Source organism: Permianibacter fluminis (genome assembly GCF_013179735.1).
GTDB classification, from domain to species: domain Bacteria; phylum Pseudomonadota; class Gammaproteobacteria; order Enterobacterales; family Permianibacteraceae; genus Permianibacter; species Permianibacter fluminis.
The window spans coordinates 747,595-978,280 of sequence record NZ_JABMEG010000001.1 but is presented as its reverse complement, the minus strand read 5'-3'; the positions used below and the strand labels follow the sequence as shown (position 1 = coordinate 978,280).

Annotated in this window: 210 protein-coding genes (2 of these 210 running past the window's edge); 59 read left to right on the top strand and 151 right to left on the bottom strand. The window is 59.5% G+C overall.

Translation table 11 applies throughout. The features are described 5' to 3' along the window. The 12 genes from HPT27_RS04310 to HPT27_RS04255 form a co-directional block, all read right to left on the bottom strand. A protein-coding gene (locus HPT27_RS04310; RefSeq protein ID WP_172239441.1) for a Xaa-Pro dipeptidase crosses the window boundary here: on the bottom strand, positions 1-740 show its 5' portion. The gene continues 568 nt to the left of window position 1, outside the view; only the first 740 of its 1,308 coding nucleotides appear in the window; the start codon lies at positions 738-740; its stop codon lies beyond the left edge, outside the window. A 159-nt stretch (positions 741-899) separates the two neighbouring features. Further along, a complete protein-coding gene (locus tag HPT27_RS04305) occupies positions 900-1,640 on the bottom strand; it encodes an ABC transporter ATP-binding protein (protein WP_172239440.1) in 741 nt (246 codons plus the stop codon). Further along, the gene (locus HPT27_RS04300; protein ID WP_172239439.1) at positions 1,630-2,388 is read right to left on the bottom strand and encodes an ABC transporter permease; all 759 of its coding nucleotides are present in this window, start codon (positions 2,386-2,388) and stop codon (positions 1,630-1,632) included. Before HPT27_RS04300 ends, HPT27_RS04305 begins: the two co-directional genes overlap by 11 nt. Positions 2,389-2,486: 98 nt before the next feature. After that, entirely contained in the window at positions 2,487-2,936 is a 450-nt protein-coding gene (locus HPT27_RS04295) for a cupredoxin domain-containing protein (RefSeq protein ID WP_211197846.1), read from the bottom strand. Between the two features lie 216 nt (positions 2,937-3,152). Continuing rightward, positions 3,153-3,746, bottom strand: a complete 594-nt coding sequence (locus tag HPT27_RS04290; RefSeq protein WP_172239438.1) for an SCO family protein — start codon at positions 3,744-3,746, stop codon at positions 3,153-3,155. Positions 3,747-3,762: 16 nt separating this feature from the next. Continuing rightward, positions 3,763-4,818 (bottom strand): ABC transporter substrate-binding protein, encoded by a 1,056-nt coding sequence (locus tag HPT27_RS04285; protein WP_172239437.1) that lies wholly within the window; start codon positions 4,816-4,818, stop codon positions 3,763-3,765. A gap of 333 nt (positions 4,819-5,151) precedes the next feature. Next, the gene (locus HPT27_RS04280) at positions 5,152-6,369 is read right to left on the bottom strand and encodes an alpha-amylase C-terminal beta-sheet domain-containing protein (protein WP_211197845.1); all 1,218 of its coding nucleotides are present in this window, start codon (positions 6,367-6,369) and stop codon (positions 5,152-5,154) included. Positions 6,370-6,666: 297 nt separating this feature from the next. Continuing rightward, positions 6,667-7,461, bottom strand: a complete 795-nt coding sequence (locus HPT27_RS04275) for a hypothetical protein (RefSeq protein WP_172239435.1) — start codon at positions 7,459-7,461, stop codon at positions 6,667-6,669. Positions 7,462-7,494: 33 nt separating this feature from the next. Beyond that, the gene (gap, locus tag HPT27_RS04270) at positions 7,495-8,550 is read right to left on the bottom strand and encodes a type I glyceraldehyde-3-phosphate dehydrogenase (protein ID WP_172239434.1); all 1,056 of its coding nucleotides are present in this window, start codon (positions 8,548-8,550) and stop codon (positions 7,495-7,497) included. Between the two features lie 331 nt (positions 8,551-8,881). After that, positions 8,882-12,451 (bottom strand): pullulanase-type alpha-1,6-glucosidase, encoded by a 3,570-nt coding sequence (gene pulA, locus HPT27_RS04265; protein WP_172239433.1) that lies wholly within the window; start codon positions 12,449-12,451, stop codon positions 8,882-8,884. A gap of 577 nt (positions 12,452-13,028) precedes the next feature. Beyond that, entirely contained in the window at positions 13,029-13,313 is a 285-nt protein-coding gene (locus HPT27_RS04260; protein ID WP_211197844.1) for a hypothetical protein, read from the bottom strand. Between the two features lie 43 nt (positions 13,314-13,356). Beyond that, complete coding sequence (locus tag HPT27_RS04255; RefSeq protein WP_172239432.1) at positions 13,357-14,703, bottom strand: Na+/H+ antiporter NhaC family protein; 1,347 nt, start codon at positions 14,701-14,703, stop codon at positions 13,357-13,359. Positions 14,704-14,864: 161 nt separating this feature from the next. Between HPT27_RS04255 and HPT27_RS04250 the strand changes: the two genes are divergently transcribed. The 4 genes from HPT27_RS04250 to HPT27_RS04235 all read left to right on the top strand — a co-directional run bounded on the left by HPT27_RS04250 (position 14,865) and on the right by HPT27_RS04235 (position 18,942). After that, on the top strand, positions 14,865-16,799 hold the full coding sequence (locus HPT27_RS04250; RefSeq protein ID WP_172239431.1) for an ATP-binding cassette domain-containing protein: 1,935 nt from the start codon (positions 14,865-14,867) through the stop codon (positions 16,797-16,799). Beyond that, complete coding sequence (locus tag HPT27_RS04245; protein ID WP_328820160.1) at positions 16,736-17,059, top strand: YheV family putative zinc ribbon protein; 324 nt, start codon at positions 16,736-16,738, stop codon at positions 17,057-17,059. Before HPT27_RS04250 ends, HPT27_RS04245 begins: the two co-directional genes overlap by 64 nt. Positions 17,060-17,629: 570 nt before the next feature. Further along, positions 17,630-18,046: an SRPBCC family protein gene (locus HPT27_RS04240; protein ID WP_172239425.1), complete on the top strand. Its 417-nt coding sequence runs from the start codon at positions 17,630-17,632 to the stop codon at positions 18,044-18,046. Positions 18,047-18,129: 83 nt separating this feature from the next. Beyond that, positions 18,130-18,942 carry an alpha/beta fold hydrolase gene (locus tag HPT27_RS04235; RefSeq protein ID WP_172239422.1) on the top strand — a complete coding sequence of 271 codons (813 nt, stop codon included), beginning with the start codon at positions 18,130-18,132 and terminating at the stop codon, positions 18,940-18,942. 55 nt (positions 18,943-18,997) lie between these two features. Here the strand turns inward: HPT27_RS04235 and HPT27_RS04230 are convergent, their stop codons facing one another. From HPT27_RS04230 to pdxH, 3 genes are all read right to left on the bottom strand, one after another. Next, positions 18,998-19,969 carry a GGDEF domain-containing protein gene (locus HPT27_RS04230; RefSeq protein ID WP_172239419.1) on the bottom strand — a complete coding sequence of 324 codons (972 nt, stop codon included), beginning with the start codon at positions 19,967-19,969 and terminating at the stop codon, positions 18,998-19,000. A gap of 65 nt (positions 19,970-20,034) precedes the next feature. Further along, complete coding sequence (locus tag HPT27_RS04225; RefSeq protein WP_172239416.1) at positions 20,035-20,307, bottom strand: hypothetical protein; 273 nt, start codon at positions 20,305-20,307, stop codon at positions 20,035-20,037. A 72-nt stretch (positions 20,308-20,379) separates the two neighbouring features. Beyond that, the gene (gene pdxH, locus HPT27_RS04220; protein WP_172239413.1) at positions 20,380-21,018 is read right to left on the bottom strand and encodes a pyridoxamine 5'-phosphate oxidase; all 639 of its coding nucleotides are present in this window, start codon (positions 21,016-21,018) and stop codon (positions 20,380-20,382) included. 198 nt (positions 21,019-21,216) lie between these two features. Here pdxH and HPT27_RS04215 point away from each other — a divergent pair, with 198 nt between their 5' ends. Beyond that, on the top strand, positions 21,217-21,501 hold the full coding sequence (locus tag HPT27_RS04215) for a YdcH family protein (protein WP_172239410.1): 285 nt from the start codon (positions 21,217-21,219) through the stop codon (positions 21,499-21,501). Positions 21,502-21,578: 77 nt separating this feature from the next. Here HPT27_RS04215 and fadA read toward each other — a convergent pair whose 3' ends face one another. Continuing rightward, positions 21,579-22,742 carry an acetyl-CoA C-acyltransferase FadA gene (gene fadA, locus HPT27_RS04210; protein ID WP_172239407.1) on the bottom strand — a complete coding sequence of 388 codons (1,164 nt, stop codon included), beginning with the start codon at positions 22,740-22,742 and terminating at the stop codon, positions 21,579-21,581. 124 nt (positions 22,743-22,866) lie between these two features. Then, a complete protein-coding gene (gene fadB, locus HPT27_RS04205) occupies positions 22,867-25,014 on the bottom strand; it encodes a fatty acid oxidation complex subunit alpha FadB (protein ID WP_172239403.1) in 2,148 nt (715 codons plus the stop codon). Between the two features lie 420 nt (positions 25,015-25,434). Here fadB and pepQ point away from each other — a divergent pair, with 420 nt between their 5' ends. Together pepQ and HPT27_RS04195 are read left to right on the top strand one after the other, a co-directional pair. Next, entirely contained in the window at positions 25,435-26,748 is a 1,314-nt protein-coding gene (pepQ, locus tag HPT27_RS04200) for a Xaa-Pro dipeptidase (RefSeq protein ID WP_172239400.1), read from the top strand. Between the two features lie 173 nt (positions 26,749-26,921). After that, positions 26,922-27,740: a hypothetical protein gene (locus HPT27_RS04195; protein ID WP_172239397.1), complete on the top strand. Its 819-nt coding sequence runs from the start codon at positions 26,922-26,924 to the stop codon at positions 27,738-27,740. Between the two features lie 136 nt (positions 27,741-27,876). Here HPT27_RS04195 and HPT27_RS04190 read toward each other — a convergent pair whose 3' ends face one another. The 4 genes from HPT27_RS04190 to HPT27_RS04175 form a co-directional block, all read right to left on the bottom strand. Then, positions 27,877-28,623 carry a class I SAM-dependent methyltransferase gene (locus tag HPT27_RS04190; RefSeq protein WP_172239394.1) on the bottom strand — a complete coding sequence of 249 codons (747 nt, stop codon included), beginning with the start codon at positions 28,621-28,623 and terminating at the stop codon, positions 27,877-27,879. Between the two features lie 203 nt (positions 28,624-28,826). Next, positions 28,827-29,123, bottom strand: a complete 297-nt coding sequence (locus tag HPT27_RS04185) for a hypothetical protein (protein ID WP_172239391.1) — start codon at positions 29,121-29,123, stop codon at positions 28,827-28,829. Positions 29,124-29,259: 136 nt separating this feature from the next. Continuing rightward, complete coding sequence (gene speA / locus HPT27_RS04180) at positions 29,260-31,152, bottom strand: biosynthetic arginine decarboxylase (RefSeq protein WP_172239388.1); 1,893 nt, start codon at positions 31,150-31,152, stop codon at positions 29,260-29,262. A 117-nt stretch (positions 31,153-31,269) separates the two neighbouring features. Beyond that, positions 31,270-31,746 (bottom strand): DUF4124 domain-containing protein, encoded by a 477-nt coding sequence (locus HPT27_RS04175; protein WP_172239385.1) that lies wholly within the window; start codon positions 31,744-31,746, stop codon positions 31,270-31,272. 92 nt (positions 31,747-31,838) lie between these two features. On the opposite strand from HPT27_RS04175, the gene ubiK reads away from it, so the two are divergent. The 4 genes from ubiK (at position 31,839) to HPT27_RS04155 (ending at position 37,152) form a co-directional block, all read left to right on the top strand. Next, complete coding sequence (ubiK, locus tag HPT27_RS04170) at positions 31,839-32,090, top strand: ubiquinone biosynthesis accessory factor UbiK (protein ID WP_172239382.1); 252 nt, start codon at positions 31,839-31,841, stop codon at positions 32,088-32,090. Between the two features lie 197 nt (positions 32,091-32,287). Then, on the top strand, positions 32,288-33,796 hold the full coding sequence (locus tag HPT27_RS04165) for a YifB family Mg chelatase-like AAA ATPase (protein WP_172239379.1): 1,509 nt from the start codon (positions 32,288-32,290) through the stop codon (positions 33,794-33,796). 670 nt (positions 33,797-34,466) lie between these two features. Further along, positions 34,467-36,488 carry a UvrD-helicase domain-containing protein gene (locus HPT27_RS04160; protein ID WP_328820151.1) on the top strand — a complete coding sequence of 674 codons (2,022 nt, stop codon included), beginning with the start codon at positions 34,467-34,469 and terminating at the stop codon, positions 36,486-36,488. Positions 36,489-36,627: 139 nt separating this feature from the next. Continuing rightward, on the top strand, positions 36,628-37,152 hold the full coding sequence (locus tag HPT27_RS04155) for a porin family protein (RefSeq protein WP_172239376.1): 525 nt from the start codon (positions 36,628-36,630) through the stop codon (positions 37,150-37,152). A 92-nt stretch (positions 37,153-37,244) separates the two neighbouring features. On the opposite strand, the gene HPT27_RS04150 is transcribed toward HPT27_RS04155, so the two are convergent. From HPT27_RS04150 to gpmI, 7 genes are all read right to left on the bottom strand, one after another. Then, the gene (locus HPT27_RS04150; RefSeq protein ID WP_172239373.1) at positions 37,245-37,721 is read right to left on the bottom strand and encodes a MarR family winged helix-turn-helix transcriptional regulator; all 477 of its coding nucleotides are present in this window, start codon (positions 37,719-37,721) and stop codon (positions 37,245-37,247) included. Positions 37,722-37,816: 95 nt separating this feature from the next. Continuing rightward, a complete protein-coding gene (locus tag HPT27_RS04145) occupies positions 37,817-38,242 on the bottom strand; it encodes an organic hydroperoxide resistance protein (protein ID WP_172239370.1) in 426 nt (141 codons plus the stop codon). 337 nt (positions 38,243-38,579) lie between these two features. Beyond that, a complete protein-coding gene (locus HPT27_RS04140) occupies positions 38,580-39,350 on the bottom strand; it encodes a DUF2884 family protein (protein ID WP_172239367.1) in 771 nt (256 codons plus the stop codon). 243 nt (positions 39,351-39,593) lie between these two features. Beyond that, positions 39,594-40,433, bottom strand: a complete 840-nt coding sequence (locus HPT27_RS04135) for a divergent polysaccharide deacetylase family protein (RefSeq protein ID WP_172239363.1) — start codon at positions 40,431-40,433, stop codon at positions 39,594-39,596. Positions 40,434-40,566: 133 nt separating this feature from the next. Next, a complete protein-coding gene (locus HPT27_RS04130; RefSeq protein ID WP_235950843.1) occupies positions 40,567-41,874 on the bottom strand; it encodes a S41 family peptidase in 1,308 nt (435 codons plus the stop codon). Positions 41,875-42,200: 326 nt separating this feature from the next. Then, a complete protein-coding gene (locus tag HPT27_RS04125) occupies positions 42,201-43,340 on the bottom strand; it encodes a murein hydrolase activator EnvC family protein (protein WP_172239360.1) in 1,140 nt (379 codons plus the stop codon). Between the two features lie 210 nt (positions 43,341-43,550). Continuing rightward, entirely contained in the window at positions 43,551-45,083 is a 1,533-nt protein-coding gene (gene gpmI, locus HPT27_RS04120) for a 2,3-bisphosphoglycerate-independent phosphoglycerate mutase (RefSeq protein WP_172239357.1), read from the bottom strand. 309 nt (positions 45,084-45,392) lie between these two features. On the opposite strand from gpmI, the gene HPT27_RS04115 reads away from it, so the two are divergent. The 9 genes from HPT27_RS04115 (at position 45,393) to HPT27_RS04075 (ending at position 52,973) form a co-directional block, all read left to right on the top strand. Further along, complete coding sequence (locus tag HPT27_RS04115) at positions 45,393-46,751, top strand: TonB family protein (protein ID WP_172239354.1); 1,359 nt, start codon at positions 45,393-45,395, stop codon at positions 46,749-46,751. 153 nt (positions 46,752-46,904) lie between these two features. After that, entirely contained in the window at positions 46,905-48,350 is a 1,446-nt protein-coding gene (locus HPT27_RS04110) for an SEL1-like repeat protein (protein ID WP_172239351.1), read from the top strand. A 10-nt stretch (positions 48,351-48,360) separates the two neighbouring features. Further along, on the top strand, positions 48,361-49,263 hold the full coding sequence (locus HPT27_RS04105) for an SPFH domain-containing protein (RefSeq protein WP_172239348.1): 903 nt from the start codon (positions 48,361-48,363) through the stop codon (positions 49,261-49,263). A gap of 32 nt (positions 49,264-49,295) precedes the next feature. Further along, entirely contained in the window at positions 49,296-49,718 is a 423-nt protein-coding gene (locus HPT27_RS04100) for an NfeD family protein (protein WP_172239345.1), read from the top strand. A gap of 121 nt (positions 49,719-49,839) precedes the next feature. Further along, on the top strand, positions 49,840-50,259 hold the full coding sequence (locus HPT27_RS04095) for a rhodanese-like domain-containing protein (protein ID WP_172239342.1): 420 nt from the start codon (positions 49,840-49,842) through the stop codon (positions 50,257-50,259). Between the two features lie 10 nt (positions 50,260-50,269). Then, positions 50,270-50,524 carry a glutaredoxin 3 gene (grxC, locus tag HPT27_RS04090; RefSeq protein ID WP_172239339.1) on the top strand — a complete coding sequence of 85 codons (255 nt, stop codon included), beginning with the start codon at positions 50,270-50,272 and terminating at the stop codon, positions 50,522-50,524. A 34-nt stretch (positions 50,525-50,558) separates the two neighbouring features. Continuing rightward, entirely contained in the window at positions 50,559-51,056 is a 498-nt protein-coding gene (gene secB, locus HPT27_RS04085) for a protein-export chaperone SecB (protein ID WP_172239336.1), read from the top strand. 18 nt (positions 51,057-51,074) lie between these two features. Further along, positions 51,075-52,085, top strand: a complete 1,011-nt coding sequence (gene gpsA / locus HPT27_RS04080) for an NAD(P)H-dependent glycerol-3-phosphate dehydrogenase (protein ID WP_172239333.1) — start codon at positions 51,075-51,077, stop codon at positions 52,083-52,085. A 207-nt stretch (positions 52,086-52,292) separates the two neighbouring features. Beyond that, positions 52,293-52,973: an outer membrane beta-barrel protein gene (locus HPT27_RS04075; protein WP_172239330.1), complete on the top strand. Its 681-nt coding sequence runs from the start codon at positions 52,293-52,295 to the stop codon at positions 52,971-52,973. A gap of 52 nt (positions 52,974-53,025) precedes the next feature. Here HPT27_RS04075 and HPT27_RS04070 read toward each other — a convergent pair whose 3' ends face one another. The 10 genes from HPT27_RS04070 to HPT27_RS04025 all read right to left on the bottom strand — a co-directional run bounded on the left by HPT27_RS04070 (position 53,026) and on the right by HPT27_RS04025 (position 63,590). Beyond that, a complete protein-coding gene (locus HPT27_RS04070; protein WP_172239327.1) occupies positions 53,026-53,448 on the bottom strand; it encodes a hotdog fold thioesterase in 423 nt (140 codons plus the stop codon). Positions 53,449-53,589: 141 nt separating this feature from the next. Beyond that, positions 53,590-54,132 (bottom strand): methylated-DNA--[protein]-cysteine S-methyltransferase, encoded by a 543-nt coding sequence (locus HPT27_RS04065; protein WP_172239324.1) that lies wholly within the window; start codon positions 54,130-54,132, stop codon positions 53,590-53,592. 49 nt (positions 54,133-54,181) lie between these two features. Continuing rightward, positions 54,182-54,646 (bottom strand): tRNA (uridine(34)/cytosine(34)/5-carboxymethylaminomethyluridine(34)-2'-O)-methyltransferase TrmL, encoded by a 465-nt coding sequence (gene trmL / locus HPT27_RS04060; protein WP_172239321.1) that lies wholly within the window; start codon positions 54,644-54,646, stop codon positions 54,182-54,184. 51 nt (positions 54,647-54,697) lie between these two features. Further along, positions 54,698-56,161 (bottom strand): nitrogen regulation protein NR(I), encoded by a 1,464-nt coding sequence (ntrC, locus tag HPT27_RS04055; RefSeq protein ID WP_172239318.1) that lies wholly within the window; start codon positions 56,159-56,161, stop codon positions 54,698-54,700. Next, positions 56,158-57,318, bottom strand: coding sequence for a nitrogen regulation protein NR(II) (gene glnL / locus HPT27_RS04050; protein WP_172239315.1), 1,161 nt, complete (start codon positions 57,316-57,318; stop codon positions 56,158-56,160). Before glnL ends, ntrC begins: the two co-directional genes overlap by 4 nt. A gap of 119 nt (positions 57,319-57,437) precedes the next feature. Beyond that, on the bottom strand, positions 57,438-58,115 hold the full coding sequence (locus HPT27_RS04045) for a DUF4124 domain-containing protein (RefSeq protein ID WP_172239312.1): 678 nt from the start codon (positions 58,113-58,115) through the stop codon (positions 57,438-57,440). 227 nt (positions 58,116-58,342) lie between these two features. Then, a complete protein-coding gene (gene glnA, locus HPT27_RS04040; RefSeq protein WP_172239309.1) occupies positions 58,343-59,752 on the bottom strand; it encodes a glutamate--ammonia ligase in 1,410 nt (469 codons plus the stop codon). Between the two features lie 349 nt (positions 59,753-60,101). Then, positions 60,102-61,538, bottom strand: a complete 1,437-nt coding sequence (locus HPT27_RS04035) for a tetratricopeptide repeat protein (protein WP_172239306.1) — start codon at positions 61,536-61,538, stop codon at positions 60,102-60,104. A gap of 91 nt (positions 61,539-61,629) precedes the next feature. Then, positions 61,630-62,526: a D-alanyl-D-alanine carboxypeptidase family protein gene (locus tag HPT27_RS04030; protein WP_172239303.1), complete on the bottom strand. Its 897-nt coding sequence runs from the start codon at positions 62,524-62,526 to the stop codon at positions 61,630-61,632. 89 nt (positions 62,527-62,615) lie between these two features. After that, positions 62,616-63,590 carry a DUF3617 domain-containing protein gene (locus HPT27_RS04025; protein ID WP_172239300.1) on the bottom strand — a complete coding sequence of 325 codons (975 nt, stop codon included), beginning with the start codon at positions 63,588-63,590 and terminating at the stop codon, positions 62,616-62,618. Positions 63,591-63,745: 155 nt separating this feature from the next. Here HPT27_RS04025 and HPT27_RS04020 point away from each other — a divergent pair, with 155 nt between their 5' ends. The 5 genes from HPT27_RS04020 to HPT27_RS04000 all read left to right on the top strand — a co-directional run bounded on the left by HPT27_RS04020 (position 63,746) and on the right by HPT27_RS04000 (position 67,975). Continuing rightward, positions 63,746-64,558 (top strand): gamma-glutamyl-gamma-aminobutyrate hydrolase family protein, encoded by an 813-nt coding sequence (locus HPT27_RS04020; RefSeq protein ID WP_172239297.1) that lies wholly within the window; start codon positions 63,746-63,748, stop codon positions 64,556-64,558. 112 nt (positions 64,559-64,670) lie between these two features. Continuing rightward, the gene (locus tag HPT27_RS04015) at positions 64,671-64,904 is read left to right on the top strand and encodes a hypothetical protein (RefSeq protein WP_172239294.1); all 234 of its coding nucleotides are present in this window, start codon (positions 64,671-64,673) and stop codon (positions 64,902-64,904) included. Next, positions 64,901-65,317 carry a GNAT family N-acetyltransferase gene (locus HPT27_RS04010; protein WP_172239291.1) on the top strand — a complete coding sequence of 139 codons (417 nt, stop codon included), beginning with the start codon at positions 64,901-64,903 and terminating at the stop codon, positions 65,315-65,317. Before HPT27_RS04015 ends, HPT27_RS04010 begins: the two co-directional genes overlap by 4 nt. Before the next feature lie 256 nt (positions 65,318-65,573). After that, on the top strand, positions 65,574-66,725 hold the full coding sequence (locus HPT27_RS04005) for a GGDEF domain-containing protein (RefSeq protein WP_172239288.1): 1,152 nt from the start codon (positions 65,574-65,576) through the stop codon (positions 66,723-66,725). A gap of 65 nt (positions 66,726-66,790) precedes the next feature. Continuing rightward, positions 66,791-67,975, top strand: coding sequence for a GGDEF domain-containing protein (locus HPT27_RS04000; RefSeq protein WP_172239285.1), 1,185 nt, complete (start codon positions 66,791-66,793; stop codon positions 67,973-67,975). A gap of 10 nt (positions 67,976-67,985) precedes the next feature. Here the strand turns inward: HPT27_RS04000 and HPT27_RS03995 are convergent, their stop codons facing one another. After that, on the bottom strand, positions 67,986-68,243 hold the full coding sequence (locus tag HPT27_RS03995) for a sulfurtransferase TusA family protein (protein ID WP_172239282.1): 258 nt from the start codon (positions 68,241-68,243) through the stop codon (positions 67,986-67,988). Beyond that, on the bottom strand, positions 68,236-69,279 hold the full coding sequence (locus HPT27_RS19575) for a tRNA (5-methylaminomethyl-2-thiouridylate)-methyltransferase (RefSeq protein ID WP_172239279.1): 1,044 nt from the start codon (positions 69,277-69,279) through the stop codon (positions 68,236-68,238). Before HPT27_RS19575 ends, HPT27_RS03995 begins: the two co-directional genes overlap by 8 nt. 107 nt (positions 69,280-69,386) lie before the next feature. On the opposite strand from HPT27_RS19575, the gene HPT27_RS03985 reads away from it, so the two are divergent. The 5 genes from HPT27_RS03985 (at position 69,387) to HPT27_RS03965 (ending at position 76,103) form a co-directional block, all read left to right on the top strand. Then, positions 69,387-70,805 (top strand): sensor histidine kinase, encoded by a 1,419-nt coding sequence (locus tag HPT27_RS03985; RefSeq protein ID WP_172239276.1) that lies wholly within the window; start codon positions 69,387-69,389, stop codon positions 70,803-70,805. A gap of 126 nt (positions 70,806-70,931) precedes the next feature. Then, positions 70,932-72,338, top strand: coding sequence for a cytochrome ubiquinol oxidase subunit I (locus tag HPT27_RS03980; protein WP_172239273.1), 1,407 nt, complete (start codon positions 70,932-70,934; stop codon positions 72,336-72,338). 1 nt (position 72,339) lies between these two features. Then, a complete protein-coding gene (locus HPT27_RS03975; RefSeq protein ID WP_172239270.1) occupies positions 72,340-73,314 on the top strand; it encodes a cytochrome d ubiquinol oxidase subunit II in 975 nt (324 codons plus the stop codon). 196 nt (positions 73,315-73,510) lie between these two features. Beyond that, on the top strand, positions 73,511-74,971 hold the full coding sequence (locus HPT27_RS03970; RefSeq protein WP_172239267.1) for a diguanylate cyclase: 1,461 nt from the start codon (positions 73,511-73,513) through the stop codon (positions 74,969-74,971). A gap of 13 nt (positions 74,972-74,984) precedes the next feature. Beyond that, positions 74,985-76,103 (top strand): GGDEF domain-containing protein, encoded by a 1,119-nt coding sequence (locus HPT27_RS03965; RefSeq protein WP_172239264.1) that lies wholly within the window; start codon positions 74,985-74,987, stop codon positions 76,101-76,103. 27 nt (positions 76,104-76,130) lie between these two features. On the opposite strand, the gene HPT27_RS03960 is transcribed toward HPT27_RS03965, so the two are convergent. Next, positions 76,131-76,712, bottom strand: coding sequence for a TMEM165/GDT1 family protein (locus HPT27_RS03960; protein ID WP_172239261.1), 582 nt, complete (start codon positions 76,710-76,712; stop codon positions 76,131-76,133). Positions 76,713-76,860: 148 nt separating this feature from the next. Between HPT27_RS03960 and typA the strand changes: the two genes are divergently transcribed. The 5 genes from typA (at position 76,861) to pip (ending at position 81,333) form a co-directional block, all read left to right on the top strand. Continuing rightward, a complete protein-coding gene (gene typA, locus HPT27_RS03955) occupies positions 76,861-78,681 on the top strand; it encodes a translational GTPase TypA (RefSeq protein ID WP_172239258.1) in 1,821 nt (606 codons plus the stop codon). A gap of 467 nt (positions 78,682-79,148) precedes the next feature. Continuing rightward, positions 79,149-79,583 (top strand): DUF4399 domain-containing protein, encoded by a 435-nt coding sequence (locus HPT27_RS03950; protein ID WP_172239255.1) that lies wholly within the window; start codon positions 79,149-79,151, stop codon positions 79,581-79,583. Positions 79,584-79,585: 2 nt separating this feature from the next. Beyond that, a complete protein-coding gene (locus HPT27_RS03945; RefSeq protein WP_172239252.1) occupies positions 79,586-79,939 on the top strand; it encodes a hypothetical protein in 354 nt (117 codons plus the stop codon). Between the two features lie 150 nt (positions 79,940-80,089). Next, positions 80,090-80,233, top strand: coding sequence for a hypothetical protein (locus HPT27_RS03940; RefSeq protein ID WP_172239249.1), 144 nt, complete (start codon positions 80,090-80,092; stop codon positions 80,231-80,233). A gap of 125 nt (positions 80,234-80,358) precedes the next feature. Then, positions 80,359-81,333 carry a prolyl aminopeptidase gene (pip, locus tag HPT27_RS03935; RefSeq protein WP_172239246.1) on the top strand — a complete coding sequence of 325 codons (975 nt, stop codon included), beginning with the start codon at positions 80,359-80,361 and terminating at the stop codon, positions 81,331-81,333. Positions 81,334-81,543: 210 nt separating this feature from the next. Here pip and HPT27_RS03930 read toward each other — a convergent pair whose 3' ends face one another. After that, positions 81,544-81,888: a hypothetical protein gene (locus tag HPT27_RS03930; RefSeq protein WP_172239243.1), complete on the bottom strand. Its 345-nt coding sequence runs from the start codon at positions 81,886-81,888 to the stop codon at positions 81,544-81,546. Between the two features lie 193 nt (positions 81,889-82,081). Then, positions 82,082-82,708, bottom strand: a complete 627-nt coding sequence (locus tag HPT27_RS03925; RefSeq protein ID WP_172239240.1) for a CehA/McbA family metallohydrolase domain-containing protein — start codon at positions 82,706-82,708, stop codon at positions 82,082-82,084. A gap of 75 nt (positions 82,709-82,783) precedes the next feature. Between HPT27_RS03925 and dtd the strand changes: the two genes are divergently transcribed. Then, positions 82,784-83,221 carry a D-aminoacyl-tRNA deacylase gene (gene dtd, locus HPT27_RS03920; RefSeq protein WP_172239237.1) on the top strand — a complete coding sequence of 146 codons (438 nt, stop codon included), beginning with the start codon at positions 82,784-82,786 and terminating at the stop codon, positions 83,219-83,221. Positions 83,222-83,337: 116 nt separating this feature from the next. After that, positions 83,338-84,222, top strand: coding sequence for a substrate-binding periplasmic protein (locus HPT27_RS03915; protein ID WP_172239234.1), 885 nt, complete (start codon positions 83,338-83,340; stop codon positions 84,220-84,222). Between the two features lie 98 nt (positions 84,223-84,320). Here the strand turns inward: HPT27_RS03915 and HPT27_RS03910 are convergent, their stop codons facing one another. Both HPT27_RS03910 and HPT27_RS03905 read right to left on the bottom strand, forming a co-directional pair. After that, positions 84,321-87,254: a hybrid sensor histidine kinase/response regulator gene (locus HPT27_RS03910; protein ID WP_172239231.1), complete on the bottom strand. Its 2,934-nt coding sequence runs from the start codon at positions 87,252-87,254 to the stop codon at positions 84,321-84,323. A gap of 55 nt (positions 87,255-87,309) precedes the next feature. Beyond that, a complete protein-coding gene (locus tag HPT27_RS03905; RefSeq protein ID WP_172239228.1) occupies positions 87,310-88,413 on the bottom strand; it encodes a response regulator in 1,104 nt (367 codons plus the stop codon). Between the two features lie 224 nt (positions 88,414-88,637). Here HPT27_RS03905 and HPT27_RS03900 point away from each other — a divergent pair, with 224 nt between their 5' ends. Then, the gene (locus HPT27_RS03900; RefSeq protein ID WP_235950842.1) at positions 88,638-89,843 is read left to right on the top strand and encodes a Bcr/CflA family multidrug efflux MFS transporter; all 1,206 of its coding nucleotides are present in this window, start codon (positions 88,638-88,640) and stop codon (positions 89,841-89,843) included. A 65-nt stretch (positions 89,844-89,908) separates the two neighbouring features. On the opposite strand, the gene HPT27_RS03895 is transcribed toward HPT27_RS03900, so the two are convergent. The 38 genes from HPT27_RS03895 to HPT27_RS03710 form a co-directional block, all read right to left on the bottom strand. Next, complete coding sequence (locus tag HPT27_RS03895; protein WP_172239225.1) at positions 89,909-91,435, bottom strand: methyl-accepting chemotaxis protein; 1,527 nt, start codon at positions 91,433-91,435, stop codon at positions 89,909-89,911. A 34-nt stretch (positions 91,436-91,469) separates the two neighbouring features. Next, positions 91,470-92,672 (bottom strand): EAL domain-containing response regulator, encoded by a 1,203-nt coding sequence (locus tag HPT27_RS03890; protein WP_172239222.1) that lies wholly within the window; start codon positions 92,670-92,672, stop codon positions 91,470-91,472. Continuing rightward, entirely contained in the window at positions 92,669-93,784 is a 1,116-nt protein-coding gene (locus HPT27_RS03885) for a protein-glutamate methylesterase/protein-glutamine glutaminase (RefSeq protein WP_172239219.1), read from the bottom strand. The genes HPT27_RS03890 and HPT27_RS03885 overlap by 4 nt, the downstream gene beginning before the upstream one ends. Then, positions 93,781-94,293, bottom strand: a complete 513-nt coding sequence (locus tag HPT27_RS03880) for a chemotaxis protein CheD (protein ID WP_172239216.1) — start codon at positions 94,291-94,293, stop codon at positions 93,781-93,783. The genes HPT27_RS03885 and HPT27_RS03880 overlap by 4 nt, the downstream gene beginning before the upstream one ends. Positions 94,294-94,316: 23 nt before the next feature. Continuing rightward, positions 94,317-95,156 (bottom strand): CheR family methyltransferase, encoded by an 840-nt coding sequence (locus HPT27_RS03875; protein ID WP_172239213.1) that lies wholly within the window; start codon positions 95,154-95,156, stop codon positions 94,317-94,319. Beyond that, positions 95,153-95,710, bottom strand: coding sequence for a chemotaxis protein CheW (locus HPT27_RS03870; protein ID WP_172239210.1), 558 nt, complete (start codon positions 95,708-95,710; stop codon positions 95,153-95,155). Before HPT27_RS03870 ends, HPT27_RS03875 begins: the two co-directional genes overlap by 4 nt. Positions 95,711-95,722: 12 nt before the next feature. Then, a complete protein-coding gene (locus HPT27_RS03865) occupies positions 95,723-97,363 on the bottom strand; it encodes a methyl-accepting chemotaxis protein (protein WP_172239207.1) in 1,641 nt (546 codons plus the stop codon). Positions 97,364-97,385: 22 nt separating this feature from the next. Next, positions 97,386-99,560 carry a chemotaxis protein CheA gene (locus HPT27_RS03860; protein WP_172239204.1) on the bottom strand — a complete coding sequence of 725 codons (2,175 nt, stop codon included), beginning with the start codon at positions 99,558-99,560 and terminating at the stop codon, positions 97,386-97,388. Between the two features lie 30 nt (positions 99,561-99,590). Further along, a complete protein-coding gene (locus HPT27_RS03855; protein ID WP_172239201.1) occupies positions 99,591-99,905 on the bottom strand; it encodes an STAS domain-containing protein in 315 nt (104 codons plus the stop codon). A gap of 8 nt (positions 99,906-99,913) precedes the next feature. Beyond that, entirely contained in the window at positions 99,914-100,282 is a 369-nt protein-coding gene (locus HPT27_RS03850) for a response regulator (protein ID WP_172239198.1), read from the bottom strand. Between the two features lie 9 nt (positions 100,283-100,291). After that, on the bottom strand, positions 100,292-101,410 hold the full coding sequence (locus HPT27_RS19570) for a methyl-accepting chemotaxis protein (RefSeq protein WP_211197842.1): 1,119 nt from the start codon (positions 101,408-101,410) through the stop codon (positions 100,292-100,294). A gap of 338 nt (positions 101,411-101,748) precedes the next feature. After that, a complete protein-coding gene (locus HPT27_RS03840) occupies positions 101,749-102,657 on the bottom strand; it encodes a cation diffusion facilitator family transporter (RefSeq protein ID WP_172239195.1) in 909 nt (302 codons plus the stop codon). 14 nt (positions 102,658-102,671) lie between these two features. Next, complete coding sequence (locus HPT27_RS03835; RefSeq protein WP_172239192.1) at positions 102,672-103,325, bottom strand: hypothetical protein; 654 nt, start codon at positions 103,323-103,325, stop codon at positions 102,672-102,674. Further along, positions 103,322-105,196, bottom strand: a complete 1,875-nt coding sequence (locus tag HPT27_RS03830; protein ID WP_172245067.1) for an MFS transporter — start codon at positions 105,194-105,196, stop codon at positions 103,322-103,324. Before HPT27_RS03830 ends, HPT27_RS03835 begins: the two co-directional genes overlap by 4 nt. A gap of 110 nt (positions 105,197-105,306) precedes the next feature. Then, on the bottom strand, positions 105,307-106,095 hold the full coding sequence (tatD, locus tag HPT27_RS03825) for a 3'-5' ssDNA/RNA exonuclease TatD (RefSeq protein ID WP_172239189.1): 789 nt from the start codon (positions 106,093-106,095) through the stop codon (positions 105,307-105,309). A 12-nt stretch (positions 106,096-106,107) separates the two neighbouring features. Further along, on the bottom strand, positions 106,108-106,668 hold the full coding sequence (locus tag HPT27_RS03820) for a hypothetical protein (RefSeq protein ID WP_172239186.1): 561 nt from the start codon (positions 106,666-106,668) through the stop codon (positions 106,108-106,110). Between the two features lie 115 nt (positions 106,669-106,783). Further along, a complete protein-coding gene (tatC, locus tag HPT27_RS03815; protein ID WP_172245065.1) occupies positions 106,784-107,518 on the bottom strand; it encodes a twin-arginine translocase subunit TatC in 735 nt (244 codons plus the stop codon). Positions 107,519-107,544: 26 nt separating this feature from the next. Then, a complete protein-coding gene (gene tatB / locus HPT27_RS03810; RefSeq protein WP_172239183.1) occupies positions 107,545-108,024 on the bottom strand; it encodes a Sec-independent protein translocase protein TatB in 480 nt (159 codons plus the stop codon). A 13-nt stretch (positions 108,025-108,037) separates the two neighbouring features. Further along, positions 108,038-108,241, bottom strand: a complete 204-nt coding sequence (tatA, locus tag HPT27_RS03805; protein WP_172239180.1) for a twin-arginine translocase TatA/TatE family subunit — start codon at positions 108,239-108,241, stop codon at positions 108,038-108,040. A gap of 25 nt (positions 108,242-108,266) precedes the next feature. Continuing rightward, entirely contained in the window at positions 108,267-108,605 is a 339-nt protein-coding gene (locus HPT27_RS03800) for a histidine triad nucleotide-binding protein (protein ID WP_172239177.1), read from the bottom strand. A 375-nt stretch (positions 108,606-108,980) separates the two neighbouring features. After that, positions 108,981-110,627 carry a ubiquinone biosynthesis regulatory protein kinase UbiB gene (gene ubiB / locus HPT27_RS03795; protein ID WP_328820113.1) on the bottom strand — a complete coding sequence of 549 codons (1,647 nt, stop codon included), beginning with the start codon at positions 110,625-110,627 and terminating at the stop codon, positions 108,981-108,983. Further along, a complete protein-coding gene (locus HPT27_RS03790; RefSeq protein ID WP_172239174.1) occupies positions 110,624-111,232 on the bottom strand; it encodes a ubiquinone biosynthesis accessory factor UbiJ in 609 nt (202 codons plus the stop codon). Before HPT27_RS03790 ends, ubiB begins: the two co-directional genes overlap by 4 nt. Before the next feature lie 25 nt (positions 111,233-111,257). Beyond that, positions 111,258-112,037, bottom strand: a complete 780-nt coding sequence (ubiE, locus tag HPT27_RS03785) for a bifunctional demethylmenaquinone methyltransferase/2-methoxy-6-polyprenyl-1,4-benzoquinol methylase UbiE (RefSeq protein WP_172239171.1) — start codon at positions 112,035-112,037, stop codon at positions 111,258-111,260. A 116-nt stretch (positions 112,038-112,153) separates the two neighbouring features. Then, positions 112,154-112,540, bottom strand: a complete 387-nt coding sequence (locus tag HPT27_RS03780) for a gamma-butyrobetaine hydroxylase-like domain-containing protein (protein ID WP_172239168.1) — start codon at positions 112,538-112,540, stop codon at positions 112,154-112,156. Next, positions 112,540-113,853 (bottom strand): ATP-dependent protease ATPase subunit HslU, encoded by a 1,314-nt coding sequence (gene hslU, locus HPT27_RS03775; protein ID WP_172245061.1) that lies wholly within the window; start codon positions 113,851-113,853, stop codon positions 112,540-112,542. Before hslU ends, HPT27_RS03780 begins: the two co-directional genes overlap by 1 nt. 202 nt (positions 113,854-114,055) lie before the next feature. Further along, positions 114,056-114,592: an ATP-dependent protease subunit HslV gene (gene hslV / locus HPT27_RS03770; RefSeq protein WP_172245059.1), complete on the bottom strand. Its 537-nt coding sequence runs from the start codon at positions 114,590-114,592 to the stop codon at positions 114,056-114,058. A gap of 45 nt (positions 114,593-114,637) precedes the next feature. Further along, entirely contained in the window at positions 114,638-115,240 is a 603-nt protein-coding gene (locus HPT27_RS03765; protein ID WP_172239165.1) for an SPOR domain-containing protein, read from the bottom strand. A gap of 85 nt (positions 115,241-115,325) precedes the next feature. After that, entirely contained in the window at positions 115,326-117,086 is a 1,761-nt protein-coding gene (gene argS / locus HPT27_RS03760; RefSeq protein WP_172239162.1) for an arginine--tRNA ligase, read from the bottom strand. A 544-nt stretch (positions 117,087-117,630) separates the two neighbouring features. Then, the gene (locus tag HPT27_RS03755; RefSeq protein WP_172239159.1) at positions 117,631-119,850 is read right to left on the bottom strand and encodes a primosomal protein N'; all 2,220 of its coding nucleotides are present in this window, start codon (positions 119,848-119,850) and stop codon (positions 117,631-117,633) included. Then, positions 119,847-120,560 (bottom strand): NUDIX hydrolase YfcD, encoded by a 714-nt coding sequence (yfcD, locus tag HPT27_RS03750; protein ID WP_172239156.1) that lies wholly within the window; start codon positions 120,558-120,560, stop codon positions 119,847-119,849. The genes HPT27_RS03755 and yfcD overlap by 4 nt, the downstream gene beginning before the upstream one ends. A gap of 339 nt (positions 120,561-120,899) precedes the next feature. Then, positions 120,900-121,151: a DUF7660 family protein gene (locus HPT27_RS03745; protein WP_328820107.1), complete on the bottom strand. Its 252-nt coding sequence runs from the start codon at positions 121,149-121,151 to the stop codon at positions 120,900-120,902. A gap of 100 nt (positions 121,152-121,251) precedes the next feature. Beyond that, positions 121,252-122,430 (bottom strand): heme biosynthesis HemY N-terminal domain-containing protein, encoded by a 1,179-nt coding sequence (locus HPT27_RS03740; protein WP_172239153.1) that lies wholly within the window; start codon positions 122,428-122,430, stop codon positions 121,252-121,254. After that, on the bottom strand, positions 122,427-123,440 hold the full coding sequence (locus HPT27_RS03735) for a uroporphyrinogen-III C-methyltransferase (protein WP_172239150.1): 1,014 nt from the start codon (positions 123,438-123,440) through the stop codon (positions 122,427-122,429). The genes HPT27_RS03740 and HPT27_RS03735 overlap by 4 nt, the downstream gene beginning before the upstream one ends. 147 nt (positions 123,441-123,587) lie before the next feature. Further along, positions 123,588-124,352 (bottom strand): uroporphyrinogen-III synthase, encoded by a 765-nt coding sequence (locus HPT27_RS03730; protein ID WP_172239147.1) that lies wholly within the window; start codon positions 124,350-124,352, stop codon positions 123,588-123,590. Further along, entirely contained in the window at positions 124,352-125,314 is a 963-nt protein-coding gene (gene hemC / locus HPT27_RS03725) for a hydroxymethylbilane synthase (protein ID WP_172239144.1), read from the bottom strand. Before hemC ends, HPT27_RS03730 begins: the two co-directional genes overlap by 1 nt. A gap of 262 nt (positions 125,315-125,576) precedes the next feature. After that, complete coding sequence (locus HPT27_RS03720; protein ID WP_172239141.1) at positions 125,577-126,089, bottom strand: DUF2199 domain-containing protein; 513 nt, start codon at positions 126,087-126,089, stop codon at positions 125,577-125,579. A gap of 108 nt (positions 126,090-126,197) precedes the next feature. After that, positions 126,198-126,935, bottom strand: a complete 738-nt coding sequence (locus tag HPT27_RS03715; protein WP_172239138.1) for a LytR/AlgR family response regulator transcription factor — start codon at positions 126,933-126,935, stop codon at positions 126,198-126,200. Positions 126,936-127,103: 168 nt separating this feature from the next. Continuing rightward, entirely contained in the window at positions 127,104-128,231 is a 1,128-nt protein-coding gene (locus tag HPT27_RS03710) for a sensor histidine kinase (protein WP_172239135.1), read from the bottom strand. A gap of 269 nt (positions 128,232-128,500) precedes the next feature. Between HPT27_RS03710 and HPT27_RS03705 the strand changes: the two genes are divergently transcribed. Next, positions 128,501-131,338 (top strand): class I adenylate cyclase, encoded by a 2,838-nt coding sequence (locus HPT27_RS03705; protein ID WP_172239132.1) that lies wholly within the window; start codon positions 128,501-128,503, stop codon positions 131,336-131,338. Positions 131,339-131,410: 72 nt separating this feature from the next. Here the strand turns inward: HPT27_RS03705 and HPT27_RS03700 are convergent, their stop codons facing one another. The 5 genes from HPT27_RS03700 to HPT27_RS03680 form a co-directional block, all read right to left on the bottom strand. Continuing rightward, on the bottom strand, positions 131,411-133,321 hold the full coding sequence (locus HPT27_RS03700) for a sensor histidine kinase (protein WP_172239130.1): 1,911 nt from the start codon (positions 133,319-133,321) through the stop codon (positions 131,411-131,413). Positions 133,322-133,331: 10 nt separating this feature from the next. Beyond that, complete coding sequence (locus HPT27_RS03695) at positions 133,332-133,550, bottom strand: Nif11 family protein (RefSeq protein ID WP_172239126.1); 219 nt, start codon at positions 133,548-133,550, stop codon at positions 133,332-133,334. A 12-nt stretch (positions 133,551-133,562) separates the two neighbouring features. Then, on the bottom strand, positions 133,563-134,426 hold the full coding sequence (locus HPT27_RS03690; RefSeq protein WP_172239123.1) for an SAM-dependent methyltransferase: 864 nt from the start codon (positions 134,424-134,426) through the stop codon (positions 133,563-133,565). A gap of 153 nt (positions 134,427-134,579) precedes the next feature. Beyond that, the gene (locus HPT27_RS03685) at positions 134,580-137,693 is read right to left on the bottom strand and encodes an efflux RND transporter permease subunit (protein ID WP_172239120.1); all 3,114 of its coding nucleotides are present in this window, start codon (positions 137,691-137,693) and stop codon (positions 134,580-134,582) included. A 14-nt stretch (positions 137,694-137,707) separates the two neighbouring features. Next, positions 137,708-138,787 (bottom strand): efflux RND transporter periplasmic adaptor subunit, encoded by a 1,080-nt coding sequence (locus tag HPT27_RS03680; RefSeq protein ID WP_172239117.1) that lies wholly within the window; start codon positions 138,785-138,787, stop codon positions 137,708-137,710. A gap of 473 nt (positions 138,788-139,260) precedes the next feature. On the opposite strand from HPT27_RS03680, the gene HPT27_RS03675 reads away from it, so the two are divergent. Next, a complete protein-coding gene (locus HPT27_RS03675) occupies positions 139,261-140,226 on the top strand; it encodes a serine hydrolase domain-containing protein (protein ID WP_172239114.1) in 966 nt (321 codons plus the stop codon). A 56-nt stretch (positions 140,227-140,282) separates the two neighbouring features. Here the strand turns inward: HPT27_RS03675 and rimO are convergent, their stop codons facing one another. Continuing rightward, positions 140,283-141,647 (bottom strand): 30S ribosomal protein S12 methylthiotransferase RimO, encoded by a 1,365-nt coding sequence (gene rimO / locus HPT27_RS03670; RefSeq protein WP_172239111.1) that lies wholly within the window; start codon positions 141,645-141,647, stop codon positions 140,283-140,285. A gap of 223 nt (positions 141,648-141,870) precedes the next feature. On the opposite strand from rimO, the gene HPT27_RS03665 reads away from it, so the two are divergent. Then, the gene (locus HPT27_RS03665; protein ID WP_172239108.1) at positions 141,871-142,827 is read left to right on the top strand and encodes a substrate-binding periplasmic protein; all 957 of its coding nucleotides are present in this window, start codon (positions 141,871-141,873) and stop codon (positions 142,825-142,827) included. Positions 142,828-142,966: 139 nt separating this feature from the next. On the opposite strand, the gene HPT27_RS03660 is transcribed toward HPT27_RS03665, so the two are convergent. The 5 genes from HPT27_RS03660 to HPT27_RS03640 form a co-directional block, all read right to left on the bottom strand. Beyond that, entirely contained in the window at positions 142,967-143,620 is a 654-nt protein-coding gene (locus HPT27_RS03660) for a hypothetical protein (protein WP_172239105.1), read from the bottom strand. A gap of 267 nt (positions 143,621-143,887) precedes the next feature. After that, positions 143,888-145,012, bottom strand: coding sequence for a sterol desaturase family protein (locus HPT27_RS03655; protein ID WP_211197841.1), 1,125 nt, complete (start codon positions 145,010-145,012; stop codon positions 143,888-143,890). A 106-nt stretch (positions 145,013-145,118) separates the two neighbouring features. Then, entirely contained in the window at positions 145,119-146,285 is a 1,167-nt protein-coding gene (locus HPT27_RS03650; protein ID WP_172239102.1) for an EAL domain-containing protein, read from the bottom strand. Between the two features lie 121 nt (positions 146,286-146,406). Further along, complete coding sequence (locus HPT27_RS03645; RefSeq protein WP_172239099.1) at positions 146,407-147,960, bottom strand: FGGY-family carbohydrate kinase; 1,554 nt, start codon at positions 147,958-147,960, stop codon at positions 146,407-146,409. Beyond that, a complete protein-coding gene (locus HPT27_RS03640; RefSeq protein ID WP_172239096.1) occupies positions 147,944-148,138 on the bottom strand; it encodes a hypothetical protein in 195 nt (64 codons plus the stop codon). Before HPT27_RS03640 ends, HPT27_RS03645 begins: the two co-directional genes overlap by 17 nt. Here HPT27_RS03640 and HPT27_RS03635 point away from each other — a divergent pair. After that, on the top strand, positions 148,137-150,071 hold the full coding sequence (locus HPT27_RS03635) for a GGDEF domain-containing protein (protein ID WP_172239093.1): 1,935 nt from the start codon (positions 148,137-148,139) through the stop codon (positions 150,069-150,071). The genes HPT27_RS03640 and HPT27_RS03635 overlap by 2 nt on opposite strands. A 66-nt stretch (positions 150,072-150,137) precedes the next feature. Here the strand turns inward: HPT27_RS03635 and HPT27_RS03630 are convergent, their stop codons facing one another. Genes HPT27_RS03630 through HPT27_RS03620 form a run of 3 tightly spaced genes read right to left on the bottom strand, consistent with a single transcriptional unit; the run spans position 150,138 to position 153,218 of the window. Continuing rightward, positions 150,138-150,710 carry a HutD/Ves family protein gene (locus tag HPT27_RS03630; RefSeq protein ID WP_172239090.1) on the bottom strand — a complete coding sequence of 191 codons (573 nt, stop codon included), beginning with the start codon at positions 150,708-150,710 and terminating at the stop codon, positions 150,138-150,140. A gap of 46 nt (positions 150,711-150,756) precedes the next feature. Further along, positions 150,757-152,778: a M3 family metallopeptidase gene (locus tag HPT27_RS03625; protein WP_172239087.1), complete on the bottom strand. Its 2,022-nt coding sequence runs from the start codon at positions 152,776-152,778 to the stop codon at positions 150,757-150,759. A 56-nt stretch (positions 152,779-152,834) separates the two neighbouring features. Continuing rightward, positions 152,835-153,218 carry a hypothetical protein gene (locus HPT27_RS03620; RefSeq protein ID WP_172239084.1) on the bottom strand — a complete coding sequence of 128 codons (384 nt, stop codon included), beginning with the start codon at positions 153,216-153,218 and terminating at the stop codon, positions 152,835-152,837. Between HPT27_RS03620 and HPT27_RS03615 the strand changes: the two genes are divergently transcribed. After that, a complete protein-coding gene (locus HPT27_RS03615; RefSeq protein ID WP_172239081.1) occupies positions 153,217-153,498 on the top strand; it encodes a hypothetical protein in 282 nt (93 codons plus the stop codon). The genes HPT27_RS03620 and HPT27_RS03615 overlap by 2 nt on opposite strands. A 2-nt stretch (positions 153,499-153,500) precedes the next feature. Here the strand turns inward: HPT27_RS03615 and aroE are convergent, their stop codons facing one another. Together aroE and HPT27_RS03605 are read right to left on the bottom strand one after the other, a co-directional pair. Then, positions 153,501-154,298 (bottom strand): shikimate dehydrogenase, encoded by a 798-nt coding sequence (aroE, locus tag HPT27_RS03610; protein WP_211197840.1) that lies wholly within the window; start codon positions 154,296-154,298, stop codon positions 153,501-153,503. Continuing rightward, positions 154,295-154,684 (bottom strand): antibiotic biosynthesis monooxygenase family protein, encoded by a 390-nt coding sequence (locus HPT27_RS03605; protein WP_172239078.1) that lies wholly within the window; start codon positions 154,682-154,684, stop codon positions 154,295-154,297. Before HPT27_RS03605 ends, aroE begins: the two co-directional genes overlap by 4 nt. A gap of 40 nt (positions 154,685-154,724) precedes the next feature. Here HPT27_RS03605 and HPT27_RS03600 point away from each other — a divergent pair, with 40 nt between their 5' ends. After that, the gene (locus HPT27_RS03600) at positions 154,725-155,348 is read left to right on the top strand and encodes a carbonic anhydrase (RefSeq protein ID WP_211197839.1); all 624 of its coding nucleotides are present in this window, start codon (positions 154,725-154,727) and stop codon (positions 155,346-155,348) included. 111 nt (positions 155,349-155,459) lie between these two features. On the opposite strand, the gene HPT27_RS03595 is transcribed toward HPT27_RS03600, so the two are convergent. The 7 genes from HPT27_RS03595 to HPT27_RS03565 form a co-directional block, all read right to left on the bottom strand. Beyond that, complete coding sequence (locus HPT27_RS03595; protein WP_172239075.1) at positions 155,460-155,837, bottom strand: hypothetical protein; 378 nt, start codon at positions 155,835-155,837, stop codon at positions 155,460-155,462. Positions 155,838-156,390: 553 nt separating this feature from the next. After that, complete coding sequence (locus HPT27_RS03590) at positions 156,391-156,621, bottom strand: YciI family protein (RefSeq protein WP_211197838.1); 231 nt, start codon at positions 156,619-156,621, stop codon at positions 156,391-156,393. Positions 156,622-156,757: 136 nt separating this feature from the next. Beyond that, positions 156,758-157,177, bottom strand: coding sequence for a hypothetical protein (locus HPT27_RS03585; protein ID WP_172239069.1), 420 nt, complete (start codon positions 157,175-157,177; stop codon positions 156,758-156,760). A gap of 93 nt (positions 157,178-157,270) precedes the next feature. Beyond that, positions 157,271-157,651 carry a hypothetical protein gene (locus HPT27_RS03580; protein ID WP_172239066.1) on the bottom strand — a complete coding sequence of 127 codons (381 nt, stop codon included), beginning with the start codon at positions 157,649-157,651 and terminating at the stop codon, positions 157,271-157,273. Positions 157,652-157,796: 145 nt separating this feature from the next. Beyond that, positions 157,797-158,165: a hypothetical protein gene (locus HPT27_RS03575; protein ID WP_172239063.1), complete on the bottom strand. Its 369-nt coding sequence runs from the start codon at positions 158,163-158,165 to the stop codon at positions 157,797-157,799. A gap of 366 nt (positions 158,166-158,531) precedes the next feature. After that, positions 158,532-160,349 (bottom strand): DNA helicase RecQ, encoded by a 1,818-nt coding sequence (recQ, locus tag HPT27_RS03570; RefSeq protein WP_172239060.1) that lies wholly within the window; start codon positions 160,347-160,349, stop codon positions 158,532-158,534. A 693-nt stretch (positions 160,350-161,042) separates the two neighbouring features. Beyond that, positions 161,043-161,348, bottom strand: coding sequence for a DUF2782 domain-containing protein (locus tag HPT27_RS03565; RefSeq protein WP_172239057.1), 306 nt, complete (start codon positions 161,346-161,348; stop codon positions 161,043-161,045). A 66-nt stretch (positions 161,349-161,414) separates the two neighbouring features. Between HPT27_RS03565 and polA the strand changes: the two genes are divergently transcribed. Beyond that, a complete protein-coding gene (gene polA, locus HPT27_RS03560; RefSeq protein ID WP_172239054.1) occupies positions 161,415-164,204 on the top strand; it encodes a DNA polymerase I in 2,790 nt (929 codons plus the stop codon). 546 nt (positions 164,205-164,750) lie between these two features. Beyond that, complete coding sequence (locus HPT27_RS03555; RefSeq protein ID WP_172239051.1) at positions 164,751-165,368, top strand: DVUA0089 family protein; 618 nt, start codon at positions 164,751-164,753, stop codon at positions 165,366-165,368. 87 nt (positions 165,369-165,455) lie between these two features. On the opposite strand, the gene yihA is transcribed toward HPT27_RS03555, so the two are convergent. Next, positions 165,456-166,052 carry a ribosome biogenesis GTP-binding protein YihA/YsxC gene (gene yihA, locus HPT27_RS03550; protein WP_172239048.1) on the bottom strand — a complete coding sequence of 199 codons (597 nt, stop codon included), beginning with the start codon at positions 166,050-166,052 and terminating at the stop codon, positions 165,456-165,458. Between the two features lie 172 nt (positions 166,053-166,224). On the opposite strand from yihA, the gene HPT27_RS03545 reads away from it, so the two are divergent. From HPT27_RS03545 to HPT27_RS03530, 4 genes are all read left to right on the top strand, one after another. Further along, a complete protein-coding gene (locus HPT27_RS03545) occupies positions 166,225-166,854 on the top strand; it encodes a c-type cytochrome (protein ID WP_172239045.1) in 630 nt (209 codons plus the stop codon). A 284-nt stretch (positions 166,855-167,138) separates the two neighbouring features. Continuing rightward, positions 167,139-167,966, top strand: coding sequence for an endonuclease/exonuclease/phosphatase family protein (locus HPT27_RS03540; RefSeq protein ID WP_172239042.1), 828 nt, complete (start codon positions 167,139-167,141; stop codon positions 167,964-167,966). A 169-nt stretch (positions 167,967-168,135) separates the two neighbouring features. Next, positions 168,136-169,761, top strand: a complete 1,626-nt coding sequence (locus HPT27_RS19565) for a GGDEF domain-containing protein (RefSeq protein ID WP_172239039.1) — start codon at positions 168,136-168,138, stop codon at positions 169,759-169,761. A 375-nt stretch (positions 169,762-170,136) separates the two neighbouring features. After that, the gene (locus HPT27_RS03530; RefSeq protein WP_172239036.1) at positions 170,137-170,718 is read left to right on the top strand and encodes a hypothetical protein; all 582 of its coding nucleotides are present in this window, start codon (positions 170,137-170,139) and stop codon (positions 170,716-170,718) included. A 55-nt stretch (positions 170,719-170,773) separates the two neighbouring features. On the opposite strand, the gene HPT27_RS03525 is transcribed toward HPT27_RS03530, so the two are convergent. The 12 genes from HPT27_RS03525 to HPT27_RS03470 all read right to left on the bottom strand — a co-directional run bounded on the left by HPT27_RS03525 (position 170,774) and on the right by HPT27_RS03470 (position 182,505). Further along, complete coding sequence (locus tag HPT27_RS03525) at positions 170,774-171,250, bottom strand: acyl-CoA thioesterase (protein WP_172239033.1); 477 nt, start codon at positions 171,248-171,250, stop codon at positions 170,774-170,776. Between the two features lie 96 nt (positions 171,251-171,346). Then, a complete protein-coding gene (locus HPT27_RS03520) occupies positions 171,347-171,853 on the bottom strand; it encodes an acyl-CoA thioesterase (protein WP_172239030.1) in 507 nt (168 codons plus the stop codon). A gap of 156 nt (positions 171,854-172,009) precedes the next feature. Next, positions 172,010-174,166, bottom strand: a complete 2,157-nt coding sequence (ppk1, locus tag HPT27_RS03515) for a polyphosphate kinase 1 (protein ID WP_172239027.1) — start codon at positions 174,164-174,166, stop codon at positions 172,010-172,012. 81 nt (positions 174,167-174,247) lie between these two features. After that, positions 174,248-175,252 carry a porphobilinogen synthase gene (hemB, locus tag HPT27_RS03510; protein WP_172239024.1) on the bottom strand — a complete coding sequence of 335 codons (1,005 nt, stop codon included), beginning with the start codon at positions 175,250-175,252 and terminating at the stop codon, positions 174,248-174,250. A gap of 201 nt (positions 175,253-175,453) precedes the next feature. Then, on the bottom strand, positions 175,454-176,023 hold the full coding sequence (locus tag HPT27_RS03505; protein ID WP_172239021.1) for a hypothetical protein: 570 nt from the start codon (positions 176,021-176,023) through the stop codon (positions 175,454-175,456). Then, complete coding sequence (gene hemF / locus HPT27_RS03500) at positions 176,020-176,931, bottom strand: oxygen-dependent coproporphyrinogen oxidase (RefSeq protein WP_172239018.1); 912 nt, start codon at positions 176,929-176,931, stop codon at positions 176,020-176,022. The genes HPT27_RS03505 and hemF overlap by 4 nt, the downstream gene beginning before the upstream one ends. A gap of 174 nt (positions 176,932-177,105) precedes the next feature. Next, positions 177,106-177,510: a hypothetical protein gene (locus HPT27_RS03495; protein ID WP_172239015.1), complete on the bottom strand. Its 405-nt coding sequence runs from the start codon at positions 177,508-177,510 to the stop codon at positions 177,106-177,108. A 21-nt stretch (positions 177,511-177,531) separates the two neighbouring features. Continuing rightward, positions 177,532-178,107: a Sua5/YciO/YrdC/YwlC family protein gene (locus HPT27_RS03490; RefSeq protein ID WP_172239011.1), complete on the bottom strand. Its 576-nt coding sequence runs from the start codon at positions 178,105-178,107 to the stop codon at positions 177,532-177,534. An 87-nt stretch (positions 178,108-178,194) separates the two neighbouring features. Continuing rightward, the gene (locus tag HPT27_RS03485; RefSeq protein WP_172239008.1) at positions 178,195-179,307 is read right to left on the bottom strand and encodes a 5-(carboxyamino)imidazole ribonucleotide synthase; all 1,113 of its coding nucleotides are present in this window, start codon (positions 179,305-179,307) and stop codon (positions 178,195-178,197) included. Between the two features lie 57 nt (positions 179,308-179,364). Continuing rightward, positions 179,365-179,862 carry a 5-(carboxyamino)imidazole ribonucleotide mutase gene (gene purE / locus HPT27_RS03480; protein ID WP_172239005.1) on the bottom strand — a complete coding sequence of 166 codons (498 nt, stop codon included), beginning with the start codon at positions 179,860-179,862 and terminating at the stop codon, positions 179,365-179,367. 169 nt (positions 179,863-180,031) lie between these two features. Further along, positions 180,032-181,120, bottom strand: a complete 1,089-nt coding sequence (gene dprA / locus HPT27_RS03475; protein ID WP_172239002.1) for a DNA-processing protein DprA — start codon at positions 181,118-181,120, stop codon at positions 180,032-180,034. A 227-nt stretch (positions 181,121-181,347) separates the two neighbouring features. After that, a complete protein-coding gene (locus HPT27_RS03470; protein WP_172238999.1) occupies positions 181,348-182,505 on the bottom strand; it encodes a LysM peptidoglycan-binding domain-containing protein in 1,158 nt (385 codons plus the stop codon). 181 nt (positions 182,506-182,686) lie between these two features. On the opposite strand from HPT27_RS03470, the gene def reads away from it, so the two are divergent. From def to HPT27_RS03445, 5 genes are all read left to right on the top strand, one after another. Further along, positions 182,687-183,205 carry a peptide deformylase gene (def, locus tag HPT27_RS03465; RefSeq protein ID WP_172238996.1) on the top strand — a complete coding sequence of 173 codons (519 nt, stop codon included), beginning with the start codon at positions 182,687-182,689 and terminating at the stop codon, positions 183,203-183,205. Positions 183,206-183,354: 149 nt separating this feature from the next. Next, the gene (gene fmt, locus HPT27_RS03460) at positions 183,355-184,359 is read left to right on the top strand and encodes a methionyl-tRNA formyltransferase (RefSeq protein WP_172238993.1); all 1,005 of its coding nucleotides are present in this window, start codon (positions 183,355-183,357) and stop codon (positions 184,357-184,359) included. Next, positions 184,359-185,648 carry a 16S rRNA (cytosine(967)-C(5))-methyltransferase RsmB gene (gene rsmB / locus HPT27_RS03455; protein ID WP_172238990.1) on the top strand — a complete coding sequence of 430 codons (1,290 nt, stop codon included), beginning with the start codon at positions 184,359-184,361 and terminating at the stop codon, positions 185,646-185,648. Before fmt ends, rsmB begins: the two co-directional genes overlap by 1 nt. 68 nt (positions 185,649-185,716) lie before the next feature. Continuing rightward, positions 185,717-187,129, top strand: a complete 1,413-nt coding sequence (trkA, locus tag HPT27_RS03450; protein WP_172238987.1) for a Trk system potassium transporter TrkA — start codon at positions 185,717-185,719, stop codon at positions 187,127-187,129. A gap of 8 nt (positions 187,130-187,137) precedes the next feature. Continuing rightward, positions 187,138-187,401, top strand: coding sequence for a hypothetical protein (locus tag HPT27_RS03445; protein WP_172238984.1), 264 nt, complete (start codon positions 187,138-187,140; stop codon positions 187,399-187,401). Between the two features lie 158 nt (positions 187,402-187,559). On the opposite strand, the gene HPT27_RS03440 is transcribed toward HPT27_RS03445, so the two are convergent. From HPT27_RS03440 to HPT27_RS03430, 3 genes are all read right to left on the bottom strand, one after another. Further along, entirely contained in the window at positions 187,560-188,537 is a 978-nt protein-coding gene (locus HPT27_RS03440) for a hypothetical protein (protein ID WP_172238981.1), read from the bottom strand. 200 nt (positions 188,538-188,737) lie between these two features. Continuing rightward, positions 188,738-189,154: a DUF423 domain-containing protein gene (locus tag HPT27_RS03435; RefSeq protein WP_172238978.1), complete on the bottom strand. Its 417-nt coding sequence runs from the start codon at positions 189,152-189,154 to the stop codon at positions 188,738-188,740. 84 nt (positions 189,155-189,238) lie between these two features. Further along, entirely contained in the window at positions 189,239-190,153 is a 915-nt protein-coding gene (locus HPT27_RS03430) for a lysophospholipid acyltransferase family protein (RefSeq protein ID WP_172238975.1), read from the bottom strand. Positions 190,154-190,496: 343 nt separating this feature from the next. Between HPT27_RS03430 and cysK the strand changes: the two genes are divergently transcribed. Further along, positions 190,497-191,462, top strand: coding sequence for a cysteine synthase A (gene cysK / locus HPT27_RS03425; protein WP_172238972.1), 966 nt, complete (start codon positions 190,497-190,499; stop codon positions 191,460-191,462). Positions 191,463-191,641: 179 nt separating this feature from the next. Here cysK and HPT27_RS03420 read toward each other — a convergent pair whose 3' ends face one another. The 20 genes from HPT27_RS03420 to rsmG all read right to left on the bottom strand — a co-directional run bounded on the left by HPT27_RS03420 (position 191,642) and on the right by rsmG (position 210,722). Next, positions 191,642-192,586 (bottom strand): TraB/GumN family protein, encoded by a 945-nt coding sequence (locus HPT27_RS03420; RefSeq protein WP_172238969.1) that lies wholly within the window; start codon positions 192,584-192,586, stop codon positions 191,642-191,644. Positions 192,587-192,701: 115 nt separating this feature from the next. Beyond that, positions 192,702-193,391, bottom strand: a complete 690-nt coding sequence (locus HPT27_RS03415) for a thiol:disulfide interchange protein DsbA/DsbL (protein ID WP_172238966.1) — start codon at positions 193,389-193,391, stop codon at positions 192,702-192,704. Between the two features lie 96 nt (positions 193,392-193,487). After that, the gene (gene glmS, locus HPT27_RS03410; RefSeq protein WP_172238963.1) at positions 193,488-195,326 is read right to left on the bottom strand and encodes a glutamine--fructose-6-phosphate transaminase (isomerizing); all 1,839 of its coding nucleotides are present in this window, start codon (positions 195,324-195,326) and stop codon (positions 193,488-193,490) included. Positions 195,327-195,493: 167 nt separating this feature from the next. Continuing rightward, entirely contained in the window at positions 195,494-196,861 is a 1,368-nt protein-coding gene (gene glmU / locus HPT27_RS03405; RefSeq protein ID WP_172245049.1) for a bifunctional UDP-N-acetylglucosamine diphosphorylase/glucosamine-1-phosphate N-acetyltransferase GlmU, read from the bottom strand. Positions 196,862-197,139: 278 nt separating this feature from the next. Continuing rightward, positions 197,140-197,568 (bottom strand): F0F1 ATP synthase subunit epsilon, encoded by a 429-nt coding sequence (locus HPT27_RS03400; protein ID WP_172238960.1) that lies wholly within the window; start codon positions 197,566-197,568, stop codon positions 197,140-197,142. 11 nt (positions 197,569-197,579) lie between these two features. Beyond that, complete coding sequence (gene atpD, locus HPT27_RS03395) at positions 197,580-198,980, bottom strand: F0F1 ATP synthase subunit beta (protein ID WP_172238957.1); 1,401 nt, start codon at positions 198,978-198,980, stop codon at positions 197,580-197,582. 61 nt (positions 198,981-199,041) lie between these two features. After that, on the bottom strand, positions 199,042-199,905 hold the full coding sequence (atpG, locus tag HPT27_RS03390; RefSeq protein WP_172238954.1) for a F0F1 ATP synthase subunit gamma: 864 nt from the start codon (positions 199,903-199,905) through the stop codon (positions 199,042-199,044). 87 nt (positions 199,906-199,992) lie between these two features. Continuing rightward, positions 199,993-201,534 (bottom strand): F0F1 ATP synthase subunit alpha, encoded by a 1,542-nt coding sequence (gene atpA / locus HPT27_RS03385; protein ID WP_172245047.1) that lies wholly within the window; start codon positions 201,532-201,534, stop codon positions 199,993-199,995. Between the two features lie 21 nt (positions 201,535-201,555). Continuing rightward, positions 201,556-202,092: a F0F1 ATP synthase subunit delta gene (locus HPT27_RS03380; RefSeq protein ID WP_172238951.1), complete on the bottom strand. Its 537-nt coding sequence runs from the start codon at positions 202,090-202,092 to the stop codon at positions 201,556-201,558. Between the two features lie 75 nt (positions 202,093-202,167). Continuing rightward, the gene (locus HPT27_RS03375) at positions 202,168-202,638 is read right to left on the bottom strand and encodes a F0F1 ATP synthase subunit B (protein WP_172238948.1); all 471 of its coding nucleotides are present in this window, start codon (positions 202,636-202,638) and stop codon (positions 202,168-202,170) included. 51 nt (positions 202,639-202,689) lie between these two features. Then, positions 202,690-202,929, bottom strand: coding sequence for a F0F1 ATP synthase subunit C (gene atpE / locus HPT27_RS03370; protein WP_172238945.1), 240 nt, complete (start codon positions 202,927-202,929; stop codon positions 202,690-202,692). Between the two features lie 88 nt (positions 202,930-203,017). Beyond that, positions 203,018-203,863 (bottom strand): F0F1 ATP synthase subunit A, encoded by an 846-nt coding sequence (gene atpB / locus HPT27_RS03365; RefSeq protein WP_211197835.1) that lies wholly within the window; start codon positions 203,861-203,863, stop codon positions 203,018-203,020. Positions 203,864-203,871: 8 nt separating this feature from the next. After that, positions 203,872-204,294, bottom strand: coding sequence for an ATP synthase subunit I (locus tag HPT27_RS03360; RefSeq protein ID WP_172238939.1), 423 nt, complete (start codon positions 204,292-204,294; stop codon positions 203,872-203,874). Positions 204,295-204,532: 238 nt separating this feature from the next. Continuing rightward, positions 204,533-205,435, bottom strand: a complete 903-nt coding sequence (locus tag HPT27_RS03355; RefSeq protein WP_172238936.1) for a 5'-nucleotidase — start codon at positions 205,433-205,435, stop codon at positions 204,533-204,535. A gap of 40 nt (positions 205,436-205,475) precedes the next feature. Then, entirely contained in the window at positions 205,476-205,757 is a 282-nt protein-coding gene (locus tag HPT27_RS03350) for a hypothetical protein (RefSeq protein WP_172238933.1), read from the bottom strand. A gap of 12 nt (positions 205,758-205,769) precedes the next feature. After that, on the bottom strand, positions 205,770-207,026 hold the full coding sequence (locus HPT27_RS03345; RefSeq protein WP_172238930.1) for a dicarboxylate/amino acid:cation symporter: 1,257 nt from the start codon (positions 207,024-207,026) through the stop codon (positions 205,770-205,772). Positions 207,027-207,209: 183 nt separating this feature from the next. Then, positions 207,210-208,103 (bottom strand): ParB/RepB/Spo0J family partition protein, encoded by an 894-nt coding sequence (locus HPT27_RS03340; RefSeq protein WP_172238927.1) that lies wholly within the window; start codon positions 208,101-208,103, stop codon positions 207,210-207,212. Between the two features lie 119 nt (positions 208,104-208,222). Further along, positions 208,223-209,014 (bottom strand): ParA family protein, encoded by a 792-nt coding sequence (locus tag HPT27_RS03335; RefSeq protein WP_172245045.1) that lies wholly within the window; start codon positions 209,012-209,014, stop codon positions 208,223-208,225. Positions 209,015-209,189: 175 nt separating this feature from the next. After that, entirely contained in the window at positions 209,190-210,098 is a 909-nt protein-coding gene (locus tag HPT27_RS03330) for a DUF6929 family protein (RefSeq protein WP_172238924.1), read from the bottom strand. 18 nt (positions 210,099-210,116) lie between these two features. Next, the gene (gene rsmG / locus HPT27_RS03325) at positions 210,117-210,722 is read right to left on the bottom strand and encodes a 16S rRNA (guanine(527)-N(7))-methyltransferase RsmG (RefSeq protein ID WP_172238921.1); all 606 of its coding nucleotides are present in this window, start codon (positions 210,720-210,722) and stop codon (positions 210,117-210,119) included. Positions 210,723-210,990: 268 nt separating this feature from the next. Here rsmG and HPT27_RS03320 point away from each other — a divergent pair, with 268 nt between their 5' ends. Further along, positions 210,991-211,512, top strand: a complete 522-nt coding sequence (locus HPT27_RS03320) for a DUF3016 domain-containing protein (protein WP_172238918.1) — start codon at positions 210,991-210,993, stop codon at positions 211,510-211,512. A gap of 120 nt (positions 211,513-211,632) precedes the next feature. Here HPT27_RS03320 and mnmG read toward each other — a convergent pair whose 3' ends face one another. Beyond that, a complete protein-coding gene (gene mnmG, locus HPT27_RS03315) occupies positions 211,633-213,522 on the bottom strand; it encodes a tRNA uridine-5-carboxymethylaminomethyl(34) synthesis enzyme MnmG (RefSeq protein WP_172238915.1) in 1,890 nt (629 codons plus the stop codon). Between the two features lie 260 nt (positions 213,523-213,782). On the opposite strand from mnmG, the gene HPT27_RS03310 reads away from it, so the two are divergent. Further along, on the top strand, positions 213,783-214,109 hold the full coding sequence (locus HPT27_RS03310) for a hypothetical protein (protein ID WP_172238912.1): 327 nt from the start codon (positions 213,783-213,785) through the stop codon (positions 214,107-214,109). Between the two features lie 5 nt (positions 214,110-214,114). After that, entirely contained in the window at positions 214,115-216,655 is a 2,541-nt protein-coding gene (locus HPT27_RS03305) for an immune inhibitor A domain-containing protein (protein ID WP_172238909.1), read from the top strand. An 80-nt stretch (positions 216,656-216,735) separates the two neighbouring features. On the opposite strand, the gene pbpC is transcribed toward HPT27_RS03305, so the two are convergent. From pbpC to HPT27_RS03265, 8 genes are all read right to left on the bottom strand, one after another. Further along, positions 216,736-219,036, bottom strand: a complete 2,301-nt coding sequence (pbpC, locus tag HPT27_RS03300; RefSeq protein ID WP_407951132.1) for a penicillin-binding protein 1C — start codon at positions 219,034-219,036, stop codon at positions 216,736-216,738. Positions 219,037-219,136: 100 nt separating this feature from the next. After that, positions 219,137-225,061, bottom strand: coding sequence for an alpha-2-macroglobulin (locus HPT27_RS03295; RefSeq protein ID WP_172238906.1), 5,925 nt, complete (start codon positions 225,059-225,061; stop codon positions 219,137-219,139). 217 nt (positions 225,062-225,278) lie between these two features. Further along, entirely contained in the window at positions 225,279-226,256 is a 978-nt protein-coding gene (locus HPT27_RS03290) for an FHA domain-containing protein (RefSeq protein ID WP_172238904.1), read from the bottom strand. Continuing rightward, a complete protein-coding gene (locus tag HPT27_RS03285) occupies positions 226,241-227,524 on the bottom strand; it encodes a S1 family peptidase (protein WP_172238901.1) in 1,284 nt (427 codons plus the stop codon). Before HPT27_RS03285 ends, HPT27_RS03290 begins: the two co-directional genes overlap by 16 nt. Before the next feature lie 103 nt (positions 227,525-227,627). Next, positions 227,628-228,965 (bottom strand): DUF945 family protein, encoded by a 1,338-nt coding sequence (locus HPT27_RS03280; protein WP_172238898.1) that lies wholly within the window; start codon positions 228,963-228,965, stop codon positions 227,628-227,630. Between the two features lie 163 nt (positions 228,966-229,128). Next, positions 229,129-229,983, bottom strand: coding sequence for an EamA family transporter (locus HPT27_RS03275; RefSeq protein ID WP_172238895.1), 855 nt, complete (start codon positions 229,981-229,983; stop codon positions 229,129-229,131). Positions 229,984-230,041: 58 nt separating this feature from the next. Continuing rightward, a complete protein-coding gene (locus HPT27_RS03270; RefSeq protein ID WP_172238892.1) occupies positions 230,042-230,413 on the bottom strand; it encodes a response regulator in 372 nt (123 codons plus the stop codon). A gap of 166 nt (positions 230,414-230,579) precedes the next feature. Continuing rightward, on the bottom strand, positions 230,580-230,686 hold the final stretch of the coding sequence (locus HPT27_RS03265) for a response regulator (RefSeq protein WP_172238889.1). It continues 262 nt past the right edge of the window; only the last 107 of its 369 coding nucleotides appear in the window; the start codon falls outside the window, past its right edge; the stop codon is at positions 230,580-230,582.

The window sequence follows — 230,686 nt, the reverse complement described above, 5'->3', positions numbered from 1 at the left end:
TCATCGACAATCGCCTTCATTTCTTCCAGCGTCAGCTGCTGGGCACCGGGTTCGTCGCCATGCGAAAACACGCCGCCGGTCGCGCAGATCTTGATCACTTGGGCGCCGTATTTGTGCATGGTGCGCACGGCTTTGCGTCCAGCTTCCGGGCTGTCGACGTTGTAGGGGCTTTTCTGATCCATCGACGGTGGAAAGAAGGTGGAATCGCAATGACCGCCGGTGGCACCAAAGGAATAGGCTGCCGGCACCACGCGTGGACCTCTGACTTTGCCTTCGTCGATCGCTTGACGCAGACCGACATCATTCCAGGCATCGGAGCCGACATTGCGCACCGTGGTGAAACCGGCCTGCAAGGTTTTCTCGGCATGCGGCACCATCAACACCGACCAGAATCTGTCACCGAATTGCAGCCCGGTGTAGCCGCCATAAGACGGATCGTTGTCCAGATGCACGTGCATGTCGATCAGGCCCGGCAGCAAGGTCATGTCACCAAGATCGATCTGCCGGGTGTCAGCTGGCAGCGTGGGCAGTTTGCCATCACTGCTGACCTCGGCAATGCGGCCGTCCTGCACCAGCACCGCGGCGTTGTTCAGCATTTTGCCGGAACGGACATCGAGCAGATGGCCGGCGCGCACCAGCACGCTGTCGGCTTGCGCTGCAGTGACGGTTGTGACTGCCAGAATAGCGCCGGCGACACAGCGCGCCAGCAGGGAATGACGGAGTGGAAACAAGCGATTCATGATGAGCTCTGATGACCAGGGTAGCGGAGGTGCCATGGTTATAGCGCCTCGCCGGCTTTCTCGCCACGGTACAAATGCGCCGACCCGCTGATTGCAGCTCATCGTGCGCAAGGCGCCCGATTTGCCGCAATCGTTGGCTGCACTGCAACATGCGCCAACTCAGACCCCAAGCTCACGCAGGATGGCCTCCTTCAAGGCTTGCGCATCCGGGCTGGACAGTTTGCGCGGATGGGCGAACGGCACCGCGAAGCTGGCTTGTATGGTCGCTGGTCGTGGCGACAACACCAGAATGCGATCGGCCAGTTGTATGGCCTCTTCGACATCGTGGGTAATGAGCAGCACCGTGTGCCGCTCTTCGTCGAGAATGCGGCGCAGCTCGGTGCGCATGCGCAGACTCATCAGCGCATCAAGCGCCGAAAACGGCTCGTCCATGTACAGCACTTCCGGCTTCACCGCCAGCGCCCGCGCTAGCTCGACCCGCTTCAACATGCCGCCGGACAGTTCGTGCGGATAGCTGTTCTCAAACCCTTTCAGGCCGACCAAGGCGGCGTAGTGATCGGCCAGTGCCGCCTTGTCACCGTGACCGTTGCCATTGAGACCGAACATCAGATTTTGCTGTACGTTCAGCCAGGGAAACACCGAACCATGTTGGGAAATCAGGATGCCGTTGGGATTGGGTTTGCTGCGCACCACGGAATCGATCAATACCTGACCGCTGTCAGCCTGCTCAAAGCCGGCGATGATTTTCATCAAGGTGGATTTGCCGCAGCCGGAAGGGCCGACGATGGCAACAAATTCGCCATTGGCCACCGTCAGGCTGACACCACCGACAACCGGCAGCGCATCCTTGTTGACCAGAAAGTTCTTTCTGATGTCCTTGACGACGATTTTATCGACCATAGCGCCACCTGACTGTCTTCAGTTTTTCCAGCAGTCGCATCAGACCGTCGAGCAACAAACCGATAATGCCGATGATGATCATGGCCGCCACCACCAGATCATAACGGTTGCCGGCATTGCGCGAATCCATGATGAGGTAGCCCAAACCGGAGCGCAGCGCGATCATCTCCGCCGCCACCACCACCAGCCAGGCAACGCCGAGCGAGATGCGCATGCCGACAATGATCTCGGGTAGCACCGCCGGAATGATGACCTGCCGGAACAGCCGTGCCCGCGATACGCCAAAATTCTCGGCGGCGCGCAAATAACGCCGATCAATGGTGTGCACGCCAGCGGCCGTCTGGACAATCAGCGGAAACACCGACGCGATGTAGATCAGAAAGATCGGCGAGGCATTGCCGACGCCGAACCAGAGAATGGCAATCGGGATCCAGGCGATCGGGGAGATCGGCCGCAGAATCTGAAAAATGGGATTCAGCGTGATGTAAGCACCGTCGACCCGGCCAAGCCACAGACCCAGTGGAATCGCAGTCGCAACCGCGAGGCCAAAACCCGCGCCAACGCGGAACAATGAAGAACCGATGTGATCCCAGATGCTACCGTCACGGACCAGCTCCAGCGTGCCGGTTACCACCTGCAGCGGGGTCGGAAAAATGGCGCTGTTGGTCGCCACGACAATGGCCCACCACAGCGCAATCAACAGGCTCAATACCACCAGTGGTGGCAGCAGCTCTTTTGTTTTAATCACAGCAGCACCTTGTCAATCGGAATACGTCTGCTATCACAACATTTCATCCGGCTGGCGTCGGCGACCAACGCCGTCGTCATGCCTTACCGTATCCCACTTTACTGTATCCCACTTTGTAGCGCCCGCCACAACTGGCGACTGCGCCATTGCAGTCGCGGCCAGCCCGGTGTTGGCTCCGGTTCAACAATTACTGTCATCTGGCCATCGGCATGGGCGCTGCAAGCGAATTGGTAGTCCGAGGCCAAGTCAAATGGCAGCTTGAAACTCTGGCCCGGCATGATCAGGGTTGGGCCGAATATCTGCGGCACGTCATCATTATTCTTCAGCACCAGCACATCCTTGACGGCCAGCGTCAGATAAATGGTATTGGGCAGAATTTCTACCGCATCGCCAGCCGTGCGCCTCGCCCAGGTTCCTTTGGGAATCTCGAACAGCTGCTCCCGCGAACTGCGCTGAATCGGCGACAAGGCAGTCAGTAACAGCGCGGCAAATACCAGCACCGATGCAGCAATGGCCCGGAGCCGCCAGCGATGCGGGTTCATGCCCATGAGTCTATCCACAGCAGTCATTCAGCAGGCTCTGATTCCGTCGCCGTTCGCCCTGAGCCTGTCGAAGGATGAACGAGATTACACGGGCATATAGATCATCTGTGGTTCGATGACCGCAGGAAATCCCTTGCGGGGCAAGCTCACCGCGAGCTGTAGTGGGCCAACTCTAGTTCGCGACTTGTTGTTAAGGAATTGTAGTTAACGAATAGCTCAGCGCTACCGTTGGTTGCCCAGCAAAATTTTGACATCATGAACAATGTCATCGACGCTCTTGCCAAACGGCACCAGTGCGCGCAGCCGACCGTCACGGTCGATCAGATAAATGTAGGAAGAGTGATGCACGGTGTAATCGTTCGGGTCGGCAGCCGCTTGCGCTTTGCTGGCCGCGACACCGTAGGCCTGGCGCACGGCCGCCAGTTGTTCGGCGCTGCCGGTGACGCCGAGAAAGCTGGCATCGAAACCGGCGAGGTATTGCTGCATACGACTGGCAGTATCCCGTTCCGGGTCCACCGTCACATAGAGGACCTGCACGTCGGCGGCCAGCTTGCCGAGATTTTTCCGCACCTGGGTCAGATTGGCCAGCGTCACCGGGCAAACATTGGGGCAGTGGGTAAAGCCAAAACCGAGTGCGATCAATTTGCCGCGAAACTGACTCAGTTTGATCTCGCGACCATTGGAGCCGGGCAGCGCGAAATCCGGGGCCCGCCGTGGCGGATCGAAGACGCCGGATTTGAGCGCGGGATTTTCTGCGGCGAATATGCTCTGGCCAATCAGCAGCAGGGGCAACAGCGTCAGCAGCCATCGTTTCATCGGTTCAGCTCGCTGTTCATACCGTGATCGCAATGGGTTGGGCGCTTTGGCTGAAGCGCTCATCCACGTATTGCGCGAAGGGTACCGGCGCTTTCAGGGTACCGGCCGCCACCGACAGCTGCATCAGCTCGTCGAACTCCTCACGGATCATGCGCATGTCGCCATAGGTGACCCGGTCGGTCGGATTTTCCATGACGAACTTGATGATGTTCGGGTCCTGATTGAAAAAACTGCGGCCGGCAGCAATCGTGACTGCCTTCTCTCGGTTGGCCGGGCTCTGATCCAGCCAGTTGCCGGCAGCCATCACATGGTTGACCAAATCCTGCACCACCTGCGGCTCTTGCTGTATCAGCTCTTCGCGCACCGTCAGCACACAGCAAATGTAGTTGCGCCACTCGTCGCGCGTCATCCGTAGCGGCCTGGCATAGCCAGCGCGCTGGGCGGCGGCGCCAAACGGTTCGCCGGTGCAATAGGCATCAACAGCATTGGCATACAGCGCGGCCGGCATGTCCGGCGGCGGCATTTCGACAATTTCAAGATCGCTCGGACTCATGCCTTCTTGCGCCAGCATCTTGCGCAGAAACAAAAAATCGACGGCAAACCGACTGGGAATGGCAATCCGTTTGCCGGCCAGCTGTTTGAAGTGTTGATAATCGGAGTCGCTGCGCACCATGATCACGGCGCCGGAACGGTGACCGAGCGAGACGATCTTCAGTGGGATGTTTTTTGTGGTCAGATCCATGACCAGCGGCGCCAGCATGTAGGCCGCCTGAATCCGGCCGGTCATCAGCGATTCTTTTATCTCGGGCCAACCGCTGTATTTGTTGTACTCAAAGCGGGTGCGCTGGCTGCTGTCACCGGCCTTCAGTGCGGCCGCTTTGGCGGTGCAGGCGATTGGCAGGGTCAGATTGCAGGTAACCGGCAAGCCGCCGACCTGCAGCACCTTGGCCTCGTCCGGTTGCTGACGCGAACAGGACACCCCAGCGAACGGCAGTACGGTTGCAGCCGCCGCACCCAGCAACAAGCGCCGTTGCCGAAAGAATTCGGTCTCTGCCATCGGTTCCTTGCTCATGTCGATCATCTTCGCTGGTTGCGGCGCGTGGTTGTTGCGTCTGGTTGTTGCGTGTGGTCGTCACGTTTGGTCGCAAGCTGGCCGACCCCAGCGCCATGGCCGATCGAGCCGTTGTCGCTTGCGCCAACCCGGCTCGGGTAGCAGGCGAGTATCCGCAACGAAGTGGGCACTGTCTAGGGGCAATTGCGACAGCGGCGGAGTTGGTACCGGTGACTGAAAAACTCAGAAGAAATGTGGTGTCCGCACGTTGGGAAAATTGCCGCTTCAATGCGGCTAGCTGACAGCAAAGCAGCCAACGGGCGCTGTTCGCACAGTCGCCCGTCGGCTTTTGTTTTAGCGGGTCCAGACCGCGTATTGATCACCGGAGGTGCGCAGCGTCCAGCCGCTACCGGGACTCCAGGCATTCGGGCCGATTTTCATCGCCAGATTGTTGTTGATGATGGCCGCGTACAGTCCCTGATCAGCACGCTGGATCGCCACGGCCGAGGTCGACGTGATGGCTTTTTCCTTGCGCAGGCTGATCAGCGTTTTGATGCCGGCGCGCAGATTCCAGTCATACACATGCGGGTAGTACACGGTCGGAATGCCGGGATGCGTCAGCACATAGGCGTAACCTTGCATGACCTTGCTACACGGCACGGGCCAGTGGTTCTGGCCGGTGCTGCAACTGGCGGACGGACCGGTGTCGTGATTGTCGACAAAGGTCACCATCTTCTGCGCCCACCAACCAATGCCGCCGGCCGGTTTGCCATCGGATGCGCGCAGGCGCCAATACTCGTTGGCACTCAGCGCCTGATTGAGCAGGCCTTTGGTGGTGAAGTCGAATGCGCCGCATTTGCCACCGTTGCCATCGACGTAATTCATCAGCAACTGGCGATGACTGTCGACGTTGTTGTAATCGAGATTGGTCCAGACCTCGCCGACGCAGAAATTCGGCGCCATCGCATCGTGGTACAGACCGGCGTAGCCGGGGCCGTAGCCTTTCGAGTAGTCATAGCGTATGCCGCTAAAACCAACCCCCTTGAGTCGCGAGGACAGCCAGGTCTTGATGTCGTTCTGCAGAAAAGTCTGCCGATGATCAAGATCCCGCGCCGCAGCATAGCCGTCACCGGTATCGGCGGTGCCACAACGACCGCTCCATTCGTCGTTGCTGGTGACCGCGCGACAATCCCAAGTCGGATTGGTGAAGTCGGCCCAGTTGGCGGTGCCGACCCGATGGTTGATCACGACATCGGCAACGCTCTTGATGCCTTGATTGCTGAGCGCGGTAATCGCATTTTTCAGCGCTGTCTCACTGCCATAGCTGGAGTTGAGCACATTCAGTTGCCGCGGCAGATAGCCTTCCAGTGAAGCGGCATCGGACGGCGGCGGAAACCAGACATGACTGATGCCGAGATCTTTCAGATCCGTCGCTTTGCCCTGCAGATTGGCATACCAGCTGCCATTGGCAGAATTCCAGTGAAAGCCCTGAAACAGAATCGCACTGCTGGCTTTGTCCTGCTCGGTGGCGGCCTGCACCGTACCAATAGCCGCGCAGCTCAAGGCCAACACGATTGCAAACATTGAACGGACCGACGGCCGAAATGAATTAACCAGAAACTTGCTCGAAGCGAAACGACGGACGCGGCGCAGCCGCATCCCTCCGCACAACACTGATAGACGCATAACAGTTCTCCCGATGCGTTTTGGTTGTGGTGGTGTCACGGAACGGCAGAATCCGGCGCTCGGGTTGTTATGGACGCGCACCATCCTGGCGGCGTGGCGCGGCCGGCCCGCACCGGGCGGTGCGGTGGCTGCGTTTTTGAATACTCTTTTTAAAGACGTGCTTTAAATACGAAGAATGTGCGGTTAGCGCCGCGCCAGCGTTTCGATATGACGGGCCAGCGCCGCCGGTACGTCCCAATGCAGATCGAGGAACTCCAGCATCGCGAGCACGGCGCGCGGCGTGTCGCGGTAGCCGGGCATGAAGGCACTGATCAGCGGCGCGAATTCGGGGTAGCGCAGTTCAAAACGGCGGTCACTGGCAAACGGATCGCGGGAAAAATTGTCGCTGTCCCAGGTCCGCTCGATCAGCTCGATTACCCGGTCGACGGCATGCTGCTGGACAAAGCGGAATGCCGACAGTTTTTCACCACGCCGATAGCGGCCGGCGCCAACCAGCAGATTCGACAAGGCCTCGTTGAGGCACCAGTCAATGCTGTGATCAGCCGGGCGCGGCTCCGGCAGTCGCGGCGAGGCAATGCTGGCGTCGATGTCGTCGCGCTTCCAGATCACCCGGCCGGCGCTGAACGGGATGCCACCGATTTCATGCGGCTCGAATACGGCGAACTCGCAAAAGATATCGTCATGGAACAGCAGCTTGACGCCATCAACCGTGTTCTGGAAATGCCAGGTCACCGGCGCAATCCGGTCCAGCCAATCGAGCTGTTGCAGATAACGTTGCTTGGCGCCCTGTTCGACAATGGCGAAGAAATCCAGATCGGAAAAGGCATCGAGCCGGGCAGTATCCTGACCAATGGAGCCGAGACCAATCAGCGCCATGCCGTGCGGCGTGCTGGCCAATTCTTCGCCGATGCGATCGATCCGTTCCAGCAAGCGCTGTGCGGTCACCGGTTTGCTTAGCTCAATGGCTTCACGGGTCATGATGCTCTCCAATCTATGCTCGCGATGAATCGTTCAGCCGCTGCAGGTTGCTGCTGCGGCACTGGCGCGGGCCGGGGTCTTGTCGGCAAGCGCCAGCGCCAAACTGGTGTCCAGCATCCGGTGCGAGAAACCCCACTCGTTGTCGTACCAAGCCATGACCTTGACCCAGCGGCCGCTGACTTTGGTTTGTGTCGCATCAAAGGTGGACGAGGCCGGCACGTGATTGAAATCGATCGAGACCAGCGGTGTCTCGTTGTAATCCAGCACGCTGGCGAGCGGCCCGGTACTGGCTGCCTGTTTCAGTGCGGCATTCACCTCAGCGACGCTGGTCTCGCGGCTGGCCAGAAAGTTCAGATCGACCAGCGAGACGTTGATGGTCGGCACTCGCACCGCCATGCCATCAAATTTGCCTTTCAGTTGCGGCAATACCAGCCCTACGGCCTTGGCTGCGCCGGTCTTGGTCGGAATCATCGATTGCGTTGCCGAACGGGCGCGATAAATGTCCTTGTGATTCAAATCGAGCAACTGCTGATCATTGGTATAGGAATGTATGGTCGTCATCGACGCCTGTTCGATGCCGAGCAATTCATGCAGCACTTTGGCCACCGGTGCCAGGCAATTGGTGGTGCAGGAAGCATTGGAGACAATGCTCATCTCCGGCGTGATCTGCTGATGGTTGACACCAAAGACGATGGTGGCATCAGCATCATCGGCAGGCGCCGAGATCAGCACCTTGCGGGCGCCAGCAGCCAGATGAATGGCAGCCTGGGCCCGGCTGGTGAAGCGACCGGTGCATTCGAGCACGACATCGACACCGAGCGTGCGCCACGGCAACAACGCGGGATCCGGCTGGCTGCAATAGAGCACGTCATCGCTGCCGATCACGAGCTTGTTGCCATCATGACTGACAGGCGTGGCAAAGCGGCCGTGCACACTGTCGTAACGCAACAGGTGCGCCGAGGTAGCGAGGTCGCCCAAATCATTGATGGCGACGAGCTGGACCCGGTCGCGATAGCCCGATTCATACAGCGCTCGCACCACATTGCGACCGATACGACCAAAGCCATTGATGGCGATACGAATTGTCATGACTGCTTTACCTTGTGCGCTCTACTTTGTGTCCGTTTCAATCAAAATGCATAGACATCACTGTCTATTCATTGACAGTCTTGTCACTGTCGCGGCCTTACCGAATCCCGACGCCAACGCTTGCAAACCACCGCATGTTGACGTCGCATTCCTCTGCACCATCCTCGCCTTGTTGGTTCGGATCCAGTCGATCGGGTCATGAAATGTCGGCATGAGAAAAAGTAGGGGCCGCCATACAGGCCGGCCCCACGCCAGGAAGAGGCCCTACTCCTCTTGAAGTCGTTTTTACAAACGGCACGCCAGAGCGATGACGACAGGCGTCACCGCTGACTCAGAGCGCCTCGACAAAGACGGCAACCGTACGCGCCGGCACCGTAAACTCCCCACTCACACCAACAAAACTTGCCGTCTTGACCACCGGATCACTGCCCGCGGCCTGCACCGGATGCAAGCTCAAATCGAGACCAGCCAGATCAGCAACCGTAATCGATTGGCTGCTGGTCGCAACGTTGAACACCACCACAATCCGGTTGAACTCCGCGCCGTCATAACCGGCACCATCGATGCTGTAGGCAATGACACCTGGCACCTGCGCCACGCCGGTGTTGTGGAAGTGCACGCGGCTCTTGACGTCTTCGCCGGTGCGCAAGCGGAACAGAGTCGAGCTCGAACGAATCTGCAGCAACTCGCGGAACGCGGCGTTGGCCGTTTGCGCCGCGTCGGCATCAGGCTTCATCGCGGCATTCGCTAGGCGCGGTTTGATCAAGTACCAGTTGTCCTGATTCTTGTCCGCAATCGGAGCGCCAACGCCATAGTTGTTGCTGAGCAGACTCCAATCAATGGCGTTGAAATGATCGCCACTGTTGTAGCTGTCGCGGTCGAGCGATTTGCTGCGCAGGATGTCCATGCCAGCGTGGAAGAACGGCACACCTTGCGCCAATGCAACCGAGGCTACGCCCAGTGTTTGCGTACGCACGCGATCCGCCATTGTGGTGGCCAGCGGCAGCTTGTAGGCATTGATGTCGAACAGCGTCTGGTTGTCGTGCTTGTCGACGTAGTTGATCACTTCCTGCGGGTCCAGCGTGTAGCCGGCGCCCTGACCGTAGTAATCCAGTTCGTCACCGCGCTTGGTGCTGCCATCAGCCGCTTCAAACTCGACGTCAACCTGAGTGCCAACCAAACCGAGCCGGGTGATATCACTGGTCCATAACAGATCGGCCAGCGTCTTGTTGCCGCCACTGCCGTTGTCGTTCAGGAACAGACCATTGATAAGGCCCTGATTGCGCACCAGCGAGTCGCCGCCATCGAAGGCGCCACCGCCACGCACCGCATCCCGCAGCCGATCATTGAAGCTGCCGATACCACTACCGGCGAGGTTGCGCTGAGTTGCTTGAACGAAGCGGGCATCGTTGGCGACTTCACCAAAGTTCCAGCCTTCGCCATACAGATAGATCGGTCGGCCGGCGGCGGTATTGACCGCCGTTTGCAGCGCGGTCATCGCGGCCAGCGGCTGATGGCCCATGATGTCGAAGCGGAACGCATCAATTTTGTATTGCGTCGCCAGTGTCACCACCGAATCGATCATCAGCTTGGCCATCATCGCGTTTTCGGTCGCGGTGTTGGCGCAGCAGGTTGAATTGGTAACATTGCCCGCGCTATCGAGCCGGTGGTAATAGCCCGGCACAATCTTGTCGAGTATCGACTTGTCGTCCAGACCGCTGGCCGGGGTGTGGTTGTAGACCACATCGAGCGCAACCCGCAGACCCGCTGCGTGCAGCGACTGCACTGCTTCACGGAATTCCAGCACCCGCACGCTGCCATCGGCAGCATCGGTGGCGTAGCTGCCTTCAAGCGCCGTGTAATGCAGCGGGTCGTAACCCCAGTTGAAGCAATCGCTGTCACGGCTGGCATTGACGGCGGCCTGCTGGGTTTCCGCATCGGGCGCATCGGCCGGTATGGTCGGCTCGGTGCAAGCCACTTCATCGACCGTTGCCATGTCATTGACCGGCAGCAAATGGATCAGACTAATGCCGGCTTGTTGCAAGGCGGCCAGGTGCTGCATGCCATCGCTGCTGGTATCGGTAAACGCGAGATATTTGCCGCGATGCGGTGCCGGCACCGAGGTGTCCTTGGCGCTGAAGTCGCGGACGTGCAGCTCGTAAATCGACAGATCTTCCGGCGCGGCCAGCGCCGGAATGGTTTGCCCATCCCAGCCTGCCGGCTTTACCCCGGCATCAGCGAGTGAACCGATCCAGCTGCGCTTGCTGTTGGCCGACAGCGACAGCGAATACGGGTCGGTGACCAGATTGCGCATCAAGCTGCCGGTGCTGCGGACGAATACATCGACCACATAGCGATAGTATTTGCCAAGCTGACTGGCATCACCGCTGTAGCTCCAGATGCCGGTGGCCTCATCAAAGCTCATGGCATGAATCGCCGACGCGTTGCCATCATTGCCTTGGTCGTACACGCACACACCGACCTGCAGCGCGGTTGGCGCCCACAGCTTGAATTGCGGCGCGCCAGCGTTGACCACCACACCCAGCGCAGCGCTGCCGGCCGCACCGGCATAGAGCGCATCGAGTACGCCGGCGGTTTGCGGCAGGGTGGCATCCGCGACATTCCCTTCGCTGTCGCGGTGGACGATTACCGTTTGCGTACGCAGCAGGTTTTTGATGTCACCGGCGTCGAGCATGGCCGGCAATTTCAGTACGACATACGGCTCGGGCACGTACTTGAATTTTTCTTGCAGCGCCGGAGAAACCTCGTCGCCGCTGGCGACAGCAAGCGCGATGTATCCGGCCGAACCTGCCACCGTTTCATCGACCGCAATACCGCCTTCACCGTTGTAATGCAGAATGAAGCTGCCGTCGGAACTGACCCGCGGCCACAGCAAGGTAGTTTCGTCAATCCAGTAGGCTTTCGCCGCGACAGTAGAGATATCGCCGCGTGGCTGGCTGTAGAACACTTGATTGTTGGCTTCGACCAGCCAGATCTCATAACCATTGGCAAAATTGACAAAGCGATCGCTGCCATCCTTGCCGGCATCATCGGTGCCTTTGTGGATCAGGAAGTTGAAGCCGCGTGCGCCTTCGCTGTATTTCTTGATCGGAATATCAACCCACAGACCGAAGCTGTCTTGACCGCTCGGCATCGGCGCTGTGAACGGCACCACATTGGCCCAGTCACCTATCGTCACGCCATCCGGCAGGCTGGCGGTGTCGATGTCCATGCCATTGCTCATTTCCCAGATATGCAGCCCGTAGCCGTCGTAATCTCCATTGAAGCGCTTGTAATGCACGCGCGCGGTGGCGCTGTCGTCGATGACGATTTCATCCGGGTTGCTGGTATAGGTGTTGGTGTCACCTTGCCGACGCCAGATCTCATTGCTGCCATCGAGTGTGAAAGACTGATCGGCGCCGCCGTGATCCTTTTCGTCGCCCTTGTGGAAGATGTAGCCGATGGTGCCGGTGTCCGCTGTCAGCGGAATATCAAAATACTCACCGAAGCTGTCGGTACCAGCCGATAGCAACGGCGAGCCCCAGCTGATACCGGAGGTATCGGCAGCGCTGCCGCTGCTGTTCCAGAAATGCAGGCCCCAGTCGGTGTAATCATTGCCGGGCCGCTGATAGTGAATGCGCAGCGTGTTAGCCGGCACGGCAACGCGGGCCAATTTGCCGAGTTGCCGGTATGCCGCGGTAACCGGGCTGTCGTTGCAGGCGTCAGTACTCAGCGCTTCCGGTTCTGCCAGCTGCACTTTGAATCCCGGACCGTTGGCAAAGGTAAAGCCGTCGCTGCTGCCGACCTCGGCGCTGCTGCCGCAGCCAACCAGCACGCTCATCAACAGTGCGGTAACCAGCACATGCAGCGTGGCCCGCCAGGAAATTCTCGAAATGCCCATGTCTCCGCTTCCTTCTTTTTTTGTCGGCTTCTTTCATGTCGGCGACGGTGTAGCCAACCGTCACTGAAACTCGGCGGCACCACACCACGCTCCACGATTGCTGCAATGAAAACAGGAGACGGGCCGGCTCGGATCCTGCTGGATGCTGTCACGGTGCATTGCACCAAAGCAAAGCACCAAACCGGTTGATCACTATGAATACGTATGAATTTCCGCCAGCTGTCCGACCCAGAGATTGATGCACTAATTTGGGGCTGGCGCCAGACCGGTCGAGCTAATGTCGATGCACAGTCATGGCGCATGGTGCGGCCATGGCTGGCGCAGGCTGTGGCGGGACTAGAGCGGGTGACGGTGCATTGAGAGCATCACCGTGAGGTGATAGTAATGGCGATGTGGATTACCTGACCCAACGTCACTGGCAGCGCCAGCTTGCGTTGTGATGGTCACGACAGTGTGCGTTCAGAACGACGATGATAGTGTGCAAGCCGACACTGTGCCTGCCACTTTGTTAAGTGAAATGGACACGAAAAAGAAAAGGCAACCGGAGTTGCCTTTTCTTCCAAACTCCATGGGTACGCTATAAGCCTTCTGCAGTTTTCGCCAAGAGATTGTCTGCGGCAAATCGTACCTGGATATTCTTGTCGTCATCGCCCCAGCGGCAGGTTTCAAAAGCCAGCGCACTTTCGCAGCTTTCCGGTTCGCCAATGATGGCGGCGACGTCGGCTTTGCTCATGCCGGCTTCCAGTTTGTTGTAGTTGTCGTTGCTGAGTTTGCTGCAGGCGGTGAGCGTCAGCAGCATGGTGACGAGCGCAGCCAGCCGTATCGAAGGTGCGCGCGTATTCTTGTTGTGGGCAGGGGCCATGTCATCGACTCCAATGGCGGCAAGTGGTGGTGCGTAGCGCGGCTCAAATCAGCAAGCCGGCGAGCAAGTACAACACAATGGCCGCCGCCGCTGCTGTGACGGCGTACGGTAATTGGGTGCGAACGTGTTCGTAATGGTCACATCCGGAGGCAAGCGATGACAGGATGGTGGTATCCGAGATGCCTGAACAGTGATCGCCAAAGACACCGCCACCAAGCACCGCCGAGACCATCAGGGCGGGCGGAATATCGAAGCTCAGCGCCATGGGCATCGCAATTGGCATCATGATCGCGAACGTGCCCCATGAAGTTCCGGTGGAAAACGAAATCAGGCAGGCCGACAGGAACACCAGCGGCGTGACCAGCCAGACCGGCAGGAAATCGCCGACCATACCGGCAACAAACCGGCCGGTGCCGAGCTCCTTCATCGCCGCGCCCAGCGCCAGCGCCAGCAGCACCAGCGCGACCAGCGGCAGCAATTCGTTCATGCCCTTAAAGGCCAGCGTTACCAACTCTTTGTGCCGAAAACGTTGTCCGGCGCGCAACAGCACATACGCCACCAGCAAGGCACTGGCGGTGGCCCACAACACCGATTTGGAACCAGAACCTTGCATGATGTTGCCATTACCGGTCCATGCCATCAGCGCAACAATGCCAAGCACCATCACCAACAACGGGGCCAGGAAGTAACGGATTTTGGTTGGCGCTTCCATCGCGGCAGCCTGCACTGCCAGGCGGCTCTCCGATTCCCGTAACGGACCGTGCACGCGCCCAGTCCATACGGTGTAAAACACCAGCGTCAACGTAATCAGGCAATAGAAATTCAGCGGCACCGACCAGGCCAGCGTGTTGACCGGATTATCCAGACCGTAGCCCTGCAACAAACTGAGCGCATAGGCGCCCCAGCCGTTCAACAGCACCAGCACCTTGATCGGCGCGCAGGTCGCATCAGCGAAATAAGCCAGCCGCGCCCGGCTCATGTGGTGCTTGTCGAACAGTGCACCGGAAACCAGACAGGCACCAAGAATCGACAGATTGGATTCGATGAACAACAGTGCGCCGATGATCATGGTCAGCAAACCGACCTGACGCGGCGTGCGCGCGAGCCCGCGTTGTTCAACGCTGCGGATGAACGCACTGACCCCACCCGATTCGCGCACGTAAGCAATCAACGCACCGACCAGTAACGAGAACAGCAGAATGCGGGCATTACCGGCATCCGCCAGTTGTGCGACCAAGCGTTCCCAGATGCCAAGGAAGCCGCCCCACGGCGTGCCGGACAGCAGCCATTCGCTGGTGAACAAGGCGGCAACCAGCGCCAGCATCACTTCCCGTTTCCAGACCGCCAGGGCAATGGCCAGCAGTGGCGGCAATACACTCAACCAAGTCATTCTTTTTCTGTTCGCAGCGAGTCAGCGTGCCGGCACCTTAGCACAGCCTCGCTGTCGTTGGCGCACGGGCCACTGCAGCGGCTTGCCGGTCGCGGCCGGCGCCGACAAGCCGCGAAAATTTACCGCCCCTGCCGACCGCCGCTGCAGGTAAAATGCGCGCCATGATTACACTCTCCAATCTTTCCCTGCGCCGTGGCAGCCGCGAGCTGCTGCATGAGGTCAACCTTAGCCTGCACGACGGCGAGCATGTTGGCCTCATCGGTGCCAACGGTTGTGGCAAGACCAGCCTGTTGCTGTTGCTGCGCGGCGAAATTGCCCCGGACGCCGGCGAGCTGCAGTTGCCGAACAATTTGCGTCTGGCCTGGGCCGAACAGGAAACGCCAGCCATCGAGCGCAGCGCGCTCGATTACGTGATCGACGGTGATCGCGAACTGCGTCAGACCGAAGCCGAGCTGGCCGCCGCCGAAGATCGTCACGACGGTATGGCCATTGGCCGTCTGCACGGCAAACTCGACGCCATCGATGCCTACCGCGCCCCGGTGCGTGCCGCGCAATTGCTGGTCGGTCTTGGCTTTCCATCTGACAGCCATCAGCAGCCGATCCGGTCGTTCTCCGGTGGCTGGCGCATGCGGCTCAATCTGGCGCAAGCACTGATGACCCGCTCCGATCTGCTGTTGCTCGACGAGCCGACCAACCACCTCGATCTCGATGCCGTGATCTGGCTGGAAGATTTCCTGCGGCGTTGGCAAGGTACCTTGATCGTCATTTCCCACGATCGCGAATTTCTTGACGGTATCTGCAGTCACATTGTTCATGTCGAACAGAAGACGCTGAACAAATACACCGGCGACTATTCCAGTTTCGAAAAACAGCGTGCCGAGCGAATGAGCCAAGCGCAGCAAGCCTTTGCCAAGCAGCAGGCGGCGCGCGCGCATCTGCAAAGCTTTGTCGACCGTTTCAAGGCCAAGGCCAGCAAAGCCAAGCAAGCGCAGAGCCGGATGAAAGCGCTGGAAAAGCTGACCATGAGCGCACCTATCGATCGTGACAGCGCCATCGAATTCGAATTTCCGGCACCGGAACGGATGCCGACGCCGATGCTCAGTTGTCGCGAGGTCACGCTCGGTTATCCGTTGAAAGAGGGCGGCAATAAAACCGTGCTGAGCAATGTCAAGCTGACGCTGATGGCCGGCCATCGCATCGGCCTGCTCGGCCGCAATGGCGCTGGCAAATCAACTTTCATCCGCTTTCTGGCCAATGAGCTGAAAGCATTGACCGGCGAACGTCAGGACGGTCATCAGCTACGCATCGGCTACTTTGCCCAGCACACGCTGGAATCCCTGCGACTCGATCAGTCACCGCTTTGGCATTTGCGTCAACTCGATCCGCTGGTGCCGGAGCAAAGCTTCCGCAATTTTCTCGGCGGCTTCGGCTTTGCCGGCGAAAAAGCGCTGGCGGCGGTGGCTCCTTTTTCCGGTGGCGAAAAGGCCCGGCTGGCTCTGGCGCTGCTGGTCTGGCAAAAACCGCATCTGCTGCTGCTCGACGAGCCGACCAACCACCTCGACATCGACATGCGGGAAACGCTGACCGAGGCGCTGCAAAGCTTCGAAGGCGCGCTGGTGCTGGTCTCGCACGATCGCCATCTGCTGCGCGCCACCTGCGATGAATTTTGGCTGGTCGATAATGGCCGGGCCGAACCCTTTGACGGCGATCTGGAAGACTACGCCAAGTGGCTGTTGAAGCCGGACGACGTCACCGCGAGTGCGGCCGGAAAAACAACAGGCAACGCCAGCCCGGCCATCGATCGGAAAGATCGCAAGCGCATCGAAGCCGAGCAACGCAAACTGCGGCAACCGCTGCAGCAAAAAATCCAGCAGCTCGACAAGCAGCTGACGCAGGCCAGCAGTCGGCTCGCGGAAATTGACGTCGTACTGGCCGACAGTGCCATTTACGCCGACAGCGAGAAAGCCAAGCTGAAAAAACTGCTCGATGAGCAAGCCAGCCTGCGCAAACAGCAGGCCGCAGTCGAAGAAGAATGGATGCTGCAATCCGAAGCGCTGGAAGAACTGGTCAAGGCGCAGGAGGCAGAACTGGTATGAACGACACCCCACCATCAGCAAAGCCAACGCCACGCCGTTTTATTGCCGGTGCCAAATGCCCGGCTTGCGGCTTGGAAGACAAGATCGTGATGTACCGCATCAACGAACAGAAATTCTATGAATGCGTGAAGTGCGGCCACAAGGAAGCTGAAGCGCAGCCAGAACCGGTCGCAGCGGTAGCGAAACCAAAAACGCCAGCAAGTGTTGGGCCGCTGGAGCAGGTGCTGACTTTTCATCCGGCACCGAAAAAAGCTAACTAGCGCCTGCTGCGCGCCAAGCATTGCTTATTAAACGGCGTTCCATAGCAAAAATGGTTCAATGAAAGGATTGATCGCGTATTCGGCGTTTCACACGGCGACCCTGATAATCATTTGCGTTCTTTTGGCGATAACAGGTATCGCTTCTGGCGTTTCGTACGCGATGGATGACTTTGCGTCGCCATCCGGTAAATTGCTGTTCGGCTCCATGATATTGGCAATCGTAATTCCGGTCGCCATCAACACGCTATCAATTATGTGGCATATGTTGCGGAACGGCAGATGGCTTTGGTTTCTGGGTTCAGTTTTTTTGCGTTTGGCGTTACGGTGCCATATTACTTTTCTGCGTATCGCGCCTCTGCACGATAGCGTTTGTTCAACAACTTCGGCATAGCCTTCGCGAAGCCTTCACACGAAGGGTGGCCGCGCACCGTCTGAGTCGTATCAGCCATTCAAATCTGGATGAGAGCCAAGAGCTAGCTACTGCTGACACACAGCTGTCAGCAGCAAATTCCTGATCGCGGGCGAGCTGCCGTATCCTGCGCGCCTCGATAACAAAACAGGATGAGCCCCATGTGGCAAGGACAATTCAATAGCACAACCGATGTCAGTGCCGAAAAGCTTTATCGCGCCGTTCAGGACATTGCCCGGTGGCCACAGTGGGATGTCGGTCTGGAAGCCACGGAGATCAACGGTGCGCCAGCCACCGGCGTCGAATTCACTTTGAAGCCAAAAGGCGGCCCGCGGGTACGCATGAGCATTGATGAGCTAGCGCCGTATCGGCTGGTTGATACGGCCCATTTGTTTGGCGCCAAGATGACCACCGTGCACGAGTACCGTGAGCTTGCCGGTGAAACCCGGATTCATATGTCGGTGTCGGTACGCGGACCCTTGAGCTTTTTCTGGCGCAAGATTGTCGCGGAAAATCAGATCAAGGACGCGCCCGCGCAAACAGCGGCCTTTATCGCCCATGCCCGGCAACTGGCATAAGGCTACCGACGCACTGACTGCTCAGGCGAATCAATGCTACCGTAGCGGCGGCCGGACTTTCGGCCGCACACGAGCACAACAAGATGGTGGCGGGAATTCAGCCTGCGGCGCGTAAGCAACGCGCCGTCATCGTTTATTTTCATGGCGTACCGGGTGCAGCTGCCGAGGTGGCCGCACTCGCTCCGTATAGCAACGAAAACGAGTTTGATTTCCTCTGCATTGATCGCTTTGCGCTGGACCACACGTTGACCGGTGAGGCGTACTTTCACCGGCTGGCGGATTTGGTGTCGGCGCACGCGGCCGGCAGGCCAGTGATGCTCGTCGGCTTTTCCATCGGTGCGTTCGTAGCACTGCAAACCAGCCGGCATCTGACCGGACCAATTCACAGCCTGCAACTGGTGTCTGCGGCCGCACCGCTTGAAAGCGGAGCCTTTCTTGAACATATGGCCGGCAAGCAGGTGTTTGCGCTGGCGCAATCGCGGCCGCTGCTGTTCAAGTGGTTAACGCTGTGGCAAGCGATGTTGGCGCGCCGCGCACCTGGCGCCTTGTACAAGCTGCTGTTTGCCAATGCCGTGGCGGCTGACCGCAACCTGGTGACGGATCCTGCGTTTCGCGCCGAGCTTGTCGATGTCCTGCGCACCGCGTTTGATCGCCCGCGCTTGCCCGGCTATCTGCGCGATATCCACGCTTACGTCCAGCCCTGGCAGCAATCCTTGGCGGAGATCCGCGCACCAACTCAACTCTGGCAGGGTGACGCTGACAACTGGTCACCAGCTGCGATGGCCGAGGTCCTGCAGGCCAGCATCAAATCGGCCGCGCCAGTGAACCTTCTGCCCGGGCTCTCGCACTACTCTTGTCTGTTGGCATCGTTACCGAAAATTGTCTTGCAGGGGTAGCTGCCGTTGACCGAATCCCGCTCGTTTCGACAACGCAACGGGCCAGACCGGTAGCTTACGAAACCACCCGATTCCGGCCGGCACTTTTGGCCCGATAGAGCGCGCTGTCGGCGCGCGCAACCCAGCTTTGCCAGCTCTCATCACGACGCAGCACGGCAACGCCCAATGACACGGTGATGCGACCGATCTTGGCGCCGAGATCCTGCTCGGCGTGGCTACGGATTTTCTCGGCGATGGCGCAGCCGTCTTGCTCATCTGCGCCGGGCACCAGTAACAGAAATTCTTCACCGCCGTAACGAAAGAACCGATCCACCTGTCGGGTGAAGCGCTTGGCGAGTTCAGCAAAAGCAACCAGCACCCGATCGCCTTCTTCATGTCCGTGTTGGTCGTTGATGTGTTTGAAGTGGTCAATGTCCATCAGGATCACCGAGGTCGCGATATCGTTGCGGCGATAGGCTTCAACGGCCAGTTGCAGCTCCTGCACCATCACTCGCCGGTTGTGAATGCCGGTCAAAGGATCCAGCGTGGCCAGCAATTCCAGTTTCTGTCGCTGCAGTTTGTACTGGTAAGCGACAATGAAACTGAGCAGTGCCAGCAGCGAACTGGTCGCCAGAAACGACCACATCTGCGAGGTGGTATCAAAGGCTTTGCCGAGTACGGCCAGCCCGATCAAGGTGGTGATGGTGGCTGCGGCGGCGTAGCGCTGCGAGGTGGTCAGAAAAAAGTTGGAGAGGATCGCGGCATACATCCAGAACACGCCGATGACGCCGAGCATTTCCGAACTCAGCAGCGCGCCCACGCAGTTGATGATGACCAAGAATTTGCCGGCGCGCTCAGTCTGGTTGGAGTGCCAGCCGTACAGCACCATGGCGACAATGCTGATTACCAGCGCGCTGTCCAGAATGCCGACCGCGATGGCGCCGGTCAGAAAGCGGTAGATCGCAAACGGCAGAATGACCGCCGCCGAGCAAAAGCCAAACAAGGTGACAATGCCAAGCTGAAAGTCCGAACGTATTCTGGTGCGCATGACACGGCATCCTTTCCGCGTGATTGAACAAGTGACTGCTGCCTCGCATTGGCGACTGGGTTTACTTAAGCGCCTTTGCGAATTTTCTCACGCAAATGTTTCAGATACACCGTGTCCAGCACCAGCAAAAACGGAATCACCCACAGCATGACATACAGCCACGCCGGCACGCTGCTGACGTACTCGGCTATCGCCAGCGCCAATAAAATCAGAATGCCCAAGCCGGCGGTGGTGTTACGGCGACGGCGCACTTGCTTGAGCTGCGCCTGCAGTTTGCTTTTCCGGCTTTCTTCCTGATGGTGATGATGGGCTTTTTGCGCCTGTTTGCTTTTCTTCATCGCGGGCCACTCCTGGCATTGTTGTTTTTCTTCAAGACAAAGCTGACGTGTCTAGGCACTTGCGCAGCGCGATCACGGCGCCAACCGGCTGATCTGCCACACCTGATTGCTCCACACATATTGCACCCGATCATGCAGGCGACTGGGCCGACCTTGCCAAAACTCGATGCGCTCCGGGCTGACGGCATAGCCGCCCCAATGTGGCGGCCGTGGCACCTCGGTCAGGAACTTCAAGCCGTATTCGGCGGCGCGCGTGATCAATTCGGTTTTGTTGGCAATGGCCTGACTCTGCGGGCTGGCCCAGGCGCCGAGCCGACTCTGGTAAGGCCGCGAGGCAAAATAGCGATCGGAAATTTCCGCGGCAACTTTTTCGGCGCGACCTTCGATGCGCACCTGCCGCTCCAGCTCCGGCCAGAAGAACGTCAGCGCGACAAAGGGATTGCCGGCCAGCTGCTGGCCCTTGCGGCTGTCGTAATTGGTATAGAAAACGAAGCGCTGCTGCTCAATGCCTTTGAGCAGCACCAGCCGGGCGCTCGGCCGGCCGTCTGCAGCGACCGTGGCGACATGCATCGCAGTCGGCTCCGGCACTTGCGCGGCAATGGCCTCATCCAGCCAATGCTGGAACTGGCTCAGCGGATCGGCATGGCATTGCTCGGGCGACAGCTCTTCCTTGCTGTAGTCCTTGCGAATGCTGGCTATGTCTCGGCTCATGCGCCCTCCTTCGGGCCTGCAGTTTACCGCGCCGGACGACCGCGGCAACACGCCTGCCCTGCCGATCCGCGCGAGCCGGTTTGACCGGCATCAAGATGCGGACCGGCCATCGGCATAGGCTGTAGGCTTAGGTTGGGCAAAGGGTCAGTCGTTATGGCCTGAAGTATTGATCAGGAAATAGGGTCTGGAGACACGGTCATGATTATCGAAAAGCACGCATTGGTCAGCGAATTTCCGCAGCTGAAGGGCCAGTTTCATCAGCTCAAATTGTCGGACCATCACTTCGCCAAGCTCTTTGACGAATATCACGCTCTGGATCACCAAATCATCCGCGCCGAAGAAGGCGTCGAGCATCTCGGCGACAGCGCGCTGGAAGCACTGAAGCTGCGCCGCGTGCAGCTCAAAGACACCTTGTACCAGCAAGCCAGCGCGGCCCGGCAGGGTTGCTGCGGCGGTTGTGGCGGCAGCAGCTGCGCTGACTGATTGCCGACAAATTGCCCGCAAACAAAAACGGCCAACTGAGTTGGCCGTTTTTGTTTCACTGATGAGGCAGCGTGCCGTCAGTGCCGTTCAAACACGGTCGCGATACCCTGACCGAGACCGATACACATGGTCGCCAGACCGAGCTTGGCGTTGTTGGCCTTCATCAGGTGCAGCAAGGTGCCGCTGATGCGGGCGCCGGAACAACCGAGCGGATGACCGAGCGCAATCGCGCCGCCATTCAGGTTGACCTTGTCTTCCATCACGTCGAGCAAACCCAGATCTTTCAATACTGGCAATGCCTGCGCCGCGAAGGCTTCGTTCAATTCCACCAGATCGATGTCCTTGATGGTGAGGCCTGCGCGTTTGAGCGCTTTCTGCGTTGCCGGCACCGGACCGTAACCCATGATGGCGGCATCGCAACCGGCCACGGCCATGCTGCGGATCGTCGCCATCGGCGTCAGGCCGAGTGCCTTGGCGCGATCGGCGCTCATCACCAGCATCGCCGAGGCGCCGTCGGAAATCGCCGACGACGTCGCGGCGGTGACGGTACCGGTGACCGGATCAAACGCCGGTTTGAGTTTACGCATGTCTTCGATGCTGGCATCGCTGCGGATCACTTCGTCGTAATCGAACAGCTTCAACGCGCCATCGGCGTCGTGGCCTTCCATCGCGACAATTTCATTCTTGAACCGGCCTTCGACGGTGGCGGCCCAGGCTTTCTTGTGCGAACGCAGACCGAATTGATCCTGCTGCTCGCGGGTAATGCCATGGGTCTTGCCAAGCAGTTCGGCAGTGAAGCCCATCGCACCGGAGGCTTTCGCGGCTACCAGCGCCAGCTGCGGCGCAAAATCAACGCCGTGCATCATCGGCACGTGGCCCATGTGTTCAACACCACCGACGATAAAGACTTCACCGTCGCCGTTCTTGATGGCGCGGGTGGCATCGTGCAGGGCCTGCATCGACGAACCGCACAAACGGTTGATGGTGACCGCGCCGGCGCTATGCGGCAGACGGGTCAACAGCGCCGCGTTGCGGGCAATGTTGAAACCCTGTTCGAGCGTTTGTTGCACGCAACCCCAGAGCACATCTTCCACTTCAGCCGGATCGACGTTCGGGTTGCGATCAAACAGCGATTCGATCAGACGGGCGCTGAGAATCTCGGCGCGGGTATTGCGATGCATGCCACCTTTGCTGCGGCCCATCGGGCTGCGCACGGCATCAATAATCACGACATCTTTCATGCTTGCTCTCCGTAGGTTGGGCTGAGCTTGCGAAGCCCAACAACCAACCCGAGGTCATCATTCCGCTGTTGGGTTTCGCTGCGCTCTACCCAACCTACGATTCGTTTGTTTCGCCGTGGCCGTTTTACAAATAGTATTTCGCGCCTTTCGCCGCCATCTCGCGCATCTGTGCGGTCGGCTCGTAGAGCTTGCCGAGCGCCTTGAACTGATCGCAGCGGGCAACGAAATTGGCCAGACCAACGCTGTCGAGGTACTTCAGCGCGCCACCACGGAACGGCGGGAAGCCGATCCCGTAAACGAGGCCCATATCGGCTTCGGCAGCCGTGCCAACGATTTTCTCTTCGAGGCAGCGCACGGTTTCGATAATCATCGGAATCATCATCCGGTCGATGATTTCCTGTTTGTCGAATTCGCGCTTGTCGGCAACCACACCCTTGATGAGTTCATAGGTGGCCGGGTCGACATCTTTCTTCGGCTTGCCTTTCTTGTCTTCGCTGTAGGCGTAGAAGCCCTTGCCGTTTTTCTGGCCGAGGCGCTTGGCTTCGAACAGCACTTCGATGGAGTCTTTGAACTCCTTCTTCATGCGATCCGGGAAGCCTTCAGCCATCACATGCGCGGCATGCACGGCGGTGTCGATGCCGACCACGTCGAGCAGATAAGCCGGGCCCATCGGCCAGCCGAATTTTTCCATCAGCTTGTCGACGGCGGTGAAATCGGCGCCATCTTTCAGCAGCAGACTGAAGCCGTGGAAGTACGGGAATAACACGCGGTTGACCAAGAAGCCCGGGCAGTTGTTGACGACGATCGGCGATTTGCCCATCGCGCTGGCCCAGGCCACCACGGTAGCGATGGTTTCATCGCTGGTCTTGCTGCCACGGATGACTTCGACCAGCGGCATTTTGTGCACCGGGTTGAAGAAGTGCATGCCGCAGAACTTGTCCGGACGCTTCAGGTTCTTGGCCAGCAGATCGATGGAAATGGTCGAGGTGTTCGAGCACAGAATCGCATCGTCACGCAGCAGCGCTTCGGTTTCGACCAGCACTGCGTCTTTGACTTTCGGGTTTTCGACCACCGCTTCAACCACGATGTCGGCGTGCTTGACTGCGGCGTAATCGAGCGTCGGTGTGATGCTGGCAATGGTTTTCGCCATCTGCTCCGGCGTGCCTTTGCCGATCTCGATGCCTTTCAGCAAAATTTTGCTGGCTTCGCGCATGCCGAGATCCAGCGCTTCGGTGCGAATGTCTTTCATGACAATCGGCGTACCGGTGCTGGCCGACTGGAAGGCAATGCCGCCGCCCATGATGCCGGCGCCGAGTACCGCTGCCTGCTTGACCGGCTTGGCGGCCTTCGCGGCTTTCTTGGCAACTTTCTTGACCACTTGATCGTTCAGGAAGATGCTGATCAGCGCTTCAGCTTGTGTGCTCAGCGCGACGTTGGCGAAGCCTTCGTGTTCGACCAGCAGCGCTTCATCACGCGACATCCGCGCGGCTTTTTCCACGACGTTGACCGCTTCCATCGGCGCAGGGTAGTTCGGGCCGGCTTTGCCGCCAATGAAGGCCTTGGCGGTCGAGAACGCCATCAGGCTTTCCATCTTGTTCAGTTTCAACGGGCCGGTTTTCTGGGCGCGCTTGGCTTGCCATTTCAGTTTGCCGGCAGCAGCTTCTTTCGCCATCGCAATCGCGACATCGCGCAATTTTTCCGGATCAGCCACGGCATCGACAGCGCCGACTTTCAAGGCAGCATCCGCTTTGTTTTGCGAACCGGCAGCGATCCATTCCAGCGCGTTGTCGGAGCCGATCACGCGCGGCAAACGCGTCGTGCCGCCGAAGCCCGGAATCAAACCAAGTTTCACTTCCGGCAGACCGACTTGCGCTTTGGTCGACATCACGCGGTAATCGCAGACCAGCGCCATTTCCATGCCGCCGCCGAGGCAGATGCCGTTGATGGCGCACACGGTCGGCACCGGCAGATCTTCGAATGCGGTGAAGAGCGCGTTGGCTTCTTTGGTCCACTTGAGCAGCTGCTCGCGGCCTTGCGCAAACAGACTCAGGAATTCGGTGATATCGGCACCGACAATGAAGACATCCTTGCCGCTGGTCACGACCACGGCTTTGACCGCGCTGCTTGCTTTGATCGCAGCAGTGGCTTGTTGCAATTCGGTCAAGGTTTGGCGATTGAACTTGTTGACCGATTCGTCCTGCAAATTGAACTGGAGTTCGGCGATGCCGCCGTCCAACAGATTGCAGGTCAGGGATTTGCCTTGGAACAGCATGAGTGGTCTCCGTGCCGGGGCAGAAAGGCTGACTGGAAAATACGCGGGGTCCCGATAGTAGGCTCTGGCCCGACCAGCATGCAAGTCGAACGGTCAACCTAAGGCATCACGACAGGGGTCCCTGCGGAGGGAAGCTGGATTATAGGCCTGCCGCTTTTGCCGCGCTGGCGAGCTTTGGCGCGCCCGGCTCGGCGGTAGGGCGGATCAAGTGTTAGCGGATCCGCCACCTTTCCCCGAAGCCATTTTCCGTGGAGCAGCCGGTGGGGCCGCTGCGCTTGACCCACCCTACGGGCCTGTCCACGGCCATCGCGGACGGTAATGGTCCGGCTGCGATCGGATGGCCATATCGGGTACAGTCGCAACCCACCCCGATTTCCGCGTCGCCGGCCCTGCCGGCCGCCTTTGTTATGAGAGCGTTTGATGAGCCCTTCGCTGTACGCCGATCACCTTCGCACCGTGCTGGCCCGCTACGAGGCCGCGCTGGCCGCCTCAGGCTTTGATCAGGCCGTCGTCCATTCCGGCATTCCCAAAGTCGCCTTCCAGGACGACTACCACTACGCGTTCAAGCCAAACCCGAACTTCCTGCAGCTGCTGCCGCTCGATCGCCACCCGGGCTGCTTCGTTTCGATCAGCATCGGCAAGAAGCCGCAGCTCATCTTTTTGCAGCCGTTCGATTACTGGCATGTGGTGCCGGAAGATCCGAGCGGTGACTGGGTTGCCCATTTCGACATCACCGTCATCCGCACGCCGGCCGAAGCGAAATCGGTGTTGAAGCTGACCGGTAAGGCCGCGTTCATTGGTGAAGACAGCGCGCATTTCGACGACTGGGGTTTCGCCGCCTTCAATCCGCAAACCCTGCTGGCGCCGCTGCACTGGCAGCGCGGCCTGAAAACCGCGTGGGAAGTGGAAAACATCGCCGCCGCCAACCGCATCGGCGCCCGCGCCCACAACGCGGCGCGTGATGCCTTTCTCGCCGGCGAAAGCGAGCTTGGCATTCACTACGCCTATTTGCGTGCCAGTGGTCTGAAAGAATCCGAGTTGCCGTACGGCAATATCGTCGCGCTGAACGAACACGGCGCCGTACTGCACTACACCGAACTGCAAAGCAAGAAACCGGCGCAGTCGCGCTCGTTTCTGATCGATGCCGGCGCCAATGTCAACGGCTACGCTTCCGACATCACCCGCACCTACGCCCGCGACAAAAATGAATTCGCTGAACTCATCGCTGCACTCGATGTGCACCAGCTGAAACTGATCGATGCGGTCCGCCCGGGCCAAAGCTATGTCGATCTGCACATCGCCTTCAACCGCGCCATCGGTGGCTTGCTGAAGCAATTCGGCGTGATCACGATTGATGGCGACAGCGCGGTCGAACAAGGCATCACCTCGACCTTCTTCCCGCACGGCATCGGCCACCTGCTCGGCATCCAGGTGCACGACATCGCCGGCCGCGTCGCCGACCCGCAAGGCACACCGAACCCGCCGCCAGCCGCGCACCCCTACCTGCGCCTGACCCGCAAGATCGAAAAAGACATGGTGTTCACCGTCGAACCCGGCATCTACTTCATCGACATGCTGCTGAATGAACTGAAAGCCAAACCGCAGGCCGCCCACGTGAACTGGGCGAAAGTGGAAGCGTTCAAGCCGTTTGGCGGAGTCCGCATTGAGGACAACGTGCTGATCACCGACGGCACGCCGCGCAATTTGACGCGGGAAGCGTTTGCGGCGGTTTGACGGCTTTGCATTGGTAGGCTGGGTAGAGTGTAGCGAAACCCAACAAAACTGCTTGGTTCGGAGACAATGGATTTCGGTGCGCTGCACCTTTACCCATCCAACGGCACCTATTTCAAGTCAGGTGTCAGATCAAGTCGAAACTAGTACATTTGAGAGTTAATAGAGCATCGCTTGTGACAAAAACCATCAAAATGAAAAGTCTCTTTGCCGTTTTTTTGCCCCTCATCTCGACAGGCAGCGGCGCCACTGGGTATGACGACAACGATATTACAACTGCGGCATTCGCCTCCGGATACGTAGGAACGCTAAAAGGCAATGCCGATTACTGTCTATCTGAGGTTGAAGGCATCGCGGATGGCGCCAAAGACATTGCGGAATTGCTGAAGCCGTGGCTGGATGGCTTGACTCAATTTTCTGCGCACCCGAGCGCTCCTGATTATATCCGTGAGATGGCCACGGACCAGTTGCAACGGGCCATTGATGGCGGCAAGGAAGCCGCTCGGACTGAACGGCACACCGCCGCTGACTGTGAGAAAACGTTCAATGTGATCAGGACGGAAAATCTGGGCGAACAGACCCTAGCGAGCTTTCCACAGATCATCGAAGACTTGAAATTTGCATCAGATTTTGATGATGACGATGTCGAATTAATGCTGGAAACGAACACCTACATGGTAGGTTATGCAAACTTGGCCAGTAATTGTTCGGATAAATTTCCGGCAATAGCGCCGTCACTAAAGGAAAGAAGAGAGAAACTTACGTTATGGGCGAAACGCGCCATCGCCTACTTCAGCCATAGCAAGACACCAAAACACGTCCGTGAATTCTATGTCGAGTCGGCCGACCTGATGAAACGCCGGGACGAAAATGCCATATCCGGGTATAGCAACGCGCTTGCATGTCGCGCCGCCGTCGCATACTACTTTGATGAAGGTTTGTTCGACCAACATGTGGCTACTATCGGAAAGTATTCGTATTACTTTCAGGAATGACTGCCCAGAACTCGTACGGCGGAACCGCGAAGCGTTTCCGCCGCATGCTTCCCTGTACCGCCACCCATTCGACATTCTGCGCCACATTCGGCTGAAAACCCTGCGGGTGTTCCGCCCTACAATTTTCCCTTAATGCTTAGCGATATCCCGCCCGCAATTTCACCATCCAACTAACTGCAATTTTTTCCTCTGACGGTATTGCCTGCGCAAGCTCTGCCGCCAATGCGGTGGTCGGGTCAGCCTTGTTGGCGCTGATGTAGCGCGAAATTGCCGACCACGACCGGACATAGCCCATCAGCTGCGGCAGCGTCATTTCACGTTGAATTGAGAAACCCGGATCGGGCAGGCGCTCGAAAGGAAACGGCAATAACGCGTACCCATTCTCGACATGCTCTCTGCCCGGTGGCCACCATGGTGTCGCAACCTCGCGATAAAATCGCTGCAGGATCGCATTGAGCGTGGCATCGATCAGATGAATCGGTGAGTAGGTCCATTCCGCCAGCAGGCCGCCGGGTTTCAGCACCCGTTTCACTTCGCTGTGAAAGCGCGGCAGATCAAACCAGTGCAGCGCTTGCGCAACCGTCACCACATCAATGCTGGCATCGGGTAAACCGCTTTGCTCGGCTGGTGCGACACGGTACTGAATGTTGGCGCGCTGCGGCGCGTTGGCGATTTGTTCGGCGCTGATGTCGGTGGCATGCACGGTGTCGAACCGCTCGGCCAGCGCAACGCTGGCTTGGCCACTGCCACAACCAACATCCCAAACGCTGTGGCCGTTCGGGCAATGCGTTTTCAGCCAATCAAACAGCGCCGGCGGGTAGTCGGGCCGGAAGTTGGCATAGTCCTTTGCGACGGCGGAGAAGTGATCGGGTGGTGTGGTCATGGCTGACTCGATTAGTGAACGATTGCGCGGGCGGCGCCCCCTCTCCCCAACCCCTCTCCCGCAAGGGGAGAGGGGCTAGTAAAGCGCTTCTCACCGTAATGCTGCACCGTGAGCTCGCACGGTCCGGTTTCCCTCCCTACTCGCGGGGGAGGGGTTAGAGGAGAGGAGGAATCCGTGACAACGTGCTGCGTCATCAATCTTGATTATTTTTCGGTTTTGCCCGTGTTCATTTGCTGCCAAAACGCCTGCTGCATCGCGAACAGATTCTGCAGTTGGTCGGGCGACATCGCGGTCGGGCTCATGCCGGGAGTCATACCGGGCATCGCACCAGGAAAACCACCCGGCATCATGCTTTTGAACAAGGCCGACGGATCCGCCCCCGCTGCCATTTGTTCGCGCATTTTGTTCAGCCACTCTTCCTGCAGCGTTGCCAGCGGTGGCCAGCCAAAAAAAGCCCGGACTTCATCCGGTGTGCCGTCGAGGGTGATGTTCACTTTCATGAGTGCTTATCTCCGTGTTGGCGTGTCGACTTATATACGGTTGAACCATATCACCAATCTTTAGATCCCCCTCCTTGAAAAAGGGAGGAGTAAATACCCCAAACAAAAACGGGCGCCGTAGCGCCCGTTTTGTCTGTCAGTCTTCCAGATAGGTGTAGCCACTCAGGCCAGCTCGTAACACATCCAGACATTGCTTCTTGTGCTCGGCCGACATATTGCTACTGGTGATCTGCTCCTGATAGGAGCGCAGCAAAGTTTCCGGCTCGAAGTGCACATAGCGCAACACGTCGGCGATGGTGTCACCTTCTTCGCACTGACTGAGTTTGTAGCTGCCGTCAGCCTGGGTTTCGACCATCACCGAATCGGTGTCGCCGAACAGGTTGTGCATGTCACCGAGAATTTCCTGATAAGCGCCGACCATGAACACGCCGATCAGATAGCGCTCGCCTTCTTTATAGGCCGGCAGCGGCAACGTCGCTTCGACATCCGTGCCATCGACGTAATGCTCGATGCGGCCGTCGGAGTCGCAGGTCATGTCCTGCAGCACGGCTCGGGTGTCGCGTGCTTCGTTCAGCCGTTGCAGCGGCATCACCGGGAACACCTGCTCGATACCCCAGGCATCCGGCATCGACTGGAACAGCGAGAAGTTGCAGAAAAACTTGTCGGCCAGTTTCTCGTTGAGGTCATTCAGCACATCGACATGCGCACGCGAGGTTTGATCCAGCAGTTTGCGCACTTCCTGGCAGATGGCGAAATAGATTTGCTCGGCGCGCGCCCATTCCGGCAGCGAGATCACACCGTGCACGTACAGCGCCTGCGCTTCGCCAAGGAAGTACACGGCATCGTGATAGGCCTCGAGCACCGAGCGCGCGTTCAGATCGTTGTAGGTGGTCCACAACTCCTGCAGCACTTTCGGCTGTTCTTCGGTGACCGGTTCCGGCTCACTGACGCCCGGCGCATGTTCGACGTCGACCACGTTCATCACCAGCACGGCGTGATGGGCGGTCAACGCCCGGCCCGATTCGGTGATGATGTCCGGGTGCGGCAATTCTTTTTCATTGCAGACTTCGGCCAGCGCATGGACAACGTTGTTGGCGTATTCCTGCACGGTGTAATTCATCGACGAATACGAACGCGTTTGCGTGCCTTCGTAATCGACGCCCAAACCGCCACCGACGTCCACAACCTTGATATTTGCGCCGAGCGCATGCAGCTCGCCGAAATAGCGGGCGCATTCTTTGACGCCGCGCTGAATTTCGCGGATGTTCGGCATTTGCGAGCCGAGGTGAAAGTGGATCAGCTGCAGGCAATCGAGTTTGCCGGCATTGCGCAAGCGCTCAACCGCCATCAGCACTTGCGTCGCCGACAAACCGAATTTCGATTTTTCGCCGCCGCTGCTTTCCCATTTGCCTTTGCCGACCGAGGCCAGCCGCACGCGCACACCGATGCGCGGGCTGACACCGAGTTTGCCGGCTTCTTCCAGCACCATGTTCAGTTCGTTGAGTTTCTCGACCACGATGTAGACATGGCGGCCAAGTTTTTCGCCGATCAGTGCCAGCCGAACGTATTCGCGATCCTTGTAGCCGTTGCAGACCACTTTCGAACCTTTCGGCATCGGCATGCCGAGCACGGCCATCAGCTCCGGTTTGGAACCGGCTTCGAGACCAAAGCGCTCGCCACCGCCGTGACGAACCAGCTCTTCCACGACCGAGCGCTGCTGGTTGACCTTGATCGGATAGACCGCGGTGTAATGGCCGCCATATTGGTAATCGGAGATGGCTTTGCCGAAAGCGTTGCAGAGCGTGTCGACCCGGTCGTGCAGGATGTGGGCGAAGCGGATCAGCACCGGCAGGCTCAGGCCGCGGGCTTCAACCTCGTTGACCAGTTGCGGAATCGAGATGCCATTGTTGATATCGCCGCGGCGCGGCAGTGCCGCCACCTGACCCTGGCTGTTGATGTCAAAGTAGCCGGCGCTCCATTGACGGATGTTGTAGATGGCTCGCGCCTGCTGTACGACGGGGTCAGTCATGACCTTTATCCTCGGGAAAAGGCGTCTCCGGGAAGATGGCACCTCTGAAAAGAGGCGCGCATTGTATGCAGAATCACCAAGGGGTGTTACCGGTTTTTTCGGCCTGCCGGCCACCGTTTATCGGCAGGATTTTTCGACCTCGGCCTTCAGCGCCGCCTCGACCTGTTGGTACTCGGAGTCACTCATCTCGCGGCGTTGATTATTTTCATCACGCATGAACTTCAGGTTGGCGTTGTTGAACTTCTCCAGCTCGGCTTTGGCACTGGCACAGGCCTGCTCCTGCTTGGCCCGGTTGGCGGCGTTTTCGGCCTTGTTCCCTTGCCGGGCGCTGCGGTCGGCGCTGATGGCATCGGCGGCTTTGCGCATCCGTTCGGCCCGTTCGGCCGCGGTTTCGTTGCTGCTACCTTCCTGCGGCTCGCTGGCAACCGGGGTCGCCATCTGCGCGGTTTGTTTGGCGTCCGCCGGCGGTGGCTGATCGCTGTAATGCACCTTGCCGTCCTTGTCGACCCAGCGATACATCTGCCCGGCTGCCGCGGACAGCGTTGCGATTGCTAAACACAGCACTGCCAACCGGACTCGGTTCTGCCTGACCATTCATTGCTCCTGCTTGTTGGTGGGTCGCTGGCCCAGCCGGGGACCGAAGTCCGCTAAACTGGCCGCCTGCCGACCGCTACCTGAATGCCACCATGATAGACGCACAGACCATTGCCGATCTGGCCCGCCGTTTGGGCGACAGCCTGCCGCCACAGCTGAAGGCCATGCAAGCGGAAACCGAACAGAATTTTCGCGCCTTGCTGACGGCCCAGTTCGGCAAACTCAATCTGGTCACCCGCGAGGAGTTCGATGCCCAGGTCAAGGTGTTGGCCCGGACCCGGGAAAAACTCGACGCACTCGAAGCCGAGCTGGCGGCACTGAAAGCCCGCGACAGCGACAGCTAAGCGGCCAGAAACGCAGCGAGTGGGCGACAACACCCGCTCGCCGGAACGGTTTCGGGTGACGATTGCCGACAGCGCTTTGCGAGATCGGCCATAGCCGCTGTCGCCCGCCACCTCCTACAGTAAGCACTCCGGTCAGGATGGCCGGTCCGCCCGTTTGGCATTGCCTCCGCTCACGTTGTTTTTGCACAGGGATGCGCATGAGTCTGTCACTGGTCTTCACTCGCGCCGGCTATGGCGTGCAAGCACCGCAGGTGGTCGTCGAGACGCATCTGTCGGCGGGCTTGCCCGGCTTCAGCATCGTCGGCCTGCCGGAAACGGCGGTGAAGGAAAGCAAGGACCGGGTTCGCTCGGCGCTGCTGACCGCCAAATTTGAATTCCCCGCCCAGCGCATCACGGTCAATCTGGCACCGGCCGATCTGCCGAAAGACGGCGGCCGCTTTGATCTACCGATTGCGCTCGGCATTCTGGCCGCGACCGGCCAAATCCCGGCCGACAAGCTGGAACAGCACGAATTTATCGGCGAGCTGGCACTGTCCGGCGAACTGCGACCGTTCAGCGGCGCGTTGCCGGTCGCAGTGGCCACCCGCGCCGCCGGCCGCAAACTGGCGCTGCCGGCGGCCAACGCCCAGGAAGCCAGCCTTGCCGGCGGTGACGTGCTGGCGGCTCGGCATCTGCTGGAGGTGTGCGCCTATCTGTCGGGGCAGCAACGGTTGCCAGAGCCCGAACCGGTGGCGCTGGCCGCCACGGCGAGCCATCCTGATCTGGCCGATGTCCGCGGTCAGGCCACAGCCAAGCGAGCCCTCACTATCGCCGCAGCAGGCGGCCACAATCTGCTCTTTATCGGCCCTCCAGGCACCGGCAAAACCATGTTGGCGAGTCGCCTGCCCGGCATCCTGCCCGACCTTGATGATCATGAAGCCATGGAAGCCGCCGCGATTGCCTCGGTTAGCCAGCAGGGCCTCGATGCCGGCAACTGGCGCCGGCGGCCGTTTCGGTCGCCGCATCACACCGCTTCGGCGGTCGCGCTGGTCGGTGGTGGCGCCACGCCGCGACCGGGCGAAATCTCGCTGGCGCACCACGGCGTGTTGTTTCTGGATGAGCTGACAGAGTTCGATCGGCATGTGCTGGAAGTGCTGCGCGAGCCGCTGGAAAGCGGAAAAGTGACCATTTCCCGCGCTGCGGCCCAAGCCGAATTTCCGGCCCGGTTTCAGCTGGTCGCGGCGATGAATCCCTGCCCCTGCGGCCATTACGGCAACGCCGACCGCTGCCGCTGTTCGCCATTGGAAGTGCGCCGCTACCTGAACAAACTGTCGGGGCCGTTTTTGGATCGCATCGATCTGCATGTCGAAGTGCCACCGGTACCGCGGGCAGCTTTGTTGGGCCGGGAAGTGGTCGAGGAAACCGCCAGCGCCGAGGTGAAACAGCAAGTGCTCGCTGCGCGTGAACGGCAACAAAAGCGCGGTCAGGTCAATGCCCAGCTCGCCAGCAAGGCTTTGCTGAAACATTGCGAATTGAGCAGCGATGACAGCCATTTGCTTGAACAGGCGATGGACAAACTGGGTTTGTCGGCACGTGCGTGTCACCGAATTCTGCGGGTGGCGCGAACGATCGCCGATTTGTCAGAAAGTGACAATATTGGGCGTGCACACTTGCTGGAGGCGCTGAGCTACAGACGGCTGGAGCGCCTGCAACAAGCACTTGGGTAAGGTTTAGTGTTTTGGCGGTTTCGCCAGATTTTACAGATCGGGCTTTTATTGCCAAATGAGCGACAAATTTTCTGACAGTGAGGCGGGCTGGCATTGCCCTTGCCTTACACTCCGCACCCCCCGGGACGATGGGGGGATTGCTGTAACGTCACATGGAGGATGGATGCTGTGACAACACAACGTAGCTTCCCGTGCCAACCGGGTTTGTATCGTTACAAACCGATTGCGCTGCTGCCGTGGATGCCAGTTCAGGTTATCAAGGAATCAGTTCGTGAACCGGATACGCTCCGCGTTCGCTGTGCTGGCCTGACCCTGCCGGTCTCCACATTGTTTGCGCATGGTTACTGGCAAGGGCCTATACAAGCTTGAACCAATTACAATTGGTCGATATTGCAACTCAGCCAGTTGGCTGAATTAAACGGCGCCTCAGGGCGCCGTTGGTTTTTCTGGTAGGCCTGTTTTCTGGAGTGCTCACTTTTTGAGTCGCGCGTTTTCTGGACGGGTCGTTTCCTGGGTAGCGAACCAGCGCTTCCCGATCACACGGTAGTGCCAGCCGCAATCGCCCGGCACCGGCGGCAAACTCGCGGCTTTTTCGCCATTCAGGTCCGACAGCGCAGCAGCAACCGTTACAATGCCGGCCCGTTGTTGGTTGTCCTGAGATGTGTTGCTCGTGTCCGCCCCCGCCAGTTCCCTCAATTCGCTGAATCCCGCCCAACAGCAAGCGGTTCGCCACGTCCACAGCCCCTTGCTGGTGCTGGCCGGCGCTGGTAGCGGCAAAACACTGGCGATCACGCACAAGCTGGCGCATCTGGTGAATTCGCTGCGCTATGCACCGGAATCCATTTACGCGGTGACCTTCACCAACAAAGCCGCGCGCGAAATGAAAGAGCGCGCCGCCCGCCTGATGGGTGAAACCGCCGGCCAGCTCAATGTCTCGACCTTCCACACCCTCGGCCTGACCTTCATTCGGCACGAACACAAAGCGCTGCAGTTGAAGTCCTCGTTCACCTTGCTTGATGAAGACGATTCGCTGGCGATGCTGCGCGATGCCGCCAACCTGAATCAGGTCGACAAGCAAGTGCTCGGCGGCTTGCGCATGCTGATTTCAAACTGGAAGAACGCGCTGCTGACCCCCGAGCAAGCGCTCACGGCCGCCAAGGATGCCGAAGAGACCCTGGCAGCGAAAGCTTATGCGGCTTATCAACGCACCCAGCGCGCCTGTCATGCACTCGATTTTGACGATCTGATCCTGCTACCCGCCGTTTGCCTGCGCGAAGAAGATCACATCCGCAACAAATGGCAGCACAAGGTTCGCTATTTGTTGGTCGATGAATACCAGGACACCAACGGCGCCCAGTACGAGCTGGTCAAATTGCTGGCCGGTGATCGAGCGGCGTTTACCGTGGTCGGCGACGATGACCAATCCATTTACGCCTGGCGCGGCGCCAATCCGGAAAACCTGAATCAGCTGAAAGCTGATTACCCCAAGCTGGAAGTGATCAAGCTTGAGCAGAACTATCGCTCGTTCGGCCGCATCCTGAAATGCGCCAACACTTTGATCGCCAACAACCCGCACATGTTCGAGAAGTCGCTGTGGTCGCAAAAACAATTCGGCGAACCGCTGCGGGTAATGAACTGCGCCAACGACGAAGACGAGTCCGAGCGCGTGGTCAACGAGATCATGATGCGGAAAATGCGCGGCAACCTGAAATGGCGCCAGTTTGCCATTCTGTTTCGCGGCAACCATCAGGCCCGGCTGTTTGAAAAGGCCATGATTGAACGCAAGGTGCCGTACAAGCTGTCCGGTGGTCAGTCGTTCTTTGGCAAAGCCGAGATCAAAGACGTACTCGCCTATCTGCGACTGCTGGTCAATGACGAAGACGACGCGGCGTTTCTGCGCATCGTCAACGTGCCGCGGCGCGAGATTGGCGCCAGCACCATCGAAAAACTCGGCGCCTACGCCCAGCGCCGACATCGCACGCTGTTGCCCGCTTGCCGGGAACTGGGCCTCGAGACCGAACTGAGCGGTCGGCCGTTGACAGCGTTGCGGCAATTCAGCGATCTGATCGGCCGTTATGGTGAGGCCTGCCGTAAAGGTGATGCCATTGTGGCAATCAACGAATTGCTGCGCGCCGTCGGCTACGAAGGCTGGCTGTACGAACAAGCCAGTAGCCCGAAAGTCGCGCAAGGCCGGTGGCAGAATGTTCAGGAATTACTGAGCTGGTTGGAGCGTTCACTGAAAGACGGCGCCAAAATTAGTTTCGACGAAGCGGTCAACAAACTGCTGTTACGCGACATGCTGGAGCGCAGCGCCGAAGACGAGCAAAACGCTGACGAAGTGCAGATGCTGACGCTGCACGCCGCCAAAGGTCTGGAGTATCCCCACGTCTACATGGTCGGCATGGAAGAAGAGTTGCTGCCGCACCGCACCAGCATCGAAGAAAACAGCATCGAAGAAGAACGCCGGCTCTGCTACGTCGGCATCACCCGCGCCCAGGAAACCCTGACCTTTACTCTCTGCACCACCCGCAAACGCTTCGGCGAAACCATCCGCTGCGAGCCAAGCCGGTTTCTGGCCGAGCTGCCGGTTGACGATCTGAAGTGGGACAACGCCAAGAACGCAACTGCGGAAGAAAAAGAACAGGTACGGAATGAAAAGCTGGCCGCGCTGAAAGCCTTGTTGGACGACTAGAAACCATTCTTCACGCGCGTTGGCATCGTCAGTCATGTAATTGAACTTGACGAGCCAGACAACCCTACCTACAGTTCGCCGCCGAACCGCGGTTCGGATTTTTCCTAACTGTTCAGTATCGAAAACCAGGAATATATAAATGGGTAAACTCTCAGCAGTGTTGGCAGCGCTTCTTGTAACAGGACTGGCTGCCCCAGTAGTCGCTGCAGAAACCACGATTGGCGTTGAAATGACCAAAGCCAAAATTGAAAGCGATGGATTGGACAATGGTTACAAGCTGTTTTTGAATCACATGGTTAGTGAGAATTTTGGTTTTGAACTTGCCCACGGCAAGTATGGTAAGTACAGCAGCAATGGCTACGATGGCTGGGACACGTACTGGTTTGATGCAGAATTCTCAGCCACCAACTTTGCGCTGATCGGCGCGGCACCGTTGAACGATAGCATCAGCGTGTTTGGCAAGCTGGGCTTGTCGATGTGGAAAGTGGATGTCTTTGTCGATGGTGAAGGCACCGATACGGAAGAAGGCGATGATCTGTTGATGGGGTTTGGCCTGAATATCAACGCCGGTTCACATGCCAGCATCAAGATTGAATACGAATCGGTCCAAGTTGAGGATGCGGATGCCTCAAGCATCAATTTTGGCCTTGGCGTTCGTTTCTAAGCAGAACAGTCGTCATGAAAACGCCCGCTGCCGCGGGCGTTTTTGCCTGTCGAACAAAGCATCTTCGATTTGAAAATCGGCGGCTGCCGAAATCAGCCAGAGTTATCCAGCTGCAGCATCAGTTTATCCAGCAAACTCCGCAAAGTTTCTGCCTCCGTCATCGACAAGCCGGTGGCCTGCATCACGGCCGGCGGCACCGACAGGGCACGTGTGCGCAGGGCGCGACCGGCCTCGGTCAGCGCAATCTCGACTTCCCGCTCATTGCTCTTGCGCCGTTGCCGCGACACCCAGCCGGCCGATTCCAGACGTTTCAGCAGTGGCGTCATCGTGCTCGGGTCCAGCTTCAGTTGCTCGCTCAGATCCGTGACGGTGATGCCGTCGCGCTGCCACAGCACCAGCATCGCCAGGTATTGCGGATAGGTCAGGCCGAGCGCATCGAGTAGCGGCTGATAGCAGCGGGTCAGGCCGCGCGAGGCGGCATAAAGACGAAAGCAAAGCTGGGCGTCGAGCCGCAGCCAGTCGTCCGCGACAGCGACCGCAGAATCAGCAGCGGGTTTACGGCTTGGCATGATGAGAACTCACGATGGCGCGAGGCCGATCAGGAACAGCAACTGGCCGCGATTGTAACGGCGCGGCCAGTTGCGATGCTCGACTTCCGCGTGGCTCAGGCCAGTGCGATGCTGACGTCGACATTGCCGCGTGTGGCATGCGAGTACGGGCAGATGTTTTCGTGGGCGAATTTGATCAGGCCTTCGGCCACAGCGCGGTCAACGCCCGGCAAGGACACGCTGAGCGCAACGGTCAGGCCAAAGCCACCGGCCGAACGCGGACCGACGCCGACCTTGGCGGTGACCGCAGTCTGGGTCAGCGCGACCTTCTGTTCGCGGGCAACAAAGCGCACCGCCGATTCAAAGCAGGCGGCGTAGCCGGCGGCAAACAATTGCTCCGGGTTGGTGGCCGCGCCGCCCGGACCGCCCAGTTGCTTGGGCAGGGCCAGCTTGGCTTCGAGCACGCCATCGGAGGATTTGATCTGGCCTTCGCGGCCACCAACGGCAGTGGCTTCGGCGGTATAGAGAACTTGAACGGACATGGTGTAACTCCTGCGATGAGGTAGGTGAATCGGGTTAGTAAAAGGCACCGGCCCGGTATCCCGTCAACCCGGCCCCGGATTGCCACAGTGGGGTCGGAGGGGAAACCGATAACGGGTTCGGATGGCGGCATAGTACGCCTGCAAACGTTTTGTATGCAAATTGTTATTGGGTGATTAATGCACAAACCCGGTATCGACCGGTACTAGTGCATTTGTTCAGGTTGATTGGCTACGGCCGGTAAAAGCCAAAAGCCACCTCACGGTGGCTTTTGGGCGGGCCTTGGTCGGACGGTGGTCAGTGCTCGGTATTCAGTGCTCAGACTTCGGCTTTCAGTTATCAGTGTTCGGCCCGCAGCCGGACCACATCAAAACGCTTCAGTGCCGGGTTGCTGGCCGCCAACGTGGTTTCGATTTTTTCCAGCTCGGTCATGTTGGCGCAGAGCGACTCAGCTTTGGCTTCCAACAGCTCGGCCCGGGCTTCGACTTTCTGGTCCAGATCGTGCTCCATCTGGTCCAGCTGGGCTTGCCACTGTTTGGCGTATTCCTCGTCAAACGCGGCATGCATCGCCTTGCCGACAATGGCGGTGCTGGCGCTCAGCACTGACCAGCCGAGCGACGCGCCACCGCCGGCGATGTTCCAGTCTTCGTCCTGCATGCTCATGGCCCGCGACGGCAGATGCCGGTCGTCCATGCGCTTGCCGATCTCACTGGTCAGGTTGGCGAACTTGCCGCGCATCTCCTTGACCGATTCATGGTCCGGGCCGAGCAGCGTGGCGAAAGCAAATTCGGTCGCTTCACCGGCAATGGCCAGCGCTTCCCGGGTCACCGCATTGACTTGCGGCACCAGCTGGCGCAATCCGTCTTCGTAACGGCGCAGTTGCTGCTGGTCGGCGCTGCTCAGTGCGATCGCCTTGCCATTGTGGCGCAGCTCGCCATTGGCCAGGGCAAACTCGCTGCCGTCATCGGTCAGGGTGACTTGCCGATTATCGAGGCTGATGGCGTATTGCAGATCGACATTGCAGCTGTGATCGTGCGTTTTCAGTTCATGAGCCTGGGCAGTGGCCGTCATCAGGGCGGCTGCGGTTGCCGTCAACAGTATCCGTTTCATGGACCCCTCCTGTTTGCGCTGTGCTGGCACGGCCATCGTGGCAATGCCTGTTGTCCGATCAATGCGGTCGCGGATTTGCGGCGGTGCCCGCAAGGTAAAACGCGACATGCACTGGGCTTTGTAATGCAGGACGTAGTGGCTTTGTAACGCAGCGACTGATGACGGACGGTGGCGGAATGTCAGCGGATGTAAATGACCGATGGCAACGGCGAGAAAGACTGGCGAAAGCGAAGCGCCGCCCGTTCAGGGCTTGGCGGTAGTCTGCTGGCAGGACAACCAGCGTTGACCGGCCAACAGCAGATGTGACCAGCTCGATGCCGGATCGGTCTGGCAGGGCTCGACCACAACACGCTGCAACAAGCCCGACACCGGCACCAGCACAATGCCGGCATCCGCCAGCGTGGCCAGGCGCTGCTCTAGCACCTGCAGGGTAGCCGGGCGCGGATGACCGATCGCCAGGGCATGACCGCGCTGACGCGCCAGCTTCAGCAAGTAGTCAAACTGGCGCGCGATGGCGGCGGGGTTGTCGTCATGATCGAGAAAGACATCGCGGCCGATACTCGGCACGCCAAGTCGGCGCGCCGTTGTCCCGGCAATGGAATGACTCGTGGTGCGCGAATCGATGAAAAAAACCGCCTGCGTTTTTGCTTCGTCGAGCAACCAGCTCATGCGGGTCGGGTCGCGGGTCAGCACGCTGCCCATGTGATTGTTGAAGCCGCTGACAAACGGAATGCTGGCCAGATTCTTGCGCAACTGCGCGCGCAAATCCGGCTCGCTCATGGCCATGGTCAGCGCACCGGGGCCCATCAGTTGCAGTTTTTCTTCTGACTCCATCGGGGCATGCAGCAGCACATCGCGACCGCGCGCGTGCGCGGCGCGCGCCAGCGATGGCGCAAAACTGGTGTAGGGTAAAAAGGCGTAACTGACCGCACCGGGCAGTGCCAGCGCGCGCTCATCGAGCGCACGGTTGTTGCCCATGTCGTCGATCAGGATGGCGATACGCGGGTTCTGCGCCAGCGCCAGCGTCGGCAACATCAGCAGACAGCAAAGCCAGCGCCAGCGCGGTGATTTCAGCCGGCGCATGATGACGTCCCGCTCACCGGCCATGCTGGCGCCAACGTAAGCAGCAGCGACAGCGATTTGCCATGTCGACTGTCAAAATCCACTCGGCAGAGAGAATGCTGGTGTACGGCCGAAGCGCCTGACGCAACGCAACTCACTTCTGCAGCACCGCCAGGCCGCGCAGCAAATTGATGGCGGTTGCCAGCTGGATATCTTCCGCAATGTCGCGGCCATTGACCGAAGTCACGGCGACCGTGGTCGCTGCATTGCCGTCTGCTTGCTGGTTGCGCAAGGCGTGCGGCAAATCGGCTTCCCGCACGCTCGGGCGCGGCGCATCGGCGACCAATTTGCCGGCTGCGACTGGCACATCCGGTTCGATCCCGGAGGCCTGAATCGAGCGACCCGATGGCGTGTAATAACGAGCGGTGGTCAGCTTGATGGCGCCGTCACCACTGATTTTCTGCACCGTCTGCACCGAGCCTTTGCCGAAGCTGCGACTGCCGACCAGAATCGCGCGATGATTGTCCTGCAGTGCGCCGGCGACGATTTCCGCTGCCGATGCCGAGCCGTTGTTGATCAGCACCACCATCGGTGCGCCGTCGAGCAGATCATCCGGGCGGGCGCGCAGTTCGCTGTTGCTGCCACTGACCCGACCCTTGGTCGAAACGATGACGCCATCGGTCAGAAAGGCATCGGCAACTGCAGCGGCAGCACCGAGCACGCCGCCAGGATTATTGCGCAAATCAAAAATCAAGCCGCGCAGTGCGCCCTTGTTGCTGGTCTTGAGCTTTTGCAAAGCATTGATGACTTCAATGCCGCTGTCCTGTTGAAACTGACTGAGTCGCAGATAACCAATGCCGTTGTCGAGCAATTCCTGACGAACGCTGGCGGTCTGGATATTGTCACGCACCAGCACCAGCTCAATCGGTTGGGCGCTGCCTTCACGAGCCAGTTGCACCGTGACCTTGCTGCCGGCGTCGCCGCGCAAACGATTGACGATATCTTCCATTTTCAGACCGCGAGTCAGCTCGCTGTCGATGCGCAGCAGCAGATCGCCGCTGCGCACGCCGGCTTTTTGCGCCGGACTGTCATCCATTGCGGTGATGACCCGGAACTGACCATTTTCCGGCGCCACTTCCAGACCGACGCCGCTGTATTCACCGCGAGTCATTTCAGTCAGTCGCTGCAGATCTTTGCCCGGCAAATAGGACGAGTGAGGATCCAGCGTGGCCAACATGCCGGCGATGGCGCCTTCGAGCAATTGCTTGTCATCAACCGGTTCAACGTAATTGGCCTTGATGCGTGCCAGCGCGTCGGTCAATGCCTGCAACTCGGTAAGTGGTAGCGTGGCGTTGTCGGGCGCTTCACTGTTCGCCATGGCTGCGCCGCTGAACGCCAAGCCGAACAGCAGTGGCAGCAACACACGCGGACGCACCATTTGATACGAAGTGGACAGATACATACAGCCTCCTGTCGGCGCTTTTAACGCCCCTATCCCTGGAAAATAAACCCGTTTAAAAATCCCGGCCCGAAACGGGCAAGCCTGAAATGGGCTGGCCCGAAAACAACTGAACTCGATTCCGCACGGCACTCGATTCAGCGCGGCTATGCTCGGTTCAGCACAGCTCGATCCAGCAAGACTCGATTCAGCATAGCCCAATCCGCTTTCACACACTGGTGCCGAAACCTGTTTCCAGGCGTTCTGACCAGATTACGCCCGTTTCATTCCGACAACACGGTGATATTGCCGACACCGCCATTACCCAGTGAACGCTGCAGCGCTGACGCTCAGCCTTTCTTGCACCACTGTCGCGGATCAATGGCCTTGCCTTGATGGCGGATTTCAAAATACAGCGCCGAGCCTTGTTGGCCACCGCTGTTGCCGACGGTTGCCAGCGGTTCACCGGCTTCAACCCAATCACCCACTTGTTTCAGCAGTGACTGGTTATAACCATACAGACTCATGTAGCCATCACCGTGGTCGACAATGGTCATCAGGCCGAAACCGCGCAGCCAGTCCGAGAACACCACGCGGCCGTGAAAGATCGCATTGACCTCCCGCCCTTCCGGCGCCTGTATCAGCACACCGTTCCAGCGCAATCGGCCTTCGTGGCGGGTATCACCAAACTGCTGCAGAAAATCACCGCGTGCCGGCCAGCCCAGCTTGCCTTTCAGCTGGGCAAAGCCGGCGCCTTTGGGCAACCGTACCGGCACGTCCCGCACCACGGTTTCAATGCGGTCCAGCAACTGGCCCAACTCTTTTTCGTCCAGCAGCAAGGCGGCAATTTTCTTTTCATCGCCGGCAATTTCGCTTTCGACCTGACGCAGACTGCGTTCGCGTTGCCGCTGCAGACCAGCCAGCCGTTTGCGCTCGGCTTCCTGACTTTCTTCCAGTTTGCGCAGCGCAGTAATTTGCGCGGTGATTTTTTCTTCGACACCGACCAGATGACCAATGGCCCAGGCCAGGGTCTTCAATTGCTCGCCGCGGGCGCGATTGAGATAGCTGTAATAGGTCATGGTCCGGCCGAACCGGGCCGGGTCCTGTTGATTCAGCAACAGCTTCAGGTATTCCTGTTGTCCGGACATGAAGGCCGTGCGCAATTGCTGCTTCAGGGCCTTGGCGGAGCGATCACGCTGTTGCCGGTAGTTGCTGCGTTCCTGATTGAGATTTTTCAGTCGATCACGCGCTGTGGCCAGCTCTTCCCGCGTGCCTTTCAACGCCCGGCTGGTCAGGCCCATCCGGGTTTCGATGTCAGCGAGTTCGGCGCGCGCTGCACTTTCGCTACGACGGCGCTGCTCCTGCTGGCTGCGCAGGGTTTCGATGCGGCTGCGCAATTCTTTCAATTGCGCTTCGGTGCCAGCCTTGTCGGCAGCGGTTGCCACCGATGTCGACAGCGGCATGGCGACCAGCAACAAGAGCAGCGGCAACAGAAGTGGCCATCGGCGTGACAAACGATTTGGCAATTGAAGTGACGACAGCCATGCCGTGGCAAGAGGCAGCCGGCCATGCTGAACAAAACAGATCATTCGGGCGGCGATAGTCAAATGGGCGCGGTCGCTTGGCAGTGAAAGGGGCATTGCTGCCAGTTGCGCTGGCAGCAAGATTTTTTATCGTTGGGAAAAGCGCACAGCACCGGTTTACTTCAACCGGAACAACGGTCGACCAGTCATTTCTGCCGGCGCCGGCAAGCCCATCAGGTAGAGCAGGGTCGGCGCTACATCTGACAGTACGCCATCGCTGATGACGGGCTCGGCAGCGCGGCCAACATACACCAGCGGCACCGGATCAGTGGTGTGCTGGGTGTGCGGCTGGTTGACCTCGTGATCGTGCATTTGTTCAGCGTTGCCGTGGTCCGCGGTGATCAGCGCTTCGCCACCAACCTGACGCAAGGCAGCGACCACCCGGCCCAGACAAACATCCAGCGCTTCGATCGCGCGCTTGGCGGCGGCGAAATTGCCGGTGTGGCCAACCATGTCGGCATTGGCGTAATTGCAGATGATCACGTCGTATTTTTGCTGGGTAATCGCCTCGACCATTTTATCGGTCACTTCGGCCGCGCTCATTTCCGGCTGCAAGTCGTAGGTAGCGACCTGCGGCGACTGCACCATGATGCGCTCTTCACTGACAAAGGTCTGCTCGACGCCGCCGTTAAAGAAGAATGTCACGTGGGCATATTTTTCCGTTTCGGCGATGCGCAGCTGGGTCAGCTCGTGGTCCTGCAACCACTGACCGAGAGTATTGCTCAGTGATTCCGGTTTGTAAGCCACCGGTGCCGGGATGTCAGCCGCATATTGCGTCAGTTGAACAAAATTCAGTTTCGGCCGCGCAAGCCGTTCGAAGCCGGTGAATGCCTCATCGACAAACGCGCGCGACAGCTGGCGGGCCCGGTCGGCGCGAAAGTTCAGGAACAGCAGGGCGTCACCGTCTTGCATGGTCACCGCGTCGCCAATGCCGCTGGCCTGGACAAATTCGTCGGTTTCCTTGCGCGCATAAGCGGCTTCCAATGCCGCCAGCGCGGTCGGGAAATGGAACGGCGCAATGCCACGGGCCAGCAGATCGTAGGCGCTTTGCACGCGCTCCCAGCGCTTGTCGCGATCCATTGCAAAGTAGCGGCCACACACACTCGCAATCCGCGCGCCCGGATACTGCGCGCAAACGCCGTCCAGGGCTTTCAGTGACGCAGCCGCACTTTGCGGCGGCGTGTCGCGGCCATCGAGAAACGCGTGGACATAAATCGCCTTGGCGCCGCGCTGAGCGGCTAGCTTCACCGCCGCGAAAATGTGCTCTTCATGGCTGTGCACGCCGCCCGGGCTCAGCAAGCCCATCAGGTGCACGGCGCGGCCGGCCGTAACAGCGCGGTCGATGGCCTGGGTCAGTTCCGGATTGCTGAAAAAATCGCCGTCGCGTATCGCTTTGGTGATGCGGGTCAGCTCCTGATAGACCACCCGGCCAGCGCCCAGATTGATATGACCGACCTCGGAATTGCCGAACTGGCCGTCCGGCAAGCCAACGTCCTCACCAGAGCCGGAGATCAGCATTTTCGGGCATTCGGCCCAGAGCCGGTCCCAATTCGGTTTCGCCGCCGCCCAAATGGCATTGTCCGCCGGGTTTTCACGATGACCCCAGCCATCCAGCACAATCAGGACCATGGGTTTCGGGCGGTTCGGCATTGCGGCAAATCCTGTCATTGACGATAGCCAGGCATTGTATCGACCAGCTGGCAAGTGGCCCAAATGGCCAATGAATTTTTCCGTCCGGCAAGGGTTGCTGGCGCTGTGTCGCCACTGCGCCAGCCCGAACCCGGTCTTGGACCCCGGCCAGCGCACGACAAAAGTGTGACAAAGCGCAAGATTCTTTGACTTTCCGCTGTCGGGACGGCACCGTTTACCGGTTGGCCTGACCCGGTTTGCAGCAGGCCCGATTAACCCTTGTCAGGCAAGAACGGAGTCTTCCCCTGTCATACCCCTCGCGAGGCCCCGATGTTTAGCCGCTCCGCCCTGATTTGTCTGTCCCTCTGCGCACTGCCTGCGCTCGCTGATTACAGCACCGGTGTTGGTGCTTATTCCCGCAAGGATTTCCCGGCCGCCCGCGCGGCCTTCCAGCAAGTTGCTGAACTGGCCGACCCGCAGGCCCAGCGCGCGCTGGCCTCGATGCATGCCCGCGGCGAAGGCGGCCCGGTCGATTTGCTCGAAGCCTATGCCTGGGCCAGTCTGGCGGCCGAACAGGGCGATGCCACTGCCAGCAAGATTCGCGAGGCCATTGCCGCCAGTCTGCCCGCCGCGATGAAACCGCAGGCCGAAACCCGCTTGCAGGGCTATCGGGTCAAATATGGCATCGACAGCGTCAAGCGCGAGCTATATCCGCTAGTCAGTGGCAACGAAGCTTCTGTATTTGATTTGCAGGTCCCAGCGGCCCGGATTCGACAACAACTTCCCGTGGTCTACCCAGAGCGCGCCAAGGAGAAGAACGACCAAGGTTATGCTTGCGTAAGCTTCTATGTTGACAGTGCCGGCAAACCATTGGACGTGCGCCGTTATGACAGCAAGGGAAATGGCATTCTGGTTGCGGCAGCTGAAAAACTGCTGGCCGACTGGCGTTTTGAGCCGGAACCGAGCGAACAGCGGGTAGGCCATTGCATCGATTTCCTGATTGAAGACGACAAGACTTGGCGCCCGGCCGAGCAAGTCGAGCAACAGCGAGCGAAAGTCCGCAAAGGCGAAGCCCGCTCCACCATGGAACTGGCTCGCGATTTCAGCAACAGCGAACGCACGGTCACCAACCGGGTCGAAACCCAAGCCGTCACGGAGGCGTGGCTGCAAGCGGCGCTGACTGGCGCCGCCGAAGCACAAACCGAACTGGCGTCGCGCTTGATGCGCGGTGCCGGCTGTGTCAGCGATCGAGCAAAGGCCGCACACTGGTTACAGCTGGCCATCGCACAGGATTACGCACCAGCCAAACACATCGCGGCGCTGTGGTTCGAAGGCGACAAACAGTTGGCCATGTCTGCGCCTCAGCAGAGCGAATGGCTGCAACAGGCGGCTGATGCCGGCAACGCGTTGGCGATGTTGCGGGTCGCCAAGCAGCAATTGAAACCCGGCGCGGGCCAGAACGCTACAGCAGCCTTGGCACTGCTGAAGAAGCTGCCGACCGATTGGCACATCCATGTACTGGACTGGCTTGCCTATGGTTACGCCCTGACCGGCGATTTCAGCGCAGCGCAGGATGATGCCGACGACGCGCTCGATCTGGCGACCGACATCGGCTTGACAACCGAGCGTCGGCAGGCCGCGTTGAAAGCCGTCGAAAATGAACAATTGCCGCCGCTACCGGCGCATTGAGCTAGCAGGTCTTTTAGACAGCGAGCCGTTTTGCTCCGGCTGTTTTTTGCGTTAATGCGGTGCCGTGTTGAAGCATTGACGCCGCCGCATTGACAACAACCGCCGCCGACAGGCAAGTTGGCGGCCGTTTCCACGGTTCAAGGACTGGAACTCATGCGTTTACGCCATCCCGTTTTCTTTTTCGGCCTCGTTCTCGGCTGCGCGACTCCGGCTCTCGCCGACTTCAGTAGCGCCATGACCGCTTACGAGCAGAAGCAGTTTGATGTTGCTTACGCCGAATTTCGTCGCTTGGCTGAACTCGGCGATGCGCCATCCCAACGCAATCTGGCAGTGATGTATGCGCGCGGCGAGCATGTCGACAAAAGTCCAGTCGATGCTTGGGCCTGGGCAGATCTGGCGGCCGAACAAGATACAGAACATGCCCCCAAATTGCGTGACGTTTTTGCCACCAAACTCGATGAAGCGTCCATGAAACGTGCGAGAGAGTTGGCGAATGAATTGCAAAGCAAGTTTGGTCAACAAGCGATTACGGCGCATTTACTGCCTGTTGTTGCTGATCGACAGGCGGATTGCACCGTATCGGGAGACAGTCCGGCACAGCCCGTGCGAACAAAAGCCCCCCGATATCCGATGGCGGCCGCGCAAGCAGGTGTCACCGGTTATGCTTGCTTGAATTTCTACATTGATGTCAAGGGTCGTCCACAGCGGGCGCGAGTTTATGAAAGTGGCATCAGAGAATTGACAAAGAGGGATTCGGACAGTCGTCTGTTTCGTTCACTCTTCGAAAAGAGCAGTTTGGCGGCAGTGAAAGACTGGGAGTTTCTCCTTCCGGCCAATGAGCAGTTGCGAGAAATGCAAGCCAGATACTGTTTGGATTACCGGTTGGATGAAGGTAATAGTGGCGCAATTGCGGCGATTGACCCGAAGAAAACCAAAGCAAAATTGACAGAACTGACTCCGCTCGCTGAAGCCGGCGATGGTAAAGCACAATATGAGTTGGCAAATGTAATTAAAACCGAACTCATCACAGGCCAAAAGCGGCAAAAAGAACTTGATCAGTATAGCGAAAAACTGTTCCTGCAAAGCGCCATCAACGGCGACTCACGTGGACAATATAAATTAGCCAGCAAGTTATTGACTGGCGACCGTTGTGAAAAGGACACCAGTAAGGGTATTTTCTGGTTGACGGTTTCAGCTCAGCAGGGTAATGCCGACTCGGCTTGGTTGTTGGCACAAAAACTCGACATTGGTGGCGATGTTGCGCAGCAGAAAGAGAAGAGCCTGAAGTGGCTGAAGGTGGCGGCGGATGGTGGTCATAAGCGGGCGCAACTGCAATACGCGCTGGCACTACTGGAGCAGGGCTCCGAAAACGCCGCCGAGGCACGTAGCTATTTGCCGCCGTTCACCGATACCGACGATATTGCATTGCTGGAAGCCTATGCTCGATTGTCGGCTTTGTCGGGCGGTTTTGACAGCGCAGTAAAATATCAGGAACAGGTAGTCAGTATCGCTACCGAACTAGAGTTTGCCTTGCCTGCACGAGAACAGGCGCTGGCCGCTTATCGAAAAAAGGCACTACCTTCCACCGCTGGGCTGTAAGGAGCAAGACATGGAAACCGTTGTTTTTGGTCTGCTGGTTTTTGCCGTGATACTGGTCACCACCGGGGTGAAGTCGGTGCGTCAGGGCTATGAATACACCATCGAGCGCTTCGGCAAATATGTACGGACGCTGCAACCCGGCCTGCATTTCATTACACCGGTGTTTGAGCGGGTCGGCGCGAAGGTGAACATGATGGAGCAGGTGCTGGATATTCCGCAGCAGTCGGTGATCTCGCGCGACAACGCCACCGTCACTATTGATGCGGTCTGCTTCTATCAAATCACCGATGCGGCCCAGGCGACTTACGAGATCAACCATCTGCAGATGGCGATGCAGAACCTGACCATGACCAACTTGCGCACGGTATTGGGCGGCATGGATCTGGACGAGATGCTGTCCAAGCGCGATCAGATCAATGCCCAGATTCTGCGCATTGTCGACCACGCGACCAATCCCTGGGGCGTCAAGATCACCCGCATTGAAGTGCGCGATATCGTGCCGCCGCAGGATCTGGTCAACGCAATGGCGCAGCAGATGAAAGCGGAGCGGATCAAGCGCGCGCAGATTCTGGAAGCGGAAGGACTACGGCAATCGGAAATTCTGAAAGCCGAAGGCATGAAGCAGGGCCAGATCCTGCAAGCCGAAGGGCAGAAGGAAGCCGCGTTCCGGCAAGCGGAAGCCCGTGAGCGGCTGGCCGAAGCGGAAGCCAATGCGACCCGAATGGTGTCGGAAGCCATCGGCAAAGGTGACTCGCGCGCCATCAATTACTTTATCGCCCAGAAGTATGTCGAGGCGCTCGGCCAGATCGCGACTTCGCCGAACGAGAAGCTGGTGTTGATGCCGCTGGAAGCCGGCAATGTCATTGGTGCGCTCGGCGGCATTTCCGAGCTGTTCAAGACGGTCAAGAACTGAGTCTGTCTGCTCACCGTTTGAGGAATGACATCATGCAGAACTGGTATTGGTTGGCGGTTGGCTTGCTGTTGTTTGCCATCGAAATGGTGGCGCCTGGCTTTTACCTGATGTTTTTTGGCATTGCCGCGCTGCTTACCGGGCTCGTGGCGTTATTGCTGCCGCTGCCATGGCAGGCGCTGGCGACCTTGTTCGCGCTGTTGTCCGTGATCAGCGTCGTGGTTGGCCGGCGCTGGTATGCGAGCAAGGAAGGGGAAGGCTCGGCCACCCTGAATCGGCGCAGCGATGCCCTGGTGGGTCGGCGCACCCGGCTGCAAACGGCACTGACCGCCGAGGGCGGTGAGATCTTTATCGATGACACCCGCTGGACCGCCCAAGGCCCTGAGCTGCCGGCAGGCACCGAGGTTGAGGTGGTTTCGGTACTGGGGTCCCGGGTGATGGTTCGCCCCGTCAGCTGATGGGGCGGCCGGGGCTGAGGCCGCTTGCCGAGGGTGATCGCCTAAACGGGTCGGTTCTGTATAATCGGCCCTCTTTTTTGCCCCGGGCAGCCCGCCCGGGAGCGCGTCCGATCGGTCTGTCATGCAAATCGTAGTTGAACTCTTCACGAACCACCCCTATTTAAGCGTTGCCTGGTTGACCCTGCTGATGTTGGTGATTGCCTCGTTCAGCAGCGCTGGCGGCGGCAAGGCCATCGGCCCGCAGCAACTGACCACCCTGGTCAATCGGCAAGACGGTGTGGTGCTCGATATCCGCCCCTTGGCCGATTTCAACAAGGGCCATATCGTTGGGGCCGTTTCGGCGCCGTTGTCGAAGCTCGACAGCATGGACAAGGAACTGGAGCGTTACAAAGAGCGCCCGGTAATCGTGGTGTGTGCCCAAGGCATGACTGCCGTCAACGCCTGCAAGCAGTTGAAGAAGCAGGGGTTCGCCCAGCTTTTCCGGCTCGGCAACGGGATGCAGGCCTGGACTGCTGAGAACCTGCCGATCAGCAAGAAGTAATGAGGTAGCGATGGCCGCAATTGAAATGTTCACCACTGCCGTTTGCCCGTACTGCGTGCGTGCCAAGCAGTTGCTGGACAGTCTCGGCGCCAGCTATCAGGAAATTCGGGTCGATACCGATCCGGCTCGACGTGACGAAATGATGAGCCGCAGCGGTCGTCGCACCGTGCCGCAGATTTTCATCAATGGCCAGCCTGTCGGCGGCTGTGATGATTTGTACGCCTTGCATCGCGCAGGCAAATTGCAACCCCTGCTGTCCGCGTAAGTTGATGCAGGCAAATAATTAAAGGAAGTAAAACATGGCAGAAGAAATCCAGGGCGCAACCAATGCCCAGCAACCGAGCCTGAACCTTGGCCGCGTCTACCTGAAGGATCTGTCGTTCGAAGCGCCGAACACCCCGGAACTGTTCCAGACCGCGTTCGAGCCGAATTATGCAGTTCAGTTGAACAGCAAGGCTCGCAAGCTTGATGACAACAATTATGAAGTTATTCTGGTCATCAATGTCGAGTGCAAGAGCGGCGACAAGGTCGCGTTCGTGTGCGAGGTGCAGCAAGCCGGCGTGTTCACGATTTCTGGCGTCGAAGGCATGCAATTGCGTCACGCCCTGACCGCTTACACACCGAGCCTGCTGTTCCCGTACGCACGCCAAGTGATTGCGGCCGCAATCGGTCAAGGTGGCTTCCCGGCGCTGCATCTCGCCCCGGTCAACTTCGACCAGATTTTCGCAATGCAGCTGCAACGCGAAGCTGAGCAGGCGCAAGCTGGCAACAGTGCCGAAGCTTCAACCGTTCAGTAATTGCCTGCCACGACGCTCGTGCCCCGCTCGACTCCGATAGCAGTACTCGGCGCCGGTTCCTGGGGCACGGCGCTTGCCTTGCATTTGGCCCGACTCGGCAACGACACCCGACTCTGGGGTCGCAATGCCGACGAAATGCACAAGCTGCAGTCGGCCCGCGAAAATGCCCGCTACCTGCCCGGCATTCCGTTTCCCGATACATTGTCAGCAACCGCTGACCTGGCGCTGGCACTGCATGACGTCCGCGACGTCATGGTCGCCGTACCAAGCCACGCCTTTCGTGCCAGTTTGCAGCTGCTGAAGCCGCTGACAGCGAGCAATGTTCGCATCGTCTGGGCAACCAAAGGTTTTGAACACGGCGCGCAAGCGCTGCTGTCATCGGTCGTCACCGACGAATTTTCTGCCAGCACGCCACAGGCGGTTCTGTCCGGGCCCAGTTTCGCCAAGGAATTGGCCGCTGGCCTGCCTACCGCCATCACGCTGGCAGCCAACGACATCACGTTTCGCACCGAACTTGCCACACGCCTGCACAGTGATCGCTTCCGGGTCTATTTGTCCGACGACATGATCGGCGTGCAGGTCGGTGGCGCGGTAAAGAACGTGTTGGCGGTCGGTGCCGGCATGTGTGACGGTTTGGGTTTTGGTGCCAATGCCAGAACCGCACTAATCACACGCGGCCTCGCCGAGATCACCCGGCTCGGTTTGGCGCTGGGCGGCAAGCCCGAAACATTTTATGGCATGGCCGGTTTGGGCGATTTGATTCTGACCTGCACCGACAATCAATCGCGCAATCGCCGGTTTGGTCTGGCGCTTGGCCAAGGTAAAACGCCAGCGCAGGCGCAAGCTGAAATTGGTCAAGTGGTCGAAGCTGCCAGCAATGCCGAGGAAGTGGTACTGCTTGCGCGCAAGCTCGGCATCGAAATGCCGATCAGCGAACAGATCTACCGCATTCTGCACGACGGCATCGACCCTCGCGTCGCCGCCAAAGAATTGCTGATGCGGGAAATGCGCGACGAATCCAGTAGCTGATTCGCGTTACCCGAGCGGTCGCCGATACCGCATTTTCACCATCATTTGCTGCGCATCCATCACTGCAACGCCGCTACAAATCGATACAGTTCCGTGCCCTGACAAGCGCAATTGTCAGAAAGCATGTGCTCACCATTGACAGCCACCTACCTCGTCGGAACAATCGCCGCGCCATTTCCGGCATTTGATTTCAGACAGGAACGTCTCATGTTCAAAGCTGTATCCGTAGTTGGTCTTGCCCTGCTGTCCGCGCAGGCAATGGCCAGTGATATCCGTTTTACCTATGTCGAAGCAGGCCTTTTCGGCGGTACTGACAGCGAACGGATCGATTTCGGCGATGGTGATTACCTGCGCTCCGAAAGTGATTACACCACCTTCCGGGTACGTGGCAGCGTCGGCTTTGGCGAGCATTTCTATTTGCCGGCAATGATTGAATCTGCGATTCATGAGTACGACGACCGCGGCTGTTTCAGCGGGAGTTGCTACCACTCGGAAAGTAGCGTCACCGAAGTTACCATGACCGCTGGCGCCGGCCTGCGCTTTGCCGCTGGTGACATGTTGATGTTCTATGGCGATGTGTCGTTGCTCAGTGATTCGTATACCGTCGATGACGATGGCGGTTACGATGACAACGATGACGAGGACGACGATTGGGGCAGCCAGTTGCGCGTCGGTCTGCGCCTCCAGCCCACCGACAGCGTTGAATTTGATCTGAATTTCCGTCGCGAACGGGTTTTTGATTACGTCGCCGACTGGCGTAACCTGTCAGTGCAAGTCAATTTCACGCCAAGCATCGGCGTCGGTGCCGAAGTGCGTCAAGAAAGCTTTGATGTCAGCGATCTGGAGCGTAATTATTACGGGGCCTATTTCCGGTTCTCGTTCCGTTAATTGACCGTCTTTAAAAAAGCCGGCGATTCCGCCGGCTTTTTTTTCGGTAGCCTCAGCCTTTTGGTACAACCGCCAGCGTCAGTCGCGAGACGCAGCTCAGTTTGCCATCTGCATCTTCGATACGGATATCCCAGACCTGGGTGCTACGCCCCAGATGCACCGGCGTGGTCGTACCGGTCACAAAACCGTCGCGCACCGCCCGCAAATGGTTGGCATTGATTTCGACCCCGACCACCATCTTGTCATCCGGGACCACGAGGTTGCCGGCAACGCTACCGAGCGTTTCAGCCAGAACCACGTTAGCACCGCCATGCAGCAAGCCGAATGGCTGGCGGGTGCGCTGGTCAACCGGCATTCGCGCACTGAGGCTGTTGTCGGTCAGTGCCACAAACTCGATGCCAAGATGCTCGACCATCGACTTGGCATTACGTGCCACAATACTTTGCAGACTCGGCTCACCGTGCCAAATTTTCATTTCATCACCTCATTGCGCTATGTCGTGCGCGAATTCTACTGACTCAGTGTCGGAGGCGCACATCATGCTAACGACAGCCCGGCAGAACGACGCTAGCGCTAAACACTAGCGGACCGTTCGACCGCTTGCTCGATTCACCGCTCAACCGATTGGAAACAAGTCCAGCGTGATCGGATTTGGCGTGCACACAGACTGCTCCAGTCGCAGCAGGCGCTGTTTGATCGCCTGGCCGCCACCATAGCCGATTAGCTCGCCGCGTTCACCCAACAGCCGATGACAGGGCACACACAATGCCAAGGCGTTGGCGCCGCTAGCACTGGCAACTGTCGCTTCACTCACACCGAGCTGTTGCGCCAGTTGCCGATAGCTCGTCGTGTGGCCGTATTCGATCTGGGCCAGCGCGGCCCAGACGCGCTGCTGCAGTTCCGTGCCAACCGGTCGCAGCGGCAACGAAAATGACCGGCGCTCACCACGCAGGAACTGCTCCAGCTGCGCCATAGCCTGCACCAGCAACGGCTCGCTACGTTCGACAAAACGCGCTTGCAAGCCCGCTTGAATACGCCGGTCAATTTGCTCGCGCTGTTTGCGATAGCGGAAATCCAGCAGACAGATTGCGCCATTGAACGCACCGATGATCACATCACCGATGCGACTGCGCATCTGCTGGATGGCAATTTCCGACATGCAAATTCCCCGTTATGTTTCCGCACGCAAAGCACGCTAGGGCGCGCACTCAGCTCGCGCCGGAAAATTCCAGTTGTCGCCAGGCTTCGAACGCGATCACGGCAACGGCGTTGGACAGATTGAGACTGCGCTGACCCGGTCGCATCGGCAAGCGCAGCGTTTGTTCCGGCGGCAGAGCCGACATCAACTCTGCCGGCACTGCGCCGGTTTCCGGCCCGAACACCAAGGCGTCACCGACAGCGAAGCGGGCATCGACGTGCCGACACTGGCCGGTGGTTTCACAGGCGAAGATGCGCGCCGGTTGCACCGCGTCGATGAAGGCCTGCCAATTGTCATGCACGTTTACGCTTGCCCACTCGTGGTAATCGAGGCCGGCACGGCGCAGCTTCTTGTCTTCCATCACGAAACCGAGCGGCTCGATCAAGTGCAGCTGAAAGCCGGTGTTGGCGCAGAGCCGGATCACGTTGCCGGTATTGGGCGGGATTTCCGGATTGAACAGCACGATATGCAGCATGGGGACACTCGGGACAACACTGGCGGCGCGACAGCGGCGCCAGTGTACGAGTCAGGCTTTGCGACGGGAAGGCTCCGTCAGTGAACTGGCTGCCGCCGTGTTGTCAGCAGCGTCGCCGGCCTCGACCGTTTTCAGATAACGGGTCAGTGTATTGCGACCCCAGCCGAGCAGGTAGGCAGCATCCTGACGATGACCGTTGGTCGCTTCAAGCACGGTTTCGACCAGCAATTGTTCCAGCGTTGCGGCCAGCGCCTGAACCTTGGCCGCATCCTGTTGCCGGGCCGCCGTCAGCACTTCGTTGCGCAGCGCCAGCGGCCAGGCTTCCCGATTCGGCGCCAGCACGGCAGCCGGCTCGGCTTCGTGGCCGAGGTCATCAGGCAGATCGCTCGGCTGAATCTGTTCGGCCGGCGCCATCACGGTCAGGTAACGGCAGAGGTTTTCCAGCTGGCGGACGTTGCCCGGCCACGGAAACTGGCGCAAGCGCAGCAGCGTTTCAGCACTAAGAATCTTCCGTGGCAGACCGGCTTCGAGCGCCGCCTGTTGCAGAAAATTCTCGGCGAGCAGTTCGATATCTTCGGCGCGCGCGCGCAGCGGCGGCAGATCGATACGAACCACATTGAGCCGGTGAAAGAGATCCTCGCGGAAGCGGCCAGCTTTGACCAATGCCTGCAGATCCTGGTGGGTTGCGGCGATCACCCGGACATCGGATTGCAACAGCTCCTTGCCGCCGACCCGGAAGTAGCCGCCATCCGACAACACGCGCAGCAAGCGCGTTTGCGCGGGCAGCGGCATGTCTCCGATTTCATCAAGGAACAGCGTGCCGCCCTCAGCCTGTTCGAAGCGGCCGGCGGTGCGATTGGCTGCGCCGGTGAACGCCCCCTTTTCATAACCGAACAATTCCGACTCGATCAGCTCCTGCGGAATCGCGGCCATGTTGAGCGCGACAAACGGCTTACCGGCGCGTGGACTGTGTTCGTGCAGGGCGCGCGCAACGCGCTCTTTGCCAGTCCCGGATTCGCCGATCAGCAGCACCGTGAATTTGGTTCGAGCCAAGCGACCGATGGCGCGGAATACCGCCTGCATGGCCGGTGACCGACCGATCAGCTCTGCGGCTTCCGTCGCGGTGGCCAGTGGTTTGCTGATGGCAGTTTGCTGCACGGCGCGACCGACGATCACCAGCAATTCGTCGAGATCAAACGGCTTGGCGACAAACTCGAAGGCGCCAGAATCAAATGACTGCACCGCACTCGACAGATCGGCGTGCGCGGTAATCAACACCACCGGCAGAAGCGGCTGGGTCGCTTTGATTTCGCGCAGAAACGCCACGCCATCACCGCTGGGCATCCGGATATCAGATAACACCAACTGGATGGGTTCGCGCGCCAGCAACTCGCGCGCTTCCGGGACATCGGCACAGAGACGGGTTTGGTAGCCAGCGGCGCGCAGCGCCCGGTCCAACACCCAGCGGATGCTGTCGTCATCGTCAAGAATCAGAACTGTGTTGCTGTCAGTCATGCCGGTTCCGTCTTGTTCGGTTTGTTGTTCGGGTTGCTGTTCGAAATATTGCTCGCAATGCTGTTCGGATTGGCACTGGCACGCGGTTCCGGTTTGTTCGGGTCCCGCCACGGTAGCCAAACCGTGAAAACGGTATTGCCCGGTTCGCTGCTGCACTCGAGCAAACCGTCATGCTGCTGCACCAGGGTTTGGGCGATGCTGAGGCCCAAACCGGTGCCGTGCGCCTTGCCGGTAACCAGTGGCAAGAAAATCCGGTCCCGCAGGTCCGCCGGAACGCCGGCGCCGTTGTCGATCACATCCAGTCGCAGCACCAGTTTCCAGCGCACCGAACCGAGCGTGACGCCATGTTCAGCGCGGGTACGCAAACTGATACGGCCCTGTTCGCCAATGGCATCAGCGGCGTTCTGCAGCAGGTTCAACATCACCTGATGCAAGGCGTCGGCGTTGGCCACCAGATCCGGCAGGCTGGGGTCGTAATCGCGTTGCAGTTGCACACCCGCCGGTAAAGTCAGCCTGACAATTTGCAAGACCTGTTCCAACACCGAGTGAATGTTCAACGGTTGTTTGGTCAGGGTGCGCGCCGGCAGCAACAGGCGGTCAACCAGCGCCCGCAAACGGTCGGCCTCGCGCTGGATCAGATCGGTGTAATCGGTCAGCGCTGGCTCGCTGCCGTCGCGCTCACCTTGCTGGCTGACCAGCTCGCGGGCCAGCAACTGGGCGGCGCCGCGCAATCCGGCCAGCGGATTCTTGATCTCGTGCGCCAGCGCCCGCAGCAGTTCGTGCAGCTCCTGTTGCTGGCGGGCCCGTTCGGTTTCGTTGTGTCGACGCTGGCTGTCATCGAGTGGCCGCAGCTCCAGCAGCCAGCCGTCCGGCAGCGGTGTCACCAACACCTCGATGCGCGCGGTGGCGGCAAACGGCAGGGCCAGCATCAGGTCGTGACCGTGGCAGGTACGCTGCTCCTTGTGGGCGCGCTGCAGCAGTTCGAGCGCGGGCTGCGGGCTGGGCAGCCAATGACCGAGCTCGGTGCCGAGCAGACGTCGCCGGCTGTGGCCGAACAGGTTTTCGGCCGCGCTGTTGACCGCAACCAGCCGGGTCTCGGCATCGAGTTGCAGCACGGCGGTGGTCAGGCTGTCGAGCAAGGCCTCGGCATTCATCATCAGCGTTCCCAAAATGCACTGCGCCGCATTGTAGCGGCGCAGTCGACTATTGCACAAAATTGGTGCATCTGTTCGGTGCATGCCACGCTTATTTCCGCGGCGCCCTTATTTTCGGGGTCCTATTTTCGAGGTCCCGTGTGCGTCGGCTTGGTCGGCGCGGGTGGTGCCGGGTCGCCGGGCTGCGGTGCCATACCCGAACCGGGCCAGCTGGCGCCATTGGCATACCCTGTCGCTGTCGGCACGCCACCGGCACCGTTGGGCGTCTGCCCCGCCGAGGTCCGGAACAGCATGAACTTGCTGCTGGGGCTGCTGGCGAAGACTTTGCCCGACGATTTGTGCACCACCTCGATCACCAACGTGTGTTCGCCGCGGTCTACTTCGTCCAGGGTCCAACTTGGCGCTTGCGCCAGTTCTCCTACCTGCTTGCCATCCAGCAATAATCGGACCCGGTGGTCTTCGTCCATCATCGGTGAAACTGAACCCTCGACGCCGATCCGGCCTTCATTGTCGCGAATGACCTCTTCCGCGGCAGGCTTGCTGATGGCGAGCTTGTAGTTGATTACCTGCTGCTTTGGCTTGCCGGCCGCGCTGGTCGGCGGCAACGGCGTCGGTTTTGGCAGGGCCTCAAAGGTCGGTGTCTCCCGCAGCGGCAAGGTTTCCCCGCCCGCACAGGGCTGATCGGAAAACACGGTTTCGCCGTTGTCGCCCTTGCATTTGTACAATTCGGCCGCCGGTGCGACTGGCAGCAGCGCCATGCCGAAACAAGCCAGACCGGCAAGCAACAAATAACGAGCCATGGAATTTCCTCTTCTCCGCCCAAAGCAAGGCTTCGACCGCCGTTTGCCGCAGGATACTGCATTGGCGGTCCGGACGCTGTGCTGCGGGCACCGTCGAGGCCGCCACCGTAGTCTGTGATCCGGCTGTACCGAGCGAGGCCACTGCGCGACTTTCCTGACCGCACAAATAACAAAGCCGCCCAGCGGGCGGCTTTGTTCGGTTGATGGCCGACGTAATTGGCCAGCACTCACACCGAGTAGTACAACTCCATTTCCAGCGGGTGCACCGCCATCGCAACGCGCTTGGCTTCGGCGCGCTTGATGGTCAGGTAGCTGTCGATGAAGTCTTTCGAGAACACGCCGCCACGGGTCAGGAACTCGCAATCGGCTTCGAGCGCATCGCAGGCCATTTCCAGCGAGTGGGCAACGGTCGGGATGGCTTTCGCTTCTTCCGGCGGCAGATCGTACAGATCCTTGTCGGCGGCATCGCCCGGGTGGATCTTGTTGATGATGCCGTCAACGCCGGCCATCATCATCGCGGCAAACGCGAGGTACGGGTTGGCAGTCGGGTCCGGGAAGCGCACTTCAATGCGACGGCCCTTGGCGCTGGCAACGTACGGAATACGAATCGAGGCCGAACGGTTACGGGCCGAGTAGGCCAGCATGACCGGCGCTTCGAAGCCCGGCACCAGACGCTTGTAGCTGTTGGTCGAAGCGTTGGTGATGGCATTCAGCGCGCGGGCGTGCTTGATGATGCCACCGATGTAGTACAGCGCCTCTTCCGACAGACCGGCGTATTTGTTGCCAGCGAAAATGTTCTGACCGTTCTTGGCCAGCGATTGGTGCACGTGCATGCCCGAACCGTTGTCGCCAACCATCGGCTTCGGCATGAAGGTGACGGTTTTGCCGTAGGCGTGCGCGACGTTGTGGATCGCGTACTTCATGATCTGCACTTCGTCAGCTTTCTTCACCAACGTGTTGAACTTGGCCGCCAGTTCGTTCTGGCCACCGGTCGCCACTTCGTGGTGGTGCGCTTCGATCACCAGGCCCATTTGCTCGCAGACCAGCGACATTTGCGAACGGATGTCCTGTGCGGAATCAACCGGCGCAACCGGGAAGTAACCGCCTTTCACCATCGGACGGTGGCCTTTGTTGCCGCCTTCGAAGCTCTTGTTGGTGTTCCAGGCGCCTTCGTCCGAATCCAGCTCGTAACCACAGCCGTTCATCTTGTTGTAGAACTTGACGTCATCGAACATGAAGAATTCCGGCTCCGGGCCAAACAGCGCGGTGTCGGCAATGCCGGTGCTCTTCAGCCAGGCTTCGGCGCGCTTGGCGATCGAACGCGGGTCGCGGTCGTAACCTTGCATGGTGGCCGGGTCAACGATGTCGCAGCGGACGATCAGGGTGCTGTCTTCAGTGAACGGATCGAGCACGGCGGTGGTGGCATCCGGCATCAGAATCATGTCCGACTCGTTGATGCCTTTCCAACCGGTGATCGAGGAGCCGTCGAACATTTTGCCGTCCTGGAACAGCGACTCGTCGCAGAGCTTGGCCGGGATCGACACGTGCTGCTCTTTGCCCTTGGTATCGGTGAAACGCAGGTCAACGAACTTAACGTCGTTTTCCGCAATCAGCTGCATGACATTTGCGACGGACATGGATGGCTCCTGTGAGAAATCGGGTTAACGGCGCCGCGGTCGATCGTCCTGCCCGGTTGGCAGGCGTGGCCGAAAGCACGGCGTGCTGTTGGCGCTGACAAAAGCAAAGCCTGTGCCAGTAATGGGCGGCAACGGGAATCGGCGATGCAGACCGGTATCGAATGGCTGGATGGCCAAATCTTTAACCGTAATGCACCAATTTGGACGTAGTGTGGATAAATGCACCGTTTTGGCGCACCGTTATGGCCCTGACGCAACCGGCGCTAAAGCGTAGCAGAAGCAGGCATCGCTGCAGGTTCGATGTGCCATCGCCAACCGAAGGCTCAGCCGTGCCGACCGAACCATCCGTTCATTCACTTGCCGGAGCCTGCAGCGGTAATCCGGCCCGCAGCAACTTCAGGTTGACGGCGGCTTGCACATAACCAGGCCGAATGGCGAGGGCCTGTTCAAACGCCCGCTCGCTGGCAACACGCTCGTCAGCGTCGGCCAGCGCCACACCGAGGTTGTTCCAGCCGCGGGCATTGTGCGGCGCCTTCTGCACCACGTCCTGCCAGAACGGGATCTCGGCCCGGTACAGCTGATTGCGTTGCCAGATTTGCCTAGCCAACAACAGCGCGAACAGCAGCAATACGATCATCGGCACCACCTGCCGCCAGGAAGCGCTGGTTAAGGTCGCCCGCTCACGCAGCCACTTCAGCATGGCCGCCAGCCCCGCCACCAGTGCCAGCGACAAACCCGGCAGCGCGAGATAGAGCTGGCGATCATTTACCGGGTCGTAACGCAGCAGCAGGCTATGGGTCGGCAGCCACGACAGCATCGCCCAGCCAATGCCCAGCGCCACCAAGGGCTGACGCGCGCGGCAATACCAGCCGAGCCAACACAGCGCCGCAATCACCACCACAGACATTGCACCGCGCACCGAATCCAGTTCGGCAATCATCAGGGCCGGATCGGCATTGAGCGGCGCCCAGCCAAGCGCGACCAGCAGCAAATGCAGCAGCGCCTGCGTTTGACTTGCCAACAGCTGACTCAGGTTTTGCCACTGCAGCGCCAAGCCGATCAGTTCGCGATAACGCGGCAGCAACAGCAGCAACGCCAACAGCACGAGCATCAGCAGCACGGCAATCACCACACTGAAGCGCCCGGCTGCCGGGCGCGAATCAAGCGCAACGCCGACCGCTGTGGGCGCGCTCGTCCGGACCATAAAACTGAACCAGCACAGCAGCAGCGGCGTGACGATGGCGGTTTCCCGGCTGGCCACTGCCAGCAGCACCGCGATCAGCGTAACGGCGCGCCAACGCCACGATGGCTGTTCGATGACGTGCAACCAACTCCACACTGCGAGCAAAACACCGGTCGCTTCCAACGCCACCGAGCGACCCGATAAATAGGTCACCACTTCGGTTTGGGCCGGATGCAAGGCGAAGATCAGCGTGATGAAGATCGTGCTTAGCGTTAGCGCTTCAGCGTTCAAAAAGTTGCGCAGCAATCGCCGGCACAGCGCATACACCAGCACCGTGTTTATGAGATGCAGCAGCAGATTGAGCAGATGGAAAAGCAGCAGGCTGCCGCCGAGCTGATGATTGAGCGCAACACTCAGTTTGAACAGCGGTCGGATATGCGGCAGCGATTGCCACCAAGCCGCCAGACTCTGCACGCGCGGGTCGCGCAGCAACACCGCAAAATCATCAAACTGCCAGCTGCCAGCAAAGCTGTTCAGGTACGCCGCGGCGGTCAGCAGCAGCAGTATCGGCAGCGACCAGTTCGACAACGACCAATTTGACAACAACCCGTTTGACGGCTGCCCGTTCCACAACCCATCAGGCCGCCGCCGTATTGCCGAAAACCCCTTCAGCACAGTCTCGCTGACCATGCGTTCAGCGTGCCGCTTCAGATCTGGCATGCCGAAATGCCAGCTCGATGATGGCGGCCAGATCCCACCAGCGATCCGGCGCATTCAGAAACACCGCCAGCACGCGCTGACCATCGCGCTCAACCAGTGCAATGACGCATTTGCCGGCGCGCTGGGTGAAGCCGGTCTTGACGCCAATCGCGCCCGGCAACCGACCGAGTAGGGCATTGCTGCTCTTGATGGTTTTCGGTTTGTCGTTGATGCGTATGCTGGCTTCGCTTTGCCGCACCCACTGCGCCAGTTCCGGATGGGTTAGCGCGGTTTCGGTCAGCGTCACCAGATCGCGGACACTGCTGTAATGATCGGCGGCATCGAAGCCGCAGGGATTGGCGAAATGACTTTGCTGCAAGCCCAGCTTGCTCGCTTCGGTGTTCATCTGGGCGACAAAGGCCGACTCGCTGCCGGCCGCCGCTTCGGCCAGCGCCACACAGGCGTCATTGCCGGAACCGAGCAGCATGCCGATCAACAAATCCCGAACCGAACTGTGATCGCCGCGGCGCAAACCCAGTCGAGTGCCGGTCATGCTGGCGGCGTGGGCACTGACAATCAGTGTGCGATCCAGCTCAAGGGTATTCAGGATTACATGCGCGGTCAGCAATTTGGTCAGCGAGGCCGGCGGCAATCGCTCATCGATGGCCTGCCCCCACAGGGCGCGCTGATTCAGCTGCACGTAATAGGCTTTGGCCACTTGCGGATAGGTATTGTGCAAACCGGCAAAGCGATCCGGATTGGCAGTCGATTCCGGCCCGGAAAGGTTTTGCTTGATGGTGTTTACGGTGTCAGTGGTATCGGCGGTGTCAGTGCCGGCGCCGACGGTAGTTGTAGCCAGCTCGGCTGCACCGAGTGTGGAGCTCGCCAGCACACTGCTGCACAAGAAAATGAGTGCGGAAAAAAAATAACCGGGCCGGCGGTGAAGCCGGCCCGGTTGCGGCGAGCGGGATTGCCCCGTCATTACCACTTGATCAGATCTTTCAGCAGCTTCGCGCCTTTCTCGACGGTGGATTCTTCTTTCTTCTCGACTTTGCCGCCGTCGCTCATCAGGTCGGCCGCGTACTGGGTGCAGAACGAGCCGTACTCGGTGGCATAGACGCTGGTGAAATCACGGCCGGCACAATATTTCTGCGCCAGCTCCGCGGTTTCGGCTTCGCAATTGCTGCCAAGGAAATCCCAGTTCTTGGTCGCTTTGGCCTGCTTGCAAGCCGCGCCCATCACTTTGTCTTTGCCGAGGCCACAATACTCGATGGCCTGATTCAGCGCCTCCCCCGAGGCATCCTGACCGACCACCTGCATGGCACCATCACCGGTCTGCAGCCGTTTGCAGAATGCCGGTTTTTGTTTGGCACACGGTGAGCCGTCCATAGTGAACATCATCAGCTGCATCGACGAGATCGCGCTGGCGCAGGTCTGGGTATTGGCCATCTCCATCTGCTGGTTCATGTTGGCCTGCATCTGTTGCACTTCCTGGGCATTCGGCACATTCATGCCGTTGACCACAGTGCGGTCGGTGGCCGGATCGCAGCTGCCGAGCTTTTTGCCGGTCATGTCCATGCGAAAATTGCCGCGATCACTGCTGAACTCGGTAAAACCCGTGAAGGCCTCGTTGCCTTGCAAGGTCATTTCACCGTGACCGTTGCCCTGCGGACACTCGATGCGCCAGCTCATGGTGTTACCGCTTTTCTTGTAATCCTTGACCTTGCATTCGCTGTCCTGCTGCTGGCCTTGCGGCGGATTTTTCCAGCCCGGCTCCTGGCACTTTTGCATGGTCATTGTCGGCAGGGCAAAACCTTGGGCCTGATCCGATTGCATCTTGGTCTGGTATTCCCAGCGCTCGCCGTTCTGGCCGGCGTGACTGGTGGGGGTCAAGCTGAAGGCGATACCGGCGAGCACCGGTAAGGCAAATTTCTGCAAGGAGGCGGTGGGCCACATAGACTTATGCTCCGTGTCGTGTTTGGGCGGGCAAATCATAGCAGCCCGATTCAGCCCGCGGATATCGGCCAACCACGGCGTTGGCAACAAACCCGGCGCTCAGCGGACTAATTAGCAAAGATTTAGTAAATGACGATGCAAAGGAGGCCCGCGCCATGACCAACCACCACCCACGACCGCTGCTGATCGGCATCTCGGCGCGGCTGTTTCATCCGGAGCCCAGCGCTACCGGCATCCGTACCAAAACCCTGCAGTATCTGGAACAGTCCGCCGCCCATTGGTTGATGTCGCGGGATGTGCTGGTGCTGATGATCCCGACCGTGCTGACTGACGGGCCGATCCTGTCGAGCAACATCCGGCTGCGCGATTACGCCCGCTACCTTGACGGTCTGGTCCTGCAGGGTGGTGCCGATGTTCATCCCGGCGCCTACGGCGAAACGGCCCTGCAACCGGAGTGGGCTGGCGATGCGGTCCGCGACGCCTACGAAATGGAGCTGCTGCACGAATTTCTCGAAGCCAAAAAGCCAATTCTGGCCATTTGTCGCGGCTGCCAGCTGCTCAACGTCGCGCTGGGTGGCTCGCTGTATCAGGACATCGCAACGCAGCTGCCGGACGCCGAGACCCATGTCAGTGCCGCCTATGATCAGCATTCGCATCTGGCGCAATTTGGTGCCGACAGCTGGTTCCGGCAATGGTATGGCGATTCGCCAGCGCGCATCAGCAGCATTCACCATCAGGCGATCAAAACTTTGGGCAAGGATTTGCAGATCGAGATGCAGGCTGACGACGGCATCATTGAAGCGGTGCGTCACCGTGAGCACCCGTTCTGTGTTGGCGTGCAATGGCACCCGGAATTCCATTTGTTTCAAAAGCAGCATGGACATGACGACTGGCTGGACCCGCAGCCGCTATTGGAGGCTTTTTTGGCGGCTGCTCGGCACAACCACAGCACGATCACGCCACGCTAAACGCTTTGTCGCAGCGTCATTTCTACGTTATTGCTACCCGATTGCTGCGTGATTGCACCGAAGCCATGCGTCGCTGTCCGCAACTGGGCATCGTGTCGGTGCGAGGGCTGTCATGGCTGGCGCTCCGCACCACAAAGCAAACACCAACATTGAAACAAAACGCCAATTCGGCGCAGACTTTGCTCCATTTGCGGGCGAGCCGCTGGCGGAATCAGCAATCACCATGCTGGCACGGCTTCTGCAACAACTCTGGTGGCTGACACCACATCCTGCGTCTCGAAACGCCTTGCCTGCCGTCGCGCCGATCCGTTCTGCGCTAGGCACCGCCACAGGAGCTGCAACATGACTGACCGTTACCATTTTCGCCCGGCCGAACGCCGTCTGCCCGGCAGCCTGCTGCGGCCATTGCAATCGGCATTGGCCCATCACCGGCCTTGTTATATGTGGCAAGCGGAGCGCTTCGATTGGGTCGTTGGCGTCATCGCTTGGCAGCGCGAACCGCGCAGCATCACCACGGCCACCGTGGCGGTCAATGTCGATCCCAGTTGTCGCGGTCAGGGCGTGGGTCGCTTCCTGCTGGAACAAGCCATGCACGCCGCCCGCGAAACTGGATTGCGAACCTTGTTGGCACGAGTCTCGCGGGAGAATGCAGCGGCCATGCACTTGTTCACCAAGTCCGGTTTTCAACCGCTGCTGGAGGCCAGCGTCAACGAACCGGGCGACGCCGCCGTCTGGCTCGGTAAATCACTGCTGTGTTGAACCTGATTTATCGAACCATAACGACGCCGGCATTTGTTCGATAAGCGCCCGGAACGAATGCCGCGATCGGCCGCTGCCGATCTTCGCGCTGACATTTTGGCGCAAAGACCTTTTGACGGCAGCTATCGTCATTTATACCGGCCCGTGCTAACTGCAATCCGGCAACCGACACTTGCGCACTAGCGGTACGTCTGCGCTAGGCGCTCACAGTCGTTTGATCTATGTTGCCGGCTGGTTGGCCACCGGACCGCTCGCCGTGCCCCTGCCTGAACTGACCTTGTCGGTGTTCTTCTCGGCCATTTTGCTGATGGCGGCAGCCGTGTTTGCCACCGTTGCGGTCCAGCGCCCGCACGCTCAAGGCATTTGGATCTGGTGCGCCGCCTGCCTCTGTCTCGGCATTGGTATCGCCATCCGCAGTTTTGATTACGCACTCGGTGGCGGTCGCTGGTTCTGGTATTGCGGCCTGTTCATGTCCACCGCCCATATCCTGTTCTGGTTTGGCATGCGCCGGTTTGTCGGCGTCGCCGCCGGCCTCAATCAATTGCTCGGCGCGTTTACCGTGTTGACCCTGGTCTGGGGCATCGCGTATCGGCTGGATTATGTTTGGCAACTGTTCCTGATGCTGGGCTTGGCTACTACCTTTGATCTGCTGGCGCTGGCGCCGCTGATTTCCCTGCGTCGTTTGCATTACCGACCAGCCACCCGATTTGCTCTGGCAATTTTTGTGCTGGCCGCATTAAGCATGGCGGTGCGGGCCTGTCTGGTGATTTTGCAGGAGCGCGGCCTGTTCCTCAGCATGCCGGATGCCAATTCCATCTCGCTGTACACCTCGGCGGCGGCGCTGCTGCTCGGCAAGTGTTTTGTTTTTCTGATGTTGCTGCACGAGCGACAATCCGCGGAACTGGAAAAGCTGGCGGTGACCGACTCGCTGACCGGCCTGCTCAATCGCAAGGGTTTCGTCGATTACAGCCAGCGCCTGCTGCAGCGGCTGCATCAAGAGCAGCGCGGCTACGCCGTGCTGATGATGGACATGGATCATTTCAAGTCGATCAATGATCGGCATGGCCACGCCGCTGGCGATGCCGCATTGCGCGCGTTTGCCGAAGTCCTGCGCGAGCAATTGCGGCCAAATGATTGCTATGGCCGCATCGGTGGCGAAGAATTCTGTGCACTGCTGCCGGGTCTGAATCCGGCCGATGCCTTTCAGGTTGCCGAACGGGTCAGACGACGTTTTTCCGAGCAGGCATTCAGCACTCCGAAAGGTTTGTTGTATGGCAGCGTCAGCATCGGCGTGCACGGTCAGTTCGGTATCGCGGCCAGCATTGAAGCAATGATGCAGAGCGCTGACTCGGCGCTGTACGAGGCCAAATCGCTGGGCCGCAATCGCACCCAATTGGCGATGGCCTGAGCGGTGCCGACGCCAATCGCGACGGCTCTCACCACTGCATTCTTTCAGCTGCTGCGGGCCCGGTCGTGATCAGCTTGCATTTCCCCACCCTGAATCTGTTCATGATTGTGCTGCTGTTGTCGGCAGCGCTGATTTTTGCCCTGGTGGCGCGGCACTATCGGCGCCGGGCCGGTCCTTGGTGGTGGCTGGCCGGCTGTCTGCTGATTGCGGTGGGCTATTTCATTCGCTTCTGGTTTGCCAATACCGCACAGGCGGAAACGTTCTGGGCCGCAGGTGGCCTGTTTATCGCCGGCAATGCCGCCTTCTGGATTGGTTTGTATCAGTTTTGCGGCGTCCGTCGCTCCTGGCGACCACGACCGGTTGCGTTGATGTTGTTGCTAGCGTGGCTGGTGGCGGTGTGGCTACCGTACGGACTGCAAGTGGCGACCATGCTGCTCGTGGTGGGCGTGATCAACTGGCTCGCGTTTCTGGCCATTCGGCGCGCCCATCATCTTGGCAACACCGCGATGTTGCTGTTTGTTGGCGCGGTCTTTCTGACCACCGCAATCATCATGTGGCTGCGCATGCTGGCGCATCTTGGCGCCTGGTGGTGGCACTGGTCCATCAGCGTCGAACAATTGGGCGCCTGGGGTTTGGTCGCGTCATCCGCCTTGATGATGTTGCGCTGTTTCGCGCTGCTGTTATTGCTGCACGCCCGCCAGGAACATGATCTGCAATATCTGGCCATCACCGATCCGCTGACCGGCGTGCTCAATCGCAAAGGGTTTCTGGAACAGGCCCAGCGCCTGCTGGAGCGCCAGCAACCGGGCGACCGACCGGTCGCCGTGCTGATGATGGATCTGGATCATTTCAAGCGCATCAACGATCAGCATGGTCATGCCGCCGGTGATGCCGTGCTGCGCCGGTTTGCCAATATCCTGCGCGAACAGTTGCGGCCGGGTGATTGCACCGGTCGACTGGGTGGTGAGGAGTTTGCCGCGCTGTTGCCGGGTGTTGATGGTGAAACCGCATTGCACGTGGCCGAACGGCTGCGCTCACATCTCGATACGCAGGCTATTGCCACCGCCGCCGGCTTGGTCAACGTCAGCGTCAGCATTGGCGTACAGTCATCCTTGCGACCGCCACTCAGTATCGAATGGCTGCTGCAACAAGCCGATCAAGCGCTGTATCAGGCCAAGCACAAAGGTCGCAATCAAGTCGTCAGCCTGGCCGCTGATGCCGACAGCGGCCCGAGCGCGCCAGCGCAGTAACACGCAGGCTTCAGTCGCCGCGCTTTTCGATCAGAAAAATCTGCTCGCGGCCATCGTTGTGCTGCTCAAGCAGAAGGTGGCCGTTGATCCGGACCCAGGCCGGAATGTCGTTGACGGTGCCGGGGTCGGTGCAGAACACCTGCAGGCGAGCGCCGACCGGCAGCGTTTTCAGCGCGTTCTGGGTGCGGATGACTGGCAGCGGGCACAACAAGCGGCGCGCATTCAGTTCGTGCACCACCGGCGCATTCGAGGCGGGCACTTCAGACATGCCAGCCAGCCTCGATTTCGTCGGCGGTGAACGGTTGCACCGTTACCACCCGGGTCAGTCCGCTGCGATCGGTGTAATCAATGGCGACCGGTTCGCTGCTGCTGGCCGCACCGTAACGGGCAATGATACGCGCCGCCAACTCGACATCGCTGTCGTCGCGCAATTCGCCGTCCACCAGTGCATAGGCACCCATGTAGGAATTCGGAATGAAATGGGCAAACTGGCGGCGATAGCCTTCCATGAACACGCCTTCACCTTCTTCGCGCGAAATAATCAATTTGAAATGCGGCCGCGGCCGCAGGTGCCGACCGATTTTCAGCATGATGATGTCGTCGAGTTCGTACTCGCGGCTGCCGCGTGCCTGCCACAGATCGACCAGTTTGTTGCTGTATTCCTCGTTGGTGAGAAAGCAGCAACCGCCGGCCGGCTGCGCCCATTCACTGATACCGAACGTTGCGGCCAACTCGGTTTGCGGTTTGCGCGAACGGCCGGAGAAATCGTGCAGCTGGTCACGGTCAACCCAGCCTTCGCGTTCCGGCAGTGTCGGCAACAGATGTTTGGCACAGAGCGGCCGCAACAGGCGATCTTCGGCCTGTGACTCGCGCGCAATGATCGGCATGGTGTGCATGCGCTGTGACTTTGGCCGCTGACCGACCACTTCGCCGGTGATGATGAAATCAAAGCCGTTTTCTTCCATCCATTCACGCGCCTTGCCGACCATGAACACCTTGCAGTCCAGACAGGGGTTCAGGTTTTGGCCATAACCGTGTTTGGGGTTCAGCAAGACCTGCTTGTACTCCTCGACGATGTCGATGATATGCAGTTTGATACCGAGCTGCTCGGCCACCCACAGCGCGTTATTGCGCTTCGGCTTGCTGGCATGACTCTTTCGGATCGCGTGGGTATGACCCTCGACACAGAAGCCGGTGAAGAAATTGATGCCCTCGACATGAACGCCCTGCGCCATGATGGTTTTGGCAGCGAGCATGGAATCGAGTCCGCCCGAGATCAGGGAGATGGCTTTGCGTTGGGTCACAGGAGGCGTCTCAAGTCAGCCGGCGCATTACGAGCACCGGGCTGGCGAAAAAATGGGCAGGCATTGTAGGCAAATCCGGCCGGCGGCTCCAGCAACACTGACTATGCTTGTACCCTCGCTCCGGCTATCCGTCCGCCACCGCCATGTCAATTCCGGCCATACAGCTGCCCGCCAGTTATCGTCGCCAGGTTCTGGTGACGGTGCAGTGGGTGGTCTTGCTTGCTCTGCTGCTGGCGCTGCTGGTTTCGTTTTTTGTTTACTCACGGCCGGTGTCGCTGGTGCTGGCCAGCTCGGCACTGGTAGTGGCAGTCGGTGGTTGGCTGAGCCGGCACGGTGCCGAAGTGTTCGGTGCGCACCTGCTGCTTACCACCGTACTGGTACTGACTACTACCTTGGCCATGCGTGGTCAGGGCATCCATGACGTTGCCTTCGCCGTGATGCCAGCATTGTTGTTGCTGGCCGGCCTGGTGCTGCCAACCCGGCAGTATTTTCTGATAGTCGCGCTGGCGCTCGGATCGGTGTTGCTGGTCGCCGGTTCAACTTACGCCGGCTGGATACAGCCAACCCTGGCAGCCGGGCGACAACCAGCCCTCTGGGGTGAGGCTGCGGTGCTGATGGTGATCCTGCTGGCAGAAGCGGCCATGGTGTTGTTGTTTGTGCTCGGTTTGCTGCGCTTCTTTGTCGAATCTGAACAGCAGCGGCAGGCGGTGCTGGCGACCCATGCGGCACTGCAAGCCGAAGTGCGCGAACGCCGGCAAGCCGAGGCAGCGGTGCGCGCATTGAATGCCCGGCTGGAGCAACGGGTTCACGAGCGCACCGCGGATTTGCAGCTGCTGGTTGATGAGCTCAACGCATTCAATTATTCGGTTTCCCACGATTTGCGGGCGCCACTGCGCGCCATCGCCGGTTTCGCCGACGCCGCCAGCGAAAGCCTCGATACCGATCCGGACGAAGCCCGGCAATTTCTGGCGAAAGTGCAAACCGCCAGCGTTCGCATGAACGGTTTGATCGACGATCTGCTGCGCCTGTCGAGAACCTCCACCCAAACCGTGCAGTGGCAGCCGGTGGTGCTGGATCAACTGCTGATCGGCGTGATTGACGAACTGCCGGAACCGGCATCGACCTGGGTGCAGTTTGATCACAGCAGCGCCCATTTTGCGGTCGCCGCCGATGCCGGCTTGCTGCGGTTGGCGCTGACCAATTTGCTGGCCAATGCCGTGAAATACAGCGGCCAGCAAAAATCGCCACGCATCGAAGTTGCGGTGCGCCGCGATACCGAATCGGTGGTCATCTCGGTGCGTGACAATGGCATCGGCTTTGCCGCTGATGAGGCCGACCGCCTGTTCAAGCCGTTTTCGCGACTGGACAACGCCAAGACCTTTGATGGCAGCGGTATCGGGCTGGCCATCGTGCGCCGAGTGGTCGAACGCCATCACGGCAAAATTTGGGGAGAAAGCCAGCTTGGCCAGGGCGCCTGCTTCTCGCTGGCGCTGCCGCTGCAGGCAACGGCGGATGACCCGCGTTAGCTCGTACCACGCACTGCGACAATTTGCCGCAGCCGATTTGACCGCGCGCAAAGCCAATCGGCGTAAAATTCCGGTCCGCGTTGATCGGGCGCAAATTTGTCCCGATTGTCTTGCGCGGAGTAGCTGATGGATGCTGTGCTGCTGTCCCGTCTCCAGATGGCGTTCACGCTGTCATATCACATCCTTTTCCCCACGCTGACCATTGGCCTCGCCTGGTTTCTGGTCATGCTCGAATTTCGCTGGTTGCGGCAGCGCGCTGATCAGGACCCCTCGGGGCAGCACGCCAACAAGCTGCTGACGCTGTATCGATTCTGGAGCAAGGTGTTTGCGCTCAATTTCGGCATGGGCGTGGTCAGCGGCATCGTGCTCAGCTATGAGTTCGGTACCAATTTTGCGCCGTTTTCCGCCGCCACTGGCAATGTCATCGGCCCGCTGATGAGTTATGAGGTGCTGTCGGCCTTTTTTCTTGAAGCCGGCTTTCTCGGCGTGATGTTGTTCGGCCACAACCGGGTGCCGCCGTGGCTGCATTTTTTTGCCACCTTGATGGTCGGTATCGGCACGCTGATGTCGGCGTTCTGGATCCTCGCGGCCCACAGCTGGATGCAGACGCCGGCTGGTACCGAGCTCATTGATGGTCGCTTTGTTGTGGTCGATTGGTGGGCGGTGGTGTTCAACCCGAGTTTTCCGTATCGGCTCAGCCATATGCTGGCGGCCAGTTTTCTGACCACGGCATTCGTTGTGCTCGGCGTTTCGGCTTATCAATGGCGGCGCCAGCAAGCTGGCGCCGATATCGCGTTGAAAATGGCGCTGGCCATGGCGATGGTGGTCGCGCCGCTGCAAATTTTTCTCGGTGATCTGCACGGCCTGCAGGTGCGCCGCGATCAACCGCTGAAGCTGGCCGCAATGGAAGGCGTCTGGGAAACCGAACGCGGTGCGCCGCTGCTGCTGTTCGCCATCCCGGATCAGCAGGCCGAGAAAAATCATTACGAGATCGCCATTCCGAAACTGGCCAGCTTGATCGTCACCCATGATGCCGATGGCGAAATTCGCGGCCTGAAATCGGTTCCAGCCAGCGAGCGACCAAAAGTGTTGCCGGTATTTTGGTCGTTCCGGGTCATGGTCGGTCTTGGCCTGCTGATGTTGCTGTTCGCGCTCTGGGGCAGCTGGCGCGCGCTGCGCGGCAAATTACTGCACGACAGTAAATGGCTGCGGCTGGCACCGTGGCTGATCCCTTGCGGTTTTGTGGCCACGCTGGCCGGTTGGTGGGTGGCGGAAATCGGCCGGCAACCCTGGCTGGTGTATGGCTTGCTGCGTACCCGTGACGGCGCCAGTGTGCTGCCGGCAGAACGCATTCTTGAATCGCTGGTGTTGTTCGCGCTGGTGTATGTCGCGCTGTTCGGCTTGTTCCTGTTTTACGTTGCCCGGGTGGTGCGCGCCGGTTTGCCGGGCGTGGCTGGGCACGATTTGACGCCGGTCTTGCCACGCTCGACCGCTGTGGTCATCGATCAACCCGCTGTAGAACCGGAGCGCTGAAATGGACTGGTCCTTGCTCGCTTATCTGCTGCTCGGTTTTGCTGTGCTGATGTACACGGTGATGGACGGTTTTGATCTCGGTATCGGCATCATGCTGCCCTGGCAGCGCGATGCCGGTTTACGCGATCAGATGATCCAGTCGATTGCGCCGGTCTGGGACGGCAATGAGACCTGGCTGGTGCTCGGCGGTGTGCTGCTGCTGGCGGCATTTCCGCTGGCGTTTGCCACCTTGCTGCCGGCGCTGTATGTGCCGGTCACCTTAATGCTGATCGGATTGATTTTTCGCGGCGTCGCGTTCGAGTTCCGGTTCAAGACCGTGCGCGGTCGCGCGGCCTGGGATATCGCGTTTGCCGGCGGTTCGGCGCTGGCGGCGTTTGCCCAGGGCCTGATGCTGGCCACGGTCATCGCCGGTGACTTGCCGAGCGATGGCAGTGTCCGGCTGAGCATTTTCAGTCTGTTCAGCGCCTTTGGCCTGATGGCCGGTTATGGTCTGCTCGGCCTGACCTGGTTGCACTGGCGCGGCGACCAGGCGCTGCGGCGCTGGGCAGCAAAAGCCGCGCGCCGGACGTTGATCGGCGTGGCGCTGTTTCTGGCGCTGATCAGCCTGTGGACGCCGCTGCTGCACCCGGCCATCGCCGCGCGCTGGTTCAGCTGGCCCTTGCTGCTGGCATTGGCACCGATTCCACTGACCACCGGCTGGCTGCTCTGGCACATCGACCGCGCCTTGCTGCACGGCGCCGCACGGACGCCATTCCTCGCCACCGTGGCGGTGTTCCTGCTCGGCTTTGCCGGGCTGGTGATCTCGCTGTTCCCGTGGCTGGTGCCGGGTCGGCTCGATCTGTGGCAGGCCGCCGCCCATCCCGGCTCGATGAAGGTGGTGCTGATCGGTGTCTTGCTGCTGCTGCCGATGATCCTCGGTTACACCTTTTGGAGTTATCGGGTCTTCCGCGGGCCGATCGAGGCTGGTTATCACTGAAAAGGGTCTTTCTTGAAGCGAGCCCTTTCCTGAAGCTGGCCCTGACTGAAACGGGTTTTTCCAGAAGAGGCCCCAAAGCAGCACTGACCGCATCTTGAGCACCGACCACGGCAGTCCCACCAACACGGGGGATTGCCGGCCCCGACAGTCGGAAAGCGGCCGCCGCGGCTAACCGCCCAGCCGGCATGGACTACAGTTGAGACTCTCTGATCGCGCGCAGGATGCCCGTTCGCAGATGCTGGCCGCTGTTGCTGCTGTTTCCCGGTTATTGTTCGGCGCGCTGCTGGCGGCGTTGGCCTGCGGACCGGCCTGCGCGGCAGAACTGGAACTGAGCACCGAAGAGCAGGCCCATCTGCGCGAATTGGGCCAGGCACGGGTCTGCGTCGACCCACACTACGCCCCCTTCGAGCAACTCGATGAGCAAGGCCGTTACACCGGCATTGCCGCCGAATTTCTCGGCCACTACAGCCAAATGCTCGAATTGCCACTGCAAATCCAGCTGACCGAAAGCTGGGCCGAGAGCTTGCGCTGGATGGAGCAGGGCCGCTGCGATTTGATCGCCATGCTGAACGAAACCCCGGCGCGCCAGCGCTACATGAATTTCAGCACGCCTTATCTGCAAGACGACACCCTGATCATCACTCGTGACGATATCGGCTACCTGGAAGGCATGAGCGCGTTGCGTGGCAAACAAGTCGGCGTTGTTCCGGGTTACCGGCTGGAGGAATTGATCCGGCGCGATTATCCGGACATCCAGATCATCCCAACCCTGACCGTATCCGATGCGCTGGAACGGGTCTCGACCGGCGAGCTTTACGCCACCTTCGAAGCACTGCGCAGCGCACTGCCGATGATTCAGCAACAGGGCCTCGGCAATCTGAAAATTTCCGGCCAGACGCCGTACCAGAATGTCTACCGCGTCGGTGTGCGAAAAGATGATCCACTGCTGTTGGCGGCGATTAACAAAGCGATAGCCACGCTGCCACCCTTGACGGCGCACGATATTGTTGAGCGAGGCTTCAAGGTGCCGGTGATCAACCGGGTCGATTACACCCGGTTGTGGCAGCTGGCCGCCGCCGCTCTGGTGTTGTTTGCTTTTTTGTTGTATCGCAACCACAAAATCGGTCAGTTCAATCGCATTCTGGCGGAAAAAAATGCCGAGCTGGAGCGGCTCAGTGAAACTGATCACCTTACCGGCAGCTACAACCGGCTGAAACTGGATCGCGAACTGCAACAAGAGCTCGAACGCGCCCATCGCTATCAACGCCCGCTGTCGGTGATCCTGTTTGATCTGGATCTGTTCAAGCAGATCAATGATCAACACGGCCATCCGGTGGGTGACAAAGTGCTGGTCGCCATTGCCGCACTGGTGCGGCAACAAATTCGCCAGCACGATCGCTGTGGTCGCTGGGGCGGTGAAGAGTTCTTGATCCTCTGCCCCGAAACCACGGTCGAACAAGCAGCGCAACTGGCCGAGAAATTGCGCGGTGCCTTGGCCCAGCACCGCGTGCTGGACCTGATCACCGTCACCGGCAGTTTTGGCGTTGCCAGCCTGCAACCGGCGGAGTCCGTCGCTGGGCTGATCCAGCGGGTCGATCAGGCGTTGTACGATGCCAAGCACGCCGGCCGCAACAGCCTGCGCCTGGCCGCAGCCTGAGCGGAAACCCATCATGTCGACACAGCGGCTGCGCCTCGATGCCCAACATCGTGAACTGCTGCTCAAGCAGGTCTACCGGTTGACGCTGGTGTTGTTGCTGATTGGACTCGTGGTGGCGCTGCTGTACTTTCAGGCCGGCATCATCGGATCGATTGTTGCCGGTCTGCTGGTGGTCGGCGTCGGCGATCTTGCCCGGCAACGCGGCCAGCACCGACTGGCCCGATCGCTGCTGCTGAATTTTTTGCTGATCTTCATCACGGCGCTGGCACTGATGGGCGAGGGCAGCAATGACGGTGCCTTGTTCCTGGTTTTTCCGGTAACGGTTTTCGCTGGCCTGATGCTGTCGCGCAAACACTACTGGCGCTACAGCCTGTCGTTGTTCGCCGCCGCCGTTTTCGTCGGCTACGCCGAATCACGCGGCTATGTTGTGCCGGTATCGGGCGCGCTTCCTGCTGTGCAGCTGTGGACTGACTTGTTCATCATGCTGGTGGCTTTTGCGGCCAATACCATGCTGATTGATTTCGCCCTGAATGGCGTCGGCAGCTTTCTGTTGAAAGTCCGCGACGAGCTTGAGCAGGAAACGCTGAACTGGCACAAGGCCGCGATGACCGACGCACTCACCGGCCTGCTCAACCGGCGCGGTTTCATGGAACACGCCGAATGGCAATTGCACCGGGCCAGGCTCGACAGCGCCCAGATTGCCGTGCTGATGTTCGATCTGGATCATTTCAAGAAAATCAACGACAGCCATGGCCATGCCGTCGGCGATGAAGTGTTGCAGGAAATGGGTCGGCGCCTGCGCAATCATCTGCGCGCCAACGATGCCAGCGGCCGCATGGGCGGCGAGGAATTTTGCGCGCTGCTGAACGGCGTGTCGGCGCGCGATGCCGAGCTCATCGCCAGCCGTTTCTGTCAGAGTCTGGCGCAAACGCCAATGGTCACCACCGCCGGCCATCTCGCCATGACCGTCAGCATCGGCGTGTACACCGGCCGCGCTGGCGATCTGAACCTGCAAGCCATGATCCAGCGCGCCGACCACGCGCTGTACGTCGCCAAGAGCGGCGGTCGCAATCAGGTCGTCAACGCCGAAAACGCCAGCAGCCCCGACTTCCGCCGCTCCGGTTCACTGTGACCGCCCCGCGCCAATCACCAAGCGCATTCAGCCGAGCAAACCCCGATCCAGGGCCCGCCACAGCGCCAGCAGCCCGAACAGGGCAAACAGCGCGGCCGCGCCCCGCGCCAGCACGCGCGGCGACAGGCGGCCGCGCAGCTGTTTGCCGGCCCAGATGGCGAGCGCGGCACTGGTGATCAACGCCGCCGCGGCACCGATGGCCACCGCCAGCACTGACAGCTCGGTTGCGAGGCCCGCCGTCGCCAGCTGGGTTTTGTCGCCCAGCTCGGCGAAGAAAATCATGCTGAAGGCCGCCATGACCGCGCTCTTGTGGCCGTTGGCCGGGCCGGTGTCCTCCTCCGGTTCGGCCTGCAGCGCCTGCCAGGCAAACCAGAAGAACAGCAGCGCGACGACCAGCGACAGCAGGTACGCTGGCACCAGCTGGGTCAGCAATTTGCCAACCGTCACGGCCAGCACACTGAGCAAAACAAAGGCGGCCGATACCCCGAGCAGCACCTTGCGGGCCGGGTAGCGGGTGGCCAGCGTCATGCAGGCCAACTGGGTCTTGTCACCAAGCTCGGCAACGAAAACCAGGACAAAAGCACTGAAAAGGGCAGAGAGGAAGGCCATGAGGTTCCCGTTTTGTGGGCTAAGTTTCTTTTCTTGAACAGATAGTGACCAGCAGCAGAGCAGGGTAGAATACCGCCCCTTATTTTTCCGGTTCACCGTCTGGATGGCAATCCCGCCACCCGGGCCGGGCCTGTTTTGAGTCCTTACCGTGCTTGAGAAGCTTCGCAATATCGCCATCATCGCTCACGTCGACCATGGCAAAACCACGCTGGTCGACAAACTGCTGCAACAATCAGGCACGCTGGGCGAACGCGCCGCTCCGACCGAACGGGTCATGGACTCGAACCCGCTGGAAAAAGAACGCGGCATCACCATTCTGGCCAAGAACACCGCGATTCGCTGGAACGACTACCGCATCAACATCGTCGACACCCCCGGCCACGCTGACTTTGGCGGTGAAGTCGAACGGATTCTGTCGATGGTCGACTCGGTGCTGCTGGTCGTTGACGCCGTTGACGGCCCGATGCCGCAAACCCGCTTCGTCACCCAGAAAGCCTTCAAGCACGGCTTGAAGCCTATCGTCGTGGTCAACAAGGTGGACCGTCCGGGCGCGCGTCCGCACTGGGTCATCGACCAAGTGTTCGATCTGTTCGACCGCCTCGGTGCCAATGACGAGCAACTCGATTTCCCGGTCATCTACTGCTCGGCACTCGGCGGTTACGCCGGTCTCGAAGCCGAAGTGCGCGAAGGCGACATGACCCCGCTGTTCGACGCCATTGTCCGTCACGTCGCGCCGCCAAAAGTGAACATGGACGGCCCGCTGCAGATGCAAGTGTCGCAGCTGGATTACTCGTCTTATGTCGGCGCGATCTCGATCGGCCGCATCACCCGCGGCAAGGTCAAGCGTAACCAACAGGTCACCGTGATCAGCCGCGAAGGCAAAACCTACAACGCCAAAATCGGTCAGGTGCTCGGCTACATGGGTCTGGAACGGACCGAAGTGGAAGAGGCCAGCGCCGGCGATATCGTTGCCATCACCGGTATCGAAACGCCGCAGATTTCCGACACCATTTGTGCCCAGGATTGCGTCGAAGCACTGCCGCCGCTCGCCGTGGACGAGCCGACCGTGACCATGACCTTCCAGGTCAACACCTCGCCGTTCGCCGGTCGCGATGGCAAGTACGTAACCTCGCGTCAGATCGGTGACCGCTTGCAGCGCGAGCTGGTCCACAACGTGGCACTGCGCGTTGAAGAAACCGATGATCCGGATAAATTCCGCGTTTCGGGTCGTGGTGAATTGCACCTCGGCATCCTGATCGAAACCATGCGCCGCGAAGGTTTTGAACTGGGCGTGTCGCGTCCGGAAGTGATTTTCAAGATGGTCGATGGCGTCCGCCAGGAACCGTACGAAACGCTGACCGTTGACGTCGAAGAAGAGAATCAGGGCGCCGTCATGGAGAAGCTCGGCGAGCGCTCCGGCATGATGGAAAACATGATGCCGGACGGCAAAGGTCGGGTTCGTCTCGATTACGTCATCCCGGCGCGTGGCCTGATCGGCTTCCAGACCGAATTCATGACCGCCACCCGCGGTACCGGCCTGATTTACCATTCGTTCAGCCATTACGGTCCGGCCGCCGCCGGCGCCATTGCCGCCCGCACCAACGGTGTCATGATCGCCAACGGCATGGGCAAGGCGGTAGCGTTTGCGCTGTTCAACACCCAAGAACGTGGTCGTTTGTTTGTCGAGCACGGCACCGAAGTATACGAAGGCATGGTGGTCGGTATTCACTCGCGTGATTCCGATCTGGTCGTCAACGTAATGAAAGGCAAGCAACTGACCAACATCCGTTCGGCCGGCGCTGATGAAAAGCTGATCCTGACGCCGCCGATCAAGTTCTCGCTGGAACAGGCGCTGGAATTCATCATGGACGACGAACTGGTCGAAGTGACGCCAAAAGCGATTCGGGTCCGCAAGCGCTTCCTGCTTGAGCACGAGCGCAAGCGTGCTGACCGCGCCGCGAAAGACTGATCGCGATTCACGGTTTCCGAGGCCAGCACGGATCGGAAACCGTGGCAGCAAAAAAAAAGGCGACGCAAGTCGCCTTTTTTTATTGCGCCGGTTAACCGCGACGTCGCATTGCGCAGCTGTGACATGCGCGCGCATTCCAGCAAGGCACTCGGCACTGATCGCGGCAGCGGCGAGCAGGCTCGTAAACCCATACCAAGCCAACAGCATTTCTTGCCGGCCATTTACCTCAGGCCATGTTCTGCATCGCGCTCACCACACCGCGGTTTGCTATTGGCCGCAGCCCGGCCCAGAATGCCTGTACACGCTGCGTGTTTCCGTTATGTTGTCGGCTGGCGCGCCACCGTCATTGTCTGGTCTTGGTTTGTCTTGGTTTGTCTTGGTTTGTCTTGGCTACGACAGGACCAAAACAGGACTACAAACAGACCCACAACAGGCCCCATACGGTCCACAAGGAAAGGAGCTCACCCATGCAAGCACTACGCACCGTTTTGCTGGCCGGCCTGGCCGCCACGTTCGCACTCAGTGGCCACGCCGCCGACCTGCCGCGGACAACGGCTCCGGCCAACGCCACGCTCTATTTCATTTCGCCGCAGGACGGCGAGCACATCAAAGGCCCGGTGACGGTGCGCTTTGGTTTGAGCGGCATGGGCGTGGCACCGGCCGGGCTCGACAAGGAAAATACCGGCCATCACCATTTGCTGATAGACATGGCAACGTTGCCGGCGCTCGATCAACCACTGCCGGCCACCGATCAGATCAAGCATTTCGGCGGCGGCCAAACCGAAACCGTGTTGACGCTGAGCCCCGGCAAGCACACGCTGCAATTGCTGCTCGGCGACAAGTCGCATATCCCGCATCAGCCGACCGTGCTGTCCAAAGCCATCACCATTACCGTGGAGTAATCATGCGTCGCTCACCGCTGTCTGTGTTGAACACTCCGCTGATGGCTGCCGTGGTGGCCACTGCCTTGCTCAGCGGGCTGGCCGCATGCACCGCCAAGCAAGCCATCAAGACCCCGGTCAACATCATTGGCATGCTGTTTGGCGCGGTACCGCCGCCGGAGCAGACCACGGTGCTGCAGGAGCTGACCCGGGAATACGACATGTGCGTTGGCGACGGTGGCGGCCCGGAATGCGCCGACATTGCCTACGCCACGGTCCGCAAGGCCAAGGGCCTCGATGCCAAGCCCCTGCCGGAAGGCATCGTCATCATCCGCAAGGATGGCGAAACGGTGGTCGAGCAGCAGCCAACGCCCTGAGCGGCAATAGCCCGAGCCGCAATAACCTTAGCCGCGATGCACAGCAACGGGTGATCGTGAATGGCTGGATTCCCCTACCTTGCGCAGGGTCAAATCAGCCGCCGTCGACTACCCTGATACTGGCCGCACCATCACTGCGAGGGTGTTGCCATGTCGGTGCTTCTACACGAATTGCTGGCGACCGAAGTCGGTCTGTTCAGCCTGATTGGCCTGCTGATTCTGTTCCTGATCCCGATCGTGCTTGGCGGCTTCATCTGGCGCCGACTGCGCGCGCAAGACCGGCAGCAAGGCTGAGCTCGTCGGCTCTGGTACCGACCAGCGACTGTGCGACAATGCTGGCACACGTCATCGCGCACGGCACGCCATAGCGCACGGATAGGCCGTTATTGTCCGGCACCGTGAAGGCCCGGAGCCCCATCATGCTGGAGCTGTTCCCCGACATTCGCCCTTACGACGAACGCCGAATTGATGTCGGCGACGGCCATGTGCTGTACGTCGAACAATGCGGCGAGCCGACCGGGCTGCCGGTGCTGGTGCTGCACGGCGGCCCCGGCGCCGGTTGTCAGGGCAGTCAGCGGCGGTTTTTTGATCCGCGCCATTACCGCATCATTCTCGTCGACCAACGCGGCGCCGGCCGCTCCACGCCGCACGCCAGTGTCGAGCACAACACCACCGAGCATCTGATCGCCGATCTGGAAGTGGTGCGCAAAGCGCTGGCCGTGGATCGCTGGGTGTTGTTCGGCGGCTCGTTCGGCGCCACGCTGGCGCTGCTGTATGCCCAGCAATTTCCGGAACGGGTGCAGGGTCTGTTGCTGCGTGGGGTGTTTCTGGCCCGGCCGAGCGATCTGGACTGGTATTTTGGCGGCGGCGCGGCGCAGATTTTCCCCGATGCCTGGACCCAGTTTCTGCGCTACCTGCCAGAAGCGGAACGCCACGATCCCATCGATGGTTATTACCGCCGGCTGACCGGCGAAGATGAAATCGCCCGGCTGGCCGCCGCGCGTTCCTGGAGCGCCTACGCCGCCCGCATCCGCACGCTCTACGAGAACAATCATCTGCGCGAGCAATATCACGACATTCACCGCGCGCTGTCGGTCGCCCGCATTGCCTGCCACTACGCCAAACACCGCTATTTTCTGAAACCGAACCAAGTGCTGGAGCGCATGTCCGCGCTCACCGGCATCCCCGGCATTCTGGTGCACGGCCGTTACGACATGGTCAGCCCGCTCGCCAATGCCTGGGCCGTGCAAGCGAAATGGCCTGCCAGCGAGTTACTGATCGTACGCGGTGCCGGCCACGTCGCCACCGAAGCACCCACCGTTGATGCGCTGATCCACGCCACCCGTGAGCTGTATCGACAACTGACCCATCAGCCGCCGGAAGTGGCGGATTGAGGCGACCGCTTTGTTATTGAAATGAATGTTGACGCTCACCTAGAACTGATCCATTTGAAGAAGTGATTTTCATCAGGAACTGCCCAATATCGGTGACGCCACGATTCAAAAAAATGGCAGCCCGACAAACGCTTCTCATGCGTCAGTATTCGACGGGAGACACGGATCTGCTTTAGGTGGAATTCAACAGATACGCTCACTAGCACGTCATTATCTTAATTTCAAAACAATGTTCAACACACCTGTCGTTAGCAATACAAAGCCGACGAAGATCTCAGATATAGCGATAACTGCTTCGATAGCAGCGCCTTTCCTGGAAACTACTTTATGCAGATCCTTAATAACAAAGTATCTGATCAACATACCAAACAATACAGCCGTACCAAACCCCGATAAGGTGTACCCAATCGTCAATTGATACACAATTTCTGAGCTACAAATATTAGCGCCACGCCCGCAGCCAGACTCGATAACAAGCGCGAGAAATGACCCAATTCCAACCGGCATGGCGACTTGCATAAAGTAACCAGCAGAATCCATCAGGCGACCTATCATCTCCAACTCCGATCAAAAACTTCGAAAGAAATCGTCAACCCAAACTGCAGCTAGCGTAGCCCGGATGTAATGAAATGGAATCCGGGGAAGGTGCGAGTGGGCGCGAAACGGTCCCGGATTCCGCTGCGCTGCATCCAGGCTACGGAGTACGGGCTGAATCAAGACAGCTGAGCGCGAACAGGCAATGCGCTCGCTAAGGCGACTCGGCTTTCAGCACAGCCAGGGTATTGCCGATATTCAAGCCGCGCCAATACGTCAATTGGTAGGCTTCCGTTTCTGACAGATCCAGCACCCAGTGCTCAGCCTCCCGCTGGCCATCAAGCAACTGCAGTGACAGCTGAAACTGGTATTTTCCGGTCTCGACAAACGCGAAGTGCTCGGCATCTTTCGCCGTGATGGTAAAGCGCAACTGGCGCGAGGTTTCGCTGCGCGGCGCCAGCGTGATCGGCGCGGTCATGACATCATCTTTCGGCTCGCCATCGGCGGCCAGTTTTTGCTGGGCGACGGCCGGCAGACGCACCGTCGTTTTGCCATCGGGCCCGGTGACCTGCAGCTGCAATTGTTTTACCGTCACCAAACGCGCACCGGTATTCGACAGATTGACCGCGACACTGACATTGCCGACCCCGGTCAGCGGATCATGACTGAGCAGCAGCATCGGTCCGGTCATCGCGATGACCTGACCATCGCGCAGCGCGGCGTAGTAAAGCGAGGTCAGCGATACCGTAAACGCCAGCACCGACATCAGCATCGGCAACCACTCGCGCAGGCGCGCCAGCGGGCTTGGCACCGTTGCTGGACCCTTGTCGGCTCGTGTCATAATCCTCACCTCCTGTCTGTCGCGACAGATGCCCCGCGGCCAGCCAGCTTGGCCGCCCGTTTCGGACCTCATGTCATGATCGCCTTGCTGCAGCGAGTCAGTTCCGCCCAGGTCAGCGTTGATAACGTCGTGCTCGGCGCGATCGATCGCGGCCTGCTGATTTTTCTCTGCGCCGAACCGGATGATCGCGAACCGGATATCGATCGGTTTTTGAATCGTCTGCTCGACTATCGCATTTTCAGCGATGAGGCCGGCAAGATGAATCGTAGCGTACGCGCCATCGCCGGCAGCGTGTTGCTGATCCCGCAATTCACCTTGGCGGCCGACACCCGCAGCGGACTGCGACCCGGCTTTTCCAACGCTGCCAGCCCGGCCGTCGGCAAACAATTGTTCGACTATGCCTGGCAGCGACTGCAGGCACTGCACCCGGCCAGCGCCTGCGGCCGTTTTGGCGCCGACATGCAGGTCGCATTGGTCAACGACGGCCCGGCGACGTTCTGGCTGCGCAGCTAGCACCGACCGATGCCGGCAACCGACAACTGGCGCCAGCGTCGCATTGCAGAATGCTGAATCATCATCTTTAGTTAACGCGGATCAACACTGCCTGCCGGGCAGCTGGAGTTCGCGCAATGAAACGGTTTCGAATGCTGTGGCTGGCCCTGCTGGCCGGCTTGCCAATATTGGCCACGGCTGCCGACGTCCCGGCGCGGCTGCAGGTCTGTGGCGATGAAGACGAATGGCCGCCGTACACGTTTTACCAGCGCCAAAACGGCGAACGCAGCACTGTCGTCACCGGCTACAACATCGATCTGCTCAATCTGCTGCTGGGCAGATCCGGCCGCAGCGCCGAGTACCGGCTGCTGCCGTGGAAACGCTGTCTCAGTGAAGCGGCCGGCGGCCATTACGATCTGGTGCTCGATGGCGTCAAGGTCAGCGAACGGGAAAAACTATTCCGCTTCCCGAGCAGTCACTACAGCACTCACGTCGGTTATCTCTACAACCGCGACCGCCCGGTGCCGAGCTTGCCAACAGCGGCGCATCTGCGCCAATACCGGGCCTGCGGGCAATTTGGCTACGCCTACGATCTGAACGACAACCAGCCGTTGCCCGCACTGAACACCGAAGCCAAATCGTATCCGGCAGTGATTCGCATGCTGGAGCAGGGCAACTGCGATCTGGTGCCGATTAATCTTGAACTCGTACAAGGCTATCGACTGATTGGCCTGTACGACGCATTCAGCAGCGGCCGCATCGCCGTGATGCCGGCGCCAAGCTGGGCCCACAGCGAAGTCAGTTTCTACTTCATGGTCAGCCGCGCACCCGACTACAGCGACGCGCTGCAAACACTGCTCAGCAAGACGATTGCTGAAGCCGCCCGCGATGGCAGCAGTGCGCGCCTGGGCTTGCAGTATTTGCCAAAGATCGAGTTGCCGAAGATCGAATTGCCTAAAAGCGATTCGCCCAAGAACGACCAAGCCAAGAGCGACCCGGCCAAGAACCGTTCGAAGCCATGACTCGACTGCGCAAACTGACGTCCGTCACAACTGCGATATCGCCCGCGTCCTGATGGCTACCGACCTTTCAAGCACTACCGCCAATTCGGCATCCCGCATCAACTGACTTCGCTCGCGAGATAGTCACGACTTTGTTGCAGCATTGCACTCAGTTCTTCCCGGAAGGCCTGCAACAGCACTGGCACTTTTTCCGCATTGCGATTGGCTAATGCCAGCTCCAGTTCGCCAGCGATAAACGCCAGCCGACGCGCACCGAGCGTTGCCGATACCGATTTGACCGTGTGCGCCGTGCGCGTCGCCGTAGTCCAGTCCTGTTGCTGCAGCGCGCTGGCGACTTCGTCGCCGCTTTCGGCGCGGGTATCGACGAACAACTGCAGCACTTTGCGATAGAGACTTTCCTTGCCGTTGCAATGACTGCGGCCGAGCACCGGATCGAGCCGCGGTAAATCGGCGAGGCCAGCGATGGCGGGCTCATCGGTACGCGGGTCGGCAACACCGCTCGCGCTGGCGTTTTTTTCTGCACCGTTTGCATTTCTGTCATTGCTGGCGCTATCGGTCTTGCCAGCAGCCGAACCATTGTGCTGGACAGAATCGTTGTGATGAACCGCTCCATTTTGAGGTGCGACGCCGTTTTGATGAACCACACCGTTCTGACGGCCAGCACCGCTGTTCGCCTCCGGCCGTAGCCAGCAACTCAGTGTTTCGAACAACTCGTCGGGGATGAACGGCTTGCTGATGAAATCGTTCATGCCAACCGCGAGGCATTGCTGGCGGTCCTGTTGCAGGGCGTGCGCCGTCATTGCGATGATGGGCAGGCTGGTCAGATGCAGGCGCTGGCGAATTTGCCGGGTCGCTTCATAACCATCCATCTCCGGCATCTGGATATCCATCAGCACCGCAGCAAATGCCAACGGTTGCTGCCGCAGTAAATCTACCGCTTCACGGCCGCTGCGCGCGACCGTGACATCAATGCCGGCATCGACCACCAGAATTTCCATTGCCAGCTGCTGGTTCAGTTCATTGTCTTCAACCAGCAGCACACGCTTGCCGCGTAGCGCGCGCCAGCGATTGCCATTGTCTTCTTTGGTCAGTGCATCCCTGGCGACCGCCTGCTTGCCACAGGCAGTCAGAATACTGTCGAGCAAGCCGGACAAGGTTGCCGGTTTACTCAGGTAGCCATCGAAACCGGCGGCGTCGACGGCTTCTGCCAATTCATCCTGACGACTGCCGGTAAACAGAATCACTTTCGGCTGCACACTCAATTGGCTATCGGCGCGAATCTGCTTGAACACACTGAGGCCGTCTTCCTCCGGCATCCGCCAATCGAGCAGCACCAAATCATAGGGTCGACCGGACTGACTGGCCTGTTGCAATTCGAGCAAGGCTTGGCGACCGCTGTCGACCGCCTTGCAGGGAAAGCCCAGCACATCTAGCAGATTGGTGGCGATGACGCGAGCGCTTTGATTGTCGTCCACCACCAGCACCTGCAGTCGCAATTCGGCCTGCGGCAAACGGCGCGCCGCTTCCACCTGCAACTCCGTGGCCAACCCAAAATCGGCTTCGAACCAGAATTCGGAACCGACACCCGCTTCGCTGTTGACGCCGATCTCGCCGTGCATCAATTCGACCAGCTGGCGACTGATGGCCAAACCAAGACCGGTGCCGCCAAATTGCCGGGTAGTGGACGTGTCGGCCTGTGTGAACGGTTGAAACAACCGGCTGCGCTGGACGTCATTGAGCCCGATGCCGGTGTCACGGACGGCAAAACGCAGTCGCACCGACATAGCAGCATTCGGTGAGAGCCGGCTCGGCTCGATGCGCAGCAGCACTTCACCCTGCTGAGTGAATTTGATCGCGTTGTTGCACAGATTGAGCAATACCTGCGATAGCCGCAGCGGATCACCGATCAAGCCGGCAGGCGTGTCGGCACTGACATCGAGCAGGTATTCCAGGCCTTTTGCATGGGCCCGGAATGCCACCAGCGCAGTGATCTTATCGATGACATCGGCCAGCAGAAACGGCTGTTGCTCCAGCTCCATCTTGCCGGCTTCGATTTTGGAAAAATCCAGAATGTCGTTGATGATGCTGAGCAGCGATTCGGCGGCCGTTCGGGTTTTTTCGATGTAGCCGCGTTGTTGTACGCTGAGCGCGGTACGCTCGGCCAGATAGGACATGCCGATGATGGCATTGAGCGGTGTCCGGATTTCATGGCTCATGTTGGCCAGAAACGTACTCTTGGCCTGGCTGGCGGCGTCGGCAGCATCACGCGCCTGCGCCAGATCTTCATTGCTGCGTTGCAAGGCCAGCGTCCGGTCCTGGATGCGCTGCTCCAGTTCGGCGTTCAGTTCGCGCAGCGCCACTTCGGCGGTGCGCCGTGCCAGCGAAAACTGATTGACCGCGCTGACCACGATATCGAGCTCGTCTGACCGGGTTCGCGGTGCGCGCGGTAGCGACACTTGCTGCAAATCGGGATCGGCAGCGAGCTGCTCCACTTCAATGGCCAGCGTGCGCAGGTGTCGGGTGATCAACAGATTAACAATGACAAACAGCATGCCGGTCAGGATCAGCATCTTCAGTGCTTCTGTGACCGCGAGCACCGTGAGCCGGTCCGACATCAGTTGCTGCAGCTTGGCGTAGGATTCGTTGACTTCAACGACGCCGATTTTTCGGCTGCCATCCGGCGCCAGCAATGGTACGGTCCAGCGCGCATCCACTTTCTGGTAGTCACCGTCGCGCGCCGATTGCAGATCCAGATCACTGCTATCGACCTGCACCGACTGGATCGTGGTAGCGAGCGTCAGGCCATCGAGAATCGCTTGCAGGGTTTTTTCATCATAAGCCCAGACGGCGCCGGCCATCGCGCTGACACTGCCGTTGACCGCGTTGCGCGCCTCGATGCGCGCCGCCTCGATCATCCGGCTGCGTTCGCGCTCAACCGTCAACCAGGTGGTGATGCCAGTCAGCACCGCGCTGGTCAGTAGCACCCAGAGCAGGGTTTTGGTCGCCAGTGATCGGCGCAGCAAACTGTTCATCAAACGGCACCCATGCCAGCGCGGTCAACTCTCAAAGCAAACCTCTTGCAGATGATCACAGTCCAGCATGAATGCGTTCGAATTGCGGCGCCAGTTCGACAAAGGCCGCGACGACAATCGGATCGAATTGGCTGCCGGCGGCGGCCGTGATGGTGGCGACAGCGTCAGCATGGCTGAGCTCGGTCCGGTAGCTACGGGTGGAGCGTAGCGCCGCATAGACATCGACCACAGCCATGATACGTGCCGACAAGGGGATGTCAGTGCCAGCCAGGCCGCGCGGATAACCGCTGCCGTCCCAACGCTCATGATGACCACCGGCAATCTCGATGCCCATGCGGATGAAGGCGTTGTCCTGATGATACGCCGCGATCGAATTCAAGGTCCGCTCGCCGATTTCAGCGTGACTCTTCATCACTTGCCATTCTTCCGGCGTCAGTTTGCCCGGCTTCAGCAGCACTGCCTCGGGCACCACCACCTCGCCGATATCATGCAGCGGCGCAGCGTGCTGGATCAGGGTGACGAATTCCGGATTGATTTCATCAGCGTAGGGCGAACCGAGCCGCAAGGTTTCGGCAATCAGCTTGCAGTAGAGCCGGATTTGGTCAAGCCGGAAACTCAACTCGCCGTCGCGACTGTCGGCGAGCTTGGCCAGGGCAAAAATGGTCGCCAGCTGCGACTCGGACAACTGTTTGGCTTTGGCCTCGACCAGCTCCTGCAGATGCTGATTCTGGAACTCCAGCTGCATCTGCAATTGATGCAAACGAAAGTGCGTGTTGATGCGCGCCTGCACTTCTTCAAACTGAAACGGCTTGGTGATGTAGTCGACGCCACCGGCCTGAAACGCCCGCACCTTGTCTTCGGTTGAACCCAGCGCCGACAGGAAAATCACCGGCGTGTTGGCCAGCCGCGGATGCGCACGCAGTGTTTCGCAGACCTGATACCCATCCATTTCCGGCATCGTGATATCGAGCAGGATCAGATCCGGCGGTTCCAGCTTGGCCGCCTTCAGCGCCTGCGCGCCACTGGCGAAGGCGACTACCTCGCAGCCGTGCTGGCTGAGCATGTCCTGCAACAGCAGCAGGTTCTCTGGCGCATCGTCGACAATCATCACCCGGATGACGCTAGGCCCTGGCGAGGGCGCTGACAACTGCTGACTCATGACCCGACCTCAATTGAAATGACCGCCGCGCAGGCAGTTGCTGTCAAAACATAGATGATCGGCCGGATTCCTGCTGTACCGGCCGCTGCGTTGTCATGTTCGGCCGGCGCTCGCGAGATGCTGCTTATGAGACTCGTTCACATGAGTCCGGCGCCGGCCGCCGGCAAGCCCGGCCGGTAACCGGTAAAATGCCGGCCATTTCCGTCTGCCGGTCCCTGCGCTTTATGTCCAACCGTCTGCCCCTTTCCTGGCTGTTTGTGCTGGGTGCGCTGACCGCGTTTGCCCCGATGGCTATCGATATGTATCTGCCGGCGTTGCCGCAGATCGCCCGCGAATTGCAGGCCAGCCCGGCGCATACCCAGCTGACCTTGGCCGCCTGCTTTCTCGGTTTTGCCTTTGGCCAACTGCTGTACGGTCCGGTTGCCGATCGCTTTGGTCGCAAGCCACCGCTCTATGTCGGCATTGCAATTTTTGTCGCCGCGTCGCTCGGCTGCGCGCTGGCGCCGTCCATCGAGTGGCTGATTGTCATGCGCTTTCTGCAGGCGCTGGGCGGCTGTGCCGGGCTGGTGATCACCCGCGCCATCGTTCGCGACCGTTTTGTTGCCAACGAAGCGGCGCGATTTTTCTCGCTGCTGATGCTGGTGATGGGGCTGGCGCCGATCCTGGCACCGCTGGTCGGCGGCTGGCTGCTCAGCGTCAGCAACTGGCGTTTCATTTTTGTCGCGCTGGCCGTGTTCGGTCTGGCCAATGCGGTGGCGACCTGGCATTACCTGAGCGAAACCTTGCCGGTCACGGCGCGGCAATCACTGCACCCGAAAGCGCTGCTGCTGGCCTTTGCCGAAGTCCTGCGCGAGCGGCAGTTTTACGGCCACGTGCTGGTTGGCGGCTTTGCCCACGCCGCAATGTTTTCCTACATCACCAGTTCGTCATTTGTGTTCATTGATTATTTCGCCGTACCGCCAGAACATTTCGGCTGGGTCTTTGGCAGCAATGCCGCCGGCTTGATTGGCATGTCGCAACTGAATCGCCATCTGCTGCGCAAGTACAGCACTTCGCAAGTGCTACGGGTCGGCAATCATCTGGCGCTGGTTTTTGGTTTGCTGCTGGCGGTGGCCGCATTCTGGACCAATCCGTCGATTTGGGCCGTAGCGCTACCGCTGTTTGGTTTTGTTGCCAGCCTTGGCATCACGCTGCCCAATACCAGCGCCAACGCATTGGCACCGTTCGGCCAGCGCGCCGGCACGGCATCGGCGCTGCTCGGTACGCTGCAGTTTTTCTTTGCCGCCATTGCCGCCAGCGTGGTCAGCAGCTTGCCTGGCAGCTTGCTGCCGGCGCGTGGACCCCAAGCGATGGCCACGGTCATTTTTGTCTGCGTCGCCATGGCGTGGCTGTGCAGTTATGTGCTGCTGAAAAAACCGGCTCACGATTGAGCCGCTTCTCATCGCCATCGCCGCATTCTTCCTGAGCAATCGATTTTGCGCAGCAGGCTTCGGCTTCAACGCTGGACTTTCTTGCTGACATCGACCCGGAAGTACTGCACGGTTTCCAGCAGTTGTTCCGATTGTGCGCTCATCTCTTCGGCGGTGGATGACAGCTGCTCCGATGCCGAGGCCGTCGACTGGGTGATTTGCGACAGCTGACTGATGGCGGTGTTAATCTGTTCCAGACCAACGGTCTGTTCGCGCGAGGCCGCGCTGATTTCCTGCACCAGATCGGCGGTCTTGCGGATCGATGGCACCAGTTCATCGAGCAAGGTACCGGCGCGACCGGCCAGCATCATGCTGTTGCTGGCGAGACCACCAATTTCCTGCGACGCCACCTGACTACGCTCGGCCAGCTTGCGCACTTCGGCCGCCACCACCGAGAAGCCCTTGCCGTGTTCGCCGGCGCGCGCCGCTTCGATGGCGGCATTGAGCGCCAGCAAATTGGTCTGGTAGGCGATGTCGTCAATCAGGCTGATTTTGCTGGCGATTTGCTGCATGGCGCTGACCGTGTCGCGCACGGCATCGCCACTTTCGCTGGCTCCGCCAGCCGACTCGCTGGCAATGCTGTCGGTGATTTTGGCGTTCTCTGAGTTCTGCGCCACGGTGGCAGAAATCTCTTCAACCGAGGCACTGGTTTCTTCGACGTTGGCCGCCTGTTCCGAAGCGGTTTGCGACAGCGACTGCGCCGACGAGGAAATTTCTTCCGATGCCGATGCCAGTGCGTCGGCCGAGCTGCGGATCTCGGTCATCACGCCATTGAGCTTCTGCACCATTTTCTGCAGCGCCGCCAACAGGCTGCTGTGATCATTGGGTTTGATCTGCACGTGCACGGTCAAATCGCCATCGGCGACCTGATTGGCAACTGCCGCAGCATAATCCGGCTCGCCACCGAGTTGCCGGAGCAGGCTGCGCGTGATCAGCCAGCCAAGGACAAAAGCCAGCACCACGCTGATGGCGATCACGGACAGGTTCAATTGCCGGATGGTGGCGTAGCGTTGTTGTGAGGTTTCGTACTCGCGGCCGGCGACAGTCAGCTGCACCGCCACCAGATCGCTGAACAGACCGGAGACTGGATCAATTTTCTGGTACAGCTCGGTCTTGACCAAGGCATCCAGCGCTGCGGCATCCTGATTGCGCATGATCACGCTCAGCTCGCTGACCACCTTGTCGGCGTCAACCAGTGCCGGCTTGATGGCATCGACCAGCCGCTGCTCTTCCGGCACCATTTCCGTCGCCAGATAAGCCTGCCACAGGGTATGGATGCGTTCACTCGCTTTCTCGACACTGGCCAGCCCTTCGTCCCAGCGAAAGCCGCCGTTGCGAGTCTTGTGCGAGGCATCGACGATATTGACCGCGTACATGTCGGCGATTTCTTTCAGGTCTTTCAGCGGTACGACCCGGTCTTTGTATACCGTTTCCATGCTGGCATTGGCTTCGCCCATGCCACTGATGCCGAGCCAGCCGATCAGCACCAGCAGGCCGATCAGCACACCGGCGAGCAACAATAGCCGTGTCGCGACTTTCATTTTCTCGAACATGTTCGCATCCTCTGCCGGAACAGTTGCTCAGCGCCTAGAGTGCACGCAATCGTTTGCTTTCCGTTTTTATCCACGGCAGCAACTGATCGCCTGGCATCGCTTTGGCAATCAGGTAGCCCTGCGCCAGTTCACAACCCATCGCTTTCAGTTTTTGCCAATCTTCGGTCAATTCCACACCCTCGGCCACCACGCTGAGCTGCAGTTTTTCCGCCATCTGAATCGCACTTTCCAGCATGATGATCAGATGCTGACGCTGATGGCAGCCGTGAACAAAGATGCGATCAATCTTGAGTTCGGTGGCGGGTATCCGTGACAGCTGCTGCATCGACGCGAAACCGGTGCCGTAATCGTCAATCGACAGACCAAAGCCCTTCAGTCGCAGCCGCGCCAGCGTGCCAAGACTGGCGCCGATATCGGTCATGATGGCGGTCTCGGTCACTTCCAGAATCAGGTGACGCGGCTCAACGCCGCTGTCTTCCACCTTTTTGATGATCTGATTGACGAAGCGGGCATCAGCAAACGATTGCGCGGAAATGTTCAGCGACACTGTCAGGCTCAGGCCGCCGCTGTGCCAATACTTCAGCTGAGCCAGCACCTGATCGAGTAGTGCCAGGGTAAAGCGCTGCATGATGGCACCATGACGCTCGATGGCATCGATGAAGCGGTCCGGATAAACGATGCCATCGCGCGGATGCTGCCAGCGGGCCAGCGCTTCGACACCCTTGATGACGCCGGTCGCCAAGGTCACCTTGGGCTGGTAGTGGCAGACAAATTCATGATCGTCGATGGCACGGGTGATGGCATCGAGCGAATAGGCGCTGGCCTTTGGCGCAGTGCCGACCACCAGTTTTTCCTGTCCGAGCACGCCGGCCAGCCGTTCCAGCGTCAGCGGCTTTTGCAAAGCGCCGAGAATGGCGATCCCGAGCGTCTGGCTCATCGCCTCGACCGTGGTCAGCAGCGCATTTTCCCGCGAACTGACAATGACCACTTCCATGCGCAGATTGCGTTGCATCACCTGCTGCAGCAGTTCAATGCCATCCATGCCGGGCATTTCCAGATCGACCAGCAGAATGTCCGGCAGATAGGGCGACGCATTCATGACGTCCAGCGCTTCGATACCGTTGCCGGCTTGCAGGATTTCGGTCACGCCCATTTTTTTCAGCAACGACTCGGCGTGCATCCGGTGCAGCGCACTGTCGTCTACGATGAGCACACGTTTGTTGGTCAGGTCGGTCATGGCAGTTGTCCCAGCTGACGGCGGCTGACTGCCGTGATGAGGCGAGGGATTTCATCCAGTGAAACCACCTCATCAACACCGCCGAGTTTGATTGCTTCCTTTGGCATGCCGAACACGACGCAGCTCTGCTCGTCCTGGGCGTAGGTCTTGCAGCCGGCTTCGTGCATTTCTTTCATGCCGCGGGCGCCGTCGTCACCCATGCCGGTCATAATGATGCCAATGGCATTCTGGCCAGCGCTTTTTGCCACCGAACGGAACAGCACATCGACCGAGGGCCGGTGTCGACTGACCAGCGGCCCGTCCATCACTTCGGCGTAATATTGCGCGCCACTGCGCTTGGCCAGCAGATGCTTGCCACCGGGCGCTATCAGTGCCCGGCCCGGCATGATGCGATCACCCGTTTCCGCTTCCTTGACTTCGATTTGCGACAAGGTATTCAGCCGACTGGCGAAGCTGCGGGTGAACTGCTCGGGCATATGCTGCACCACGACGATGCCGGGACTGGTGCGCGGCAACGCCGTCAGCACCACCTCCAGCGCCTGGGTGCCACCGGTAGAGCAACCGATGGCGATGAATTTTTCCGTCATCGGCACATTCATGTTGCCACTCGGTGCCGCCAGAATTTCATCGGCGGTCAATTTCGGCCGCGCCAAGGGTTCGCCTTTCTGCACCGCGGCTCTTGCGGTGGGCGCGGCCGTCCGCATCCGGTCCATGCGGGCAGCCGCCGCTTCCCGCACCACCGAGGCCAGATCTTCTGAACTGTCGACGATGTAGTCGCGCAAACCGGTCTTGGGTTTGGTGATGATGGCAAAGGCGCCGGCCGACAAGGCTTGCAGCGTGATATCGGCGCCAGCTTCGGTCAGCGTCGAGCAGATGATCACCGGGGTCGGCCGGGTTGCCATGATCTGGCGCAGAAAGGTCAGGCCATCCATGCGCGGCATTTCGATATCGACGATCAGCACGTCCGGCCAAATCGATTTCAACTTCTCCAAGGCAAAGATCGGATCAGGCGCGGTCGCAATGATTTCGATATCGCGGTTCCTGTCCAGTTGTTGCTGCAGCACCTGCCGCACCACCGCCGAATCGTCGACGATCATCACCCGGATGCTCATGTCGGCATCCTCCCGCGTACCACCCGATCATCCTTGTCCGCATCGAGATAGTGATATTTCAAAGCCGTGACTCCGGTTTCGGTATTCAGCTGCAAGACGCGACTGCCTCTGCCACCGATATCCATTTGATCAATCCGAAAACCCGTTTGCTGCAAGCGCTGTTGTGCCAGCTGGGCGTTGTTGGCGCCTATCGTCACCGAACGCAGCCCGGTCTGGTTGATGCTGGCACCGCCAAACACCCCGACCTGAAAATGCGCCGGCACCGCATCCGTCGCGCGCGCCGCTGCCAACAGAAACTCAATCGCATCCTGACCGTAGCGACCGTCACAATCGCTGACGCTCGGCTGACCATGGCGCAGGCGTTGCGGCAGAACAAAATGGCACATGCCTGCCATTTTTGTTGCCGGATGCCACAAGGTCACCGCGACGCAGGAACCCAAAATCGTTTTCAGCAACAGCAATCGCCGGCCTGCATACAATTCGCCCGGATGTAGGAACAGCGTATCCATCAGGCATGCCGGCAGCAGCGCACTCAACTGGCCGCCGTGGCCGCGCGTCGGCGATACACCGACGGGCTGACCGCAACCAGCGGCACATTCATGCCGGCCAAGGACTCGGAGTGGCCGAGAAACAGCCAGCCACCGGGTCTCAGCCGATCACAAATGGTGTTGAGCACGCGCTGCTTGGTCTCGTTGTCGAAATAGATAATCACATTGCGCAGAAACACCAGATCAAAGCCGCGCATGTCGGCCGGAATGCTCATCAGGTTGAGCTGGGCAAACTGCACCTTATCGCGCAGCGCCTTGTCGATCAGCAGCATGCCTTCGTATTCGCCCCGACCACGCAGGCAATAGGTTTTCAGCAGCTCCGGTGGAATGCCATCGATGCGATCCATCGGATACAGGCCGCGCCGGGCTTTCTGCAACACCCGGGTGCTGATGTCGGTGGCCTGCAACTCCCAGCCACTGTTGCCAAGCGCCTGATGCAGCACCATCGCAATCGAGTACGGCTCTTCGCCGGTGGAACAAGCCGCGCTCCACACTTTCAGAGTGTGGCCCGGCGGCCGCGCCGGGATGATGTCTTTTTTCAGGATGTCGAAATGCTTGTTCTCGCGAAAGAAGAAGGTCTCATTGGTGGTGATGAGATCGATGGCCTGCTGCATTTCCTCGCCGCCGGTATCGCCGGCCAGCAGATCGTAGTAAGCGCGAAACGATGGCAAGCCAAGCTGACCCAGCCGCTTGTTGAGGCGGCCGGTGACCAGCATTTTTTTCTGCGCCGACAGGTGCAGCCCGATAGCCTCATAGAACAGCTTCTGAAAGAGCCGGAAATCGGCGTCGCTCAGCGACCGGTCAAGCGTGGCTGCAGCCATCATGCGGCACCGTTTTCCTGCGCCAACAGCGCATCCGGCCGGTCCGTCACGCCGATCAGCGAGGCCATTTCGTCAATCGACAACACCTGCTGGATATCCAGCGTGATGATGAAGCGGCCATCGAGATTCAGAATGCCATCGATGAAGTCGGCACGAATCTTGGTGCCGAACGCCGGTTTGGCTTCCAGCCGGTTGCGCTCGACCGACAGCACCTCGTTGACGGCATCAACCATGATGCCGATCGACGGGGTTTCGTCATCGTGAGTCAGTTCAACGATGATGACGCAGGTGCGTTTGTTGATCTCGGTTTCACCGCGACCAAAGCGCGCCTGCAGATCCACCACCGGCACCACGGCACCGCGCAGATTGATCACGCCGCGCAAGAACGGCGGCATCATCGGAATGGTGGTCAGACCGTTGAACTCGATGATTTCACGAACGTGCTCAATCGGAATGGCAAAGGCCTCGCCACCCAGGGTAAAGGTCAGGTACTGGCAAGCGCCGGCGTCGGTTTGCAGACTTTTGCCGCCGGCGGCCACTGCAGGTAATTGGGCCATGATTACCTCAGCTCAGAAGCGGGTGAATGCCGACTCATCAACTGACGACGTCGCCGCCATACTGGCACGCGACTTGATGATCCCAGGCTTGGCGGCGACGCGTTGCGGCTTGTCAGCTTTGCGGACGCGGGTTTCGGCTTCACCGGTTTTGAAGTAGGCGACCATTTCCTGCAGCTGCACCGCCTGAGAGCTCATTTCCTCGGACGTTGATGACAGCTCTTCCGACGCCGAAGCGGTCATCTGGGTGGTTTGCGAAAGCTGCGAAACGGCGGTGTTGATCTGTTCCAGACCGGCCGTCTGTTCGCGCGATGCCGACGAGATTTCCTGCACCAGATCGGCAGTCTTGCGAATCGAAGGCAACAGTTCATCAAGCAGGCTGCCGGCGCGGGTGGCCACCGTGACGCTGCCACTGGCAACGCCGCCGATTTCCTGCGCCGCGACCTGACTGCGCTCGGCCAGCTTGCGCACTTCCGCGGCCACCACGGCAAAGCCCTTGCCGTGATCGCCAGCGCGCGCGGCTTCAATGGCAGCGTTCAGTGCCAGCAGATTGGTCTGGTAGGCGATGTCATCGATGATGGAAATCTTGTCGGCGATTTGCTTCATCGCTGCGACGGTCTGGCGCACGGCTTCGCCACCCTGATTGGCATCGCTGGACGATTTGGTGGCGATGTCATCGGTGACTTTGGCGTTCTCGGAGTTCTGTGCCACCGTCGCCGAAATTTCTTCGACCGAGGCCGAGGTTTCTTCGACATTGGCCGCCTGTTCGGAGGCATTTTGCGACAGCGCCTGCGCCGAGGCAGAGATTTGCTCAGACGCGGAAGCGAGCGTATCGGCCGAGCTGCGCACATCCGACATCACGCTGCGCAGTTTGTCGGTCATGCCTTTCATGGCCGCCAGCAGGCTGGTGGTGTCGCCGGGCTTGATCTGAACCTCGACGGTCAGGTCGCCATCGGCAACCTGTTTGACCACCATCGCCGCATAATCCGGCTCGCCACCGAGTTGCTTGACGATCACCCGTGTTACCAGCAGCCCCAGCGCCAGCGAGATCAGAAAGCCTCCGATCATCAGACCGGTCAGCAGCTTGCTGATTTTCGCTGCGACGGCGTCGCCTTCGGCGTTGGCTTCCTCGGCCACCTTGACATTGATGTCATTGAGTTCCTGGCGTAGTTTGCGCAGATCGTTATAGAACAATCGGGTTTCGTTGGTCAGTACGCTGGCGGCTTCGTCGCGTTTACCTTGACTCGCCAACGCAATGACGCGGTCGGCCGACTCCAGGTATTTCGGCGAAATCGCATTGATTTTTTCGATCGCCACTTTCTCGGCCTCAACCAATTCAGTCGAGGTGTAGGCTTGCCAGGCCTCTTCGATCGCCTTACGGCTGTCTTTTATTTTTTCTTCCGTCTCGGCAATTTGCTTGTTGTCGGTGGCCGTGACGACCTCATACATGCGGCGGAAGTTGTCAGCTGCATTGACGCGCATTGTGCCGATGTCCTTGATTGGCACCAACCGGTCGTTGTACATGCTGGTCATCAGGCCGTTGATCTGGTCCATGCTGGCCGTGCCGATATAGCCAATCACCGCTGCGATAATGGCTACCGTTATAAAGGAAGCCAGCAGCTTGGTGGCGAGCTTCAATTGATTGAACCACTGCATGTGCAGATTCTCCTGCGTTGTATCAATGGGTAGAGCTCAGCGCCCGCGGCGCCGACTGACTGGTTGTCGTGACATGTTGGGCGGTTACGCTGTGCGCCAAATTGGGAACATCGAGAATCAAGGCGACCTGACCGTTGCCGAGAATGGTCGAGCCACTGATGCCGCGCATGTCGCGGAACAACGCACCGAGCGGCTTGATCACGGCTTGCAGCTCGCCAACGAGGCTGTCGACCACCAGGCCGACCCGTTGACCGCCGTACTGGACCACGACCAGACTTTCCCGCTGCGGTTGCGCGCCCTCGACCGCAAACAATTCACGCAGCCGGATGAATGGCAGCGGTTCGCCGCGCAGGCTGACCAGATTGCGATAGACATCGGCCGCGATCAGATCGGCGCACTCCTTGACCATTTCCAGCGGCAGCACAAACGCTGCACCGGCCACTGAAACCTGGAAGCCATCGATGATCGCCAGCGTCAACGGCAAGCGAATGCGGACCGTGGCGCCTTCGCCTTCGCGGCTTTCCACTTCCACTTCGCCACGCAGCGCATCGATGTTCTTGCGCACCACATCCATGCCGACGCCGCGACCTGACAGATTGGTGATTTGCTCGGCGGTTGAAAAACCCGGTTCGAAAATCAACCGGTAGATTTCCTGGTCGCTCAGTTGCTGTTCGGCGGTGATCAGACCGCGCTCGATGCCTTTGTTGCGAATGCGTTCCTTGTTCAGGCCAGCGCCGTCGTCGCTGATCTCGATCGCGATGCTGCCGGAGTCGTGGTAGGCGTGCAGCCGCAGCGTGCCAGTCGCTGGTTTGCCGGCGGCCTGTCGTCGCTCGACCGACTCGATGCCGTGATCGATGGCATTGCGGACAATGTGGGTCAGTGGGTCGGCCAGCTTCTCGACCATGGATTTGTCCAGCTCGGTTTCGGCGCCGGAGATCACCAGCTCGATCTTCTTGCCCAGATCCTTGCTGATGTCGCGAACCACGCGCGGATAGCGCTGGAACACTTCGCCAATCGGCACCATGCGCAGGCTGAGCGCTGCGTCGCGAATGTTCTCGACCAGTTCACCGACGGTAGCGGTGGATTCCTGAGTTGCGGTCGAGCCGTCGGTTTTCGCCGCCAATTGGGCGGCGGCGCCGGCAATGACCAGTTCGCCGACCAGATTGATCAAGGCATCGAGCTTGTCGACATCGACCTTGATGAAGCGTTGTTCGTGTTGCTTCTTCTCGTGCTTTTCCTGTTGCTTGGTCAGCGCTGCCGAGACCACGCCTGGATGCACGACCTGCTCTTCAACGAGCAGCGTGCCAATCGGCGGCTTCTGGCCCGGTGCATCGGACTGCATACCGAGCACGTGTTCAAGTTCGGTCCGGGTCAGCGCGCCGCAGGCCACCAGAATTTCGCCGAGCAGTTGTGGCTCTTCCGGCAGGCTCTTGATGTGGGCAACGTAGGCATCGACCTTGCTGTGTGGCGGCAGGATGCGGATGACCGATTCTTCCCGGACAAACTCGAAGACGTTTTCAATGGTTTGCTTGTCTGCCTCGGATTCGAACTCGATTTCGAAACCCAGATACAAGGTTTCCGGATCAAATTCTGCCGCCGCCGGCAGCGTCTCGGTCAGCGTGTTCATGTACACGATGCGACCGAGTTTGCCGAGGTAGCGCAGGAAAGACAGCGGGTCCATGCCACTGCGCAGCACATCGGGCGACAGGCGCAGCGAGATATGCCAGGAGTCACTGCCACCGCGTTCGGCGTTCATCACTTCCACTGCCGGTTCCGGCTTGGCGGTAGCAACCACGTCCTTGTTTTCATTCGGCAGGTAATCAGACAACTGTTGCAGCAGCAGCGCGCGCAGCGGCGCATCCGGCTCGATGTCGTCCCGCTGAGCATCGATGCCGTCGATCAATTTGCTCAGGTAGTCACCGCTTGCCAGCAGCACCGACAGCATCTGTTCGTCCAGACCAAGCCGGCCAGAACGGACCCGGTCCAACACGTTTTCCATGACATGGGTGAAGCTGACGATGTGATCCAGCGCAAACAGGCCGGCCGAACCCTTGATGGTGTGCGCCGCGCGGAATACCGCATTGATCGCATCGGTGGACATGCCGTTCTGCTCGATATCGAGCAGGCCGGCCTCCATCGCGATCAAGAGCTCGCGCGATTCCTGAACCAGGGCACCGCGGGCAGAATCCAAATCCATAGTCAGGTCCTCAGCTCAAGTCATGTCAGGTCAGGCCGGGATCACCACCGGGTCACCCAATGCACTGGCCAGATTGAGCAAATCGATCACTTCGCGCACTGCCGGGCCGTGATTGATGAACGCGCAGCTCTTGTTGCAACGCTGCGCTTCCTGTTTGAGCATCAACATCAGTTGCACGCCGGCGGTATCGAGCTCATCCAGATCAGACAAATCCACTTCCAGATCCTGGCCTTTGGCCAGCGCCTGCAGCAGCTGCTCTTTCGCTTCACTGGCGCAGTAGATATTCAGGCCACCTTCGATGTGAACGCGGATGAACTCGCCTTTGCGTTTGAGCTGGATCGGCATCGCACACCTCAGGGCAGAATCAGTTTGGCTACGGCATCGAGCAGAATCGGTGGCTGGAACGGCTTGACCACCCAGGCCTTGACGCCGGCCGCTTTGCCTTTGGCTTTCATGTCATCACCCGATTCGGTTGTCAGCATGATCACCGGCGTAAATTTGTAAGCCGCCAGCTGCTTGGCCGCGGTCACGAAGCTGATGCCATCCATCACCGGCATGTTGACGTCGGAGACAATCAAATTGATTTTGCGACCATCGAGTTTGCCGAGCGCGTCCTTGCCGTCACCGGCTTCGACAACGTCGTAGCCGGCGCCTTTCAGTGCCATGCTGACCACCTGCCTGAAGCTGGAAGAGTCGTCCACGACCAAAATGGTTTTCGACATAAAGACCTCTTAAAAAAATGTCACGGAAGATTGTTCAGCAGCAGTCTCTTTGCTGCCGCGATGGGCCGAACGCTGTTCACCGGTGGTATAGGTTCGCTCCAGCGACTGCAGCCACTGCTGCACCGGCGGCACCTCACCGTTGGCGATGGCATCGCGCAACCGGCTGACGTCCTGACTGACATGGGAAAGAATCTGACTGACCCGGTCCTGGAATTGCAGATCGACCAGCACCGCGTTGATGGTTTGTTCGACGTCGCTGCCGGTCTGCTGCAGGAACGCAATGCGCTGTTCCAGCACCGTGACGCTGTCGGCGAATTCGGTCAGCACTTTCTGCACGGTGCCGCCGGCGCTTTCGATCAGCTCCTGCTCTTGCGCGGAAATGGCCGCCGCCTGTTCAACCACTTCTTTCACCGCCGCACTGACATGGCCGACTTTTTCGGTAATGCGTTTGCCGGTTTCACCGGACAGCGTCGACAGCTTGCGCACCTCGTCGGCGACCACGGCAAAGCCGCGACCGGACTCGCCGGCACGAGCGGCTTCGATGGCGGCATTGAGCGCCAGCAGATTGGTTTGCGAGGCCAGCTTGCCGACATCGCTGGCCATCTGGACCAGCTCTTCAATGAACCGGGTCAGGCCGCTGATCTCATGGAGAAAGTTGTCACGGGCACCGCGCGTTTGTTCAAGTGCCTGCACCGCCGCCGGCAACTCGGTCTGGGCACTGCGGATGACCATCAGCACACCCTCGGCGCTGTTCTCGGCAGCGTTGCCCGAAATCGCCGCACCGAGTTTCTGGTTAATGCCGGCAAAGCGCTGGGTCAGGCCATTGCTTGCGTCTTCGGTCTGGCTGCGGACCAGATCCATGTTGCTGACCCAGACCGGCAACACTTGCTGAATCAAATCGCGCAGCCGGGTCAGTTCATCTGTGAATTGACGCAGGCTCTCGGCCTGACGCACGGCACTGTCGTCAACCGGCGCGCGGTCGTTCGGGGCTTGCGCCAACCACACCATGCCGGCGTTCAGAATCACGGCCACCAGCAGGCCTTGCCACCAGACGGTGGCCGCCAGCATGACCAGGACAAGCGTAAGCGCCGCCATCGTGACGAGGGCGACAGGGGAGCGAGAGGTCACCGTGTGAGTTCCTTGTTGCGGCCGCTACCGGCACCGTTGCGATGGCCGGGACGCCACCCATGCATTGAACAGTGCGTCAAAAAAAAGTAGCACAGGATTACCGACACAGCGGTCCAGACCGGGAAACGGCACGTATGAAGGCCGGCAAAAGCGGCCGACCGTCTCCGGCCTGGTGATTAGTACCAGTTAGTGGCGAGCAAAAAAGGGGATGGCGTCAGCCGCTGCTGCGTTGCAGCAACGCAGCAGGGCATCGACAAACAGGGAAGGGCAGGCGGCGGCGAGGCGCGCAGCCCGGCCGCGCAAACGGCGGCCGGGGTATAAGGCTGGTTAAGGTCGAATCAGTCGCGGTGGTCCGGTTCGAAGAACAGCCACAACACCTGCGGGAACTGCTGCTTGAATGCTTTCTCGGTGCGGTTGATGGCATCGATCAAATCGGTAGCACTGACCAGCGGGCGCATTTTGACTTTCACCGCCACCATCACATCCGGACCCAGCTGCAAGGTTACGCAATTGAAAACCTGATGCACGTCTGGCTGCTGTTCCAGAAAACCGATCATGTCCTGACGGGTGCGATCCTCAACCCCCTGACCCACCAGCAAGGCCTTGACTTCGGTGCCGACAAAGAACGCCACCACCACCAGCAACACGCCGATCGCAATGCTGCCAATCGCGTCATACATCGGATTGCCGGTGATCCACGCCACCAGCACAGCAATAAACGCAAAACTCAAACCCAGCAGTGCGGCCAAGTCCTCGCCGAAAATCACCACCAGCTCGGCGTTGCGCGAATGCTTGAACCACTGCCACAGCGTTTGCCGGCCACGCGACTTGTTGACCTCGTGCAGGCAGGCGCGCATCGACAAGCCTTCGGCGATGATGCCGAAACCGAGCACAGCCAACGCCACCATCGGATAACTCAGCGGCTCTGGTTGATGCAGCTTGTGCCAGCCTTCGTAAATCGAGAACACGCCGCCAAGGCTGAACAGCATCAGCGCGACGATGAACGACCAGAAATAGGTTTCCTTGCCGTAGCCAAGCGGAAAATCCGGCGATGGCGGCTTCTTCGCCTGCTTCAGGCCAAGCAACAACAACAACTGATTGCCGCAGTCGGCGGTCGAGTGCACCGCCTCGGCCAGCATCGAACCGGAACCGGTAATCGCCGCCGCGACAAATTTTGCCAACGCAATCGCACCGTTGGCGATCAGCGCCGAAATAATGGCTTTAACAGGATTGGCACCACCGGCCATGACACTTGACTCCTTTACAGACGACGACAACTGGTAGCAAACGCATCCCGCAAGCTATGGGCTTGCGGACATACCACGCTGATGGCAAAACCCAGGACTATTGCCGCCACGAGCGTCCACAGCATTGGCCAAAACGTGACGGCAAGAATTGAACCTAGCCAATGTGCATTGGAAACATACTTAAGTCGGCGCGTCAGCAAACCCGCAAACAGGAACTGCACAGCGACATCCGTCATCACAATCGCGGCATCACTTATCAGTAACCAGCCGCCAAAGAAAAGCGCAGCGAGAAAGACCAACACAGCGATGATCAGACAACCGATACCCTCAGCATCCGGAATATCAAACCAGTCCAGCACATTGCTATGGTCACCGATCTTCTGCGTACGGTCGATGCCGCCTGGCTCAACATCAAATTGCTCCAGCTCACGGTCGGAATACTGCCACCGCACCCATATCAACCACAGCCAAAATGACAGGATGAAGGCGAGGTAACCCATTAAAACAGCCAACGGATAGCGGCCAATGACGTTTTCCCAGCCTTGTTGCAATAGCAAGCGCGAGCCAAGCAAACCGACGCTGCCGGAGACCAGCAGCAATAAACTCATATGCCAGCGCAAACTGTGCTTGCGCTGAAAGTGGTCACGAAAACCGAAGCGTAGCTTCAAGCCAACTCACCACGCAGCGCTTGCACACGCTGCTGCAAATCCACCGCGCTAACGGCGGCCGGTGCCAATGGTGCTTCGGCAACGAGCTCGACCTTCATCCACAGCTTCCACGGCAAGCCGCGAAATGCGGCGCCGTCCTTGCGGGAAAAATAGCTACCCCAGAGACCGCGCAGCGCCATCGGTACCACTGGCACCGGCGTGCGCTTGATGATGTCTTCAACGCCCGGGCGGAATTCGTTGATGTTGCCATCGCTGGTGATTTTTCCTTCGGGAAAAATGCAGACCACTTCACCGGCGGCCAGCGCGGCGGCCACCGCATCCAGCGCCCGTTCTTTCATTGCCGCATCTTCTTTCGCTGGCGCAATCGGAATGGCCTTGACCGTACGGAACAGCCAGGACAGCACCGGTATCTTGAAAATGCCGTGGTACATCACGAACCGCACCGGCCGCGGCACAGCAGCCGCAATGATGATGGCGTCGACGAAGCTGACGTGATTGCAAACCAACACGGCCGGGCCTTCGGCCGGAATCTGTTTCATGCCGCTTTCGCGCAAACGATACAGCGTGTTGATCAATATCCAGGCGACAAAGCGCAGCAGAAATTCCGGTACCAGTTTGTAGAGATAGATCACCACGGCGGCATTCAGCAACGCCGTAATTAGAAATAGCTGTGGAATGCTTACACCCGCTGCAAGAAGCCCAGCGCCCAAGCCGGCCGCTACGACCATGAAAGCCGCGTTCATTACGTTATTGGCGGCAATGACTCTTGAAACCATATTTTCAGAAGTTCGGGTTTGCACCATCGTGTAGAGAGGCACGATGTAGAAACCACCAAATAGGCCGATGAGGAGGAGGTCGGCCAATATGCGGAAGCTACCGGATTGAGCGATAAACATTCCAACTGTCAATAGAGCATCGCTATGCGGCAGCTTACTCGCGAAAGCCAGATCGAGCGCAAACACGGTCAACCCAATCGAACCAAACGGCACCAGTCCAATTTCAATTCGACCTTGTGATAACCGCTCACACAACAATGAACCGATGGCGATTCCAATCGTGAACATCGCCAAGAGCAAAGCAAAAACATCTTCATTGCCACCGAGAGTTTGCTTGGCATATGCCGGCATTTGTGCCAGCACAATCGCTCCATAAAACCAGAACCAGGAGATGCCCAGAATGGCGAGGAATACAACGCGCTGTGAAGCGGCATATTTGAGAAGGCGTGAAGTTTCGGTGATGAAGTTCCAATTAATCTTCAGTAAAGGATCCGTTGGCGGTGCCGCCGGTACCTTGCGCCCTGTCAGGTAGCCAATCACTGCAACGCCAATCATCATAAATGTCGCCTCAGCCACCAAGCCTGATTTCATAAAGAATGGAGCGACTAATTGACCTAGCATGATGGCCACAAACGTTCCCATCTCGATCAGGCCGTTGCCGCCGATCAGCTCATCGCGATGCAGGTGCTGCGGCAGAATGCCGTACTTGACCGGCCCAAACAGCGTTGAGTGGGTACCCATCAGAAACAGTGCCGCCAACAAGGTCGGCATGTGGTGGAAGTGGAAACCGATGGCCGCGATCACCATGATGCTGATTTCCAGCAGTTTGGTGGCGCGAATCAAAATGGTTTTCTCCAGCTTGTCAGCCAGCTGGCCAAACGTCGCCGAGAACAAAAAAAACGGCAATATGAACAGCCCGTTGGCAATATTGGTCAGCAAACCGATCTGGCCATCGCTGTACAGGCCACTGTAGGTGACCAGCAACACCAGCGCAATTTTGAACAGGTTGTCGTTGAACGCGCCGAGAAACTGGGTGCAGAAGAACGGCAAAAAGCGGCGTTGCCGCATCAGCGCCAGTTGATGACCATCAGACATGTAGGCAGTCCCTGTTCGTTGGCATGACGGAATTCGTGATGGCACGCGTTGCCCGGTTGGCAAGTGCACTCCGGCGGCCATGATACACGGGCCATTGTGAATCGCGGATATCAGCCGGTGCCGGGCAGGGCAAACAGGCGGCGGGCATTGGCGCTGGTCTGGGTCGCCAGCTGCGCGAGTTGAATGCCAAGCTGGCGGGCAACCGTTGCCGCGATGTGGGGCAGGTAAGCCGGCTCGTTGCGCCGATCTTTTGGCGCTGGCTTCAAATCGCGCGGTAGCAACCAGGGCGCATCGGTTTCCAGCAGCAAACGATCAAGCGGAATCTCCGGCAGCATTGCCAGCAATTCCTGGCCACGGCGCTCATCGCAGATCCAGCCGGTGATACCGATGAACAGGCCTTGTTGAAGGCATTCGGCCAATTCCCGGCGGCTGCCGGTAAAACAATGCAGCACGGCACCGGGCAGGCGCGGTAACCAAGGCAGTAGCAAGTGCAGGAAGCGATCGTGGGCGTCGCGACAATGCAGAAACACTGGCAGCGATAATTCGGCCGCCAGCGCCAGCTGTGCCACAAAGGCCTGCTCCTGCGCCGCCGGTGGGGAAAAATTGCGATTGAAATCGAGCCCGCATTCGCCGATGGCGCACACGCGGGGATAACCAGCCAGCGCGCGTAGCGCGGCGCTGCTGTCGGCCTGCCAGTCGCTGGCATGATGAGGGTGAACGCCGACGGTCGTGTATTGCTGATAGCGCTCAGCCAGCGACAACAACGCCGCGCTTTCGCTCAGCGACGTGCCGGTAAACAGCATCGTGTCGACACCGGCTGCCACGGCCCGCTGCACAACCGCCGCCTGATCGTCAGCAAATTGCTTGGCGCCGATATTGACGCCGATATCGATCCACATGTGTCGCGCGACTTATTTGACCCGTTTGACTTTCGGCGAACGATTGACGCCTTCGATTTTCAGCATGAACGAGCCGAACACGCCGCGCTCGACCCGGACCACCGGATCCATCAAGCGGTAGGTCGCGCTGCTGCCATCGCTGATCGCCCAGACCTGGCCATTTTCCAGCGCGAATTTGGTTTTGCTGTCCCAGCCCCGGAATTCGCCAACAATGCGGCTCTCGATCGCTTCCAGATTTTCGGCTTGTGCTTTCCGCTCCAGACCGAACTCGTCAGCGGTCTGCGCACGTATGGTTGGTGACGCTGGTGCGGCTGCTTTTGCGGTACTTGCTGGGGCAACTGCTGCAGGTGTTGCTGCGCGGGTTTCGGCTTCGGCTTCCGCCATCGGTACTTTGGCGGTCTCGGACAAGTTCAGCACCGCCGGGGTCAGCGCGTCATAACAGGTCAGTCGCGCGGCATCATCGCTGATGGCGCGGCAGCGAAGCAGCGCGGAATCCGACGCGCCAGCATCGGCGGGCAACACGGCAAACAACAGCGTTGAGAGCAAAGCAGACAGCGAAGCGGTTTGGCTCATGAGCTTTCTCGACAGATAAACCGATGACAGGCGCCGCAGCGCCGCTGCCAACCTTGCGGGTCGCAGCGAACGAAGCGGCGCAGTATTTTTGTGAGCCGCGGACAGTTGCCGCGCACTAGCTTGCCGTTGATTCTTCGCCGGCTTCCGCTTTGGGCTTGCTGAGCATTCGGGCGGCAAATACGCCGAGCTCATACAGCAGGCACATCGGCAGCGCCATCATGGTTTGCGAAACCGGATCCGGCGGCGTCAGGATGGCCGCGATCACAAAGGCCATGACGATCATGTAGGGGCGCCAGTCTTTCAGCTTTTGCACCGGCACCACACCCATCTTGACCAGCAGCAGCACAATCACCGGAATCTCGAAACTGATGCCAAACGCGATGAACATGAACAGCGCGAAATCCAGATACATGCTGATGTCCGGCATGTAGGTCACGCCTTCAATCTGGATGGTGGCAAAGAAACCGAACACGACCGGGAACACCAGAAAATAGGCGAACGCGATGCCGGTGTAGAACAGCAGCACGGCCGAGACCAGAATCGGCCGGGTCAGGCTTTTCTCGTGCTTGTACAAACCGGGCGCGATAAACGCCCAGATTTGATAAATCACTACCGGCATGGCGATCAGCAAAGCCGCTACCAGTGCCAGTTTGAACGGCGCGAAAAACTGCGAAGCCACATCGGTGGCGATCAGCATCGAGCCGGCCGGCAGATACTTGACCAGCGGCTTGGCAAACAACGCAAACAGTTCGTTGGAGTAATACATCAGCGGAAACAGGCAGATCAGCACGGCCAGTGCCGCTTTCATCAGGCGATTGCGCAGTTCCAGCAAATGCGCAACCAGCGGCATTTCACGGGCGCGGCCCGGCGTTGCACTCACGTTGCCGCATCCTTGCTGGTGGTGTTGCCGGCCTCAGCCTGCGGCTGCGCCGGATGATGACTCTGACCCAGATCCATCTGCGCTTGTACTGGCATGGCATTGCTGCCAGCGGCGGCTACCGGAGTCGGGGCGGTCACGGGTTTGGGGTCTGTTGCAGGGGTCGGTGTCGGCGCCGGCGTCGGTGCTGGCGTTGCCGCGATGTCATGCAGCGGATCGATGCTGGGCAGGTTGGCACCAACCGCCGCTTTCACATCGAGATTGTCGCGCAGCGCGCGCTCTTCTTCGGCCAGCTTGCGGCGCATGTCCTCCAGCTTCAATTCGCGGTCAATATCATCCTTGACCTCATTGAATTGCCGGCGCAGACGACCAGCCCAGCGGCCGGCGATGCGGGACAGCTCCAACATCTTGGTCGGGCCCAGTACCAGCAGCGCGACCAAGCCAATCAGGACCAGTTCGGTGAAGCCAACGTCGAACACTGCTCAGTTCCTGTTATTTCTTGTCGTCTTTCGGTGCGTCAATCGCTGCGGCTTTGTCGGCCTTTTCCTTGTCATGCTCGGCTTCACCGTCAGCCATCGATTTCTTGAAGCCCTTGATGGCGGCGCCCAGATCGGAACCGATGTTGGCCAGCTTCTTCGAGCCGAACACCAGCAACACGATCAACAGAATGACCAGAATTTCCTTGAAGCCAATCATGATTCAACCTCTGCGCGAGATGCGCTCAAACAGTGAACGGCAGCGCTTTGCCACCGAGTACGTGAAAATGCATATGAAACACTTCCTGACCGCCGCCATGGCCGGTGTTCAGCACCGTGCGAAAGCCGGTGTCGAGGCCCTGGCTTTGCGCCACTTTTGGCAGCGCCAGCATCATGTGACCGAGCAGGCTCTGATCGACCGCTTCGGCATCGGCCAGCGTCGCGATGTGTTTGCGCGGCACCACCAGCACATGCACGCTGGCTTTGGGATGAATGTCCTTGAACGCCACGACGTGTTCATCCTGATAAACCATGCTGGCCGGAATCTGGCCGGCAATGATGCGACAGAAAATGCAATCACTCATGTTGGCTCCACACTCCCTGCCCATTTAATTCTCGCCCAACGGTCCGGCGACAACGCAGCCAAACCGGCCCCTATCGACCACGGCCGCTAAAGGGAGTTCATGTTACTCCGATCCCAACCCCCCCCGCCCACGACAAATGTTGCAAATCGCGACCCACAGGGACGTGGGGAGTGTCGCAGGCGTGTCTGGAACACGCCCGACCGACCTACTGGAACGAACGGAGTGTCGCAGCCGTGTCTGGAGCCCACCCGACCGACCTACTGGAACGTACGGAGTGTCGCAGCCGTGTCTGGAACCCACCCGACCGACCCACAAGAAAGCAGGAAGTGTCGCAACCATGTCAGGAACACACCGCAACCAACTCAACCAACCCGCTCAGCGCCGACGCGCCCAGCTACCGGTCAGTCCCAGATAGGCACCACCGGCCGCCAGCACCGCGCCCACGGCCGGGGGCATGATCGGCGCGAGTAGCGCCGCCACACCCAGCGTCAGCAGCACGATACCGGCCAATTGCCGCTGCATCGCCGCCCGTTGCCGGGCTTCACGGGCGAACAGGCTGCGCAATTGCCGGCCGAGATCATGAACATGGCTGCCTTCGGCGCGCGCTTTCAGCGCGTTGATGGCGAGCTCCGGCAACGCCGGGACATCGTTCAGCCAGATCGGCGCCCGTTCGGCCAGCCGCTTCAACAGTCGACGCGGACTGGTGCGTTCGCGGGTCCACTCTTCCAGATACGGTTTGGCGGTTTGCCAAAGATCCAGCTCGGGATAGAGCTGGCGGCCGAGTCCTTCAATGTAGAACAGCGTTTTCTGCAACAACACCAGCTGCGGTTGCACGCTCATGTTGAACCGGCGCGCGGTCTGGAATAGTTGCAGCAGAAATACGCCGAACGAAATTTCTGCCAGCGGCTTGCCAAATATCGGTTCGCAGTTTGCCCGAACGGCCGCTTCAAACGCTTCGACCTTGGTGCCGGCCGGAACCCAGCCGGACTCGACATGCAGCTCGGCAATGCGGCGATAGTCACGGTTGAAAAATGCGACAAAGTTTTCCGCCAGATAGACCTGATCGCGTTCCGACAGCGAACCCATGATGGCGCAGTCGATGGCGATGTAGCGGGGCTTCTTCGGATTGCTGACATCGACAAAAATATTGCCGGGATGCATGTCGGCATGGAAATAGCGGTCGCGGAATACTTGCGTGAAAAAAATCCGGACGCCACGGGCCGACAACTCCGCCATGTCGACACCAGCCCGGCGCAGTGCCTCGACATCGCCGATCGGAATGCCATGAATGCGTTCGATGACCAGCAGATTTTCCCGCACCAGCGACCAGTGGATATCCGGCACGTACAGCAATTCGCCGTCAGCAAAGTTGCGCTTCAACGTGGTGGTGTTGGCGGCCTCGATGCGCAGATCGAGTTCATCGAGCAAGGTGTGCTCGTAATCGGCAATCACTTCCCGCGGCCGCAGCCGTGGGCCGTCGACGTGCAGCCACTCGATCAGCCGCGCCAGCGCGTGCAGCAACTCCAGATCGGCACGGATCTGTTCACGTATGCCCGGCCGGATAATCTTGACCACGACATCATGACCGTCGAGCAGCGTCGCGGCATGCACCTGTGCGACTGAAGCCGATGCCAACGGCTCGCTGTCAAAACGCGCAAACGCGGTGCTGACCGACTGACCGAGTGCGGTTTCGATTTCGCGAACGGCCATGCGCGAATCGAATGGCGGCACTTTGTCCTGCAATTCAGCCAGCGCATCGGCCAGATCCGGCGGCAGCAAATCGCGCCGGGTCGACAGCATCTGACCAAATTTTACAAAGATGGGACCAAGCGCAACCAGCGCCAGCCGCAGGCGTTCACCGCGACCCGGACGGATCGCGCAGCGTGGTTGCCAGAAGAACAAGACACGCAGCAGCCACAACAGTCCGCGCGCTTCCCGCACCCGGACATCACGGTCCAGCCGGTAATGGATCAGTACCCGCAGTATAGCCAGCGTTCGCCAGGCCAATCGCCACCACTTCACAGACCCGCTCCCGACTTCATGCCGCTTTGCAGGCGGGCTTTTTGCAGCAACCGCTCGGCGTCATCGCGCAGCCGATCAACGTCGGCGAGAAACGCTTGCAGCTCGGCCGGCGCCACCAACATCCGCGATTCTTCCTGCAGGTACTCGACACCGGTTTGCTGCAATTGACTCAGCGCCGTTTTCAACCAGCTGGTAACGGAACGCAGCACATTCGCCAGCTGCGGTCCGGCGATATCGCCGAGATATTTCGACAGCTCTTCTTCCCAATCCGGTTGCAAATCGGCAAAGAATTGTTGCCAGCGCTGGGCGGCGCCAACATCGCCTTGCACCTGCAAGCGGCCGGCGGTCATTTCGCCGCGGTTCAGCGCGGCCTGGGTGAAATCCTGCAGCGAACCGGTCAGCGTGATCGCGGCTTCCGTCTCCGGGCCGGCAAAGCATAGCTGACCGTCGCTCACAGTCAGCGTCAGGCTGCTGTTGAACGGCGTCAGCAACACCCGCAGCGGTCGACCGGCCAAGGCCGGCAGGCGCGCGGCGGTAGCCGGGTCCAACGCCAGCACCTTGTTCAGTCCCGGTTCCAGCCATTGCAGCATCGGTAGCGGCAGCATGATGTCCTTATGCCAATCAGCGTGATCAGGCTTTGAATGCGCGGTGCAGCGCGACAATACCGCCAGTCAGATTGAACACCTCACAACTGGCGAAGCCGGCGTTTAGCGTCATCTGCTTCAGGGTCTCCTGATCCGGATGCATCCGGATCGATTCGGCCAGATACCGATAGCTGTCTTCATCATTGGCGATCAGCTTGCCCATCTTCGGCAGCAGCGAGAACGAATACAGATCGTAGGCTTTGCTGAGCCACTCGTGCTGCGGTTTGGAAAACTCCAGCACCAGCAGGCGGCCACCCGGTTTCAACACTCGGCACATGGAGGCCAGCGCCTTGTCCTTGTCGGTGACATTGCGTAGACCAAAGGCAATGGTCACAGCATCGAATTGATTGTCGGCAAACGGCAGGCACTCGGCATTGGCCTGAACGAATTCCAGATTGCCCAGCAAACCCAGATCGGTCAGCTTGTCGCGACCGACACTGAGCATCGAACTGTTGATATCGGCGCAGATCACCTTGCCGGTTGGTCCGACCCGAGGACTGAACAGTGCCGCCAGATCGCCGGTGCCGCCGGCCAAATCCAGAATCTGCTGACCCGGCCGAATGCCGGCCATCTCGAGCGCGTAACGCTTCCAGATCCGGTGCACGCCGAATGACATCACGTCATTCATGATATCGTATTTCTGCGCCACCGAATGGAACACACCGGCGACCAGTTTCTGTTTTTCGTTGGCGGCAACGGTCTTGTAGCCAAAGTGCGTGGTCTGTTCGGCACTCGTTGAACCGTCTTGCTGCGTTTGCTCTGTCATCTCGGTTTCCTGTGCCGAACAAACCTGCTTCGGCAAACGATTTTTGTAGGAGCGGCCTTGGCCGCGATTTGATGCAAGTGAAACCATCGCGGCTAAAGCCGCTCCCACACGAGTCCTTACAACGGTTTGAATAGTGGCTCTTTCACTGGCTCGCGCGACTGGCCAGCCTGCTGCAAACGCAGCAAGTAAGCCTGCCACTTCTGTTGGTATTCACTGCCGAGCTCGTACAAGTATTGCCAGGTAAACAAACCGCTGTCGTGACCATCATCAAACACAATCTTGATCGCGTACTGGCCGACCGGCTCCAGCGTTACTATGCCGACGTCTTGCTTGCCGAACACCAGCGTCTCCTGACCCACGCCATGACCACGCACTTCCGCCGACGGCGAATGCGTGCGCAGGTACTCGGCGTCGAGCAGAAAGCCTTGACCATCGGTAAACTGGATCTCCAGTTTGCGTGAGGCTTTGTGCAGATGTATTGCGGTCGGCAGTGCGGTTGTCATCACAGGATATACCGGCTCAAGTCTTCGTTCTTGGCCAGCTCGCCGAGTTGCCGGTCGGTGAACGCGGCATCGATGCTGATCTGGCCTTGCTTGGCGTCAAACGAGACTTCTTCCAGCAAGCGTTCCATCACCGTATGCAGGCGACGCGCGCCGATGTTTTCGGTGCCTTCGTTGACGGCAAAGGCAATCTCGGCCAACCGGCGGATGCCATCATCGGTGAACGACAGCGTGACACCTTCGGTGGCGAGCAGCGCGGCGTATTGTTTGGTCAGGGCGGCATCTGGTTCGGTCAGGATGCGGACAAAGTCATCGACTGTCAGTGCTTTCAGCTCGACCCGGATTGGCAAACGGCCCTGCAGCTCGGGAATCAAATCCGAAGGTTTGGAAAAGCTGAACGCGCCGCTGGCGATGAACAGAATGTGATCGGTGCGGATGGTGCCGTATTTGGTGCTGACGGTGCAGCCTTCGATCAGCGGCAGCAGATCACGCTGGACCCCTTCGCGCGACACATCGGCGCCGGCGTATTCGCTGCGCCGGGCGACCTTGTCGATTTCGTCAATGAAGACGATGCCGTTTTGCTCGACCGCCTGCACGGCAACCTGTTTGATGTCTTCCTGGTTGACCAGCTTCTCGGCTTCTTCTTCGGTCAGCAGTTTCATCGCGTCGGCGATTTTCAGTTTGCGAGTCTGGCTTTTGTTCGGTGCCAGGCCCTGAAACAGACTTTGCAGCTGAGAAGTCATTTCTTCCATGCCCGGTGGCGTCATGATCTCGACATTCATGGCCGGGCCGGCAACATTGAGCTCAATCTCTTTGTCATCCAACTGACCTTCACGCAGCTTCTTGCGGAAAATCTGCCGGGTGTTGCTGTCGGTCTTTTGCTCCAGATTGGCGTCGTTGAAACTGCGCGGCGGCGGCAGCAACGCATCCAGAATCCGCTCTTCGGCGGCATCGGCAGCGCGGTGCTTGACCTTGGTCACTTCCTGCTCGCGCACCAGCTTGACCGCGACATCGACCAGATCGCGGATGATGGTATCGACGTCCTTGCCGACGTAACCGACTTCAGTGAATTTGGTGGCTTCAACCTTGATGAACGGTGCATTGGCCAGTTTGGCCAGACGTCGGGCGATTTCGGTTTTGCCAACGCCGGTTGGGCCGATCATCAAAATGTTTTTCGGGGTGATTTCATTGCGCAGATCGGCCGGCACATTGAGCCGGCGCCAGCGATTGCGCAGCGCAATCGCCACCGCTCGCTTGGCGGCTTGCTGACCGACGATATGCTTGTCCAGTTCATGAACAATTTCGCGCGGGGTCATTGGGGTGATGGTATCGGACACTTCTTGCTCCTACGCTTACCCGACTGCGGATAAAAGCGGCTTGTTTGCTCCTCCCACTGTGAAGGGGGAGGCTGGGAGGGGGTAATTTCCGCGCTGCAGCTTGGAATTTACGCGCAGCGCGATACTACCCCACCCCAACCCTCCCCTTGACAGGGGAGGGAGCAACGTCGATTCGACAGACTTAACTCAGTTCTTCAATCGTCAAACTGCGATTGGTGTAAATGCAGATATCGCCGGCAATGTTCAGACTCTTCTCGACAATTTCGCGGGCGCCGAGCTGGGTATTTTCCAGCAACGCGGTGGCGGCGGCTTGCACATAGGGACCACCTGAACCGATCGCGAGCAATTGATTGTCGGTTTCCACGACATCGCCGTTGCCGGTGATGATCAGCGAGCATTCCTTGTCAGCGACGATCAGCAGAGCCTCCAGCCGGCGCAGCATGCGATCGGTGCGCCAATCTTTGGCCAGCTCGACCGCTGCGCGTTGCAAGCGGCCACCGTGCTGTTCCAGCTTCTGTTCAAAGCGTTCAAACAGAGTAAAAGCATCGGCGGTGCCGCCGGCAAATCCGGCGATGACTTTGCCGTTGAAAATACGCCGGACTTTGCGGGCATTGCCTTTCATCACGGTGTTGCCGAGCGTGACCTGACCGTCACCGCCCACGACGACGACACCGTTGCGGCGCACCGACACAATGGTCGTGCCGTGCATCTGCTCCATTGCCATGATGGCTTTCCTCTGCTGCCTGTTCGACAGGCGAGTTGATTACCAGATCTTGCAGGTATTGATGCCGGCTTCTTCCAGCTTGCGCTTGTCGCTTTCGGCGTCACGCTTGTTGGCGTACGGACCGAGCTGGACCCGATACAGCCGGGCGCCCGCCTGATTGGTCACCGGCTTGACGTCTGCCTGCAAACCGGCAAAAGCGATTTGCGCTTTCATGGTTTCGGCTTTGTCCTGACCGCTGAACGCGGCGCAGCCCATGACGATCGGTTTGGCGGCGCTCGCCACCGCTTTGTTGCCAGTGCCCGGGTTGGCGGCCGGTTCGGTTTTTTCTTCCAGCAATTCCTGGAAGCTCCATTCCGCTTCGGTTTGCGGATCGACTTTCAGGGGTTTGTATTTGCTGTCGGCGGCTTTCTTGTCGGGTTTGGTGCCCGTCACCGGTTCCGGCGTCGCCTTGTCGGTACCGACGCTCTTGGCATGCGCGACCAACTCCTTGGCGTTGGAAAAGGTATCGGCAAACCACCAGTGACTGCCGAAGCCGAGCGCAAAGCCGATGATGAGGCCGATCAGCAACACCCGGAACGTGGTGTTGCCGCCACTGCTGCTTTTGCTCTTGCCTTTGTTCTTGGCGTAATCGCGTTGAGCCATCTTGTCGTTGCTCTCGTGTTCGTGTCGCGTTGGTCAACGCTGTTTTGTTTCCGCTGTGTTTGCCGCAGTGAGTGTCTGCCCGGTCTTACATCTGTTCCGGCGCCGATACCCCGAGCATGGCCAAGCCGTCGGCGAGCACGATGCGCGCCGCTGCGCACAACACCATCCGGGTGTTGCGGGCAATGGCGTCGTCGACCAGCACCTTGTCGTCGTTGTACCAACTGTGGAAATCGGTCGCGAGATCGTTCAGGTAATGGGTCAGCATATGCGGCGCTTCGTTGCGCGCGGCCACAGCCAGCATTTCCGGATACTGCGACAGGCGCACCGCCACATCCGCAGCTTTCGGGTGATCGAGTTTGCCGATTTCGTTCAAGCCCAGTGCCGCGTCGTAACTCAGGCCTTTCTCGACTGCGGTGCGGAACACCGAGCAGATCCGGGCGTGGGCATATTGAATGTAATAGACCGGGTTGTCCTTGCTCTGCGAACGCGCCAGTTCAATGTCAAATTCCAGATGCTGCTCCGGCGACCGGGTCAGATAGAAGAACCGGGTGGCATCGGCGCCGGCTTCGTCGATCAGATCGTTCAGCGTGACAAAGTTGCCGCTGCGCTTACCCATCCGGCCCGACGACAGCGTGACGAACTGGATCAGCGCAACGTGGAATTGTTTGCCTTTGCCGGACAGTTGCTCGATGGCTGCGCGCATCCGGGCGATATAACCGTGGTGATCGGCACCCCAGACATCGATCAGCAGATCGTAGCCACGATCCAGTTTGTCGAGGTGATAGGCGATGTCCGGCGTGAAATAGGTCAGCGCGCCGTCTTTCTTGACCAGCACCCGATCTTTTTCATCGCCGTAGGCCTCGGTCTTCAGCCAGAGTGCGCCGTCTTTTTCGTAGATCGCGTCTTTGTCGCGCAGGCGATTCAACGTCGATTCCACCGCGCCGTTCTGCACCAACGTCCGTTCGGAATACCAGCGATCGAATTTGACGTTGAGTTTGTCCAGCGTCGCCTTGATGGCGCCGAGCTGCTCGTTCAGACCACAATCCTGCATGGTCCGGTAATCGTCACCAAGCAGTTGTTTGGTCCGCTCGATCAGCGCGTCGAGATGTTTTTCCTTGACGATCTTGGCGGCGTCGCCGTCTTCATTGCTGTCGGCCGGAATGTCGCGGATCAGATCGGCATAAGGCCGTTTGAATTTCTCGCCGTGCTCGGCCAGCATTTTTTTGGCGTTGTCGATCACATACGGCGACGGATAGGCGCGCGACGGAATTGCGACCTTTTCGCCGAGCAATTCCAGATAGCGCAGCCACAGCGACACTGCCAGCACATCGGCCTGGCGGCCGGCATCGTTGATGTAATACTCGCGCTCGACCGTGAAGCCGGTGGCGGCCAGCACGTTCGCCAGCGCCGAACCGTAAGCGGCGCCGCGACCGTGGCCGACATGCATCGGCCCAGTCGGATTGGCCGAGACAAATTCGATCAACACCTTGGCACCATTGCCAACATTGGGCCGGGCAAACGCGGCCTGTTTTTCGTGAATGGTTTTGACAATCGCAAACTGATGACCGGCAACCAGCGTGAAGTTGATGAAACCCGGTCCGGCGATTTCAACCTTGGCCAGTTGCGCCGATGCCGGCAGCGCCGCGATCAGTTTTTCCGCGAACGCGCGCGGTGCCATGCCGGCCACCTTGCCGAGCACCATGGCCGCGTTGCAGGCGAAATCCCCGTGCGACGGATCGCGGGTGCGCTCGACGGTGTAGCGAATGCTCTCGGGCAGTGTCAGCACACCGTGGGCAGCCAGCGTCTGCAGGCCTTGGGCAACGAGGGTTTCAACAATCTCTTTCATCGGCAGTCTTCGTGATCACGTCGGGGAGAGGCGGGCCGCCGCAAAACGGCAAAAAGGCCCGGAAAATCAGCCGGCTATTAGACCATTTCCGGGCTGCGGCCGTCGACCGAAGGCGCAGCCGGGCCCGGGGTTGGGTAGGGTGGCGGTGGGGTGTGGATTCGGGAGTTGGGTCATGCTTTGGGCTTGGGTTTGGCCGGACGGGCCCCCTCTCCCTGGCCCTCCCCCGCGAGGGGGGAGGGGATCAAGTCTGCACGTCAGGCGATCTGTTTTAGGAGCGGCCTTGGCCGCGATGGGGTTTGAAAGGAGGCAGAGCGATTAGGAGAAGACTTCGGCTGCGGGAGCTCGCGACGTCTAGCTTGGGCTTGGCCGGCGGCCCCCTCTCCCTAGCCCTCCCCCGGAGGGGGAGGGGATCAAGCCGGCGCGGCTCTCGGAGATTCGGTGTGGAAGCGGCTTCAGCGACGATGAAGCTTCAAACCAACACCTTGATGGCTCTGCTGTAGGAGCGGCTTCAGCCGCGATAACGCGCGAGCAAATCCCCCGCCCCTCAAGCCATTTCCTGCGGATCCACATCGACCGACCAGCGCGCCTTGCGCGCTTCCGGCCAGGTTTCCAACTGCGGCAGCAGCTTGGTCAGCGCCGCTTGCAGGGCGCTGCGCGGGCCGCCTTCGATCAACAGCTGAGCGCGATAGCGACCGGCGCGCAGGGCTTGTGGTGCCGGCACCGGTCCGAGCGCCATCAAGCCGGCCGCGGCCAACTGGTCACGGGCGCGTTTCAGCAGCGCTTCGGCCAGCGCCATCTGCGGCGCCTCGGCGCGCAGCAACACTTGCGGTCCGAACGGCGGCAGCTGCTGGTTTTCCCGCTCGGCCAGCGCCAGCTCGGCAAACGCCGGATAGCCACCGCTCATCAGCGTGGTCAACAAGGGATGCTCCGGGTGGTGGGTTTGCAGCAGCACTTCGCCGCGTTTTTCGCCGCGACCGGCACGGCCGGCAACCTGCGTGACCAATTGCGCCAGGCGCTCGGGCGCGCGGAAGTCGCTGGCGAACAACGCGCCATCGACATCGAGCAGGGCCGACAGCGTCACGTCCGGAAAATCGTGACCTTTGGCCAGCATCTGGGTGCCGAGCAGGATGCGATAGCGGCGGGCGCGAATCGCCTCAACCCAGCGGCTCATGCTGTCGCGGCCACGCGTGGTATCGCGATCAATCCGTGCAATCGGCTGCTCCGGAAAATGCCGCTGTATCGCCTGCTCAACGCGCTCGGTGCCAGCACCGAGTGGCAACAGGTTTTGCGATTTGCAGCTCGGGCACTGTTTGGGTTTTGCCCGTTCACTGCCGCAATGGTGGCAACGCAAGCGGCCGATTTTCTGGTGCAGGGTGTAGTGCGCGTTGCAGCGCGCGCAGTCGGCCACCCAGCCGCAATCGTGGCACATCAGCGTCGGTGCAAAACCGCGCCGGTTCAGAAACAACAGCACCTGCGCACCGGCATCCAGATGACGCTGCATGGCCGCCAGCAACGATCCGGACAGGCCTTCATCGAGTTGCTGACCGCGGATATCCAGACAGCGCAGCAGCGGCATGGTCGCAACGCCGGCGCGGCCACTCAGTTGCAAGCGAGTGTAGCGACCGCTGCGGGCATTGCGCAGCGTTTCCAGCGCTGGTGTCGCGCTGCCGAGCACAATCGGAATCTGCTCGCGCTGGGCGCGCCAGACCGCCAGATCGCGGGCGTGATAACGAAAGCCTTCCTGCTGCTTGAAGGACAAATCATGTTCTTCATCGACCACAATCAAACCCGGCTTCGGCAAACTGACAAACAGCGCCGAGCGGGTACCGATCACCACCTGCGCGGCGCCGGTGCGGGCGCGCTCCCAAGCCTGCCAGCGTTGCTTGTCGGTCAGGCCGGAATGCAGCACCGCAATGTCATCACCAAAGCGGGCGCGAAAACGCGCTTCGGTTTGCGGCGTCAAACCTATTTCTGGAATCAGCACCAGCGCTTGCTCGCCGCGCGCGCGCACGGCATCGATCAAGGCCATATAGACTTCGGTCTTGCCGCTGCCGGTAACGCCATCGAGCAGGAAGGGTGCGAACTGACCGAGCTTGGCGCCGACTGCGGCAATCGCTGCGAGCTGATCCGGATTCAGGCTGATGGTCGCTGGCGCTGGCACAAAAGCGGCGCGCCGTTCGACGTGATCGTCGGCCGGCGCCAGCAGAAATTTTTCGATCAAGCCGGCCTTGGCGAGTTGCCGCATCAGCGCCGGTGAAAAATCTTCCCGCGCCAGTTCGGCTTGCAACAGACCATGCTCGTTAGCCCGCAGTGCCAGCAGCAACGCACGCTGACGTGGCGCTTTCTTTTTGCTGTCCGGATCGGTTTGCCAACCCAGTTCAGTCAAGCGCCAGCCCGGCAACATTTCGCCTTTTGGTGCGCTGCCAGTACGCCCGCTAGCTCGCAACAACACTGGCAGCGCCGTCGTTAGCACATCGCCGAGCGGATGCTGGTAATACTGGGCGGCAAATTCGCAGAGTTCGAGAACGCTGTCGGACAGCAGCGGCGCGGCATCGAGTACGGCATCGGCGGCATGCAATTTGTCAGTGCTGATCGCCGTTTCGGTGACCACTTGCCAGAGCACACCGACCAGCGTCTGCCGACCGAATGGCACCTGCACGCGTTGACCGCGTTTGAGCGCTGCGACATCACAATCTGGCGCCGGCAGATAATCAAACAGCCGCCGCAGCGGTACCGGCACGGCAACGCGCAACATCGCCGTCATGCCATGTCACCGGACAACGAGCGGAATCGCGGCCGGACAAACAGGCCATCACTGATGAACGAGCGCAGAAAATTTTCGGTCAGCAATTGCTTGCGACCATCGCGACCGGCCACCAGCCACAGCGTGTCGTCGAGCAAACGGCTGGGCGCAAGCTCCAGCAACTGCCATTGCTGCTGACCATCGGCCAGCACTGCGCCGGCGGCGCACACCGGCGCGCGCGGCTTTTCCAGCCACAGCCGCAGCGCCAGCAAACTGTCCGGCGTCGCCTGCATTTTGCGGTGCGACAAAATGTCTGCCGGGGTCAACCATTCGATGGCATCAATTTCTTCCGCCTGCGCGGTGATTGGGCCATCCCACTGACACAGCCAGGCGCGGCCATATGCGCGGCCACCATCATCGCCACCGGTGTAAAACTCGCCGAGTTCAGTCAGCGGGGCATCGATGCCAAGCTCTTCCTGCAATTCGCGCCGGGCGCTGAGCAAATACGGTTCGCCCGCCGTGACAACACCACCGGCCGCCAGATCCAGCATGCCGGGGCAGTAGTCTTTGTTCTTGCTGCGGTGTTGCACACACAGCTCGCCGTTTTTATTGACCACGATAATGTAGGTCGCACGGTGCAGCAACTTGTGCGTACGCATGACGTGACGCGGCACCGTCGCGATGGGGCGGTTGCAGTCATCAACAAGTTGAACGAGTTCAGTGGCAGACATTTTTTGTGCCCCCTCCCCTGTCAAGGGGAGGGCTGGGGTGGGGTAGTTGTCGCTCGGCGTCTGCTCGCATTCGAAACAGTTTGCAGCCGAATGGTTTGCCGGGTCTCGCCCCGGCGGGCGAGTAACTTTCTTTGGCGCAAAGAAAGTTACCAAAGAAACATGCCCGATTCCTCGCCACGCTGCGCGTGGTGCCCTGCGCTACTCAAAATCTGCTGGCGGCTGCGGAACTCGCGCTACGCGCTCAGACAGTCCTCGCCGAAACCCCAGCAGATTTTTCCGTTGCTCGGCTCGTCAGACGGGCAAACCATCGCCATGAATTGCCTGTTTGTTCGATAGCAATTACTCGTAGATCTTTCCGCAATACAGAAAAACTGCGAATTGCTTCCATTTGTTTGTTGCCAAATCAGGTTCATGGCGAACACCAAAGTCTGAAGCCTCAGCCCATGCGACTGCAGCTTCGAGAAACTCGCTGATAGAGTTGTTTGCCCAATCACCAGAAAAGCCAGCGCCATCGGCAGCTCTTCTTTCATGAGGCACTCTATCTGCAATTAGTGACTGTACAAAGAGCAGAAAGGTTTCTTCATCTTTCACGCTCTCTAGTAGCTCATGAGGAGCTCTTATTTCCATCCTGACCATTTGTCCTAACATTAATCGTTGATAACGTATCGCGTAAACTGAAAGCTGTTGCTTGCTATTTTTGCTTCGCCTGCTTCAACGCCGCACTGATACAAGCCTTGACCTGATCCGGTTCCTGCAGCCGCTCATAAACATCGGCCAGCATCAACCACGCCTCGGTGGAGGGTGCGCTGCGGACGAGTTCATTCAGGTAGCGCTGCGCTTTCAGCCAGTTTTGGGCGCGCACGGCGAGCCTAGCAAAGGTCATTTGCATGACGGCGTCGGGTTGGCGTTTGAGCGCCCATTGTTCGGCGGTGGTCAGTTGCAGGGCGGCGTCGCGACCGGGGATTTCACCGTACAGCGCGATCAGATCTTTGTCCCACAGCGTTTCGATGAATTTGCGGGTCAGTTTTTCGGCTTCGTGGATCGAGCCGGCTTTGACCAGGGCGCGGACGTAGACCACAAACGTCGTGACATCGCGACGAGCGGCGCGGCTGGCGCTGCGCCAGAGCGTGCGCAGCAGTGCGACATCGTCACCGGCGGTGCTGAGCCGGGCGCGCAGGATTTCGGTTTCCAGTTTGGCCAGCCGCGCTTCTGGCAGCACTTCGTATTTGCGCAGACGCGGCAACAGGCGTTCGAGTGCATGATAGTCGTGCAGGTGACGCAGCACGTGTTGCAGCAGTTTGAGCGCCGGCGCGTGCCGGGGCGCAACCCGATCCAGTTGCTGCAACACGACCAGTGCGTGTTCGTAATGGCCACTGCGCAAGTGCAAGCGCGCTTCCATCAAACCGACCGCGATATCGGCATCCGGATCGGTGACGTGGGCCATGCGCAGATGGGCGTCACGCCGATCCAGCGCGCCATTTTCCTGCGCGGCCATCGCGGCACCGAGATAATTGATCAGTTTGAATTCCGAGGCTTTGGCGGCTTCGACCATCATGGTTTCCGCGTCGCGCCAGCGGCCTTCGGTGAGTGCCCGGATGCCTTCCTGGGTTTTGAGCCGCGACCGGCGCTGACGCCGACTGCGGGCAATCCAGCGGACATGGCCTTTCAGCGAGCCGGCGGTGCCGAGCGCAGCGCCCGCGAGCAACACGCCGAGCATCACCACCGTTATCAACGCCAGTGTCAGCGACAGCCGTAATTCCACCGTGTAGTGACCGGTGCCGACCATCACGAAACCGGGGATCGAGGCCAAATGCGGCCCCATCAGCATACCGATGACCAGCGCGAACAGAGCCCACCACCGCAGCTTCACGGTTGCGCTCCGTTGTCATTGGCGGAGAGATTCAGATCACCACTGACGGCGACGGCCTGTTGTTGCAAGGCCTGCAAACCGCTGCGCAGATCCGCGCTGCCTTCCGCGTTGGCGTAATACTGATCGAGCAAACGCAAGGCCCGGCTGACCGCTTCCTGATAGCTGGCGGTTTCATGTTGCAGCGCGGCCAGACGTGCTTCCGACAACGCCAGACTCAGCGCAAGTTTGATCCGGCGGCGTTCGGCAGCATCCGGTGGCGACACCACCTCCTGATCGTGCTTGCGAACCAGAAACCAGTCGCCGCTGAATTGCTGCCAGGTCGATTTCAGATCACCAAGCCAGCCGGTGTTGCCGGTGTCATTGCTGATGAGATAGCGCTGATTTTCCAGACTCGGACCAATCGGCAGCAAACCGTTGACCGCGTTCTGTAACGCCGCCAGTTGCCGGGCAACCGCCATGACATCGACGGCGCTCATTGCCGCCAGCCGCTGCCGATCACTGAGCACCCGTTTGCGCAAATCCTGATTGGCCGGCAGTTTGCTGCTAATCAATTCCTGGGCGGCGCCATCAAGCGCTGCAATGGCACCGTGAACATCCTGATTCAGGCTCAGCCGCTGCGCCGCTTGCTGAACAAAATATTCGGCAGCGTGACGACGCTGCGCTTCAGCAAACGATTCGGCACCGCCAGCGACCAGCGCGCGCAAATCTTCATGGCTGCCTTGCTGCTTGGCGAGTTTTTCCTGCAGGCCGGCGAGGGCGAGATTGTTGTTGCGCAAACTCTCGGCCAGATCACGACGCAATTCGCTGACCGCTTCCTGCAGCACGGCTTCGTTGCGCTCTGCTTGCAGCGTGCGGTCATGCAGCCGCCATATAGCCACGGCAAACAGCACCAGCACCGCGACCAGTACCATGCCGAGTAACCAGAATAACGGTGCCCGTGACGTGGCCGCCGCGAGCGGCGCGCTGACCGCAGCATCCGGAGAAGTTTCTGGTGGCATCAACTCAGTCATATTCATCCTTGGCTCGACGCCGCTGCACACTGGCGAAGGTGTCGGGCAACGTCGGTCAGTTACACTAGCAAACCGTTTGGAAACCCATCGGAAAGATGGCTTCTGGCAAAACGGCACGGCAACGGATCGGGAAGGTCGTTGTCGTAATCAGCGCCGACTTTGTTGTTGACGCAGGGCCCGCTGGATCGCCGCGAACAGGGCATCGCTGTCGGTGCCACTGGCCGTCACCACGTGATCGCAACGCGGCGCCGCCATCTCGGCGATGCGCGGGCTGGCAACCACCAGCGTCAGCGCTTTCATGATATCGGCCGGGATTATGGCACAAAGCCGCGCCAACGCCTCGCCGCTGGTGAGCACGGCCAGCAGCGGTGCTGGCGAGTTTGCCGCGGTTTGCGCCAATTGCCGCAGCTGCCGGATCAGTTCCGCATCGACCGCGCGCTTGCGATAGACCTCCAGATATTTCACCTCGGCGCCACGTTGCTGCAGCGTTTCCCGCAGCAGATCACGACCGCTGTCACCGCGCACGATGAATACCCGTTGTCCGGCCAGCGCCTGCAGGCCGCTCAGCGCGAGCAGACCTTCGCTGTTTTCCTGCACCGGGCTTGGCGTGTCCGACCAGCCCTGCTGGGCCAGCGCTTGCGCGGTGGCGCGGCCGACGGCGTAACGCGGCAGCGCCCGCCAGCCAGCCGGCAATTGGCTGATGCCGTGCTCGGCAGCGGCCGGTGAGACAAAAATGAGCAAGGTCGGGGCGTGTTGCAGGGCTTCGGCAGGCAGCGGCTGCGCTTCGAGTTGGATCAATGGCAACTGCCGCACGCTGAGCCCGAGCCGCAGCAAACGGCTGCCGAGATCATCGGCGCGGCCGCTGCTGCGGGTCAGCAATATCGTTGCGGGCGTCGCCACGGTGGCGGCCATCAGTCGCCGTAAACCGCGCGCAAAATTTCGCCGGCGCCTTGCTGCAGCAACGTCGCGGCGACCTGACGACCAAGCGCTTCCGGATCGGCGGCGCTGGCGCTGGCTTCGGCAACCAGCATCTGTTTGCCATCCGGACCGCCGACCCGGCCGCGCAGCTGCAGTTGCGCATTCGCTGCGTCACCGGTTTGCAATTGCGCGAACGCGGCAATCGGTACCTGACAGCCACCTTGCAACGCGGCGTTCATGGCCCGTTCGGCACGCACGCACAGGGCGGTGGGCTCGTGATGCAGCGGTCGCAGCAGCGCTTGGACCTGCGCATCGGCGCTGCGGCATTCAATGCCGACCGCGCCTTGTCCGGCCGCCGGCAGCGACTGCTCGTAGCTGAGCCGATGGCGAATGCGCGCCGCCAATTCCAGCCGGATCAATCCGGCAGCGGCCAAGACAATGGCGTCGTACTGGCCGGCATCGAGCTTGCCGAGCCGGGTGCCAACGTTGCCGCGCAGATCGCGGATATCCAGATCCGGCCGCGCCCGCAGCAACTGGCAACGACGACGCAAACTGGAGGTGCCAACGATGGCGCCCTGCGGCAGCTCATCGAGTGTGGCGTAGCGGTTCGAGACGAAGGCATCGGCCGGATCTTCGCGCTGGCAAATGGTGCTCAGACCCAGCCCATCCGGGAATTCGACCGGCACATCCTTCATGGAATGCACGGCGATATCGGCATGGCCATCGAGCAGCGCGTTCTCCAGCTCTTTGACGAACAGACCCTTGCCGCCGATTTTCGCCAACGGCGAATCAAGGATTTTGTCGCCCTGCGTGGTGAACTTGACCAGCTCGACCACAATGCCGGGGTGATGGCGCGCCAACTCGGCCTTGACGAACTCGGCCTGCCAGAGCGCAAGCGGGGATTGACGGGTAGCGATACGGACCACGTGGGTCAGGTCGAGCGAGGCGGTAGTCATGCCGGATTCCGGAAGCAGGGTGGCGAGAGCGATACCGGATCGTAGGGCGGGTCACGACCCGCCAGCAAGCGACAACATCAAACCGACCGCAGAAAGTTGAACCGCAGCGGAGCCACCGAGCAATCCGCGCGTAGGTTCGCCTTCGGGTGAACAAGCACTGGTCGAGGCAACAACGTCCGCCAGAAGGCGGACCTACAGAGAGCGGCACGATCTCTCAGTAGTCGGTAAACCCGCAGCGAATCTGTTGACGATTAACTAACCATCACTGATTTGAATGTGTACAAAATTCAGCTATTTCTTGTGCTTTTTGAACGGAAATCCCATTAACAAAATCAGAGACCAAAGGATGCTCGACGTCATGTAACGCCATTTTGGGGCGGCTGCCACCAAGTTGAACATGCATGTCTGAAGCCAAGGCATAAGTATTTTTATAAAACGGCAAGTAGTTGCTCAAATAGCCAAAATATCCATATTCCAAGCTCGGCTTATCATAAGTTTCCACATAGTGATGGAAGCTCTTTTCACTAACCGACGCCCAAACGCCCCATGTAAATGGTTCCTGAATGCCATGGATGGGTATTTCTAGAATTACACGAATAAAATAATGAACGCCATCTTCATCCTCGTAAGTGCAGAGATCACTGCCGAGTTTTCCTTTTTCTCGTATTTCATCTGGTTGTTCAAGATAAGGAGCTGGTGCATTAAAAGCAAAGCTTGGAGAGCCGTCGTGTACTTTTCCACAGCACGAACATACAAAACTGAATATGGCAGTCATAGCTTCCTAGGTATAGTCAAAAGCGGTAGGTTGAGTTGTTAGGCCCAACGCATCACGTTTCCTTTCAGTTTGGCTTAGTTCCTCAGCCCAACCGACAAAATATTTATCTCACAGCTGCTTCAACGTCGCCCGTAATCCTGGCAAATGCCGCCGTGACACTTCCAATGTTTCGTGGATGCCTTTCATCCGCACGACGGTTCGGCCGAGGGCATCGCGCTCCAGCGCGACGATGCCGGCCAGTGCTACCAGCGCGTTGCGGTGGATGCGGACGAAGCGCTCGCCGAATTCTTCTTCCAGATCTTTCAGCGCTTCTTCAATGAGCACTTCACCAGCTGGATGACGCACGGTGATGTATTTCTGGTCGGCCTGGAAATAGAGCACATCATCAATCTTGATAAGCATCAGGTTGCCGCGGACGCGGGCGCTGATATGGCTGCGGGCGCGGGTTTTGCCGTCATCACCGCGCAGGGCGGCCAGTTGCACCCGATTGGGTTTGGCCGCTGCTTTCAGGGCTTCTTCGAGTTTTTCTCGCCGCACCGGTTTCAGCAGATAGCCGACCGCGTGCACCGCGAACGCTTCCAGCGCGTAATCGTCGTAGGCGGTGGTGAAAATCACGGCCGGAGCGGGATCGAGCTCGGCCAGATGGCGGGCAGCTTCGAGACCGTCCATGCCGGGCATGCGCACATCGAGCAGCACCACATCGGGCGCATGTTGCTGGGCCTGGGTGACCGCACTGGCGCCATCACTGGCTTCGGCGACGACGCTGTAGCCGGTCAGATCTTCTTCGCAGAAACGGCGCAGACGTTCGCGAGCCAGCGGCTCATCGTCGACGATCAATACTTTCACTGCGGCCTTCTCCCTCGGCTGACGGTGGTGGCTGTGGCGACGCTAGGCGACGAACGACGCCATGCAGCGCTGCGAAGCTGGCGCACGCAAGTTCATGCGTGACGCGAGTCTAGCGCGGACCCGCCGCTTGCACCGAAAGCCCGGCGACAAGGGCAAGCTCGCTTTTTTTTAACGCCCGATGTGGCCGGGCTGATACGGAATAATCACCCGCGCGACAAATTCCTGATTGTCGTTGTGTGTACTCAAACTGGCGCCGGCCGGATACAACACCGCCAAACGCTCGCGAATATTGGCCAGCGCAACGCCGTGACCGGCGCGGCTCGGCTGGTTCGGCACCGGATTGCTGACCACGATCTCGGCGCTGTTGCCAACCACGCTGGCTTGCAGGCGCACCCAGCCGCCTTCGGGCAGCGGTTGCACGCCATGATAAACCGCGTTTTCGACCAAGGGCTGCACCAGCAGCAGCGGCACCGGCAACGTCCGCAATTCGTCGGCCAGTTGCACGCTGACTTTCAATCGACTACCGAGCCGCAGTTGCTCGATATCCAGATAACGCTGACAGAGATCGAATTCTTCGGCCAGTGTCACTTTGCTGCCGGCCAACGCCAGCGAGGCGCGAAACAGTTCCGACAGGTTCTCGACCATGGTTTCGGCCAGCCGCGGATTGCTGCGGGTCAGGCTCGCTATGGTATTCATCGAGTTGAACAAAAAATGTGGATGGATACGCGCTTGCAGCGCCTGGACCCGCGCTTCGGCTTCCAGTTTGAGCCGGCGCCGGTATTGCTGCTGCAGATAGAAATAGCGCAGCGCGACCGCGCCGATGATGCCGGCAATGGCCAAATTGCGCGCTACCACCAGCTCCGGCTGAAAAGCGGTCAGCCGATCCAGCCCAAGCCCGGCGCGCACGGCCAGCAGCGAGAACAACGCGGTCATCGCCAGAATCAGCAAATAGCTGAGACCGGCCGCCACCACCAGCGAGCGCTTGGCCAGAAAACGGCGCAGGCGACAGAGCGCGGCGGTGCAGGTAAGGGCGACCCATTGCACGAACAGGCTGAGCAGGCCGAGGGTTTGCCACAGATCGCTGCGCGGCGATTGCGCCAGCGCCAGCACCAGCGCCATCAACTCGGCGCCGAGCACGACCAGAAACACCAGCCGGACATCGCAGAAATCGGGCAGGAAGTCGGCGCTCGGCGCGAGCGCCTGCTCGCGCCACCAGCGGGCGAACGCTGCCCGCGCCGGCTCAGGGTTGTTGGCGCCGGACGCAGAAGGCTCGATCGGGGTCAGCGTCAGTTTCACGGGTTGGCGATCCGCATGGGTCGGTCGGCTCTTGTTCGGGTTGACGGTTACCGCTGCGCACAGCTGGCTGGCATCCGGGCTGGCGTTCAGGCTGGAAAGGCCGGGCCCGAACCGCTGGCAGTGTCAGGGCCGGGCGCCGGCTTGGCAAGCGTCGGACATCGCAGTGGTGTCGGCAACCTGACAAAGGGTGGTGGCCGCAGGACGGACACGAAGGAACTGACGTTGGCTGAGATCCCGACACCGGACATCGCTGCACTACACTGCAGTGCATGACCCGCCCCTCCCTGTCACCGAGCGCCAGCGACGGTTTTGCCGATGCCGACATCGATCGCGATGCCGGGCTCGACCGCAAACAGCTGCTGCAAACCCGCAAGCGCTTTCTGCAACTGAACCGCGAACGGCTGGAACGTTTGCGGCTGTCGGCGCGCGAGCGGGAACGGGAGCTGATCGATTTGTTGCCGCTGCTGTTTCACGTCAACCATGCCTTGCTGCCGGGCTGGCTCGACATGGACGTGCCGTGCAGCATTTCCGATTACACGCCGGGACAAACCACCTTGCAGGCGGCCCGCCGGGTCGCGCGCGGTTTTCATTACGAGAAACGCGCCAGTCTGAAACGCGATTTGCACGCGCTGTATCTGATGGGCTCGACCGGCACGGTAGGCCACAGCGGCGACAGCGATCTGGATGTGTGGTTGATCCACCGCGACGATCTGTCGAGCGAGGGCATTGCCAGACTGGTCGAAAAAGCCCGCCGCATTACCAGCTACGCGCAGCGGGAAGGCGTTTCGCTGCACGTGTATCCGATGACGGCCAACGCCGCCCGCCGCGGCGAATTCGGTCCACTCGGCAGCGAGCACAGCGGTAGCACCCAACACCTGTTGCTGCTGGACGAATTTTATCGCAGTGCATTGCTGCTGGCCGGGCGCTTGCCGCTGTGGTGGCTGGTACCTCCGGAGCAGCATGATCAATATGATGCGTACGCCGCGCGCCTGCTCAGCCACCGTTATGTCCGGGCCAGCGATGTGGTCGATTTTGGCAACGTCGATCGGATTCCGGCCGCGGAATTTTTTTCCGGCGCGCTCTGGCAACTGAACAAGGCGATCGATTCTCCGTACAAGTCGGTGCTGAAGCTGGCGCTGATGGAAGCCTACGCTCAACAGCCGCCACCGCCACCACTGTCCCTGCAGTTCAAACAGAAGGTTTATCGGAATCAACTTGGCCACGACGATATCGATCCGTATCTTCTGATCTATCAGGCCGTCGAGGATCATTTGTTGCGACAGGGCCGGCTTGACCGGCTGGATCTGATCCGGCGCTGTTTCTATTTGAAGACCGGCGAGAAATTGTCGCAAGCCGTGACCCATCCGGATTGGCGGCGGCCGCTGCTGCAACGGCGCATTCAGGAATGGGGTTGGTCACGGCCGCGCTTGCAAGAGCTGGATCAGCGCCGGCAATGGAAACTCGAACGGGTGCAGGAAGAGCGCAAGCAACTGGTGCAGGAGTTGATCGCCAGCTTTCGCGCCTTGTCGGCCTATGCGCGGCAAGACAGCGAGCTCGCCCGCAGCCGTCAGGACGAGCTCACCGTACTCGGGCGCAAACTGTTTGCCATGCTGGAAAAACGCGCCGGCAAAATCGAGCGGCTCGATATCGGCATCGCACCGGATCTGCAGGAACCCGCGTTGACACTGCGCGCGGAAAGCCCCTATCAATTCAGTTTGCTGCGCGGCCGCCATGATCAGGTCAGTGCGACATCGGCACCGCTACTGAAGCGCAGCCATCATGTCCTGGAGTTGCTGGCCTGGGCGGAAGTCAACGGCTTGCTGACGCGCCGCACGCGGCTGGCGCTGATTACCGGCGATACCGGACTTCGCTTACCGGAAATGGAGGCATTGGCGCGCGCACTGCTGGAGCTGCTACCGCAGCCGCTGCCGCCACCGGATGATCAGGATCTGCGCGCCAATGCTGAACTGCGCCGGGCCGCCGTGTTCGTCAATCTCGGCATCGACCCGATGGCCGAACGTACCAAACAAGGCTTGCAACTGGTCAGCAGCCACACCGACGCGCTGGCTTATGGGTCGCTACGCGAGCAGCTGGTGCAAAGCATTGATCTGATCTGGCTCAACAGCTGGGGCGAGGTGCAGATTGAATCGTTCAGCGAGGGCGAGGCATTGCCGCAACTATTGCTGGCATTGCATCAACGCATTGGCAGCCAGATCCTGACCCCGGTCATCACTGTGCACTGCTTTTGCGTGCATCGCGCCGACTCGATCGCGCGCCGGGTCACCGAAGTCATCGATCAATTCTGCGGTCCGATTCGGCGCGCCGCGCAAACGGCGCCGATTCGCTATGTGTTGCGGCTCGGCCAGGGCTACCGGCAATTCCGGCTCGGTGACGAGAAAATTGACGTCATTGATTGCGCCGATTTTGCCGCGCTGCTGCGCGAACTGGAGCAGCCATTGCCGCCTGCCTGCGAACTACTGTTCGAACCGCAAGCCATTAGCGATGTGCCCTTGCACCTGATCTACGGCCAGCGCCGACAGGGTGCCGTGCAGATTTTCTTCCGCGCCGAAACCGATCGGGTCGATGTCTATCTGCTCGATGAAGCCGATGCGCTGGCCGTGGCGCAGCAACCATTCAGCACGGTCGAGTTGCTGCTGAAGCCCTGGTATCTGTTCTTGATCGCCGTGGCCGAACGGCAACAGGCAGTAAAAGGTTTGGCAACCTTGCCGGAACCGGAATTGTTTGAGCTGATGCCGGCCCGTGATGGCGAGCCGGCCTGGCTGCGCCGGCATGCCTTGCCGCAAGCGCTGCATCAACAGCAGTTCTTTGCCGTTACCGCCAGCGCCCGTATCGAACAACATGATTTGCAGGATCTGGAATTGCAGTGCGCGGGTCAGGATTATTCGGCGCTGGTTCAAGGCGACCGGTTTCTGGAAGTCGTAGCGCGCGACATCCTGCATCAGCGCCGCACACTTGGTCGCTATCCGATCTACGTTACCGATCTGACCTTGAACCGTCTGCCAGACAATGCCTCAACCGCGTTGTTCGTCCGCTACAAACTGCAAATTGAAGAACAGCTCAACCGCGCGGCCGGCTTGTTGAGTTAACAAAGCATTGAGGAAGTCAGAAGTGCTTCAGACGCGATTACTGAAACCGAAATACGGCGACGAGTAGCGCGCTCACGCAACTGGCAAGCTAAAGCTGAAGGTCGAACCTTTCTGATACTCCGACTCCACCGTCAGCATGCCGCCGTGCGCTTCGACTAGTTGCCGGGCAATTGACAAACCCAGACCGGCGCCACCGTAACGCCGACCACTGCTGCCATCGACTTGTTCAAACGGCTCAAAAATGCGGCTCAGGCGATCCGGCGGAATGCCGATGCCGGTGTCCTTGACCCGGATGGTCACCATGCCGTCAGTGCGCTCGGCATTGACAATGACGGTTCCGATTTCAGTGAACTTGAGCGAATTGCCAATCAGGTTGTGCAGAATCTGCTTGACCCGGTCTTCATCAGCCAGCACCAGCGGCAAATCATCCGGAATGGCGCTGTGCAAAATCAAACCCTTGCTCGATGCCATTGGTCGTAAAAGCTGCACCACATCGCGCGCCGCCGCCGCCATCATCAACGGCTTGCGATTCAGTGTCAGCTTGTCGGCACGCAGACGGGAGAAATCCAGAATGTCATCCACCAGCTGCGACAACTGGTTGCCACAATCGCGGATCATCGCCAGGTGTTCGCGTGCTTCACCGGACAGATTCTTTTCTTCCTCAACCAGCAAGACATCGGACAGGCCAATAATGCCGTTCAAGGGCGTCCGCAGCTCATGCGAGGTATTGGCGAGAAATTGATCCTTCAGCTGGTTCAGTCGCTTTAACTCTTCGTTTGCCGCTTCCGCCCGTTTGAGGTCACGACGGTGCATCCAACGACTGTAGCCGAGCACAAAAACTGCCAATACGAAAAGACTGATGGCAATGGCAGCAGTACGCTCGGCTTTCGCGCGTTCTGTACTGGACTGCTCGAATTCGTTCTGCTGTTTGAGTTTGCCGATCTCGGCTTCCTTCTCTGCCAACTCATGCATGACTCGTTCAAATGCCAGAGTATTTGCCAAACGCTGGTCGTATATAGCGTCGGCCAAGGAATTAAGGTGCTCGTAGGCATTCAGCGCGCCCAGTAAATCACCTCGCTTGGTGCGATTGGCGCGAGCAAAATCCCACAAGTCATGTGCCGTTTTTAGCTGTCCGCTTACGGCCGCCTCTTCGATTCCCAGATCCACCGACTGTTCAGCTTCCTTGGCTCTTCCCAAGCGATTTAGAATATTCGCGCGGAGCAAATACAGCCCTGGCAACGTAAATTTCATGCCTCGGTTAACTGACAAATTGATCGCTTTATCGGATGCTGCGAGTGCCGCTGGAAATTCACCTTTGGCAAAATACCATTCAGCCAGCATCTTGTTGCCATATATCAGGTGCAGTCTGGAATCATATTGTTCCGCAATTTTTAGACACTGATCGATTGCCAGCTTTGCAGCTTCATAGTCACGAAGTCTGGTTTTTACATCAGCCAAGGTACCAAGTGTACTGGCTAGTAGTAGCTCGTCCTTTAGCCCCTGCGCTTGTTTATTGGCGTCGACCGCGTAACGCTCGGCGTCATTCACCTGATTCAGTTTAAGTAAGGCATCAGCAGCATTGTTTAACGCGACAATCAGATGGGCGCGCCGGTCACCTTCCTGCCAAAGGGAAATTGCTTCCCGATAGCGCTCCAAAGATTCTGGCACCAATTCCATTACAGTCAGTACTGATGCTTCCGCGACAAGCGCTCGCATGTGGTCATCACGATTATGACTTTCTGCTGCAATTTTTCTTGCACGTGCGGCAAAAGAGAGTGCGACATCATAACGATTCTCTGCAACGCAGACGTTGACGTCGCGAATGTATTCTTCTATGCCTTTCGTTCCTGAATCAGTCTGCGCCTGCAAGCAGGAGCGTCCCTCTGCCTGAAGGAAGGTATCTGATGAGTTTTCCTCACCTGCATGCACGACACAAAGGACACTTGTGACGGTCAAGAGGAGGAAGGCAGAGGAACGAAGCATTGAAAAAATCCTACTTTTTATATCCGTTAATATGGGTGATGCAGACGGTGTCCTTTCCTCCCAATTCGCGGGTTATGCCATGAGAGTCACCGCTCAAGATCATGTTTTGATGGTTCTTCGACACACCCTGTTCAGTCATGGTTTTTTTGGGCGAGGCCAAATAGCGCGCCCGCAGCTTCGGGTCCTGCGCCATATTCATCAGAAATTTTTTGAGATTTTCAGCGGACATCACAAGCTCCTTCTATTTAATTGTACTGACGGGGGAAAAGACTTCGTGCTGTGTCAGCGACATTGCCTTGATAACATCTGTATCGGGCAGTGCCTGAACACAGGCAGGAACAAAGAGTGTCGATGCTGGCGTCAACTGCGCGCCGGACAGATCTGATAGTGCAAGACGGTCCATTCGAGCTGTACCAATGGTTAAAACCGGCGCCTCATAAATCACCACTTGATGATTGGCTGGGTAATGCTGTTGCAGCTTCAGTGACAACACTCTCAGCGCCTGAGCGGCTGGCGTCAGTCGTTGCAGTGTATGGTCACCCAACACGCCGATTTGCCACAGGATCAAATGGGTAGAGGGATCGATGGGCAGTTGGTGAAATAGGAAGCTGCTCGCTTCATGCTGCGTGCAGCCAATCCGGCCGGGATCGATACCTAGATCGGCAAACAAGCAATCTTCCGCCGAGATTCCAGGCAGCATCTGGGCATGAAACCCTTGCGCTCGTAAGCGGCGGATGGCTTCGTGCGACGGTTGCACAAAAACACCTGGGTGCCCATAGAACACAGCGACGGTTTGATGACCAGCAACAACAGCCTCAGTAATTGTGCGCGTCATCAGCTCGTAGGCATCAGCACGATTCTCGCTTTGGCCATAGCAGGCTTGCAGGTCGATAAGCTCCGGATGCAGCTCTCGCAACCAGGACATACCGAGCGGATCGGGGACGTGGACAATCAGCTTTTCTGCTTGCTCGATATAGGCGCGCGCTTCAATGCTGCAATGGGCGAGTGTGTTGATACCGGTGCCGACAATGACCAGCGAGCCCTGCTTTTCCACCACGGTGTTGCCTGATTTTGTTGGATTTTGTGAGCGGCTACCTTGCCGCATGCGACTTGGGGAATCAAGCACCGTCGTCTGGTTATGGCAGCCGGGGCCATAACCGTTGCAAATTCGGGACAAACAAAAAGGCGCGTTTGCGCCTTTTTGTTTGTGCTACGGACCCCAGCGCAACGCTGCACTGGCAGGCATTGCGGTTGCCGATCAGCCCTCGCGCGAGGCGCCGGCCTCGGTTTGGGTCAGCGCCGCCAACTGCCGGGCCACGGCTTCCGGCGAGCCGGTGTTGCGCGCCAACAGGCTGTAGGCCATCGGCACGACGAACAGCGTCAGAATGGTTGACACCAACACCCCGCCAAACACCACGACACCGAGCACCTGGCGCGATTCCGAGCCGGCGCCATGGGCCAGAATTAGCGGTATCGCACCCATTACGGCAGTGAAACTGGTCATGACGATGGGCCGCAGTCGGCGCTTGGCGGCCTCCAGCAAGGCATGATCGAACTCGTGGCCCTGATCGCGCATTTGATTGGCGAACTCGACAATGAGAATGCCGTTCTTGGCAGCCAACCCAACCAGCATCACGATGCCAATCTGCGAGTAAATGTTCAACGTCATGCCGAATGCCTGCAGCCCGGCCAGCGCGCCGAGCACCGCCAGCGGCACGGTCAGCATGATCACGAACGGATGGACAAAGCTCTCGAACTGCGCAGCCAGCACCAGATAAACGATCAGCAGCGCCAACAGAAAAACAAACTGTGAGCTTTCCGCCGACTCCATGAAGCGTTTCGATTCGCCTTTGTAATCGACCCGCGGCGCATTATCGAGATCATCACGCACCACGCCGTTCAGAAAATCGAGCGCCTGCGACAGCGTGTAGTCACCCACGAGGTTAGCCGTGATGGTAATGGCACGAATCCGGTTGTAGCGATTCAGCGTGCTGGGCCCAGCCTGCTCAACACCAGTGACCACGTTGGCCAGCGAAACCAGTTCGCCGGTTTTTTCCGAGCGCAAATAAATGCCGCGCAGATCGTCCGGGGTACGGAAGCTGGCTTCCTCGCCCTTGACCAGCACATCGTATTCTTCGCCACCCTGATTGAAGGTGGTCATGTTGCGGCCGGACAACAAGGTCTGCAGTGTGGTGCCGATTGCCTGCACGGAAACGCCCAGATCAGCGGCGCGATTGCGATCTATGGTCAGCAGAAATTGCGGCAACGTTTCTTTGTAGTCGGCCTGCACGTTGGCAAAGCCGGGATTGTCGCTGGCTTTTGCCAGCAGCACGTCACGCCAGCGCGCCATCTCGTCGTAATCGTCGCCGCCGATCACAAACGAAACCGGTGAACCACCGCCACTGCTGACCAAACCCTGACGGATGGAGCCGAAGGCGCGCACGGCCGGCAACACCGACAATTTGGCGTTGACTTCATCGAGAATGACAAAGCCATTGCGCCGGGTGCCAAAGTCGGACAGGCCAATGACCACAAACGCCGAGTTCATGGCATTGCCACCGAAGCCCGGTGCACGTGCCAGCAAGCGAGTGAACTCGCCGCTGTCGACATAAGGGCGCAGCATTTTCTCGACCGCCTGCACATTGGTGACGGTGTGCTCAAAGGTGGCACCTTCCGGTCCCAACACGTTGACGAAAATACCGGCCCGGTCTTCTTTTGGCGCCAGCTCTGCCGGCAGCGTCTTGAACAGTCCTGCAATACAGATCATCACCAGCACCAACATGCTGATGAACAGGAACTTGTGATGCAGCAACTCATCCAGCATGCGGCCGTAGCCGGCTTCGACACGCGCGACGGCTTTCTCAACCTGCAACTGAAAACCGGAGTGTTCTGTTGCCGGCTTCAGCAAAAAGGCACCCATGACCGGTGTCAGCGTCAACGCAGTAATCGCTGAGAGGAACACCGATCCGGCAATGGTCAACGCGAACTCGCTGAACAGTTTGCCGAGGTCACCTTCGAGGAAAACAATCGGCACGAATACCGAAATCAGCACAGCCGTGGTGGCGATGACGGCAAAGCCCACCTCCCGGGTGCCATTGAACGCCGCAAGCAACGGCTTTTCACCGTGCTCGATGCGGCGGTGAATATTCTCCAGTACAACAATGGCGTCATCGACAACCAAACCGATAGCCAGCACCAGTGCCAGTAGCGTCAGCAGATTGATGGAAAAGCCAAGCGCCCACAGAATGGCAAAGGCGCCGATCAACGAGATCGGCACCGTCACCGCCGGGATCAGCGTCGCGCGCAAGCTACCGAGGAAAACATAGATGACACCGATCACCAGCACCATGGCGATCGACAGCGTCAGATAGACCTCGGAAATCGCCTGCTCGATAAACACCGAACTGTCGTAGGACGGAATGATCTGCATGTTTGGCGGCAGACTGGCCTTGATACGGGCGAACTCGGCTTTTGCCGCGCGCGCCACTTCCAGCGTATTGGCTGTGGACTGCTTGATGATGCCAATGCCGATGACATCCTTGCCGTCACCACGGAAATAGACTTTGTCTTCCGCGGGGCCGAGAAAGATCTCGGCGACTTCGCCCAGGCGGATCAGGTGGCCGGCATCGTCCTTGCGCAGCACCAGCTCGCGGAACTGTTGATCGCTGGTGTAACCGCGCAGTACCCGTGCAGTCAGTTGCCGTTCGGTGGAGCGTAGCTCACCGGCCGGCAGCTCAATGTTTTCCCGACGCAGCGCGTTCTCGATGTCGGTGATGGTGACCCGGCGCGCCGCCATCGCATCGTGATTCAGGTTGATGCGCATGGCATAGTCACTGCCGCCGCCAAGCCGAACCCGGGCGACCCCGTCCAGCGAAGAGAACCGATCTTCCAAGTAGCGCCGTGCGTAATCGCTGAGTTCCAGCGTGCTCATGGAATCTGACAGCAGATTGAACCAGATGATCACGTCTTCGTCGGAATCGGCTTTCGACACCTCCGGCGGATCCACTTCATCGGGCAAGTTGCCGGTGGCGCGGGAAATGCGGTCACGCACATCGTTGGCCGCCGCATCGATATCGCGATTGCTGTTGAATTCGATGGTGATATTGGAGCGACCATTGCTGCTCGACGAACTGATCGAACGGATGCCGGAAATACCACTGATGCGATCTTCCAGAATCTGGGTGATCCGGGTCTCGACGATGGCCGCTGAAGCGCCAGGATAGGTCGTGTTGACCGAAACGATCGGCGGATTGACGTTCGGGTATTCGCGCAGACTGAGAAACCGGAATGCCATCATGCCGAAGGTGATCAGCATCAGGTTGATCACGATGGCCAGCACCGGTCGGCGCACCGCGGTATCGGAAAGCCACATGGATTTGCCCTCCGTTACGACGCGTGCGTGGCGGCATCTGCCGCCGGCACGCCGGCTACCGGCGCCACCTTCTGACCGTCGCGAACTTTGTGGATGCCTTCAACCACCACCTGGTCGCCGTTTTTGAGACCGGCCAGCACCTCGACAAAACCGACCCGGCGACGGCCCGTTTGCACGGCGGTTTGATGGGCAACGTTATCGCCATTGACCAGATAAACGAAATGCTGGTTGGCAACGCTCAGCAACGCCCCTTCCGGCACCGACAAGGCTTCACCCTCGTCACGGCTGATTTGCAGATCGATCAACATGCCGGGTTTCAAATCACGTTGCGGATTGTCGATTTCTGCGCGCAGGCTGAGTGTGCGCGTGCTGGGATTGATGCGGGTATCAACGTGACTCAGTTTACCGATGAACGGCTTGTCACCAAGCGCCGCGCTGTGGGCATTCAGCGACATGCCGCGGCGAACAAAGCTGGCCAGGGTTTCGGGCACCGTGAATTCCACTTTGACCGTGCTGATGTCATCCAGCGTGGTGATCTGCATGCCGGGCGTCACCAGCGCCCCCGGTGACACTTGGCGCGCCCCCAGTACGCCAGCAAATGGCGCCCGAATGTAGCGCTTGTCGAGATCGGCGCGGGCAACCGCCAGCTGCGCTTCCGCAACTTTCAGGGTCGATTCGCGCTCGTCCAGCGTCGAACGCGCCACCGCCTGCTCTTTGGCCAGATTTTGCAGGCGGGCAAATTGATTGCGCTGATCAAGCAGCTTGGCCTCGGCCTCGCGCAGTTTGGCTTGTTGCTCATCATCGTGCAGCGTGATCAGCAGCTGTCCTTTGCCGACCGTGTCGCCATCGCGAAAATGGATTTGCTCGACCAGCCCGGCCTGCTCGGCCGTGATCACCACACCTTCGCGCGCCTCGGCGGTACCGAGCGCCGTCACCACATCGCCCATCGGCCGCATGGTCGCCGCCATCAGCGTCACCGGCACGGGTGGACGCTCCTTGCCGGCGCCATCACCGCCGCCACCCCGCCACCACAGCGAGCCGGCATAAACGGTCAGGCCGGCTAGAAGCACGTATAGAGGGATTTGCTTGTTCATCGGACAGACTCGTGCTCGGGAAAGAAAACCGGCGAATTATACGAATGGAAACTGACCGTTCGTCTTGCCGCAGCACTTAATACCGGCAAATGAGCAGCCCGGATTTGTTACCAGATGTTTTAGCCGCGACAGTATGCGGCTGCCGCATATCAAGGCTGGATCCCTCCAAGGCAGGGCTTTGTCAGCATTACTAATGCTCACCACATTCTGTGCAGTTAGGTTTACCTCGTCGGAATAATACCCAAAATTGCCGGTAATACTTTGCTTGTTACATTTGAAGCCGATTGACAGAGTCGTGGCTCGGTCAGGTTTGGTCAGTCTTTCTTATGGGCTCAAGAAGTTTATTGCTTTTTCTGGCACTTTTTCCCTTAGCAGCCTGTGTCTCAACTCCGTTGAACGAAGCACAGGCACCAAAGTTTCGCCAGGATGGCTTGGACACCGCGAAGGCGGAGTCACTTGCGAATAGTCCTGCCATGTTGACCAATCTCATCAACGAAGCCGCTAAGGGAACATGGGGCGCGGTCGACAGTCTGCTTATCTTAAAAGACAACAAGTTGGTGCTGGAGAGCTATTTCCGCGGCAACCAATGGGACAAGCCCCATGAGCTCCGTTCACTGACCAAGAGTCTACTTTCCGCAGGTTATGGCGCTGCAGTTTCGCTCAAGTTAATTCCGAGTGTGGATGTGTCTGTCTATGAGGTTTTTGAACACGCAAGCCGCTTCGACAATCCACACCCTGAAAAGCGACTAATGACGTTTGCTCACGTTATGACAATGACGGCTGGTCTTGCCTGTGAGGATATGTCAAGTCCGACCAATCCTTGTGGTAGCCGCCTGTTCGCGTCAACCATGCCGTGGCAAAGTAAGCTCGAGATACCGATATGGCAACGCGCCCTGAATCTGCCGCTGGCAAATATGCCTGGCACCGTGTTTGCCTACAATGATGCAGCTCCAGTAATCATTGATGGCCTGTTGTCTGGGCTTGCGCATAGGGAAACCACTGATTTTTTACGAATGGTTTTGTTCCGGCCCATGAAGATAGGGGACCGCAGCAGCTTGTTTCGATTGACGAGTCGCGACTTGATTAAATTTGGTCAACTGTATTTGAGCGGTGGTGCCTGGAACGGCAAACGGCTGCTGCCGAAAAGCTGGGTTGAAGAATCGACTAGCGTGAAGTGGCAGTTTGCTGGCATGCCACCAGGAACTGGCTACGGCTATTTCTGGTGGATATCCGGCGTCGACATCAATGGTAAACGAGAAAAGATTTTTTATGCACTCGGCAATGGTGGGCAAGCCATTTTTGTTGTACCAACCTTGCAATTGGTATTCGTTACCACCGCGACCAACTTTGACCGATATGACTTATTTCGTGGTCCACTGGAAATGTTGAAGCAATTTGTCATACCCGCATTTAGCGCGCAACTAACTACACCAAAGTAGTCACTCGCAAGCTTCGAGTGACTACTGATGTATATGGATGCTATAGGTCACGCGAATTACCTATCGACCGAGGCGTACAGATCGTAATCGTCGGCATCGTCGATGACGACTTGCACCAGCTGACCTGGTTTCAGATCAGTACTATCGATATAGACCTTGCCATCGATCTCCGGGGCGTCGGCCATGGACCGGGCAATCGCGCCTTCGTCATCCACTTCGTCGACCAGCACGGTGATGGTCTTGCCGATTTTCGCTGCCAGTTTCTGCCGGGAGATTTCCGCCGCAACCGCCATGAAGCGCTGCCAGCGTTCTTCTTTGATGTCTTCCGGCACCGGGTCCGGCAGCTCGTTGGCGGTGGCGCCTTCGACCGGCGAGTATTTGAAACAGCCAACCCGATCGAGCTGCGCTTCTTTGAGCCAGTCGAGCAGAATCTGGAAATCGTCTTCAGTCTCGCCGGGGAAGCCGACAATAAAGGTCGAGCGAATGACCAGCTCCGGACAGATCGCCCGCCAGGCCTTGATCCGCTCCAGCGTGTTTTCGGCGTGCGCCGGACGCTTCATCAGTTTCAGTACGCGCGGGCTGCCGTGCTGAAACGGAATGTCGAGGTAAGGCAGGATTTTGCCGGCCGCCATCAACGGAATGATCTCGTCGACATGCGGATACGGATAAACGTAATGCAAGCGCACCCAGATGCCGAGCTCGGCCAGCGCTTCGCACAAATCTTTCATTTTGGTTTTCAGCGGACGGCCATTCCAGAAGCCGGTGCGATACTTGGTGTCGACACCGTAGGCGCTGGTGTCTTGCGAAATCACCAGCAATTCCTTGACCCCGGCCTTGGCCAGATTTTCCGCTTCCGTCATCACATCGCCGATCGGTCGCGACACCAGATCGCCACGCATCGACGGAATGATGCAGAACGCGCAGCGGTGATTGCAGCCTTCGGAAATTTTTAGGTACGCGTAATGTTTCGGTGTCAGCTTGATGCCTTGTGGCGGCACCAGATCGATAAACGGATCGTGCTTCGGTGGCACCACATCGTGGACGGCGCCCATCACCGCTTCATACGCTTGCGGGCCGGAAACCGACAACACCTTCGGGTGCACGTTGGTGATCTTTTCTGCTTTCGCGCCGAGACAACCGGTAACGATGACTTTGCCGTTTTCTTTCAACGCTTCGCCAATGGCATCCAGCGATTCCTGTTCGGCGGCATCGATGAACCCGCAGGTGTTGACCACCACCACATCGGCGTCTTTGTAGGTCGGGACGATCTCGTAGCCTTCAGTTTTCAACTGGGTCAGGATGCGCTCGGAATCGACCAGCGCCTTCGGGCAACCGAGGCTGACAAAGCCGACCTTACCGGTAGCAGTTTTGCCGCCAGCTTTATCGGTGGCAGTGGCAGTGGGTTTGACGATATCGGACATGCGGCGATTCCTGCGGACGGCGGCGTGCCAGCAGCAGCGGGACGGCGATAGCGACGAACCGGACTGGGCTGGCGAAAAAGTGCGCAATTCTAGGCCCGGGCGGAGGTCGGAGCAAGCGGATTCCGGAATCGATCGAGTACCACCGTACATCCCGGCACCGGCGGTTTACCTATACTGCAACGCATCCGTCTGATTTTGTGCCGGCAACCCGGGGCAAGCGACCATGCGCCTGCTGCAGTTCCTGATCCTTGCGCTGACTATCAGCGCCACCGACGCCGCCGAAACGCGGATCCGCTATCCACGCCAGGAAGCGGTAACGGATTCCCGCAGCGATTATTTTCTGAGCCTGCTTGAGCTCGCGCTGGCAAAGACCCGGCGCAGTCACGGCGACTACCTGCTGGAAGCGGCGGCCGTAGGCATGCAACAGGATCGGGCGCTGGATTCCTTGATCCGCAATCGCGGCGTCGAGGTGGTCTGGACCATCACCTCGCGTGAGCGCGAACAGCAATTGCGGCCCATCCGCATTCCGCTGGAAAAGGGTTTGTATGGGTGCCGGGTGCTGCTGATCCGCGCCGGCGAACAGGCGCGCTTTGATGCCGTGCAGTCACTGGCCGATTTGGCCACACTGGTGGCCGGTCAGGGCCATGATTGGCCTGACACCACCATTTTGCGCGCCAATGGCCTGCACGTGGAAACCAACTCCAATTACGCCAGTTCCTTTCAGATGCTGGCACTCGGCCGCTTCGATTATTTTCCGCGCGGCGTTTCGGAGGCCCCTGCCGAACTGCGCCAGCATGCGGAACTGAATCTGGCGCTGGAGCGCCGGCTGCTGCTGTATTACCCGAGCGCGATGTATTTCTTCGTCAACAAGGACAACGACGCGCTGGCAAAACGCCTGGAAGCGGGATTGCGCCGCGCCCTGGCCGACGGCAGTTTTGATGCGCTGTTCCGCCAGCATCCGGCCATGCGGGAAGCTCTGAGCTTGCTCAATCAGCCGGATCGCCGGCTGTTGCGACTCCACAATCCGTTGTTGCCGGAGCAAACCCCATTGGCTGACAAAACGCTGTGGCTGGCGCCGAGCCAAGAGCCCAAGCAATCAATTAGTCCAGACAATCGTGCGGCAATAAAAAAGCCACCGATTCAAGAACCGGTGGCTGAGGGACAGTACCCGAGCGGATAAAGCAGGCGCTGGCTAGCGCCAAGGGAAGCGCGATAAAAATGACGCCGACCGGGTGGGTGAGGCCGGCGTCGAAAATCACTTAACGAAATGGCTGCACGGCGTCTCGCAGCAGCGGATTCGTCGGCTCAGTGCGCCAGCTTCAGACCCCCAGCCCCGGGGCGTATTTGCGGATCAGGCTTTTCAGCATTGGCACTTCACGTTCCAGCAGGTAAACCCGTTTGCGGGTTTCCGGCGTGGCTTCTTCTGCGGTCTGATTGCGGTTGGCGGTCAGCATCTGCTCGAGATAGCTCAGCACGGTCGCGGCCTGCACAGCCGGCTTCGGCGGGTCAATCAGCACCCAGCAGCCCTGTTCGCGCCGCAGTTTGTAGCTCTGCAGCATCGGCTCGCCAATTTCGGTGACCCGGCGACCGAAGGCGTCGTCTTCCCGGCCTTTCGGCCGCCAGAGGTCGGCAATGGTGAACAGCTCGACCATGACGGTCGCTTCATTGCCTTTGGCTTTGACTTCCTTGATGGCGAACTTGCTGACCACGGTCAGGCTGTCGAGCTCCAGCTTCGGCGCTTCGATGGGGTAGAGGTATTCGCTACCCTTGTAGGCCGGCGCAGGATTGTCCCATTTGACGTAATCACCACGCGGGCTGGCTGCCACTTCCTGGCTCAGGAACAGATTGATCAGGGCTTTCGGGTCCTGTTGCTCGGCCACCTGGCAGCTCGCTTGGGTAGCGGCGAGCACCGGCTGGGTCAGGGTCGACAGGGCTAGGGTCGACAGCAACAGACCGATCAGGGCGCGTTTCATGATTCACTCCTTGGCCGGCGTCACCAGTCGGGTGACGAAGAAGGGCAGAAGGTGCCGGCCATGGTGGTCACTGTAAGGACGCCGGCTCGGCAATGGAGTGATTGCAGTCACACGCAGCGGCACATCTGCCGCGCAATAGGTCAGAACGTGAACCGGCGCACAGTGAGGATGCGGGCCGGTTCACGCTGGCGTCGTTGGCGCTGCCAGCCAGCGGCGCCGCACGACAACAAGATCGTGGCGGCGCGAGCTGAGGTGACGACGCGTCACTCAGCCGTAGGGTGTCTCGTCCTGACGTTTGAACGGATAGGTGAATTGCCCCCACCAGCTTTCCGGTGGCTGGAATTTGGTGGTGCCGTAACGCTGCGGCCAGTAATCCGGCAGATGCTTGGTGCCAAAGATCCGATCGATGAAGGCCAGGAACACGGCAAAATTCTTGTCGATGCCTTCTTCGTCCGATGTGTGGTGCCAGTGATGGAATTCCGGCGTCGCGATCACGTGACACAGATACGGCCAGCGATGATTGACATTGGCGTGGATGTAAACCGCGTGAAACGACACAAACACCAGATAGGCATAAATCGCTGCCGGTGAAAATCCCAGAATGAAAATCGGCACGAAACCGAGACAGCGGTTGACCAGCACATCAACCAGATGGGTACGGGAACCCGCCAACCAATCCATGTGCAAACTGGAGTGGTGAATGGCATGGAATTTCCACAACCACGGAATCTGGTGAAAGGCGCGGTGTACCCAGTAGCTGACCAAATCGACAAAAAACAGGATTTCGATGAATTGCAGCCAGACCGGCTGCGCCTGCACCAGCTGCTGAAAATCAAACTTCACCACCCAGGCAAAGAACACTTGCACCGGTATCAGCGTGGCAAAGGAAATCAGCTGCACGCCAGCGTGGCTGATGAAGAAATGCTTCAAATCGGTTTGCCAACCGAGCCGGAAAATTTTCTGTTCGCGCAGCGTCCACAGCCGCTCCATCGGAATGAACAGCAAACCGAGAATGAGCAGCTCCAGCAAAAAATAATCCAGACCAGCGCTGAACCGCCGGCTACCGGTGACAATCGGCTCGGCTTCGCTGCCGCCGAGCAGGGTCGCCACCATGGCCAGCGCAATGCCGATTACGCCGTGTGCTTTTGAGCGCAGATACAGCACGCTGACCAGACCGCAGACAAAGGTCAAAATGATCAGGATGTGCAGCGTCAGCCGCAGCGCACCGATATTGGCCCGGTAAAACGGCAAGGCATCGCGGACCACCAACAGGTCCGGAAACAGAAAACAGAATTCGGCCAGTACGCAAATGACGCCAAGCAGACCGGCGAGCACGCCAGCGCGCTTGCCGATATCCGATTGGGTGGCGGGAGAAAAAACCAGGGATTCCACAATGCTTCCTGCTCGGCAGACCGGTCCATTCCGGCGCCGACAGCCTAACCGAGTGGCCGGCTGCTGTCAGCCCTGCGGCCGGCCACTCGGTTAGGCTGTCTGCGATTCAAACCCGTTCGAAATAGCTGTCGATCGAGGCCGGCCGTGCGATCAGATAGCCTTGGGCATAGTCGCAGCCAAGCGCGGCCAGCCGCTGCAGGTGATCTTCGGTTTCGACCCCTTCGGTGATGATCTCCATGCCAAGCAATTTGCCGAGCGTGATGATGGTGGCGACGATATGGGCGCTGCGTTCGTCCTGCAACATGCGACGGACAAAACTCTGATCGATTTTCAGCGTGTCGATGTTGAATTCGTGCAGATAGCTGAGTGAGGAATAGCCGGTGCCGAAATCATCGAGCGCAATGCGGACGCCTAGTGCCTTGCAGTCGTCGATCCATTTCTTGGCGGCTTCGGCATTGGTCAGCACGCTTTCGGTGATCTCGAGTTTCAGGCGGTGCGGGTTGAGCCCGGTTTCCTGCAGCGTGGCGGCCAGCATCGGTATGAATTCCGGATCGTGAAATTGCCCGGTCGAAACGTTGACACTGATAAACGCATCTTTACCGTGCACGTCGGCGCTGTTGGCTTCCCGATCCAGCCGCAGTGACGCCAGACAGGCCTCGCGCAAAATCCAGCGACCCAGCGGAATGATCAAGCCGGACTCTTCGGCGACTTTGATAAACAGATCCGGCCGAACCATGCCGCGCTGCGGATGTTGCCAGCGCACCAGCGATTCAAAACCGTGTATGCGCCGGCTGTTGGCGTCGGCGATCGGTTGCAGATGCAGGCGCATTTCGCCGGCACCGAGCCCGGCTTTCAATTCGTTTTCCAGCCGGATGCGTTCGAGCACGGCGTCCTGCACGACCGAGGCGGGATGTTCGCTTTGTGCGGGTTCGTCATGCAGCTGACCGCGCAGCCGGTTGAGCAGCACTTTGAGCAAGAGATGCAAGACCGGGTCGGCGGAAGCAAGGCGGGTGATGAGCTGGCTGCGATCAATAACCGTGAGTATTGTCGGTGCCAGCGCGACGGCCGTGGCGGAGCGCGGCGCGTTATCGAGCATGGCCATTTCACCGAGCAGCTCGCCGGCACCAATCACCGCAACGCAGCGTTCGCCACTGCCGCTGCCGGTGTGAATTTCGATGGCGCCTTCGGTGACGATGTAGGCGCAATCGGCGAGATCGCCTTCGCGAAAGATCACTTCGCCCGGGGCGACGGCCCGGGTCAACAACTCGGCCATGACAACATCCTGTCGAATCCAGCGGATTTTCTGCACCAACGCGATCCGCGCGATGCAGTGCTTCAACCCCGCCAGCAACGTGCGGGATCACGGTGCTGACAGCGCCAGTATAGGTGGCTCGCTAGCGTAATGCCTGCAATTCGCGATACAGCGGCCGCAGCTGCCGGTACAGCGGTTTGTAGACGCGCTGGTACAGCTGTTCATAACGCGCGCTGCGATCCGCACCCGGTTCAAACACCCGACCGACCCGGGTCATCGCGGCCATTGCGCTGGCGTGGTCACGATGCCAGCCCAAACCCACGGCCGCGTTGATGGCGGCACCGAGCCCGGAGGTTTCGTACAGCGCCAGCCGCTCGGCCGGGCGCTGGAAAATATCGGCAGTCAGTTGCATCGCGGCATCGGATTGCGAACCACCACCGGAGACGCGCAAGCGACTGACTTTGACGCCACCACGGCGCTCGAGATTTTCCAACCCCTGACGCAGGCCGTAGGCGATGCCTTCCAGAATCGCCCGGTACAGATGGGCGCGGGTATGGTGATCGGCCCAGCCGATCACCGCACCGCGCGCTTCCGGTCCCGGCTCACGCACACCGGGGCTCCAGTACGGCTGCAGGATCAGGCCCTCGGCGCCGGCCGGCACCGCGTTGACCAGCTCGTCGAAGAACTGCTCCGGCACGCCGCCTTCTTCGGCGGCACGTGCCTGTTCCGGTTGGCCGAACTGCTCCTTGAACCAGCTGACCAGCCAATAGCCGCGGTAAATCTGATACTCGGCGTTCCAGTAGCCGGGCGCAGCGGCCGGGTAGGCCGGCAGGAACGGCAGCGGCGCGATATGGCGGTCGGCCGACAAATTGACTGTGGCGGTGGTGCCATATGACAGGCAGGCAATGTCCGGGTCCAGGCAGCCGGAGCCGAGCACTTCGCAGGCCTTGTCGGCCGCTGCCGCGATCAGCGGCGTGCCGGCGGCAACGCCGGTTGCCGCCGCCGCTGCAGCCGTGATGCGGCCTAGCTCGCCGCCCGCCGGCACCAGTTCCGGCAGCCATTCCGGGGCGATCGGACAGGCCCGCCACTTCCAGTCACGCGGGCCGGCCCAGCGCTGGCGTTCGAAATCAAACGGCAGGTAACCGACCTGGCCGCCGACGGCGTCGCGCCATTCGCCGGTCAGCTTGTAGGACAAAAACCCGGACAGCAGGCCGTACCGGCGGATCCGCTTGTAGGCCGCCGGGGCCTCGGCGCGCAGCCAGGCCGCTTCACAATCGGCCTGGAAACTGGCGACGGTGGCACTGACCCCGGCCAGTTTGAACGCCAGCTCCCACAGCCCGCCGATGGCCGGGATCTGGTCCGGGCGCAGGCGGCGTTGGTCCATCCAGACGATGGCCGGATGCACCGGCTGGTCGTGCTCATCGAGCGCAATGACGGTGCTGCGCTGGGTGGTCAGCGTCACCGCCGCCACCCGCGCCTGCCAGCCCGGGTCCTGCGCCCACAGCCGCTGGCAGGCGACAGTGAGTGCTTGCCAGAACTGGTCCGGGTCGAGCTCGCAACGGTCCTGCTGCGGGTGCTGATAGTGCAGCGCCACCGCAGCCTTGCCCTGCAGCTGGCCAGCCCGGTCGAACAGCAGCGCGCGCAGGCTCTGGGTGCCGTTATCGAGCGCGAGAATCAGATCAGGTACTGCCGTCATCGCTACCGCCACCGTCATCGCCGTTATCGGCCGGCGCCCAGCATAACGGCGCCGCCGCATTTGCTACAGGGCCGGCGACGGCGGTAGCCCAGCGCGGCTCCTGCCACTCCACAGCAACGCTACGCCCGCTACACTCAACACTTCCTTCGCTGTCCAGTTGCCGGCGCGCCAGAATCATGACTGTTCCACCGCAGGCGCCACGCCTGTACCGACAACTGCTGTTATGGCTGGTGGGGGCGTGCTGGCTGTGTCTGGTCAGCGGCGGCCTGTTGTCGGGACTGTGGCTGCACCGCACCTTGTTGGCGCAAACCGAGCCGGCGCTGCAATTGCTCGCCAATCGCAACGAAGCAGCCATCAATCAATTGTTGGCGCGCCAGCGCGATCGGGTGGCGCTGCTGGCAGCGCGCAGCGAATTGCGCCAAACCCTGCTCAGCGTTGCCGATGCCAAAACCGAAACCGAGCGCCGCGAGCGCCAACACCGGCTCAGCGAATTGCTCGGCGACAGCGTCGGCACCGTGCCGAGTCTGCGCTATGCGATGTTGCTCGGGCCGGACAATCAGCTGATCGCCAGTTCCGATCCGGCGCTGCAACTCGATAGCGCAACGCTGCCGCGCAATCCGGATCCCGGTAACGTCGCCATCGTCAGCACGTTTACCGCCGCTGGCGGTGGCAGCTTTCATCACCGGGTTGATCTGGTCTGGGCCGGCAGCACGCTCGGTAGTCTGCATGTCGACGAATCCGCCACCGAACTGCAAGCCTTGCTCAATGACGCCAATCCGGCCGACAACCATTTTCAATTGCGACTGTTTGCCGGCACGGAACCGGTGTTGCTGTTTGGCCCCGCACTCAGTGACGATGCCGAATTGCACACCGAACGCAAGCCGGCGCTGACCGGCTGGACCTTGCAGATCAGCATCGCCCGCAGCGCTGTCCTGCAGCCGCTGTATCAATGGCTGGCCGCGTTGTTGCTGCTGGCGATGTTGTTGACGGCGGCTTCGCTGCTGGCCGGTGGCAGCGTGGCACGACGGCTGACCCGGCCGCTCGACAGCTTGGCGCAATACACTGCGCAGTGGCGGGTCGGCACGCCCTGGCAATTGCGATTGCCAACACGCAGCAGCGCCGAATTGCAACAACTCGCCAGCGCGCTGGCCCAGATGGCACAACGGGAAAACAGCAGCCAGCGTGCGCTGACCGAAGCCCTGCTGGAAACCCAACAAGTCGAAGAACAATTTCGCCGCCTGTTCGAGAATTCACCGGTCGCCTGTTTGCTCACCGACAGTGACGGCCGCATTCAATTGATCAATCCGGCCTGCGCCTCGATGTTTGATTACCGGGTCGAACAATTGCTCGGTGAAAACATCCGCATGCTGGTGCCGGAGGCGTCGCGCTCGCGCCACAGCGCCGGCATGGCGAAATACTTCACTGCCCCGCGCGAACAATTGCTCGGGGTCACCAGCGACATTTACGGTTTGCGCCGCGACGGCGTCGAATTGCAGATAGAAGTCGGCGTGACTCCAATCCGACTCGGCGGCGTCTCCCTGGCACTGGCCACCATCAACGATCTGTCGACCCGTAAAGCCTATGAGCAGGCGCTGCTGGCCATGAGCCGCACCGATGGCCTGACCGGCATTCCGAATCGCCGTCACTTTGATCAGGTCATTGCCGAAGAGTGGCGACGGCTGCGCCGCAATGAGCAGGGCAGCGCGATCCTGATGATCGACATCGATCACTTCAAGCAACTGAATGATCGCTATGGCCATCTGGTCGGCGACGAAACCTTGCGCATGGTCGGCAAAGCCTTGAAGCAACAGCTGCATCGCCCCGGCGATTTTCTGGCCCGCTACGGTGGCGAAGAATTTGTCGTGCTATTGCCGGACACCGATCGCGATGGCGCCATGTTGCTGGCCGAGCAGATGCGGCAAGCGGTCGCAGAATTGCCGGCTGCCAACAATGACGGCACGCTCGCACTCAGCGACAGCTGGGTCACCATCAGCGTCGGCGTTGCCGCTGTCCAGAATTGCAATGAACAGGAACCAGCCGATCTGCTCGCCAATGCCGACCGGTTGTTGTACGGCGCCAAACGCGCCGGCCGCAATCGGGTGATGGCTTGAGATCACGCTGCCCCGGAATCAGCGCAAGCGACACTGCAAGCGCTATTCTCGAATCGGGAGCTTGGCTCAGCGTATCGTGACCAGCAGCGCGTTTGCGTCGGCACTGACCGCACTCAGCTGCAAGTCGCCATGTTCGTCGCTCGCCATCAGGGTTTGCTCGGCATCGAGCACGTAGCCGTGACCGTTCAGTTCGGCAAACAGCCGGCCGCTGGCGACAAAGACAAAGGTCTGCGGCTCAACGCGAAAGCTTTGCCGGTTGCTGTCGAGCGCAACCACCTGCAGCGTCGCCGCCACGTCAGCGCGGCGACTCATCAGATTGAAATCCCGCACCGGGCCGTCAACCAGCGTGCAGTGGATGTTGGCTTCACCCGCGAACGAAAAAGGTCGCAGCGGTTCGCCGATCACTTCCGGGTCGGCACCAACGCCGTGCAAGCGAAAGCCCTTGCCGGTCAGCATCAGGATGACCCGGTCAATGTTATCAAAGCGGGAGAACGGGCCATCACTCGCCACTTCGGCAATCGACAGCCGCCAGCGATTGCCCGCAGCGTCATCGGCGCGCGCCAGTTCATGGGTGATGCCACCGCCGTTCTTCCACGGCTGGGTTTGCCAGTGATGTGGAAACAGAATGCGTACCGTCATGATCCCACTCGCGCCGTCTGATTAACGTCGTGGCAACGCACCGCCATCACGCCGCGATCCCGTTGTGGCGCAGCAGGGCATCGATTTCCGGCTCACGGCCCCGGAACGCCTTGAAGCTGTCCAGCGCTGGCCGGGTGCCGCCAACAGCCAGCACTTCCTTGCGGAAACGCTCGCCACTGTTACGCTCAAATACGCCGTCCTCTTCAAACTTGCTGAAGGCATCGGCTGACAGCACTTCGGCCCATTTGTAACTGTAATAACCGGCCGCATAACCGCCGGCAAAGATATGGCCAAAGCTGTGCGGGAAGCGATTGAATGCCGGCGCTTTCAGCACCGACACTTGTTCACGGACGCCATTGAGCACGGTCATCACTTCGGTTTGGCCCGGTTGGTAATGCGCATGCAGGCGCAGATCGAACAGCGAAAACTCGATCTGCCGGATCATCTGCATCGCACTCTGGAAGTGCTTGGCAGCCAGCAGCCGGTCGATCAGCACATCCGGCAAGGCTTCACCGGTTTGCCAGTGCGCCGAGAGCTTTTTCAGCGCCGCTTTTTCCCAGCAGAAGTTTTCCATGAATTGTGACGGCAATTCGACGGCGTCCCATTCGACGCCATGGATGCCAGTCGCTGACAGGTAATCGACTTCCGACAGCATGTGATGCAGGCCGTGACCAAATTCATGGAACAGGGTCACCACGTCGTCGTGGGTCAGCAGCGCCGGTTTGCCTTCGGCCGGGCCGGCGAAATTGCAGGTCAAGAATGCGATCGGTTTCTGCAGTGTGCCAGCGCAGCGGAACCGACCCTGGGCATCGTCCATCCAGGCCCCGCCGCGCTTGTGTTGGCGGGCGTGCAGATCAACATAGAAATGGGCGATGGTGGCGCCGGCTTCGGTTTTGACATCGAACAGCCGCACCGACGGATGCCAGCGATCAAACTCGTTCTGTTCGGCAAAACGCACACCAAACAATTGCCAGGCAACATCAAACAACCCGTTCAACACCGTGCTTTCCGGAAAGTACGGCCGCAGCTCTTCGTCGCTGATGTTGTATTTGTGCTGACGCAGTTTTTCGCTGTAGTAGCCGATGTCCCAGACTTGCAGATCGCTGCAGCCGTGTTCGGCTTTGGCGTAGGCCGCCAGCTCCGCCAGATCGGCTTGCGCCTGATGGCGGGCACGGGTGGCCAAGTCCAACAGGAAGTGATCCACTTGTTCGGCGCTCTTGGCCATCTTGCCGGTCAGAGACAGCGCCGCATAATCGGCGAAGCCGAGCAGTTGCGCCAGTTCATGACGCGCGGCGAGGGTATCGGCGATCACCTTGCTGTTGTCGAACTTGCCGGCTTGCGGACCTTGATCCGAAGCCCGGGTGCAGTAGGCGGTGTAAACCTCTTCGCGCAACGCGCGATCGTCGGCATAAGTCATCACGGCCAGATAGCTCGGCCCTTCCAACGTGATGAGATAACCTTCCATGTCGCGCGCCTTGGCGGTTTCGCGGGCATTGGCAAGCGCACTTTCCGGCAAACCGGCGAGTGCTTCGGCGCCGTTGAATTGCCGGGTCCAGGCCATTGAGGCATCGAGCACGTTCTGCTCGAATGTCGAGCCCAGATCGGACAGTTGCTGTTGCAAGTCGGCGTAGCGTTTTTTCTGCTCCGGCGGCAGCGCAATGCCGGACAGTTCGAAATCGCGGATTGCTTCATTGACGATATGACGCTGGGCGGCATCGAGGCTGTCGTCGTGATCGCGAATGTGCAGATAGGCTTTGTACAGCGCTTCGTTTTGTTCCAGCTCGGTGCTGTATTCGGTCAGCAGCGGCAGCGCGTTGTTGTAGGCATCGCGCAGTGCCGGTGAATCGCAGACCGAGTGCAGATGGCCGACCCGCGACCACCATTTGTGCAGCTCGTTTTCGCTGGCTTCCAGCGGCGTGACCAGCGTGGCCCAGCGAAACGCCTGATCGCCGTCCAGCAATTGCTTGAGCGTGGCGCGGTTGTGCGCCAGCCGCTGTTGCAGCTCGGGCACAACCTGTTCGGGAATGACATCGGTGAAGCGGGGCAGTTCGGTGGGCAGTGGCGACATGGCGTGGACAACACGAAAAGAAATGATGCCGTTATTGTCGCACAGGCGTGCGCGGTTTAGCGCCGCTTTAGCTCGAACCAGACGCCTTCGACCACGGTGACCAGCCGGTCCGGACCGGCAACCAGCACGGTATTGCCAGCGAGAAACTCGACATCGGCATCCATGCAGTTGATGTCGATGGCCAGCACGTCGTCGCCGATGATGGCCAGGTCGTCAAAGCGCAGCTCAAACAACTGATACAAATTGGCCGAGGTTTCGCGGTAGCTGTCGAAGCTCGGCCGACCGCAATCGACGCCGGCAAAGGCCGCGCTCTGGCTGTCGTAATGCGCCTGGGCGCCGAGCAGCGACTCGACTTCATCCGGCGTCAGCGTGGCGGCATTGCCGGCGGCCAATTCGCGGCTGATGACCCAGTCGCCGGCAATCTGTTGTTCGGGCGCCATGGCCGGTTTCGCCACCGGCCGGACCGGTGTTTTGGCTGCGGCGGAATTGGTTGCAGTGGTGGCGCTGGCGCCGGTTTTGCTGATGGGCGTTTTATCGGCGGCCGTTGGCGCCGGCGTGGCACAGGCCGTTGCGCTCAGCCAGCCCAGCAACAGCAATGTTCCCGTGCGCATCATCCTGCCGACTCCCTGCCTGTACGTGAAATTTCGCTGCATGAGCATCTTCGAAATCATCTTCGAGACTGTCTTCGAAACCGTCTTCGCAGCCATCTTCAAAACCTGAATTCAAAACCCGCCCGCATGCAGCGGCGCGGTGTCGGGCGTCAGCCCATGCCAGCGCGCAAACGCCACCGCCGCCTGTTCGATCAGCATGCCGCGACCATCGTGGCAGCCGCTGAGACCCAGCGCACGCATTGCCGTCAACGCCGGCTCGGCCCGCTCGCCGTAATTCAGATCGTAACCGCTGCCGCCGGCTTGCAGCGGCAACGTTGCCAGCATTGCGGCCGCGCCGCTGCTGACCGTGCTGATCACCAGCGAATACGGCGCATCAGCGGCCGTGGCCAGCTGGACACCGGCAAATCGTTTGAGCAGCGGCACGGCATTGGCCGGGGTGCGATTGAACAGCGCCAGCGCCGCCGGTTGCTCCGCTTGCAGCGCCGGCAAAATACCGGCCGCGGCGCCGCCGGCACCGAGCACCAGCACCCGTTGTCCTTTCACGCCAATGCCGAGCCGAGCCAGATCGCGGACCAGACCGATGCCATCGGTGTTGTCGGCCCATATCGCCCCGTTGCTGTCGACACCCAAGGTGTTGGCCGCGCCGGCGAGCTGTGCCCGATCACTGGCCTGAGCAGCCAGCGCCAGCGCCGCCGGTTTGTGCGGCAGCGTGACGCTGAGACCACGGCCACCATCGGCGAAGAACTGCTGCACGGTGGCGGCGAACTGTTCCGGCGCGCAATCGATTTTCTGGTAATCGTGCTGCAGCCCAAACTGGCGGGCGAACGCCTGATGAATTGGCGGACTTTTGGAATGCGCGATAGGTTGACCAATCACCGCGCAGCGAATCAATGTTTGCTCGGCCATCATGCGGAAGCGGTTCCTGTGGCCGGTTCCGGCGCACCGGCCTGCCAGCCGTAAGCGCGCTCGATTTTGGCGATTTGCAATTCATAGGATTCATACCAGCGCTCGCGACCGTGCTGCCGGGCCAGGCTGTGCTCGGCCTCGGCGCGCCAGTGGCTGATGTCGGCCAGCGTTTGCCAGTACGACACCGTGATGCCGAGGCCGTCGCCGGCGCGCACGCTTTCCACGCCGAGGTAGCCGGGTTGGCTTGCCGCCAGCGTCACCATGCGGTCGGCGGTCGTGCCATAGCTGGCGTGCTCGGCCTGTTCAGCTTGCTGGCGACGCTGCGAGATGAAGATCACGGCATACGCCCCGACGAGCTGAGCTCGGGGCAGTGGCTGGGCGCTAGTCATGTAGAATCCTCTCCCTTGTGTCCCGTTCGGAAACTCGTCGATGTCCAATCAAGATGCCATGCAGCAGCTGTTCGAGAATAACCGCCGCTGGGCCGAGCGCATGACCCGCGATGATCCGGAATACTTTCAGCGGCTGACCAATCAGCAACGGCCGGAATACCTGTGGATAGGCTGCTCCGATTCGCGGGTGCCGGCCAACCAGATCATGGGGCTGGCACCGGGCGAAGTGTTTGTCCACCGCAACGTCGCCAACGTGGTCAGCCTGACCGATTTCAATTGTCTGGCCGTGCTGCAGTATGCGGTCGAGGTGTTGCAAGTCAAACACATTATCGTCACTGGCCACTATGGCTGCGGTGGTGTTATTGCCGCCTATGACGGCAACGCGCCCGGCCTGGTCGATCACTGGCTGGAGAATGTCCGGCATGTCTGCCGGCAACATGAAAAAGAACTGGCGCTGAACCCGGACCGCAACGCGGTGCTGAACCGGCTGTGCGAGCTGAATGTGAAAGCGCAGGTCATCAACGTGGCGCAAACCCGCATCGTGCAGAAAGCGTGGGCACGCGGTCAGGAGCTGACCATCCACGCGCTGATTTATTCGGTCAACGACGGCTTGATCCGCGAACTGGGTCTGCACATCAATGGCCCGGATCAGGTGCCGGCCTGATCGTTGTCGCTTGATTGTCGGTCGGTTGTCGATCGATTGGCAGGTGATTGCCGTGCGATGGATTGACGCCAACAAAAACGCCTGCGGTTGCAGGCGTTTTTGTTGGTAGCGTCAACTCGGTCGGATGATGATGATCGGGTCCAGCGTGCCACCGGCGACATCAATGTGATAGTCGTACGGCATATTGGTGTATTTGAAATCCTTGGCCTTGGATTCGGCGGCGTATTTGTAGCCGGTGCCTTTGGCAGAATGGGTGTCGGCCTCACGCTTGGCGGTCGGGTCATCAAACCAGACCGTGAACGGCTCATTGCACACCCACAGGGCATACTGTCCCTGATCGATATAGGCGGTGTTTTGATTGGGATTTTTCAGCGATGGCTTGCCGTTGCTGACCTGAATCGGAATCACCACATGTTGGTCGAGCGGCGCAGCCAAACCCATCTCGGCCAGATTCGGGTTGTAACCACTTTTCGGTTGATACGTCTTCATCGTGCATCCTCCGGGACTTTGCGTCCCTGACAGCGTCCGGCGTGAACTCCTTCACCTGCGGACTCGCTTGTCGCCAACAGATCTTGAGCGTGATTTTTTCCACGCCCTGATCGGTTTGGCGTCCCTGATTCCAGCGCACCCAGGATCCCAACGTTCGGATCAATACCAGCTGATGCGGGACCGCTTCAGCACAGAAACGGTCAGAAGAAATGCCTGACGCCGGTACGAGAAAAAGTCGCGCATCGACGCAGGCGCCACAAGGTATAGCAAGCAAACCCGGCGTTTACCAATTGGCGATGATCAAGCATCTGAGCGGGGCGTCTGCTACGCGGCGACGGCGCATGGTTTGCGCCGCTTGCGCGATTTGTCCGGCGGTTGAAATGAGGTGGGTTCGAAGTAAAGACGGTTCGAGGTGAAGAGGATTCGAAGTGAAGTCAGCGCCTGCCGTCTGCCAACGCTTGCACAAGCACGACTTTCGGTAGCGCTACCTGCTCAGGAACATCATTCGTGATTGGACTAGGGTATTACCAGCAACTTGATCGCTGGCCTGAGCTCAACTGGCGCTCCACTCATACACCGTCACGAGCGACGATTGCGTGGTGTGCAACGGGTCGGTGAATGCCAGCGCCTGCGCCGCCGCCAGATTCTCAGCGCGTATCACATACGCGCCACCGCTCTTGTCAGTAAACGGCCCCGCCAACTCCAGCTGACCATTCTGCCGCAGCGTTTCCAGAAACGCCTGATGCGGCGCAATGGCTGACGCCTGAAACTGCGCTGTGCGCATTACCATTACCAGATAGCAAGTCATATCGTGTTTCAACAAAACGTTGGGATTGTAGGTGCGAATCCGCGTGAACGGCTTCGTACGAATGTCTTGTTCATGCGTCCGAAGCGCTGCGTGATTCTGACCTACGGTACCTTCACCAAGGTTGCTCAAGGATGACGCGAAAGTATGATTGAAGGTTGTCTTCTGTGCCGTTGGTGAGCCGCTTATGAACCTTCGCGGGTGGAAATATCCAAGCCTCGCCTGACGTCAGGCCTATGGTTTGGTATTCCTGATTGATGGCCCATTCACCACCCTTTGTTCTGCGATACACCTCACCAATGTAGCCACCTAGCATTTTGCACACAGTCTGAATTTCTTCCTCCGAAGGTCCTTTCCGAATGAACTTGCCAAGAAAACCTTTTGGCTTAGCCTGAAATAGTCGGTTTGCCATGACTTCGATTTTCTCGACACTTTCAGCGGTGTAGTCGAGCGATACCCCAAAGTTGTTGCGTGCGAAATCGACAGCGTCCTCGGCGTAGGCAACCATCATGTCGTTGATCGTGGGCGCTGACATCAGTGACTCCTACGCAGAGTTGAAAGGCCGCTTTCAGCAACGCTGAAAGCGGTCCAGTGGAGGCCAAAGGCCGTAACGGTTTCGAACGACGTGTTAGACTGCATATTCTTTGCCTTCGCCATTCCAGCCTGTGCTGTACCAAGGGCCATTGGGCTCGAAAACGCGAAACCCTTTCTCAGCGAGCGCTGCAGCAAGAACCGATGAGTCTGTGGGAATTTGAGCCTCACCATGTCGATAGGTTGGCTTGTCTATGGATACGCAAAATGGATACTCTGGCTTTACGTCATCCATATCAAATACCTTGAGCACTACATTCTTTCCATAAGCGGCAAAATAGTGATCGTCCGGGGGATAGTTGGAACTGAATCGCTCTTCGGTTTCTAGCAATTCGAGTGCTTTAAATATTGCTAAAGCGATTGTATCCAAAGTGCTAAATGGCGTTTGCTTGGCGATGAATAGTGTGTCGCGATTCATTTGGTCTAACGTTTGACATGAGGGGCGGCGCAAAGGGCGCGAAGCGGCCTTTGTGACGTCCCCTCGATGGAAGGGTTAGGCCTCGCTGGTGCTTGCCCTCGAGACGAGGAAAGCAGGCGGCGCACAGGCTTGAGAAGGGGCGTGTTCAGTCGGCATCGCATGACCGTGGACCTTCGTGTTTTCTTACGCCACATGCATGCACATTTCGAAGTTCGTAGATATGGCATTGCGCGCCGCCGTCCGTGGTGACCTGCACTACCCTGCGATAGGTCTGCCAGAACCCTTCAGGGTCCGGTTCGATCGGTCCTTCGTTGATGCTGTAGGCCCCACAAAAGGTTGAGATTGACAGTTCGTCGGAATTTCTGGAGACGACGATTTCAGTTGGCGAATACCGCTCCAGCACTCCTGTGAAGGAAAGCGCGACGTTGGCACCGACGACCTCGACCCGGAGGAACGTGTGATTTCGCTTCCAGCGAGCGAGAAGGTCTTCATTTCCTGGCGCGTGAATTTCCATGGTGCGTTGTGCGAGGCCTAACTAGTAATTATCTGCCTCTGCCGTTTAACACAGGCTTCTGGCAAGGATTGAAAGCCCGAATTCTTTCGGTATTTCAAGAAATTGGCAACCGAATTGGGTTATCCACGCACCGATGTTAGAAGGCGCTGCCGTTTAACATCGGCGCCGGTGCAGATAAAGCCAGCCTCGTGTCGCGTCAGGCCTGATGCTTTTGTCTGGATTTTCAGTGTCTTGGCGGACTGGACTGGCGACAGATAAGCCATGTTAAACGGCAAGGCTTGCCGCTAATGCCTAATGACTACGCGCAATCGCCGGTGGATAGCGCCCGTTTAACAACACATTTATCCCCGGCAGGGGCGCGGCGCGTCAGCCGTGTTCCAGCAACACTTCCAGAAACTCCGACCCATAAGCCTCCAGCTTTCGGGCGCCGACGCCGCTGATCTGCGCCAGCTCGCCCATCGAGGAGGGCCGCTGTTCCAGCATGGCTTTGAGGGTGGCGTCGTGAAAAATGACGTAGGGTGGCACGCTGTGTTCCTTGGCGAGTTCGCGGCGCTTGTCGCGCAGGGCGTTCCACAGCGTTTCGTCGGCGTCGTTGCTGAAGGCGGTTTCGCGACTGGTTTTTTTCTTGCGGCCACGCAGTTCCTTGCGCAACTGGATTTTGATCTCGCCTTTCAAGAGCGGCCGTGATTCCTCGGTGAGTTTGAGCGCACCGTGGCTGTCGTGATCCACGCGCAGGTAGCCGGCCGCGACCAGTTGCCGGTACGCCGACTTCCAGTCTTTGTCATCCAGCTCTTTGCCGATGCCGAACACGCTGAGCGCGTGGTGGCCGAATTGCTGGATGCGGTCATCGTCTTTGCCGAGCAGCACGTCGATGAGGTAACCCACACCAAAACGCTGGCCGGTGCGGAACACGCAGGACAGCGCTTTTTGCGCAACGATGGTACCGTCGAAGGTTTCTGGCGGCTCCAGACAATTGTCGCAGTTGCCGCAGGGCGGGTGACCGCTTTCGCCAAAATAATTGAGCAGCACTTGCCGGCGGCAGGTGGTGACTTCGGCATAGCCGAGCATGGCATTGAGTTTCGCGAGCTCCACGCGTTTTTGCGTTTCACTGGCGTCGCCCTGGCTGAGCATTTGCCGTAGCGTGACCGCATCTTGCAGGCCGTAGGCCATCCAGGCACTGGCCGGCAGGCCGTCGCGGCCGGCGCGGCCGGTTTCCTGGTAATACGCTTCCAGCGATTTCGGCAAATCGAGATGGGCAACAAAACGGACATCGGGTTTATCGATGCCCATGCCAAAGGCGATGGTCGCGACCATGACAATGCCGTCTTCGTTCAGAAAGCGGTTCTGGTTTTGCTCACGTTGTTGTGACGAGAGCCCGGCGTGATAGGGCAGCGCCGGAATGCCCTGCTCACCCAGCCATGCGGCGGTGTCTTCGACTTTGTTGCGCGACAGGCAATAGACAATGCCGGCATCGCCCGGATGCTGCTCACGCAAATAACGCAGCAATTGTTCGCGACCGTTTTGTTTGGGCGTGACCCGGTAACGGATATTGGGCCGATCAAAACTGGACAGAAAAACCTGCGCGTTTTCCAGCCCGAGTCGGTGGATGATTTCCTGCTGGGTGCGGCCATCGGCCGTGGCGGTGAGCGCAATGCGCGGCACCTGCGGCCAGCGCTCGTGCAACATCGACAGCTGCAGGTATTCCGGCCGGAAGTCGTGGCCCCATTGCGACACGCAATGCGCTTCATCGATGGCGAACAGCGCAATGCCGGGGCCGCCGTTGCGGACGTCATTGAGCCGGTCGAGCAAATCCAGGAAGCGACCGGTGAGCAGACGTTCCGGCGCCACGTAGATCAGATCCAGCTCACCGGCGAGCAGTTGCCGTTCGGTGGCAGCGGCTTTTTCCGCGCTGAGCGCGGAATTGAGCATGGCGGCGCGCACGCCGGCTTCCTGCAAGGTCAGCACCTGATCCTGCATCAGGGCAATCAGCGGCGAAACCACCACGCCAACGCCGGAGCGGGCCAGCGCCGGAATTTGAAAGCATAGCGATTTGCCGGCACCGGTCGGCATCAGCACCAGCGCATCACCGCCAGCACAAACCGTATCAATGATGGCCGCCTGCTGACCACGAAAGCTGTCGTAGCCAAAGACGGTGCGGAGGAGGTGGAGCGCTTGGGTTTGCATAGGGCGGCGATTCTGCCCGGCCGGGCGGGGCAGGGGAATGGATTTCTGGCGCGAAGGCGTGTGGGAATGTGGCGGGGCGGACTTGGGCTGCAGGTTGGGCGTAGCGGTCAGGCTTTCCCTGCTGTCGAGCAGGAGCGGCCTAAAAGGCCCATGGCTCAAGGCGCGTAGGCCGATAAAGCGCTTTTTTTGGCGGCTTTTTCGCCGGTTTTGCCGTGGAACCTTGCCGGTTTTTGCACAGCACAAAAATCCGACAGTTAAGTTGTGATAATCAAGCGAAGCTTAAACAGACCGCTATAAACGTCTGTTTTTATTAAATTTTACTGGGCTTACTCACATGGCTCGTTCGGCTTGTGAACATGCATCCCATTTTCGCCCCAGCGTTCTCCACGACTTTATCCACAGAAACTGTGAGTATGTGCATAACTCGGGAACGGTTGGCTTGGATTTGTGGGGACGCGGGCCTGGTGCCCGGCTCTGGTGGCGGTGCGGGCTGGGGGTTTCACCCTCTCCCTGGCCCTCCCCCGTCGAGGGGGAGGGGATCTGAGGGGATCAGAGGCGGTCGGGGTGGCAAGAGTTGGCGGCGAGAGCGAAGGGGCCGCTACCAGTGAAAAACACCGCCCACTCTCCACTCAGGCCCGCGCTTGCGCCACCTGACCACCGCAAACCGCGAGTCCGCCGTCGCGAATACCGCCACTAGAACCGGAACAGCACCCACTGGGCGACCATGCCGTCGTCGCCGAAATCCGGGCCGGGCTCAAACAGGCCGTCGCCATTGGTATCGACCAGATAATAGGCAGGGCCAATCTTGGGCTCGACCCGGACGGCGACCAGTTTGCCGTTCTTGACCCATTCCTTGATGGTGGCGCCGTCGTCAGGCCGGACCCGAACAGTCGGTTCCAGCGTATTGCCTTGGCTAACCACCGGCCGGTCCTGCACCGGTTCGCCGGCGGTTGCGATGGCGGCAACGGTCACGGCCAGTACTGCAAGCATGGTTCGCATCAGAAGTCCCTCCCTACACGACACACAGTACACTGTGCGCCTTCATTATTGACCCAGCCTAAGGCCATGACCAGTCAGTTGCCTTTGATCCTCGTCGATGGATCATCATATTTGTTCCGCGCCTTTCATGCGCTGCCGCCGCTGACCAACAGCAAGGGCCAACCCACCGGCGCCGCCTACGGCGTGGTCGCAATGCTGAAGAAGCTGATGCAGCAGCATCAACCGGAGCGTATCGCGGTGGTGTTTGACGCCAGCGGCAAGACCTTTCGCGATGACATGTACCCGGAATACAAAGCCAACCGGCCACCGATGCCGGACGAGCTGCGCAGCCAGATCAAACCCCTGCACGAATTGATACGCGCGCTGGGTCTGCCGCTGGTGATGGAAAGCGGCGTCGAGGCTGATGACGTGATCGGCACGCTGGCCAAACACGCTGAAGCCCGTGGCCTGCCGGTGCTGATTTCCACCTCGGACAAGGACATGGCGCAGCTGGTCAGCGACAAGGTGAAAATCGCCAACTCGATGACCGATACCGTGATGGGCATTGCCGAAGTGATCGAGAAATTCGGCGTGCCGCCGGAACGCATCGTCGATTATCTGGCGTTGATGGGCGACAGCGTCGACAACATTCCGGGCGTGCCCGGCGTTGGGCCGAAAACCGCGGCGAAATGGATACAGGAGTTCGGTTCGTTTGATGCCGTGCTGGCGCGTGCCGCGGAAGTCAAAGGCAAGGCCGGCGAGAACCTGCGCGCGGCCGCGGCCACGCTGCCGCTGTCAAAAGCCTTGGCGACCATCAAATGCGATTGTGAACTGCCTTTTGATTTTGATGATCTGAAACCGGGCACACCAAACACCGACGCGCTGCGCGAGCTGTACAGCGACCTGGAGTTCAAAACCTGGCTGAAGGAAATTCTGAACGGCGAGCCGGTATTTGCCAACAAGGCGGCCGCGAAAGGCGCGAGCAAATCGGCCGGCAACGCCAGTAGCAAATCCGGCGCTGGCGATGAGGCTCCAACCGAAACCAACGCGCCGGCCGTCAGCATCCAGCGCGACGGTTACGAAAGCATTTTGACCGAGATCGATTTTCAGCGCTGGCTGGGCTGGCTTCAGGCCGCAGAACTCATTGCCTATGACAGCGAAACCACCAGTCTCGATGAAATGATTGCCGAGATTGTCGGCGTTTCCTTTTCACTCGCCGACGGCCGCGCCTGCTATATCCCGCTGGCGCATGATTACCTTGGTGCGCCAACCCAGCTCGATCGCAAGACGGTGTTGGCCGCATTGAAGCCGCTGCTCGAAGACGAGCAGAAAGCCAAGATTGGCCACAACATCAAATACGATCTGAAAGTGCTGGCCAATTACGGCATCACGCTGCGCGGGCTCGCGCACGACACCATGCTGGAAAGCTATGTGCTCGACGCCGCCGGCACCCGGCACGACATGGATACGCTGGCGCTGAAGCTGCTGGGCCATCAGACCATTTCGTTTACAGAGATTGCCGGCAAGGGCAAGGATCAGCTGACTTTCAATCAAATTGATCTGGAAACGGCCAGCACTTACGCCGCCGAAGATGCCGATGTCACCTTCAAGCTGCACCAACAACAGTGGCCACGCCTGCAAAAGGAAGCGCGGCTGCGCGGCGTCTACACCGATATCGAAATGCCGCTGGTGCCGGTGCTGGCCCGGATGGAACGCAATGGCGTGCTGATCGACGCTGGCAAATTGCGCGGCCAGAGTGTTGAAATGGCCAAGCGTATCGGCGAACTGGAGCAGCAGGCGTATGAGCTTGCCGGCCGACAATTCAATCTCGGTTCACCGAAGCAGCTCGGGCAGATTTTCTTTGAAGAAATGAAGTTGCCGGTGCTGCAGAAGACGCCGACCGGCGCCCCCTCGACCAATGAAGAAGTGCTGGAAGAATTGGCGCTCGACTATCCGCTGCCAAAATTGATTCTGGAGCATCGTCAGCTTTCAAAACTCAAATCGACCTACACCGACAAGCTGCCGGAACTGGTCAACCCCAAAACCGGTCGGGTCCACACTTCGTTCAATCAAACCGGCGCGGCGACCGGGCGGCTGTCGTCTACCGATCCGAACGTGCAGAACATTCCCATCCGCACCGAGGAAGGTCGCAAGATCCGTCAGGCTTTCATTGCGCCGAAAGGCCATATCCTGATGGCCGCCGACTATTCGCAGATTGAATTGCGGATCATGGCGCATCTGTCGAATGATCCGGGCCTGATGACCGCGTTCAAAAACGGTCAGGACGTGCACCGCGCCACCGCCGCAGAAATTTTTGAAGTGGCGCCGGAAGAGGTCAGTTCGGAAATGCGCCGGCGCGCCAAGGCGATCAATTTCGGTTTGATTTACGGCATGTCGGCGTTTGGTCTGGCTCGGCAAATCGATGTCGGCCGCGAAGAAGCCCAGCATTACATGAACCGCTATTTCGCCCGTTACCCCGGCGTCGAGCATTACATGAACGAGATTCGCGAACAGGCGCGACAAAACGGTTACGTCGAAACACTGTTTGGTCGACGCCTGTATCTGCCGGAAATCAAAGCCGCCAACCAGAACCGGCGCAAGGGCGCCGAACGGGTCGCCATCAACGCGCCAATGCAAGGCACCGCCGCTGATATCGTCAAGCGGGCAATGCTGGCGGTCGATAAATGGTTGATCGAGGAAAACGTACCCGCGAAGATGCTGCTGCAAGTGCACGACGAACTGGTGCTGGAAGTGGCCGACAACGCGGTCGAAGCGGTCAAAGAAAAACTGCGGGCGCTGATGAGCGGCGCCGCCGAGTTGGCCGTGCCGCTGGTGGTCGATGTCGGCACCGGCCTGAATTGGGATGAAGCACATTGAATCGGGATGTAATCGGCAGCGCGCGCGGCGAACGTGAATTTTCACGGCCGCCGATCACACATTCTTACACCCGTTGACGGAAACAAATTCCGCACTGTGGCGTCATAGTCAGCGAGTGCACATGACGTGCGCTCTCCCGCCCTCCCTCCATACGCGGGATCTTCGGATCGGTTTCCCCAAGCCGGTCTGTACTCCCCCGGCATGCGCCCTCCGCTGCCGGGGTTTCTTTTTTCTGCCAGCAGGGTTCGGGCCGTCGTAGTTCGGGCCAATGCGGTTCGAGCCATTTGCGCGAACCCTTCATCTGGACCTCTAGCTGACCCCTGTTGCGAGCCCCTCTTGTAAACCCCTGTGGGTAGATCGCCTTTGAGCGCGCGGTCGGTATTCGATGCGGCGAAACCGGGCAGAAGCGGTACGAGAGTGTCGGGGAAATTTACAGACTAGTCTGACCACGCCGTATTAACCGAGATAAATCAAGCAGTTAGTCTTTGGATCGGTTTTTGCTGTGACGCAGCACCGCGTTTGCCGGTTATCACAAGGAGAGTTTTGATGAAGTTCCGTGCCCTGTTTGCCGCCGCCCTGGCCTTTGTTGCCGGCAGCGCCAGCGCTGATCTGCAAGATTACGATTTCAACGGTACGTTTTCGCAAGACAACGATATCGTCACCCTGAGCTTCCACATCGACAACCCGGGCACCGTGACGATTTTCTCGTCGTCGTGGGATGACGGCGGTTTCGACCCGATCATCGCCATCTGGAATGCGATGGGCGGTCTGGTCCAGCAACAGGATGACGGCGGCAACGTCGGTTCGACGATGTCGAATGGCGTCAGCTACACCCACGGCACTTGGGATACCTATTACTCGGTCGCCCTGAATGCCGGTACTTACTTCCTGACCATTGCCCAATACGACAACTTCGCTGCCGGTGCCAACCTGAGCGACGGTTTCCGTTATGACGGCGATGCCCATTTCACCCACACCCTGGGTTATGGTCCGCAAGCCGATTTCAACGGCGTGCTGAACAGCAACGATGGCCGCAACGGCAGCTGGGCGTTCCACGTGCTGAACGTTGACGTTGCTGACCAAGTTGAAGTGCCGGAGCCGGCTGGCATTGCCCTGCTGGGTCTGGGTCTGGTTGCGCTGCGCCTGCGTCGCAAAGCCGCCTGATCATTTCTGCATGAAAAAAGCGCTGCATCTGCAGCGCTTTTTTTTGCCTTGAATTCGCCATTCTGACGCCGGTTCGGTGCGCGGCGGTCAATCTTCTTGCGCGTCGTACCATTCGTCCATTTTGGCTTTCAGCTCGTCCATGCCGATATTTTCGGTGGCCGAAAACAGCTGGGCGCTGTAACGCGGGTCGCCACGCAATTCTTTTTGCAGGGCGAGCAGGGCGTTCTTGCGGGCGCCAAAGGCCAGTTTGTCGGCCTTGGTCAGCAGCATGTGCACCGGTTTGCCGGCGGCGTCGGCCAGTTCCAGCATCAGCAGATCGTGATCGGTCAGCGGATGCCGGATATCCATCAGCAGGACAATGCCGCGCAGGCATTGCCGGGCTTTCAGGTAATCGGCCAGCGCACGCTGCCATTGGTCTTTCAGCGTGTGCGAGACCGCGGCATAGCCATAGCCGGGCAAGTCGACCAGCCGCCGTTCCGGATCGAGCTCGAACAGGTTGATGAGCTGGGTCCGGCCCGGGGTTTTCGAGGTCCGGGCCAGGCCTTTCTGGTTGGTCAGCGCATTCAGCGCCGTGCTCTTGCCAGCGTTGGAACGGCCGGCAAATGCGACCTCGATGCCTTCATCGGCCGGCAGCAGATGCCGGCCCGGGGCGGAAAGCAGGAAGCGGGCGTGGTTGTAATCCATAAGCGGTGCCGAACTGACCTCGGTTGAGAACACAGGTTTTGATGGTGCACGGGCTGGGCGTTTGCCCAGGTTAGCCCGTATAATCGCGCGGTTTTTGCCGCCGGACCGGCATTCTAGCAGCTACGCTAGTGCGGGTCGGTCACGCTGATTGGCTTAGCTCCCGGATTCCACCATGAAGAAACTGTTTGTTCTGGCTGCTGTGGTTGGCGCTTTCGCCAGCCTGGTTTCCCCGTCCGCACTGGCGGATGCCGCTGCCGGCAAGGCCAAATCGGCCGTTTGCGCCGCCTGCCATGGCCCGGATGGCAATAGTGTCACCCCGATCTGGCCGAAGCTGGCCGGTCAGGGCGAAGCCTACATCGTCAAGCAGCTGCACGATTTGAAGAAAGGCGGCGAAACCCAGGGCGCCGACGGCCGTTACGATCCGTCGATGTCGCCGATGGCGGCACCGCTGACTGACGCCGACATGGCCGATCTGGCCGCGTATTTCAGCAGCCAGCAAGTGCACTACGCCGGCGTCAAGAAAGAGTTTCTCGACGCGGGTCAGAAACTGTACCGCGGCGGCGACGCCAGCCGCGGCGTGCCGGCCTGCACCGCCTGCCACGGCCCGAATGGCACCGGCATGCCGGCAGCGAAATTCCCGTCGATCAGCGGCCAGCAGGTCGATTACACCATCAAGCAGCTGAAGGCCTTCCGCGCCGGCGAGCGCAAGAACGACCCGAACGGCATGATGCGTGGTGCGGCCAAGAACCTGACCGACGAGCAAATCACGGCGCTGGCCAATTATCTGGTCGGCCTGCACTGAACCGGGTTTGTTGACTCGGCCTTGCTGAACCGGATTTGCTGAATAGCGAATCTGATGAATGAAAAAAGCGGCTTTCGAGCCGCTTTTTTTATTGCCGGTCCGACCCCATGTCAGGGACATCGATAGCGCCGCGGACAAGCGCGGCAATATCGACACCGGCGCTGACAATTATGCCGCTCGCCATTGCCGCCGTGCCGGCTATGCTTGCCGTTACGCGTCCACTGGCCGACCGTTGCAGGCCGCAATCGCCATGAGCCCGAGCTTGCCATGATGTTGCTGTTGCCATGACCACCACCAGCCTCCGCCTGCTGTCCTGGAATATCCAGTGCGGCATCACCACCGAGCGCACCAGCGATTACCTGACCCGCGGCTGGCGCCATCTGCTGCCGCACAAGGCATCGCCGAGCAACTTGCGTCGCATCGCCGGCCTGCTGACCAGCTTCGATGTGGTCGCGCTGCAGGAGGCCGACGGCGGCAGCCTGCGTTCCGGCTTTATCAATCAGGTCGAATACCTGGCCGATTTGGCCGGCTTCCCGTACTGGCATGCCCAGCGCACCCGCAACCTCGCCCAGCTCGGCCAGCACGGCAACGGCCTGCTGTCGCGTTACCCGGTCCGGCAGGTGCATGAACACCGCTTGCCCGGTCTCATTCCCGGTCGCGGCGCCATTCAGGCCTTTCTTGGCGGCGCCGACAAGCAGGCCAGTCCGTCGCTGGTGCTGGTCGCGGTGCACCTGAGCCTTGGCAAGCGCGCGCGCCGGCATCAACTCGATTTCCTCGCCGAGCAGGTCAAGCAGTATCCGTATCTGGTGCTGATGGGCGACACCAATTGCGAGGCCCAGGAAATCGTCGACTGCTTTGGCCGCCACGGCATGGCGCTGAAAGGCCTGCCAAAAACCAGCCTGACCTTCCCGAGCTGGCAACCGCAACGCCAGCTCGACCACATCCTGGTCAGCGCCGCCTTGACCGTGCAGGCTGTGGAAGTGCTGCCATACTGTTATTCCGACCATCTGCCGGTCGCCATGGCGCTGGAATTGCCGGAAGCGATGACGCTCGGCGAGGCCAGTCACCGGATGCCCTTGGCGCCCGGTGCCATGCCGCGTCGGCTGGCGTGACGAATGATTGCTTGAGCTAACGAAGTTGATTGGCCCGACGAGCATTCGACGAGCGTGAACAGTAGGTTTGAACAGTGGGCTTGTATTGCGAAACCAGCGTGCCGCGCGCGCGAATTTGCCGTCACCGTCCGCACCCGAATTCAACCCGCCATGACGGATGGCCTGAACCGTGACCCGTAAACGTGATCTCGATTTGCCGCCGCTGACAGCACCGACTGCGGCCGGCAGTAACGCAGCGGCTACAACAGCGGCTGCCAATGCCGCAACAAACGTCGCGCCGGAAGCCGATCCGACCGAACTGGATCTGCTGCGTCGCGCGCTGGTGAAAGTCAGCTTTGCCGCCAACGGCGTCCACGAACAACTTGATCAAGCACTCAATGCCTTGCGGCAAACCGTGCGCAGCAACGGCGACAGCAGCGCCATTCAACAGAAAGTCGATGGCATCACCGATGTACTGCGCCGCATTGGCGATGAAACCAGCAACAAGCTCAAACTCGGCGTCAATGCCAGTGAATTGCTCAGTGCCTTTTTGACCGAAGATCTGCCGCCGGCCGTCGCCACCGATTTGCGCAAACTGCAATCGGCACCACCAGCCAACGGTTCTGAACTCGCCGCCGGCATTGTCCGCGCCTGCCTGCGCTGGCCGGACAAACAATCGCTGTGGCAACGCTGGTTTGGCAAAACGGCCGCGACGAGCAGCAGCGATCACGAAAGCAGTAACAAAGTCAGCGCCGAAATCACCGATCCGCTGCTGCGGCTGATCGACAGCATGCAGTTGCCGGAACCGAACCGCGTTGGTTTGCGGCAACTGCGTCAGCAATTTGTTCAGGTGCATGATCCGGACAAACTGGTCGAGCTGGTTGAAGAGCTGGCCAGCGTGCTGCTCGATGCCAGCGCGGTTGAGCAAGCGCAGTTCGAACAATTCCTGACCCAGCTCAGCACCCGGCTGGCGAAAGTGCAATCGTTTCTGCAGAACAGCGGCGAACGCGACAGCGCCGCCGCCGCCGATAGCGCGCAGCTCGACACCGACATGCGCACGCACATGAAAGGCCTGCATGACTGCGTCAGCAATGCCACCGATTTGCCGACGCTGCAAGCCGATATCGAAAGCCGGCTCGACCGGATTCTGGAAGGCGTGGATCGGTTCCGGGATTCACAAAAGCAGCGCCAGCAGCGCAGCGAACAGGAACTGAAAGCACTGCGCGAACAATTGCGTGCCACCGAAGACGAATCAGCCCGGCTGCGCGACAGCCTGTCCGAGCAGCGCACCCGCGCCGCCACCGATGCACTGACCCATATTCCGAACCGGCACGCCTATCACGATCGGCTCAATCAGGAATACAGTCGCTGGCGCCGTTATCGCGGCAAGATGGCCATGGTCATCTGTGACATTGATCATTTCAAACAGGTCAACGACAAATACGGTCACATGGCCGGCGACGCCGTGCTCAAACACATTTCGACCATGCTGCGCCACGGCATTCGCGAATCGGATTTTGTCGCCCGTTATGGCGGCGAAGAGTTTGTCATCCTGTTGCCGGAAACCGGGCTGGTCGACGCCACCAAGGCGATCAACAAACTGCGTCAGCGCATTGCCCAGACCAATCCCAGCATCGGCGGCCAGAGCATCAACGTCACGGTGTCATTTGGCGTCGCCGAATTCGAAGGCGATGATGTTCCGCGCGACGTCTTTCACCGCGCCGACACCGCGCTGTATCGCGCCAAGGGCAAGGGCCGCAATCAGGTCTGCTGTGAACGCAAAGGAGTCGGTGCCGCGGAAGAGTCGGCGGCCTGATTTGTTCCCTCCCCTGCCAGGGGGAGGGTTAGGGTGGGGGCATTGCCGCTCTGCTCTATTCGCTATTTCCACGGTTGTTCGTGCGGATGGTTTGCCGGGTCCCGCCCCGGCAGGCGGGTAACTTTCTTTGACGCAAAGAAAGTTACCAAAGAAACATGCCCGACTCCTCGCCGCGCTACGCGCGGTTCCCTGCGCTGCTCACTCCGTCTGGGGCTTTTCTGACAATACATCCATGTACAGTCAGAAAAGGCTTCGGCGTCCATGCCTTGCCCCTTCGGGCTGTTGACCCAGACTGCGCTCCGCTGCTCGGCTCGTCGGACGGGCGGCTGTGAATCCTTTTGCTAAGCTCATTCAGACAACAAGGGCTGGTGTTGAATGGAAAAATATCTATACCTAACGAAAGTTGAATGGGCTGATGCATGGATTAGTGGTGGGATTATTCCCCTATTTCTTGCTAGCACCTATAAGAATGACACGCGAGTAGGAACCAAGACGCCTGATGAAAATCTTGTACACGAATCGCCCATAGACCTGAAAAGTTTATCCCCCATTATTCATATTGGTGATGGTGCAAATGTGCGGGGATTGACTATTACTAACTCGTACTTTAATGGTCAGCGTATCCCTGACATAGTGAATGCTAACTATTACACGGATGACGGACTGACCCTGTCACTTAGTAACAGCTTTAGCGAAGAGATTGCCAGGAAATTGGGTAAGGCAGCATGCGTCAAGATCTACAATGTTGAAAAATTGAGGAGAGTCATTGATAAACAACTTGGTTTTAAGGGAGTTATGGGATCGTGCGAGTACACTAGCAGCCACCAGAGAAATCATTTTTTAAAGTCAACTGAAGATGCTTGGCAAAATGAATATCGGATCTTCTGGAGACATCCGAAGAATAGGACAGTACGTGTCCCTGCAGGCAATTCGGAGTTGGTGGCCATATTTGACTAAAGCTTATCGAACCTGTCTCAGGTTCGTCAGGGATTGAAATTAACCCAGTAAACTATCAAGTCGGCAGGAACGGTTCCATTTGTTCTTCAATCTGCTGACGTAACTCCATCAGCTTCTTGGCGTACTCTTCCATCGCCTTGTCTTCGGCTGATTGCGGTTGCCATTGCGGTACCGGAATCGGTTTGCCCTGGCTGTCGACTGCGACGAACACGATGATGCAATGGGTGGTCTTCTCGCGGTGCGGGCTGCGCGGATCGCCGGCGCTGACATCCACCGCGATGTGCAGCGAAGTCTTGCCGGTGTAGATCACCTGCGCCTGCACTTCGACCAGGCTGCCGATATGCACCGGTTTGTAAAAGCGGATGCCGCCAACATAAACGGTCACGCAATACTGACCGCTCCAACCGACGGCGCAGGTGTAGCCAGCCTGATCGATCCATTTCATCACGCTGCCGCCGTGCACCTTGCCACCAAAATTGACCTCGCCGGGTTCGGCCAGAAAGCGCAGGGTTTGGCTACGGTTCTGAGTCATGGCGGCATCCTTGGCACAGTGGCGATGATTGTGGTTGTGGTGCTGGTCGTGCTGGCTGTGAACAGTTGGGCGACACGGCTTTTGTTTTGACGATGCTTATTTCGGTTTGACCGCGTCGGCAGCCTGTTTGGCCTGCTTTGCGCGCGCCAGTGCCTGTTCGCGGATCTGCGCCGCCAGATTGAACGCGGCCTGATCGTCCGGCGTTTCCAGTTTCAGTGGCGGCACCGGCGTCGGTTTACGCCGGTCATCGAAAGCGACCATGGCGAAATGGGCGTGGGTGGCGCGCTCGAAATCATCGCCGCCGTGATCGACATAGACATCGACTCGCACCATCATCGAACTGCGTCCGACATGGACCACCTTGGCCGAGGTTTTCAACCGGTCACCGACCACCACCGGATGAACAAACTCGACCGCTTCAACCGCCGCCGTTGACACCGTGCGGCCGGCATAGCGAATCGCGGCGATGGCGGCCGTGGTGTCCATGATGGCGAGCAATTTGCCGCCGAACATCGAGCCATAGGGATTGGCGTCGTTCGGGAAGACAAAGTCCCAGGAATCGATGGTTTCAGCGACTTTCGGATAAAAAACGGGCTCGACCATGGCACACACTCACGACAGGAACGGTGGCGGCTGCGCAAGGCAGCCGCCGAACATGGCGTCAGTGTAGCACCGGACTTTGCCGGCATCGCAAACGCGCGCAGTGCGGGTGACTGGTGCTGACGATAGACGCGGTTGGAGATTGCGTGATGAGCGCGCTCAGCTTTCGTCCGCCAGCGCCTGCAGCAAGGCCCGTTGGGCGCGATAAGCCTGCTTCTTGCCCGGTTTTGCTTTGCGGTAGCTGCCATCGTGCTGCAGCAACCAGGCCTGGCTGTTGTCCTGCAGATAATTGACCAGCGTTTCGTGTTTGAGGCGACGCGCCAGCGCCTTGTCCAGAATGGGAAAACAGACCTCGACCCGGTGATGCAGATTGCGATCCATCCAGTCGGCGCTGGACGCGTAGATCTGTTCATGGTGGCCGTTGCGGAACCAGTACACCCGCGAGTGTTCGAGAAAGCGACCGATGATGGAACGCACCCGGATATTGTCACTGACACCCGGCACGCCCGGTTTCAGGCAGCAGACGCCGCGCACGATCAACTCAATCTTGACGCCAGCCTGTGACGCCGCGTACAGCGCGCGGATCATCGAGCTTTCGGTCAGCGAATTCATTTTGGCAAGAATCTTGGCCGGCTTGCCGGCGCGGGCATGATCGGCCTCGCGTTCGATCAGTTTCAGCAATTCGCTCTGCAGCGTGAACGGCGCCTGCAGGATGCGTTTCATTTCCAGCGTCTTGCCCATGCCGGTCAGTTGCTGGAACACCTTGTGCACGTCTTCGCACAGATCTGGCTCGGCGGTCAGCAACGACACATCGGTGTAGAGTTTGGCATTGGCAGCGTGATAGTTGCCGGTACCGAGATGAACATAGCGGCGCAGCTTGCGCTTTTCCCGCCGCACCACCAGCGTCATCTTGGCGTGGGTCTTGTGCCCGACCACGCCATACACCACCAGCACGCCGGCTTCCTGCAGCCGCGACGCCAGATCGATATTGTCCTGTTCATCAAAGCGGGCGCGCAGCTCGACCACGGCGGTCACTTCCTTGCCATTGCGAGCGGCGTCGATCAACGCCCGCGCCATGTCGGAATTTTTGCCGGTGCGGTACAGCGTCTGCTTGATCGCCAGCACATCCGGGTCGGCAGCGGCCTGACGGACGAACTCGACCACTGTTTCAAAACTTTCAAACGGGTGATGCAACAGAATGTCGCGCTCGGCAATCGCCTCGAACAGATGGTTGTGATGCTGCAGCACCGCCGGCGCGATGCGCGGCACCATGGGCCGGAAACAGAGATCCGGCCGCTCGACCAGACTGGTGATGGTCATCAAGCGATTCAGGTTGACCGGACCATTGACCCGGTACAGTTCGCGCTCGGTCAGGTTGCATTTCTGCAGCAGGAATTTGACGACGCGATCCGGACACTTGTCGCTGACTTCCAGCCGCACGGCGGTGCCAAAATGGCGCGACAGCAATTCGTTTTTCAGCGCGTTGGCCAGATCCTCGACGCCTTCTTCGTCGACATCCAGATCGGAGTCGCGGGTCAAGCGAAACTGGTACACGCCCTTGATGGTCATGCCCGGAAACAGTTCCGCCGCGTGCGCATGAATGACCGATGACAGGAACACAAAGCTGTCGCCACCCGGCGCCTGCTCGTTGGGCAAGCGAATCAAACGGGGCAAGGAGCGTGGCATGTGAATCACCGCGTAACTGGAATCGCGGCCGAAGGCATCCTTGCCTTCCAGCGAAATGATGAAGTGCAGTGATTTGTTGACCAGGCGCGGGAACGGATGAGCCAGGTCGAGCCCGATTGGTGAAATCACCGGCACCACTTCGTGATGAAAGTAGCGCTTGATCCAGTGCGCTTGCGCCTCTGTCCACTGTTTGCGCCGGATGAAATGGATATTGCTGTCGGCCAGCGCCGGCATCAGCACGTCATTGAAGATGCGGTACTGCTCGTCAACCAGCTGATGGGTGAAATCGGCAATGCGTTCGAGCACTTCATGCGGTGCCATGCCGTCGGCGCCCCGATGCGAGCCGGGCAGTTCGGTCCGGCGCACCATGTCGGACACGCGCACTTCAAAGAATTCATCGAGATTGCTGGAGCAGATGAAAATGAATTTCAACCGCTCCAGCAGCGGCAGCGATTCATCCAGCGCCTGTTGCAGCACGCGCCAGTTGAATTGCAGGAATGACAGTTCACGATTCAGGTACAACCCGGGATCGCCAAGATCCCGGTACGCTATCGGTTCCGGATGTTGCGAATTAGGTTGCGGATTCGGTTGCGGTTTGATCGGCGTAACCACGCTCAATTCTGGCGCCATCGTTGCGTCCTCGGCGCGCGGTTTGCCGTTGCTTGCTGCTGGGCCGGCGAAATCACCGGCCCTGCGGCAAGCGGCGCAGGACTACTCCTGCAACCAGCGCGCAACATCCTTGGCGAAGTAGGTCAGAATCGCATCGGCGCCGGCGCGACGCGCCGACAGCAGCGATTCCAGCACTATCGCCTTTTCGTTAATCCAGCCTTTTTCTGCGGCTGCCTTCACCATCGCGTATTCGCCGCTGACGTGATACAGAAACGTCGGCATGCCAAATTCGTCTTTCACTCGCCGGACAATGTCCAGATACGGCAGGCCCGGTTTGACCATGACCATGTCGGCGCCTTCGTCGATGTCGAGCGCGACTTCGTGCAGCGCTTCATCGCCGTTGGCCGGGTCCATCTGATAGGTGTTTTTGTTGCCCTTGCCGAGATTGCCGGCGCTGCCGACTGCATCGCGGAACGGTCCGTAAAAACTGGACGCATATTTGGCGCTGTAGGCAAGAATGCGAACGTTGTGATGACCGGCCGCTTCCAGCGCCGTGCGTATCGCGCCGATGCGACCATCCATCATGTCGGACGGCGCAACGATATCGGCACCGGCCTCGGCGTGTGACAGCGCCTGTTTGATCAAGGCCTGCACGGTGATGTCGTTGATGACGTAACCGGCGCCGTCGATGATGCCGTCCTGACCGTGGGTGGTGTACGGGTCCAGCGCCACGTCGGTGATCACACCGAGCTCGGGCAGCGCCGATTTGAGCGCGCGCACCGCGGTCTGGGCGAGCCCGTCCGGATTGAAACTTTCTTCCGCGCGCAGCGATTTTTTGTCGGCGCTGACCACCGGAAACAGCGCGATGGCCGGAACGCCGAGCCGAAACGCTTCTTTCGCTTCCTGCACCAGCTGATCGACGGTCAGCCGCCAGACGCCGGGCATCGAGGCGATGGGTTCGCGCTTCTGCTCACCTTCAATGACAAACACCGGCCAGATCAGGTTGTCGGCACTGAGGCTGTTTTCCCGCACCAGCCGGCGGCTGAACTCGGCGGCGCGGTTGCGACGCAAGCGACGATGGGGATAACGGCCAGGAAACGCAGACATGAACAACTCCAGCGGACAAAACGGATGGGTGGCCGATTATAGGCCTCCTGTTCGCCGCAGGCTTTGATGCTATGACGCTTTGATGACCGGAACATGACAAGCCGGCGCGCAGTTCATGACAACGCCGTCGGCAAGCTGACGGGCCTTCTGACGGGTTTTCTGACGGACCTTGCTACCGGTTCCGGCTCCGGCCGGGCCGGTTCAATTGACAAACGGCGGATCGGTCGCGGCCGGGCACTGGGCGACGGCAGTGGTGATGTCCTCGGCGCCGGACTGCAGCAGGAAACAGTCGTCGTAGACCGAGCAATAGCAGAGATCAAAACGAATGCGCTTGGCATTGGCGCGCAGGGCGGTGATGTCTTCCGGCGTGGCAAGCACGATGGCATCAATGGTCTTGCCGAACGGCAACACCCGATTATGCACCGTTGAGTAGGGGATGTCGTCCTGGCGGCCGGGCTTGAACTGCTGGAACATGGCATGCCAGCTCGGCAGCGGTTTGCCATCGAGCCACAGGCTGACGTGCCGGATGAGCGCCGGACCGACGCCATCATTGGCGATCACGATCCGCGACAGGCCCTTGCCGGCCAGATCACTGTTGTCGTTGATGACCGTGAGGTAAGGCCAGGCACTCATCCGCTGCTGTTCGTGCATCAGCTTGGCCTGGTACAGCGACACCGAAACGCCCGACACGCCGAGCAATACGGCGCCGAGCGCGGCTATCCACGAATGATCTTTCCACCACGGTTTGTCCACCTGCTGGGTATCGCTCATGCCGGCAACCAGTCCTGCGGTTTCAGGTAATGCTCATACAGACGCGCTTCCGGCGTGCCGGGTTGGGGCGTGTACGCATATTTCCAGCCACATAGCGGCGGCAGGCTGACCAGAATCGATTCGGTGCGGCCGCCGCTCTGCAGGCCGAACAAGGTGCCGCGATCGAACACCAGATTGAATTCGACATAGCGGCCGCGCCGGTACAGCTGAAACTCGCGCTCGCGCTCGCCATACGGCGTGTCTTTGCGCTTTTCGACAATCGGCGCATAAGCCTGCAGATAGCCATTGCCGACCGCCTGCATGATGCCGAAGCAGCGCTCGAAACCGCCTTCGTGCAAGTCGTCAAAAAACAAACCGCCGATGCCGCGTGGTTCGTTGCGGTGCTTCAAAAAGAAATACTCGTCGCACCATTTCTTGTAGGCGGGGTAAAGCTCACTGCCAAAGGGTGCCAGTGCGTCAGCGGCAGTCTGGTGCCAGTGCCGGCAGTCGTCGTCAAACCCGTAAAACGGCGTCAGATCAAAACCGCCACCAAACCACCAGACCGGTTCCGCCCCCGGCCGTTCGGCAATGAAAAAGCGCACGTTGGCATGCGAGGTCGGCACATAGGGATTGCGCGGATGGATCACCAGACTGACACCCATCGCCTGCCATTTGGCGCCGGCCAGTTCCGGCCGCGATGCGGTCGCCGACGGCGGCAGCGTGTCCCCCATGACATGGGAAAACATCACCCCGCCTTTTTCAAACACAGCGCCGTTTTCCAAAATCCGGGCGCGACCACCACCGCCTTCCGGCCGCTGCCATTCGTCCGTTGCAAAGACATTGCCGTCGATCGCCGACAGCCCGGCGCAGATCCGATCCTGCAGATTGAGCAGGAACGCTTTGACTTGTTCAGTATGTTGCGTCGCCACAGCGATGCTCCGGTATTTTGTAGGGTGCAACTTGTTGCACCACAGTTGTTTTAAACCGGTGCAATAAATTGCACCCTACGTTTAATTTGAGATAGGTCCGAACCGCGCAGCGTTTCGGACGCATAAAGTGCATTTGTACAAAGCCGAGACCCTGTTTCGCACCTACGGGGATCGCTACTGAGCGGTGTTCTTGGTCTCAAAGTCGCTTTTTATTTTTTCATTGAGCTCAAGGTACTGCTTAAATAGCTCTGCAAAAGGTGGCTCTAGGCCCGCGAAATATCCAATGGTTCGAATATGAATGCCATCGCCAGTCTGAACTGGCTGTCGAGCAATCCAAGCAGGATGGGCGGGATGACCTTGTTGCGTAAATGCTAAATTCACTCCCAACTCAGCACATTGAAATTTCTCTAATTTCTGCTCAGCAACGATTTGTTGTGGTTCGCCACAAGTTTCCACGACCTTGTTACGATAATCTTGCCACTGGTCAACAGAAATGTTTGCGCTCGGAAAGGGTTTGAAGTCCAGTGCGCCGATTTCGTTGGAGACCAGAACAAGCAAGACAATAATCACGAGACGCATATATATCCTTTTTGGCGTTGCTTAAATCCGAAAGCTCTCACCCGTCAGCCCATCCCGAATTTCCGAAGGCCCTTTGCGGCCGCCGAGCTTGCCCGGAATCACCGCATCGATTTCACCGTTGAACCATTGCCGCACTTGCAGTTCGGTCTTGGCGGCGCGGCGCCCGGCGTGATTGGCAGATGTGGAAACCAACGGGCCGTGGCGCAAACAGAGTTCGCGCACAACCGGATGCGCCGAGACGCGCACGGCAAGGGTATCGAACTTGCCGCGCAGCAGTGGCGAGACATGCGGGAAGGTGGGCAGCACCCAGGTGATCGGGCCGGGCCAGGTGCCGAGGATCTCGGTCAACCGATCCAGCGGCAGTGCGCCCCAATCGATCCACGGCGACAGTTGTTCGGGTTCGGCGGCGACGAGGATCAGGCCTTTGTGGGGCGGTCGCCGCTTGAGCTGCAGAATGCGTTCAACGGCTTCGAGACAATCCGGTGAACAACCTAGACCCCAAACCCCTTCGGTTGGGTAAGCGATGACGCCGTCACAGGCCAGCACTTCCCGCAGTGGTTGCTGGCGCCAGGCCGGCACCGAGGTTTTTTGCGCCATCGGCAATGCCATCCTTTTGTCGAAACGGTTTCACCTGATCGAATCCGCTTCGATTTGGCGAAACAGAACCCAGTTTTTGAAACCGCGTTACGCTTTCAGAATCGGGGCATCGGCCGGTAGCCAATCACGCAGCGCGCGGATCTTGTCGTGCAGTTCGACATGATGGTGGCAGTGCAGATTGATGTGGCCCAGTTTGCGCGCCGGCCGCTCATCCTTGTCGTACAGGTGCAGATGCGCGCCCGGTTGCCGCAGCACGGCATCGACATCGCCATGCTCGCCGATGATGTTGACCATCGCCGACGGTTGCCGCGCTTCGGTCGAGCCGAGCGGCTTGCCCAAAATGGCGCGCAGATGGTTTTCAAATTGGCTGGTTTCGGCGCCTTCGATGGTCCAGTGACCACTGTTGTGCACGCGCGGCGCCATCTCGTTGACCAGCAAGCGACCGTCTCGGGTTTCGAACAATTCCACCGTCAGCATGCCAACGTGATTGAGCTGCTTGAGCAGCCGGTTCATGTAGTCTTCGGCAGTTTGCTGCAACGCCGCCGGAACATTTTCCGCCGGTGCAATCGAGTAACGCAGAATGCCCTGGTAATGCCAATTTTCGGTCAGCGGATAGAACACCGCTTCGCCAGCGGCGTTGCGCGCCGCCAGCAGCGACAGTTCGCGGGTGTAATCGACAAACGCTTCGAGGATCAGCGGCGCTTGTTTGCCGAGCGCGGCCCAGGCGGTGTCGACATCAGCGGCGCTGCGCAGCACCGCCTGACCTTTGCCGTCGTAACCCATGGTGGTGGTTTTCAGCACGGCCGGCAGACCGAGTTCGGTCGCGGCGTTTTTTAGGTCATCGAGCGAGTGAATGGCGCGAAACGCCGGCGTCGGAATGCCAAGCTCGTTACACAGCGTTTTTTCTTTCAGCCGGTGCTGCGAGATGCGCAGCGAACCCGGACCGGGATACAGCGGCTTGCGCGCGGCAACGTATTCGGCCAGATCGATCGAAATGTTTTCGCTTTCGTAGGTGACCACATCGACGGCCGCCAGAAAGGCATCGAGCGCGGCCGGATCACGCTGATCAAAATTCTGGCCGAGGTGGGCGGCCGGCGCGGTCAAATCGCCGTCGTAAAATGCGCAGCGTATGCCGAGCGGCGTGCCCGCCAATGCCAACATCCGGCCCAACTGGCCGGCGCCCAGTACACCCACTTTCATCAAGAACGCCTCGTTTTGAAATCCGTCACAAGCGGCCGAATGGCGCGCGGCACCGACTCAGGGCTTGGCCGCACGCGGGTCCGGATTGGCCAGCACCCGTTCGGTCTGCGCCTTGCGGAAGGCATCGACCCGCGCCTGCACCGCCGGCTCGAAGGCACCGATAATCTGCGCTGCCAGCAAACCGGCATTGCCGGCACCAGCCTTGCCGATGGCGAGCGTACCGACCGCGATGCCGGTCGGCATCTGGACAATGGAATACAGCGAATCGACGCCGCTGAGCGCTTTCGACTCGACCGGCACGCCGAGCACCGGAAGCACCGTCTTGGCCGCGCACATGCCCGGCAGATGCGCGGCGCCACCGGCGCCGGCGATGATCACTTTCAGGCCGCGAGCTTGCGCAGCTTCGGCGTATTCGAACAAGAGGTCCGGGGTCCGGTGCGCTGACACCACGCGCACTTCATACGCCAGGCCGAGCTGATCCAGCATGGTCGCCGCGTGTTGCATCGTCTCCCAGTCGCTCTGGGAACCCATGATGATGCCTACCTGCACTTGCATCGAATGGCCTCGTTACGGTCGCGTGGTCGCCGCTCGGCTGCGCCCAAAATGACAAAAGCGGGGAAACCAGACCCCGCCGCCGGACTACCACAGGAAAGGTGCATATTCTGGCACAAGCTTCGGCAGATCTGCGGCTGGACTGCGGTCCGGGCTGCGTTTTTGGCCGAGCTCAGCGTCGGCGCAGATAACCGCCGGGCACGGCGGCAATCACGTTGTTCAGCTCCAGCGTCAGCAGCATGCCGGCGACCACGTCGGCACCGAAACCGGTGCGGGCGATCAGCTCGTCGGGGCTGACCGGATCAAAGCCCATTTCGGCCAGTAGCTGCAGTTGTTCGGCATCGAGGCCATCACGGTCAATGGGATTGACGGTGCTGGCGGCTTCGGCGCCAGCGCTGGTGGGCGACGTCAGCGTCAGCGGAATCAGCGCGCCGAGTTCTTCCAAAACATCCTTCGCCGTTTCGACCAGCTTGGCGCCTTGCCGGATCAGCTGGTGACAGCCCTTGGCCATCGGGTTGTGGATGGAACCGGGGATGGCAAAAACCTCGCGGCCCTGTTCCAGCGCCTGACGCGCGGTGATCAGGCTGCCGGACGACAGCGCCGCCTCGACCACCAGCGTGCCGAGCGACAGCCCCGAGATGATCCGGTTGCGCTGCGGAAACTGGTGCTTGAGCGGCGGGGTGCCGAGCGCGAATTCGGAAATCAGGGCGCCACCACCGGCGACGATGCGGTGGGCCAGCTCGCGGTGCGAGGCCGGATAGACCCGGTCAACACCGGTGCCAGCGACTGCGATGGTCGGACCCTTGCCGAGCAGGGCGCCTTCGTGGGCGGCGGCATCGATGCCCAGTGCAAGGCCAGAGGTGATAGTGAGCCCTGACTCGGCCAGCGCCTTGGCAAAGGCGACGGCATTGTCGCGACCGGGCGGGGTCGGGTTGCGGGAGCCGACGATGGCGAGCTGCGGGTCGGCCAGCAGCTCGGCGTTGCCGAGCACATAGAGCAGCAGCGGCGGGTCCGGCAGATCGCGCAGCAGCGCCGGGTAGCGGGGATCGTCGGGGCAAATCAGATGGCGTTCGGCGGTTTGCCAGGCCAGCGCGGCATCGACCCGGGCGGCGAGCTCGGCAGTTAGCGCCGGCAGCCGGTTGCGCAGGGCAAAGGGCTCGTCAGGCAGGCCGTGAGCCGATTGAAAAATTTTACCGTCGTACTGGGCCAGCAATGCCAGCTCCAGCCAAAGCTGTAACCGATCCGTGGTTACTGCAGTCATGGCGTCCGTGCTCCTAGGTGATTTTCACGCGTACTCAGCGGCAGAGCATCTTCGGGCGGCTGGCCGCGTCTGGTCAAGCCGAAGCGGACAAGGGCCGCAGTCGCCCCGGTGCCTATCGCGGCGCCTGTGACGACCATGGCCACAGCAAGAAAAAGGGCGGTGCTCTGTCGAACCCCGCCCTTGATTTCAGTAGCTGCAGTGAGCCATCACTTACTGGCTAAAACAGATCAATTCGGTGTCTTGGCAATGTCACCGACGTGGATGGCGCGGCTGGCATCCATCACCAGCGCCAGACTGACCTTGTCGAAGGTGCGGAACACCATCAGGTGACCGGCGGTTTCATCCGGCAGCTTGACTGCCTGACTGCCGGGACCGCCGGAGAAGAAGTCTTTCACCTTGCTGAAAAAGCTCTTGTTCTCGTCGGACTGGGCGCGATCGGCACCGATATCGTCCTTGATGAACTTGCCAGCGGCCCAGACCGTGAAGGTGTGGCCATTCTTGACGCCTTCGCGGGCGCCTTTGTTCAGCACCACGATGTTGTACTGGCCAATCTGGGTGACGCCGCCGTACACCGAGATAATCTGCGGCTGCAGGGTCTCCGGCGCCGGCGTCGGGAAGAAATTCGGCGCCAGATAGCTCTTCTCGACCGGCAGCGCGCGGTCACCGGCGCGCACTTCCTGCGGCGATTTGCGAAGCTGGAACGTGGCCGGGTCGCCTTCGCGGATCATCGCGGCATCGGCGACATGAATGGCTTCAAAGCCCAGCGTCTCTTCGGTAACCGGGTCTATATAGGCCGCACCCGGACGGAAAATGGTGTAGCTCTTTTCTTCCAGGCCGGTGTTGACGCCACGGACGTAGACATTGTTGCCCTGACCACCGACCACGTGTTCGCTGTCATTGGCCAGCACATAGGCGGCGTTTTTCAGCGATTCGTCGTCGATCACGCGGGCATCGGTCAGGAACGGTGCAATCAGTTCCAGCGGCAGGGTCGGGATGGCGTCGCCTTCCGACAGCACCCGGGCACGCGGTGACAGGCGGGTGGTGCCGTCAGCCATGCGGGTTTCGATGACATCGCTGTTGCCGCTGCTCGGCATCGCGGTGCCGGGGCCGGCAGTGCGCTGCACGCGCGGCTTGCCGTCGACATAGACTAGGCTCAGCACGTCGCCGGGATAAATCAGGTGCGGGTTTTCAATCTGCGGGTTGGCCTGCCAGATTTCCGGCCAGGACCAGGGATCGCTCAAATAGCGCGAGGAAATGTCCCAGAGGGTGTCGCCCTTGACCACCACATAGACTTCCGGCGGGTTGGGCGCCAGCTCGAGCGCCAGGGCCAGGCTGCTGGCAGCACTCAGGGTGAAGGCGGCGAGACCGACCACGATCTTGTTCATGGCTTCTATCCTTCTGCAGCGTGGCACCCCGGGCGGTCGCGGCCGGAGGTGCTTTCCAGTATGATCACCGGAGCTTAGCGGTTCGCCCAGTCGGCAGCTCGCCGGACTGGAAAAACTTGAGCTGGGCCCTAATCTTAGCAGGCGTTTTTCGCAGCTTACTAGAAGTTGTTCACCCTTTCCCATGGCCAAGTTAGAAATTCTTGAATATCCGGATCCGCGGCTGCGGACCCAAGCCAAGCCGGTTACCGACTTCGGCCCGGCGCTGCAGCAGCAGATCGACGACATGCTGGAGACCATGTATGCGGCTCCGGGCATTGGTCTGGCTGCCGCTCAGGTCGATATCCACAAGCAGCTGATCGTCATCGACGTCTCGGAAGAGAACAACCAGCCGATCGTCCTCATCAACCCCAAGGTGCTGGAAAAGCGCGGCGTTGAAGAGATGGAAGAAGGCTGCCTGTCATTCCCGGGCGTCTATGCCAAGGTCCAGCGCGCCAACGAGATCAAAATCAGCGCGCTCGACCGGCATGGCCAGCCGTTTGAAATCGATACCGGCGACTTGCTGGCGGTTTGCATCCAGCACGAGCTCGACCACATCGAAGGCAAGTTGTTTGTTGATTATTTGTCGCCGCTGAAACGCGAGCGCATCCGCAAGCAACTGGAAAAGAAACACCGGCGCGAAGCGCAAGACGCTGACGCCTGATTTGCTGCATCACAACCGGCGCCAAGAGCGCCGGTTGTTTTTTGGCAGACCGGCACGGCACCGTCATGATGGCGCTGCCATGCTGCAATGGCGCAACCCGTTTTACCTGAGCCGATCCAATCAACTTGACCACAGCCAATCAAGCCACCGTGACTACTGCCCGAATCGTTTTTGCCGGCACGCCGGAATTTGCCGCCAGCCATCTCGCTGCGCTGCTGCACGCCGGCATCCAGCCGGTGGCGGTTTACAGCCAACCGGATCGGCCGGCCGGTCGCGGCCAGCAATTGCAGATGTCGGCGGTCAAGCAACTGGCGCTGGCGCACGGCATTGCGGTCGAGCAACCGCTCAGTTTGAAAGCCGATGATGCGCAACAACGGCTGCGCGCCTATCAACCGGATTTGTTGATCGTGGTGGCCTACGGCTTGCTGTTGCCGCAAGCCGTGCTCGACATTCCAACACTGGGCTGCGTCAATGTTCACGGTTCGATATTGCCGCGCTGGCGCGGTGCAGCACCCATTCAACGCGCGCTGCTGGCCGGTGACAATGAAACCGGCGTCGATCTGATGCGCATGGGAGCCGGGCTGGATACCGGCCCGGTGCTGGCGTCGGCGCGCACGCCAATTCGCGCCGACGATACCGGCGGCAGCCTGCACGATCGACTGGCCCAGCTTGGCGCGGAATTGCTGGTGACGCATTTGCCACACTTGCTGCGCGGCGAATGCTCCGGGCAACAACAGAATGATGCGCTGGCCACCTACGCGAAAAAACTGGACAAGGCCGAAGCGCTGATCGACTGGTCGCAGTCGGCCGCGCAAATCGATCGCCAGATCCGTGCGTTCAATCCCTGGCCAGTGGCGCAAACGCAGCTCGGCAGCGATACCCTGCGGATCTGGTTCTCGCAGCTGTCTGATCGCAAAAAGAGTGCGGCCGCGGCCGGCACCATCATCGAGCATCAGAGCGATGCCTTGCTGGTGACCTGCGGTGATGGCGTGCTTGCGATCACTGAACTGCAATGGCCCGGTGGCAAACGGCTGCCGGTGCGCGACGTGCTGAATGCGCGCGCCAAACAACTGGCGGTCGGCAACCAGTTTGCGTCGCCGACCAGCGCGCAATCTGCGCACGAGAAGCCTGCACACGAGCAACGGAGTCTTTGATGAACCTTCGCGCCCACGCGACCGAACTGGTGACGGCTGTGCTGAAAGACGGCCGCTCACTCAATGAAATGCTGACGCCGGCGGCGCAAGCGTTTTCCGATAGCCGTGATCGGGCGCTGCTGAAAGAACTGGTGTACGGCAGTTTGCGCCACTTTCGCCGGCTCGCCGCCGTGCGCGATCGCCTGCTCAGTCAGGCGTTGCAAAATCCGCAAGGCAAACTCGCCAATCTGTTGGTCGTTGGTCTGTATCAGCTGATGTATACCCGCATCCCTGCGCATGCCGCAGTTGCCGATACCGTCAACGCCGTCAGTGACATCAATGAAGACCGGGCTCGCGGTCTGGTCAATGCGGTGTTGCGCAGCTATCAACGCAAAGGCGAAACGTTGCTGGCGCAAATCGACAGCGATTGGGGCGTGCAGCATTCGCATCCGGAATGGTTGGTCAGCGCATTCAAACGCGCTTACGGTCGCGACACCGAGCAACTACTGGCGGCCAACAATGCGCCTGCGCCGATGACGCTGCGGGTCAATTCCCGGCGCGGCAAGCTCACCGATTATCAGGCGCTGTTGACTGCGCTCGATATTGTCAGCACCGCGCATCCAGAAGCGCGCGACGCGCTGGTGCTGCAAACGCCCATGGACGTCAATCAGCTGCCCGGCTTTGCCGACGGCGCGGTCTCGGTGCAGGATGCGGCAGCGCAACTGGCGGCCGATTATCTCGACGTCCAGCCCGGCATGCGCGTGCTCGACGCCTGTTGCGCGCCCGGCGGCAAAACCGCGCATCTGCTGGAACGCACACCGACCGCCGAACTGCTCGCCATCGACAATGACATCAACCGGCTGGAACGGGTCCGGGAAACGCTGGCCCGGCTGCAGCTGCAGGCCGAGCTGAAAATGGCCGACGCCGGCGAACCCGCCAGCTGGTGGAACCAACAGCCATTCGATCGCATTCTGCTCGACGCGCCGTGTTCTGGCACCGGCGTGATCCGCCGTCATCCCGATATCAAATGGTTGCGCCGTGAGCGTGACATTCCGGTGCTGGCCGCGCAGCAGCTGAAGCTGTTGCAGGCGCTGTGGCCAACGCTGGCCCGTGGCGGTAAATTGCTCTACGCCACCTGCTCCAGTTTGCCGGCGGAAAATGCCGAGGTCATCGCCGCCTTTCTGGCCGGGCAAACCGATGCCGAATTGCTGCCATTGCCCGGTCACGCCGGTGACCGCGCCGATCGCGTCATTCGCACCGGTGAGGCGCAGATGGATGGCTTTTATTACGCTCTACTCGGCAAGCGTTGAGACTTGGCAAGCACTGAGCAACTTCGACACAGGCAGCACCGCGACCGACAGACAACAAGGAAGCAGGCATGCGGATTCTGATTTTGGGCGCAGGACAGGTCGGCAGCACACTGGCCATGCATCTTGCCCGCGAGAACAATGACATCACGCTGGTCGATAACGACGATCTGCGCTTGAAAGACATCAGCGAGCATCTTGATCTGCGCACCGTGCACGGCAACGCCGCTCATCCGAACGTGTTGCAGAGTGCTGGCGCCGACAACGCCGATTTGCTGATTGCGGTGACCAATTCCGACGAAACCAATATGGTCGCCTGCCAGATCGCAGACAGCCTGTTCAAGACACCGCTGAAAATCGCCCGCGTGCGCGCGCCCGAGTACAGCGCCTACGAAACCGAATTGTTTGGCGACGCCGACAGCAAGGAAGACAGCCGCGAAGGCAAGGGCGGCTTTGCCATCGATGTGCTGATTTCACCGGAGCAGCTGGTGACCCAAAGCATCATGGGTCTGATTGAATATCCGGGCGCTTTGCAGGTACTGGATTTCGCCGGCGGCAAAGTGCGACTGGTGGCGGTGCGCGCCTATTACGGCGGCCCGCTGGTCGGCAGTGCGATTGCCGCATTGCGCCAGCACATGCCAAAGGTCGATGCCCGCGTCGCGGCCATTTTCCGTCGCGGCAAACCGATCCGGCCGACCGGCGCCACCATCATTGAAGCCGACGATGAAGTGTTCTTCCTAGCTGCCAGCAATCACATTCAGGCGATCATCGGCGAGCTGCAAAAACTGGAACGGCCCTACGAGCGCATTCTGATCGCCGGTGGCGGCCATATCGGCCTCGGCCTCGCTGAAGCACTGCAATACGACGCCGAAGTCAAAATCATCGAACGCAATCCGCGCCGCGCGCAACTGATTTCCGAACGGTTGAAGAACGCCATCGTGCTGCAGGGTGACGGCACCGACGAGCAGCGGCTGAAAGACTGGAACATCGAAATGGCCGACGCGTTCATCGCGGTGACCAATTCCGATCAGGCCAACATCATGTCGGCCATGCTGGCGAAACGACTCGGCGCCGGCAAAACGCTGGCGCTGATCAACCAGGCCTCGTATGTCGATATCGTCCAGGGCCGTGATATCGACGTCGCCATTTCACCCGAGCAGGTGACCATCTCGGCGCTGCTGACCCATATTCGCCGCGGTCAGGTCAGCCAGGTGCACAGTCTGCGTCGCGGCGCCGCCGAAGCGATTGAAACCACTGCGCTCGGCGATGAGCGCTCCTCGAAAGTGGTCGGCCGACCGATCGGCAATGTGCCACTGCCGGAAGGCTGCGCCATTGGCGCGATTGTCCGCGACGAAGAAGTCATCATCGCCCACGACAACATCATCATTCAGGAAAACGATCACGTGATTTTGTTTCTGAGTGACAAGAAACATGTTGCGGCGATTGAGCGCTTGTTTAGTGTTGAGACGATGTTTGGCAGCTGAGTGTTCCCATGGTCGACGACATCATCGGTGGAATGCTCGGTGCCGCGTTGGCACCGGGAGGAAAGTTCAGCGAGTGGTTGGCTATGTTGCTTTGTTTTGCCGCGGCGGTCTTTTCCCTCGGATTCGGCGTCTGGTTTGCCTTTGTTGGCATTGAGGCAGTGCCACTGGCAATTCGGTTTGGAATAGCCTTTCTCTTTTTGCCAATCGTACTTGTCCGCTTTTGGCACGTTACTCAAATCAAAACATGCATCTTCACAGAAGGATTAGGGTGACCTGTCCCGCCTAATCCCGCCCAGCTGCCAGCAAAACTCGCATGGTCAAAAACTCATGGACAAGTCTTACAAACTTTCATTTGAGTGATTACCAGAGCTCGGATTTTTCTGTGTGTCGCCTATGCAGCATTCAGATCCGCCAACGTAAAAAACAAACTTCAAAGCTGTTTCTTGCATTCAAAATCTCGCAACGCTTTTAATACGGATGGCAGACTTTCGGAAAGTCTGGTGCGGAGAGCTTTGCGCTCTTCTTCACGCTCAAACCCTTCCAATTTCGAAATATCAAGAAAGCTGTCGACATCCATTCGCCGCTGAAATTCTTCCTCCTGTACTTCAATGTACTCGCCACCATCGGAGACGTTTTCCGAAAGCAATGCAATGGCTGACTGAACTACCGAAGCATCTTTTAACCAGCATCTCTTGCGAGTAAACTCGCTAGCGGTGAACGGAAGCATGCGAAACGCCCGGATGGGATCTCGCAGTCTTGATATCCACTCCACTTTAATATCGGTTGATTCACGAATGTCGGCTTCCGTTGCTCTTGAATTCGTCAATTCCAAGGCTAGCTGAACCATAAACCATTCATTGTTTTTATACTTGGCCCGATAGCTTCTCAGCAGCTTTAGCTTTTCTTGCTTGGCAGAGCTACTAACGAAACTTCCTTCTGGATAAAATTCCAGTGAAGATCCGAGCGAGTCGATATAGCGCCGAGCGACTGCCAAGTCGTCAGGTTGCTGCTCGAATAATTTTTGCATTTGCTGATTAAACTTGCGCATATAACCAAGACTGAGCTCCCTGAAATCATCTGGTGACTGCTGAAAGAGATCGCCTGAGTGCGCAAGCCAAGAGTAAGTGTCGGCCATCGTCAATGCGAGCTCGGTCTGTCGTGCCTGCTCGAACGTGCAGCCAGCCATGGCCTCCCCCATATCGCGCAACCTGACCAGATCTTCAAGTCGATAAATCCCTTTCGCCTCCCGCTCTTCCTTTAATTGCTTCAGGGCGGCGAATTGTTCATGACAACCAACATCTGAAGCTTGCGCAGCAACACCTATGTAACAGAAAAGACCTAACACAAGCGTCATTCCCGGAATCGCCGCCATGTGCCTCGTGAGTGGCCATTTGCCAGTTCTTTTCATGATTGCCATTCACTCCTTCTGTCCACAAAATTAAGAAAATAAACGGGTGAATGGAGATGTCAGAGCCCATCAAGTCTTTTCTTGATGGCGGTCTTGCAAATTGCCGCTAGCAGGGCTCGCAAGCGACAAAGCTGTAGTAGCCATCATCCTATCGGGCAAGCCCAATCCCCCCTTTGCAGGCGAGGGGTGGGGATGAAAATTTAACGCACGCTATGAAACGCCCGCCATGCCAGCCACAGCCAGCCGACAATCATCAGGCCGCCACCGAGTGGCGCGAAATGCGTCAGCCACTTCAAATCGGTGATGCTGAACAGAAACAGTGACGAGCTGAACACCGCGGCGCCGATGGCAATCAAGGAGCCGGCGCGTTCGGCCTGCAGTTGTGACCAGCGCTGTTCGGCCAGCGCAATCAGCATCAGCGCCAGACCGTGGTAGGCCAGATAGTCATGACCGATTTCAAACACTTCGGCGGTGTTGTACTGACTGAGAACGGCTTTCAGCGCGTGCGCGCCCATGCTGCCGAGCAGCACGCTGATGCCGGCGTACACCACGCCAATCAGGAACAGGCGCGGCATTCGCGGCGAGTCGGGCGCGGCGTTCGGTTGTGAACTGTTCAAGTGCGAGTATCCGGCTTGCTGTGAGGTGATAGGATCCGGTGCGGTGAACGCGGCGCGATTCGGTTTGATTCAGTTCAGGCCGATTCAATAAGGTCGCGGCTCGCCGTCCGGTCGGGTCCGGAAGCGTTTGTAATTCCACAGAAACTGCTCCGGAAATTCGCGGATCAGATTGGCCAGTGCAGCGTTCAGCGCGGTGGCGCTGGTGATGTCGTCAGCATCGGCGGGCACGTCCGGGCCGGGCCGGAAGTGCAGCCGGAAACCGGCGGCATTCGGCAGGCGTTCTGCGCAGGTGATCAGCACGGTGGCGCCGGTGCGCTGGGCCAGTTTTGGCACCAGGTTGCCGGTGTAGGCGGTCTGGTCAAAGAACGGCGCAAACACGCCAACACCTTTGCTCGGCTCGTGATCGCTGAGCGCGTAAATGCAGCGACCGGCTTTCAGCTCTTTCAGCAGCTGTTTCACGCCACTTTGATCGGCCGGCACCATGGACACCGGCAGCCGTTCGCGGCTTTTGGTGATCACGTCATCAAGCGCCGGCATTTTCGGCGGTCGGTACAGCCCGGTCATCTGGGTGCGGGCGGCGATCCAGGTTGCCATCACTTCCCAGTTGCCCATGTGCGGACCGGCGATGATGAGCCCTTTGCCGCGCGCGACGGCGTCGTGAAAGAGCTGCTCACCGGTCACTTCAACGATCAGCGCCCGTACCCGCTCAATCGGCCACAGCCAAGCCACACCGCCTTCCATCGAGACCATGCCGAGATTGCGCAGGCAGTTGCGCACCAGCTGCTCTTGTTGGTCCGCGCTCAGCTCCGGCAGGCAGCGGGCGATATTGATGCGGGCGACCCGCCGGTTGGTGTTGTTGGTGTGATACAGCAGCCAGCCAATGGCACGGCCGACGCGCTGGGCACCGGCCAGCGACAGCGCCGCCGTCAGCCGGATCAGCTGCAGCGATGTCCAGGTTTTCAACGCCATGTAGCGGTTTTTGCGACGGCGACGACTCACGGTTGACGACTCACTCTGACGACCCACTCCGGCTCATGCCGATCCAGTCCATGCCGAACCAGTCCATTCCGGTCCAGTACCTGCCAATGGCCTTCCTGCCCACTCGGCCCCGCTCTGTGCGGCACGGTCCGGCAATCAAGGCCCGACAGTTTAGCGGATACGCCGGCAAAGCCCGAGCCGTTCCCCGCGCACGGGCCAAATCGAGCTGGGACAAGGCATGTGCCGGCGCGCTATAAGAATATGGCGGCCGAGTCTTTGCCGCCGGCCAGCGCCAGCGCGACCATGGCGTCATCATTACAGGGCGGCTACACAGGGCAGCCGCGCCCGGTTCAGGAGAACTCAAATGGCTACGTTCAATGACAACTCGCTCAGCATCGGCAACACCCCGTTGGTGCGGCTGGCCCGGCTGACCAATGCCAAGGTTTACGCCAAGCTGGAAAGCCGCAACCCGGCGTTTTCGGTCAAGTGCCGGATTGGCGCCGCGATGATCTGGGATGCGGAGAAGAAGGGCCTGCTGACCGCCGGCAAGGAAATCATTGAAGCGACCTCCGGCAACACCGGCATCGCGCTGGCCTTTGTCGCGGCGGCCCGCGGTTATGGCCTGACCCTGACCATGCCGGCCAGCATGAGTCTGGAGCGGCGCAAATTGTTGAAAGCGCTTGGCGCCAAGCTGGTGCTGACCGACCCGGCCAAAGGCATGCGCGGTGCGGTCGACAAGGTGACTGAACTGGTCAATGAAAATCCGGGCAAGTATTTTGAAGTGAAGCAGTTTGAAAATCCGGCCAACCCGCAGATTCATTACGACACCACCGGGCCGGAAATCTGGAAAGATACCAATGGCGAGATCGACGTATTTGTTGCCGGCGTCGGCACCGGCGGCACCCTGACCGGCGTCTCGCGTTATATCAAACTGAAAGAAGGCAAAAAGATCACGACGGTCGCGGTCGAGCCGGCGGTATCGCCGCTGATTTCGCAAACCCGCGCTGGCGAAGCGCTGAAACCGGCACCGCACAAGATTCAGGGCATTGGCGCCAACTTTGTCCCGAAGAATCTGGATCTGGAAATGGTCGATCAGGTCGAGACCGTCAGCAACGAAGAAGCGATCGAAGCCGCGCGCCAATTGATGTTGAAGGAAGGCATTCTGGCCGGCATCTCCTGCGGTGCCGCCTTGGTCGCAGCGCTGCGGGTGGCCGAGCAACCGCAGCACAAGGGCAAGACTATCGTCGTGGTGTTGCCGGACTCCGGCGAACGCTATTTGTCGACAGCATTGTTCGAGGGCATTTTCACCGAGCAGGAATTGGTGCAATAGTCGTTCGTAACCGCTCAACAACAAATCGCCTGCAACTGACCAATAGCATTCTGTTAACAAATCGCGCTTGCTCTCCCCTCCTTGACAAGGAGGGGATCAAAAATGCGCTCCCGATCTTTGCATTTCGCTGAGCTGCTTTTTGGCGGGCAGTTGCGCTCCCCCTCTTCAGCTATTGCAGCTCACCGCTCAATGCGAGTCACCGTGTAGCCCTGCTGGCGCAGCAACGCGACGATGGACTTGTCGCCGATCAAATGGGCCGCGCCGACCGCAACAAACAGCCGGGTCTTCGGCTGCGTTTTGATGCGCTGGAGCAAGCGCTTGGTCATGACCTGATTGCGATCATCGAGCAGGGCTTTGCTGAGCTTGTCATTCAGCGCCTTGTTGTCGCCTTCGAATGCTTCCAGCAGTTGTTGCACATCGGCTTCATCGCCGCGCAAATATGCCGTAGTCAGTTGCTCGACCATGTCATCGCCGGTCTTTCTGGCTTTGGCGAGCGCGTCCAGTGCTTCCTTGAGCAGGGCGAGCTGCTCAGTCTGACTCAATCGATCAAAGATGATCAGCTGTTCTTCCAGTTGCTCCAGACCTTCATTGGTTTTACCTTCGGCTTCGGCGCGCTGGGCCAACTGAAAATCGAGCGCCGGCACGCCGGGATTTTTCAACTGGATTGGCAGCAGTGCCAGCTGGGTTGCCAAAGCCCATGGCTTCAAGCGATCAAACATCACCGGTCTCAATTGGCTGTTTATCGCTTTCAACTCGGTTTCCAGTTGCACGCGCAGCGCTGGCGTCAGTTGTGCCGACAGGCTTTGCGGCGCCGGCAGCAGGCTGGCTTGCGCCGCGGCCGCTTGCAGAGCCAGATCGAGTTTCAGTTCGGTCAGCACCAGCGTGCTGGCCTTGAATGCCGCCTCAACGGCCGGGTGCAATTGGGTCACCCGCGGATCAGGAATGTGGATCGTGCCGAACAGATAGGGCGCGGCGTCACGGTCGATACCGTTGCCTTCGACTCGCCACAGCAGCGGCGCGTTTTTTACCGCAAGGCTTTCGGCAGCGTGAACCGTCGGTGCTGCCGCGAACAGGCCACTCAGCAGCAGCAGGATTGGCAGTGAACGAAAACGAAGTGAGCTCATCGGTGAATTCCTGATTGCGGCCAGTTCAACTTCAATCATGCGCGCTGAAAAAGCACAGCAAAAAATCCTGCAAAAAGCAAAGCCCGCCGAAGCGGGCTGCCAACAACAAAACGGCTTAACGCAGCGGCAATTCCGTCAGTACCTTGTCCAGCGCCTCAGCGCTCTTGGCGGTACTGCCGTCGGTGAAATATTTGTCGTTGATGATAAAGCCGGGCACACCAGTCAGTTTGTACTTGGCAACAGCCTGCTTGGCCTGACCCATTTTCATGCTGACCGGGAACGAGTTCATGGTACTCAGCACGGTGTCGGCGGAGACGCCGAAGTTGGCGAAATACGCGGCCACTTCCTGTTCGTTTTTCGGCATCTTGCGTTCGAGATGAATCAGATCGAAAAACGGCTGGTGGATCTTGGCTTCGATGCCGAGCACTTCCGCGGTGTAGAACGCCTTGGCCAGTAAGTCACCCTGTTCGCCAAACATGCCAACCACGTGCATCCGGCGGAACTGGACGTTGGCCGGCTTCTTTGGCAGCCAGTCGGCCAGAAATCCTTCCATGGCCCGGCAATGCGGACAGGTGAAGGAGAAAAACTCCACCACTTCCGGTTGCTCGGTGCCACCAGCCGGATTGATCAGCTTGTATGGCAGATCCGGATTGTTCGCTTCTGCCTCGGCACGGCTCGACGACGGCGTGCTCTGCTCGGCGCTGCCACTTTCCTTGCCGGTGCGATCGTCATCCGGTTTGGCACAGCCCGCCAGCGCCAGTGTGGCGAGCAAAACCAGCAGCAGGGACCCAGTCTTGAATTGCATGCGCGTTCCTCGTGATGCCTGTTCTGTTTCGGTTTCGAATGGCCGTTATGGCTGCCGTCGTCGTTGCCGGTGCGCGCTGTCGATGCGCGCGCCGGTTTATTCCACGGTGACCGATTTGGCCAGATTGCGCGGCTTGTCGACATCGGTGCCACGCGCCAGCGCGGCATGATAGGCCAGCAACTGCACCGGAATCGAATGCACGATCGGGCTCAGTACGCCGGCATGGCGCGGCGTCCGGATCACGTGCACGCCTTCCGATTCGCTGAAGTGGCTGTCGAGATCGGCGAACACAAACAGTTCGCCGCCGCGGGCGCGCACTTCCTGCATGTTCGATTTCACTTTTTCCAGCAGCGTATCGTTCGGCGCGATCACCACCACTGGCATGCTCTCATCAACCAATGCCAGCGGACCGTGTTTCAGCTCGCCGGCGGCGTAGGCTTCGGCATGGATATAGGTGATCTCTTTCAGCTTCAGCGCCCCTTCCATCGCGATGGGGTAGTGCAGGCCGCGGCCGAGGAACAGCGCATGGTGCTTGGGAGCAAATTTATCCGACCAGATCGCGATTTGCGGCTCCAGATTGAGCGCGTGTTGAACGCTGCCCGGCAGGTGCCGCAGCGCATCGAGATGCTGGGCCACTTGTTCATCACTGATGCGACCGCGCATTTTTGCCAGCGTCACGGTCAGGGTGAACAACGCGACCAATTGGGTTGTGAACGCCTTGGTCGAGGCGACGCCGATTTCGGCACCGGCGCGGGTATAGAACACCAGCGCTGAACTGCGCGGCAACGCCGATTCGCGAACATTGCAAATCGACAGGGTTTTGTTGCAACCGAGCGACTTGGCAAACTTCAGTGCTTCCATCGTGTCCAGGGTTTCACCGGACTGCGAAATGGTGACAACCAGATGCTTCGGATTGGCTGCGACATCGCGGTAGCGGTATTCGCTGGCGATTTCAACCTGGCAGGGAAGACCGGCGATCGATTCGATCCAGTACCGCGCTACCGAACCGGCATAGAAGCTGGTGCCGCAGGCGATGATCTGGATGCCTTCGATGTCGCTGAAAATTTTTGCCGCATCGGCGCCGAACAACTCCGGGACAAAGCCCTGTTCCAGCACTTGCTCGATGGTGTCGGACAGCGCTTTCGGTTGCTCGTGAATTTCTTTCTGCATGAAATGGCTGTAAGGGCCGAGTTCCAGCGAGGCCAGCGAGACATCGGACAGATGCTGGGTGCGCTCGATGGCAACGCCATTCTTGTCCCAAATCTTGATGCTGTCGCGAGTCAGATTGGCGACATCGCCTTCTTCCAGGTAGATCACTTTGCGGGTGGACGACAGCACGGCCGAGACATCCGAGGCGACAAAATTCTCGCCTTCACCAACGCCGATCAGCAGCGGGCAACCCATGCGGGCAACGACCAATTGATCCGGCTTGTCCATCGCGATGACGGCAATCGCATAAGCACCGACCAGCTCTTTCACTGCCGATTTCACCGCTACCAACAGATCACGCGCCGGATCCTTGGCCCGGGTGTAGTGGTGATGCACCAGATGGGCAATGACTTCAGTGTCGGTTTGCGAGGTAAACATGTAGCCGAGCCGCTTCAGCTCGTCACGTTTCTCATCGTGATTTTCGATGATGCCGTTGTGCACCACGGCAATCAGACCAGCCGAGACATGCGGATGCGCATTCGGTTCGGTCACGCCGCCGTGAGTCGCCCAGCGGGTGTGGCCAATGCCGAGCAAGCCGGTCAGATTGATTTCCTTGGCGGCGTTTTCCATTTCAGCGACGCGGCCGACCCGGCGCACGCGCTTGATCTCTTTGTCCAGCACAGCTATACCGGCCGAGTCATAGCCACGGTATTCCAGCCGCTTCAGACCATCGACCAACATCGGGACCACGTTACGCTGCGCGATTGCGCCAACAATTCCGCACATCTTTGCATTACCTCGTTTGCCGAACCGCGCTCCGTGCGATTCGTGATGCCGTCTCGATCAGGAGACCGCTACTGTCCGGCGCGGGAGCTAAACGCCGGCTGAATCCATGTCATATTCTGCGGGCTGCCGCGACAACCTGCCGGCAACACGCTGTTTCTACAAAAGACTTAAACCGGTTTCTTCTTCCGCGGCCGTTGCCAGCCGCTGATTTCGGTTTGCTTGGTCCGTGAGATCACCAGGGCGTCAGGGCTGACATCCTTGGTGACGGTGGTGCCGGCGCCTATCGTTGCTCCTTTGCCGATCCGTACCGGCGCGACCAATTGCGTATCGGAGCCGACGAACACATCGTCTTCGAGCACAGTCAGGTGTTTGTTGGCGCCGTCGTAATTGCAGGTAATCGTCCCGGCGCCGACATTGCAGTCGCGACCGATTTCGGCATCACCAATGTAGGCGAGGTGATTGGCTTTGGAGCCTACGCCGATTTTTGCTTTCTTCACTTCGACAAAATTGCCGATATGGACGTTGTCAGCAAGCTCGGCGCCCGGCCGCAAGCGCGCAAACGGCCCGATGATGGCACCATCACCGACCACCGCGCCTTCGAGCACCGAATTCGGCTGCACCGTAACGTTCTTGCCTAGCACGCAATCGGTGATCACGCAGTTGGCGCCGATCTCGCTGCCGCTGCCGATTTCGACGGAGCCCTGAAGCACGACGTTGATATCGAGAATGACGTCCTGGGCAATTTTCACCACGCCGCGAACATCGAGCCGGGCCGGATCACGCAATGTGACGCCGGCGGTCATCAATTCTTCCGCGACTCGGCGCTGATAGCGACGTTCGAGATCAGCCAGTTGCAGCCGGTTGTTGACGCCTTCGACTTCATCACGCGAAACCGGCTGATGGGTTTCAACGACGCCGCCTTCGGCGACGCACATCGCAATGATGTCGGTCAGGTAATATTCTTTCTGGGCATTGTTGTTGCCGAGATTGGCCAGCCAGCGGCGCAAATCCTTGCCGGCGCAGCAGAGAATGCCGGTGTTCACTTCGCCTATTTTTTTCTGCTCGTCGCTGGCATCTTTCTGCTCAACAATCGCTGTGACTTTTCCAGCAGCGCGAACAATGCGGCCGTAACCGGTCGGGTCGGGCAGATTTACCGTCAACAAACCGATGCCGTTTTGCGGTTGTTTGGTCAGCAAGGCCTGCAGCGTTTCGCTGCGAGTCAGTGGCACATCGCCGTACAGAATCAACACGCGGTGGTCGTCAGGCACATTCGGTATCGCCTGTTGCACGGCGTGGCCGGTGCCGAGTTGCTGCGCTTGCAGCACCCATTGAATCTGCGGATCGGTAATCGCGGCGCGCACTTGATCGCCACCGTGGCCGTAAATCAGGTGAATCGCCTTGGCGTTCAAACCATGGGCGTTATCGATGACATGCTGAACCAGCGGCTTGCCAGCCAGGGCGTGCAGAACCTTGGGCATGGCAGATTTCATCCGGGTGCCTTGACCGGCAGCGAGGATGATGACGGAGAGATCCATTCCGGTGCGACTCATGGGAACACGCCAGGGCAGGCGCTGAGGGCGCTATTGTACGGGCTCCAAGGGCTGGCGGGCAGGGGTGATCCGGTTCTGGCAGCAACGCGCCGATGGCGTCCTGGCGCCGACAAGCGGACGCTGGCAACCGGTCGCGGCAAAGCCTCGGCCAGCCACCCACATCACGCCAGCGAATTTCCGCCAACAAAAAAGGCAGCCGAGGCTGCCTTTTTTTTTGCAGATCGTACTGTTACCGGACGATCTCGCTCAGCAAACGACGCTGCTCAGCGCTTGGCCTGCTTGCGCAGCTTCTGGATGGCGGCGATTTGCGCCGCGGCTTCGGCGAGTTCCGAGGCGGCCCGGCCGTACTCGATTTCGCCTGTGCGATTTTCCAGCGCCACGCGGGCACGTTGCTGCGCTTGCTGGGCCGAAGCTTCGTCCAGATCGTGGGCGCGCACCGCGGTGTCGGCGAAAATCGTCACCAGACTCGGTTGCACTTCCAGCATGCCGCCGGAGACGTAGAAGAACTCTTCTTCGCCGCCCTGCAGCGTGATCTTGACCGTGCCCGGCTTCAGCGCAGTCAGCAGCGGGGCGTGATTGTAGAGAATACCCAGCTCGCCCTGCGAACCGTTCGCGACAATCAGCTCGACCAGCCCGGAAAAGAGCTGGCCTTCGGCGCTGACGATGTCCAGATGAATGCTCACTGCTGACATCACCTTACCCCTTACTTAGCGAGGGTCTTGGCCTTCTCGACGGCTTCGTCAATCGAGCCGACCATGTAGAACGCCTGCTCCGGCAGGTGATCGTATTCGCCGCTCAGGATGCCTTTGAAACCACGGATGGTTTCTTTCAGCGCGACGTACTTGCCCGGCGAGCCGGTGAACACTTCTGCAACGTGGAACGGTTGCGACAGGAAGCGCTGGATTTTACGGGCGCGCTGCACGACCAGTTTGTCTTCGGCCGACAGTTCGTCCATACCCAGAATCGCGATGATGTCTTTCAGTTCCTTGTAACGCTGCAGCACAGCCTGGACGCCGCGGGCGGTGTTGTAGTGCTCTTCGCCGATGACCAGCGGATCGAGCTGACGCGAGGTCGAGTCGAGCGGGTCCACGGCTGGGTAGATACCCAGTGCGGCGATTTGACGGCTCAACACGACCGTCGCATCCAAGTGCGAGAAGGTGGTGGCCGGCGACGGGTCGGTCAAGTCGTCCGCTGGCACGTAGACGGCCTGGATCGAGGTGATCGAACCCCACTTGGTCGAGGTGATGCGTTCTTGCAGCACGCCCATTTCTTCCGCCAGCGTCGGCTGGTAACCCACCGCCGACGGCATACGACCCAGCAGCGCCGAGACTTCGGTACCGGCAAGGGTGTAACGGTAAATGTTGTCGACGAACAGCAGCACGTCTTTGCCTTTGCCCGACGCGTCTTTCTCGTCACGGAAATGCTCGGCCATGGTCAGGCCGGTCAGCGCGACGCGCAGACGGTTACCCGGCGGCTCGTTCATCTGGCCGTAAACCAGCGCCACTTTGTCGAGAACGCCCGAGTCCTTCATTTCGTGGTAAAAGTCGTTACCTTCACGGGTACGCTCACCGACACCGGCGAACACCGACAGACCAGCGTGTTCTTTCGCGATGTTGTTGATCAATTCCATCATGTTGACGGTCTTGCCGACGCCGGCGCCGCCGAACAGACCGACCTTGCCGCCCTTGGCAAACGGGCACAGCAAGTCGATAACTTTGATACCGGTTTCGAGCAGTTCGTTGGCGCTCGATTGATCGGCATAGGTCGGGGCTTTGCGGTGAATCGGCATGCGCGCTTGTTCGCCAATCGGACCGGCTTCGTCGATCGGATTGCCGAGCACGTCCATGATGCGGCCCAGGGTTTCTTTGCCGACCGGCACCGACACCGGCTTGCCGGTGTTGCTGACTTTGATGCCGCGCTTGAGACCGTCGGACGAGCCCATCGCAATGGTACGGACCACGCCGTCACCCATTTGCTGTTGCACTTCCAGGGTCAGGCCCGAACCTTCCACGTGCAGCGCGTCGTACACCTGCGGGACGGCGTTGCGCGGAAATTCGACGTCGATAACCGCGCCGATAATTTGAACGATGTTGCCGTGGCTCATCTGACAATCCTCAATTTAAAAACTTTTTCCGCTTGGCTGTGCCGACTCAGCAATCGCTGAATCAAACCGCCGCCGCACCGCTGACGATTTCAGAAATTTCCTGAGTAATCGCTGCTTGACGGGCTTTGTTGTAAATCAGCTGCATTTCCGTGATCAGATCGCCGGCGTTGTCGGTTGCGGCCTTCATGGCCACCATCCGCGCCGCCTGTTCACAGGCAATGTTTTCGACCAGACCCTGATACACCTGCGACTCGACATAGCGCTTGAACAGCAAGTCGAGCAGCGGCTTGGCTTCCGGCTCGTAAATGTAATCCCAGCTGTGGTCCGGCTTTTCGTCGTCCGCTGTTGCCTGTACCGGCACCAGCTGCTCGACTGTCGGTTGCTGGGTCATGGTGTTGACGAAGGTGTTGTTGACCAGGAACACGCGATCCAGGCGGCCTTCATCGTAACCATCGAGCATGACTTTGACCGTGCCGATCAGATCGGCCAGGGTCGGTTTGTCACCCAGATGCGACACTTGCGACGCAACGTTGCCACCGATCCGGCGGAACAATTGCGTGGCCTTGGTGCCGATCAGGCAGAGCTCGACCTCAACGCCTTTATCGCTCCACTCTTTCATGCTGGTCAGTGCGCGCTTGAACAGGTTGACGTTCAAACCGCCGCACAGGCCGCGATCGGTGGAGACGATGATGTAACCGACGCGCTTGACGGTACGCGGGATCACATACGGATGCTGGTATTCCAGATTCGCATGCACCAGATGCCCGATCACCTTGCGGATCTTGCGCGCATAAGGACGGGTTGCCGCCATTCGTTCCTGCGCTCTGCGCATTTTCGAAGCGGCCACCATCTCCATGGCTTTGGTGATCTTCTGCGTGTTTTTCACGCTAGCGATCTTGGTGCGAATTTCTCTTGCGCCGGCCATCGTTTATCTCGAGAAAAGCTCTATGCCAAAAAAAGCGCTGCTCTGTTCAACGCGCCGCTTTTACCAAGCGGCGCGTCACACATCGACTTACCAGCTCGCGGTCTTCTTGAACTTGGTAATCGCTTCGGACAGTTGCTTCTCGATGTCCTTGTTGTAATCACAGCGGGCGTTGATGTCATCCACCAAGGCCGTGTAATCGCTCTTCATGAACGCCAACAAGTTCTTTTCGAAGCTGCCGATCTTGGCCAGTTCGACATCCTTCAGGAAGCCGTTTTCTGCCGCGAACAGCGAGATGGCCATGTCGGCAACCGACATCGGCGCGTATTGCAATTGCTTCATCAGCTCGGTGACGCGCTGACCGTGCTCAAGCTGAGCGCGGGTGGCTTCGTCCAGATCCGAAGCGAACTGCGAGAACGCCGCCAGTTCGCGGTACTGAGCCAGCGCCAGACGGATACCGCCGCCCAGCTTCTTGATGATCTTGGTCTGGGCGGCACCGCCGACGCGGGACACCGAGATACCGGCGTTGACGGCGGGACGGATACCGGCGTTGAACAGATCGGTTTCCAGGAAGATCTGACCGTCGGTGATCGAGATCACGTTGGTCGGAACGAACGCGGAGACGTCACCGGCCTGGGTTTCGATGATCGGCAGTGCGGTCAACGAACCGGTCTTGCCTTTGACGGCACCCTTGGTTTCTTTCTCGACGTACTCGGCGCTGACGCGGGCCGCACGTTCGAGCAGACGCGAGTGCAGATAGAACACGTCGCCCGGGTAGGCTTCACGGCCTGGCGGACGCTTCAGCAGCAACGAAATTTGACGGTAGGCCCAGGCTTGCTTGGTCAGATCGTCATAAACGATCAGCGCGTCTTCGCCGCGGTCACGGAAGAATTCGCCCATGGTGCAACCGGCAAACGGTGCCAGGAATTGCAGCGAGGCTGATTCCGAGGCCGGTGCGGCGACAACGATGGTGTGACCCAGCGCGCCGTGCTCTTCGAGCTTGCGGACGATGTTGGCAATGGTCGAGGCTTTCTGACCGATGGCAACATAGACGCACTTAATGCCGGTGCCTTTCTGGTTGATGATCGCGTCGATGGCCATCGCGGTTTTACCGGTCTGACGGTCGCCGATGATCAGCTCACGCTGGCCACGGCCAATCGGGATCATCGCGTCAATCGACTTGTAACCGGTTTGCACCGGCTGGTCGACCGACTTACGCCAGATCACGCCCGGCGCCACTTTTTCAATCGGTTCGTAACCGGCCTGGGCAATCGGGCCCTTGCCGTCGATCGGGTTGCCGAGCGCGTCAACAACGCGACCCAGCAGCGCTTCGCCGACCGGCACCTGCAGAATGCGACCGGTGCACTTGGCGGTCTGGCCTTCAGCCACGCCGCTGTAATCACCGAGAATAACGGCACCGACCGAGTCACGCTCGAGGTTCAGCGCCAGCGCATATTTGCTGCCCGGCAGTTCGATCATTTCGCCGTACATCGCGTCGGCGAGACCATGGATACGGACGATACCGTCCGACACCGATACCACGGTGCCTTCGTTGCGAGCTTCCGATTGCACCTTGAACTGGGCAATGCGGTTCTTGATCAGCTCGCTAACTTCGGAAGGGTTGAGTTGCATGCTCATGCTTCGGTTTCCTGATTAGGCTCGCAGGGTCTCGGCCAGACGATTCAATTTGCCGCGAACAGAGCCGTCGATCACAACATCGTTGCCGCGAATCACGACGCCACCAATCAGCGCCGCATCGACTTCGTAAGTTGCTACAACTGCTTTGTTCCACTTTTTGGCCAGCGCGTCGGTCAACGCCTTGCGCTCGCCGTCGGCGAGTACAGCCGCCGAGGTAATAACCACTTCTGCCGTCTTCTCGTGACGCGCTTTTTCCACTAGGAACAGCGCGCAGATTTCCGACAGCACCGACAGACGATCATTGTCTGCCAGCATTTCTACAAACGCCTTGCCGCCGTCAGGGAGTCGGCCTTCGCAGACGGCGAGGAGCGCCGCGAGGCGGGTCTCCTGGGGCACGCGCGGATTGTCGAGCAGGGCGTGCATTTCCGCGTCATTGACGGCATACGCCGCAAATTGCAGAAAGTCAGCCCAAGGCCCGAGCGCTTTCACAGCGAGCGCGTGCTCGAAAGCGGCTTTGGCGTAGGGACGTGCAACAGTGGTCAGTTCGCTCATGGCGGTGTGCATGTCTCGTAAAAAAACAACGTCAAGGTAAGGCAGCCTCGACTGGAGACTGCCTTGCTAACGACATTACAGTTCTTGCGCCAGCTGGTTAACCAGATCGCTGTGGGCTTTCGCATCGATCGAGCGCACGAGAATCTTCTCGGCACCGGCAACCGCCAGAGTGGCAACCTGGCTACGCAGGGCTTCTTTCGCCTGCTGCACCTGTTGTTCCACTTCCGACTTGGCGCTGGTGATGATGCGCTCGGCTTCTTTGCGGGCGTCACCGGCGGCAGCGTCAACGATTTCGGCGTGCTTCCGATTCGCCTTATCGACGATTTCAGAGGCCGATTCGCGCGCTTCGCGAATGATCTTGGTCGCTTCCTTCTGGGCAATCTCGATGTCGTGCTTGCCACGTTCTGCCGCTGCGAGGCCGTCAGCAATCTTCTGCCGGCGCTCGTCGATGGCTTTGATGATCGGCGGCCACACGAACTTCATCGTGAACCACGCGAACATCAGGAACGTGAATGTCTGCACTAGCAGGGTTGCATTCAGATTCACGGTTGATGCTTCCTCAGCAAATGTCGAGCAAGGTGCCCGGAAAGGCCGTTATTAGCCGCCGAACGGGTTGCCAACGAAGTACAGCGCCAGACCGACACCGATAATGAACGGGGCGTCAATCAGACCGGCCAGCAGGAACATTTTGGTTTGCAGCTGACCCATCAGCTCCGGCTGGCGAGCCGAGCTTTCCAGGAACTTCGAACCCATGATGGCGATGCCGATGCAAGCACCGATGGCGCCCAGACCGATGATGATGCCGCACGCAAGAGCCAGCAGACCGATGCTTTCCATTTGTGTTTCCTCGCTAAAGTGTTGGTGTTAACAAACTGAAACTGAAAAATTTACTGAATGAATGTGCTGCCAAACTCACTACTGCAAATCAGTGCGCGTCGTGCGCCTGACCGAGGTACACCAGGCTCAGCATCATGAAGATGTAAGCCTGCAGCACGACGATCAGGATGTGGAAAATGGCCCAGGCCATTTGCGCCACGGCGCTGCCCATGAAGCTGCCGAAACCGGCACCACCTTCCCACGGGAAAGCAATGGCACCGAGCAGGGCAATCAGCATGAACAACAATTCGCCGGCATACATGTTGCCGTACAACCGCAGGCCCAGTGACAGGGTCTTGGCGGCGTATTCAATCAATTGCATGGCCAGGTTGATCGGTGCCAGGAACCACTTGTCACCAAACGGTGCCGCGATCAGTTCATGGCTGAAGCCGCCAATGCCCTTGACCTTGATGCCGTAATACAGGGTCAGCAGGAACACCGCGAACGACATGCCCAAGGTGGCATTGATGTCGGCGGTCGGGACCACACGCATGTATTCAAAATGGAAAACGTTGTGGGCAATCCACGGGAACCAGTCGACCGGGAACAGGTCGAGCGAGTTCATGAAAATGATCCAGACGAAAATGGTCAGCGCCAACGGGGCGATGAACGAACGGTCACCATGGACAATCGACTTGGCCTGTTCGTCGACCATCTCGACCAGCATCTCGATGGCGCATTGCAGCCGGCCCGGGACACCGGTGGTGGCCTTGCGGGTGGCTTTCCACAGCATGAACAACGCCAGCAAACCGGCAAACCATGCCCAGAACACGGTATCCAGGTTGACCACCGAAAAGTCGACCTGCGACTGCTGATGGCCACTTTGCAGGTGATGCAAGTGGTGCTTGATGTATTCGCTGGCCGTCAGGCCGTGTTCGGTCGCTTGCTCGCTCATCTCTTGGCTCATTGCTTACCTGTGCGGGCGTTACCTGTTCGGGTGCGGTCAATTCCGGCCAGTACCAATGGAATCAGCCACAACCCTTGAAAGATGACGATGAATCCGGTCAACACATAGCCGGTCTGGGCTTTGAACTGCATCAGTGCGGCGGTCAACAGCAGCGCACTGGTCAGCCATTTCACGGCCTGGAACGCCCAGAGCCGGAACACAAACCGGGTTGCTTCCCGTGCGCCCATCGGCTGCAACAGCCGGCGGGCAACGAAATTTTGCGGTAACACAACCGCGATACCACCAACAAAGGTGGCCAGAGCTTCGGTGAACCCCACTGCAACGGCGATGGCTAGCGCCAACACCAAGGCCATGATGGCCATCGCGCCATGCACCCTGGCGACGAACGCTCGTCCGCGCTCGACCGGATGCAAAGTCATAGGCCAGTTCTCGCTTTATGTATAGGAAGATTCGGAGTCTGGAGTTCAGACCGCGGCAGAAAATGAGAAATATTCTCAACTAGCCCGCCGGCGACGCGCGGCATTATAAGGGCCAAAACCCGCTTTTACAACGCAGAAATGCAGCTAGTTCAAGCGCTTATACGCCAGTCTCGGGGTGGGAGCGCTACCAGATATTGTGGTGATTGGTGGCCGAAGCCACTAATCGCCACATCACGCTTCAGCCGCCATTGGCGATGCCGGCGCTGACATGGCCCGTTGGCACCACCGAAGCGGCGGAATCGCAGTGCCGGGTCTGATCATCGAAGAAGAAATCCGGGGCGAATTCGCGCAGGAAGGCGGCTTTGTCGAGGCCGCCAAGGAACATCGCCTCGTCAACCACGATATGCCAGTCCATCAGCGTCCGGATGGCGCGCTCATGGGCTGGCGCGCTGCGGGCAGTGACCAGCGCGGTGCGGATGCGCATCGGTGCGTCGGCGCTGGTTTGCTGCAGCTCGTGCAGCGCTTTGAGTAGCGGCTGGAACGGCCCCGGCGGCAGCGGCCGGCCTTTGTGATCGTGTTCATGACGCTGGAATTCCGGCAGGCCGTCGCGCTGGAAAACCCGTTCGGCTTCGTCGGAAAACAGCACGGCATCGCCGTCGAACGCGATGCGGATTTCGTGCGGATACTGCTCGGCGGCCTTGATCGACTGCGGATAGACGCGCGCGGCCGGAAAGCCGGCATTGAGCGCCGAGCGGACATCGTCTTCGTTGACCGACAGAAACAGATTGGCGTGCAGCGCGTTCAGGTAGCGGTAGGGCGGTGCGCCGCGGGTGAATACGCCGCGCTGCAATTCCAGACCGGCGCTGGTGGCCGAGCGGAACACCCGCAAACCCGACACCGGATCATTGCGCGACAGAATCACCACTTCGACCCGGTGCTGATCCTGCTGGTTGAACGCCAGCAGTTTCTTGACCAGCGGAAACGCGACACCGGGTCGCGCCGCCTGCTCCAGCCGCTGCAACTGCAATTGCATGTAGGCGCGGTCGTCGCTGGATTCGAACAGATGGTTTTCTTCTTCAAAATCAAACAGCGCCCGCGACGACACCGCGACCACCAATTTGCCATCCAGCGTTACGGCCATGTCGGTACGCTCACGTTGCTGCCGGCCTGCCCGGCACGGTTCAGGAAAAAACGAAAATGCCGATCAGCACCAGCAGCAACACGGCAATGCCAACCAGTTGCTGGCGCTGCGCCCGTTGCCGCTCGATTTGATCGGCCTGCAGGCCACTGAGCCAGGCCTGTTGATCGGCAACCGACTGGCGACTGTCAGCCAACCACTGTTCCAACTCCGGGTCCGCTTCGACCCCGTCAGGACGGGCACGGTAGGCTTGCTCAATCTCGTCGATCTTGGCCAGCATCTGCTGCTGGCTTTGGCGAATTTCCGCCAGTGAATCCGGCTTCATCAGCTCGCGTACTCAGCCTTGGCTACTGTCGTTGTCGGCCACCGGCTCGGTCAGTTCGCCTTCCCACTTCGCGACCACGGCGGTGGCAACCGAGTTGCCGACCACGTTGGTGGCCGAGCGCGCCATGTCGAGGAAATGATCGACGCCGAGGATCAGCAGCAAACCGGCTTCCGGAATATTGAATTGCGACAACGTCGCGGCAATGACCACCAGCGAGGCGCGCGGCACGCCGGCCATGCCTTTCGAGGTCAGCATCAGGATCAGCAGCATGGTGATTTGCGTGCCCAGTGACAACTCGATGCCATAGGCCTGCGAAATGAACACGGTCGCGAAGGTGCAGTACATCATCGAACCGTCCAGATTGAACGAATAGCCGACCGGCAACACGAACGAGGCAATGCGATTGCTGCAACCGAATTTTTCCAGCTGCGCCAGCGTTTTCGGGTAGGCCGCTTCACTGGAGGCGGTCGAGAACGCCAGGATCAGCGGCTCACGCACCATTTTGATCAAGCTGATTACCCGGCGACGCAGAAAGACCGCGCCGAGCGCCATCAAGGTCAGCCAGAGCAGCAGGATGCTCAGATAGAACTCGACCATGAAAGTGCCGATACCCGGCAGCGAGGTGCCGCCGCTTTTCGCCACGACCGCCGACACCGCCGCGAACACCGCCAGCGGCGACAGCCACATCACATAGCCGGTGACTTTCAGCATGACATGGGCGGCAATATCGATGCTTTCGACCAGCGCCTTGCCACGCTCACCGAGCGCCGCCAAACCGGCACCGAAGAACAGCGAGAAAACAACGATCTGCAGGATTTCGTTTTTTGCCATGCCGTCAAACACCGAGGCCGGCACCAGGTGGGTGACGAATTCCTTCAAAGTAAGATTGCCGCCAGAAATACCGGTTTGGGCAGCCGCATCAATAGTGACGTGGCCAAGCAGGGCATCGCCGGGCCGCAGCACATTGACCATGATGAGACCCAGTGTCAGCGACACCAGCGAGGCAAACACGAACCACAGCAGTGCTTTGCCGCCAACCCGGCCAACCGCCGCCAGATCGCCCATTTTGGCGACGCCGACCACCAGCGTGGTGAACACCAGTGGCGCGATGATCATTTTGATCAAGCGCAGGAACACGGTGGTAATCAAACCCATGCCATCGACAAAGCCAACGGTGTCCTCACCGAGCTCGGCATGCACGGCAAAACCAACCAGCAAACCCAGAAATAATCCGATGATGATGTAGAGCGTCAGACGGTTGGCTTTCATGCGCGGCGAATCCCTGTCTTTATCGAACGTGTTGTTGTCGCTTTCGGCTTTTTAGCCGGTGTAATGGTCGATCTTCCGGTCGAAGCGTTTGCCGTACGAATTGTCTTGCAGGAGCGGCCTTGGCCGCGATCGTTTGTTTGCAAAAAACAAATCGCGGCCAAGGCCGCTCCCACAACCGTGCGTTCACTCTTCGCTGACGACGCCAAGCTTGCCCAGCACGCCATCGAGTTGCTCCAGCGAGCTATAGCTGATCACCAGCTTGCCGGCGTGTTTGCTCGACTGCTCGAACCGGACCGGCGTGCCAAGCAATTCGGCCAATTGCCGTTCCAGCCGCGCGACATCGCTGGCGCCCTGTTTCGGCTTTTCGGCTTTTTCGTTGGCCGGTTGCAACAAGCGCCGCACCAGCTTTTCGGTATCGCGAACAGTCAATTCTTTCGCGGCGACTTCGCGGGCCGCTTCGACCTGCTGTTTCGGATCCAGCGAGAGCAGGGCACGGGCGTGGCCCATTTCGATGTCGCCGCGTTCGAGCAGGGTTTTCACTTCATTGTGCAAATGAAGCAGGCGCAGCAGGTTGGTCACTGACACGCGCGATTTGCCGACGGCGGTGGCCACTTGTTCCTGGGTCAATTGAAAATCGTGGATCAGCCGCTGCAGGCCCATCGCTTCTTCGATGCAGTTCAGATCTTCGCGCTGGATGTTTTCGATCAGTGCCATCGCAGCAGCGCCGTGTTCCGACACTTCCTTGACCAGGCAGGCGACCTGCATCAAGCCGGCTTTTTGCGAGGCGCGCCAGCGGCGCTCACCGGCGATGATTTCGTATTTGTTGTCGCCGATACGGCGCACGACGATCGGCTGGATCAGGCCCTGGGCCTTGATCGATTCAGCGAGCTCATTGAGCGCGTCTTCGGTCATCACCCGACGCGGTTGATAACGGCCCGGCTGCAGAAATTCGACCGGCAACTGTTTCAGTTCGCCGTCGGTTTCGGCCAAGGTTTTGCCTGTGCTGAGTGCCTGCGCGGTATTGGCGCCGATCAGCGCCGACAGGCCGGTACCGAGGCCGCGTTTTTTAACTGCCATGTTGTTGTCCCCAAAACGATCGGATCATCGCTGTGAATGCAGCGAAACCGGCGCCTCGCTCACAGGCGAGGTCGCCGCAGCGCCGGCCAGACTGGCCGGGCGAAATTACGGTGTGCGATTTATTGAACGGACATTTCCGAGAACGGCACGTTGTCGCGCCGTAGCACTTCACCGGCCAGGGTCAGATAGGCTTTCGCCCCCGCCGACAGCTTGTCGTAGATCAACGCTGGCACACCGTGCGACGGCGCTTCAGCGAGGCGGACATTACGCGGGATCACGGTGTTGTACAGCCGCTCACCGAAATGCTCCTGCAATTGCAGCGCGACATCGGTGGACAGATTGCTGCGCGGATCGAACATCGTGCGCAGCACGCCTTCGATATGCAGCTCCGGATTCAGTGCCGATTTGATTTGTTCGACGGTGTTCATCAGCGCCGAGATGCCTTCCAGCGCGTAGTACTCGCACTGCATCGGGATCAGTACCGAATCGGCGGCGACCAGCGCGTTGACGGTCAGCATGTTCAGACTGGGCGGGCAATCGATGTAGATGTAATCGTAATCATTGAGCAAATCGGCCAGCGCCAATTCCAGCCGGTGTTCACGCTGCTCGATTTCCAGCAGGTGCACTTCGGCGGCGGTCAGTTCCTGGTTGGCAGGGATCAGGTCATAGCCGGCGTTGGCGGCTTTGATGATGGCGCCGCGAGCGTTGATGTCGCCCATCAGCACGTCATAAATGGTGGCTTCGAGGCCATGCTTGTTGACGCCACTGCCCATGGTGGCGTTGCCCTGCGGATCCAGATCGATCAACAGCACCCGGCGATGGGTGGCCGCCAGACTGGCGGCGAGGTTGATGCTGGTGGTGGTCTTGCCGACGCCACCTTTCTGATTGGCTACTGCGATGATGCGACCCACGGAATGCTCCATAGCGAAATCCAGCGTTTTTGGCCGGGGCGATAGGGTAACGGATCTGTGGAACCCTGTTCCACGGAACAGATCGGTGTAATGCCTGTGGATAACTGGGTAAAAAGCCGATTTCGCTCACAAATTCGGCAGCTTGGCGATTTTCGCCCGGTTTTGTGAAATCTGTTCAGACCGGCAGCCGCACCGAAAACAATTCGGCTGCTATCCGGGCATCGTCCGGGTCGTTGACCAGCAACAGTTCCGGGCCGGATTTGCCGGACACGAAGGCCAGCCCTTCAATCTTCACCGGCTCGGCCAGCGGCCACCAGCCGATCAGACGGTGGCGCTCGTCGAACTGCGCCAACGCCGCGCCGACGCAAGGTCCGTCCTGGTAACGGTCGTCGGTCGCTTCGGCGATGGCGGTCGCCAGCCAGCCATTGGTCAGGGCCACGGCATCACTGACACTGGCGACCACGTCATTGAGGCTTGGCAGCGTCAGCGAGGTCAGGGTCAAGGCCGGCAGCGGCTTACTGGCGTCGAATAGCCAAGCCAACCAGGCCGCGAACTCGCAGGCGATCACGCAGCTGATCGGATGGATCCGGTTGCCGCGGCTGACAAAATGGATGCGGCCGGCTTTCAGGAACACCGCCTCGACATTCAGCTCTTCCAGCTTGCGGCTGGCCGCCGAATAGAACGGCCGCAGGGAGTAAGTGCTGACCACACCGGTCAGCGCACCGGATGCATCCAGCTCCAGCAAGGCGGCCTGCATGCGCTCTTCGGTCGAGCCGGAGCCGAAAGCGAGCAGCGCGCCATGCGGTTGAGCGGGGCTGGCCGGTACTGGCAAAAGCGCCTCCCAGTCCGGCTTTTGCCGCTTGCGGGCGGCCTTCTCGACCGGCAAACGACCCGGCAGCAGCCGCTGCAATTGGCCCGGGCGACTCGGCTCCGAGTAGCGAAAGGTCGCCATCGTGAGCTCATCGTCGGCGATAACATGCAGATAATCATCGATCGCGACCAAACCGCTGGCTGCGCTGAGTTGGCCGGTTTGGCCTTGCTCGGTCAGCACATCAAGCCGGCGCAGACGGGTTAGCGGCAACATGACAGGACTCCGAGCGATTTAACGACGAACGCGGACAAGGCAGCGCTCGGCTTGCAGGCCCGGCACCTGCAGCGGCAGCACTTCGGCCTGCAGCCCAGCCGGCAACTGGGCGATTTCCGCGGCAGCGCTCTGGCTTTTCATCGCCAGCCACTCGCCGCCGGGCGCCAGCAGGTGTCCGGTCAGGTCGAGAAACAGCTTGAGCTCGGCAAAGGCCCGGCTGGTGATCTGTTGATACTGGCCCTGATGCTGTTCGACCCGCGCTTGTACCGGCTCGATATTGTCGAGCTTCAGCTCATGCGCCATCTGCCGGATGAAACGGATTTTCTTGCCGTTGGAATCGAGCGCGGTGATCTGCACATCCGGCCGCAGAATCGCCAGCGGCAGCGCCGGAAAACCGGGACCGGTGCCGACATCCAGCAGCCGTGGTCCGGTGACGTAGGGCAGCAACGTCAACGAATCGAGGATGTGCAGCGTCAAGGCTTCATCCGGATCACGAATCGCGGTCAGGTTGAAGGCGCTGTTCCACTTCAGCAATTCATTGAGCAAATGCTGCAGCGGCGCGGCGGCCGTGCTCGGCAAGGACCAGAGGCTCAAGGCCTGATGCAGTTTTTGGTCGACCGTCATGTTCGGCAACAAGTTGTCAGGGCAGCGCGCATTGTCCAGCAGGGCAGGGCAATGTGCCAGCCTGAGTCAGGGTTTGCCGAGGGCTGTTTTGCGCCACTGCGGTACGACCAACCAACAGGAACCGTCCTGATCGTTACAGGACTAAGGCTTAGGCGTATGGTTGGCCTGTTGTATTCACCCTATTGTATTCGCCCCGTTGTGTCGGCCCTGATGTATAGGCGTTGTGTTGACCTTGTGTTGGTCTGGTCTGGAAACCGGAGGTCTCGTCATGAAATCCCGTTCACGCGTTGTTATTACCGCCGGCTTGCTCAGTGCCTTTGCCGCAGCGGCCGTTGCCGAAACCGACAGCAGTGCCGGGCCGGTCAAGGTGGTTTTTCAGGCGCCGGAAAAATTCACTGACGTCAAGGAGCGGCAATTCAAAACCGCGCCGGAGAAGAACGCCAATCTCAGCGAGTTGAAGAAGTGGCTGGAGAAGCGCGCGACCCGACAACTACCGGCCGGTCAGCGACTGGAGATCGCCATCAATGACATCGATCTGGCTGGCGCTTTCGAACCCTGGAACGCCCCGGCGATGCAAGACATCCGCATCGTCAAGGATATGTATCCGCCGCGGATGAAGCTGCACTTTCAGTTGTTCGGTGCCGATGGCAGCGTGCTCAAGGAAGGCAATCGCGATTTGCGCAATCTGGGTTTCATGATGGAGAGCGGCAACATCGGCCGTGATGCGCTGGAGCATGACAAGGGCTTGCTCGAGGATTGGCTGAAAAAGGAATTTCCGACCGAGCAATGAATCGTCTGATTATTTGCAAAACGCATTGCCAATCGACTTGGCAAACGCTTTGACAAACTTGAGACAAAACAAAAGGGCCGCAAACGCGGCCCTTTTGTTTTACTCGTCAGCCGTAAGCCATCAGGCCGATGCCTTCAGCAAATTGCCTTTTTTCAGATGCACCAGAAGCAGCGAAATCGCTGCCGGCGTGATGCCGGCAATGCGCGAGGCCTGGCCAACCGTTTCCGGTTTGATGCGATTCAGCTTCTGCATCACTTCCGCCGAAAGACCGGTTACGGTGCTGTAATCCAGGGTCAGTGGCAGCTTGGTGTTTTCGTAGCGCTGGGCGCTTTCGATTTCTTCCGCTTGCCGACTGATATAACCGGCGTATTTGACCTGGATTTCCACTTGCTCGGCGACCAGCGGGTCCATCCCTGCCACCGCCAGATCCGGCGCTGCGGTCAACCTGGCGTAATCGAGTTCCGGCCGGCGCAACAGCTCTTCCAGCCGGTATTCCCGGGTCAACGGCTTTTCGAAATGCTGATTCAGATGCGCGGCTTGTTCGGAATTCGGCTGGACAAACGTGCGGTGCAGCCGGTCATGCTCGGCGCTGATCGCATCGCGCTTGCGGCAATAGGCATCCCAGTGCGCATCCGGAATCAGTCCCAGCTCGCGGCCTTTTTCGGTCAGCCGCAGATCAGCGTTGTCTTCACGCAACAGCAAGCGATACTCGGCACGCGAAGTGAACATGCGGTACGGCTCTTGGGTGCCGTTGGTGGTGAGATCGTCAACCAACACGCCAATATAGGCTTCGTCACGGCGCGGCGCCCACGCCGCCTTCTCTTGCGCGCGCAGCGCCGCGTTGACACCGGCCAGCAAACCTTGTGCGGCCGCTTCTTCATAACCGGTGGTGCCGTTGATCTGGCCGGCAAAAAAAAGCCCCGACACGTGCTTGGTTTCCAGCGTGGTCTTCAGTTCGCGCGGGTCGAAGTAATCGTATTCGATGGCATAGCCGGGCCGCAGGATGTAGGCGTTTTCGAAACCGGTGATCGAATGGACGATTTCCATTTGCACATCAAACGGCAGCGAAGTCGAGATACCGTTTGGGTAGACCTCGTTGGTGGTCAGGCCTTCCGGCTCGATAAAGATCTGGTGCGTTTCCTTGTCGGCAAAACGGACAATCTTGTCTTCGATGCTCGGACAATAACGCGGCCCGATGCCTTCGATCTTGCCGCTGTACATCGGCGAGCGGTGCAAGTTCTTGCGGATCACGTCCGCAGTTTTTTCGGTGGTGTGGGTAATCCAGCAGCTGATCTGGGGCGGCTGGTCAGCCCGTGAGCCGAGGAAGGAAAACACCGGGGTCGGGTTGTCGCCCGGCTGCTCTTGCAGACCGGCGTAATTGATCGAGCGGCCATCGATGCGCGGCGGCGTGCCGGTTTTCAACCGGCCATAACGAAACGGCAGCTCGCGCAGTCGGTTGGCCAGACCAATCGACGGCGCATCGCCGGCGCGACCGCCGGCATAATTCTGTTCGCCGATGTGAATCAGCCCCTGCAGGAAGGTACCGACCGTCAGCACAACCTGACGGGCTTTGAAGGTCAGACCCATCTTGGTCACGACACCAGTGACCTGATCACCGTCCAGCAACAGGTCCTCAACCGGCTGCTGGAACAGCCACAGGTTCGGCTGGTTTTCCAGCGTCGTGCGGATGAACGCCTTATATAGCAGGCGGTCGGCCTGGGCGCGGGTCGCCCGCACGGCGGGGCCTTTCGAGGCATTCAGGGTCCGGAACTGGATGCCGGCGCGATCGGCGCCACGCGCCATGATGCCGCCAAGGGCATCGATTTCCTTGACCAGATGGCCCTTGCCGATGCCGCCGATGGCCGGGTTGCAGCTCATCGCACCCAGCGTCTCGATGCTATGGCTCAGCAACAGCGTCGGCACGCCCATCCGGGCCGCAGCCAAGGCGGCTTCGGTGCCGGCATGGCCACCACCGACGACGATAACGGCAAATTCCTGCGGAAAAATCATGGGTTTAGCGGCAAGGACCAGAACGGGGCGCGCATTGTACCGGCGGACCGGGCGCTGGTCAAAAAATGGGCAGCCGGATCGCTCACTTGTCGAATTCCGCACAGCGCCGAGGGGACAAACTGCGTTGAGATCAGGCCCATCGGCAGGCGCAAGCCTGTACAAATATGTATCGAAGCGTTGGCAAGGCTACAAACCGAGACGGAATGGCCGTAAGGTCGGTGATAGGCTCCAGCGCTCAATTAACACCCGAGGAGGGCTCCATGACCTCGTTGTCCGACGTGTTACCCCGTACGCCGCTTGTCCGTGCCTTGCTTCCGGCCCTGCTTGCCAGCAGCCTGATGGCATGCGCCGCCGAACCAGCCGCGACGGACTCGCTAGCCACACCGCCAAAATCTGGCACGCCAACGACACCAGCCATCAAATGCAGCGCGCCACCACCGGTCCGCGATATCTGGGCGCTGGAGCCGATGCTGCGCAAAGACGGCCTGATCACGGCCGAGATGAGCCGGGAACAAAAAGAACAAGTCATTCGCGAATACATTCGCCAGAAAAACCAAACCTATCTGAACTGCAAAGAGAAGAAGTGAACCTCATGAAACTGAACAAGCCTTCGCTGTTGGCACTGGCTGTCGCCAGCGCCATGACACTGGCCACTGGCACCGTCGCCGCAAAGCCGCTGCACCACAACACCACGCCGAAAGATCCGGCGCTGGTAAACAAAGATCGCATCCTGTATTGGGCAGAGAAGCGCGGCGAACTGCCAGCCAATGCCAGCGCCGAACAGAAGCAGCAACTGCTGCAGAAATATATCGCCATGGCCAGTAAGCATGCCGACCTGTTGCCGGCCCCCATCGCCAAACGCAACACAAACGTTAACAGCAAGCAAAAGCTGGCCGGCGAGAAGACGGTCAAGGTGCTGGCGGTGCTGATCGATTTTCCGGATCGCCGTTACAACAACAACGGCCTGAGTCGCACTGATACTGACATGTTTTATGCCGACTACAATGTCGCACACTACCGCAACCTGATGTTCTCCACCACCGGTTACGCCGGCCCAAGTGGTCAGACGCTGCAGACAGCACATCAGTATTACAAAAGTGAATCGGGTGATTCGCTGCTCTATACCGGTGACGTGTTTGGCTGGGTGACTGCCGATAACAATGCCGCATACTATGGCGGGAATGTCGGCCCCAGTAATGATGACGCCCATGCCCAGCAGCTGGTGATGGAAGCTGTCAACAAAGCCGTCGCTGCCAACAGCATCAATCTGGCCGATTACGACGTTGAGGATCAGTACGACCTTAACGATAACGGTATTCTGGATGAGCCGGATGGCATCATCGATCACATCCAGGTATTCCATTCCAGCGTCGGCGAAGAGGCCGGTGGCGGCGTGCTGGATGACGATGCAATCTGGTCCCATCGCTACTATGTCGCTGATGCGCCGGTAACCATTACCGGTACCAGCGGCGCGTACAAGATGTATGGCTACACCATTCAACCGATCGATGCTGCAACCGGCGTTGTCGCGCACGAATTCGGCCACGATCTCGGTTTGCCGGACGAATATGAAACCGACCCGAATACCGATATCGACAACTTTGGCGAGCCAATTGGGTTCTGGTCCATTATGTCTGGCGGCAGTTGGGCTGGCGGACTGCCTGGGTCGAAACCGAGCGGATTCAGTCCCTACGCTCGCGATTATTTTCAAGAAACCTATGGCGGCAACTGGATCAATCAGACCGTACTTGATTTGAGCACTCTGCAAAGCAGTCTCAGCAGCATTGATCTGGTCGATGCCATCAACCACAGCAGTAGTGTGAACCAGGTTAAAATCATGCTGCCGGGACCGCAGCAGACGTTGTTTGCACCACATGCTGGCGCATTCCAGTTTCATTCCGGCAAAGGCGACATGCTTGATAACAGCATGTCATTCTCGGTCACCGTGCCGAACAGCAATGATGCGCAGCTGGCGTTTTACGCCAAGTGGAATATCGAACCCGATTACGACTATGCCCGTGTGCTGATCAACGGCTCCGCTATCGCCGGTACTGATACCGTCAATACGGTAAACCCGGAGCACAGCGGCATTCAGTATTACCTGACGGGCGATCACAGCTCTGCCTGGCAGCAGCAGGTTTTCCCGCTGGCTGCCTACAAGGGCCAGACCGTCATCGTCACCGTCGAGTACGTCACCGACCAGTCGGCCGGCGATTTCGGTATCGCCATCGATGATCTGCTGGTTACGGGTGGCGGCAGCACCGCTTTCACCGCCGACGCAGAGGCGGTAAACGGCGCGATCACGTTCGATGGTTTTGCTCGCGTTGGTGCCAACTATGAAGGCGCCCAGCCAAATTATTACGTCCAACTGCGCAGCCATCGTGATCTTGATGCCGGCCTCAAAGATGAGGGCTACGACCACGGTGTCGTGATGTGGTATGCCGATCCGAACTACGGCGACAACAATGTCAGCCGGCATCCGGGCCATGGCTTCCTCGGCGTTGTCGATGCCGACCAAACGTTGGTCAAATCTGGCAGTGCAAACGCCGATACCAGCACCCAGATCCGCGACGCTGCGTTCCGCCGGATGAACCAGATGGTGAAATCGGGTGACAACAATCTGGCCGCTATCTTCGGTTTCGATGATCGCTACGACTACAGCAGCGCTGGCTCACCGCAATCGGGTCTGGTCCTGCCGGAACACAAGCTCGTGATGACCGTTACTGAACAAGCCGCTGACAGCAGCAGTGCCCGCATCGTGCTGAACGCCGATCCGGCCGCCGCCGAACTGACGGCCGGCATCAGCCGCAGTATCGACAAGCTGGCGGTCAACTTTACCGGTACCGCCGGCGGTGGTGTCGGTGCGCTGACCTATCTTTGGAGCTTTGGTGACAGCAGCAGCGCAACCACCCTAGCAGCCAGCCACACCTACGCGAGCGCCGGTACCTACACCGTGTCGTTGACGGTGACTGATAGCCGCGGCATCGCCAAGGTGGTAACGGACAGCATCACCGTCAGCGCGTCGAGTTCTGGCGGTAACGGTAACGGTGGCGGTGGTGGAGGCGGTGGCGGTAGTTTCGCTGTCGGCGCCTTGCTGCTGCTGGCCGGTGTGCGCAAACTGCGGCGCAAATAAGCTGGGCCGTTGTTGCGGTTCAGACGCCTGAAAAACAAACCCGCCGATTGGCGGGTTTGTTTTTGTCGGCACAAATTCAGTCACGGCACCAAGTCGGCATCAATCGCCCGACTGCTGCTTCGGCCTCGGTCGTCAGTCGCGGTGATTTGATAATGGCCGGTCGCCGTCGGGCGCCAGCCGAGCGCGGTGCCGGGGTTGCTGCGGCCAACAAAATCATTGTTGATAAACCAGAACACGGTTTTTGCGTCCGCTGCCGTAGCCGCATTGAGTGCCAGCATTTCTTCCGGGTGCGATTGCCGCAAGGTGTAACGCAAACCGATGTAAGGCGAGGTAATGCGTGGCATGTCATTGGCAGCAATGGGCAGGTCGCCATGACAATCCGCAGGGGTTGGCGGCGGTCGTCGGGGCAGTCCTGCCTGGCGGAACAGATGCGCCAGATCAGAGGGCCAGAATTCGAACACCTCTTCTTTGGCATTGGCGCCATAAGGTGGACAGATCGCTTTGCCGGTGCGCGGATCAATCCATACCGGCCGATGCAAGTTGCTGACGCGAATCGGTGACTTTCCGGGAATGAACCAACCGGATTCAATTTTCGGGCACCAGCGATTCGGCAAATCACCGGATGCCGAACAGATATCGACCTTGGTCAATGCAGGTGGCAGTGGCCGCACTGGTTCTGGCTGATTGCTGAGCAGCGGTAGTGCATCCGCAATCCGTAACCACAGCGGTGCAGCAGTTTCTATGCCGACCAGCGCGGGATTGCCTTCGCCATCGAAGTTGCCCAGCCATACCACCAACACGTACGGTCCAACGACGCCAGCAGTCCAGGCATCACGAAAGCCCCACGACGTGCCGGTCTTCCACGCTGTAAACCATTGCCGGGCATTTTTTTTTGCTGCCGCATCCGGACGGGTATTGGCACTCATCATATCCAGTGTCAACCAACTCGCCTCCGGCGAAATCAAGCGCGTACCCGGAGCGATGCCGGCGTCACGCCGATAGCGTAGCGGCTTCAACTCGCCGCCATTGGCCAGCATCACATAGAGCTGGGCCAATTCTTCCATGGTGACTTCACCACCACCGAGCACCAGCGCCAGCCCATAGTGCGAACGCGGCTGCAACGCCGAAACGCCAGCTGCTCGCAGCAGTTCATACAAGTCAGGTTGCTTGATTTGGGTCGCGAGCCATACCGCCGGAATGTTTCGACTGCGGTTGAGCGCATCGCGCGCCGACAGCGGTCCGGCAAAACGACCATCGAAATTTTCCGGCGTGAATGGACCGAACGCGGTGGGCGCATCTTTGAGCATGGACAGCGGATGTATGACGCCCTGATCCAGCGCCAGCGCATAGATGAATGGCTTCAGTGTCGAACCAGGTGAGCGCTTGGCCAGCGCGCCGTTTACCTGACCGGCGATGTCATCGTCAAAGTAGTCAGCTGAGCCAACCATGGCTTTCACACTTTGGTCCCGCCAATCGACCAGCATGGCGACAGCATTGCGGATGCCACGACTGCGTTGCTGGGCCAGGTGGCTTCGGATCTGCCGTTCCAACAGGCGTTGCAGTGGCAAATCCAGTGTGCTGAGAAGGCGTTCGCCGGGCGCTGCTTGCGGCAGCAATTGCTCAACCAGATGCGGCGCAAGAAATGGCAGTTTCTGGCGGTCGCGGCCAAGTATGTCAAAGTCGCTGTCTGGCAGACTTTGCCTGTTTTCTGGATGTTGATGTCGCCAGCGCGCCAGCAAGCGATCGCGCGCACCGACCAGCGACTGACCGCGCGCCGGTCGCAGATTGGGCTGCTGGGGAATCACTGCCAAGGTCATCGCTTCGGCAATGGTCAATTCCGCCGGCTGCTTGTTGAAGTAAATCAAACTGGCGGCGCCAATGCCCTGAATGTTGCCACCGAACGGTGCGTAGTTGAGGTAGGCCTCCAGCAACTCTTTTTTGGAATAGCGCGCCTCCAGCCAGATGGCCAATGCGCTCTGTTTGAGCTTGCCAAGCGGTGACTTGGTATCCAACCGATAGAGCAATCGCGCCAACTGCATCGTCAACGTCGAGCCACCCTGACGGACATCGCTGAGATAGGTCGACCAGGCACCGCGCAACAGGCTGATGGGATTCACGCCGGGATGCCAATAAAACCATTGGTCCTCTTGCAGCAACATCGCCTCGACAAAGATCGGCGCGATTTGCTCCCGTGCTGTCCACAACCGAAATTGCTGATCGCTGGCCAGGGTCAGTCGCAACAGCGAGCCATCTGCCGCCAGGATAGTCTTGGATTGTGGGGCAAAACTGGCCAGCGATGGCTTGGGATAGAGTCGCAGTGCGATCAGTACCAGCAGCAGCAGTAGCAACCAGCCAGATGCCCGCCAGATCAGATCACGGATCGAGCGTGGTCGTTGCGGAAGTTTAAGGATCACGGTCGACACGGACGCGAAATTCGATACGGCCAGCGATTGGAGTCGCTGGCCGTATCGAGTGAGTGGATCACGGTTTTACAATCTCAAGCTTGCTGACCTTGCCGATTGCATACATCGCGCGGTCATACATGCCCTCGGCATACGGCGCCGGCACCTGGAAGGTTCCAGGATTCACCGCCCGAACCCGATACTTCATGGTGATGACGTCGCGACCACTCAGGTTGCCGTACAGCACTACCCGGTCGTCACGAACATCCGCGTATTGCAGGCGCCAACCGCGATCGGCCGTCACACCTAGCGGAGACTCCCAGACACTGTCGGAATAGTCACTGTCGCCATCACCCTCATAGTCACCTTCATAGCCATTGTCCTGATCTGCAGCCTCATCGCAACTCTCGTCGGCACAACCATACGTTTGCTGTGCTTGCGATGCCCGAACCACCGGCACCGGCTCCAGACCACCCGGCAGCAAATCAACAAAGGCGATTTGTGGCGACTCGTCGTACGCGGTCCCACGCAGCCGCAACCGGACAAAGAATTCGTCGCCAACTTTCACGCTGGTCAGTATTTTGTCGTTGGCGTCGACAAAGTCGCGCTGCACTTCGAGGCCTTTGCTGATGGGCTCGGGACTGACCCGATCAAACCCGGTTTCCGCCAAGACATAGAATGCGCGACCTTTGCCGCTGCGATTGAGCTGCAATGACTTCGCTTCCGGAGCGATCAGCACACGCGCCAACGAACCGCTCTTCAGGGGCAACACCTTGCTCTTGCCGGCCTTGTCGATCTCCGCCATCGATAGCACACCGATCTGGGCCGTACTGGCGACATGATACTGATCCAGCGCCAGCAGCAGCAGACCGGCAGACAGCGAATGGAAACGCTGATCGGTCAACTGCTTGCCCAAGGCATCGCCAAGATTGTCCGGTACGGTATTCAGCCGTTCCGGAAAGTGTCGTGCCAGCAAATGCAAATGCACCGCGTCGTGAACCAACGGATCATAGTAAACGGTATCACCCGCCTTCCATTCGCTGGTGGTTTGCCATGGCACCTCTTTCATCAGTCGCCAGGCCAGCTCATCCTGTTTCAGCAACCGGTACGACGCAGCGAGGTAAGCCGCAGTCAGGTCATGCGGCCATTGGTCCTTGTAGCGTTCATTCAGATCCGATTTGAGTGCGCTGATTTGCGCGGCCGGATTAATCCCTTGGCGGGCCAACAAGTAAATGCCGTATGCACGTTGCCGCGCACCATAGAGACCACTGCTGGTCTTGCCGCTGAGATGCTGCACAAACGACATGGCATTGCGCAGCATGTCGTCCGGCACCTCTTCACCCCGGTCCTTGGCTTCGATCAGGAACTGACTGACATGCAGACTGGCGTACTCATCAACCACGGGGTTGGCCGCCCACATGCCAAAACCACCGGCATCGTTCTGCCGTGAACGCAGGGTCCGCAATGCCGAATCGATATCACCGCCGCCGCTGATTTCACCCAGCTCCGGATAACGCTTCAGGATCAGCGCCGGAATGGCCTGGCTGGTAATTTGTTCGGTACAGGAATACGGATAGCCGGCAAGGTAAGCGCGCAGACCCTGAGCCCAGATGAGCGGCGAGGGCGCCAAGCCGGCATTGACGTCACGGAACTCACTGAACAGATCGCGCGTTACGGCCACGCTGGCCTTGTCATCATCAAAACTGCCGGTCCGGAGTACCGTGCGGTACGGAGTGGCCGGTCGCACGCTGATGCTGTCGGTGATTTTCGCGCGTGCGTCTCCCGACTCCGCTTCAAACCGGATCGCCGCCGAGCCGAGTGTTTCGGTCAGCTTGACCCGGTATTCCGCCACTTGCTCCTGACCTTCACCGATGTTGAGCGTGACGTTGGCTTCGCCCAGTACGCTGAGGCCCTTGTCGGTAACCGCACGCACCTTGATCGCTTGCTGACCTTTTCCTTTCAGGTTGTTGTATACGCCGAGCGTAACGACCAGCTCATCGCCAGGTGCAGCGGCCATCGGCACGTTCGGATTCAGGATCAGGTCGCCTTGAACTTCGGTTCCATCCTCATAAACCGCCACCTTGCTGGCCGTCGCGATAACGGTATAAACCCTCAGCTTGCCGTTGAAGGAATCCGGGACCGTGTAATCAAAGCTGTTGTCACCCGCAGCAACATCGCGAACCCCGGACCACCAGGCAACCGGCGGCTGGCGTTTCTTTTTGAACGGATTGAGCTGCTGGCGCAACAGCTCTTCGGCGTCACCACCGGCCGCTGCCGCCTGCATCAGACGCTCAAACTCCGGCAGGATCAAATCCAGAATCTGACTGGTCTGAACCTGTAGCCGGCGCTTCTGGAAGAAGAAACCAAGCGGATCAGGGGTCTGGAACTTGGCGACTTGCAAAATACCTTCATCGACCGCGATCACCGCAGCCCGCGCCGGCTCACCCGTCGCCAACTGAAACGTGATCGTTTCACCCGGCTTGACCCGCTTCGGCACCGTCAGGTTCGCCGTTTGCCGACGTGCGGCCAAATTGACCGTGAAGGGCACGACACCGTAGGAGAGCGGGCTGGTATAGACCTCATCGGACGCCATGTCGCGGACAAACTGGACGTTGAGATAGGCGGTGCCTTCGAGATCTTTCGGCACCGTAATGCGCTGCACGGAACTGCTGGTACTGGCCTGGAACCATTGATGTGCCAACACCTTGTCGCGCTCAATGGTGATCAGACCGGCACCGGTATAGGGCGCCCGAATATTGAGTTCAATCGTTTCGCCCGGCTCGTATTCGGTCTTGTTCAATGACAGCTGCAGTTCGGCATTGCGCTCCAGCGAGCGACTCAGATTGGCGGCGCCACTGACCGAATAGTCGAGTCGGGCGACCGTTTCACCGGCACCGTTGCGCAGCACATAACTGAAATCGCCCGGCTGATCCGTTGCCAACGCGAGCTTCAAGCCCTCTTTGCCAAGCTTGCTCGGTTTGCTGTCGCGGATGGTTTCCTTCAGCCGTGAAACGTAGCGGTAGGTGCCGTTGTCCTGCTTGGCCAGCACCGAGACATAACGCCGCTCAACCCATTCCAGAACCAGCTCACTGGCAGCGGTGGCTTGCAAACTCTGGTCAATGGCCAACCAATGCGAATTGCGCTCGCTGCCACGACTGATGTAGTTCAGCGCACCATCGGCTTTCACTCCAACCAAATAGGAAGCCGATGACACCAGCACACTGGCCTGAGCATTGACGCTGCGGCCCGAACCCGGCTCAAACGCCCGTGTCAGCAGATGCAGACGATAACTGGCTTTGTCGAAACGTTTCAGATTCAGATCAAAACTTGCTTCGCCCTTGTCGTCGGTGGTGGCCGAAGTCAGTGTTTCTGTCACCGGCGCTTGCAGTGGCTTGGCCGGATCACGAAATTCGTAGTCCGGATATTTGCTGAAACTGCTGATGCCCCCGCTAAGCGTCAATTCGGCATCAACACGGGCGCCACCGGCAGGATTGCCAAACAAATGCATGACCTGAACTGCCGCCTGCACCTGCTCGGGCTTCAACCAACCATCAACCGATTGCGGCGCCAAGGTGGCGTGCACTTTCAGCCGGTCCGGTTCAAATTCCCGCAACGTGAAGTTGGCACCACCAATACGATCGCGACGATTCTGGTCGCGTATCAAAGAAATATTGAACTGATATTCGCCGGTCAGAGAGCTGTCACGAGAGACGAAATCGAGGCCCTCGAATCCAGCGCGCGACAGTGCCATGCGGCTGCGCTGGACCAGCAAGCCACGCGGGTCTATGACATCGATCTCCACCGGCATGCCGGTCAGATCTCCCTGCCAATCTGCGGTTCGTACCACGTACATCAGGTGCGCCGTTTCTCCCGGTCGATAAAGATTGCGGTCGGTGAAGGCATAAGCGGACAACTGCTGGCCGGACGACGCGTTCTCGATGCCTCCGATATCAAAGCGGGAAAAATCCAGTTGGCGATCGTAGCGATTGAGCGGCAGGAATGACGTGTCGTCCTCTTTGGTGACCACAAACATCAGCGGCGTCTTCTCCCGGCGCCAACGTTCCTGCATGGCAATACTGGCATGACCGCTGCTGTCGGTGGTGTCACTGACCACCGGCTGACCATTGGTCCCAACCAAATCGACGCGGGCACCTTCCACCGGTCGACCGGTAGCTATCGACATGACGAACAACTCGTAATTGCCGTTCATCACCCGTTTCGCCACAACACCCAGATCGGTAACGACGATCAAGCGGCCATCGCCGCCGCCTTCATAAGTTTCCCGATTGGGGTCTTCACCTTTTTCGGCCTGCCGAATACGCAGCACGAAAATGCCGCGCTTGCGACCCTCTTTGGTGTAGAGGTATTTGTCGAGATCGATGCTCTGAATATGCGCCTTGGTCGGGTCGTTACCCGGTACCGGCTGAACGTCTGCAAACCGTTCCACCAGCCGATCAAAGCGATAATCTTCGATATAGGGCCGGGCGTAATCATTGTGGTGTTCGGCAATCATGTGATGCAGCTGATTCGGCAACAACCGGCCAATTTCATAGCGAACTGCACCCAGGCCTCGTGAGACATAGGCGATTTTTTTAGCGCCCGCGGCTGTCAGTAACGAGCCTTCCGACATCAGCTTCAGCACCGTCGGATAGCGCTCCACCTGGAACAGATGGGCGGTTGGCTTGATCGCTTCATAGCCACCAAAAGCCTGTACCCCTTCCGGAACGAGCACGTACACCATCCGGCCCACCGGTGCTGAAAAGGTCATGCCATGTTGTTCGTTATGTTCGAGCTCGCCAGTCTGATAGCTCAGTGGCAATGTTTGCGATTTTTTTAGAATAGCCTCAGTGACTTCGCTTTGACTCCAGCGATAAGGACTGTTGCGATTGCCGTTGTAGTTGTCAGGAAACTCCGGCAACAACCAAGCCTTGATTTTGCCGGTCAGCGCATTTTCGGCAACCGGTGCCGAGCTGGCAAAATTCAATAGCTGTATCGGTTCAAAGCGCTCGTTGTCGACAATCGCCATGTCAAAATTGTTGAATCGCAACGACCCGCGTCCGGGCACCATCACGCGCGTTTCGAGCGGATCTTCCGTCGCGTTGCCACCGCGCTCTGCAGCGACCCCTTTTGCAAGCAGCAACCGGAGTGCCAAGTCTTCCCGTGGTATGGACAGTGCAGCTGTATGCACATAAGCATGCAGCTTCTCTTTGTCATAAGTGACGGTAAGCTCGGGCTGATTGCTATTCAGGAATTTGAGTCCATCCGCCAGCTTCAGCTCCAGTCGCTTTTCAAACGACGTCGTATCAACCGGATGACTGAAGCTGAATGTAGCAACCATTTTCTTCAGTTGCGGGTCGACCGGGTCCTGATAGAACTCGCTGTTTTGCAATTCTGCGCGGAACGGCTTGGTATGAAAGTGCGTCTCATACTCGCTGAGCAAGACATTGGCAGCCAACAAGCCGGTTTTGGCGAATTGAATTTCATATTCCTGGTCGATGGGCCAGTCCGCTTTCGGCACAAAGCGCAGCTGCCGGTCCGTTACCCAGCGCCATTCTCCGTCGACTTTTGGTGACAACGTGAGACCTTGACTGACCGTCTTGTCGATCTGCTCCAGCGGCGCGACCGAATCGTCAAAATTGATCAGCACATCATCGATGTGCCATTGCTCGTCAGCGAAGTAGGTCAGATACGGCGCGTCCACCTGGTAACCGATGGTCACCGGCTTCGGTCGATGTTGGTACCAGTCCCAGAGTTGCCAGCCGCCGATAAAGACTGCCGCAAACAAGCCCACTGCCAAGGCCATTTGCCGGGGCCGGCTTCTGCACCAAAACCAGGCGTCGCTGATGGCATCAGCTGCCGGCGCGAACCAGGCCGGCCGCTGCCAGCTGACGCTGCCAAACAGCGCCGCCGCAATCCGCGACAGCGTGAGCCAGCAAAATTGAAGCAACCAGACAATGGCTTGGAAAATGAGGAGAAAGGGCGAGAACAACGACGACCAGCGCATGATCGATCCACTACCTTGTGGTTTCGGGAAATGGCGGTCATTTAGCCATAGAAGAATGCCACTGCCTAGCAGGTCGTCCGACCTGGACCAGGAAAATTTTCCGGCGATGGTGCGATGTGTCGCAATGCCACCAAGCGACCCTCTGCGTCACAGGTTACTTGCTCGGTCGCGCGGTCACGCGCGTTGAAAGCGCGGCGCGCTGGATGGCACCGATCGATCATTTTCCGTTGTTGCTGACGTCCATTTGGTTGGCGTCGCTGAGCTCGGTCGATACCGTCTCGAGAAAACCCGGCAGCGACAAGGTGTCATCCTGCCGCACGTCCTGCGCCTGCAATTGCAAATGCAATGCCGGCTGGGCGCGGAAGTCCGGCGTGCGGACGATGCCTTGCACCCAGAACAGCGCCAGCAGTGGCCAGGCGATGGCGATGGCGGTGACGATGGAGCGTTCGCGGGTCAGGTTGCTGAAGGCGCGCAGTTGCCAGGCAAACAGCGCGGTGAATACGGTGGCGCCAAGCATCAAGTTGAGCACGGCGGCGGCTTCATTGCTGCTGTAGAAATAGCTGACCCGTTGCAACAACTCGATGGCCAGTTGGCCGGCAATGAAACCGACGCAGGCGATGGTCAATTGCAAACCAAACTGCCAGCGATGCAGCAGTAAGCGGCTGATGAAACCGGTGAGCACCGCGGTCATCAGCGGCGCCAGCATTTCCGGTGCCTGATTGAGCAGCACGGCGCGCAACGTCAGCGGCTCGACTTGGTGGGTGACTGCCATCAGCACTTCATTCAAGAACAGCAGCGCCAGCAGCGCCAAGGCAAACGGTAAGCGTTCGACCAGCGCGAGCGAGCCGGGCACTGCTTGCGGTCGCCGCGCCGGCGCGACGACGGTGTCAGGCTTCAGCACCCGGATCTGGGTGTGGCCGAGTTGCAGTGTGGCCGGCAGCGAAAGATCTTCCGGAACAAAACCCAGTTTGCGATGACCGAGCCGGCTGCCATTTTCATGCGACAGATTGCGGGCGCGAATACCGCCATCGGTGCCTTGTTCCAGTTGCAGGTGATCAGCGGACACGGTGTCGTCGGCCAGGATCAGATCATTGTCGTAACCACGACCGATCCGGTAGGGCAAGTGGCGAACGCGCCGGTACTGCGGCTGGCCACGGCCGCGCGAGACAATCTCGAGGATCAGCGTGGTTGCCATTGGAACTGCTCCAGAAAGTGTTGCAACAGCTTCATGCCGTTATCGAGCGACACCGATGACAAGTCCAGCGTGAACAGCAAGCCTTCGCGATCGTGGCCGGTCATCGCCATCAGCACCATGAAATCGGTCAGGCCCGGATAGCGCTTGTAAGGCCGGGCACAAATATTGGCTTTGAATGATTGCCCCGACACTTCGACAAAATGCACGCTGCAGCTGAAGTTGCCGACATCGGTTTCATCGGCGTAGGACTGGAACTGGCTGTTGTGCCGCTTCTGGTATTCGCGATAGAACGCCCGCGGGCTGAGCTTGTCGGATTCCAGCCAGAAAAACTGGTAACCGACATTGCCGGCATTTTGCCGCTGGGACAGGAACACGTCGTCCTGACCGCTGCAGTTGGTTTCGATTTCCAGATACGGTTTTTTCTCGGTCGCCGGATCGGTGCGGCCCCAGCAATCCAACCGTGAGGAAATTTCGCCCGGCACGCTGAATTTGCCGACCTGCTGCTTCGGCCACGGGTGATTCAGGAAATCGGCAAACAGCTGGGCCTGATTGGCGACCAGCTGCTCGCCAATCCGCTGTTGCAGATCCGCATCGACCGCAAAATCGCGCTCGCTGGCGCGCTGGACCAGCGCATCGAGAAAATGCGCTGGCACCAGAAAGCCAACGCCTTCACTGGCGGTCGCGACATTGATGCCGACCACCCGGCCCTGGCCATCAAGCGCCGGGCCGCCGCTCATGCCGGGATTGATGTTGCCGCTGAAATGGATTTTGTCGTACAGCGACTTTTCCAGCAGGCCGTTGGCGCTGCCGGGCACGATGGCCAGATCGAGGCCGAGCGGATGTCCCATCGAATACAGCGCAGTGCCTTTTTGCGGCAGCGTAGTAGTTTGGTGTGGCGTGCCGAGGTTTTGCTCGGCTTTCAACAAGGCCAGATCGTGAATGACATCGACCGCGATGATCGCCAGCGGTCCGCGCGAACCGTCGACGCCTTGCCATTCCAGCCGATAGCGCTCGGGTTCGTGGACGGCATCGGAGACGACATGAAAGTTGCTGGCCAGCACATCGCCGCGCGCCATGACAAAGCCGGTGCCAAGCGAACTTTTCTTGTCGGTGCCGGGCGAGATGACTTCGATGCGATAAACCGAATTCTTGTGCGTTGCATACAGCTGCTGGGCCAGATCATCGGCCTGTACCGGCAGCGCGAATGCCGCGACCGCGGCAAGCAACAAACCGCACAATCGCGGCATACGGAAAAGCAGTTTGGCCATGAGTACTTCCTTGCCACGGTTACCGCAACAGCCCGTCATTCAAAACCTTGGCGCTGACCGCGCGGGAGCTCGCGGTCAGCTGGTTTCAGCAAATGGCTGCCAATCAAATACTGGATTCGTCTTCCGCCAACTCTTCACTGTCATCCATGGTCGCGTCGCTGTCGTCAGCGGTGCTGCTGTCTGACGCATACGGCAAACCATTGACGGTGATCTGGCCGGCGCGCACTTTCACGACCAGCGCATCTTGCTGACCGGACTGCTCCATCAAGGCGATCAGCTCGGCAGGCGCCCACGCTGCCAACAAGGGCTGCGCTGCTTTGAGATTCAGATCGATTTCGGTTTGCTGGAACAGCGCGCTCGGATCACTGACCGGCGCGTTGGCGTCGGCAACCGGCATTCTGGCCAGCAGGTTCAGCTGCAGCGGCTGACCTTGCACGGTCGCGGTCAGCGGCTCGATTTTCAGTTCGGCGCCGTGCTGGAACAGCGCCATCAGATCGCCGAACATGTTTTGCAGTTGCTCCGGCGTCATGTTGGCGCCGTTGTGCTTGTCGAGATTTTGCAGCGCCGAAACCGACAGCTTGTTGATCTCCAGATGCATGCTGCCGTCCTTGACCATTTCCTGGCCGATGAAATTGACGCCGGCCAGCTTCATGTCTACAGCGCTATTCACTTGTTCGCCGCTCGGATCGAGCCCTTGCTTGGCACTCAGCTGCAATTGGGTCAGGGTGAATGCGTCCATCTCGCCTTGCTTGGCGCTGACTTTGCCGAGGTGATAATCGCCGGAACCAATCTGCAAATTCTGGCTGTAATACGTGCCTGCCCAGTGGAAACCCATGTCGGCCATTTCCAGCGTGCCGGTTTCGTTGCTGAAATGCAGGCCGGGCCAGGTCAGATCGGCAACCATCGCCTTGTCAGACGGATCGTAATCCACTTGCAGCTCACCGCGTTGCAGCGCCAGTGTGCCGGTCGACAGTTGCAAGTCGCCTTCGGCGATCCGCAATTGCGTGTGGGTCGCGCCGGTAAAACCGATGCGGCTGATCAAACGCACGCGCTCATCGGCCAGAATGGTTTTGAAATCCTGCGGCCATTCCGGCTGGGCATGCAGCTGAGTTTTGACGCCGAACGCCGCCGGCCGGAACGCAAACGCGCTGTCCCACAGAATCGGACCATGCACGACGGTGAACGGCTGCTCGAACAGCACCGGACTGTCGCTACCGGTCAGCGCGCTGTCGGCGCCAAGCAAGCGGATGCGCAGCGCACCGTGCGAGCGAAACAGTCCGCGCTCGTAGTTGGCCAATTCCAGTTTGATTGCCGGGTTGGTCTGCATGCTGGCCAACTGTTGCTGCAGCGCCTGTTCGGCGCGCAGCCCGCAATACCACGCGCTCGCGCTCAAGGTAACAACCACCGCGGCGGCGGCCGCAACCGGAATCCATTTCTTCATTGCCTGACTGCTCCTGATGATGGCGATTGGCGCGCGCTGACGCAGGTACGGCAGCGGCAGCTGAGCGGCGGATTCTAGCAGGCGGCGGCCGGCGCTGTTGCGCGGCGGCCAAGTGATATTTTTCGCCGCCGGGCGACGCGTTCGCGCGCCGCACCGGCGATTTTCAGCCGGCTTTCAGACTGAGCAGTGCCGCCGCGACCACCAGCGCGGTCGCCATCGCGATGGCCAGTGTCAGCGGCTCGCCGGTGACCAGCAGCAGCAGGGTCGTCGACAGCACCGGCGTCGCATAAGACAGCACCCCGACCTGGCGCGGGTCGGCCTGTTTCATCGCCCGATCCCAGAGCACAAACGCCAGACCCATCGGTCCGAAACCCAGTACCAGCAACAAGGTCAGCAGGCGGACGGCATCGTGGCTGCTGATCACCGCCGCTGGTTCCAGCACGGCATGACTCAACAATGACGCCAGCCCGGCAGCCAGGGCAAAACCGCCGACCGCCCAACTGGAAAACGGCGGCAACCGGCGCAGCAACTGCGAATAGCTGGCCCAGATGATGGCCGCCAATAGCGCCAACAGATAGCCAAGCGGCGCGCCGTCGGTGCCGGTCGCGGAGGGGCGGCTCAGGATGGCGACGGCGGCGCCGGCAAAACCGAGCAGGGCCGCCAGCAGCGAATAACGGCCGAGCCGCAGCCGACGATCAAACAGCGGCGACAACAGCACGATCAACAGGGGCCACAAATAATTGATCAGGTTGGCGCTGACCGGCGGCGCCCAGCGCAGCGCCAAAAACAACAACAGGTGATAGCCGAACAGGGCGCTGCTGCCGAGCAGGAAGGTCGGCCACGGCACTCGCCATTGCCGCCAGTGCGGCAGACTGACCAGCGCTCCGATGAGCAGCGCGGAACCGGTCAACAACAACGGCGGCAACGCCGACAACTGACTGACCAGCGCCGCCAAGGACGACCACAGCAAAATGGCGCCGGCCGCCGCCAGCAAACCGGATTTGCCGCCAGCGTTCACGGTCGCGTCCAATCCGGGTTGATGGCGACGACTTGATACCGCAGCAGCATGAAGGTTTTCATGCGGCAAACCAGTCGGCGGTCGCCTGTTTCAGCGCTTCGAAGCTGACGGGCTTTTGCAGAAATTGCGCCTGATCCGGCAGGCTGCCGAAGCGCTGCAAGCGGACGCGGCTGTAGGAAGTCAGCACCAGCACATGCGGATTGCTGGTCAGCAGCGGCAACAACGCATGGAGAAAACTGAGCCCGTCGGTCTGCGGCATCATGACGTCGGTGATGATGGCATCCGGCTGAAACTCCGGCGCCATGGTCAGGGCATTGAAGCCGTCGGGGACGATTTGCAGCAGCGCATCGGGAAACAGGCTGGTCACCATATCGCTCAACAGCAACTGGTGGATCGGGTCGTCTTCGACCAACAGGATTCGTTTTGCCACTCGGCGACCTTTCTTGTTTTTGTAACGCACCAGCTCTGGCAACGTGCTGGTTCTTGTAAAGCGCTTGTTGTGACAAAACCGGGCTTGCCGCAGCAGGCGCTGCGACGAGCCTGAAACTTTGCGACGGTCAACGCCAGCCTTGCCGTTTTTTACCTGCTGACGGCGATCAAAACCAGTCGGCGATGGCCGCGCTGAGCTGCTCCGGCGTGATCGGTTTCTGCAGAAACTGCGCCTGCGCTGGCAGTGGTCCAACCCGCTGCAATTGCTGCCGGT

Excerpts from the sequence above, each read along its gene's own strand:
- ubiK (WP_172239382.1), top strand. The coding sequence starts at position 31,839 with ATGATAGACGCACAGACCATTGCCGATCTGGCCCGCCGTTTGGGCGAC.
- HPT27_RS03900 (WP_235950842.1), top strand. The coding sequence starts at position 88,638 with ATGTCCAACCGTCTGCCCCTTTCCTGGCTGTTTGTGCTGGGTGCGCTG.
- yfcD (WP_172239156.1), bottom strand. The coding sequence starts at position 120,560 with ATGTCTGCCACTGAACTCGTTCAACTTGTTGATGACTGCAACCGCCCC.
- HPT27_RS04235 (WP_172239422.1), top strand. The coding sequence starts at position 18,130 with ATGGTGGCGGGAATTCAGCCTGCGGCGCGTAAGCAACGCGCCGTCATC.
- HPT27_RS03910 (WP_172239231.1), bottom strand. The coding sequence starts at position 87,254 with ATGAACAGTTTGCTGCGCCGATCACTGGCGACCAAAACCCTGCTCTGG.
- glmS (WP_172238963.1), bottom strand. The coding sequence starts at position 195,326 with ATGTGCGGAATTGTTGGCGCAATCGCGCAGCGTAACGTGGTCCCGATG.
- HPT27_RS03555 (WP_172239051.1), top strand. The coding sequence starts at position 164,751 with ATGAAGTTCCGTGCCCTGTTTGCCGCCGCCCTGGCCTTTGTTGCCGGC.
- HPT27_RS04145 (WP_172239370.1), bottom strand. The coding sequence starts at position 38,242 with ATGTCCGTTCAAGTTCTCTATACCGCCGAAGCCACTGCCGTTGGTGGC.
- HPT27_RS03470 (WP_172238999.1), bottom strand. The coding sequence starts at position 182,505 with ATGAACAAGATCGTGGTCGGTCTCGCCGCCTTCACCCTGAGTGCTGCC.
- HPT27_RS03495 (WP_172239015.1), bottom strand. The coding sequence starts at position 177,510 with ATGCGTCTCGTGATTATTGTCTTGCTTGTTCTGGTCTCCAACGAAATC.
- tatD (WP_172239189.1), bottom strand. The coding sequence starts at position 106,095 with ATGTGGATCGATATCGGCGTCAATATCGGCGCCAAGCAATTTGCTGAC.
- atpE (WP_172238945.1), bottom strand. The coding sequence starts at position 202,929 with ATGGAAAGCATCGGTCTGCTGGCTCTTGCGTGCGGCATCATCATCGGT.
- speA (WP_172239388.1), bottom strand. The coding sequence starts at position 31,152 with ATGACTGACCCCGTCGTACAGCAGGCGCGAGCCATCTACAACATCCGT.
- HPT27_RS03340 (WP_172238927.1), bottom strand. The coding sequence starts at position 208,103 with ATGGCAGTTAAAAAACGCGGCCTCGGTACCGGCCTGTCGGCGCTGATC.
- fadA (WP_172239407.1), bottom strand. The coding sequence starts at position 22,742 with ATGAAAGATGTCGTGATTATTGATGCCGTGCGCAGCCCGATGGGCCGC.
- HPT27_RS03790 (WP_172239174.1), bottom strand. The coding sequence starts at position 111,232 with ATGCTGCCGCTACCGATGCTGCAATGGCTGGAACCGGGACTGAACAAG.
- HPT27_RS03675 (WP_172239114.1), top strand. The coding sequence starts at position 139,261 with ATGTTGACCAATCTCATCAACGAAGCCGCTAAGGGAACATGGGGCGCG.
- HPT27_RS03730 (WP_172239147.1), bottom strand. The coding sequence starts at position 124,352 with ATGGCCGCCACCGTGGCGACGCCCGCAACGATATTGCTGACCCGCAGC.
- HPT27_RS03665 (WP_172239108.1), top strand. The coding sequence starts at position 141,871 with ATGCGCCTGCTGCAGTTCCTGATCCTTGCGCTGACTATCAGCGCCACC.
- HPT27_RS03600 (WP_211197839.1), top strand. The coding sequence starts at position 154,725 with ATGTCCAATCAAGATGCCATGCAGCAGCTGTTCGAGAATAACCGCCGC.
- pepQ (WP_172239400.1), top strand. The coding sequence starts at position 25,435 with ATGAGCCCTTCGCTGTACGCCGATCACCTTCGCACCGTGCTGGCCCGC.
- HPT27_RS03645 (WP_172239099.1), bottom strand. The coding sequence starts at position 147,960 with ATGACGGCAGTACCTGATCTGATTCTCGCGCTCGATAACGGCACCCAG.
- HPT27_RS04100 (WP_172239345.1), top strand. The coding sequence starts at position 49,296 with ATGCAGAACTGGTATTGGTTGGCGGTTGGCTTGCTGTTGTTTGCCATC.
- HPT27_RS04215 (WP_172239410.1), top strand. The coding sequence starts at position 21,217 with ATGATTATCGAAAAGCACGCATTGGTCAGCGAATTTCCGCAGCTGAAG.
- HPT27_RS03690 (WP_172239123.1), bottom strand. The coding sequence starts at position 134,426 with ATGCGGCAAGGTAGCCGCTCACAAAATCCAACAAAATCAGGCAACACC.
- mnmG (WP_172238915.1), bottom strand. The coding sequence starts at position 213,522 with ATGATTTTTCCGCAGGAATTTGCCGTTATCGTCGTCGGTGGTGGCCAT.
- HPT27_RS03840 (WP_172239195.1), bottom strand. The coding sequence starts at position 102,657 with ATGGCCGGTGGTGCCAATCCTGTTAAAGCCATTATTTCGGCGCTGATC.
- HPT27_RS03700 (WP_172239130.1), bottom strand. The coding sequence starts at position 133,321 with ATGCTTCGTTCCTCTGCCTTCCTCCTCTTGACCGTCACAAGTGTCCTT.
- HPT27_RS03705 (WP_172239132.1), top strand. The coding sequence starts at position 128,501 with ATGACCCGCCCCTCCCTGTCACCGAGCGCCAGCGACGGTTTTGCCGAT.
- HPT27_RS03870 (WP_172239210.1), bottom strand. The coding sequence starts at position 95,710 with ATGGCCCAATTACCTGCAGTGGCCGCCGGCGGCAAAAGTCTGCAAACC.
- rimO (WP_172239111.1), bottom strand. The coding sequence starts at position 141,647 with ATGTCCGATATCGTCAAACCCACTGCCACTGCCACCGATAAAGCTGGC.
- HPT27_RS03530 (WP_172239036.1), top strand. The coding sequence starts at position 170,137 with ATGGAAAAATATCTATACCTAACGAAAGTTGAATGGGCTGATGCATGG.
- hemB (WP_172239024.1), bottom strand. The coding sequence starts at position 175,252 with ATGTCTGCGTTTCCTGGCCGTTATCCCCATCGTCGCTTGCGTCGCAAC.
- HPT27_RS03380 (WP_172238951.1), bottom strand. The coding sequence starts at position 202,092 with ATGAGCGAACTGACCACTGTTGCACGTCCCTACGCCAAAGCCGCTTTC.
- HPT27_RS04190 (WP_172239394.1), bottom strand. The coding sequence starts at position 28,623 with ATGACCACACCACCCGATCACTTCTCCGCCGTCGCAAAGGACTATGCC.
- atpB (WP_211197835.1), bottom strand. The coding sequence starts at position 203,863 with ATGAGCGAGCAAGCGACCGAACACGGCCTGACGGCCAGCGAATACATC.
- HPT27_RS03890 (WP_172239222.1), bottom strand. The coding sequence starts at position 92,672 with ATGACCGACCTGACCAACAAACGTGTGCTCATCGTAGACGACAGTGCG.
- HPT27_RS03540 (WP_172239042.1), top strand. The coding sequence starts at position 167,139 with ATGACCACCACCAGCCTCCGCCTGCTGTCCTGGAATATCCAGTGCGGC.
- HPT27_RS03855 (WP_172239201.1), bottom strand. The coding sequence starts at position 99,905 with ATGCCGATCCAGCTCAAACGCAAAGGCGAGTTCATCCGCGTTCACATC.
- HPT27_RS03640 (WP_172239096.1), bottom strand. The coding sequence starts at position 148,138 with ATGATTCTGGCGCGCCGGCAACTGGACAGCGAAGGAAGTGTTGAGTGT.
- HPT27_RS04290 (WP_172239438.1), bottom strand. The coding sequence starts at position 3,746 with ATGAAACGATGGCTGCTGACGCTGTTGCCCCTGCTGCTGATTGGCCAG.
- HPT27_RS03445 (WP_172238984.1), top strand. The coding sequence starts at position 187,138 with ATGGTCGACGACATCATCGGTGGAATGCTCGGTGCCGCGTTGGCACCG.
- HPT27_RS04245 (WP_328820160.1), top strand. The coding sequence starts at position 16,736 with ATGGATGCTGCAATCCGAAGCGCTGGAAGAACTGGTCAAGGCGCAGGA.
- HPT27_RS03440 (WP_172238981.1), bottom strand. The coding sequence starts at position 188,537 with ATGAAAAGAACTGGCAAATGGCCACTCACGAGGCACATGGCGGCGATT.
- HPT27_RS03605 (WP_172239078.1), bottom strand. The coding sequence starts at position 154,684 with ATGACTAGCGCCCAGCCACTGCCCCGAGCTCAGCTCGTCGGGGCGTAT.
- HPT27_RS04305 (WP_172239440.1), bottom strand. The coding sequence starts at position 1,640 with ATGGTCGATAAAATCGTCGTCAAGGACATCAGAAAGAACTTTCTGGTC.
- pulA (WP_172239433.1), bottom strand. The coding sequence starts at position 12,451 with ATGGGCATTTCGAGAATTTCCTGGCGGGCCACGCTGCATGTGCTGGTT.
- HPT27_RS04115 (WP_172239354.1), top strand. The coding sequence starts at position 45,393 with ATGTTTAGCCGCTCCGCCCTGATTTGTCTGTCCCTCTGCGCACTGCCT.
- HPT27_RS03575 (WP_172239063.1), bottom strand. The coding sequence starts at position 158,165 with ATGGAAATTCACGCGCCAGGAAATGAAGACCTTCTCGCTCGCTGGAAG.
- HPT27_RS03360 (WP_172238939.1), bottom strand. The coding sequence starts at position 204,294 with ATGACTTTGCATCCGGTCGAGCGCGGACGAGCGTTCGTCGCCAGGGTG.
- rsmB (WP_172238990.1), top strand. The coding sequence starts at position 184,359 with ATGAACCTTCGCGCCCACGCGACCGAACTGGTGACGGCTGTGCTGAAA.
- gpmI (WP_172239357.1), bottom strand. The coding sequence starts at position 45,083 with ATGCCGAACCGCCCGAAACCCATGGTCCTGATTGTGCTGGATGGCTGG.
- HPT27_RS04140 (WP_172239367.1), bottom strand. The coding sequence starts at position 39,350 with ATGAAACGGATACTGTTGACGGCAACCGCAGCCGCCCTGATGACGGCC.
- ntrC (WP_172239318.1), bottom strand. The coding sequence starts at position 56,161 with ATGACTGACAGCAACACAGTTCTGATTCTTGACGATGACGACAGCATC.
- HPT27_RS04165 (WP_172239379.1), top strand. The coding sequence starts at position 32,288 with ATGAGTCTGTCACTGGTCTTCACTCGCGCCGGCTATGGCGTGCAAGCA.
- HPT27_RS03780 (WP_172239168.1), bottom strand. The coding sequence starts at position 112,540 with ATGACAACCGCACTGCCGACCGCAATACATCTGCACAAAGCCTCACGC.
- HPT27_RS03800 (WP_172239177.1), bottom strand. The coding sequence starts at position 108,605 with ATGAGTGATTGCATTTTCTGTCGCATCATTGCCGGCCAGATTCCGGCC.
- HPT27_RS03905 (WP_172239228.1), bottom strand. The coding sequence starts at position 88,413 with ATGAGTCAGCAGTTGTCAGCGCCCTCGCCAGGGCCTAGCGTCATCCGG.
- HPT27_RS03680 (WP_172239117.1), bottom strand. The coding sequence starts at position 138,787 with ATGAACAAGCAAATCCCTCTATACGTGCTTCTAGCCGGCCTGACCGTT.
- HPT27_RS03635 (WP_172239093.1), top strand. The coding sequence starts at position 148,137 with ATGACTGTTCCACCGCAGGCGCCACGCCTGTACCGACAACTGCTGTTA.
- HPT27_RS03320 (WP_172238918.1), top strand. The coding sequence starts at position 210,991 with ATGAAATCCCGTTCACGCGTTGTTATTACCGCCGGCTTGCTCAGTGCC.
- atpD (WP_172238957.1), bottom strand. The coding sequence starts at position 198,980 with ATGAGCCACGGCAACATCGTTCAAATTATCGGCGCGGTTATCGACGTC.
- glmU (WP_172245049.1), bottom strand. The coding sequence starts at position 196,861 with ATGGATCTCTCCGTCATCATCCTCGCTGCCGGTCAAGGCACCCGGATG.
- HPT27_RS04255 (WP_172239432.1), bottom strand. The coding sequence starts at position 14,703 with ATGACTTGGTTGAGTGTATTGCCGCCACTGCTGGCCATTGCCCTGGCG.
- HPT27_RS04045 (WP_172239312.1), bottom strand. The coding sequence starts at position 58,115 with ATGGCTCGTTATTTGTTGCTTGCCGGTCTGGCTTGTTTCGGCATGGCG.
- secB (WP_172239336.1), top strand. The coding sequence starts at position 50,559 with ATGGCAGAAGAAATCCAGGGCGCAACCAATGCCCAGCAACCGAGCCTG.
- trkA (WP_172238987.1), top strand. The coding sequence starts at position 185,717 with ATGCGGATTCTGATTTTGGGCGCAGGACAGGTCGGCAGCACACTGGCC.
- HPT27_RS03875 (WP_172239213.1), bottom strand. The coding sequence starts at position 95,156 with ATGATGGCTGCAGCCACGCTTGACCGGTCGCTGAGCGACGCCGATTTC.
- cysK (WP_172238972.1), top strand. The coding sequence starts at position 190,497 with ATGGCTACGTTCAATGACAACTCGCTCAGCATCGGCAACACCCCGTTG.
- HPT27_RS03830 (WP_172245067.1), bottom strand. The coding sequence starts at position 105,196 with ATGTCTGATGGTCATCAACTGGCGCTGATGCGGCAACGCCGCTTTTTG.
- ppk1 (WP_172239027.1), bottom strand. The coding sequence starts at position 174,166 with ATGGCGCCAGAATTGAGCGTGGTTACGCCGATCAAACCGCAACCGAAT.
- HPT27_RS03765 (WP_172239165.1), bottom strand. The coding sequence starts at position 115,240 with ATGGCTCAACGCGATTACGCCAAGAACAAAGGCAAGAGCAAAAGCAGC.
- purE (WP_172239005.1), bottom strand. The coding sequence starts at position 179,862 with ATGCAAGTGCAGGTAGGCATCATCATGGGTTCCCAGAGCGACTGGGAG.
- dprA (WP_172239002.1), bottom strand. The coding sequence starts at position 181,120 with ATGACTGCAGTAACCACGGATCGGTTACAGCTTTGGCTGGAGCTGGCA.
- HPT27_RS03290 (WP_172238904.1), bottom strand. The coding sequence starts at position 226,256 with ATGGCAACCACGCTGATCCTCGAGATTGTCTCGCGCGGCCGTGGCCAG.
- HPT27_RS03310 (WP_172238912.1), top strand. The coding sequence starts at position 213,783 with ATGACCTCGTTGTCCGACGTGTTACCCCGTACGCCGCTTGTCCGTGCC.
- HPT27_RS03865 (WP_172239207.1), bottom strand. The coding sequence starts at position 97,363 with ATGCAGTGGTTCAATCAATTGAAGCTCGCCACCAAGCTGCTGGCTTCC.
- HPT27_RS03650 (WP_172239102.1), bottom strand. The coding sequence starts at position 146,285 with ATGGCCGAGTTGTTGACCCGGGCCGTCGCCCCGGGCGAAGTGATCTTT.
- HPT27_RS04230 (WP_172239419.1), bottom strand. The coding sequence starts at position 19,969 with ATGCGCACCAGAATACGTTCGGACTTTCAGCTTGGCATTGTCACCTTG.
- HPT27_RS03625 (WP_172239087.1), bottom strand. The coding sequence starts at position 152,778 with ATGTCGCCACTGCCCACCGAACTGCCCCGCTTCACCGATGTCATTCCC.
- argS (WP_172239162.1), bottom strand. The coding sequence starts at position 117,086 with ATGAAAGAGATTGTTGAAACCCTCGTTGCCCAAGGCCTGCAGACGCTG.
- HPT27_RS03295 (WP_172238906.1), bottom strand. The coding sequence starts at position 225,061 with ATGCGCTGGTCGTCGTTGTTCTCGCCCTTTCTCCTCATTTTCCAAGCC.
- HPT27_RS03945 (WP_172239252.1), top strand. The coding sequence starts at position 79,586 with ATGCGTCGCTCACCGCTGTCTGTGTTGAACACTCCGCTGATGGCTGCC.
- polA (WP_172239054.1), top strand. The coding sequence starts at position 161,415 with ATGACCAGTCAGTTGCCTTTGATCCTCGTCGATGGATCATCATATTTG.
- HPT27_RS04020 (WP_172239297.1), top strand. The coding sequence starts at position 63,746 with ATGACCAACCACCACCCACGACCGCTGCTGATCGGCATCTCGGCGCGG.
- HPT27_RS03915 (WP_172239234.1), top strand. The coding sequence starts at position 83,338 with ATGAAACGGTTTCGAATGCTGTGGCTGGCCCTGCTGGCCGGCTTGCCA.
- HPT27_RS03940 (WP_172239249.1), top strand. The coding sequence starts at position 80,090 with ATGTCGGTGCTTCTACACGAATTGCTGGCGACCGAAGTCGGTCTGTTC.
- glnA (WP_172239309.1), bottom strand. The coding sequence starts at position 59,752 with ATGTCCGTCGCAAATGTCATGCAGCTGATTGCGGAAAACGACGTTAAG.
- HPT27_RS03975 (WP_172239270.1), top strand. The coding sequence starts at position 72,340 with ATGGACTGGTCCTTGCTCGCTTATCTGCTGCTCGGTTTTGCTGTGCTG.
- trmL (WP_172239321.1), bottom strand. The coding sequence starts at position 54,646 with ATGCTGCATATCGTGCTGTTCAATCCGGAAATCCCGCCCAATACCGGC.
- tatC (WP_172245065.1), bottom strand. The coding sequence starts at position 107,518 with ATGCCGCTGGTTGCGCATTTGCTGGAACTGCGCAATCGCCTGATGAAA.
- HPT27_RS03820 (WP_172239186.1), bottom strand. The coding sequence starts at position 106,668 with ATGAGCCAAACCGCTTCGCTGTCTGCTTTGCTCTCAACGCTGTTGTTT.
- HPT27_RS03285 (WP_172238901.1), bottom strand. The coding sequence starts at position 227,524 with ATGGCCAAACTGCTTTTCCGTATGCCGCGATTGTGCGGTTTGTTGCTT.
- HPT27_RS03925 (WP_172239240.1), bottom strand. The coding sequence starts at position 82,708 with ATGACACGAGCCGACAAGGGTCCAGCAACGGTGCCAAGCCCGCTGGCG.
- HPT27_RS03895 (WP_172239225.1), bottom strand. The coding sequence starts at position 91,435 with ATGTTCGAGAAAATGAAAGTCGCGACACGGCTATTGTTGCTCGCCGGT.
- HPT27_RS03960 (WP_172239261.1), bottom strand. The coding sequence starts at position 76,712 with ATGGCCTTCCTCTCTGCCCTTTTCAGTGCTTTTGTCCTGGTTTTCGTT.
- HPT27_RS04070 (WP_172239327.1), bottom strand. The coding sequence starts at position 53,448 with ATGAAAATTTGGCACGGTGAGCCGAGTCTGCAAAGTATTGTGGCACGT.
- yihA (WP_172239048.1), bottom strand. The coding sequence starts at position 166,052 with ATGGATTACAACCACGCCCGCTTCCTGCTTTCCGCCCCGGGCCGGCAT.
- HPT27_RS03615 (WP_172239081.1), top strand. The coding sequence starts at position 153,217 with ATGGCCGGTTTCGCCACCGGCCGGACCGGTGTTTTGGCTGCGGCGGAA.
- grxC (WP_172239339.1), top strand. The coding sequence starts at position 50,270 with ATGGCCGCAATTGAAATGTTCACCACTGCCGTTTGCCCGTACTGCGTG.
- rsmG (WP_172238921.1), bottom strand. The coding sequence starts at position 210,722 with ATGACGGTCGACCAAAAACTGCATCAGGCCTTGAGCCTCTGGTCCTTG.
- HPT27_RS04110 (WP_172239351.1), top strand. The coding sequence starts at position 46,905 with ATGCGTTTACGCCATCCCGTTTTCTTTTTCGGCCTCGTTCTCGGCTGC.
- HPT27_RS04240 (WP_172239425.1), top strand. The coding sequence starts at position 17,630 with ATGTGGCAAGGACAATTCAATAGCACAACCGATGTCAGTGCCGAAAAG.
- atpG (WP_172238954.1), bottom strand. The coding sequence starts at position 199,905 with ATGGCCGGCGCAAGAGAAATTCGCACCAAGATCGCTAGCGTGAAAAAC.
- HPT27_RS03355 (WP_172238936.1), bottom strand. The coding sequence starts at position 205,435 with ATGGCCGTAACGCTGGATGGCAAATTGGTGGTCGCGGTGTCGTCGCGG.
- atpA (WP_172245047.1), bottom strand. The coding sequence starts at position 201,534 with ATGCAACTCAACCCTTCCGAAGTTAGCGAGCTGATCAAGAACCGCATT.
- HPT27_RS04095 (WP_172239342.1), top strand. The coding sequence starts at position 49,840 with ATGCAAATCGTAGTTGAACTCTTCACGAACCACCCCTATTTAAGCGTT.
- HPT27_RS03860 (WP_172239204.1), bottom strand. The coding sequence starts at position 99,560 with ATGGATTTGGATTCTGCCCGCGGTGCCCTGGTTCAGGAATCGCGCGAG.
- HPT27_RS03280 (WP_172238898.1), bottom strand. The coding sequence starts at position 228,965 with ATGAAGAAATGGATTCCGGTTGCGGCCGCCGCCGCGGTGGTTGTTACC.
- HPT27_RS03695 (WP_172239126.1), bottom strand. The coding sequence starts at position 133,550 with ATGTCCGCTGAAAATCTCAAAAAATTTCTGATGAATATGGCGCAGGAC.
- HPT27_RS03490 (WP_172239011.1), bottom strand. The coding sequence starts at position 178,107 with ATGGCGCAAAAAACCTCGGTGCCGGCCTGGCGCCAGCAACCACTGCGG.
- hslV (WP_172245059.1), bottom strand. The coding sequence starts at position 114,592 with ATGGAGCAGATGCACGGCACGACCATTGTGTCGGTGCGCCGCAACGGT.
- HPT27_RS04075 (WP_172239330.1), top strand. The coding sequence starts at position 52,293 with ATGTTCAAAGCTGTATCCGTAGTTGGTCTTGCCCTGCTGTCCGCGCAG.
- HPT27_RS03400 (WP_172238960.1), bottom strand. The coding sequence starts at position 197,568 with ATGTCAGCAGTGAGCATTCATCTGGACATCGTCAGCGCCGAAGGCCAG.
- HPT27_RS03350 (WP_172238933.1), bottom strand. The coding sequence starts at position 205,757 with ATGAAGCCGGATTCACTGGCGGAAATTCGCCAAAGCCAGCAGCAGATG.
- HPT27_RS03965 (WP_172239264.1), top strand. The coding sequence starts at position 74,985 with ATGTCGACACAGCGGCTGCGCCTCGATGCCCAACATCGTGAACTGCTG.
- HPT27_RS03565 (WP_172239057.1), bottom strand. The coding sequence starts at position 161,348 with ATGCGAACCATGCTTGCAGTACTGGCCGTGACCGTTGCCGCCATCGCA.
- HPT27_RS03305 (WP_172238909.1), top strand. The coding sequence starts at position 214,115 with ATGAAACTGAACAAGCCTTCGCTGTTGGCACTGGCTGTCGCCAGCGCC.
- hslU (WP_172245061.1), bottom strand. The coding sequence starts at position 113,853 with ATGACCCCGCGCGAAATTGTTCATGAACTGGACAAGCATATCGTCGGT.
- HPT27_RS04275 (WP_172239435.1), bottom strand. The coding sequence starts at position 7,461 with ATGACCCGTGAAGCCATTGAGCTAAGCAAACCGGTGACCGCACAGCGC.
- HPT27_RS03525 (WP_172239033.1), bottom strand. The coding sequence starts at position 171,250 with ATGACTCAGAACCGTAGCCAAACCCTGCGCTTTCTGGCCGAACCCGGC.
- pip (WP_172239246.1), top strand. The coding sequence starts at position 80,359 with ATGCTGGAGCTGTTCCCCGACATTCGCCCTTACGACGAACGCCGAATT.
- HPT27_RS03585 (WP_172239069.1), bottom strand. The coding sequence starts at position 157,177 with ATGTCAGCGCCCACGATCAACGACATGATGGTTGCCTACGCCGAGGAC.
- HPT27_RS03520 (WP_172239030.1), bottom strand. The coding sequence starts at position 171,853 with ATGGTCGAGCCCGTTTTTTATCCGAAAGTCGCTGAAACCATCGATTCC.
- HPT27_RS03995 (WP_172239282.1), bottom strand. The coding sequence starts at position 68,243 with ATGTCTGAAGTGCCCGCCTCGAATGCGCCGGTGGTGCACGAACTGAAT.
- HPT27_RS04175 (WP_172239385.1), bottom strand. The coding sequence starts at position 31,746 with ATGGTCAGGCAGAACCGAGTCCGGTTGGCAGTGCTGTGTTTAGCAATC.
- tatA (WP_172239180.1), bottom strand. The coding sequence starts at position 108,241 with ATGATTGGCTTCAAGGAAATTCTGGTCATTCTGTTGATCGTGTTGCTG.
- HPT27_RS04105 (WP_172239348.1), top strand. The coding sequence starts at position 48,361 with ATGGAAACCGTTGTTTTTGGTCTGCTGGTTTTTGCCGTGATACTGGTC.
- ubiE (WP_172239171.1), bottom strand. The coding sequence starts at position 112,037 with ATGACAGAGCAAACGCAGCAAGACGGTTCAACGAGTGCCGAACAGACC.
- HPT27_RS04155 (WP_172239376.1), top strand. The coding sequence starts at position 36,628 with ATGGGTAAACTCTCAGCAGTGTTGGCAGCGCTTCTTGTAACAGGACTG.
- HPT27_RS04285 (WP_172239437.1), bottom strand. The coding sequence starts at position 4,818 with ATGAGCAAGGAACCGATGGCAGAGACCGAATTCTTTCGGCAACGGCGC.
- HPT27_RS03980 (WP_172239273.1), top strand. The coding sequence starts at position 70,932 with ATGGATGCTGTGCTGCTGTCCCGTCTCCAGATGGCGTTCACGCTGTCA.
- HPT27_RS03660 (WP_172239105.1), bottom strand. The coding sequence starts at position 143,620 with ATGAAACGCGCCCTGATCGGTCTGTTGCTGTCGACCCTAGCCCTGTCG.
- HPT27_RS04025 (WP_172239300.1), bottom strand. The coding sequence starts at position 63,590 with ATGTGGCCCACCGCCTCCTTGCAGAAATTTGCCTTACCGGTGCTCGCC.
- HPT27_RS04185 (WP_172239391.1), bottom strand. The coding sequence starts at position 29,123 with ATGAAAGTGAACATCACCCTCGACGGCACACCGGATGAAGTCCGGGCT.
- HPT27_RS03590 (WP_211197838.1), bottom strand. The coding sequence starts at position 156,621 with ATGCGCACAGCGCAGTTTCAGGCGTCAGCCATTGCGCCGCATCAGGCG.
- HPT27_RS04150 (WP_172239373.1), bottom strand. The coding sequence starts at position 37,721 with ATGCCAAGCCGTAAACCCGCTGCTGATTCTGCGGTCGCTGTCGCGGAC.
- HPT27_RS03685 (WP_172239120.1), bottom strand. The coding sequence starts at position 137,693 with ATGTGGCTTTCCGATACCGCGGTGCGCCGACCGGTGCTGGCCATCGTG.
- aroE (WP_211197840.1), bottom strand. The coding sequence starts at position 154,298 with ATGATGGCCGAGCAAACATTGATTCGCTGCGCGGTGATTGGTCAACCT.
- HPT27_RS03545 (WP_172239045.1), top strand. The coding sequence starts at position 166,225 with ATGAAGAAACTGTTTGTTCTGGCTGCTGTGGTTGGCGCTTTCGCCAGC.
- HPT27_RS04295 (WP_211197846.1), bottom strand. The coding sequence starts at position 2,936 with ATGGGCATGAACCCGCATCGCTGGCGGCTCCGGGCCATTGCTGCATCG.
- HPT27_RS04250 (WP_172239431.1), top strand. The coding sequence starts at position 14,865 with ATGATTACACTCTCCAATCTTTCCCTGCGCCGTGGCAGCCGCGAGCTG.
- HPT27_RS03420 (WP_172238969.1), bottom strand. The coding sequence starts at position 192,586 with ATGAGCTCACTTCGTTTTCGTTCACTGCCAATCCTGCTGCTGCTGAGT.
- HPT27_RS03345 (WP_172238930.1), bottom strand. The coding sequence starts at position 207,026 with ATGAAAGCCAACCGTCTGACGCTCTACATCATCATCGGATTATTTCTG.
- HPT27_RS03850 (WP_172239198.1), bottom strand. The coding sequence starts at position 100,282 with ATGTCGAAAACCATTTTGGTCGTGGACGACTCTTCCAGCTTCAGGCAG.
- HPT27_RS03620 (WP_172239084.1), bottom strand. The coding sequence starts at position 153,218 with ATGGCGCCCGAACAACAGATTGCCGGCGACTGGGTCATCAGCCGCGAA.
- def (WP_172238996.1), top strand. The coding sequence starts at position 182,687 with ATGGCCAAGTTAGAAATTCTTGAATATCCGGATCCGCGGCTGCGGACC.
- HPT27_RS03485 (WP_172239008.1), bottom strand. The coding sequence starts at position 179,307 with ATGAAAGTGGGTGTACTGGGCGCCGGCCAGTTGGGCCGGATGTTGGCA.
- hemC (WP_172239144.1), bottom strand. The coding sequence starts at position 125,314 with ATGACTACCGCCTCGCTCGACCTGACCCACGTGGTCCGTATCGCTACC.
- HPT27_RS04135 (WP_172239363.1), bottom strand. The coding sequence starts at position 40,433 with ATGCGCCGGCTGAAATCACCGCGCTGGCGCTGGCTTTGCTGTCTGCTG.
- HPT27_RS03505 (WP_172239021.1), bottom strand. The coding sequence starts at position 176,023 with ATGAGCGATACCCAGCAGGTGGACAAACCGTGGTGGAAAGATCATTCG.
- recQ (WP_172239060.1), bottom strand. The coding sequence starts at position 160,349 with ATGCAAACCCAAGCGCTCCACCTCCTCCGCACCGTCTTTGGCTACGAC.
- HPT27_RS03595 (WP_172239075.1), bottom strand. The coding sequence starts at position 155,837 with ATGAAGACGTATCAACCGAAAAGTGGTTACAACCCGAATCTGGCCGAG.
- HPT27_RS03950 (WP_172239255.1), top strand. The coding sequence starts at position 79,149 with ATGCAAGCACTACGCACCGTTTTGCTGGCCGGCCTGGCCGCCACGTTC.
- HPT27_RS04260 (WP_211197844.1), bottom strand. The coding sequence starts at position 13,313 with ATGGCCCCTGCCCACAACAAGAATACGCGCGCACCTTCGATACGGCTG.
- HPT27_RS04015 (WP_172239294.1), top strand. The coding sequence starts at position 64,671 with ATGGCTGGCGCTCCGCACCACAAAGCAAACACCAACATTGAAACAAAA.
- fadB (WP_172239403.1), bottom strand. The coding sequence starts at position 25,014 with ATGCTGTTCCAAGGCAAATCCCTGACCTGCAATCTGTTGGACGGCGGC.
- HPT27_RS03330 (WP_172238924.1), bottom strand. The coding sequence starts at position 210,098 with ATGTTGCCGCTAACCCGTCTGCGCCGGCTTGATGTGCTGACCGAGCAA.
- dtd (WP_172239237.1), top strand. The coding sequence starts at position 82,784 with ATGATCGCCTTGCTGCAGCGAGTCAGTTCCGCCCAGGTCAGCGTTGAT.
- gap (WP_172239434.1), bottom strand. The coding sequence starts at position 8,550 with ATGACAATTCGTATCGCCATCAATGGCTTTGGTCGTATCGGTCGCAAT.
- HPT27_RS03885 (WP_172239219.1), bottom strand. The coding sequence starts at position 93,784 with ATGAGCATCCGGGTGATGATCGTCGACGATTCGGCGGTGGTGCGGCAG.
- glnL (WP_172239315.1), bottom strand. The coding sequence starts at position 57,318 with ATGATGAATGCCGAGGCCTTGCTCGACAGCCTGACCACCGCCGTGCTG.
- HPT27_RS03880 (WP_172239216.1), bottom strand. The coding sequence starts at position 94,293 with ATGGATACGCTGTTCCTACATCCGGGCGAATTGTATGCAGGCCGGCGA.
- HPT27_RS04130 (WP_235950843.1), bottom strand. The coding sequence starts at position 41,874 with ATGTATCTGTCCACTTCGTATCAAATGGTGCGTCCGCGTGTGTTGCTG.
- HPT27_RS04010 (WP_172239291.1), top strand. The coding sequence starts at position 64,901 with ATGACTGACCGTTACCATTTTCGCCCGGCCGAACGCCGTCTGCCCGGC.
- HPT27_RS04065 (WP_172239324.1), bottom strand. The coding sequence starts at position 54,132 with ATGTCGGAAATTGCCATCCAGCAGATGCGCAGTCGCATCGGTGATGTG.
- HPT27_RS03580 (WP_172239066.1), bottom strand. The coding sequence starts at position 157,651 with ATGAATCGCGACACACTATTCATCGCCAAGCAAACGCCATTTAGCACT.
- HPT27_RS03415 (WP_172238966.1), bottom strand. The coding sequence starts at position 193,391 with ATGCAATTCAAGACTGGGTCCCTGCTGCTGGTTTTGCTCGCCACACTG.
- HPT27_RS03720 (WP_172239141.1), bottom strand. The coding sequence starts at position 126,089 with ATGACTGCCATATTCAGTTTTGTATGTTCGTGCTGTGGAAAAGTACAC.
- HPT27_RS03735 (WP_172239150.1), bottom strand. The coding sequence starts at position 123,440 with ATGACTGAGTTGATGCCACCAGAAACTTCTCCGGATGCTGCGGTCAGC.
- pdxH (WP_172239413.1), bottom strand. The coding sequence starts at position 21,018 with ATGAGCCGAGACATAGCCAGCATTCGCAAGGACTACAGCAAGGAAGAG.
- HPT27_RS03630 (WP_172239090.1), bottom strand. The coding sequence starts at position 150,710 with ATGACGGTACGCATTCTGTTTCCACATCACTGGCAAACCCAGCCGTGG.
- HPT27_RS04225 (WP_172239416.1), bottom strand. The coding sequence starts at position 20,307 with ATGAAGAAAAGCAAACAGGCGCAAAAAGCCCATCATCACCATCAGGAA.
- HPT27_RS03755 (WP_172239159.1), bottom strand. The coding sequence starts at position 119,850 with ATGACGGCGATGTTGCGCGTTGCCGTGCCGGTACCGCTGCGGCGGCTG.
- HPT27_RS03930 (WP_172239243.1), bottom strand. The coding sequence starts at position 81,888 with ATGATAGGTCGCCTGATGGATTCTGCTGGTTACTTTATGCAAGTCGCC.